Below are 220574 nucleotides of genomic sequence, written 5' to 3' on the forward strand. Positions count from 1 at the left end.
GTCGAGGCCAGCGGGGGGCGCGACGAGATGCTCCGCGTGCAGAACGCGGTGCTTCGCTGGCTGGTCATCGCCAGCATCCCGGCGCTCGCCCCATTGGTGTTCTACCCCGCCGACTTCATCAGCGTCGTCTACCGTCCGGCGTACGCGGAGGGGGCGGCGACGCTCGCCCTCCTCGCGCTCGGCTTCGCGGTCCACAACGTGCTCAACGCGCAGGCCAACCTCCTCCAGGCGCTCGGCAACTCCCGGGAACTCGCGATCAACAACACCGTCGCCGCGGCCGTCAACGTCGGCCTCAACGTGGTGCTCATCCCGAAGTACGGCATCTTCGGCGCGGCGGTCGCGACCGTCATCGCGTACATGACCATCGACGCGTTGACCGTCCTCGAACTGCGCTACTACCTCGGGCGGTTCACCATCTCCCGGCGCGTCGTCGCGCCGGTGCTCGTCGCGCTCCCGCTGTTCGGCGCGACGGCGCTGCTCGCCCCCGACACCCTCACCACGCTGGCGGGGTTGATCGCCTTCGGCGCGGCGTTCGCCGTGGCGTACCTCCTGCTCGTGCTGTTCGCGCTCGGGTTGAACGCCGAGGAGGTCATGCTCGTCCGGTCCGCCGAGGAGCGGTTCGGCGTCACCCACCCCCTGCTCGACGCCTTCCTCGATCGCTTCTCGTGAGGACCGTCCTGGATCGCTCCCCCAGAGCGCGTCGTCGGCTATCAGTGCCCACGGCGACGGCGAGTGGATTTATTGGGCGAGGGACCTTCCGGGACGGCAATGCCAGGGCTGTCGAAGTTCAGCGGCCGCGATACCGTCGAGAACGTCGTCGTCTTCATCAGCGATAGTCTCCGCTACGACGCGCTCCCGACCGACGTCGCGGAGCGGGGCGTCGCGGGGCGGACGATCGCCGCGAGCACCTACACCGCGACGAGCGTTCCGTCGATGATGACCGGCCTGTACCCGGCCCGCCACTGCGTCTGGAACTTCAACGACGTGCTGGCCGAGACGCCGCCCCTGCTCGCCGGGGAGCGCGCGGGGACCGACCTCCGGACCATCTGGGACAACGTCTCCGATCCCGCGCAGAAGCCGCCGAACCGCGTCCTCCGGATCCGGGGCGAGCGAACCGTCGAGGGGTCGGAGCCGCCGTTCACGGTCGTCGTCCACGACCACGGCGGCCACGCGCCGTACGACCTCCCCGACGACGACTGGAGCACGTCCCCGGCGTTCTTCGAGCGCTACGGCGACGACCCCGACCGGCTCGTCGAGCTGTACCACGCGGGCGTGGAGACGAGCGCCGAGCGGTTCCGACGGCTCGTCGAGGACCTGGAGGACCGCGCGCTGCTCGAGGAGACGCTCGTCGTGTTCACCAGCGACCACGGCGAACTGCTCGGCGAACCCGAGCGCGGCGGGGTGTGGGGCCACGGCGCGCCCGTCTGTCCCGAACTCGTCGAGGTGCCGACGGTCTTCGTGGGGGCGGGCCTCCCGGCGGGCGAGCGCATCGACACCCTCCTCTCGGGGACGGACCTCGCGCCGACGGCCCTCGGCGCGCTCGGCGAGGACGTGCCGGCCGACCGCGACGGGCTCGACCTCTGGAACGCGACGCCGCCGGAGTACCGCGTCGTCAGGTCAGACTTCTGGGCGAACGCCGGGCGCATCCGCTACGGCGCGTGCTCGGCGTGGGACGCGGACGGCGGGCTCGTTCGGAACGTCGAGGGGCCACAGGAACGCCTCGCGTTCGCGGCCCACCGAAAGTGGTTGAAGGGCGCGCAGGCCCCGGCGAACCGGCGCGGCCCGCTCCGGCAGTACCTGAACCTGCTCCGGATCTTCGGCGAGCGCGAACATGTCTACGGCGAGCCCCACCTCCTCCGCGTGCGCGAGGAACTGGTCGAGGGGTTCGAGACGAAACAGCGCGAGGCGGACGTAGAGCGCATCAGCACCGACCAGCTCCGGGCGCTCGGCTACGTCGAGTGACGCGAGTGGCGTTAGTGACGCCAGTGGCGTGAGTGATGCGAGTAGCGGGAGGGACGCGAGTGGCGGCGCGTCGCTCCGTCCTCGCCCCGTCGGATCGTCGCGGCGGTCCGACTACACCTCCCGGACGGTGACGGCCTCGTACGCAGAGAGGCCGTCGCAGAGGCGGTCGAACGCCGCCATCTCGTCGGCGAGGCGCATGCACGCCGGGTGGGCGAGCACCGTCGCGGTGCGGCCGGCCTCGCGGTGCTCGGCGACGGCGTCGAGCACCCACTCGACCCACTCGTCGGGGTGGACCGACTCGGTCCCGAAGGGCCCCTCGAACCCGTCCTCCTCGACGAACGCGGGGGTCCGGAAGGCGTGGTAGACGTGCTCGTGGTCGGGCGGCGTGTTCACCGGGACGACCGTCGGCCGCCCGCGCTCGACCGCTCCGGCCGGATCGACGACGTCCGAGAAGTGCGTGATCCCGTGGCTCGCGAGCAGGTCGGCCGTCTCGTCGTCGTGCCGGTAGGCGTGGTCGCGCCAGGAGCGGACCGTCGCGCCGCAGCCCTCCAGTGCGTCGATCGTCCGGCGGATCTCCCAGGCCTGGAACCGGCGGGGGCCGTTCCACGAGCCGGTGAGTCCGCGCCAGAGCTTGTGGACGGGGGTGCTGAAGGCGTAGTAGTTGTGACCGCCGATCTCCACGCCGTCGGCGGCGGCGAGCCGCTCGACCCGCGCCGGTTCCTCGCGGGCCGCCAGCCCCGTCAGGAACAGGGTGACCGGGAGGTCGTAGCTCGCCGCGATCTCGACGTACCCGAGGGTGGCGTCCACCTCCGACGCCTCCAGGTACACCTGGTCGCGGGTGTCGAGCGACATGTGGTGGACGTCGCCCGTGAGACAGACCGTCATTCGAGGTAACCGAGGTCGGCGAGGCGGTCCTGTACGGACTCGTCCGACGCGGAGTCGTCGCCGCGCACGTCGATGGGGTCGCGGAGGGCGACCTCGTCGCCGAAGAGGTCGAGGCCCTCGCTGTCCATGTCGGTCGGCACGGCGCTCCCGACGCTCCGGAGGACGGTCGGCGCGACGTCCGTGATCGAGACGGTGTCGTCGACGTCGCCCGAGACGGCGGGCCCGGCCGCGAGGAACAGCCCCGTCCGGACGTTCTCGGCCTCCCAGCGACCCGCCTCCGAGAAGACGGGGTTGTCGCCGATCGCGCCGCTCGTGTGGACGCCCTCGCGCTGGTCGAAGACGACGTTCGGTGCCTCGGGGACGTACGGCCCCGAGTAGGCCTCCTCGCGACGCAGCACCTCGCTCGCGACGGGGCGACCCGCCTCGTCCCGCAGGGCCTCGAGGTCGGCGATCAGGCGCTCGGTGGTCGCCTCGTCGTCGTCGAGGACGTAGATCAGGCCCTGACCGCTCGCGATGGCCGTCGAGCGCTCCCAGTCCACGCGGGCGAGTTTCTGCTCGCGCTTGAACCCGGACTCGTCGTCCGGGACGGCGTCCTTCAGGCGATCGGGCGCGAGTCGAACCACGAGGTCGTGGACGCCGAGGCGGTGGGCGAGCTGGGAGACGCGCTTCTTGTTCACCCCGAAGCGGCCGACGCGGTCCGTCGCGCTCCGCGTCGTCGCGAGGTAGCCCTCGCGCTCCAGCCAGCTGTTGGCGTGGAAGACGGTGTCGATGTCCGTACAGCCGTGGTCGGACATGAGCAGGAGCGTCGCCTCGGGGTACTCCTCGCGGATCGCGCCGACGTGCCGGTCGATGACCTGCCAGGCGCGGCGCGTTGGCGCGCCGCGCCAGAAGAAGTGCTGGAGGACGTTGACGTAGAAGACGGTGCAGTGGGCCACGTCCACGGGGCGCTCCTCCAGGAGGTCGCGGAACGTCGAGAGGCGGCGGTCGATGAGGTCGACGACGCGGTGGGCGGCGTCCACGTCGTCGCGGGCGGTGACGGGCGTCTCGGGGTGGAGGCGGTAGCCCTCGGCGTCGAGTTCGTCGCCGAGTTCCGGCGGGTGGGCGTAGCCCGACTGCTCGCTGCCGGGGCCCCCCGCGACCAGAAAGCCGTCGACCTCGAAGGGGGGGTAGGTCATCGGGACGTTCACGATCCCGGTCGTGTGACCGTCCTCGTTGAGGTAGTCCCAGTAGTTCGCGCCGTCGAACGATCGGGACGTGGGCGTCGTCAGCGTGCGAGAGCGGGTGTCGATCTTCTCCCACCAGAAGACGCCGAGCTTGCCGGGGTTCTTCCCCGTCGTGTAGCAGCGCCAGTTCGGGCAGGTGACGGGCGGCAGACAGCTCTGCATGTCGGCGTGTACGCCCTCCTCCCGTAACGCGGCGACGTTCGGGAGCGTCCCGTCCTCGAGCCACGGACGGAGGAGCGACCAGTTCGCGCCGTCCAGGCCCAAGACGATTGTCTCTGTCATCCTACCCGCGTGGTAGGTCGGTTCGCTATAAACCGTTATTGGGCGTCAGGCGCGGAATCGCTCGTCGAAGGCGGCGTAGCGGGCTGTTACCGTGTCTCGAAGCTGCCGCTCGAACGCCGGGCGCGAGAAGGGGTCGGCGAGGTCGCGGTCCGCGTCGAACGGCTCCGCCTCGAAGCGCTCGACCGCCTCCCGGATCCCCGCCGGCGTCCCGTCGTGGAGCAGGCCGGTCCGGTCGTCGACGAACAGGCCGGGGAACCCCTCGTTCCGGGCGAGACACGCCGCGCCGCTGGCGACGGCCTCGATGGGGACGATGCCGAAGTCCTCCTGGACGCCGTTGAACGCGACCGCCCGGCAGGTCGCCAGGCGATCGTACTTCTCCTCGACGTCGACGAACCCGAGGTAGGTCATGTTCGGCGCGGCCTCGATGCGGTCGAGGACGGCGTCCGGGACGTCGCCCCGCGGCCCGACGAAGGCGAGGTCGCGGTCGAGGTCCTCGAACGCCGCGACGAGTTCGGGGACGCCCTTCTCGACGTCGAGGCGGCCGAGGTGGAGGTACTCGTCGCCGCGGTCGCGTTCGCGCTCCCGGGCCGCCGCGACGTCGATCGGCGGGTAGAGCACCTCCGCCTCGCGGTCGTAGTACTTCCAGATGCGCCGCGCGATGACCGGGCTGTTCGCGAGGTAGCCGTCGACGCGGGGGTCGAGCGCGCCGTCCCGGACGCGGAGGTAGCGCAACAGCGGCCGGGTGAGCGCGCCGGGCAGGGAGGCGGTTCGGTCGTGGTAGCGGTCGTAGAGCGTCCGCGGCGGCGAGTGACAGTAGTTGAGGTGCAGCGTCTCGTCGGGGGTGAGGACCGCCCGGGTGGTCGCGCCGCTGGTGACGAGCACGTCCGGCGGGCCGTAGGACCGCCAGTCGACGTCCTCCCAGAGGGCGTACTCGAAGAGGCGGTCGACGCGCGCCTGCGCCGACCGCAGGGGGGAGAGCGGGAGGTCGCGACAGACGTCGTGGAACTCGACGTGGTCGTACTCGCGGCGCGTGCGCTCGTCGGGCGGGCCGACGGTGTAGATGCGCTCGCAGCCGAGCGTCTCGGCGATCGCGACGGCGACCGCCTCCGCGCCCCCCGGGGAGTCGATCCCCCAGTGGGCGACGGCGACCGACAGGTCCTCGACATCGACGGGCGACGACATGCACGACCGTGCGCGGAGGCGGAGCAAAAGGTCACCGGCAGGCGAGCGGCGCGCGACGAGGGTGCGACTTCCCGACGGTCGGCGGCGCGACCGACCACCACGGCTAAGGACCATCTGGTTGTACCACGCGGTATGACAGACCTGGGTAAGGTAGACCGGGAGTTCTTCGACGAGTACATCTACCCGCACCTCGGCGCGGACCGCGAGGACGTGCTGCTCGCCCCGCAGCACGGGGTGGACTTCGGGGCCATCGACGTGGGCGGGAAGGCGGTCGCGATGGCGACCGATCCGGTGTTCGTCATGCCCTCGCTCGGCTTCGAGCGGGCGGCGTGGTTCGCGTTCCACATCCTCGTGAGCGACGTGGCGGTCTCCGGCCTCGCGCCGACGCACCTCAGCATCGACTTCAACCTCCCGCCGGAGATCACCGACGAGCAGTTCGCCACCGTCTGGGAGACGATGGACGCCGAGGCGCGCGACCTGGGCGTGAGCGTCGTCACCGGTCACACCGCCCGCTACGAGGGGTGCAACTACCCGATGGTCGGCGGCGCGACCGCCATCGCCGTGGGCGAGCACGACGACCTCGTCCGGCCGGACGGGGCGCGCGTCGGCGACCGCGTCGTCGTGACGAAGGGACCCGCAGTCGAGGCGACGGGCCTGCTCTCGATCCAGTTCGAGGACCTCATGCGCGGGGAGGTGCCCGACGACGAGATCGAGGCCGCCCAGGAGCGCTTCTACGACATGTCCCCGGTGCGCGACGCGCTCGTCGCCGCGGCGGCCGCCCCCGTCAGCGCGATGCACGACGCCACCGAGTGCGGCGTCTACGGCGGGTGCTACGAGATCGCACGCGCCGCGGGCGTCGGCATCGAACTCGAGCGCGACCCGATCCCCGTCCTCCCCGGCGTGGAGGCGACCTGCGAGTTCTTCGACGTCGACCCGTGGGCGTCGATCAGCGAGGGGACGCTCCTGCTCACGGTGCCCGAGGAGGGTGTGGACGACGTGCTCGACGCGCTCGACGCCGAGGGCGTCCCCGCCGCCGACGCGGGCCGGGTGGTCGAGGGCTCCGGGCTGGTCGTGGACGGCGAGCCGACCGACCACCCCGGCGCGGATCCCTACTGGGCCGCGGTCGCGGAGAACCTGCCGAAGCTGGAGGAGTAGCGTCGTTCGCGTGGACCGGGATGTGCACAGCGGACGAGAGCGTTCGATCCTCCCCACCCCACGAGCGCGTTCCGGAACGAGATGGGACATGGAGTATCTCATGCGTGCATTTCATGTCTCATGAACCAGTATCGGACGGTAGAGGGGAGTGACCGTGAGCAGCGACGATTCCAAACACGTCCAGACCGAACTGAGCGGCGAGGAGTACGAGCGATTCCGGACGTTCGCCAGAGAGCGGGGGCTGACCGTCAAGGAAGCCAGCCGGGAGGCCCTCGTCGGGTGGGTCGAACGCCAGCGGCAAGCCGACCCGAACGACCGGGCGTTCACCGTCCTCGACGAACTCGACGACGCGTCGCTCCCGGCGATGGCGGAGACGGACGCGCGACGAGAGGACGACCTCGTCGACGAGTGGCGCGGTACCGACGTCGAGTTCACGCTCGCCGACGACCCGGCTGGACGACACGGTCAGTCCGATGGGTGAACCGGTCGAGACGCCGATAGGGACCATCACGGCCGAGCACTTTCGACCGGGGCACGTCCGCCACCAGGTGATGGTCGGGCCGAAGTTCCTCTACACCCTGTTCAACCCGCGTGATCGAATGCACGGCCTCTCACGGGCATTCATGGCGTTCGTCCGCGACGGTGACCTTCCCTACCGTCGCCTCGTCGTGAACGAACACATCGTGGACGAAGCCGCCACCCGGTTGAAGAAGCAGGCGTCGACGCGGAACTCGATCAGATTCGTGACGACGCTCGACGAGAGCACGGTCTATCGGCTCGAACACGTCTCGGAAGTAGCGTTCGAGAACGCGAAGACTACCTTCACCGAGTGGACCGATCTGAACGCCTCGTTCACGGATTTCGTCGTCGCGGCCCACATGGACGAGTTGGAGGTCGATCACATCGTTACGTACGACCGCCACTACGACGCGTTCGACGTGACGACGCTCCCGTATCACGACCGACGTCCGTAGCTGCATCGACCGAACCTGTATCGATCGCTCTCTGGACGGGACGTCGTTCGAAGAGGTTACCGAACGCGACCACCGCACACTATACCTACGTGGTAACCCCATCTCGACGCATGCGACAGTCAGCACCCGTCACCCGCCCCGTGACGCTCACCATCGCGGGCAGCGACTCCGGCGGCGGCGCGGGCATCCAGGCGGACCTGAAGACGGCAGAGGCGTTCGGCGCGTTCGGGACGAGCGTCATCGCGGCCACGACGGCACAGAACACCCGGGGGGTCACGGGCGTGCACGTCCTCCCCCTCGAGCACGTCGAGGCGCAGCTCGACGCCGTGCTCTCGGACTTCGAGATCGGCGCGGCCAAGACGGGGATGCTCGCCACCGCGGAGGTGGTCGAGACGGTCGCCGACTACGCCGCCGACTTCGACTTCCCGCTGGTGGTCGACCCGGTGATGGTCGCCACCTCGGGCGACCGCCTGCTGGCCGAGGCGGCCGAGGCGGCATACGAGGCGCTGATCGCCGAGGCCGCGGTGGTGACGCCGAACGCAGACGAGGTCGAAGTGCTCGTCGGCGAGCGCCCGGAGACGGCGGCCGACGCGCGCGAGGCGGGCGAGGCGCTGCTCGACCTCGGCGCGGACGCGGCGCTCGTGAAGGGCGGGCACCTCGACACCGGCGACGAGGTGGTGGACGTGCTCGTCGCCCCGGATCGCGTCGAGACGTACCGCCACCCGCGCGTGGACACCGACGCGACTCACGGCTCGGGGTGCACGCTGGCGAGCGCGGTCGCGGCCCGCCTCGCGCACGGCGACGATCCCTTCGCCGCCGTCGAGCGCGCGACCGACTTCATGGAGCGGGCCGTCCGGTACCACCACGCCGTCGGCGAGGGCCCGGGAGCGGTCCACCACCTCGCGGCGCTGCGCGAGCGCGCCGACCGGCAGCGCACCGCGACGGCGGTCGAGGGGATCGCGCGCGACCTCCTCCGGGAGGGCGAGCGCGTCCGCGCGCTCGTCCCGGAGGTGGGGACGAACGTCGCCGGGGCGACCCCCTACGCCGAGGGAGTCGATGAGATCGCCGCGGTCGACGGGCGGATCCGGCGGACGGTAGACGGGATCGGTCCGGCGGGAGGCGCGCGTTTCGGGGCGTCCGAGCACGTCGCGCGCGTGCTGCTGGCCGCCCGGGAGTTCGACCCGGCGCTCCGATTCGCGCTGAACGTCCGGTACGGCGACGACGTGCGGGCGGCGATCGACGCGCTCGGGTGGTCGGTCGCCGTCGCGAGCGGGGAGACGGGCTACGAGGAGGGCGTAGCGGGGGCGTTCGACGGGGGGGAGACGCCAGACGCGATCGCCTTCGAGGCGGGCGTCGGCCGCGAGGCGACGGCGGTCCTGTTCGCCGAGGGCGCGGCGGCGCTGACCGAACGCGCGCTGTCGCTCGCGAACGCGGTCGCGAAGAACGGGTGAGAGCCGAACGTCGTCGACCTCGTGACCCCCGGGCGCGAGCCAGGCGGAGGCGCTGTCGTACTCGGGGGACGAGGGAGCCGTGATCCCGTACCTCTCGCTCTGATCCGAACGCTTATCCCATTCCTGGCGACAGTGGGGCGTAGAGCTGACCGATGACCCGCTCCTCTCGCTTCTGAGCCGCTCGACGCGTTACTGGCGCGTCGAGCGCTCAGCGCGCGCTATCGCCGCACCGCCAGCCGACCGACCATCGAGAGGACAGTAATGCCAGGACCGACGTTCATCGAATGCGACCGTATAGAGTTGAAGACGATCGAGGAGGAGGACCTCCCGTTCCTCCGGGAGGGGGTGAACCACCCCGACGTGCGCCGGTACATCGACGTCTTCCGGACGCCGCACACCGAGGAGCGCTACCGCGAGGAGCTGTGGCCCATAGAGACGGGCGACGACGGCGTCTCGCTGCTCGCGGTCCCGCGCGAGGGCGAGCGCGCGGGCGACCCGGTCGGGTCGGTGCAGCTGTACCCGATCGACCACGCCCGCGGGTGGGCGAACATCGGCGTCTGGTTCCACCCGAAGGTGTGGGGGAAGGGGTACGCCCTCGACGCCTGCGCGCACCTCCTCGACTACGGGTTCCGCCGCCTGCGTCTGCACCGGATCTCCGCGAGCGCGATGGCCCCCAACGAGGCGTCCGTCGCGCTCTGCGAGCGCCTCGGGTTCGTGCACGAGGGGACCGTCCGCGAGACCAGTTTCGTCGACGGGGAGCGCGTCGACGACGAGAGCTACGGGCTCCTTGTCCACGAGTGGGAGGGGCCGGAGGCGGTCCTCGGGGGATGACCTCGACGGCGTAGCGAGGCGGGAACCCCCACCGAGGGCACGCTTCCGCGCCGCCTTCCCTGATTCGCGCGGACGTTGACGCTCCCACCCGCGACCGCCACGGGGACGCATCGAAGTCGACGCGAACGTTTTGTGTCCGGGCGCACAAAGACGCACCATGGGAACGAAGACGATCGGCCTCGACGACGAGGCCTACGAGCGCCTGAGGGCGGAGAAGCTGGAGGACGAGAGCTTCAGCGACACGGTCAAGCGGCTCACGGAGGCGGTGGCGGCCGACTGGCGACACGGGTTCGGGAGGTACGGCGACGAGGACGGCGAGCGACTCGAAGCCGCCGTCGCCGCCTCGCGGCGACGAACCGGGGAGGGGCTGTCGGAACGTCAGCGGCGGGTGCTGGAGACGTTCGTCGAGCGTGACGAGGAGTGAAGCTGCTCGACAGTACGTTCCTCGTCCACTACCTCCGCGGCGAGGACGCCGTCGCCGACTATCTCGCGGCTCACGAGGACGAGGAACTGGTGACGACGAGCGTCGACCTGAAGGAGATCGCGGTCGGCGAGCACCTGATCGGCGATCCGACGAGGGAAGAGCTCCTGGCGGACTTCCGGTGGCTCCGGATCGTCCCGTTCGACGCGAACCACGCGTACGTCGCCGGTAAGTTGGAGGCAACGCTTCGCGACGATCCGGGGATCAACCGCGACGGCATCAACGCGCTCGCGGGCGATCTCCTCATCGCCGCCGTGGCGCGAGATCTCGGGGCGACCGTCGTGACGCGCAATCCGGCGGACTTCGAGCGGTTCGAGGGCGTCGCCGTCGAGACGTACTGATCACTGATCGACGCCCGCCGAACGCCCACCCCGCACGGACGAACCCACAGCGTTTTGCTCCGCCCGCCACCACTCAACAGTCATGACTGCGGAGGGAATCGTCGGGCAGTACCTCGCCCTGAAGCGCGAGTCGGACGCCGACCTGCTCGCCATGCAGATGGGCGACTTCTACGAGTTCTTCCACGAGGACGCCGAGGCGGTCGGGCGCGAACTCGACCTGAAGGTGTCCGAGCGTTCGAGCGGCGGGGAGTCCTACAAGATGGCGGGCGTGCCCCTCTCCGAACTCACGCCGTACCTGACGGCGCTGGTCGAGCGGGGGTACCGCGTCGCCGTCGCCGACCAGCGCGAGCGCGAGGACGGCGAGATCGTCCGCGAGATCGTCCGCGTGGCGACGCCGGGCACGCTACTGGAGACGACGAGCGAGGAGGCGCGCTACCTGGCGACCGTCGTTCGGGAGGGCGAGGGCGCGAGCGGAGAGAGGTACGGCCTCGCGTTCGTCGACGTGACGACCGGGCGCTTTCACGTCACGACCGTGGCGGGCGCGGGGGCCGCCTGCACCGAGCTGTACCGCTTCGCGCCGACGGAGGTGCTTCCCGGTCCCGAGGTCCGGGGGGACGACGACCTGCTCGCGCGGATCGAGGAGCGCGTCGAGACGACGCTCACCCTCCACGCGACGGAGGACTTCGCGCCGGGACGGGCGCGTCACGCCGTCCGCGAGCACTTCGGCGACGTGCTGGAATCGCTCGGCGGGTCGGACGGCGGTCGAGGCGGATCGCGCTCCGGTTCCGCCGAGGGGAACGCCGACCCGATCGGGGAGGCGGCCGTCCGCGCGGCGGGCGCGGCGCTCTCCTACCTCTCGGAGACGGGCGTCGGCGCGCTGGCGTCGGTGACGCGGCTCCAGCCCTACCGCCCGGACGACCACGTCGAACTCGACGCGACGACCCAGCGCAACCTCGAACTCACCGAGACGATGACCGGCGCGGGGCGCTCGCTGTACGAGACGATCGACCGCACCGTCACGAGCGCGGGCGGGCGACTGCTGAAGGAGTGGCTCGGGCGGCCCCGCCGGTCGCGCGGCGAACTCGAGCGGCGGCAGTCGACGGTGGCCGCCTTCGCGCACGCCGCGCTCGCGAGAGAGGAGTTCCGCGAGGTGCTCGGGGAGGCGTACGACCTCGAACGGCTCGCCAGCCGGAGCGTCTCGGGGAGCGCCAGCCCGGGCGACCTCCTGCGCGTGCGCGAGACGCTCGCGCTCCTCCCGCGACTGGTCGAGGTCGTCTCCGACTCCGAGCGCCTGCGCGAGTCGCCGGCGAGCGAGGTGCTCTCGCGACCGGATCACGAGGCCGCCGCGGACCTCCGCGAGGCGCTCTCGGCGGCGCTCGCGGACGATCCGCCGAACGCGGTCGCGGGGGGCGGGGTGATCCGCCACGGGTTCGACGACGAACTGGACGACCTGATCGACCGGCTGGAGGCGAACCGGGAGTGGTTCGAGACGCTCGACGAGCGCGAGCGGCGGCGGACGGGTATCTCCCGGCTCTCGGTCGGCCGCAACAAGACCGACGGCTACTACCTCCAGGTGCCGAAGGCCGAGGCCGACGCGGTCCCCGACGACTACGAGGGCATCAAGACGCTGAAGAACGCCCAGCGGTACGTCACCGACGAACTCCGGGAGCGCGAGCGCGAGATCCTCCGCCTGGAGGAGCGCCGCGCCGACCTGGAGTCCGAGCTGTTCGGCGAACTCCGTGACGAGGTGGCGGCGCGCGCCGCGCTCTTGCAGGACGTGGGCCGGGCGTTCGCGGAACTCGACGCGCTCGCGAGCCTCGCGGTGCACGCCGTCGAACGCGACTGGACGCGACCGGAGCTGGCCGAGCCGGGCGTGCTCGACGTGGAGGCGGGTCGTCACCCCGTCGTGGAGACGGACACCGAGTTCGTCCCGAACGACCTCCGCCTCGATCCCGACCGCCGCTTCCTCATCGTGACGGGACCGAACATGAGCGGGAAGTCCACCTACATGCGCCAGGCGGCGCTCATCACGCTGCTCGCGCAGGTGGGGAGCTTCGTCCCCGCCCGGCGGGCGCGCGTGGGCGTCGTCGACGGCATCTACACGCGCGTCGGCGCGCTCGACGAACTCGCCCAGGGACGCTCGACGTTCATGGTGGAGATGCAGGAACTCTCGAACATCCTCCACTCGGCCACCGAGGAGTCGCTGGTGATCTTAGACGAGGTGGGCCGCGGGACGGCCACCTACGACGGCATCAGCATCGCGTGGGCGGCGACGGAGTACCTGCACAACGCCGTGGGCGCGATGACGCTCTTCGCCACCCACTACCACGAGCTGACGACGCTCGCGGACCACCTGCCGCGCGTGTCGAACGTCCACGTCGCGGTGGACGAACGGGACGGCGAGGTGACCTTCCTCCGCACCGTCGAGGAGGGCGCGACCGACCGCTCCTACGGGGTGTACGTCGCGGACCTGGCGGGCGTCCCGACGCCCGTCGTCGAGCGCGCCGACGAGGTGCTCGACGCACTCCGGGAGGAGAAGGCCGTCGAGGCGAAGGGCGGGAGCGGGGACGGCGGTACCGTCCAGGCCGTCTTCGACCTCGGCTCCGGGTCGTTCCGGGGCGCGGCGGAGGCGAAGGCGGAGGCGGACGGGGGGTCGGCGGTCGATCCCCCGACGGGGGCCGGCCCCGAACCCGAACCCGAACCCGAACTCGACCCGGAGACCGAGCGCGTGCTCGCCGACCTCCGGGACGCCGATCCGAACGAGATGACGCCGCTTGCCGCCCTCCAGTTGATTGAGGACCTCCGGGGGCGGTTGCCGGAATGACCGAGCGCCCCCTCCGGGCGACCGTCCACCAGAAGACGGTGCTGTTCGGCCCGGAGCGCGACGTGCTGCTCCTCCGCGACCCGGACGACGGGTGGGAACTCCCGGGCGGCAGGCTCGGCGTCGAGGAGCGCCCGCACGACGGCCTCCGGCGCGAGATCCGCGAGGAGACGGGCCTGGAGGTCGAGGTCGGACGGCCGGTCCACACGGCGGCGTGGCGGAGCAGCGGGACGGACCGGTTCGCGGTGATCTACCGCTGTACGACGACCCGAAACGAGGTGCGCCTGAGCCACGAGCACGTCGACTACCGGTGGGTCGATCCCGCCGACGCACCCCGGTTGCTGAACGACCGGCAGACGGCGGCGCTCGAACGTGCACTGAGGGGTCGCGATGAGTGACGAGATCCGCCGGCTCGACCCGAAGACGGTCGAGCGCATCGCCGCCGGCGAGGTGGTCGAGCGGCCCGCCTCGGTCGTGAAGGAACTCGTCGAGAACAGCCTCGACGCCGGGGCCTCGCGGATCGCGGTGAGCGTCGAGAACGGCGGGATCGACGGCGTGCGCGTCGCCGACGACGGGGGCGGAATGCACGAGGAGGCGGTTCGACGAGCCGTCGAGGAGCACACGACGAGCAAGATAGCCGACGTCGAGGACCTGGAGCGGGGCGTCAGAACGCTCGGCTTCCGCGGCGAGGCGCTGCACGCCATCGGGGCCGTCTCGCGGCTCTCGATCACGACCAAGCCCCGGGGGGAGGCGCGGGGGACGGAACTCGTCGTCGAGGGGGGCGACGTCGAGCGCGCGAAGCCCGCCGGCTGCCCCGAGGGGACGACCGTGGAGGTCACGGACCTGTTCTACAACGTCCCCGCCCGGCGGAAGTACCTGAAGCGGCCCGCGACGGAGGCCGACCACGTCCAGCGCGTGACGACGAGTTACGCGCTGGCGAACCCCGACGTCGCCGTCTCCTTCGAGGCCGACGGGCGCGAGCGCTTCGCCACGCCGGGCCGCGGCGACCGCAGGAGCGCCGTGATGGCCGTCTACGGTCGCGAGGTGGCAAGCGCGATGGTGCCGATCGAGGGAGACGCCTCGACCCTCCCGGACGGCCCCCTCGAGAACGTGTCGGGGCTGGTGAGCCACCCGGAGACGACCCGCGCGAGCCGCGAGTACTGCTCGGCGTTCGTCAACGGGCGGTACGTCACCGCGAGCACGGTCCGCGAGGCGATCGTGGACGCCTACGGGACACAGCTCGCGCCGGATCGCTACCCCTTCGCGGTCGTCTTCCTCGACGTGGACCCGGCGACCGTGGACGTGAACGTCCACCCGCGCAAGCTCGAGGTCAGGTTCGCGGACGAGGCGGGCGCGCGCGAGCAGGTCCGGGCGGCCGTGGAGCGCGCGCTGCTCGACGAGGGGCTGATCCGCTCGGGCGCGCCCCGCGGTCGATCCGCCCCCGAGCAGGCCGAGATCGCGCCGGAGCGCGTCGAGGCCGGCGAGGGGGGCGAGCGGACGAGGGACGGGGGCGGCGAGGGCGACGAGGGCGACGAGGGGGACGCGGGGCGCGACGGACGGGACCAGAAGGCGGCGTCGCGGGACGGGGACGCCCCGCCGCGCAGTGCGCGCCCCCGTTCCCCGGTCGACGGCGCGGACCCCTCCGTGTCGGCCGCGCCGACCGAGGACCCGATGTACGCCGGCGAGCGCGACGGGCAGGGCGCGTCGGCCACGAGCGCGCGCGGCGAGAGCGACGACTCCAGTGTGGCCGACGCCGACGAACGCGGGCCGACGCCCGAAGCGCATCCCCACGACCGCGGACGGTCGCGAAAGTTCTGCGCCGCGACCGAGCAGACCCGCCTGAGCGACGACGACCCGGAACCGGAGTACGAGCGCCTCCCGTCGCTGTCCGTACTCGGGCAGTACGACGACACCTACGTCGTCGCGGAGACCGACGACGGCCTCGTGCTGATCGACCAGCACGCGGCCGACGAGCGGGTGAACTACGAGCGTCTCCGCGAGGCGTTCGCGGGGGACGTGACGACGCAGGCGCTCGCGGAGCCGGTCCGCCTCGAACTCACCGCGCGCGAGGCGGCGCTGTTCGAGGACTTCGAGGACGCCCTCGCGTCGCTCGGCTTCCACGCGGGGCTCGTGGCGGATCGCGTCGCCGAGGTGCGCACCGTCCCCGCGCTGCTGACGGGGCGTGAGGACCTGGTCCGCGACCTCCTGACGGCGTTCGTGGCGGGCGACGGGGCGAGCACGGTCGAGGCCGCTGCGGACGACCTGCTCGCCGACCTCGCCTGCTACCCCTCGGTGACGGGCAACACCTCGCTGACGGAGGGCTCGGTCGTGGACCTGCTCTCCGCGCTCGACGGCTGTGAGAACCCCTACGCCTGCCCGCACGGCCGCCCCACGATCGTCGCCTTCGACCGCGAGGAGATCGAGGACCGGTTCGAGCGCGACTACCCGGGACACGCCGGTCGTCGGAGCGAGTGACGCGCGTCAGACGCCGGCGACAGTGATTAGTCACACTCATTCCTTCCGAACAGTATGCGATTCGAACAGTTGGCGCTCGTCGCCGTCTGCGCGCTCCTCGTCACCGCGACGCTTCCGACGGCCCTCGCCGCGAACCAGGAGGTGACGCTCACCGTCACCGTCGTCGATCGGGAGGGCGCGCCCGTCAGCGACGCGGAGGTGATCGCCGAGTGGGCGGGCGGCAGCGCGGCCGACACGACGCGGAGCAACGGCCAGGTCCTCATCGACGTGCCGAAGGGCAGCACGGTCAGCATCTCCGTCGACGACGACCGGTACATACGAAACGATCCGTACGTGATCGAGAGCGCGGCCGGCGGCGAGGTGACCGTCGGCGTCGTCGAGCGCGGGAGCGCCAGCATCTACGTCGGGGACGACGACGGCCCCGTCGTCGGCGCGTCGGTCACCGTCACGCAGGACGGGGACGTCGTGGCGAAGGGGAAGACGAACGAGAACGGTGCGTTCACCACCGGCGACGTCGAGCGGGGGACGTACGGTCTCCGAATCGAGAAGTCGGGGTACTACGTGCTCGACCGCTCGCTCGACGTGAAGGGAGACCAGTTCTGGATGCTCGAACTCGACTCGGGCACGGTCCCAGTCGAGGTCCGGGTGGTAGACGACCACTTCGAGGATCCTCGGCCGGTCGCCGACGCGCAGGTACACGTCGGCGACCACGCGAGCGGTAACACGTCCGAAGACGGACGCTTCACCGCTTCCGTGCCGGTGAACGCAGAGCACGAACTGCGAGTGAGCAAGCCCGGCTACGAGTCGGTGAGCCGCACCCTGTCGGTCGACGAGGACGAGACGACGGCCACCGTCGACATCCGGCGCACCCCGTCGCTCTCGCTCATGGTCGCGAACTCGAAGACGGTCGTGGGGCAGACGGTCATCGTCACGGTGACCGACGAGTACGGCGAGCGCGTTTCGGGTGCGGCCGTCCGCATCGACGGGGAGCGCGTCGGCGAGACGAACGACGAGGGCGTCGCCCGGATCCCCATCGAGGAGGCGGGACCGCGGCGCATCGTCGTCGCCGCGGACGGGGTCACCTCCAACGCGGTAGTGGTAGAGGGCGTGCGCGATAGCGGCTCGTCGCCGAACGGCGACGACGGAGCGGCGTCGGCCGACGTCCCGAACGAAACGGCGACCGACGGGCCGAAGGCCACGGAGGGGGCCGGTCCCGGGTTCACGGGGGGCGCGACGCTGCTCGCCGCCGCCCTCGCGCTGGGTGCCGCCGTCGGTCGGCGGGCGAGGCTATAGAGACCTATCGAGCCATTATAGCGGGATTCATGTGATCGTCGTCCGGAACGGACACTGTGGCGAGCGATAGCGCGAGCGTCCGGGGAATCGTCCGTCAGCTGTTCTCGTTCGAGCGTGACGTGCTCGTCCTCTCGTTGTCGATGTTCGCGTTCAGCCTCGGCTTCCAGATGACCGGCCGCTACATGGGGCGGTACCTGGATCTCCTCGGCGCGAGTGCGGTCGTCATCGGCCTGTACGGCACCGTCGGGAACGTCATCAGTTTCGCCTACCCCTACCCCGGCGGCGCGCTCTCCGACCGCATCGGATCGCGGACGGCGCTCACGCTGTTCGGCCTGCTCTCGACGCTCGGGTTCGTCCTGTGGGCCGCCGCGGGCGCGCTCGGCCTCGGCGTCGGGGCGGTGTTCGTCGGCCTCCTCCTGGTGCAGTGCTGGCAGTCGTTCGGTCTCGGCGCGACGTTCGCCGTCGTGAAGCAGAGCGTGCGCGACGACCGGCTGGCGACGGGGTTCGCGAGCACCGAGACGGTCCGCCGGACGGCGTTCCTCGTCGGACCGCTGCTCGCCGCGGCGCTCGTCGCCCGCTACGGCTTCTCGCTCGGCTTTCGGTACGTGATCGCGGTGGCCGCGGTCGCGGCGCTCGTCGGCACCGTCGCCCAGCACTTCCTCTACGATCCCGAGGGGGACACGCTCGGGAAGTCCTTCGCCGGCGTTGGGCAGTTGGCGGCGGACCTGCGGAACCTCCCGCCGGAACTCCCGCCGCTCCTGCTCGGGGACACGCTCGTACGCTTCGCCAACGGGATGGTCTACACGTTCTTCGTCATCGTCGTCACGCAGTTCCTGCGGGTGTCGGCGACCCTCCCCGTCGTGGGCTACCTCGGGCCGGACGCGTTCTTCGGCGTGCTGCTCGCCGTCGAGATGGCCGTCGCGCTCCTGACGATGGTCCCCGTCGCGGCCCTGACCCGACGGGTCGGGCTGAAGCCGGTCGTCGCGCTCGGGTTCGCCGTGTACGCGGTCTTCCCGGTACTGCTCGTCCACGCGCCCGCCGACCCGGTCGCCGTCGCGCTGCTGTTCGCGTTCTCGGGACTCCGGTTCGCGGGCCTGCCCGCCCACAAGGCGCTCATCGTCGGTCCCGCGGAGCGAAACGCCGGCGGCCGCGTGGCGGGGTCGTACTACCTCGTGCGCAACTTCGTCGTCATCCCGAGCGCAGCCATCGGCGGGGTGCTCTACGGGTACTCGCCCGAACTCGCGTTCACCGCCGCGTCCGCGGTGGGCGTCCTCGGGGTCGTGCTCTTTCTCGCCTTCGGACGGGACTTCGAGGGTACCGCGAGCACCGTCGCGTGACACTCGTGACGCGGTGAACGGACGTTATGACGCCGCGCGCGGTACGGTTCGTCGGTGACGACAGTGCGACCGACCGAGTACCTCACGATCCCGCTGGAGACGTGGCGTGCGGGCCGCGGCACGACCGCCACCGTCGAACGCTACCGACGCCGCCACCTCCGCGAGCACCTGGCGTTCGTCCGCCGCCAGTCGCGCTTCTACAGGGACCGTTACGCGGACGTTCCCGAGGGAACGACCGACCTCACGGCGTACCCGCCGGTGACGAAACCCGAGTTGATGGACCGCTTCGACGACGTGGTGACGGACACGGCGCTCACCGTGGAGGACCTCGACGACTTCGTGGCCGACCACGATCGGATCGGCGAGCCGTACCTTGGGCGCTATCCGGTGTGGACTACGTCGGGGACGACGGGAAATCCCGGAATCTTCGTACAGGATCGCCGAGCGCTCGCGGTCCTCTCCGCGGTAGGTGGGCTCCGCGCGATCGGCCCGTGGCTCGGGCGGGGCGGCGTTGGCGAGTACGTCCGACGAGGCGGTCGACGCGCGCTGATCGCCGCGACCGACGGCCACTACGCGGGCGTCGCCGGCGTCGAGTTCGCCCGGAACCTCGCGCCGCGGCTCGCGGGCGACCGCATCCGCGTCTTCTCCGTGAGCCAACCGCTCCCCGACCTCGTCGCCGCGCTGAACGACTATCGCCCCGCGATGCTCGTCGGCTACGCGACCGTCCTCAGGGAACTCGCGCGCGAACGACGCGACGGACGACTTCGCGTCGATCCGGCGCTCGTCGTGCCGACGGCGGAGACGCTCCCGTCCGCGGGACGCGAGGAACTGGAGACGGCGTTCGGTCGAGTGCGCGAACTGTACGGCGCGACCGAGTTCACCGCCTGTGCGTTCGAGTGTGCCGTCGGAAACCTCCACGCTAACGCCGACTGGGTCGTGCTCGAACCGGTCGACGAGGACTACGAACCGGTCGCGCCCGGGGAACGTTCGCACACCGTCCTCCTCACCAACCTGGCGAACCGCGTCCAGCCACTCGTCCGCTACGACCTCGGCGATCGCCTCACCGCGGTACCGGAGGACTGTCCCTGCGGCAGTCCCCTTCCAGTCGTCGAGGTCGAGGGGCGGACGGACGACGTGCTCCGCTTGCCCGGCGAGGCGGGCGACCGGGTACCGGTGTTCCCCCTCGGGGTCGGCGGCGCGATCGAGGGGACGCCGGGCGTCGAACGGTTCCAGCTGCGACAGATCGAGGACGCGACGCTCGACCTCCGCATTGCGACGAGCGCCGGCGGCGACGCGGACGCCGCCCGGGAGCGCGCGGAGGAGCGCCTGCGGTCGTACCTCCACGAGCAGGGGATCGGCGACGTGATCGTCGTGCACGACGACGAACCCCCACAGCGGGACCCCGACAGCGGGAAGTTCCGGCAGGTGTGGTCCGAGGTCGGTTAGCTGATCGAGTACCCGCCGTCGACGATCAGGCCGTGTCCCGTGACGTAGGACGACTCCTCGGAGAGCAGAAACAGGATCGCGTCGGCGATCTCCCCGGGTTCGCCCAGGCGCTTGAGCGGGTACTGCGCCTCCATCCGCGCGCGAACCTCCTCGGGGTTCGAGCGCGTCTCGAAGTACTGCCGGCCGAGGTCGGTGTCGGTGAACCCCGGGCAGACGGCGTTGGCGCGGACGCCCTTCGGTCCCGCCTCGGCGGCGACGGCCCGCGTGAAGTTGAGCACGGCCCCCTTCGTGAGCGAGTAGACCGCCTGCTTCGGCAGGCCGAGGACGGCCGCGAGCGAGGCGACGTTGACGATCGCGCCGCGACCCTGATCCTTCATGATCGGGAGGGCGGCGTGACAGCCGTGCCAGACGCCGTAGACGTTGATGTCCACCACCCGCTCGAGCACGTCAGTCCCCGTCTCCTCGGTGTACTCGGGCGGGTGGCCGACGCCCGCGTTGTTGACGACGCCGTCGAGGCCGTACTCCTCCGCGGTCGCCGCCACGAGGTCGTGGAACCGATCGCCGTCGGTCACGTCGAGCGCGTGCGAGGCGGCCTCGCCGCCCGCCTCGCGGACGGCGTCGGCGGTTCCCGCGGCGGCCGCCTCGTCCACGTCGGTGGCGATCACGGTCGCTCCCTCCTCGGCGCAGCGCAGCGCGGTCGCCTCGCCGATCCCGGCACCCGCCCCCGTCACGAACACGGTCGCGTCATCGAGTCGCATACCGCCGGATGGTCACGGGGGACGATAACTCCCGGGGGAGACCGCAACCCGTTTGCTCTCGCTTCGCGACTCGACGGACGATGCTCTCGGCAGGCGACGACGCACCCGACTTCGAACTGCTCGATCAGGACGGACAGCCGACCCGACTGACCGACTTCGCCGGTCCGGTCGTCGTCTACTTCTATCCCCGCGCCGACACACCGGGCTGCACGACCGAGGCCTGCGGCTTCCGCGACGCGTGGGACGAGTACGAGGAGCGCGAGATCACCGTCCTCGGGATCAGCGACGACTCGACCGCCGACCTCCGGGCGTTCGCGGAGAAGTACGACCTCCCCTTCACCCTCCTCTCGGACCCCGAGGGGGAGGTGGCCGCGCGCTACGACTCCTACGGCGAGAAGACCATGTTCGGCAACACCTTCGACGGCACGTTCCGCAACACGTACGTCGTCGACGGGGGCGAGGTCGTCGCCGCCTACGAGGGCGTCTCGCCGGAGGGCCACGCCGAGGCGGTCCTGTCAGATCTCGAGGCGCGCGAGGCGTAGGGGAGCCTCGCCGGAAGGGAAAGAGCGAGGCCTCTCGGCGCGGTAGCATCGCGCATGACGCCACCACTCGACGGGCGGACGGCCATCGTCACCGGCGCGAGTTCGGGCATCGGCGCGGCCTCCGCGCACGCGCTGGCGCGGGACGGCGCGAACGTGGTGCTCGCCGCCCGCCGCGAGGAGCGACTGCGAGAACTCGCCGACGCGGTCGAGGACGAACACGGCGGCGAGGCGGCGGTCGTCCCGACGGACGTGCGCGACGAGGGGAGTGTCGAGGCGCTCGTCGAAGCGACGGTCGAGCGCTTCGGCGGACTCGACGTTCTGCTCAACAACGCCGGCCTCGCACGCGGGGCGGGCGTCGCCGACCTCACCACCGAAGAGTACCGGACGATGATGGAGACGAACGTCGACGGGATGTTCTTCGCCACGCGCGCCGCGCTCCCGCACCTCCGCGAGTCCGCGGGGACGCTCCTGTTCGTCGGGAGCTTCGCGGGCCAGTACCCCCGCCCGTTCAACCCGGTCTACGCGGCGAGCAAGTGGTGGACGCGCGGGTTCGCCCTCAGCGTGGCCGCCCGCGTGGGCGACGAGGGCGTCGCGGTAACGGTGATCAACCCGGCCGCCGTGCGCACGGAGTTCGCGGTCTCGGGCGTCGACGAGGAGGAGCCGACCGCGTTCGAGGACCGCTACGAGTACGGCGAGGCGGTCGAACCCGAGGAGGTGGCCGAGGCAGTCGCCTTCGCCGCGCGGCAGGACCCCTCCTACGTGAGCGAACTCGACCTCTACGACCGCGGGAAGCTCTCCCTGTTCTAGCGCACCTCGACCGACAGCGCCGCCTCCGGCGTCCGCGCCGTGCGGACGTACCGGCGCGGGCCGTGTTCGAGGCGGAAGACCTCGATCCGGACGACGAGTCGCCCCGAGTCCAGCGTCGCGCGCAGGATCGGCCCGGCGCTGGTGACGACGACGTACGGCGGCGCGGCGACGGGCTCCGCCGGCAGCTCCTCGCCCGCCGCGTCGACGGCCCCGGCGAGCACCGCCGGGAGCTGTTGCGTGATCCCGGCGTGTGCGAGCGCGGCGCTCAGCGGGTTCGACAGCGAGTCGGCGGCGTCGAGATCCTCGCGCTCCGCGACCGCGTCGGCGCAGTCGAGCACCCGCTCCACGAGCGGTCGGTGTTTCGTCAGGACGTACGTTCGGACGGCCTCGCGCATCGGCTCACCCCGCGGCACAGTTGTTCGGTCCGAGTTCGAGTTCGAACGCCGTCTCGTCGTCCACGTCCTCCCGGCCGAGGTTGACGGCGACGATCTCCTCGTAGTTCGCCGGACGGGAACCCATCCTGTCGAGGACGAACGCGACGAACGCCTCGCGGTCCTGCTCGAAGGCCGGCAGGCGCTCGCGGAGGTCGCCGAGCGCGGCGACGAACGGTCCCGTCGCCGCCACGTCCGGTTCGACGTGCCCCGGCGCGACGGTCAGATCGTCCGGCAGGTCGGCGAACCGCTCGGTGAGCGTCGCGTGGAGGTCGCGGGCCATCTCCCGCGCGCCGTCGTCGCCCGCCGCTCGCTGACTCCGTCCGCTCGCGCGTTCCGAGGCGCGTAGCGCCTCGCGTTCCAGATCGGGGCGCGGAACGCGCTCCAGGAACAGGCCGTCGCCGGTCAGGAGGAGGTCGCCGACGCGGTAGGCGGTCATCTCCGTCGTGTGGCCGGGCGCGGCGATCGCCTCGACGGTGGCCCCCCCGATCTCGAGCGCGTCGCCCGGCGCGAGGAGCGTGAAGTCGTCGGCGTCGGCGAGCCCGCGCCCGACGGCCCCGCTCGGGAGGATGGGTTCGACGCCCTCGGCGGCCAGGTCGTGCACGCCGCTCACGTGGTCCGCGTGGACGTGCGTGTCGACCGCGTAGACCAGTTCGGCGTCGAGGTCGCGCGCGTCCGCGAGATACCGGTCCGCGAACGCGCGCAGCGGGTCGATCACCGCCGCCTCGCCGTCGCTCACCACCAGGTACGCGAGACAGCCGCTGGACGGCCGGAGGTACTGGAGGACGGTCGCCTCTGCGTCCGCGTCCAGTTCCGTGGCCTCGTAGAGGCGCGCCCAGCCCTCCATCCCGTCGGCGAGGTTGATCGCGTCGAAGTCCTCCTCGCGCAGCATGGCGGCCACTTCGTCGCTCGCTTCCCCCTGCGGGCAGACGACGACGACCTCGTCGGGCAGGTCGGACGCGAGGTCGGCGACGCTGTCGGTGGCCCCCGCGGCGACGAAGCGCATGTACGGGATGGCGGACCGCTCGGGCGCGTCGATGCGCCACTCGTCGATCTCGGACCTGTTTCGCACGTCGAGGAGGTGGACGCGCTCCCCGGCCGCGAGTCGGTCGCGGAGCGTCGCCGCGTCGATGGCGTCGGCCGACGCCGTCGATGACTCCTGGCTCATACCTCGACCGAGGTGATCCGCGCCGATAAGCGCCGCGCGACCGTTCCGATTCTCGACACGACCCTACATATGCCGCGGCAGTGTGGAGTCGACCATGGACGCCGACGAATTCACGGCGACCGTCCGGGAGGAGTGCGAGCGAGAACTCGACCGCCTCGGGAGCGAGAAGGCGCTCGTGGCGGCGACCGCGGCGCGGCTCGATCGAGAGCACGTGCTCGCGAGCGCGGCGCGGGCCGAACTCCGCGCCGTCGAGACGTTCGAGTCGTGGGCGGCGAGCGAGAGCGCGGAGGCGGCGCGCGCGGCCTTCGTCGATGCCGCCGAACGGGAGCGCGAGCACGCGGATCGCGTCGTCGCGCTGCTGGACGAGGACGTGGAACCCGATCCCGACGCCGACCCGCTCCACGAGTACCTCCGCGGGCTCGACTCGACCGCCGAACGCGTCGCTGCCGGGATGGTCGGCCGACCGATGGTGACCGACCGCACGCTCCTGCAGACGATCAACTTCTTCGTCAACGAGTCCGACGAGCGGACGGCCGACCGCTTCCGCGAGCTGCGCGGGGAGACGCGGGAGATGGTCGAGGAGGGGGCGCGGCTGCTCGAGGAGGTGTGCGAGGGCGACGACGACTGGGAGCGCGCCGAGGAGGCCGCAGTCGAGGTCGTCGAGCGCGCCTACGAGGAGTACGCCGAAACGCTCGAGGGGATGGGCGTCGATCCCCGACCCGTGTGCTAGGCGCGGGCTCCGAGAGGGCTGGCGAACAGGCGGCACGGTCGCTCCACGGGCCGCTGTGCCGCGCAACCGCAGGACGACCCGTGGCGGGAGTCAGCGCACGGGGACGCTGGCCGCCCCCTCCTACTTGAACTCTTGCTGCGTTCCCACCGATTCCGGCCTACTGCTCGGGCGGTTCGTCCTGGAAGGCGACGACGGCGTCTCGGAAGTCGTCGGGGACGCGCGTCGAACCTCCCGCCTCGTCGACGGCGACGTGGACGACGTGTCCCTCCGCGAGCACCGCGTCGTCCCGCCTCCGGCGGGCGCGGTAGGCGAACCGGACGCTCGACTCGCCGATCGACTCGACCCGGAGGGCGTTGACGAGCACGTCCCCGAAGCGCGCCGGGGCGCGGTAGTCGAGGTCGACGTGGGCAACGTGGACGTCCCAGCCGGCGGCGAGCATCGCGTCGTAGTCGTAGTCGATCGCCCGGAGGTAGGCGTTGACCGCCTCGTCCTGGTAGGTGACGTACTCACCGTAGAAGACGACGCCCTGCTGGTCAGTCTCAGCGAAGCGCACCCGGTTCTCGAACACGTCGTGCATACGGTGGGAAGCGAGGCGACCGGGATAGCTGTTGGCGCTCGTCGCTGACCGCGTCAGTCCGCGTCGGGGCGGGGCCCCCACGCGCGGACGGCGTCGATGGCCCGCCGGGAGAACTCGTGCTCGTCGATGTCGCCCGCTTCGAGGGCACAGAGCCACGACCCGCGCACCTCCCACGTGCCGTGGACCACGCCGTCGGGGTTCGTGACGGTCGCGCCCACGTCCCGGGGTTCCCAGCCGTCGTACTCCCGGAGGGTGACGATCACGCTCCCGACCTGCCGCGGGGGGACACCGCCGGTGGGGAGGACCGTCTCGTAGACCAGTTCGAGCGTCCCGTCGACGCACCCCGCGTCCGTCAGGTAGACGTTCTGGCTCATGAGGTGTTCCTCCAGGTGCTCGTACAGCGCCTCGTCGACCCGGGGCATGGTCGAACGTCGAGGGGCGGGGGATTAAGCCTGCCCGTCGCCCTCGTGGCACCCGTCGCTCCCGCGGTCGCCGGTCCCGCGCGTCCCGCGTCCGGAATCGAGCCCGTACGTCTCCCGCACCGTCCGCGCGAGCAGTCCGTCGCGCCGGAGCGCGACGTAGACGATCACGAACGGATCGTCGTCCGGGTCGAGGACGAACACCTCGTACGGCGGGTCGGCCCCCTCGATGCGGTCGAGCAGCGGTTCGAGGGGCGTGACGCCGTCCTCGAACTCGGCGAAGAGGTCGCGCTCGCCGGCCTGCTCCGCGAAGACGTAGAGGACGCCGTTGACATCGCCGTCGGTGCTCCGCGTGACGCGGGAGTTCATCGCCGCGCCGGTGCGCTCGGCCTCGCGCCAGCAGTCGAGCGCCGCCTCGAACGTGGGGGAGACGCCGCGGGCGAACGCGAACCGCGTCTCGGTCTCGCGTTCGACGGTCGCGAAGCGCGGCCGCTCGCCGGACCAGTCGAACGTCGCGCGGACGGCGTTGCCCGGTTCGAGGGCGGCCACGCGCTCGGCGAGCGGCCCCTCGTATCCCTCGCGGGCGACGTAGACGGGGTCCGCCGTCTCCGCGTCGAGTAGCAGGTACTCGTCGGGCGCACGGGTGCTTGGGAGGACGCGGTAGACGCCGGCGTCGGTCATCGTCGGCGGTTGGCGCGCGCGCGCCGAGTGGCTGTCGGATTCGTCGCGCCCGGTCGCCCGCGTCGCATCGTCCTCGTCGACCGCCCGACCCCCGCTCATAGCCAGCCGAGTCGCCACGCGACGGCGACGATCGACAGCGCGAGGATCGAGAGGACGACGCCGGCGGCGACCCAGACTCGCTCGCGGGCCGCGGCGCGGTGCTCCGCGAGCACGTCGTCGGGGACGACGCCGGCGACGCCCTGCCGGACGAGGACGCCGAGCAGGAGGTCGTCCCCCCACCCGAGCACGGGGATCACGTCGGGAAGGAGGTCCGTCGGGACCAGGAGGTAGGCGACGGCGACCAGCACGAGCGCGGCGGCGCGACGCGGCGTCCGCCGGTCGAGGGCGACGCGAACGAGCGCGTAGGCCTCGACGAGCGCCGACGAGAGGAACCGAACCATCGATCCTCCTACGCACCGCGGCGACTTGAGGCGTGTGCCGGCGCGGACTGACGATTTATCCTCCGGCGGCCGCTAGGGGCAGTATGCGCATCGTCACGCTGCTCCCCTCGGCGACGGAGATCGTCTACGCGCTCGGCCTCGAACCCGTGGCGGTCTCCCACGAGTGCGACTACCCGCCCGAGGCGGCCGAGAAGCCCGCCGTGAACGGGACGCGGATCGACCCGACCGCCGCCAGCGCGGAGATCGACGGCCAGGTGCTCGACGCGGAGCGCGAGGGCGAGGGCGTCTACGAGATCGACCTCGACGCGCTCGCGGAGGCCGACCCCGACCTGATCGTCACGCAGGGGCTGTGCGACGTCTGCGCGGTGGACGAGGTGCTCGTCGAGCGGGCGGTCGGGCGACTCGACCTCGACTGTCGGATCCTGACGACCGACCCCCACAGCCTGGCGGACGTGTTCGACGACGTGCGGCGGATCGGGCGGGCGACGGGTCGAGAGGGTCACGCCGACCAGCTCGTCGCCGAACTCCGTTCGGGAGTGCGCGCCGTTCGGGAGGTCGCCGCCGCGGCGGACGAGCGTCCGCGCGTCGCCGTGCTCGACTGGCTCGATCCGGTGATGACCGCGGGTCACTGGGTGCCCGAACTGATCGAGGACGCGGGCGGCGAGGCGCTGTTCGACGCGCCCGCGTCCGTCCCCCGCGAGTGGGAGGAGATTCGCGAGGCCGACCCCGACGTGCTCGTCGCCGCTCCCTGCGGCTTCGGCCTCGACCAGACCGCGGCGAACCTGTCCGACCTCACGGAGCGTCCGGGGTGGGACGACCTGACGGCGGTCCGCTCGGGTCGCGCCTACGCGATGGACGGACACCACTACGTGAACCGCCCGGGACCGCGCCTCGTCGAGACGCTCGAGTACCTCGCGGCGCTGCTCCACCCGACGCTGTTCGACGCGCCGCCGGAGGACGTCGCCCGCCCGCTCTCGCGGGTGGCGGTCTGAGCGGGCGATGCTCGTCGTTCCGCGCACCGTGCGCGACGCCCTGCTCGCCCACGCCCGCGACGGCGCGCCAGAGGAAGTCTGCGGCGTCCTCGGCGGCGTCGAGGACGGGGAGCGGGCGCGCGTGACCGACCACCGCCGGGTGCCGAACGTCGCCGCGACGCCCGAGACGCGCTACGAACTCGACCCGGCGGAACAGCTGACGGCGATGGGGGCGATCGAGGAGGCGGGCGGGGCGGTCGTCGGCTTCTATCACTCCCACCCGAGGGGGCCGCCGCGGCCGAGCGCGACCGACAGGGCGGAGGCGACCTGGGCGGGGGCGCGCTACGTCATCGTCGTTCCGGGCGAGGAGTCCGTCGGCTGCTGGCGGTGGACGGGCGAGGACTTCGAGCGAGAGGACGTGCGAGTCGGGGCGAGCGAGAGCCGGTGAGCGCCGAACTCGGCGTCAGTCCGAGTACGTCGCGGTCGAGTCGGTCCGCATCGACCGGACCCGATCGAGGTACTCGTCCGTGCTCAGTTTGGCGTCGCGCGCCTCGCGGATCGCCGCGAGCTTCGCGTCGTCGGTCAGCAGGTCGACGAGCGTGCAGGCGGTGACCTTGGCGGGGACGACGTAGGCCATCTCCTCGTCGACGACGCGGAACTCGCGGGAGTGGACGCTCCCCTCGAAGCCGCCGACCCACGGGTGGATGCCGGGAAGGACCTGCGTGACGTCGCCCATGTCGGTCGAGCCGGCGAGGTGGGGTCGGCCCTCGGTGATCGTCACGTCGTCCGCGACGAACGCCACGTTCTCGTCGTGTGCGTCGACGATGGTCGGGTCGGTCCGGAGCGGGAGGTACCCGGGGTGGTCCTCGATCGCGACGTCGGCACCGACGGCCATCGCGCCGGATTCGAGCGCGCGGTCGACCTTCTCGTTCGCGTCGAGGACGGCCTCGACCGTCCTGGCGCGGACGTACGCTTCGAGTCGCGCCTCGCTCGGCACCACGTTCACGCCGTCGCCGCCGCGCGTCAGGATCGGGTGAACGCGGACGGCGTCCTCGTCGCGGAAGGTCTCGCGCTGGGCGTGGACGGCGTTCAGTCCCAGCGTCGCGGCGTTGAGCGCGTTGACGCCCTCCTCGGGGGCCGCGCCCGCGTGGGCCTCACGACCCCGGTAGGTGACGGACTTCCCGACGAAGCCGTTCGTGGAGAAGTCGCTCGTGATCTCGCGGTGTGGCACGTCGCTGCCGGCGTGGATCATCGTCGCGAAGTCGACGTCGTCGAGGTACCCCCGGCGGATGAGTTCCTGTTTGCCGCCGAAGAACTCGATCTCGCCGGCCTCGACCAGCCCGCGCCGATAGTCCAGGTCGAGGTACTCCTCGGCCGGGACCGCGACGAACTCGACCGCACCGCCCAGCTCGTCGGCCGCGTCCGCGCCGACCAGCCCGACGGCCGCCCCGACGAGGTTGGCGATCTGGGCGTGGTGGCCGCAGGCGTGACAGGCCCCCGTCTCCGGGTCAGCGTCGGGGTGTTCGGGGTTCACGAGCGCGTCGAGTTCGCCGAGGACCGCGCCGACCGCCGGGCCGTCGCCGTAGCGCGCCCGCGCGCCCGTGACCACGATCTCCGTCTCCGCGTCGAGTCCCAGCCCCTCGAACGCGTCGACGACCTTCCGGGTGGTCTCGACCTCCTTGAACCCGAGTTCCGGCTCCGCGGCGATGGACTCGGCGAGGGCGACGAGGTCGTCCCGGCGCTCGTCGATGGCCGCGCAGACGCGGCGCTTCAGCGCCGTCGCGTCGGTCGCGCTCACGTCAGATGACCCCCTGTAGCGAGAGGACGACCTGCGCGATGACCGCGGAGCCGAAGAACGTCCCGAAGAAGACGAACACGGCGACGAGCACGAGCTTCCAGCTCACCTCCTTCATGCGGGCGGTCTGTAGCCCGATCGAGAGCCCGGCGTACGCGAGGATGGGCGTCGTCGTCGCCAGGAAGTCGATCTGGCCCGTCGCGGCGAGCACGGGCTCCTGGACGGGGGAGAACGGGAGCGCGATCAGGAAGGCGATGATCATCGCGTAGGCGAACGCGGGGAGATCGAGCGGGAGGAGTCGCCCCAGCAGGAGCGAGGCGAGACCGATGGCGACGATGAGCGCCATCCCCGGCAGCGCCTCGAGGAGGCCGATGCCGTACCCGATCCGGTTCCCGACGAGCGTGATGAGGCCGACGACGACGAGCATCTTCAGCGAGTCGAGACTGAACTCGCCGAGCGACATTCGCCCCGACTCCGTCTCCGACGCGCCCATCACTCACCACCCCTCCCGATGACGGGTTCGAGGACGCCGTAGAGCGCGTTGACGACCGGGAGCCCGACGAGGATGACCATGTAGAGGCCGGTGATGCCCGTCAGCAGGTTGCTCGTCGCGGCGAACGAGAGCACCTCCTCGCTCGGGACGGTCGTGACCGCCTCGGCGAGCGACGCGGAGCAGGCGGTCATCATGCTCGCGCTCCCCATCCCGCAGGCCATCGACAGGGCCAGCGGGTGCAGTCCGGTGGCCGGCGCGAACCCGCCGAGCAGGCCGAAGAAGATAGTCCCGAGGACCGTCCCCGTCAGGTACGTCCCGAGGACGCCGCGCCCCTCCGGCGAGTCGATGCCGTACTTGTCGGTGACGACGCCGAGCGTCGGTTCGCGCGCGATGCTCACCGCGCCGCCGATGGCCTCCCGCTTCAACCCGAGCAGGAGCGCGATGGGCAGGGCGACGAGGATGGTCCCGAGGTTGCCGAACTCCTGCAGGACGAACGCCGGTCCCGCGGCGACGAGGTCGTAGAACGAGGGCGCGACGAGCGTCCCGTACTTGACGCCGAGGGGCATCAGCGCGATGATCAACAGCGGCGCGCTGACGCGGCTCACCCCCTCCGAGACGACCCTCCGCAGGGCCGGAACGTACCGTCCGAGCACGCTGTAGCTCACGAGGATGCCGAAGACGACCGCGAACAGCATCGGCAGGAGGACGACCTTCCCCGGTCCGAACGGGAACTGAAGCGTTCCGATGACCTCCGCCACGACGACGATGGCGAGCACCGTCAGGTGCGTCCGGGCGTGGACCGACCACCGCCCGGCCGTCCGGATGGGTGCCCACCGATCCGACTGTGCATCATCCGTCATGTGATATCACGGTCCATGTGGATGTCCGCTCAGGAGGGCTGTCGGTATAAAAGTCGAACGATGGGTCGCGTCGGAAAATCGCCGGCTCGTGTCGTCTAACGTGGAGATAGGAGACCGGGCGACGATCGAGGGGACCACTCACTCCGCGCGGATCGCGCAGGTCTCCTCGTACTCCACGTCGCGGACGGACTCGATCCGCGGGTTCTCGCCGCAGACAGGGCAGTCGGGGTTCTTGCGGATCTCGACCGTCTCGAAGGTCATGTCCGAGGCGTCGTAGAGGATCAGCCGGCCGTCGAGCGTCTCGCCGTAGCCGAGCGCGAGCTTCGTCGCCTCGGTGGCCTGGATGCAGCCGACCGTGCCGGGGAGGACGCCGAGGACGCCCGCCTCGGCGCAGCTCGGGACCGTGCCCGCTGGCGGCGCTTCGGGGAAGAGACAGCGGTAGCACGGCGAGTCCTCGCGCGCCTCGAAGGTCGTCACCTGTCCCTCGAACTTGAGGATCGCGCCGTGGGAGAAGGGGACGCCCGCGAGCGTACAGGCGTCGTTGACGAGGTAGCGGGTGGCGAAGTTGTCCGAGCCGTCGACGACCACGTCGTAGTCCGCGACGAACTCCTCGACGTTGTCGGCCGTGAGGCGCACCTCGTGGGGTTCGACGGTCACGTCGGGGTTCTGGCGGGCGACGAAGTCGGCGGCCGACTCGACTTTGGGGCGGCCGACGTCCGCCTCGCCGTGGATCACCTGTCGCTGGAGGTTCGAGCGTTCGACCACGTCGTCGTCGACGATCCCGAGCGTGCCGACGCCCGCCGCGGCGAGGTACTGGACGACCGGCGAGCCGAGGCCCCCCGCGCCGACGCACAGCACCCGCGCGTCGAGGAGCGTCGCCTGCCCCTGGGGTCCCACCTCGTCCATGATGATGTGCCGGGAGTACCGGTCGAGCTGTTCGGGAGAGAGCGCGAGATCGGCCATATCTCACTCAGGTGGCGACGGAGGTTAAGCCCGGGGGTGGGCGGGACGGCGTCGAGGAGGTGAGATCACTCCTCGGGCGGCCGCCCCCGCCCCCGACCGCGGACGAACAGCAAGACGGCGAAGGCGATCGGCGAGAGGACGGCCAACACGACGGCGACGAACGCGAGTACGAAGTTGAAGCCGGGGTCGAAGGTCGTTCCCCCCTCGCCTCCGCCCTCTCCCTGGGCGGGCGCGGAGGCGTCGCCCCCCGTGGCGTTCCCCTCCGTGGCGTTGGCCCCGCTCTCGTTGCCCCCCTCCTCCTGCGCGGCCGCGAGGCCGGTCGCCGCCGCCGTCGCGGCGACCCCCGCGCCGACGCCCGTCCGCAGGAACGCCCGCCGACAGACCCGGTCGTTCTCGGTCACAGTAGGCGGGTGATTCACCCCCCGAGCATATGAGGATTGCCCGCCGGAACGCGGGCAGCGCGGGCGGCGCGGGCGGCGCGGGCAGTGCGGGCGGCGCGGACGACGCGGACGACGCGGGCGAACAGTTACGTCGCCCGCCCGAGAGCTACGGACGGTATGACCAAGATCGTCTTCGGCCTCACGCGCGCCGAGGGAACGAGTCGCGAGGAGTTCGAGCGGTACTACCTGGACGAGCACGCCCCGATGGCGACGGAGATGCCGGGGGTGCGACGGTACACCGTCGCGTTCTCGGAGGGCGACGCCGAGTACGACGCGATCGCCGAGGTCCACTTCGAGGACCGCGAGGCGCTCGACGCCGCGCTGGCCTCCGACGCGGGGCGCGCCGCGGGCGCGGACCTCGCCAACTTCGCCGACACCGACGACCTGCTCCAGCTGATCGCGGAGGAGCACGTCGTCGTCGGCTGATCGGTCGGTTCAGCGATCGCTTTTCGGGGCGCGCTCACCGAGTGGTGACGCCGGTGGGGCGAGACGGAACGAGATGGGGCGGGGGCTGGGGAAAGACCGAAGCGGGAGGAGAGACTATCTCCTCGGCGCACGTATCCGGGAACCATGAGTCCATCACTCACAGAGGAACGACGCGAGACGCTAGTGAGCGCCGCCCGCACCGCCATCGGGGAGGACCTGCGGAGCCTGGTCTACTTCACGCCCGACGACTGGGAGCAACTCTACCTCAGGGGAGACCTCGAGCGCGGCGCGGACCTCGAGCGCTTCGCGGACAACGAACGCCTCGGGTTCACCGACTCGCGGACCTACGGCGAGACCGAACTCGGCGCGTACGAGTTCACCATCCGGGCGTTCTCCCGGGGGTACGTCGTCCGCGTCATCGCCGACGACGAGGGCGCGTTCGCCACGACCGACGAGATGCCCATCACGCTCTTCGAGGAGGTGGCGACGGCGCTCCGGAAGACGCTCGCCGAGGCTGCGTAGCTCCGAGGCGCGCGTTGCGGTCTCGAGGCGCGCGGACGACCTCGACAGGACGGGTGACACCTCCGTAACCGAACCGCCGGTGCCGCAGACTATCATTGCGGTTTGACCCTCCGTCGAATTTATACGCATGGACGGTGACCGTGCTCACCGACGGTGCCGGCGCTCTCGGGAGCACGGCCGTAATCGACGTTCGCTCGCTCGTACTCGACGACGGTGAGCGCTGGCACCCGTGGCACACTCGATAACCATGGCACTCACACCGCACCGAGTTCGCAGCCTGTTTCTGGCCACGCTCATGGTCCTCTCCGCGTTCGTCGGGTCCGTGAGCCTGGTCGGCGTCGCTGCGGCTTCGTCCGCTCAGCGAGACGCATCGGTCGTCAAATTCACCCGCAACGAGTACAACGCGTCGCGGGGCGACATCGCCGAGATCGACGTGGCGACTCCCGGCGTGAGCACCGCCTACGTCACCATCAACTCCAAGAAGGCGGGGTACAACCCCACGGTGCGAATCACCGACGGGAACCTCGACGGGCGCGTCACGCTTCTCCTCAACACCTACGACACCCCCGACGGGGCCGGCCGAAGCTTCGGCGTCGCGAGCACGGCCGACAGCGTCCGGTTCGTCGGCGGCGACGCAAGCACCCCGGAGCCCCTGCCGATCGGCACCTACAGCCTCGCCGTTCGGGCGAGGCAGGGCGGGGAAGTCGTCGACACCGCGACGCTGAAGGTCACGTACGGCGGGCCCCAGACGTTCGGGATGCTGACCGCGCCCGGTCGGTACGACCGGGGCGACTTCACGACGGTCGGGGAGATCTGGAACCGGTCCATCGCGACCCACGACGTCGCTCGGGGCGACCTCGCGATCGCTCGCCTCGGCGGGTCGGGACTGGCCGGCGCGATCATCGGGAATCAACAGCGGGGGGAGTCGATCGAGAAGGCGTTCATGGACTTCCTCAACGCCCGCGAGGGGAACACCGACGTCGCGCTGCTGACGATCCGGGATTCGCGGACCGGGTCGGCGATCCCGATCACCGAGGACAACATCAACGTGGTGCTCGCGCCGCGCAACGGGGCGGTGTTCTTCGTCTTCGACACGGACGACCTGAAAACGGGCAGGCAGTACAACGTCCGCTTCGCCGTCTCGAGCGCCAGCGAGATCGTCGACCGGACGGTCGGCGTCTCGACCGTGATCCAGCTCCACCCCAGGAGGGCGGAGTTCAACACGCAGACGCGCAACGGCGAGGAGATGGCGGTGACCTACGCCGACGCGGGCGCGAGCCTCAGCGGGAAGACGACGCTCGCGCCCGGATCGAAACTCCGCGTCACGGCGAGGGGGAACGGAAAGACGTACACCAATCAGACCGTCGTCGTAGGAGAGGGCCGCACGTGGGGTGCGACGTTCGACCTGACGGGCGTGAAGCCCGGCACGACGTTCACGGCGACGGTCAGCGGGGCCGGCATCGAGCAGAGGAGCGTCCCGGTCTACGTGAAGAAGGGTCGCATCGCGTCGGTCGAGTTCACCGACCAGTCCACGAACGGGAGCGTCGTCACGGTCGAGCGGGTCAACATGTCTGCCGGCGGGTTCGTGGTCGTCCACGATACCTCGTTCAAGAACGGCGAACCGATCGAGAGCGTCCGCGGCGTCTCGAAGTACCTCCGCCCCGGCGTCCACAAGAACGTCGAGATCAAACTCGACCGGCCGTTCGAGAAGGGGAGCGACGCCATCGCGATGGCGCACCTCGACACGAACGGGAACGAGAAGTTCGACTACGTCGAGAGCGGAGGTGAACAGGACGTCCCCTACGTGGTCGACGGTGACGCGGTGTACAGCACGGCCACGCTCTCCGTCGGCGGCTCCGGCGGGAGCGCGACGTTCGGCTACGGCCCGGGATTCGGTCCCGTCGCCGCACTCGCGGCGATCGTCGCGCTCGGCCTGTTCGCGCTGAGACGCGAGTAAACTACCCCACCCTACTCGGGACCGGGACTCCACTCTTCCCCCTCCCCCCTCGCCGTCAACCGGGGACTGGTACGGCTCCGTGAGCGTCCCGACCGATATAGAGTCAGGGGTTCGCCACTATTCTACTCACTATTCTCCAGTCGAAATAAAGGGGTTCGACCCGCCGATCGACGGAGGGGTGATCACCTCCCACTCGCCGGATCGGTAGCCCTCGGGCCACGACCCGACGGCCTGCGCCACCGCGCCGGTCGTGCTGCCGAGGTCGAGGGGCTGGTATCCCGACGCCGCCTTCTCGTTCACGTCGTCCACGAAACCGAGCCCCCGTCCGGACGTAGTCGTCCGTCGTCTCCCACCGACCGCCCGCGGGTTCGCGAGGCCGCGCCCGCCGGCGTGGCCGGCGTACCGGAACCGCGACGTTCGGACGGCGCTGGCGTACTACCGCCGGTATCCCGAGGAGATGCGCCGCGTCGCCGAGCGCCGTGAGCGCCGCTCGGAGACGGCCGAGGATACGGCGACGCTCACGCCGCCGAGCCGCGACTGATCACGTTTCTGACCGCGCCGAAAGCCTGTTACAGGTGTGATGCGAAGAGCGAGTATGAGTAAGACGATCCGCGTCCCGAATCGGGTGTACGAGCGTATCAAGGCCCACCAGCAGGAGCACGAGAGCGTCGGGGAGACGCTCGACCGCCTCGTCGGGGGACGCTCGCTTCGAGAGCTGTCGGGCGTGCTAACCGACGAAGAAGGCGAGACGATGCGCGAGGCGATCACGGCATCCGAGCGGCGAGGTAACCGCGATCTCGACGACCTCGTCGAGCGCATCGAGCAGGCCCGAGAGTCGGCCACGGAGCCGGAGTGACTGCCGAGGGATGCTCCTCGACACGGATTTCATCATCGACGTGATGATCGATCACGCGGGCGCGACCGCGACGCTCGACGCACTCGAGGCCGACGAGCGGGTCCTGTTCGTCCCGACCCCAGCGTTGTTCGAACTCTATCACAGCATCAGTCGAGTCAACGTCCCCGATGGACGACGGGCCGCCATCGAGGCCGTGCTCGAGTCCTATCCGACAGTCCCGGCGGACGCGACGGTGATGCGGAAAGCCGGGCGCATCCACGGTGATCTCGCGGCCGGCGGAGACGAGATCGGCCCGATGGACGCGATCATCGGCGCGATGGGCGTCGTCCGGAGCGAACCCGTGCTCACGGCCAACGGCAAACACTTCGAGCGGATTCCCGGTCTGACCGTCGAAACGTACGAGAAGGCGTGATTCGACACGGCGCGGTAGCGCCGGTCTCATGGGCCCTGCCGGATTTGAACCTCAGTCGCTCTGCTCACTACGTTCGCGTCGCTCCTTGCTTCAAATCCGTCGGGGTACAGTTCGGTCGCTCGCTGTCGCTCGCGACACTCACATGGGCCCTGCCGGATTTGAACCAGCGACCGCCCGGTGTCCCATCGCACCTCCTTCGGAACCGAAGACCGGGCGTCGGCCTCATTCAACCCGAAAGGGATGAAATTATGAGCCGGGTGCTATACCAGACTAAGCTAAGGGCCCACGAAAACGAGTCAGCCCCCGGACCCCTTTAGCCTACCGGGTTCGAGGCCGCAGGGCGACCGCCGACGCCCCCGGCAAGCGTCGCGCTGGACGCAACGGGTTTGCCCCGGCGGCCGAACGAGGGGACATGACGAGTCGAACGACGACCGGACGGAGGAGGTCGTGACCGCCGCGCTCCGCCTCGCGACCGACGACGACGCGCCCGCCGTCCGCGCGATCTACGCGCCGTACGTCGAGGAGACGAGCGTCACGTTCGAGCGAACGCCGCCGAGCGCCGAGGAGGTGGCCGAGCGCATCGAGGGGAAACTGGAGCGCTACCCGTGGCTGGTCTGCGAGCGCGACGACGAGGTGGTCGGGTACGCCTACGCCGGCCCGGTCCGCTCGCGGGCGGCCTACCGCTGGTCGACCGAGAGCACGGTGTACGTCCGCGAGGACGCGAAGCGGGAGGGAGTCGCGCGGGCGCTCTACGCGGCGCTGTTCGACCTGCTGGCCGGGCAGGGCTACTGGAGCGTCTACGCGGCGGTGACGCTCCCCAACCCGGCGAGCGTCGCGTTCCACGGGGCGACCGGCTTCGAGCGGATCGGCGTCTGGGAGGCGGTCGGGTTCAAACACGGCGCGTGGCACGACGTGGGATGGTTCCGCCGCGCGCTGGGCGAGCGCCCCCCGGAGCCCGACCCGCCGCTGTCGGTCGCGGCGGCGCGGGAGCGCGAGTGGTGGGACGAGGCGCTGCGGGCGGGAGAGGCGGAGCTACGGCGCTGAGGGGGAACCCGTACGTTACGTATCGGCTCACGCGACGAGCGTGAGCCGTACGGAGAAGCGCCGCCGCCAGGGCTCGAACTCGCCGAGACGGTCCTGCTCGCTCGCTCCGCTCGCTGCGCGGGCTGCGACTCGTCTGCTCGACCCCTACGGGTTTCTACGCACGTACGCGTCGGCTCCTCGCTCCGCTCGTCGCGTGATACGTACGGAGAAGCGCCGCCGCCAGGGCTCGAACCTGGGACAACCTCGTTAACAGCGAGGTGCTCTACCAGCTGAGCTACGGCGGCTCGTTAGGGAGTAATGCGATTCGCCAAATAGGGCTTTCGTTTCTACGCCCGGCCCTTCGCGTGTAACCACACCACACGGACGGGGACGGGAGTCAGTGCTGCGACCGTCGCCGCGCGAACGATCGACCCCTCCCGGACGAACGCCCGACCGTTACCCTTTCGCCCGCACGGGGGGACCTCCGCACATGGACGAGTTCGAGGCCGTCACCGAGGAGGTCGCCGCGCGCGTCGTCCCGGACGACGCCGAGCGCGGGCGCCTCGCCCGGACCGCGGCGCGGGTCGTCGCCGACGCCGAGGCCGCCGCGGCCGACCTCCCGGTGGAGGCGGACGTGGTGCAGGTCGGCTCGACGGCGCGGGGGACGTGGGTCAGCGGCGACCGCGACATCGACGTGTTCGTGCGCTTCCCGCCGGAACTCCCCCGGCGCGAGCTGGAGCGCTACGGGCTGGCGGTGGGCCGCGCGGTGCTCCCGGACGGCCACGAGGAGTACGCCGAACACCCCTACGTCAAGGGCACCAGGGAGGGATTCGAGGTGGACCTCGTCCCCTGCTACGCCGTCGAGGACGCGACGGCGATCCAGTCGGCGGTCGACCGGACGCCGTTTCACACCGCCTACCTCACAGAGCGCCTCGACGACGACAGCGCCCGGGAGGTCGTGCTGACCAAGGCGTTCCTGAAGGGCGTCGGTGTCTACGGGAGCGACCTCCGGACGAGGGGATTCTCGGGCTACCTGACCGAACTGCTCGTGCTGGGGTACGGCGGGTTCCGCGCGTTTCTCGAGGCGGCCCGCGACTGGCACCCGCCGGTCGAACTCGACCCCGAGGGCCACGCCGCGCGCGGGTTCGACGACCCGCTGGTGGTCGTCGATCCGACCGACCCGGAGCGCAACGTCGCGGCCGTCCTCTCCGTGGGGAACGTCGCGCGGCTCGTCCACCACGCGCGGGCGTTCCTCGACGAGCCGCGCGCCGAAGCGTTCGAGCCTCGCGACCCCGAGCCGCTCGACGCCGACGCGATGGCCGCCCACCTGGAGCGGCGCGGCACGACACCCTTCGCCGTCCGCTTTCCCGCGCCCGACCTCGTGGACGATCAGCTCTACCCCCAACTGGAGAAGTCGCTCTCCGGCGTGGTCGGCGAACTCGACCGCCGCGGCTTCGACGTGCTCCGGGCGGCGACGTTCGCCGACGAGACGGCCGTCCTCTTCGTCGAGTGCGAGGTCGCAGAGCGCCCCCGGATCGCCCGCCACGAGGGACCGCCAGTGTGGGTGGGGCGGCATGCGACGGGGTTCTACGACAAGTACGCCGACGGCGACGCGTACGGGCCGTTCGTCGACGGCGAGCGCTACGTCGTCGAGCGCGAGCGCGGGCGCGCTACCGCCCGCGAGTGGCTGGAGAGCGACGACCTCCTCGGCGTCTCGCTCGGCGTCGCCGTGGAGGAGGCGCTACGCGATGGCTACGAGGTGCTCGAGGGCAGGGAGACGACGGCGCTCGCGGCGGAGTTCGGCGTCGAACTGGCGCGCTACTTCGACCCGAGGCCGTGATGCTCGCGGGCGGTCCCGACGACCGTCCGCGCCTTCTCGATCACCTCGCCCTCCGGTTCGACGGGATCGCGCCCCTCGAACACCTCGTGGACGGTGGCGACGCTCTCGGCGAGCGATTCGAGGCCGTAGCCGCCCTCCAGGACGAACGCGAGCGGCGCGTCGAGGTCGGTCGAGAGCGCCCGAACCCGATCGGCGAGCATCGCGTAGCCCTCCGAGGAGACGCGCATCCGGGAGATGGGATCACGCTCGTGGGCGTCGAAGCCGGCGCTCACGAGCAGCAGGCCGGGATCGAACCGTTCGAGCGCGGGACGGAGCGCCTCGTCGACCGCGTAGGCGTACTCGACGTCGCCGCTCCCCGCCGGGAGGGGGAGGTTGAGCGTGGTTCCCTCGCCGTCGTCCCGGCCGATCTCGTCCGGGTGGCCGGTGCCGGGGTAGAGGCCGCGCTCGTGGATCGAGGTGTAGTGGACGTCGCCGCGCTCGTAGAAGATGTCCTGGATGCCGTTGCCGTGGTGGACGTCCCAGTCGAAGATCGCGACGCGGTCCACGCGGTCGAGGGCCGACTGGGCCGCGACGGCGGCGTTGTTGAAGAAGCAGAAGCCCATGGCGTCGTCGTAGACTGCGTGGTGACCCGGCGGGCGGCCGAGCGAGAAGGGCGTGTCCCAGCCGTCGGCCCCGTCGAGCGCCTCGTGGGCGGCCCAGCGCGCGATCCCCGCGCTCGCGAGCGCGGCGTCCCACGTCGTCTCGACGGCGACCGTGTCGGGGTCCCACTGGCCGCCGCCGTCCTCGCAGAACTCCCGGACGGAGTCGACGTACGCGTCGTCGTGGACGGCGCAGACCTCCTCGACGGTGGCGTCGTCCGGATCGGCGTAGGTGACGCTGTGCTGGCGGGCGAGCGCTCGCCGGATGGCGCGCAGGCGGTCGGGGCGCTCGGGGTGGCGCGGGCCGGCGTCGTGGGAGAGACAGACGTCCCGGTAGCCGAACCTCATTCGAAGTACGGAGCGAGTTCGAAGTACGTCTCGATGTCGTCCTCGATGACGGTCCGTCGGTCCGCGTGCCGGGCGAGGACGGCCGCGGCCGCGGCGACGGCATCGGCGTCGGCTTCGAGGATGCTAGCGAGGGCGATGCGTGCGTTCATGGAGACCCGGTAGCGGTCGTCGATGTCGAGTCGAGCGATGCGATCGACGGGGGCGATGGGGAGTTCGAGCGACGCCTTGTCCCCCTCCGTCCCGAAGTCCTCCGCCATCAGCGTCTTGCGGCCGTCGTCCGTCGCGCGCGCGGCGGCCTCGACGGCGAGCGCCGCGCCGTGGGCCTGTACGTGGCGGGCGAGCGCCTCGGCGGCGTCGGCGCTCACCCGGAGGTCACCCGCGTTCCGCCGGATGATGGCGTCGACCGGCGCGAACGGTAGCTCGACACTCATACCGTGACACGGGATTGTTTCGGGCTTAAGCGTTCCGCGTCACTACCTCGGCTCCCGACGGCTCCGTTCGGCGGTGAACGCGTCGAACCGGAACCCGACCCGACGGCCCGACCGACCCGACCGAACCGACGAACGCGTCGAACGCCTCTACCCGCTCCGACGGATCCCGAACGGAACAGTACGTCGACTACGACGGCTGGCTCGTCGCCGCGAACGGCTGGGGTGGCTCCGGCAGTACCGTCGACGAACGCAGCGAGCGCGAGGTGACGATCGACGTCGGCGAGCGGGGGCTCGCGTTCGATCCCGTCGCGGTCCACGTCGATCCCGGGACGAGGATCGTCTGGAAGTGGACGGGCCGGGGGACCGCGCACAACGTCGCGGCGCAGAGAGGTGCGACCTTCGCGAGCGACATCCGGTCGTCGGACACCTACGAGTGGGTCGCGGAGGGCGGTCCGATCGTCGCCTATCAGTGCGACCCCCACGCCGGCCAGGGGATGCGGGGCGTCGTCGTCGTCGAGTGACCCTCGTTCGGACCGGTCGGATCCCCCTTGATTCTCGACTCAGAAGACCTCGTCGGCCTCCAGGCGACCGTCCACCAGCCGTCCCCGCACCGTGATCTCCTGACCCAGCCGGACGTCTTCGTCCGTGACGACGGTGACCGTCTCGCTCCCGTCGTCGAGCATCACCGGCTCGCCCGTCTGGACGACTGTCCCGGTGAACTCGACGGGGCCGTCCTCCGTTTCGGCCGGCGCATCGGTGGCGGCATCGGCAGCGTCGGTGGCCGCCCCGGCTTCCCCCGCCGCGCCGGTGGCGGTCGCGGCGGCCGGCTCCGTGCCGGCACCCCCCGAGTCGCCGGGTCCATCGCTGGAGCCACCGGAACCGCCGGAACCGCCGCTCGCGAACGCGTCGAGGCCCGTCGTGCCCGCCTCCGCCGCGCCGTCGTCCGGATCGCCCGCGGAACCGCCGCCGCGCGAGGCGCTCGCGCTCCCCGGGTCGAGGACGGAGACGGTCGATCGCCAGCCGGCGGAGGCCTCGATGTCGTCCTGCCAGCCGTCCTTGATCTCCACGTCCGCGAACAGTACCTCGTCGCCGGGACCGACGTCGGCGTCCGCCTTCTCGCCCCACATCGCGACGCGTATGTCGCCCGTCTTGTCCTGTACGCGGACGTTGCGAACCTGTCCCTCCGAGCCGTCGTCGCGGTCGAACGTGCGCTTCGGGTCGGCCGACCGGATGACGCCCGCGATGTCGGCGGTGTCGCCGAGTTCGAGCGCCTCGATGTCCGTCGTCTCGGGGACGTAGGTCACGTCCTCGTCGATCTCCTCCACCCTCCCGCGCGAGCCGACGTGGAGTTCGAGCGCGCCGTCGCGCTCGCGGACGTACCCGTCCACGACCTCGACCGAGACGCCCTCGGCGAGTTCGGTGGCGCGGTCGGCCCGCTCGTCCCAGAGCGTCACGCGCACGCGACCCGTCTCGTCGCCCAGCACGAGGTTCGAGACGCGACCCTCGCTCCCGTCGTCGCGGTCGAACGTCCGCACGGGTTCGGTTCCGAGCACCCTCCCGCGAACGCTCACGTCGCTCTGCCCGAGCGAGAGCGCCGCGATGGTGCCCTCCTCGGCGACGTCGACCTCGATGTCCGCGTCCTGGTCGCCCTCGACGCGACTGGCGCTCACCTCGAGCCCGTTGTAGCCCTCCTTCGGTCGGCCCTTGACGCGCAGCACGTCGCCGGGGTCGAGTTCCTCCGCGCCCGCCGCGGCCTGGTCGTCCCAGAGCGCGACGCGCACGCGGCCCGTCTCGTCCGCGACCTCGACGTTCAGCACCTGCCCCTCGCCGTCGTCGCGCTCGAAGGTGCGGACCTCGCCGACGCTCATCACCTTCCCGAGGAACTTCACCTCCTCCATGCCGGCGTCGATGTCGGCGATGCCGTTTACCTCCTCCTCCGTAAGTTCGTGCGCGACGAGCATCGCGGCGGTCTCCTCGTCCGCGAGCCCGTCCATCTGCTCGACCTTCGTCGCGACCGCCTCACGGAACTCCTCCTCCGTGACTTCCGCGTCGAGGTCACCGTAGATATCCTCGATCGTGCCCATTATCTCGGACATGGGTGCACCGCTGTTAATCCTTGTCGGTCGCGCGAACGGTTCGGCATACCGACGCTGGTCCCCCTCTCCTACTTGAAGGTTCGGCCCCGTGTCGACGGTACCGTTCGGATACGAGTAACCGAGTCGAACTCGCCGACGTGACTAGTTCGAACGCCCCCTCCCGCTTGGCGAGCGGTCGGCCCCGTTCAGCCCCACCACCCGCGGGTGCTCGTCCGGCGGCCGCTCACGGAAACACTACCCGTGTCGACGGTCGGCACGGCGGGGGCGAACCGTAACCCACTTATCCCGAAGCGGGGAATGGGTAGATGAGTCCTGGTAGGGTAGTGGACTATCCTCTTGGCTTGCGGAGCCAGGGACCGGAGTTCAAATCTCCGTCAGGACGTTTCTGCGAGGCGTCCCGCGACGAGCGAAGCGAGGAGCCGACGCCTCGCGAAACTCCTCCGAGGAGATTTAAGCAGACGAGTCGCAGCCCGCGCAGCGAGCGGAGCGAGCGAGCAGGACCGTCTCGGCGAGTTCAAATCTCCGTCAGGACGCTCACTTCGCGAACCGCAGAGCGGTTCGCTCGTTCGCACCCTGACGTGCCTCACGCTCGTTTCACTCGCGTGAGACTCCGTCAGGACGTTTCTGCGAGGCGTCACGCGACGAGCGAAGCGAGCAGGACCGTTTCAACGAATTCAAACCCCGATGAACGCCCGCTGACGTTCGCGATTCGACCGATCCGCCTTCACACGAGATTCCGCCAGAGCGTTTCTACACGACGGATTTGACGAAACAGAGTTGATCACGGACCGCTACGGCGTTACGTCCGTTAGTTGTTGTGTGTTACCTACCGGCACGATTTATGCCCGACGGTTGCCTAGCCATCGTGGAGGCGAGCGACGGCGTGCACAGCGCGTCGTCGAACGCCCAGAGTCGAAGATGCCGTCCACCGACGAACCCCCTGATCCCGTCCCGGTCGTTCACACGGCGTGGTACGACCCCGACGAGACGCCCCCCAGCGTCGGCCTCGTGCTGGCCGTCGCGGAGGTGGAGGGCGTCGACCCGCTCGAACTGCGCGATTCGCTGTACTCGGCCGTCGACCCGGAGTGCCTCGACGGTCTCTTCGGTCCCCGGATGAACGGGGCGCTCCGCCTCGACGGGTGCGTGTCGTTCCGGTGCTGCGGCTACGACCTCACCGTCGCCGGGGACGGCACCATCACCGTCCGCGATTCCGTCGGATGCGGCTGCCCGGAGTAGCGCGTCACCCCCGCGAGCGGCGTGGTTCGGGAGGACCGCGCCGCGACGCACACGCCGGCGAACAGGTTGATACGGACGGGGAGAGTACCACCCATCCAACGAATGCGACGAACCGAACGCGCGCGGGGTGACGATGGTCGAGGGTGACGGGGTCGGCGGTGGCGATGGCGATGGCGTCGGCGATGACGGGGTCGGCGATGACGGGGTCGGCGATGACGGGGTCGGCGGTGCGGGCGGCGTCTCCCGACGCCGTGTGTTGATCGGTGCGGGCGGCGTCCTCGGTGCCGGGGTCGCGAGCGGGTACGCCGCCTACCGGCTGACCGACGACGGGACGCCGATGGACGGCTGGGCGGACGTGCCGTATCCCGACTCGGGGCCGGCCAGGTCGCGGTCGGATTTCATCTGGGTGGTGCGGTCGACGTGGCACGACGAGCGACTCCGCCGCAACCTGTACGCCTTCGCGCGGCGACACGACCTCGCCGTGCTGCTGGCGGACACGGACGCGCAGGTGACCGACGGCGGCGAGCGTCTCGCCGCGGCGCTCCGACAGGCGCGCGAGGCGGGCCTGGACGCGTGGGCGAACGTGGGCGTCCTGACGAGTCTCGCGGCCGAGACGTTCGCGACGAACCCGAAACGACGCCAGCGCCACCTGGACGGCCTGCGGGCGGTCGCGGAGCGCTATCGCGACGTCATGCCCGGCGGAAAGCTCGTCGTCTGGCAGGAGGCCCCCGTAGCGGGGGAGTGGATCCCCGGGGGCGCGTGGAACAGCCGCGCCGTGGACAGCCTCTCGCGGTACGGCCCGGACGTCTTCGCCGCCCAGCGCCGGGCGATCAAGGCGGTGAGCGAGGAGCTAGAGGTGGGGATCTTCCTGCACTTCCCCTACGTCATCGAGTCGCGCCAGCCGGAGGTGTTCGCGGGGTTGATGGACGACCTGCGCTCCCGCGACGCGATGCCGGACTTCGTGTTCACCGACTTCTACCGGGGCTGGTACGAGAAGGACGCCGGCCCGGAGGTGGCGAACGAGGCCGTGCGGAGCCTCATCGCCAACGCCCGCCGGTACTCCGGCGACCGGCCCGTCTACTTCCTGGGCGAGAGCCACACGATCAACCCCCACTACACGCCGAGCAAGCAGGCGATGCGCATGGACCTGCGAACGGCCGTCGCGGCCGGGGCCGACGGGCTGGGGTGGTACGGACGGACGCAGTACTACCGCACGAAGGTGGGGTTCGACCCCTTCGTTCCGAACCGCGTCACCCGCGAGGAACTCGGCGACCGCTACCCCATCGACACGCTGACCGTCGCGCGCGATCGCTACCTCTACGCCTGGGCGTCGACGTTCGCCCGCGACGGGGACTACGCGCCGGACCGCCGGTTCGACCTCTGGCTCGACGGCGAGGGCGTCGGCTTCATGGACTACGGCCTCTGGCTCGGGACCGGCGACGGCTGGGCGTTCGTGGGTGACTTCGGCGGCTACCATCCCAACGCGCGGCCGCACGTCGACCCGACGGGCCGCCACACCTGCGTCTTCCGGGCCCTCGACGCCGAGCGGTTCCTCGGCGACGGGGCGCTCCGCGTCCGGATCGAACCGCGCGGCGGGGGCGGCGCGCGACTCGGACGCGTCGTCGCGGTCCCGTTCGATCCGGGGGCGTACTGCACCGAGCGGGAGGCGACGCGGTTGCTCGAGTCGACCGACGTCGAGCGGTACAGCCGCGTCTTCGATCGCGAGGACCGGCGACTCGACGGCGAGACGACGTTCGAACTGCCCGTCCGCCCGGAGACGCCGAAGCCGCTCGACGCGCTCGTCTCCCCGGCGGTCCACGAGGTCCGACGGGACGTGGCGCGCTTCGAGCGCGAGCAGGCGGAGGGCGAGGGGGGAGCGTTCGACCCCGACGCGTACGCCGACCTCTGGCTGCGCGGGACGGGACTCGACGATCTCGACGTCGAGACGGCCGCGGAGCGCCTGCTCGGCGGCCTCGAGCCGGCGGGTACGGTCTCGACCGACGATGCCGCCCTCCTGTTCGGCGTCGAGCGGGACCGATTCTTCGCCGACGGGCGCACGGAGGCGGTGATGGACCTCCTCGCCAGCGGGGAGGAGCGCCGCGGGATGGGGCTCCGCGTCGCCTACGCGATGCCCTACTTCGGGAGCGGTAACCTGCCGTCGCCGGCGCGGGCCGCCAGACTGATCGACCGCCAACCCGGCGAGGTGGCGAACTTCAGCCTCGTCTGGCAGCGGCGGGGCTGAGGGAACGAGGGCGGGCGGCGGGGCGGCGGGGCGGCGGGGCGACGCACACATCCGGCTGGACGCGGAAGGAGACGACATGAGTGGCGCGGACGCGGATCGTGGCGCGGACGTGAACCGACACCTCCGCGCGGGCGTCGCCGTCTACAACGCGGGCGAGTACCACGCCGCCCACGACGCGTGGGAGGAGCCGTGGCTCGAACTCGACGCCGGCCCGGAGAAGGACTTCCTGCAGGGGCTCATCCAGTTCACCGCCGCCGTCCACCACGCCGTCGAGGGGAACCCGGCGGGCGCGACTGGCCTCGCCGCGAGCGCCCGCGAGTACCTCGACGGCCTCGGCGCGGCGTTCCGGGGCGTCGCGCTCGACCCCGTCCGCGAGTACCTGCGCGACCTCGAAGCCGATCCCGCGGTCGTCGAGCGCCGCCCGCCGGTTCGACTGGAGATCGGGGGGCGAACGGTCTCGGTCGCGGACCTCGACTTCGAGGAGTCGGTCGTCGCGGCGCGGATCCTCGCCGAGGAGCACGGCTTCGATCCCGAACTGATCGAGCGGGCGGCCCGCTACGGGCGGGCGGACCTCGACGCGGGACGGGCGACGAGCCCCTTCGTATCGCTCGTGATGGACTTCGCGCAGGGGCGAAACCGCGCGCTGGTCTACCGACGGCTATCGGAGCACGCGGCGAGGCGGGAGCACGAGGAGGGGGACGTAGAGGGGCTGTTCGGGTGACGCGGGCGACGGGGCCCGACGGCGGACGGTGGTGTAGTTGGTGTTACTACGAGTACAATAGTTATTACAATCCAGAAGTCGCCGTGGAGAAGAAAGCTACATAGATAGTCGTCGGGATAGGAATGATCAGCACGTATGGAGAATTTCGATGGAAAGGATGCTTTCGTTCTGGGGGTGATTGCCCTTCTATTCTTGGTCTTAGTCCCTACCACCACTTGTCTAGTAGCAAACATTACAGACTTAAAGCTGGGTGAGGTCGCGACTTTAATCAGCGCATATGGGAGCATCCTGCTCTCGTCAGTTTTGGCATACTTGTATCTCCAGATGTGGGACACCCAAGAGAAGCAAAAATCGATCCAGAAAAACCAGGAACGTATCATGGATCGTCAGGCGAATTTACAAGAAAAACAGCACGAAATGCTACAGATTGAAAAGAGGTCTCTGCTAGATATCTTAGGTCGAGAAACCGATAAGGATGATTGTCACATCCAAATCTCGAATCACGGAGGGGGAGCAATTGTCGAGTTATACATCAAGACAAGTCTCGTAGACGGACAGGGACAGTGCTCAAGAATAGAGACCTCGACACAGTTAATGAGGGCTAAGTCAGAGATATCTAGTGGGGGGAGGATAATCGGTGCGGAGGAGAAAAGCATCGGCATGAGGTGCTGTCCTCAATTCGAAGTTGAAATTGATGGAGAGAAGACGTGCGGGAATTTTTCTCGTGTCGCTACTGCGTTATCAAGGAATAAAATAGATCGAGTAGAAGTGAGGATTGACTTGGTTACTGCTGACGAGTACGGTAATGTGGCACAAGAGCGACTCCTTGAAGAGGAAGTAAGAATTCACAATAATATGGCTCTGGAGGAGGTTGAGGCTTGGAAGGAGAATTAAGGTCAGCGACGGTGAATGGGGAATATGGGCGAGTATGATGCGATGCAAGTCTGTAAGAACGGGCACCAGATCACGGAGGTATATCACAGATCCCCCGAGTTTAGACAAAAATATTGTGAGAAGTGCGGTGCTGAGACGATAATCACGTGCCCCGAATGCGGTGCAGAAATCAAGGGACACTATCATGTAGAGGGAGTGGTTTCAATGGGTAGCTCCAAAGACGTCCCTAAATACTGTCACGACTGTGGAGAACCGTATCCGTGGACGGAGTAAACACGGGCATCACTTGACGTCAATGATGTAGTGAGAGATGGCCAGTGATGATGAGTCCAGTGTTCACTTCCGACCAAATTAACAGAAATGTCGAGAGGTCCCTCTCGTCCAACTACGAGCGAACCGGCCGATAGCCGCGACCCTGCCATACACCGTTTACGACCATAAAACGGAGTTCACTCAATCATTCGACGTAGTCGATAACAGACTGAAAATTATACTCTCAACACTCAGTCGTGTTCGGCGGAGTTGTCCTGCGGGTCGTAGCCGAGGACCTCTCGGGCGCGCTCGATGGAGTAGTACTTGCGGTCGTTGTCGGAGATGCCGTAGACGATCTCGTAGCCGTAGTCGGCGGTGAGACAGCGGTCGAAGAGGTGCGCGCAGTCGCGGTAGGAGAGCCACATCGCCTGCCCGCGCTCGTAGTCGATCGGCGGGTGGCCCTTGGTTAGGTTGCCGATGCGGACGCAGACCACCGAGAGGTCGTACACGTCGTGGAAGTATCGTCCGAGGGTCTCGCCGGCGGCCTTGCTGACGCCGTAGACGTTCTTCGGCCGGGGGAGTTCCGTCCCGTCGAGCATGAACTCGGACTCCGTGCGGTAGATGTGCGGATCGCGGCCGAACTCGTAGGCACCGACGGCGTGGTTGGAGGAGGCGAAGACGAACCTCTCGACGCCCGCGTCGACCGCCGCCTGCATGACGGTGTGGGTCCCGTCGATGTTGTTCGCGAGGACGCTGTCCCAGGGGGCCTCGGGACGGGGGTCGCCGGCGAGGTGGACGACCGCGCCGACGCCCGCCATCGCCTCGCGGACGGCGTCCCCGTCGGTGATGTCCGCGACGACGTACTCGTGGTCGGGTTCCTCCGTCGGCGGGTTGTGGTCGAGCAGTCGCCACGCGTATCGCTCGCCGATGCCGTCGAGGATGGCGCGGCCGACGCGACCGGCGGCCCCCGTGAGTAAGACCGGGTCGTCCATTCAGGAGGAGAGAGGGGTAACCCGATGAAGAATCACGCGATTTCGTGCGGAGAGAGGGGGAAGGCGGGGAGGATGCGGAAGACGGAGAGAGCGGGGAGGTTCGGGAGACGGAGAGAACGGGTGCGGAGCGGGCGGTATTAGTTCTGTTTCGATTCAAGCCGGGCGAACGCGAGCGACCCGCTCACGTTCTCGATGTAGGCCTCGACGACGTCCCCGCGCTGTGCGCCGGGGACGAAGATGGTGTACTCGCCGCGCTCGGCGACGCCGTCGCCCTTTCGCCCGGTCGAGGTGATCTCGAGCGTGTAGGTCTGGCCCTCCTCGACGGCGTCCCGCTGCTGGGTCTGCTGCTGGGGGCGGCGCTGCTTGGAGACGGGGCGGAACGCGCCGCAGGCGTCACAGCGGAGCATCGGCGTGCGGTCCTCGGTGACGAGGCGGGTGTCGGGGAGGCCGCACTCGCCACAGAGGACGTACGTCTCGACGTACTTCTCGATGCTCTCGTCGAAGTCGCGCCCGGAGAACGTCCCGTTGTATCGGCCGACGCCGTCCTCCAGTTTCCCGTTGGTCCCGAGGTCGCGCTGGACGAAGCGGTGGACGTGGTCGGGATCGCGGGAGACGGTGTCCGCGATCTCGGCGAGGTTGGTCAGTCGCGTGAACGCCCCGTCCTTCTGTGCGTGGGCGTCGGGGACGCTCAGTCGCTCGCCGCTGGTGTCGATGTCGGGTACGTTCTCCATGGCCCGGTCGAGGCTCGATTCGTAATCCATGGAGGAACGAGGCGATTCGTGCCTAAACCGGTTACGAGATGTGTCTCGTCATACCACCCGCCGAGACGGCCCCTGCCGGCCGAACCCGGCGGGCTTTAGTCCGGCGGACCGAGAGCCACCGTATGGATCCCACGGAACGGGAGGTCGCCTGCTTCGAGGCCGGTATCAAGTTCGGCTCGCTCTACCACCAGTTCGCGGGGACGCCCGTCAGCCCCGAGAGCGCGGCGAGCCTCGAACGCGCCATGGAGGAGGCCATCGAGAACCAGCCACACTGCGCGTCGGTCGACGTGGACGTCCTCGCCGAGAGGCTCGACACGAACCACGGCTACACCGAACTGACGGGCGAGTACGTGGAGGTGCGAATGCGCATCGAGTACGAGGACACCGTCGTGCACGCCGAGATGCGCATGGAGGAGGGCTACCCCATGATGCGCGTCGTGGACGTGACGGAGCGTCCCTGACGTCGCGACGACCGGCCTCCGACGACCGATCGTACGGGGTCCGTCACTGACGAACGGTCTTCGAAACGGACGGCGCTGGAGGCCCCCGACGCCGGCGACGACGATACCGCCGACGCCGACGGCGAACTCGGCTCTCACCCCACCCCCGCCGACGGTTCGAAGCGGCGAAGACGCGAGCGCGAACGTCCGAGACGGGCGCGTTCACTTTCAGTTTCGGGCGGGCGTTTATAAACCATGCCGACAAATCCCGGGCCATGAGTCAACAGACCCTCAGCGACGACGAGCTGTTCGGCGAGGCGGCCTCCGAGATGCGCGCCGACGTCGAGGAGAGTCTCGCCGCGGCCCGCGCCGAACTCCCGACGGCCGACGCCGTCTGGGAGGTCGAGTCGGAGAACACCCTCGGCGTGCTCAACAGCCTCCGGAGCGCCCTCGACGTGGGCGACGCCGAGGAGCACCTCCGCAACGCCAAGAAGTGGTACACGATGGGCGAGCGGGCGGACGCCTTCGACGACGCGGCGGACCTCCGCGAGGCGATCGAGGAACTCGACGACCTGATCGCGGAGATCGACGACGCCCACGGGCAGGTCGGCGAACTCGCGAGCACGATCCCGCAGCTCCGCGGCGCGCTCCAGGAGGCCGAGGCCGACGGCGGAACCGACGCCGACGAGGGGGGAGCCGAGGACGAGGACGCCGAGGCCGAAGACGACGAGAGCGAGGAGGACGAGGAGTAGCGCTATCGGTTCAACCGGCGACAGAGGCAGACCGCCGACGACGGACAGAGTTCGTCGAACTCGCGCGTCGCCCTGACGGCCGCCGGTACGTCATCGCGCGCGACTCGCTCGAATCCCAGGTCCTCGAAGAACGCCGCGGCCGTCGTCGTGAGCGCGTAGAGTTCCGTCACGCCGTCCGATGCGGCGCGGGAGCAGAGCCGCCGCGTCAGCGCCGTCCCGTATCCCCGTCCCCGCATCGCTTCCTCGATCGCTACCGATCGGAGGAGCGCCGCCTCGCCGCAGCGTTCGAGGCCGCCGACGCCGACCGGCTCGCCGTCCGCGGCGGCGTTCTACGTCGCCGCGCCGTCCCGAACGTCGTCCGTCGGGAGGTCGTTCGCCGAGAGGAGCGACTCCACGCGGTCGAGGTCGGACTCCGTCGCCCGTCGGAGAGTCACGGTGGTCATGGTATCGCGTGTGCACCGGAACGGGATGAGTACACGGATGGACGTACTCGTCACTCGTCGCGCGCGGCGCGCTCGTCGACGGCGGTCGCGAGGGCGGCCAGTCGCTCAGCGGCCGCCGCGAGCAGCGCCTCGCCGTCCGCCGCGCTCCCCGCGTCCGGGTCGCCGACGATACCGTTCTCGGAGAACTCGTCGGAGTCGTACGCGAGGTTGACGCCGGCAACCCACTCCCCCCAGCGGTCGGCGGCCCCCTCGCGCGCCGCCTCGATGCGATCCTCGCGGACGAGGTCGGGGGCGACCCAGCGCAGGAGCGCGGTCTCCCGTGCGCCGCCGTGGCCCATCGGGAGATCGGCAGAACCCCCAGAGAACCACGTGAACGGGACGGCGTGGGCGGTGCCGTCGCGGGTGACGCGCGCGCAGACCTCCCCGAGCGCGTCGACGTTCCCCCCGTGGCCGTTGACGACGACGACGCGGTCGAAACCGTGGTACGCGAGGCTCTCGATCACCTCGCGGACGTACCGCCGGAAGGCGTCCGGCGTCACCCAGAGGGTACCGTCGAACCCGCGGTGTTCCTCGGCGATCCCGACGGGGATCGTCGGCGCGACGACGATCTCGCCGTCGAACGCGGCCGCACCCGCCTCGGCGACGGCGTCGGCGGTCATCGCGTCGGTCCCCAGCGGCGCGTGCGGTCCGTGCTGTTCCGTGCTGCCGGTCGGCAGGAACGCGAGACGCGTCTCCGCCTCGGCCACGTCGGTCCACGTCTGCTCGGCGAGTCGCATGGCTCACGGGACACTGTCGGCCCCACCGTCGTGAAGCTAGCGGAACCCTCAGACGGGGTGGGGGAGCCATCGGAACCCGTGACGGACGGTCGACGGTGTACTTCGTCGGCCGCGAGAGTAGGCACAAACCGTTTCCCGTCGGCGGTCGTTGGTCGGGGCGAACCATGAGCGAGAACGACGACCGGACGCTGGGTGTCGATTTCGGCGACCTCGACGACCGCCTCGAATCGCACGACTACCCGGCCGACACCTCGGAGATCCGTGAGGAGTACGGCGACGCCGAGATCGGCCTGGAGGACGGTTCAGTGACGCTCGGGGAGGCGCTCGAGGGGTACGAGGAGGAGTTCCAGTCCGCCGACGACGTGCGGCAGGCGGTGCTCAACATGGTCGGCGGGGGGGCCGTCGGCCGGGAGCACTACTCCGACCGAGGCGATCAGTCAGAGTCGGCCCAGGACCACGAGGAGGAGTCGCTGTAGGGGGCGAACAGGCGACACGGGTCGGGACCGGCTCTCGCGGGCGGTCGTGTCGCACGACCGCGGGCCGCCCGCGAGCGGTTCGTCAGCGCACGGTGACGCTGGTCGCGTTTTCGTATGTAAACGTTCGGCGAGGGGAGAGGGACGGGGGAAGCGCTCGGTCGAGCGGCGGCCGTCAGTCGTCCGCCTCGCCCGGTTCCGAGTCGGTGCGCGCCTGTCGTCTGGTGGCGCGCTCGATGAACTCCTGGGGGAGTTCGTCGATCTCACCCGCCTGCACGCCCCAGAGGTGCGCGTAGAGGCCATCGTCCGCGAGGAGGTCCTCGTGGGTGCCGCGCTCGACCACCCGCCCGTCCTCCAGCACCACGATCCCCTCGGCGTCCCTGATCGTCGACAGCCGGTGGGCGATGGCGAACGTCGTTCGGTCTTCGGTGAGGCGGTCGAGCGACCGCTGGATGAGCATCTCCGTCTCCGTGTCGACGTCGCTCGTCGCCTCGTCGAGAACGAGGATCTCCGGATCCTTGAGGACGGCGCGGGCGATGGAGATGCGCTGGCGCTGGCCCCCCGACAGCTTGACGCCGCGCTCGCCGACCATCGTGTCGTAGCCGTCGGGGAGGTTTCGGATGAAGTCGTGTGCCTCGGCGGCCTTCGCGGCCGCCACGATCGCCTCGTCGTCCGCGTCGAACGTCGCGTAGGCGATGTTCTCCCGGACGGTGCCGTAGAACAGGAACGTGTCCTGGCTCACGTAGCCGACGTGCCGTCGGAGGCTCCGGAGCGAGACGTCGCGGACGTCCTGTCCGTCGATCCGGATCGCCCCCTCGTCCACGTCGTACATCCGGAGGAGGAGCTTCAGGACGGTCGACTTCCCCGCGCCGGTCGGGCCGACGAGCGCGAGCGTCTCACCGCCCTCGACGGTGAACGAGACGTCCTCGACGATCGTCTCGGTATCGTCGTACCCGAACGTGACGTCGTCGTACTCGACGCGCCCCTCCTCGACGGCGAGATCGGCGGCGTCCGGGTTCTCCTCGATGCGCGAGGGCTCGTCCATCAGCCCGAAGATGCGCGCCGCGCTGGCGTACGCCCGCTGATACATATTGATGATCTGTCCGAACTGGGCCATCGGCCAGATGAACCGCTGGGTGTAGAGGATGAACGTGACGAACTCGCCGACGTAGAGCGGTTCGGTGAAGAACCACGGGGCGGTCCCTGCCGTCTCGTACTGGATGACCCAGATGCCGCCGAGGGCGAACGTGAGGACGAAGCCGACGCCGGCGATGACGCGCAGGGCGGGGAAGAACTTGATCCGGGTCTCGATCGCGCCCCAGTTGGCGTCGAAGTAGTTCATCGAGACGTCGTCCACGCGGTCGGACTCGAAGTCCTCCGTGTTCGAGGTCTTTATCACCTGAATCCCGCCGAGGTTGTTCTCGAGGCGGGAGTTGACCTTGCCGACCGACGAGCGCACCTCGGCGTACTTCGGCTGGATCGTCTGGATGAACCGGTAGGTGAACAGCGCGATGAGCGGGACCGGGAGCAGCGCGACGACCGCGAGTTGCCAGTTGAGGTAGAACAGCAGCGCCGCGATGCCGAGGACCATCACCCCGAGTCGGAAGGCGGCGTTCATCCCGTCGTTGAGGAACCGCTCGAGTCGGTTCACGTCGTTCGAGAGGATGGACATCATCTCGCCGGTCTGCTTGTCGGCGAAGAAGTCCATGTTCAGCCGCTGCATCTCGTCGTACGTGTCCGTGCGGACGTCGTGCTGGATGTGCTGGGCGAAGGAGTTCCACCCCCAGTTCCGTATCCAGTGGAAGCCGGCCCCGCCGAAGAACGCGAAGGCGACGATGCCCGAGACGACCAGCAGCTGGCCGGTCGGTTCGGTCGGCAGCCAGGCCGCCGGGACGAGCGGCAGGGCGAACGCCTTCTCCCCCCGGAGGATCGCGTCGATGGCGAATCCCAGGAGAAACGGCGGCAGCAGGTCGAGCGCGCGCGCGATGACGCTCGACGTCAGACCGACGGCGAAGGCGAGTCGGTTCTCGCCGCCGTACTCCAGAAAGAGGCGTCGCATCGGGCTCTCCGCCCGCTCCCGTTGCTCCTCGAACGGGTCGTCATCGTCGGCGGAAACGTCCATTGGAATCGGTACGCGTCGAACCGTTGAAAAGTGTTAGCAGGCAGTGGTATTCTCTGACACGGGAGCGGGAGGGGTCAGTCCGACGTCCGGCGCGCTCACCCGGTCGCCGACCTCGACGCCGTGGCGGGTCGTCCAGTCGTAGTTCACCTCCAGCACGTACTTGCCGCGTCCCGAGTAGCGGAAGTCCTCGCCGTCGGCACCCTCGGGCGGTTTCGGCGCGTGGTGGATCTCCGTGATCGTCCCGTTGGCGCTGACGAACACGATGTCGATGCCGAAGTCCATCCCCCGCATGACGTAGGTGAGCTGTTGCGGTTTCTCGTGGACGAACAGCATCCCTTCGTCCGCGGGGAGCGAGGAGGTGTTGCTCAGCCCCGTGTACCGCTTCTGCCACGTGTCTGCGACGCGCGCCTCGACGCTACCGAGTTCGGTGCCGTTCTCGTCGCTGATCGTCACGGTGGTCCGGTCGTAGTCGTCCGCCGGCGGCGCGCCGACCGGCAGGGGAACGACGCCCGCGGCGACCAGCGTGAGGCCCGTCAGCCCCAGCACCAGCAGGAGGCCGACGATCCCGGCGACGCGTTCCTTGCGCATGACTGACAGTCAGTCCGCTCCGGCGTAAGGGTTCCGGGGGCTTCGCAAGCGTTATTCTGTCCGCGCCGGTGACTTGAGACGAGGGTCCGTGGTCTAGCTGGTCATGACGCGGCCTTTACAAGGCTGAGGTCGATGGTTCGAATCCGTCCGGACCCACTCTCCTGCTACGAGCAATCGCGAGTAGCGGAGAGTACACGCCGGTGGATTCGAATCAGGGAGCGGAACGAACGGAGTGAGTGGAGCGACCGAGGTTCGAATCCGTCCGGGTCCGCTCTCCTGCTTCGAACGACGGTGATCGGCGAGCGTCTCTCGCGTTCAGTCGTCGTTTGATCCTGGGGAAGGGGTATCGCCTCCCCTCGCGGAGGGGTACCTATGCCGACTCGACGTACCCTCCTCGCCCTCTCGGGGGCGCTCGTGGCCGGTGGCCTCGCGGGCTGTCTGGATCGGGGACCGACGCCCGGCGCGGGGTCTCCGACCGCCCCCGACGTCAGGGCGAACGTCCCCCGCGCGTCGGGCGACGTGCCCGCGGGCGACTTCGACGCGCTCGTCGCGGGGAACGCGGCGTTCGCGTGCGACCTGCTCGCCGAACTGCGCGGCGAGGAACCGAACGCGAACCTGTTCGTCTCGCCGTACAGCGTCTCCGTCGCGCTGGCGATGACGTGGGCCGGGGCGCGGGGGGAGACGGAGCGACAGATGGCCGAGGCCCTGCGCTTCGAACTCGATCAGAACGCGCTGCACCCCGCGTTCAACGCGCTCGATCGGGCGCTCGAGTCGGGCGACGCGGGCGACGCGGGCGACGACGGCGGTGCCGGCGCGGACGCGACCGACGACGGGGGCGAGGGCGGGACGCCGTTTCGCCTCGAGACCGCGAACGCGCTGTGGGGGCTGGCCGACTACCCTTACCGCGAGCCGTTCCTCGAGACCCTCGCGGCCTACTACGGGGCGGGGATGCACACGGTCGACTTCGTCGGGGATCCGGAGGGCGCGCGAACGCGGATCAACGACTGGGTGAGCGCGCGGACCGGGGGAAAGATCCCCGAGCTGTTCTCCGAGGGATCGTTCGATCGGTGGACGCGCCTCGTGCTGACGAACGCCGTCTACTTCCGCGCGACGTGGGCGGAGGCGTTCGATCCCGACGTCACGGCGGACGCGCCGTTCACCGCGCTCGGCGGGTCCAGTTCGGACGTTCCGACGATGCGTCAGAGCGAGCGGTTCCCGTACGCCGAGGTGGACGGCGTCCAGGTCGTCGAACTGCCCTACGTCGGCGGTGAGGTGGGGATGGTGGTCGTCCTCCCGCCGGCCGGTGCGTTCGAGGCGTTCGAGGGGTCGCTCGATGGATCGCGGCTCCGGGCGCTGTTCGAGGCGCTGGCGGAGGCGGAGGGGACGGTCGCGCTCCCGCGGTTCACCTACCGGTCGTCGTTCAGCCTCCCCGGGACGCTGCGGGCGCTCGGGATGCCGGTCGCGTTCGACCGGCGGCGCGCGGACTTCGGCGGCATGGTGGACCTCGAAGCCGCGGGCGAGAACGTCTACGTCGACGACGTGGTCCACGAGGCGTTCGTCGCGGTGGACGAGGCGGGGACCGAGGCCGCGGCGGCCACGGGCGTCGAGATGGGTGCCACCAGCGCACCGATGGATCCCTTCGAGATGACCGTCGACCGGCCGTTCTACTTCGCGATCCGGCACCGCGAGACGGACGCGGTGCTGTTCCTCGGACGCGTCGTGGACGCCGCGGCGGCGCAGTAGGGCCGGGCGAGTCCGTCCGCGTGTCGGGCGGGCGAGAGGACGGTCGCCGACCCGCGTTTCGAAACGCTTTTTCGGGTCGTCGGCCTCGGTGAGGGTGAGCCGCCTTAGCTCAGACTGGGAGAGCACTCGACTGAAGATCGAGCTGTCCCCGGTTCAAATCCGGGAGGCGGCATTTTCCTGCGAACGAAGTGAGCAGTGAAAATGCTCCCGAGCGGGTTTTGAACCCTGCAAGTCGCGCACAGCGAATAGAGTGAGCGAGCACGTCTTGCTCCGGTTCAAATCCGGGAGGCGGCACAATCTATCCTCGATCTACGATCACGAACGGGTGACGTCTGACGCCGACGCTACCGCCCGTGGCCCGGTAGCTCCGAACCGAGGACCACTCGCGCTCCGACACCCCGAGTGCGCCGTCACGTACCACGCGACTGATGGGTGGCCCGGTCGCTTACGTCGGCGGCACTCGTAGTCACGAGCGCGAGCCATGACGGACTACGAGGTGCACGAACCCGACTACTCGGGGACGACAACGGAGGAGTGGAGCGCGCCGCGGGAGGGGGACTTCGACACCGACGACCTCTCCGCGATCGACGACCACTTCGTCCTCTCCGCGTCCGGGTTCCCGCCGGACGACTTCACGGACCTGAAGCTACCCGTCGTCGATCCGGACGGCGACCTCAACGAGAACGCGCTGCAGACCGCCCACGGCGGCGCTCACAGCGTGGAGGCCATCGACGGCATCGACGACGACACCAGACGGGACGTGAAGGACTTGCTCGAGGACCTCTCGCGGGAGGAGTTCGGCGACGGGATCGGCGACTGAGGCCGCCGCGAGTGAGGCCGACGGCGGGACCTCCGTCTGCCCTCCCGAGGTACCCCCTGACTGTCCGACCCGGAGGGGGTATGAGCGATCACGACGCGGTCGACGGGTTGGACGACGAGGAACGGGCGACCGTCGAGGGGATGGAACGGGGACTCGAGTGGTTCTACCGCGCTCACGGCGTGCTCGTAGCTGTCCGCCACGCAGTCGGCAGTGCGATGGATCACTTCGAGGAGGCTCCGGGGCCTCCGTGGCGAGCACGACGAGATCGCGAACCATCTCGACGGCAGGCGCTACCCGGTGGAGCGCGGTGAGCGCGGACGCGACCCGTCGAGCGAGTGACGGTCGACGCTCGGATCGGTGAGGGGGATTGGTATCGCCAGTGTGCAAGGCGAAATATGTTGTCTCGGAGTCGACTAGACGTGCGCATGTCACATAGTGGCACAGAGTGCCGGTCGGGGGGCTCGGCTCCGGCGCGTACGACCGGGCGGAAGACGGGGTGACGATCCGTGTCCGCGCGCAACGTCGTCCTGATCGTCCTCGACACGGTCCGCAAGGACGTGTACGACGAGTACGCCCCGCGGCTTCGGACGGCCGCCGACGCCTCGTTCGAGCAGTGTCGCGCCGCGAGTTCGTGGAGCGCGCCGAGTCACGCGAGCGTCCTCACGGGGGAACTCCCCCACCAGCACGGCGTGCACGCAGAGAGTTTCGGCTCTGACTTCAGCTTCTCGCGCTTCGCTCGCGACGACCTGTTCCTCGGGAGGCTCCCCGAGCACGCGACGATCGGGCTGAGCGCCAACCCGTACGTGAACTCCGCGTTCGACTTCGACGTCCTCTTCGACGAGTTCCACGACTTCTCGATCGGTTCGCAGTCGAACCCGGCGCTGTTCACCGACGGGCTCACCGTCCAGGAGTACGTGGAACGGAGCGACGCGTCGAACGCGGTCGGGCGGTACCTCGGGTTCCTTCGCGCCTGTCTCGGGCACGACGCGCCGGCGAAGAGCCTCGCGAACGGCGCGTGGTCGAGGGTCGGTCCCGCGGCGACGCGGTTGCCGATCCCCGAACTCGTCGACGACGGCGCGCGGAATATCGCGAACGCGGCGGTCGAGGCCGTCGACGCGATCGACGAGCCGTGTTTCGTCTTCGCGAACTTCATGGACGCGCACACGCCGTTGCGGAACCTGTGGCAGTACGACCAGTCGCTCCACTCGGTGCCGAACGGCTGGAGTTCGACCGAGTTGAGCAAGTGGGAGCTGAACGCGGAGGGGGCCGCGACCGAGGAGTACACCCGGAACTACCGACAGCTGTACGCGGCGGCGGTCGATTACCTCGACCGCGTGGTCTCGGACCTGGTCGGCCGGCTCCGACGCGTCGCGGATCGCGAGACGACGGTCGTCGTGATCTCGGATCACGGTCACAACCTGGGGTATCCCGCGGACGACGGTCTGTTCCACCACACGAGGAGCATGACGGAGGGGGTCCTGCACACGCCGTGCGACGTGATCAACCCGCCGGCGGGGTACCCCTCGACCGAGACGCGGTACTTCTCGCAACTCGCGCTCGGCGACCTGCTCGTCCGACTCGCCCGCGGCGAGCCCTTCGACGAGGGACTCGTCGCCGATCGGATCCCGGCCGAACTGGTCGGCGTGCTCGGGGGCGAGCGCTCCGTCTGGTCCCAGCCCGACGCGGACGCCGAGTTCTGGAACCGGATGATCCGGTGCGTCTACGACGGCGAGGGGACGCGGAAGTTCCAGTGGGACTCCCTCGGCGCGAGCGAGGAGTACGAACTCGACCCGGACAGGCCCTCCTGGCAGCGAAGGGTCGCGACCGACGTCGAGATCCCGGCGGCCGCGAGGGGCCTCTTCGACGTCGAACTCTCCGAGTACAAGGCGCGGGCGGCGGCCGCGCCACGGGAGATGGACTTCGACGCGACCCTGGAAGAGCGGCTGGACGAACTCGGTTACCTCTGAGCGGGGTCGGTTCCGGTCGGCGCTCGACGCAGGCGTCAACCGCGTCGGACCGCGAGTCCGATCGACCGCTCAGGCGTGCCGGGTTCGGATGCGGTCGACGAAGTGCGCGACCCGCTCGTCGTCCTGGAACGCGTCGAGGACCGTCTCGACTTCGACGTTCAGCGAGTAGGTCGGCCGCCCCTTGCCCACCGGGGAGGCGTCCTCCACGGTCGCAGGTTCGAGGAGACCGTCGGCCTCGAGTCGGTTGAGCGCGCGGATGACGTCGGGTTCCGAGAGGTTGCCGAGGACGTCGCCGTCGAGGTCCTCGAGTCGCTCGGTGCACACCCGCCGCACGTCGGCTGAGTGGGCGGGACACTCCTCGCGCTCCGCGAGGTGGGTGACTCCGAGGAGCACGAACCGCTGGATCAGCGTCATCGACGCCGGGTCGAGATCGTCAGGCATTGTCACGTAATGGACGAACGACGGTAAAAATGGGAGGGGCGATCGCAGCGCGGCGAGGGCGGTCGTGGAGCGGTGGGAAGGGCGGACGCGGCGACGTCCCTCGTGGTACCACGACCCTCGGAAGTCTTATCCCTCTCCCTCTGTTCGCTTTAGAAGCAATGGCGAAAGGTAACGTTGATTTCTTCAACGACACTGGCGGTTACGGTTTCATCTCGAGCGACGACGCGGACGATGACGTGTTCTTCCACATGGAGGACGTCGGCGGCCCGGATCTCGAAGAGGGACAGGAAGTAGAGTTCAGCATCGAACAGGCCCCCAAGGGCCCCCGCGCGACGAACGTCACCCGGCTCTAACTCGGCGTAATTACGTCGTCGCCCTGCGACGACGCGGCAATTCGTATTTTACTGGACGAACTCGCCCGGAGCGGCGCGTCGGTTCTCGGGCACATCCCTTATGCGAACTGGCGTCCAATCGATACCGAAGCCGCACGTCGTGCGACGCGCGGACGGGGGTACCGAGATGACGGATTCGAATTCGACCGACGACGGAAGCGAGCGAACGGACGCGGAGGCTCGAGACGAGAGCCGGCCGCGCGAACGAGAGACGGGGTTCAGACTCGAGATCGGACTCGGACCGATCACCGACCTCCTCGGCGGTCTCGTCGACGTCGACGTCTCCCGCCTCGAGGAGGGGGAGCGACGGCACCCGGCGGAGAGAGGAGAGCGACACGGCGTAAGCCGCCGCCCCTCGTCGCCCGCCGACGAGGCCGAACCGGCCGCGTCGGGGGACTACCACGTCCAGACGTATCGATCGGAGGGGGAGCTGACCGTCGTCGCCGACCTGCCGGGCGTCGACGAGGACGACCTGCTGGTCGGACTCGACGAGCGGTCGAACGACCTCGTCGTCGCGGTGCACGACCGGGTCGTCGAGCGGATCTCTCTCCCCTGGAGCGACGTGGTGGTCCCCCGGGTGCGGTTCAACAACGGCGTGCTCGACGTCTGTATCCGACCAGCAACCGGCGACGACGCGCCGGAGGACGAGTAGAGACTGCGGTACGTCAGAGCCTGTGAGGCGACGTCAGGGCCTCACAGCAGCGACCGGAGGAGCCGCAACGGGAGCGTGACTATCGCGATGACGAGGTCGACGACGCGTCGCAGGAGCGATCTGATCGTTCTGAACATCGAACCGTACCACGGCGGATAGCGTCATGTCGATTCGGCTTGCCGACGCCGGGCCCGCGGCGGCGGTTATAATCTCTTAACATAATGAGTGTAATTTTATGTTTTCACCGTTCGGATTCGCCGCGGACGATTCCGATCTGCCGCTTTCGAGCGCACGAGCGCTCCTTTCCGCCGTTTGCTGGAATCGCTGACACCTCGTCGATGTGTTCAACGAATCGTACAGTCACTCGTCGCGCATCGTGTCTGACGAACATTGAAGGCGTCCGATGCGATACCACTGCGTCCATGCGGAGGTCTCCATCCGTCCGTCGACAGGAGTCGTTGGCCTCCCGGTACCGCCGTCCGTATCGAACGTACATCCGGCATCGCGGGACCGACCTCGTCGCCTCGCTTCGCGCGCACGCCGTCGCCCGGTCGCCCCTGCACTACGAGCGCGACGACATGCGCCGCCAGTACGACTGGCGGCGGGCCGTCGTCACGGCGGTCCTGACGATGGTCCTGCTCGCGCTCGCCGGACGCCTCGCGCTCAACGGGGTCCTCGTGGCGCTGTTCGCGCCGGACGCCGCCGACCTCGTTCTCCTGAACGCCGGGCTGACGCTCGCGGCCGGTTTCGGGTTCGTCATGCTCGCCGTCGCGCGACTCATCGCCGCGCCGCCGTCGCGGACGCGCGGCCTCGAACGGACGTTCGCCGGGCGTAGACCGGTCGCGTCGCTGCTCGTCGATCGGGACGATCGGTGAGGGCGACCGCGAGCGGATCGCACTCAGTCGTCCAGTCGTCGCATCTCGTCGTCGGACAGTTCGATGGCGGCGGCCGCGACGTTCGATTCCAGGTGCTCGACGCTCGACGTGCCGGGGATGGGGAGCGTGACGGGCGAGTGCTGGAGGAGCCACGCGAGCGCCACCTGCCGGCGCGAGGCGTCGTGTGCGTCGGCCACCTCGTCGAGGACTTCGCCCTTCCCCCCGAGGTCGCCCGCGCCGAGCGGGAACCACGGGATGAAGCCGATCCCCGCCTCCTCGCAGCGTTCGAGGACGGCCTCCGACTCGCGGTTGCCGACGTTGTACTCGTTCTGGACGGTGGCGACGTCGACGATCTCGAGGGCCGTCTCCAGCTGGTCGACGTCCACGTTGCTCAGGCCGACGTGTTCGACCAGCCCCTCGTCCTTCAACTCGGCGAACGCCCGGACCGAGTCCTCGAAGGGCGTCTCCGGATCCGGCCGGTGGAACTGGTAGAGGTCGATCGCGTCGGTGCGCAGGCGGTCTATGCTACAGAGCACCTGGTTGCGGATGTAGTCGGGATCGCCGTGGGGGAGCCAGTCGCCCGCGCGGTTGCGCAGCAGGCCGGCCTTCGTGGCGACGACCACCTCGTCGGAGCCGCCGAACACCTCGCCGACGAGCCGCTCGCTGACGCCCGGCCCGTAGGAGTCGGCGGTGTCCACGAAATCGACGCCGAGGTCGGGGAGGCGTCGGAGGACGTCCCTCGCCGCCGCCTCGTCCTCGGGCGGCCCGATGATGTCCTCGCCCGTGAGACGCATCGCGCCGAAGCCGAGCCGGTGGACGGTCAGTTCGCCGCCGATGTCGAACGTGTCGCTCTGGTTCTGCGGAGCCATCGTTATCCGCCCGCCCGTTCGGGCGGAACGGTGTTAGGCCTTGGCGGCGCGGCAAGGCGCGAGGGTCGATCGAAGACGGAGACGAGCCGAATTTCGCTACGCTCACGCCCTCGGACGCCTCGCGGACGGTGACCGTCGAGACACGTTTTTGTCATTCGGTAGCATAACACATAGACATGACCGAAGCGGCCGCACTCGTCATCATCGCAATCGCGTGGATCGTCATGTTCGTCCTGTTCGTGGTGGCGCGGGCAATGCTACCCAGGGCGCTCCACTACGGCGAGGCCGAGCGTCCGACGCCGGGGTCCGGGGAGGCCACCCGGGATCCGAACGCGCCGGGCGCGGGACGCGGCGCGGTCTGATCGCCGGCCGCGCCGGCCTCCGCGCGGGGTTCACCGCGCGCCGCCCGCCAGCCGGCGCGCCGCGGGGAGCGCCCGCAGCCTGAGCATCGCGAGCGTCCCGACCGCCGGTCCCACGACCAGCGGCGCGAACGCCCAGCGCCAGCCGACGACTTCCGCGACGAGCGGCGTCGCCTGGATCGTGACGACGGTGAGCAGGAAGCCGAGGGCGGTCTGGAGCGTCAGCGCCGTCCCGACGTAGCGCTCGTCCGCGAGTTCGGTCACGGACGCGGAGAACTGCGCGGAGTCGGCGACGATCACGAACCCCCAGACGAGCACGAACGGCGCGAGGAGCCGAAGGGATCCGCCAAAGACCACGCCCGCGAGGACGCAGGCGCTCCCGCTCGCGACCATGCTTGCACTGGTGAGCGTCGTCCGACCCCAGCGGTCGGCCGCGACGCCGAAGGCGGCGGCCCCGAGGCTCCCCGCGGCGATGGCCCCGAACGCGAGCGCCGAGGCGAGCGCGGGAGCCTCCCCCGCGCGGGCGGCGAAACTGGCCGCCAGGTACGTCGGGATCCACGTCCAGACGGCGTAGAGTTCCCACATGTGCCCGAAGTAGCCGAGGTTCGCGAGGACGGTCGGGCGGTCCCGGAGGATACGTCCCACCGCGCTCGGGTCGAAGGGCGCGGCGGGCGCTCCGTAGGGACCCTCCTCGACCAGCAGGACGAGCGCCGCGCCGACCACGGCGAGTCCCGCCGCGGCGTAGAGCACGAGCCGCGGCCGGCCGACGCCCCCCACCGCACGGACGAGGTGCGGGAGCGCCGATCCGACGGTGAGCGCGCCGATGAGCGTCCCGATGGCGAGCCCCCGGTCCGCACGGAACCACCCCGAGACGAGCTTCATTCCCGGCGGGTACACCCCGGCGAGCGCGACGCCGGTGAGAAAGCGGAGCGCGACGGCGGGGAACGCGCCGTCGACGCTCCCCAGCAGGGCGGTCGCGCCCGCGCCGACGAGCGCCGAGGCGGCGAACAGGTACCGCGTCGGGACCACGTCCGCGAGCGTGAGCGCGGCGGAGCCGAGCGCCCCGACGACGAACCCGACCTGCACGGCCATCGTGAGCCACGCGGCCTCGGCGGGAGAGAGATCCCACAGGGCGGCGAGTTCGGGCGCGACGGCAGTGGCGCTGAACCACAGCGACATGGCGAACAGTTCCGCGACCGAGAGCGTCGCCAGCGCGCGCCACTTCCCGTCGTCGCTCGCGTCGTCGCTCATGACGGTCGTATCGTCCGGCGAGGGGGATACGTCGTTCGCCCGCGCGCGGCGGCGCGCCGCTATCCCCGGGTGCCCCCGGGTGCCCCGGTCACTCCCAGATGACCTCGGTCCCCCCCTCGTGGCCGTGTATTTCCTGGACGGCCTGCATGTTATCGTAGACGCTGACGCTCCCCACGTTCGTCACCCACGCGACGACGCACTTGCCGTTGGGCGGCGGGAACTGCACGCCGTAGGCGACGACGCCCGTCCCGGAGACGCCGGAGGCGTCCTCGTGGCGGTAGAGCGCGAACTTGCGAAACCGGTGGTTCTGCGAGAACGGATCAGGCACGGGGACCCCCGCGCCCGGCGTTCGACGTCGATGCGACCGACTGCGAGACGAATGGCGAACTCACGACGGACCTTCCGGTGTACCCTACGCGAGAGGAGGATTGTGGCTTTCGATCGGTCGGGCCTAGTCGGGATTCGCCGGCGGCAGCGCGCGCAACCCTCGCGGCGGGACGAGGAAGTTCCCGCGGTGGTCCACGAAGATGTACTCGAGGATGCCGTTGTTGACGCGCTGGCGGATCGCGGGCGTCACCTTCGTGAGGTCCGCGCCGTTCATCGCCTCGCGGACCGCCTCGAAGTCGGAGATGCCCCGCTGGAGCGACGGGAAGTGCAGGCTGGCCGCGTCGTCGTCGGTGGACTCGAAGTGCCGCCGGAGGAGTTTGACGTTCCCGTCGGCGTCGCGGTTGGCGCGGGCGGCCTTCTGCGCGTGGCCCACCCGACCGAACTCGAGGGCGTCCTCCTCGATCCGGTCGACGATTTCCTCGGTGACACCCGAGAAGTCGCCCAGATTCTCGCCGATGCTCCCCTCGGGGATCATCCCCCGCTCGGCGTGCGTCGGGCTGAACATCTCCATGACGCGCTCGCGGTGGTCCTGCTCGACGTACCAGTCCTGGAGGCGCTGGCGGAGGTTCGAGACGTGCTTGGTCGTCCCGTCGGCGAACGGCCCCGACCGGATGGCGACGTAGTCCTCGGTCGCCTGGTTCTGCCTGAATCCCGCCACGAACCCCATGAACAGCGGCGCGTCCTTCGGGATCGGATTCCCCTCCGGGATTCCCGACAACTGCGTCTCGCTCGCCTTCCGGTGGGGCATCCCCTTCCCGACGAACCCCGTGCGACGGTCGTCGAGCGAGAGGACGTCCGTCAGGGCCGTCTCGACGGCGACGCCGTTTGCCGTCTCGACTTCCCCCTTCAGCGCCTCCTCGGCTTCGAGAAGCACGTCGGGGCGGTCGCTGGCGAGGTGGAGCAGGGCGTCCTGGGTGTCGAAGTCGGGGTTCTCGAACGCGGAGAGCGCCCGCGGTTGCGGGAGGTCGACGGTGTCGGGCAACGGGTCGTCGAACCGCTCGAAGTACGACGGGGAGTAGGCGACCGAGTGGATCAGCCCCTCGTTGCTCCGCTCGTAGGCCCGATCCAGGGTCGAGAGCGCCGCCTCCACCGCGTCGCGGTCGTCCGCTCCCGGCGGCCCGTTCCCGTCGAGCGTCAGGTACCAGAGCGTCTGGTGGCGCGGGAGGACGACGTTGCCGTGCTCGTCCGTCGGGAGGCGGTCGTTCCAGGCGTACTGCCGCTCGGAGAGCGTCGCGGGGTCGTCGACCCCCTTCGGAACCGGCTCCGCGCCGTCGATGCGGTCGAGGCAGGCGCTCAGCGCGCTCGTCCCGCCGAGCGCGACGGCGGCCTTCAGGAACTCACGGCGGCCGAGCGACGGGTCGATGGCGGGGCTCACCGGAGCGTCACCTCGGCGTCCGGCAGGTCGAAGAACGCCGTCTCGTAGCCCTCGTGGCGGGCGACCTGCGGCGGGACGGTCGCGGAGAGCGCGAGCGAATCGCCTGGTTGCACGTCCGAAACTACGGTTCCGTAGTGGTAATTGAGTGTCGGATCGAGCGTCGGAGTGAGGTCGGCCTCGGAGACCGTCTCGCCGTCGCGCGCGAGCGTCGCGCGCACCCCCATCGCCGGGAGCGGAAAGCGGTTGTAGCGCGTGCGCGCCGACACCGCCAGGTACCGCCCGCCGCCGCCGAGTCCCGCCGGTGGCGCGTCGAGCGCGGTGACGGCGTAGACGACGTCGCCGGCCGCCGCCCGGCCGCCGACCGATCCCGGCAGTTCGGTGCGCTTCGGGACCGTCGAGGGCGGCACCCCCGACATCGTCATCGGCTGCATCGCCCGGCGCGCGCCCGCCTGCTCCCCGTACGTCACGAACTGGAGTTCGTCCCGGGCGGCCCGTTCGTACGCGAAGTCGATCGAGGCGGTCGCCACCTCGTCGAGTCGGTTCCGGAACGCCCCCGTCCGCCGGGTGTCGAGCGCGCCGACCCGGACGGTGGCGGCGTACTCCCCGTCCCCCGCGAGGGCGACGTTGTCGCCGTAGTGGATCCCCATCGACTGGGAGAGCATCGGGTAGAGCACCTCGGGACCGGCGACCGTCTCGCCGTCGCGCGCGATCTCGAAGGAGACGTTCGCGTCGGGGACGACGACCCCCGTCTCGCGATCCCACACCGTCGCCATCAGGTGCACGTCGCCGCTCGCCGGCGTCCGCTCGACCTCGGTCCCGGTGACGGTCCAGAAGCGGTGCGGGTAGCTGTAGCCGAGCATCACCCCCAGGTCGTCGGTCGTTCCCATTCCGAACATCCCCATCCCCTCGCGGTGGGTGGGGAGGTAGATCGCGTCCGGGCGATCGTCGAGGACGGGCGGGACGCGCGAGGTCTCGAAGAGACCGGAGCCGACGCAGCCGGCGAGGGCGGCCGCGCCGGCGAGTCCACCCGTCGCTCGGAGGAACGTTCGGCGGTCCATGCCGTCGCTACCCGGGTGACGGGGAAGGGCCTTCTGGTGCGATACTCGAAAACCAGCGCCCCTCACCGCCTGCGCCGGACGAACAGGAGCGTACCGACTCCCGCGAGCGCGACGAGCGTGGCGAGTGCGACGAGGGCGACGGCGTCGGTCCCCGATCCGAACCCGCCCCGCTCGTCGCCCTCCCCGTCGGACGATCCGGGAGTCGGCGTGTTCAGCTCCGGCGGTCCCAGCGACGACGCCTCGGCGTAGTCGCCCGTCGCGACGGTGAACGTGGTCCCGACGGGATCGCCGCCGACCGTGACGGGTCGGTCGCCCGCGTCGAACGCGCCGTCGCCGTCGTCGCCGTAGACCTGTGCGACGAGGCGGACGGTTCCGTCGTCGCTCGGGAGGTCCCCGGGCGGAACCGAAAGCGAGAGCGAGACGTTCTCGTGGACGCCCACCGGGAGCGCGGCGCTGGCGACGACGCGCCCGCCGTCGGCCCCGTCGCCGGACGTACCGTTCGAGCCGTCGCCGCCGGATCCGTCAGATCCGTTCGCCACGCGGAGGACGAGGTGTCCGTCGCGCGGGAGTTCGGCGCGCGTCACGGTGACCTCGCCGTCGTCCGCGCGCTGGAAGCTGAACCCCTCCGCGACGACGCTCGCGCCGCGCTCGCCCGACCGGGCGACGAAGCGCTCGCCAGCCAGACCGCCGAAGGAGGTGAGCGCGGGGTCGTTCCGGGGGGAGAACTCGCCGTCGCCGTCGTCGGCGTGGAGGACCGCCCACAGCGTCCGCTCGCCGCCGTCGAGCGCCCCGTCGTCGAGCGGTACCTCGATCGCGGTGTGCATCCCGGTGCCGTCGAGACGCGTCGCGCCGATCGGTTCGCCCGGTTCGCCGCCGTCGTCGGCGTGGACGACGACGAACGCGTCGACGCTGTTGAAGGCGTTCTCGACGACGACCGTTCCGTCGTCAACGACCTGTCCGTCGACCGCGAGGTGGTTCGAGTGCGCGCCCGCGGGGGCTGCCACCAGCGCACAGACGAGCGCGAGGGTGAGCACGACGCGAGTGGCGCGGGCGACGCGCGTCGAGGGAGAGCGTGAGGCGGGCATGGACGGTCCTTATCGGGATCGGGATTCGACCGCGACGGTCACCGGAGCGAGATCGAAGAAGGCGCGCTCGTACCCCTCGTGCCGGGCGGTCTGTGGAGGCGTCGTCACCTCGACGCGGAGGCGGTCGGCGGCGCGAGCCTCGGGGACGACCGCGCCGTAGTGGTAGCCGAGGGCCGGGTCGAACGTCCGGACGAGGTCGCCCTCGAACGCCGTCGTTCCGTCTCGCGTGAGCGTCCCGCGTACCCCCATCGCGGGGAGGAGAAAGCGGTTGTACCGGCTGCGCGGGGAGAGGACGAGATACCGCCCCTCGCCGGCCAGTCCCGCGGGCGGGGCGTCGAGCGCCGTCGCCGCGAACACCGCGTCGCCGCTTCGCTCCGTCCCGAGGAGCGCCCCGGGGAGCGCTCGGGGCACGGGGGCGATCGACTGCGGGAGGCCGGTGTCCATCGGCGCGAGCGCGCCCGGCTCCCCGCCCTGCTCGATCGGCCGGGTGGCGACGCGCTCGCGGGTCTGGTCGGTGAATTCCAGGGGGAGTTGCGCGCTCGCGCTGGCCGCGAAGCGGTCACGAAACGCGCCCGTCCGGCGGATCGAGAGACCTCCGATACGGATCCGGGCGTCGTACGTCCCGTCGCCGGGGAGGACGACGTTCGCGCCGTAGTGAAAGCCCATCGGCTGGGAGAGCATCGGGTAGAGCACCTCCTCGGTGACGACCTCCCCGTCGCGGGCGACGCGCACCGAGACGCCCCCCTCCGGGAGGACCTGCCCGCTCCGCGGGTCCCAGACGACCGCCATGAGGTGGATCGAGTCCTCGTCGGTCTTCGGGACCTTCTCCACCTCGCTCCCGGTGACGGTCCAGAAGTCGTGGGGGACGGTGAACGCGAGCGCGACGCGGTAGTCGCCCGCGGTCGCCTCGCCCTGCATCGCCATCGACTCCTGGAAGGTCTGTACGTAGACGCCGTCGGGGAGGTCCGACTCGGCACCCGAGCCGCCCGGAAGCGCGTCGAGACAGCCCGCGAGCGGGAGCGAGGTCGCGGCCGCAGCCCCCGCGAGCGAGAGCACGCGCCGTCGTCGCATGCCGGAACGTGGCGCGTCGGCGGGATGAACCTACTGGTGCGACGGTCGAATCGAGGGGTCAGCGATCAGTCGTCCTCGGACGCGCCGGCGAGCGCCACGGGCGGCCCGCCCGGTAGTCGGTCGCGGTCGTGTGGCGCGGCGAAGTCGTGATTCGGCCCGACGGCGACGATCCGCTTCGGGTTGACGTCGGGGTGGGTCGTGTAGTAGTGCTCCCGGATGTGATCCATGTTCACCGTCCGGGCGACGCCCGGAAGCTGGTAGAGATCCTTCAGGTAGTTCCAGAGGTTCGGATACTCGGAGACCTTCCGGCGGTTGCACTTGAAGTGCGTGTGGTAGACTTTTGAGATAACTTCGAGAGAAGTATAATTTATTATCATAGCATGACAATCATCTACCGTGATGACCGACCCGAGACAGAAATACGCCGAACGAAAACGAACGCTACGACGAGCAGTTGACGCGGGGAAGGTGACCGAAGCTGACTATGACCGGATCCTCGAACTGTGTGCCGCGTTCGACCCGGACGACATGACCGTGCCGCTTCCCACGGACGGAGAACACGCCAACGATACGAAGCCGAAGCAGCCGAATACGCTCTCGTATTGGTCACAGCACCTGAAACGGGTCGCCGAGCGTCTCGGGGTCGACGGCTACGAGACGACGCTTACCGACGCGACTGCGGATGATATCAACCGTCTCATGACCGACCTTCGGACGGGCGCCCATCCGAGTGTGAAAGACGACGGCCTCGCGAACAACACCATTCGGAACGAACAGGGGTGCGTTCGACGGTTCTATCGGTACCATACGGACCTAGGCGTCGATCCGAACGAAATCGCACTCATCAACGGTGACGAGACGCACGTCGATGACCGGGATATGCTCACCCGCGAAGAGATCGATCGGATCCGTGACGTCGCGACCCATCCCCGAGACTTGGCGATATTCGACCTTCTACTCTACACCGGCCAACGGAACACGGCCATTCGGTCCCTTCGGATCAAAGACATCGATCTCGACGCGGGGGTGTACTACCTGAATGGCGATACGGGCGGATTGAAGGGAGCCGACGAAACCGGGAGCAAGCGGCCACTACTCGGAGCGGTGGGTTCGATCCGCGAATGGCTCCGCTATCATCCTGATTCGGACAACCCTGACGCTTATCTGATCACGGGAAAGCCACGGTACACCGACGTCGACCCCGAGCGGATGGTTTCGCGGAACACGCTGCAGTACGCGATGAATCAGTTGAAGAAGAAGGCAGAGATCGACAAGCCGATGAATCCTCACGCGATCCGGCACAATTTCGTGACGCTCGCGAAACGAGAATACAACATGGACGACGCAACGGTCAAGCACCTGATCGGGCATTCGCCGGATTCGACCGTCATGGAGACGACCTACGCCCACCTTTCCGACGATGATCACATTCGAGCGGCGGAAGTGGCCGCAGGAATTCGTGACCCTGACGACGAGAATCCGCTCACGCCCGAAATCTGCCACTGTGGGGAACCGTTGCCGGCACACGCGAAAGCGTGTCCTCGGTGCGGCACGGTGTACTCACCCGACGCTCAAGCTGTGAAGGAGCAAGTCGAAGCGGACATGAAACGGGCCTACGGCGAGACTCACCCCGACGATAGTACGACGCTCGACAAACTCAACGCGCTGGACGAACTCCTAGCTGACCCCGAGGTGAAACAGGCGCTGCTTCAGAAGCTCGATCGATAGTGATAACAGAACGGGTGAGCGCTCCTCCTCTGTCAGTATACTAGTACAATTATCGCTACCGAAACTCATCAAGAGCAAGGTAGTCCGGTCCTAGCGAATATGGACTCTTATTCGTAGTCGACGTAGTCGGTCTTCAGTTCGTACCGGGAGGGTTCGGCCTCCGTATCGGTCGAGAGGAGCATGCACTCGAATTCCAACGTCTCGCCCGCGGTCACGTCGGTAGCGTTCCACAGCCCTTCTCCAATTCGCGTGTCGCTGTCGTCGTAGAAGAACGCCTTCACCTCGACGTAGTTCAGGTCCTCCTCGCCGTTGATTCGGACCGTCCCCGCCACACTCCACGTGTCGTACTGACCTTCGACGAGGTCGTCTTCCACTACTTCGACGATGGGCGCCGCAGCGTCACCGTCGCTCTCCGTGTCACTAGCAGTGGAGTTCGGCTGGTCGGTGGACGGTTCTGACTGTTGGCCGCCGGACGACGATTGCTGTTGGTGGTCGGTCGAGTTCGTATCGGTGCTGTCGGGTTCGGCCTCCACCTCACCCTCGCCGGTGCAGCCGGCGAGCAACAAGGTCGCACCGAGTGCACCGGTCGCGGCGAGGAAGGTTCGGCGGTTGTACTGTCGGTCGGGGGTCGTGGTGGTCATGATACTGTTGTTACTAACGGTGTGGTCGGAAGCGAATATCCTGGGTGCCCTGTTCTCACTCGGTGGGCGGCAGACTCACTGTGGCGTCATACCGTCGAGAGCGTATCTCGATGTGTGCCGAGGATTCTGCGAGTACGGTTCTGTACAAAAATGTAATTGCACTGCAAGGAGATAAACCTATATTGAATGTCAATATCAGGGTTAGTGTCCTACCTCCGAACGGCAGTGGTGTGGCAGATTCGTACAATGCTCTTTCCTTAGGTACCGTTAAGTTATTCCTCCAATACCTGCCTCAGTTCCTCGTTTTCATGTGCTGCCTCAAAGTATACAGCAAGTGTTCCCCCCAACAGGCGCCAAATTTGCCTTGCTACAACTGGAACTCACTATCTCAGATCATCGTCCCCATCAGCAGAACATATATCATCGTCTACATTCATTCAACAGATAGAATTCGATGAGAGAACAGCAAGACACATCAACCTATTATAAAGTGAATAAAAAATTAGAAGATATAGGACAGGACCTCGGAAGAAAGCTATTTGATGGGTTACGGGAAGAGCGTGTAGGACTCAAAATACAAAATGAGAGGACACACTATTCAAAACAAATGGCGAAAACATTTAAATATATTGTTGTTATCTACACAATCCCGATATGGTACTATCTCAATGAAATATTACTCGCGGTTTTAAAACATCCTGAAGCGCCGGATACGCTATTTTACGATCTCCTATACGAACTACCTCCTTTCTCGTTTGAGATGTACGGTGCTGCGATTGTTTTAGGTGGTAGTTTCCTACTTGCTACCGATCTCTTTGACAACTTCCTGACGGAGGAAATCGAGAAAGGGAGTGTCATTGCAACCGTTCATTCTGGAGTAATCATAGCAATCATCGGTTTTAATTTTCAGATGCACAATTACTATGACATTCCTATTTCGGAACCTGGAATTCCACACCCGGTTTTCGATATGACATGGACACTTATCACTAATTTCGAGTATGTATTACCGTTTGTTGTCCCTCTGTTTTTAGCTGGGTCGATTATTCTATCGTATCGTAACACTCTAGCAAACGAATCTAACAGGTGTCTGCAAACTCGACTTGATTCTGATCGTTGGGATACATAAAATAGGTGATTGTCAATCTGCACGGTCAGTCAGGATTAGATTAGAACGTCGTAACACCGGAACGCCGCCGACTCTCCGGACCTGGTAGGGACTCACGCCGCTCACGTTCGCGCTCAACTGCCTCCTCACCCATGATGAGATAACGGAGGGCGTCTGCAGCGTGATCTTCCGCCGTCGCGGTCCTGACGTGCGTTTCCTTGTAGCTCAACAGCTCGCGAATGAGGTGCTGGCACCGATCGGAGATGAGTAGGCCGGGGCGTCCCTCGCCGTCCGATTCGAAGCGCCACCGGACCTCTGCAATCCCCGCGTCAAGCGATTTGTTCGCCCGCTCAGCACGGTAGCCCGCCTGCCGAAATTTGGTGATATCTGCAGGTTCGTGCTCACAGACGATGAAGCCTTGCGGTTTGTCATGACGACGGAGCCACCCAATCACATCCTCCACGTGTGTCTCACTCCGGTAAAACTCGTCAAGGACGACGATCTGGCCGTAAGGCGTCTGTCCCGCCTCTAGGAGCACGCGCGGGTCGTTCCACCCGGCGTCATACCCGTAGATGCGCCATTCGTCAGTGTCATTGAGGCGGTCAAGCGCCTCCGCATGAGACAGGACGTTCGTCTCGCGGGAGAATGACGAGTAGACGAGGCCTGTCGCCGCCGCGAACCCGCCATGCAACGCTTGCTGTTCCTTGCCGGTCCCCGCGTACTTGCGCTTGAACCGCGCTTTCTCACCGTCGGTGAGATATGGATTATCGAGTACCGACGCCCGGACTACCTTGATATCAAGGCCGATCGGCTCGCCGTCAGCGTCCTGGCGTTGTTCGAGGATTTCCCACGCCGCGTTATACCCCTCACCGGTGAGCGTCCATAGCTGCACCTTCGGCCCGGCGACGCCCCGGAGCCGCGTGGTAATCATGCCGACGAGGTCGTGCAGTTCGTCGCCATAGTGACTGGGTTCATCCATCCATACCGCGCCGAATTCTGCACCGGCATACCGCGAGTACTTGTCCGCACTCCCGAGCGTGATGACCGAATCGTTGACGAGCGTGAGGCGGTGCTGTTGGCGGTTGTAATCGGCGACGAGCGGACTATTCTCCGGCCCGTTGAACCCGGTCGTGACAAGCGTGGTACGCTCGCCGGGGAGGGCGGCGAACAGCTTCGGATACGTCGTATCACGTGCTTTCTGAAAGTCGACGCCCACGGCGAGAAAGCGCGAGCCGGGATGCGCGAGCGCCTGCGCGAGGAGCCACCGCGCGCCGAACACGGTCTTCCCGCTGCCGTACCCGGCGAGGAACGCGACGATATCGGCGTCGCCCGCGTCGAGGGCGGCGAGGCAGTCCTGTTGGGCGCTCCACAGGTCGTAGGTGAGTGTGGCGGGGGCGTCGGCGGCCGGCTCCGAGGCGACGGCCCACGCCATGCCGTCGGGACGGTCGGTCGGCGCGGGCTCGCCCCACTCGATGGCGACGTCGGGGGCGGTCGCCGATTCGGTTGGCGGGTCAAGCGACGCGAGTTCGCTACGCAGTTGTCGTTCGGTCGGGGTGGGCGACATGGATGGACTTAGGCGGAGAGCGCTTCGGCGAGGTCGGCGGGTGTGTCCTCGCCGGCGGTCTGTGCGTCCTTCAGCGCCTCGATTTCGGCGGCCAACTCTTCGAGGGTCTTGTCTTGGAGCACCTCGCGTTTCGTCCGGAGCAGGTAGCCGAGCGCCTTGTAGTACTGCACGCGGACGCGTTCGTGTTCGGGATTCCGAATGCGACCGTTCTCGATCTTGTCGGTGACCTCGGCAATTGCGCCGTCGAGCTGGTCGATCATGTGGCTGTACTCGGCGGTCGTCTCGGCGTGTGCGAGCGCGTCAGCGTTGGGAGCGGACTCGTCGGACATAGATTGGGGGGATGGGGGTGGGAGGGACCGCAGCAGCCGGCCGGAGCCGGCGATGACGACCGGCGACTGACCGGCGGCCCGATCCTTAGCTACCGCTTACACACCGCTTATCTATAAGTTCTCGGCCGGAGTGATGGTCTCGATCGGCGATCAGTGGGGAACTCGGCGAGCCTGTCCGCTCCGGAGGGGGTTGACATCCTCCCACGACTAAAGTCGGGGGCTTCCGCCTCGAATCTCTGTGAACCCGAGAGGGGCTACCGGAGAGAGGAGAGAAAACCGACAGACTGCGCCACTTATGACAGCCTCTCCGAGAGGAATTTACTAACTCGGCGCTCCGGATTCACAATTCAGTGGCGAATATTGATTACTGTCAGGGGTGTCAGGGGCAGGTTCCCGAAACTCTCTCATACTTTACACCTCGTACGACGTCTCCGCGCGCGCGGCGATGGGTCTGTGGGTGCCCCTGACGCCTATGACATTTGGATGATGTTGCCGGTATATTGTTAATTCCTCCCCTCCGGTTAGCAAGAGTTTGTCGGGTTCGGTTACATGACCGAAAAAACGGTGTCGTCGGTCGTTAGTTTGTGCTTCGGTACTCGCCGTCGGGGTCCTCGTAGATGTCGCCACGTGCCTTGAGCTTCTCCCACGCTTCCTGTGCGCGCTCGATACTCAGGCCGTGGGCTGTCGCCCGTCCGAGCGCCATGCCCTGCGTGACGCCACTGTCGTCTGTCTCGAAGTCGCGCACGACTTCGAGCATGGTCTTCGCGCGCCCTTCCGGGCCACCGTCGCCGAGTCCGGCCTGTTGCTCATCGCCGTCGGTGTCGAGCCCGAGCACCTGTCGCCCGCGGGAACTCAGGCGGATGCCGTTGTACACCGGCTCGCGGTTGCCGTCGATGCGTCGGGATCCGGCTTCGATCGGGAGATCGCGAATGTTGAGGATCTTCTCGCCGAAGACGTTGTCCTCCTGTGTCGGAAGGCCCTCCTCGCGGGCGTACTGCCGGTAGCACTGTCTAACCTGCTCTTTCGTCACGAACTCGCCTTCGTCGACGGTGAGACAGACCGTCGCGAAGTCGAACACGGGTTCGGACGCGCGCTTCATCTTCTCGCGGACCCGGCTCGGACTCATGACGTCGGTGAACCAATCGCGGCCCTCCCACCACTCGGAGATCTCCTCGACGCACCGATTCAACAGGCCCGAGAACTCCTCGTCAGTGCACAGTTCGCGCATGAGCACGCGCTTCGGGATGTAGTCCTCCCCGTCCGGTTCGAAGGTGTTGGGGAAGTTGACGTAGATCCACCGTCGCCACAGCGCGTGTGTGTCCTCGTCCATCGCCGGCATCCGATTCGCGGCGAACATCAACGTCGCGAAGTTCTCGAAGGTGATCGGCTTCTCGTACTTGACGTCAGCCGTCATGGTGTCCCGCCCGGTGAGCTTCTTGAACGTCCCGAGGTCGCGAATCTTCTCGTCGCCCATGTCGGGATGGACGTTCGCGAGTTTCCCCTCAAGACCGTTCGCGGCGAAGCGCTCGCCGTCGAGATCCTGCATCGACCGATGGATAACGTTCTCCGGGCCGGCGAAGTGCTCAAGGACGTCGAGAAAGACGCTCTTGCCGTTGCGGCCATCGCCGACGAACATAGCGGCTTTCTCCGCCGCGTACTCCTTGTACAGGGTGTGCGCGACGAGTTGGTACATCGTACGGACGTCCGCCGGGGCGACGATCTCATGAAGGAACTCGTCGATGCGCTCGCACTCCGCCTCGGGGTCGTACTCGACGTCCACTTTCACACGGTGGTACTCGTCGGGCGTGTGGTCGTGCAACTCGCCGGTGTGGAGATCGAGGATACCGTTACGTACGCATAGACGATTCGGCGGGACGTCGAGGTCGTGCTTCTCGACGCCTGAGAGGCGCGTGATACGCCCGATAAGTTCGTTCACCTGCTGATTGTTGAGGACGTCGCCAAGGAGACGTTCAGCCGTCTCTGCGATGAAGCGTTCGCCTCGCGGCTCGTAGATCCCGTCCTCGTCGTTGTAGACGTACAGCGTCGTTCGCCACCCGTGGGCGTCCTCCGGCGGGTTGACAAACGAGTAGTGATCGAGGAAGACGAGTGCGACGCGATGAATCGCCGTCTGAACGGTAATGTCCTCTTCCGCGAGCGCGGCGAGAATGCTGCCGATCCGGCGTTGAATCGGCTCGTCGGCCGTGTAGCCACCGGTTGTTGCCGTCTTACCCCCGGGGTGTTCGGCCCCAACACCCCCGTCCGTCTCGGTGCTCTCCCGCGCCTGCGCTTTGGCCTGTTGGACGGCGTCGGGTGTCGGCGTCCCCGACCGCTTGGGGAGATCGTAGCCGTTCTCGCGCCCGTAGTCGAAAATCTCCCGCCACGTCTCCGATGGGATCTCCCGGTGGACCCACTCGCCGCAGTCGAGCAGGCCGGCTTCCATCCCGAGGAGGTGGAGGGCGTTGCCGGTGCAGTTATGGCGCCAACAGCGCCATGTTTCGCCCCCCTCATCAACGAGGAAGTTCGCTCCGGTATCCGAGCCATGGGCGGGATGCGCAAAGCGCTTACCTTCCGTGTAGGCGCTTGAGATGACGTCATGGACGTCGAGGCCGACCTCGCCGGTCTGTCCCCCGCCGGTTCGCCGTGAGCCCTGAGCACTCCCGTCGTCCCCCTCTCCGGGGAGTTCGTCGTTAAAGACGAGCCACGCCTCTTCGAGCCACGCATCGAAGTCGACGGCCTCGGCCTCGGCCACCGTCTCCGCGGAGATGTCGAGTACGTCTCCCGTGACGGTGAAAAAGCGGCCACTATCGTACACTTCGACGCCCTCATGTCGGCCGTCCTCGACGTCGCGCTCCTGATTCGTCCACCACGTCGGGACGTCGGCACCCTTCAGAATGATGTGAAGCCCTGTCCCGGACGGCGAGCGCTCGATAAACGTCTCGCGAGCGAAGGGCGCGAGGTCAGGGAGCCACTCGCGGGGGCCACCGTCCTCGTGGAGGCAGGTATCGAGGTCGATGCCGACGTACGGGTCGGCGTCGGCGAACATATAGCCGATGCCCCACCCCTTCTGTTCGGCCGTCTCAACGGCCTGCTCGAAGGTGCTCCATGTCGCCATGTCGTTCGATTTGGCGGCGCCGCCGGCGGCGCTTCGGGGGGGCTTCGTCTCCTTGTCGTTGCGGATGACTGAGTCCCAGCAGACCCACTGCGGTCGGTTTCTCAACTCCTCCGGGACGCCGTTGGGGGCAAACTCAGTCATCGGACTGCCCCCCGAACTCGTCGTTTCGCAACTGCACGAGGTCGGACAGCGCCGTTGTCTTGCCGACGCCGGGGGCGCCGTCGTGTTTCGTCACGTGGGTCATAGCTCCTCCGTGCGGAATCGCTCCTCGACGGTCGCGGAGGAGCCGCCCCCGCCGTCGGTGCCAAGTTCACGGAGGTCGTCGGAGTCGTAATCGATGAGATCCGGCGCGAACGGGGAGGCGCGAACGTCGCTGATGCGTTTGCGCCCGCCGACAAGCACCCCCCGATCGCGCAGGCGGTCGCAAATCGCCGGGTGGTCGGTGTGCGAGCAGACCTCGTTGATGATCTCAGCAACCCCACGGACGGAGACCCACAGGACGGGTCCGTCGGTGTCCATCTCGTGAAACGACGAGACGTCCGCCTCGTACACCGCGTTGAAGGCATCGCGACTGAGTGCGTCGCGATCGGTGAACGGTGAGTCGAGGCGGTCGCACAGCCGATCGACGACCGCCTCCGCTTTGGCATCAAGGGGGTCGAACGTGCGCGCAAGCTCGTTCGCGATCGTTCCCCGCTTCTGTCCGGACACATAGAACTCTCGGGCGTGGGTCGCCGCGTAGAGCACTACCCGGCCGTCGTCGGTCGTCTCTTCGGCAGCAGCATCGCCCGCCGCCGGTGCCGTGATGCGAACGGTCAGCCCGTCGTCGGTCGGCGCGAGTTCACAGTCGATTCCCGCCGCGATTGGCAGCACCGGCCCGGATTCGCCCGACGCGTCAGCATCCGTGCCGAGCGCGTCTACGCTCATTTCGCTCTGTTCCATCCTCTCAGGCCTCCGAATCGGCGATTTCGAGTAGGGCCTCGGCGATCCACGCACAGCGTAGATCACTCTCGGCGAGCGCTTCGAGATCCTCGCGATGCTCGTCGATCGCGTCAGCCATCGTCACGTACCTCCGTGATGGGCTGCACATCGAGTTCTACGAGATCACCGTCCTCAACGTCGAGTTCACGTCGGATCGGAGCTGGGATCGTAGCTTTACCGCTGTTATATAGGCGCACTGTGGCGCGCATAGTTCCCCTTCGTGCCGAGAGATACATTTTTGTATTCGGCAAATTAGGATTTACCCGAGGGGTAATAGATGTCGAAGAGACCGTACCGTCTACTCGAAACGGAGCGAGAGTTTATCGAAACGGGCGAGGTCCCGGAAGCTTCCTCGTACAAACCGAGTATGCTCGAAAAGCGGGTGCAGGAGAAGATCGATTTGCTCCCCCACCGGATCGAAACGCTCCGTGAGGATGTAGAATTGTTAGATCAAGCGGGGTATCTCGACGTAGAGACGTGGACAGAAGGCTGGCTCGAACTGCTCGAATTAGACGAACAAGATAGTGATCGTGACTTCCTCAGCGCTTTCGAGTTCAGTTACACTGAGAACGGGGTTCACGGATCGAATCCGGCGAAGGTCGGTTATCAACTCGGTCGAATGACGAAGCGATTGTTAGCATTACAGCCCCACCGCATCGATCAGCGGGATACACACGCGGATGTGATTTGGGGCTTCGTTGTAGGTCTAGCGTTGGAGTATACGACCTTAGACGAGCACGAATCGACGAAGGCCGACATCCTTGCCCGTCTTCAGAAACGAGCTGATGAAGATACGGCAAGGAGACAAGAACTCGATGAAGCGCTGCAAGCTGGGGTTTCGCCGCCGTTGTCCATAACGCGGCCCACGGAGAAAACGAGGGAGATCCTTCAGAACGCAGGAGTCGAAAGCAGCGACCAGCTTGTTAGGGAGATCAATCGGGCAATCGCGAAGGAACACGGGATGGACGAGGCGTGGGAACTCGGTCTATCAGCAGAACATACTGTTGAGGAGTTGCTCACCCCACAGACGGTATTACGAGCGTTACGAGAGAACAAGCTCCTAGAACGACGAGAGCTCGGTTCGATTCTTAAAGCAGATGCTGAACGTCTCGCAGACAAAGGCGGCACTCCGTCCGCCCTCGATGTCTTTAAAGAGGTCCGAGACAACGAGGGAAGTTCGTCACGGGAGATAGCAGAGGGACTGAATCAGTATCATGATTGGACGAGCAACGTGACCCGAGTCGCGGAGGATCTTGCGGCAACAGCGGACGAAACGGATAGAATTCGGGAATTCGAGATATGGAAGGACAGACCTCTACTACACGGCGATAAGTACGAAGGATGGAAGCTTACAGCCTACGGTAGAGCACTCGGATGTTATCTTAAGAGTCACAATACGACAGTTGGAGAGATCACCCCGCTGTGGCAAATCCCCGAAGATGTTATCGAGGTCGCAATCGACGAGCTCGAACTCTCAGCCGGAATCTGACCCTCGTCTAGCGACGTTTCGCTCCTCGAATCTGAGCAAGACCTGTCTTAAAGAACGCGAGGAGGTATTTATACAGGATCGAGGCTTATGGAGCTGTTCCGCTCTGTATACTGTTATCGACCGAATGGCTCGGTAGCAGGCAGTTCATCGCGTTCGTGTGGGGCTTCGAGTCGAAGCGCCAATTCATCGGCCGGCAGGCGCTTTGGATCGAACCCGGGCGGCGAACCGGGAGATCCGTAGTGTTCGCTGATGTGATCGAAATGGACGGTGTCGGCCACGCCGGGGAGCTGGTAGAGATCGCGCAAGTACGGATACAGGTGAGCGTAGTCGACGATCTGCCGCCACTGCTCGCACTGCACATTGTCGATTGAGTCTGAGACTTTGCGCAATGTTGTCGGGGTGGTGTGGTAGACGTCGTCGAACCGGATCAGGGTGGTGAACATGGCGACGTCGGCCTCCGTGAGGCGGTCGCCGGCGAGGTAGCGCCGCGTCTCGAGCACCTCCTCCCAGCGGTCGAGCGCGTCGAACAACTCGCCGACCGCGCGCTCGTACGCCTCCTGCGTGTCTGCGAAGCCCGCGCGGTAGACGCCGTTGTTGATCGGCTCGTAGATCTCCTCGATTATCCGGTCCACGTCGTCGCGGTAGCCCTCCGGGTAGAGGTCCACGTCGCGCGCCGCGAGGTCGTCGAACGCGGTGTCGAGCATCCGCATGATCTCCTTCGACTCGTTGTTCACGATGGTCCCCTCCCGCCTGTCCCAGAGGACGGGCACCGTCACCCGGCCGGTGTAGTTCGGGTCGGCGGCGACGTACGCCTCCCGGAGGTAGTCGAACCCGTTTACGGTGTCCGGCGTGCAGCCCGCCTTCCCGGGGGTGAACTGCCAGCCGTCCTCGTCGCGGTAGGGGTCCACCACGTCCACGCTGACGGCGTCCTCCAGGCCCTTGAGCGCCCGCGTGACGAGCGTCCGGTGGGCCCACGGGCAGGCGTATGAGACGTAGAGGTGATAGCGGCCGGGCTCGACGGGGAACTCTGCGTCGGGGTCGTCCTCGACTCGATCCCGGAAGGTGGTCGGCTGGCGCTCGAACTCCCCCTCCTCGTTGGTGGCCGTGACCTCCTCCTCGGAGAGCCACTCGCCGTCGACGAACTGGTGCACGCGAGGGCTAGCCGCCGGGAGCCCAAATAGCCGCGTCGGCTGTGCAACGGGGGGACAAGGCCGTTCGCGGGGCGTCGCGTCGCCCGACCGCGGTGGTTAACGTCGCGGTGTCCCCCGCGCGGCCGAGTGCAGCGAGGCCGCGACCCGCCGACCGACCGCAGTTCCCGCGAGCCGGAGGCGAGCGGGAGCACGCCGGACGAGCACCGCGAGTCCGGCGGTGGGAGGGAGGCGGGGTTTTAGTGGAGGTTTTGCCAGCGGGTAGCCCGAAGGGCTACCCGCGCAGCAAACGGTGGGCGTGCAGGCGACGCCGGGGGCGGCTCGCGGGGCGTGGCGTCGCACAACCGCAGGCACCCCGCGACGACTCTCACGTCACGGGAGCCTCTGGTCCCGCTTTCTGTTATAAAGGTACGGACGGCTGGCCCTAGTTCACCACCGCCGACGCCAGCGCGGCACCCGCGAGCGAGTGGAGCGAGCGAGCGGACGCGCCGAATCCCTCGAAGGAGCGGAGCGACTGAGGGGGTGAGGCGCGGTTTTAGTCCAGGTTTTGCCAGGGGGCGGCCTCCGGCCGCCCCCGCGGCAAAAAGTGGGTTCGAAGGGTTTATTCGCGCGCTGGGCGTCTCCCAACGTAATATGGCCGACAAACCCGCCTCGATGTACCGGGACATCGACAAGCCTCCCTACACGCGACGGGAGTACATCACGGGGATCCCCGGTTCGAAGGTCGCCCAGTACAAGATGGGCGACATCGACGCGGACCCCGACGACTACCCTGTCCAGATCAGCCTCGTCGTGGACGAGGCCGTGCAGATCCGCCACGGATCGCTCGAGGCCTCGCGCCTGTCCGCCAACCGCCACCTCATCAAGAACCTCGGCGAGAAGAACTACAAGATGATCCTCCGCAAGTTCCCCCACCAGATCCTGCGGGAGAACAAGCAGGCGACCGGCGCGGGCGCGGACCGCGTCTCCGACGGCATGCGCCAGTCGTTCGGGAAGATCGTCGGCACCGCCGCCCGGATCGACAAGGGCGACCGCGTGTTCACCATCTGGTGTCAGCCCGAGCAGGCTCCCGTCGCCAAGGACGCGCTCCGCCGCGCGTACAACAAGGTCTCGCCGCCGTGTCGCATCGTCGTCGAGCGCGGCGAGGAACTGCTCGTCGCCTGAACGGACGCACGGGACGGAATCGAATCGAATCGAATCGAACCGAATCGAACCGAATCGAACCCGGCCGCGGGCTCCTCTACGCTTTTAGGCCCGTCGTCCCTCTCCTCGCCCATGCTCCGCCTCGCGGTCACGACGCGTGCCGAGACGTACGAACGGATCGAGGCTCCCCTCCGCGAGCGCGGCGTCGAGATCGGGCACGTGGACCTCACCGAGGGGACCGTCGCGCTCTCCGACCCGCCCGTCGACGCGTTCGACGCGGGGTTCGTCTACCCGGGTCGCCTGCCGGAGGGCGGCGTCGCCGACGCCCTCCTCGGCGTGCCGTGGGTGAACGACCGCGAGGCGATCCTGCGCTCGCGGCACAAGGCCGAGGCGCTCGCCCGCCTCGACCGCGCCGGCGTCCCCGTCCCCGAGACGGTGATGCTCTCCAGCCCGGCCGACGAGGCGGACCTCCGGGCCGCGTTCGAGCGCTTCGACCCGCCGGTGGTCGTGAAACCCAACTCCACCACGCGCGGGACGGGCGTGACGAGAGTCCACGACCTCGACTCGGTGCTCGGCGTCGCGGACTACCTCTCGCTGCTCCACGAGTTCCCCGCGACCGGCGACCGGTCGTTCCTGCTCCAGGAGTACCTCCCCGACGCGCGCGACTACCGCGCGATGGTCGTGGACGGTCGGTACGTCGGCGCGGTCGAGCGCCGCCTCCCCGAGCACGCCCTCGAGGACGGCGGGTGGAAGCACAACGTCCACCGCGGGGCCGAGGCGACGGGCGCGGCGCTCCCGGGGGACCTCAGACGGCTCGCGGAGGACGCCGCCGCGGCGCTCGACGTGCCGTACCTCGGCGTGGACCTGCTCGTCAGCGGCGGGCGCGCGGTGGTGAACGAGACGAACGCCCGGCCCACCGTCGACGACGAGACGAAGTACGAACCCGGCTTCTACGACGACCTCGCCGCGCTGATCCGGCGGACGGCCGAGCGGGGGCGGTGAGGGCGTTCGCGGCGATCCTGAACCCGCCGTTCCGTCGATCGATCGCCGCCTCTCACCCCTCGTAGACGGCGATCCAGAGCAGGAGGAGGGCGAAAGTTCCGACGAGGAGCAGCAGGTACCAGGCGACGATCCCGCCCACGAAGACGACCGCCCACGCGCCGAGCGCCAGCATGCCGATGCCGAGCGCACCCGCGACGGCGCGGACGGCCGGGTTCGGCGGGCGCTCGGGGGGCGTTCGCTCCTCGTCGGCGAGGGCCGCGACGCCCACGAGCGCGGCGGCGAGCAGGCGGAGCGCGCACAGCCACGGGACGGTGCCGGCGTCGTAGCGCCAGTCGACGGTGGAGGGGGCCGCCATGGACGGATCTTCGTATCGATCGATAAAAACGGGGCGGTCGTGCGGCGGGGTGCTACCGCCACCACTCGCTCCGTTGCTCGCGCGCGGTCGCGTCGCGCCGGAGCGGTTCGGGGAACTCGGACTCCTCGTCGAAGCCGAAGCCCGTCCCGAGCCAGCGGGCGACGTGCCACGCGACCGCGTCGGCGTCGATCCCCGTCAACGTGATCGTGAGGTCCGTGTAGGTCTCCATCGCGCCGTCCCCGTCCGGGTCGGGACCGGAGAGCGTCCCGCAGGAGGCGGGTCCCTCGTGGCACGGCGACCGCTCGGTGAAGCGGATCGCGACGTCGGCGCGCTCGGGCGACGCGACGTACTCGAAGGAGACATTCTCGGGGACGGTCCCGTCGGCCCCGCGGTCGTAGTAGTCGAGCGCGGCGTCGATCTGGCGGCGGACGGCGTCGCGCTCGCTCGCGGGGACGGCGGCGAGGTCGACCGCGACCGAGAGCGTCGTGTGGTTCCACGGGAAGGCGCGCTCGGTGGCGTTCGGCCGCGGGAGCGTCGTGAGTTCCGATCGGGCGGTCATCACCCCCAGGGGCGGGTCGCCGTGATCGAGTCCGAGGATGTGGCCGAACTCGTGTTTCAGCACCTGTACCGTGGAGGCGTCGGAGAAGCCCGTCCGCACCTGCACGCGGACGGGGCGCTCGACGGGACCGCGCGTGACGTGCGGGGCGCACCCGGCGGCGTGCTCCTCGGTGCCGCAGTCGGGGATCTCCTCGACGACGGTGACGACGACGTCCGGGTCGGCGGCGTCGGGGACGAGGCGATAGTCGACGGCGTACCCCGCGTACTCCGCCGCGTGCGCCTCCCAGTAGGCCAGTGCCCGCGAGACGAGCGGCGCGAAGTCGCGGTCCGTGCTCGCGTCGTACCGGAGGGCGACGGTGAGCGTCTCCTCCCCCCACGGGGAGCTGGAGCCGCCGTCCCGCACGGAATCGACCGACGGAACGGGCGGAACCTGCGCCGAACAGCCCGCGAGCAGGACGACGAGCGCGAGGACGAGGGCGCGAACGGTCATGCGTTCGCACCATCGGCGTCCGGAGAGATATACTGTCGGCTATCCGTGTCACGGTGAAGTCGAAGCGCGTGGCTGCGGGCCGTAAGCCCCCTTCTGTTCTATCCGGCATTCGGCTGAGCACCCGCGGCCGTGGTCGGGCTACCTTGTCGCCGCGGGCTTGCACCGGCGAGGGTTCGCCGTTCCATCCGTTCTCTTCCATCGGCGCGAGCGGGCGGAGCCCGCTCGCGCGAACCGCGACGCCTCGGTCGAGCCGTCGCGCGGCCCTCGGTGGGTTAGCTCCCCTTCCTCGCGGTCGGGTTCGCGCACCTCATCGGTCCGGAAGAGGGGTCTCGTTTCTGTTCCAGTGCCGGCGGTCTCCCGCCCCGGGCTTGCGCCCGGTCGCCTGCCCGACCGGTGGGGGGACTTTCCTCGTGCGTCGCACGGGGGCCGGGCACCCGCTGCCACCGCTGGAGGTTGGCGAGTCGGCGGCGTAAGTCGTTCGGTTAGGCCCCGTCGCCGAAGTTCACGAGGGCGGCGTCCCGCTTCGCCCGGGCGACCGCGTCGTCGAGGTCGAACTCGCGGACGATCTTGCCGTCGCGGACGAGCGGGGAGAGCAGCGCCTCACCGTCCGCGGGCGCGGGTTCGTCGGCGCGCCGGACGCGGTGGCCGCCGTCGGGCGTCCGGTAGACCTCCTTCTTCCCGGGGAGCTTCCCTCGCTTGCCCCACGGCTCTCCCTCCACCTCGGAGATGTCGAGCGCGAAGTCCACGGGGTCCGCGTTGCTGACGTAGCCGCCGACGCCGAAGCCGTCCGCCACGTCGCGGAGGTCCGCCAGCGCGTCGGGGTCGAGCCCCCCCGAGAGGAAGATCTCTACGTCCTCGAAGCCCGCCTGATCGAGCCGCCAGCGCACCTCGCGGGCGATGTGGCGGAAGTCGCCCCGCCGGGAGCCGGTCGTGTCGAGGCGCACGCCGTCGAGATCGATCGCCCGGGCGGCGCGCAGCGCCTCGTCCGTCTCGTCGGTGTAGGTGTCACAGAGGGCGATGCGGGGAGTCTTCGGGGGGGCCGCCTCGTCGAACGCCTCCCACGCCCGCTCCTGCTCGCCGGGGCCGAAGCAGATGACGAGCGCGTGGGGCATCGTCCCGCTCGCCTCGCGGCCGAGCAGGTCGCCGGCGGCGACGTGCGAGAAGCCGTCGAAGCCCGCGATCAGCGCCGAGCGCTCCACGACGGCGGCCATCGACGGGTGGACGTGGCGCGCGCCGAACGAGAGCAACCTCGAATCGGGGGCCGCCCGCCGGGCGTCGAGCGCGGCGGTCGCGATGCCGCTCGCGTGCGAGAGGAAGCCGAGGAGGGAGGTCTCGTAGCGCGCGAAGTCGAGGTACTTCCCCTCGATGCGCATGACCGGCCCGCCGTCGAACAGCGTCCCCTCGGGGAGCGCGTCGGCGTCGATCGGGAGGTCGGCGAGCAGGTGGGCGGCGTCCTTCACGCCCGCGAGCAACTCGAAGTCGCCGTCGGGGAACTGGTCCGCCGTCACCTCGGCGACGACGCGCGGGTTCCGGTCGGCCCCCTCCAGCGCGGCGACCGTCCGGTCGAAGTAGGCGTCCGTGGCCCGCCCCTCGCGGATGGCCTCGGACGAGACGATGTCGAACATACCCTTGGTACTCGCGGCGCGTCGAAAAAGGTACGCGATACGCCCCGGAACGGGTCGCGGACTCGCCCGCCCTCGCGAACCTCCCCGAGATCACTCGACGCGGTGGACGTCGTCGAGCGCCCCGCGGGTCGGCGCGTTCACGACGGTCACCGTCTCCCCCTCGCGCGTCACCCGAAAGGCGTCGGCGTAGGGGTCACCCTCGGGGATCACGTAGACGTTCCCGCCCCGGGTCGCGCCGCGGGTGGCGAGCAGGTCGCGGTACCCCCGCGTGAACTCGCGGGCGTCGCGCTCGGTATCCCACTCGATCCGCCAGACGTAGCCCGCCGCGTCGCCGTTGCGGTAGGGGACGAGCCGATCGCCGGCCCACCCCGCAGAGAGCGGGTGCGAGTAGTCGAAGCGCCCGCCGCCCTCGACGACGCCGTTGGCGCGGAACGCCGCGTAGATCGTCGCCTCGCCGAGCGTCGTCCGGGGCGTGTCGCGCTCGAAGCGCGTCCAGCCGTCCGACGAGCGGTCCTCGATGCGAACCTCCACGGGGGCCTCGTCGGGGTACCGGGCGGGGTGGATCACCTGTTCGGTGCTCGCCGGAACGCGGTCGTAGGCGTCGTTCACCGCTGCCCAGCCGCCGCGCTCGCGGAGGGCGTTCACGAACGCCGGCCCCTCGGCGTAGGGCTGGATGAGCGCGAAGTAGGCGTTCGAGGGGACCGTCGACCCGCTGCCGTCGCGATCGGGGCGCGGCAGACAGGACCACTCCGCGCCGCAGCGCGCCTCGTAGGCGTACTCGACGGCGGTGGCGTCGCCCTCGATCAGGCCGTCGCGGGCGAGGCGACCGTCGAAGGTACGCCGGTCGGGACCGAACCCGAGGTGCTGGTCCTGGAGAGCGTGGACGAGTTCGTGGGCGAGCGTCCGCGTGTCGATCGTCGGCGTCGACCCCTCGCTGACGACGACGACGTCCCCACCGGCGTAGTAGCCGGCGACGGACGTCCCGTAGACGGCGTCGAGTTCCTCGCCGACGGTCGCGCGCTCGCCGACGAGGAAGGCCGCCTCCCACACCTGCTCGCGGAACGCGCCGTCGCCGCCGGTCGCGTTCGCCCGCCGGTCGCGGTACTCGGCGCGAGAGACGACGCGCACGTCCACCTCGCGGGTGAACTCGAGCCCGCGGATCGCCTCGACGCGGGCCATCGTCCGGGCGACGACCGCCTCGCGCTCGCTCCGGTTGAGACCGTCGGCCGTCCGCACGGCGATCGGGTCGGTCGCCGCGTAGCCGCCCTCCCACCCGAGGCGGTCGTCGCCGTCCGACCCGATCGGGAGCGGGAGGTTCGGGACCGCACACCCCGCGGTGACGAGGAGGGCGACGAGGACGAGCGCGGCGTCACGACCGGGCGCGGGCGAGGAGGGCGACGAGGACGAGCGCGAGCGCGACGAGCGCGGCGGGCGGTCCGAAGCCGGGACCGCTCGCACCCGACCCGCCGTCGGTGGCGTTAGAGCGGTTCTCCGTCCCGTTCGTCGTTCGGTTTTCCGCCCCGTCTCCGGCCCCGGCCCCGCCGCCCGCCTCGATCGGCTCGACCGTGACGCTCGTGCGGACGCCGGAGAGGTCGTCCACCGTCGGCGCGTTGACGATCGTCACCGTCTTGTTCCGGACGACGAGGTGGACGGCGTCGCCGGAGCCGCCGTCCTCCGGGAGGCGGTAGGTGGCGTTGCCGACGCGCTCGGCGTCGTGGTACTCGAGCAGTTTCCGGTACGCCGCGGCGAACTCGCGGGCGTCGCGCTCGGTGTCCCACGCCGTCTTCCAGACGTAGCCCGTCTCGTTCGTCTCCCGCGACTCGTCGGTCACGTACGGGAGCAGGCGGTCGCCGTCCCAGCCGGCGCTGGCGGGGTGTGAGTAGTTGATCGGGTCGAGCCGGTCGAGGCGGCTGTCGTTGCCGAGGTTGAACGGCTTCGCGTACGGGATCACGACGTTCGTGACGGTGCCGGAGCGCTGGGACGCCTCGTAGCTGGGGTACCAGAGCATCGAGAAGATCCCCGCCTCGCCGAACGCGGCGTGGTCGACGCTCCCCTCCAGGTCGAGCGGTCGCCAGCGGTCGTCGCTGCGGTCCGCGACCGTGACGTTCGTCGGCGCGTCCACCCCGTACTTCTCGGGGTGGATCGTCTGCTCGGTGCTCGCCGGCGGGTTCTCGTAGACCGCGTTGACGGCCGCCCAGCCGCCGCTCTCGTGGATGGCCTTCACGAACGGCGGGCCGTCGCTGTACGGCTGGAACGCGAGGAGGTACATCCCGAAGTTGGCGACGGCGGTGTCGCCCGCGGCGGGCGGGGCCGTCGAGTCTGCGAGGCAGTTCCACTCCGCCTCGCAGCGTCGCTCGTAGAGGTAGTCGACGTAGTTGCCGTCGCCCTCGACGATGCCGTCGAGGGCGTTGTGCGCCTCGCGGGTGGACCCCCGCTGCCAGTCGACGTCGAAGCGCTGGTCCTGCAGGGCGTGGAACAGCTCCTGGGCGAGCGTGATCTCGTCGATGCGCGGGGCGGTGGCGTTCTCGGAGACGAGCACGATGCGCCCGCTTCGCGGGTCGTAGTACCCGCCGATGGTCGCCCCCCGATTGGCCCGCTGGACGGCGAGCGCGTCGGTGGATTCGCCCACCATGTACAGCGCCTCGTACTTCACGTTCTGGTGGAGGCGGTCCGCTCGGCTCACCGGCCCGGCGAGCGTCGCGAGTCGGTCGCGCAACTGCTGTCGGGTGACCACCTCGACGGGGACGCGGCGCTCGAACTCCAGCCGCCGGATCCGTTCGACCCGCGCCATCGACCGCGAGACGACGGCGTCGCGTTCGGTGTCGTTGAACCCGTCGGCCGCCGTCACGGGGATCGACTCGTTGTACCAGTAGCCGTCCTCCCAGCCGAGCGCGTCCGCCGGGGGATCCTCGGGAGGCGCGTCCCCGGGGGGTCCGCTCGCGGGGGCTCCGGCGACGAGAGGGACGACCGCGCCGGTCGCGGCGAGGACGACGAGAACCGCCGCGACGAGCGCGGCCGGGGACTGTCGCATGGGCGGTGTATGGGAGGGGGTGTCAAAAATAAACCGGACCGCGGCCGTCGGAACGGTTTTCCGGCCCGTGAGCCAACCAGTGGCATGGAGTTCGATCCCGATCACGCGGCGGTCGTCGTCGTGGACATGCAGAACGGGTTCTGTCACCCCGACGGGAGCCTCTACGCGCCGGGGAGCGAGGACGCGATCGAACCCGTCTCCCGCCTCGTGGAGCGGGCCCGCGAGGCCGGCGCGCGCGTCGTCTTCACCCGCGACGTCCACCCGCCCGAGCAGTTCGAGGGGAACCACTACTACGACGAGTTCGAGCGCTGGGGCGAGCACGTCGTCGAGGGGACCTGGGAGACCGAAATCGTCGAGGAACTCCCCGTCGAGGCGGACGACCACGTCGTGACGAAGCACACCTACGACGCCTTCTACAACACCGACCTGGAGGGGTGGCTGCGCGCCCACGGGGTCCGCGACCTGCTCATCTGCGGGACGCTCGCGAACGTCTGCGTCCTCCACACCGCCGGGAGCGCCGGCCTGCGCGACTTCCGCCCGGTCGTCGTGGAGGACGCCGTCGGCCACATCGAGGAGGGCCACCGCGAGTACGCGCTCGAACACGCGGACTGGCTCTTCGGCGAGGTCCGGGCGATGGACGAGATCGAGTTCGCTCGCCCCTAGTCAGCCCTGAAACAGCCGGTAGGCCCCCTGTCCCACCGCGACGGGCTTCACCCCGTCGTTCGGCGTCTCGCTCTCGACTGCCACCTGGCTCACCCCGACGCTCCCGCCCGCCCGGATGACCTCGGCGCGGGCGGTCACGTCCCCCGCCGCGCGCCGGAGGTAGTTGACGTTGAGGTTGATGGTGGCGACGCCGCCGGCGATCGGGTCCTCGAGCGAGGGGCGCAGGGCGATGCCGCCGGCCGTATCGATCAGCGTGGCCGCGACGCCACCGTGCATCGTTGGGGGCGACGTGGGATTTGTGAGTTTGTCGTCGTAAGGGACCCGGAGCGTGATGGAGTCGTAGGTGAACTCCTCGACGGTCGTCCCCAGCCACGAGAGGTAGCCGTGTTCCTCCTCGATGTGCCGCTGGACGAACTGCTTGGCCGCGGGCGGGAGTTCCTCGTCCGACATGCGTGTGAGTGGTCCGCGGGCGGGTTTTTGACATCCTCCCCGCCCTGAAGGGCGAGGATTCCTTCGTGGGGCGTCGGGCCGTTCCGTCAGCCCCCGAAGGCAACTTCCTCCCACGAAGGGAGTACCGGGTTCGTGCGCTACACGTCGGCCCTCAAGCGAGGGTATGGCGTATTCGGCGTCCGAGGTGGACGCGGTATCCGCTTGTGCCGTACCCGATACCGCCTGAACCGAGGCGTCCGAATACCGGGCAACCACCCACGGTTGGAACGTGGGTGGACACGGGTCGTGCCATCGACCGTACTCCGCCGACGAGGGCGGAGTGCAACCGCGAACGGGGCGTGGTTTGGTATGCTGTCGCCCCCTCGTGTGCGCGGTCGTTGCCGACCGGCTCCAGTGACGGGTAGGGGTACTGTGAGGACGGCGAACGAATCCGAACCACGTACTCCCCACCGGGGGTGCCGGTGGCGGGCGTGGAACCGTCCGGATCAGCGGGAAGCGACCCCGAGTCTTCCGATTGAGAGTTTACGCGAGTTGTCTTACCGCATGAACCGACGCCGGGCTACTTGATAATGTCGGTTGCGTAGGGGTTGTCGGATTCATCCCCGCGCTCAAGCACGGGGCTTTCTCCTCGATTTTCCGGAAGCAGCGGTTGGCACAAGGGACGGCGTCGCCGTGCAGCCCTCAAGTGGAGATACTCGTCAGCGTTCGCCGTCCTCGGGCACGCGAGTGAGGCCGAGGGTCGCGAAGTCCGAATCGAACGCGAAGACGTGCTCGACGTCGCGCTCCCGGGCCGCGACGGCGGTCAGGTGGTCGACGAACGAGATCTGCTGGTCGTCGTAGCGGGCGAACTGCTCGCAGGTCGCGGCGAACAGTTCGGCCTCCGGGTAGACGACGGTGACGTTCGGCGACTCCCGAACGTGGGCGAGCGCCCGCGTCGCGTCGGCGTGGGTCGCCTTCCGGAGCATGAGCGTCGTCAACTCGCTCAGCGCGTAGCTCGTCACGTAGAGCGGACGGTACGGCAACTCCCCGCGGTGAATCGCCCGCCACGCCGCCAGCGCCTCGTCGTGACGGTTCGCCCGGTCGTACAGGACGGCGAAGATCCCACCCGTGTCGAGAAAGAGCGGCGTCGCTCGGGGCGGAGGGTCCGCGGCGTCGCCGGCGTTCATGGCGACGCGTCGGTTTCGCCGTCGCCGTCCGTTTCGATCGAACCGTAGAGCACGTCGTCGATGTCCTCGACGGCGACCGGATCGCCGCCCGTGACGATCGGCGGGTCCGCGAACAGCGGGTCGTCGGGGTCGAACGCGTCGTCGATCGTCGCGTCCGCGTCGCGCCAGTAGACGACCGTTCGACCCGTCGTCCGCCTGTGGACGTCGCCGCGGTCGTGGAGGGTGGCGAGCTTCTGACGAGCCGCCTCCGTCGAACACCCGAGGATCGTCGCCACGTCGCTCGACGTGATGACCGGTCCCTCGACCTGGTCGAAGACCCGCAGGACGCGAGAGAGCGTGACGGTCTCGGCGTACTGACCCGACTCCGTGCGCGTTCGGTCGCCCATGTCCGTCCGTCCGTTCTCGGGAGGCTTAACCGTATTGGAATAGCCAATAGGTAGTCGGCAGATCGGAGACGGCAGCGAGCCTCGGTGAACGGGAAGCGCCGAGACCGCACGGGAAACTACGGTATCGGGGAAACCGTCACCCGCACCGCTTCCCCCATCTCGAACGTCGCGTCCGGGCAGACGAGCTTCGCGCCGAACGCCTCGTCCCGGGCGCAGAACAGCGAGATCCCGGTGATCGGCGTCCCGTTCGCGCGCACCTCGATCGCGTCCCACCGCACGTCGCGGCCGTTCTCGCCCAGGCGGCCGACGGGGGAGCCCGCGAGCGTCAGCGTCCCGGGGGCGGCGCTCCCCGGGGGGACGAGCGCGCCGCCGCCGTCGTAGTGCGGACAGCCGCCGTCGAGGACGACGCCGTCCCCGCCGGCGATCCCGACGAACCGCTCGCCCGGCGCGGGGTGGGCGGGCGCGTCGAGCACGACGTACGTCCTCCCGACCTCCCGGACGCGGCCGGTGCCGTCCCAGGGGAGGGGGTCGACGGTCGCGCCGACCTCGATGGGGACCGACCCCGCGGCGCGGTAGTGGTTGGCCTCCCGCGGGCGGAAGCCGAGGTGGATGTGGTTGTCGACCCAGGGGGCGAAGAAGCCCGCGCGGACGAGCGTGCCGAGCGGGTCGCCCACCTCGACGCGGTCGCCCGCCGAGACGGACGGCTCGACGTGGAGCATCCGGGCGACGTGCTCGCCCGTATCCACGAGGATCAGGTGGTCCCGCTCGGCGGCGTACGCCTTCGGCGGGGCGCGCACCGCGCGGGTGTCGAGGACCTCGCCGGCGACGGGCGAGGGTGCGTCCGTGGCGCGCTCCCGCCCGTCGCCGGGGTAGAGGTCGATGGCGCAGCCGTGGTCGTGCGCGACGTACGGCGAGTTGTAGAGCGAGAAGCGGCGGTAGCGCGCCAGCACGTCCCCGGCGAGGGTGACCATGGGGAGGAGTACGAGCGCGGCGCTTTAGCCCCGTCGACTCGGAGGGGAGGCATGCGCGTGCGCGTCCTGAGGGGACGAGCGGAGACGGTCGAGGCGGACCGGGCGGTGACGCGGACGCTCTGTGCCGACGCCGCCGAGACGGGCGAGCGGGCGGTGCGGGCGTGGACGCCCCACCGGCAGGTGGCGTTCGGGCGGCGCGACGCGGGCGCGCCGGGGTACGAGCGCGCGAGGGCGGCCGCCGAAGCGCGCGGGTTCGAGGCCCACGTGCGACCCGTCGGCGGGCGGGCGGTCGCCTACACCGGGACGACGGTCGCGTTCGCCCGCGTCGAACCGCTGGATGACCCGCGCGAGGGGCTGGCGGCGCGCTACGACGCGATGACGCGCGACGTGAAGCGCGCGCTCGCGACGCTCGGAGTCGACGCGACGGAGGGCGAACCCCCCGACTCCTTCTGTCCCGGTGCGCACTCCCTGCAGGCGGGGGGGAAGCTGGTGGGGATCGCCCAGCGCGTCCGGCGGGGCGCGGCGCTCACGGCCGGCATCTGCGTCACGGACGACCGGGCGGCCGTCGCGGACGTACTCGACCCGGTGTACGACGCGCTCGGCGTCCCCTTCGACCCGGAGAGCGTCGGGAGCGTCGCCCGCGCGGCGGGACGACCCGTGGAACCGAGGGAGGTGATCGAGGCGCTGGAGGCGGCGCTGGTGGGGGACGGCGCGGCGCGGGTCGAAACGCTCTCGCCCTGAGGCAGGCCGAGCGACCGCTCCGGGTGGGACATCGAACGGGGCCGACCGCTCGATGAGCGAGAACCCGCACGCACGCCGGAGGCGCGCGCAGCGTGGTTCGCAGCCATCGAGCGGGAGGGGGCTTTCGGACCCGTCGTCGGCCACGGCCTCGCCGACTGAATCACCGTCTCTGAACGCTACCTAGCCGAGATACCGGGGACTCACAGCCGCCGTGACGAAGGCGACACCCCAGCTCAGCGCCGCCGACGTGAGACGGGTCCAACCGCGTGTTTCCGGTGCCGTCACGAACCAGAACGGGATAGCGACGAGGGTCGCGCTGACTGTAGGTGAACGATCGATAGGAACGGTCGGTGATCCGAGCAGAATTCGTCATCTGTTAAGAATATACGCGTCCGGCAGGATTAGGAGACCTCCCGTCCGAGAGGGACCATGCTCATCAAGGACGCCACTCTCGCCGACGGGCGCGTGCGCGACGTCCGGATCGAGGGCGGCCGCATCGAGACGGTCGGGCGCAACCTCAACGGCGTGGCCGACGTCGACGCGGCGGGCAGGCTCCTCCTGCCGGGGATGATCGACGTGCACGTCCACTTCCGCCAGCCCGGCTTCCCGCACAAGGAGACGTGGGAGACGGGCAGCAGGAGCGCCGCCGCCGGCGGGGTGACGACGGTCGTGGACCAGCCGAACACCGACCCGCCGACGGTGACCGGCGAGGCGTTCGACGAGAAGGCGACCCTCGCGCGCGCGTCGCTCGTCGACTACGGCGTCAACGGCGGCGTCACGCCCGCCTGGGAGCCGGACTCGCTGTTCGAACGACCGCTGTTCGCGCTCGGCGAGGTGTTCCTCGCCGACTCGACGGGCGACATGGGCATCGGCGCGGACCTGTTCGGCGAGGCCGTCGAGCGCGCGACCGACCGCGGCGTCGGCGTCACCGTCCACGCCGAGGACGCGACGCTGTTCAGCGCGGACGCGCGGGAGCGCGACGACCCCGACGCCTGGAGCGCGTACCGGACGGCCGAGGCAGAGCGCGTCGCCGTCGAGCGCGCCTGCGAGGTCGCCCGCGAGGCGGGCGCGCGGATCCACGTCGCCCACACGAGCACGCCGGAGGGCGTCGACGCGGCCGCGGCCGCGGGCATGACCTGCGAGGTGACGCCCCACCACCTCTTCCTCTCGCGGGACGACTACGACCGCCTCGGCACGCTCGGGCGGATGAACCCGCCGCTGCGGAGCGAGGAGCGCCGGATCGAACTCCTCGAACGCCTCGCCGACGGGGCCGTGGACGTGGTCGCCACCGACCACGCGCCCCACACCCGCGAGGAGAAGGACGCGAGCGTCTGGGACGCGCCGAGCGGCGTCCCCGGCGTCGAGACCGCCCTCCCGCTCCTGCTCGAGGCCGCCCGCCGGGACCTGCTCTCCTACGAGCGCGTCCGGGACGTCACCGCGGCGAACCCCGCCGCGATCTTCGACCTGCCGCGCAAGGGTCGCGTGGAGGCGGGGCGCGACGCCGACCTCGTGCTCGTCGACCCGGACGCCTCCAGGGAGATCCGCGGCGACGACCTCCACTCGAAGTGCGGGTGGACCCCCTTCGAGGGGATGGCCGGGGTCTTCCCCGAGTGGACGATGGTGCGCGGGGAGTTCGTCTACCGGCGCGACGGAGGAGAGCGGTTCGGCGAGGCGATCGGGGAGAACGTGAGAACCCGGGAGCGCGCTACGCGAGCGCGATAACCGCGTCGAGCGTCCCGAGCGCCCCGAGTACCGTCGTCGTCACCGCGACCGCGAGCATCGCGCCCGCCCCCGCCGCGGCGATCCGCGCCATCGCCCGGCGGGAGTCCGCCTCCGTCCAGTCGGTGCCGGTGTCGAGCGTCCGCTGGACCCGCTCGACGGACCGCCCGAGCACGACCGACCCGGACCAGCCGAGCAGGCCGAAGCCGAAGGCCAGCGCCCCGAGCGCGAACGCCCGCGCGCTGGCCGCCGGGAGCGGCGACGAGAGCGCGAACCCGAACGTCGCGAGCGCGCCGAACGCGGCCCCGACGAGGGCGGCCCCGAGGACGAGACGGACGCGCGGACGCGCCCGGGCCGCGAGGCGATCGGGGTCGACGGCCAGCGCGACGGTCGCCACGGCTCAGTCGACCGTCTCGCGCATGCGCGGGTCGAGCGCGTCGCGCATCCCGTCGCCGAGGAGGTTGAACCCGAGCACCGTGATCGCGAGGAACAGGCCGGGGAAGAACGACATCCACCACTGGCCGGTGAGGAGGCCGTTCTCGACTCCCTTCGCGAGCATGATCCCCCACGAGGGGGTGCCGGCCTCCGCCCCGAAGCCGAGGAACGACAGCGCCGCGAGGTCGATGATCGCCAGCCCGAAGTTGAGCGTCGACTGGACGGTGATGGGCGCGAGGCAGTTCGGCAGGACGTGCCGGAACAGCACGCGCGGGTCGGACGCGCCGAGCGCGACCGTGGCGTCCACGTACTCGTCCTCGAGCACCTTGAGCGCGGTCCCGCGGACGACGCGGGCGAACCGCGGCGTGTAGACGAGCGTGAGCGCGAGGACGGCCTTCCAGAGGCCGGCACCGAAGATGGCGACGAGCGCGAGCGCGAGCAGCAGCGAGGGGAACGCGAGGAAGACGTCCATCGTCCGCATGATCACGTTGTCCGCCACGTCGCCGTAGTAGGCGGCGACGATGCCGAGCGTGATGCCGAGCGCGGTCGAGAGACCGACCGTGATCGTTCCGTACTTCATCGCGAGCCACGCCCCGTAGAGGGTGCGCTCGTAGATGTCGCGGGCGGCGACGTCCGTCCCGAAGAGGTACTGAGTGGCCGGGCCGGGACCCATCCACCCCGGCGGGGCCTTGTTCGGGTGCGACCCGAGTCGCGACTGCATGAGCGGAGAGAGGTCGGCCGTGACCAGTTCCCCGAAGAAGGCCGCCGGGGAGCGGGTCAGCAGCGACGGGTCGGGCGCGACCAGCACGAACCGCGCGTAGAGCGCGGTCGCGACTATCGTCAGGATGATCCCCAGGCCGACGACGGCGAGGCGGTTCGAGAGCAGTTCCGAGACGAACGGCGAGGCCAGCAACCGCTCCAGCGGGCCGCGCGTTCGCGTCGTCCGTGTGTCCGTTTCCGTACTCATTGGTCGATCCGCGGGTCGAGGTAGCTGTAGGTGACGTCGACGCCGAGGTTCACGAGCGTGAACAGCAGCGCGAAGACGAGGACGGTCCCCTGCACGAGCGGGTAGTCGGTCGCGCCGATGGCCGAGACGAGGAGCGTGCCGATGCCGCCGATGCCGAACACCGTCTCCGTGAGGACGGCCCCACCGAGGAGCGTCCCGAACTGGATGCCGATAACGGTCACGACCGGGATGAGCGCGTTCTTGAAGCCGTGTTTCATGACCGTGATCTTCGCGCCCTGGCCCTTCGCCCGGGCGGTCCGCATGTAGTCCTGCCGGACGACCTCGAGCATCGACGAGCGCATCATCCGCGAGAGCAGCGCCATGGAGTAGATGCCGATGACCGCCGCGGGCAGGAACAGGTGGTGGGCGGCGGAGACGAACGCGTCGAACCGCCCCAGCAGCAGCGTGTCGACGGTCACCATCCCCGTCAGGGGGAGTTCCGTCCCGAACAGCGTCCACGTCTCGGGAAGGAAGATCGTCGACCCGATGCGGCCGCTCGTCGGGAACCACCCGAGGTAGGTCGCAAAGAGCAGGATGAGCAGCGGGCCGCTCCAGAAGATCGGAATCGAGATGCCCGAGAGCGCCCCGATCCGGGTGAGGTGGTCCGTCAGCGAGTCCTGCTTGACGGCGCTCAGCACGCCGAGCGGGATGCCGAGGACGATGCCGATGAACTGCCCGTAGAGCGCGAGTTCGATGGTGACGGGCAGGCGGTCGACGAGCACCTCGCGAACGGGCGTCCCGCGTGCGATCTGGTAGGACCTGCCGAAGTCGAACTGGGCGGCGTCGAGCAGGAATCTGGCGTACTGGATCCAGATGGGGTCGTTCAGTCCGAGTTCCCGCCTGACCGCCGCGACCTGCGCCTGCGAGGCGCGCTGGCCGGCGATGATCCGGGCGGGGTCGCCGGGTGCGAGGTGCAGGATGGCGAAGACGAGCGTCGCCACTCCGAACAGCACCGGGACGAGCAGCAGCAGCCGCTTGATGACGAATCGCTTCGAGGTCATTGAGTGAGATCTCGTTGGGGAGGGGTTCGCTACTGCTTGAGCTTGACCGTGTTGAGGTACGGTCCGCCGATGGAACTGACCGTGTAGGTGCTCTGATCGACCGCCTCGTTGACGCCGCGGAGCGTCTTCGCGTAGTCGATGAACACCCACGGTGCCTCCTCGTGGGCGAGCTTACCCGCCTGCTGGTAGAGCGTCCGGCGCTTCCCCTCGTCGTAGGTGGTCTGTCCCTTCTCGACGAGCGTCATGTACTCGGGGTTGGCCCACGCGGCGACGTTCAGCGTGTTCATCCCCTTCGTGTCCCAGCTGACCCAGTCCTGGCCGCCGGGGACCTTCGAGTCCTCCACCTGCGGGTGGAGCAGCGCGTAGAAGAAGTTGTCCGGGTCCGCGTTGTCGGTGTACCACCCGAGGAAGCAGGCGTCGTGCTTGCCCTGGCTGGTGAAATCGAGGAACGACGAGAACGTCGAGAACTGGTTGATCTCGACGGTGACGCCCACGTCCGCGAGGTCGGATTTCACCTGCTGGGCCGTCTCGAGCGGCGACGGGTTGTACCCCCGGGGGTTCGAGAACGTCGCCAGCTGGAAGGTGAGACCGTCGCCGAAGCCCGCCTCCTCCAGCAGCTTCTTCGCCTTCTGCTTGTCGTTCGGGTACGGCTTCACGCCGTCGTTGTACCCGAGGACGTTCGGCGGGATGGGCTGGTCGGCCTGCGTGGCGAAGCCCTCGTAGATCTCCTCGACGATGACCTTCGTGTTGACGGCGTAGCTGATCGCCTGCCTGACCTTCTTCTTCCGGAACGGTTCGAACCGGGCCATGTTGAACGCCATGTACCCGACGTTGATGCCGTCCTTCTCCAGCAGCGTCGCGGAGTCGGCGCTCTTGATCTGCTTCGAGGCCTGCGCGCCGATCCCGTCGATGACGTGCGCGTCGCCGTTGACGACCGCCTGCGCGCGCGTCGAGTTCTCCTTGATCCCCCTGAACACGACCTGGTCGACGTGGGGGCCGTCGCCCCAGTACTCGCCGTTCTTTCGGAGCAGGACGCGCTGGTTGCTGTTGTCCATCTGGTCGAACGTGAACGGGCCCGTCCCGACGGGGTTCGCCCCGAGTTGCTGCTGGTCCGAACCCAGTTCCTCGATCTGCTTCTTCGAGAGCACCGAGGAGGCGAACATCGCCAGGTTCCGCAGGAACGGCGCGTACTTCTGCTTCAGTTCGATGGTCAGCGAGCGCTTGCCGTCGGCCGTGACGTCCTTCACCCAGTTTCCGAGCGTGAAGGGACCGTAGGCGGACATCTTCCCGGTGACCGACTCCTTGCCCAGGTAGTACTGGTAGCTGTCGTCGACGAACCGGCGGTAGGTCGCCACGAAGTCGTCGGCGGTGAACTCATCGCCGTTGTGGAAGGTGACGCCCTCGCGGAGCGTGAGCGTGGCCGTCGTCTCCGTCAGTTCGTAGTCGGTCGCCAGCCCGGCCTCGAGCTTCCCGCCGCCGCCGGGGACGAACTGGATGAGCTGGTTGAAGATCTGGTTGGTGACCTTCACGACCTCGCCGCTGGTCGTCTGCTGGGGGTCGTAGTTCGTCGGGTGGTCGCCGCGGGCCCAGATGAGGGTACCGCCGCTGCCGCCGCCACCGCCGTTACCGTTGCCGTCGCCGTCGCCGTTACCGTCGCCACCGTTACCGCCGGCACACCCCGCCAGCGTCGCGGCCGCCGCCGTCGCGCCCGCCGCCTTCAGGAACGTTCTCCGGCCATATTTGTCACCAGTAGGCATACTCACAAGGGTCGCACGGTATTACATAAGGTTACCGAAGACTCCCAAGTCAAATTCAGTCACGGGGAGCGGTTTTCTCTACTATTCGGAGTGATCGTACAGGTGGCAGGCCGCCGGGTGGGGGGCGTCCTGCAGGGTCGGCGAGCGGCGCTCACAGACGCTCGCGAAGCGCTCGCGCAGGAGCGACTCGGCCGCCTCCCAGTCCTCCGCGGCGACGCGCGCAAGCGCCCGCTCGACGGTCGCGCGGTTCTCCCCGGTCAGGTCGTGCTCGAACAGCGCGTCCGCCAGCGCCGCGCCCTCCGGCGCGGAGACGGAACTCGACGCCGAATCCGAGGCGGCCGTCCCGCCGTCGGTCGCCGCGCGCTCGCCGCGTTCAGCCCGGAGCGACGCCACGTCGAGCGTCCGGTCCTCGACGCGCTGGCGGAGGTTCATCACCTCGCGGTAGGCCCCCTGCTCGACGTCGACGTCCTCCGGCGGGATGACCGACGGACAGCGCGTGCGGAAGTGACAGCCCGACGGCGGCGCGACCGGGCTCGGCACGTCGCCCTCCAGGATGACGCGGTCGGTGGCGGCGCGGGGGTCGGGCTCGGGGATCGCGGACAGCAGCGCCCGGGTGTAGGGGTGCTTCGGGTCGTCGAACAGTTCGTCGGTCCCCGCCACCTCGACGACCTCGCCCAGGTACATGACGGCGATGCGGTCGCAGATGTGGCGGACGACGCTCAGGTCGTGGGCGATGAAGAGGTAGGTGAGCCCGAACTCGTCCTGGAGGTCCTCCAGTAGATTCAGGATCTGCGCCTGGACGCTCACGTCGAGCGCCGAGACGGGCTCGTCACAGACGATGAAGTCGGGATCGACGGCCAGCGCGCGGGCGATGCCGACGCGCTGGCGCTGCCCGCCCGACAGCTCGTGGGGGTAGCGATCGCGCTGGCTCGGGTCGAGGCCGACCGCCTCCAGCAACTCCGCGACGCGCTCGCGGCGCGAGCCCTCCTCGGGGAGGCCGTGTATCGTGAGCGGTTCGGCGACGGTCTGGCCGACGGTCATCCGCGGGTCGAGGCTCGACAGCGGGTCCTGGAAGATCATCTGCATGTCCCGCCGACGCTCGCGCAGCTCGCCGCGCGAGAGGTCGCTCAGGTCGTGTCCGGCGAAGACGACCCGTCCCTCGGTGGGGTCGAGCAGGCGGAGGATCGTCCGCCCGGTCGTGGACTTCCCGCAGCCGGACTCGCCGACCAGCCCGAGCGTCTCGCCCTCGTAGACGTCGAGGTCGACGCCGTCGACCGCCTTCACCGCCCGCGCGTCGACGCCGAGCACCTCGTCGAGCAGTCCGTCGGCCCGCGAGAAGTGCTTCTTCAGCCCGCGCACCTCGACGAGGGGGTCGCCCGTCGGGGCGGTCGACTCCGCGCTGATCCCCTCCTCGACGCCGTACTCGTCCGCGTCGAACTCGGGGAGGACGCACTTCGCCCGGTGGTCGACGCCCTCGGGACCGTGCTGGAGGAACGGGATCTCGCCCTCGGTGCACTCGGGCGTCGCCCAGGGACACCGCGGCGCGAAGTGACACCCCTCGGGCAGGTCGATGAGGTCGGGGACGTTCCCCTCGATCGGCGTCAGGCGCTCCGTGTCCTCGCTCGGGATGGACTGGAGCAGCGTGTAGGTGTAGGGGTGGCTGGGGTTCTCGAAGATCTCCTCGACCGGCCCCTCCTCGACGATCTCGCCGGCGTACATGACGGCGACGCGGTCGCACGTCTCCGCGACCACCCCGAGGTCGTGGGTGATCATCAGGACGGACATCCCGAGGTCGTCCTGCAGTTCGTTGATGAGGTCCAGGATCTGCGCCTGGATGGTCACGTCGAGGGCGGTCGTCGGCTCGTCCGCGATGAGCAGTTGCGGACGGCAGGCGAGCGCGATGGCGATGAGCACGCGCTGGCGCATCCCGCCGGAGAACTCGTGGGGGTACTCGTCGACGCGCTGGGCGGGTTCGGGGATCCCCACCTCCGCGAGGAGTTCGATCGCGTTCTCGCGGACCTCCTCGCTCACGCCGCCCCGCGTGAGCACCTCGCGGACGGCGTTGAACCAGGAGTCCCGCTTGCGCCCGCCGTAGCGGTGCAGCTGGAGGCTCTCTGCGACCTGCTCGCCGACCGTCAGCGCGGGGTTGAGCGAGGTCATCGGGTCCTGGAAGATCATCCCCATGTCGCCGCCGCGCACCTCCCGCATGACGCGCTCGGGGGCGGCGGTGAGGTCGACCGACCCCGCCTCGATCCAGACGAACCCCTCCTCGTCCTCGGTGGCGACGCCCGCGGGGTGCTCGCGGGCGATCCGGGCGACCTCGTCCGGGTCGTCGGTCGCCTCGACGTCCGCGGGGGCGGTCCCGGCGTCGACCGTCCCCGCCTCGACGCGGACGTACCCGTCGCGCTCGGGGGTGGCGATCCCCTCCGGGTACCGGCGGGCGAGGCGTCTGACCGTCGAGGGGGCGGAAAAGCGCACCTCGCCGCCCGCGATCCGACCCGGCGAGTCGACGAGGCGCATCGCCGAGAGCGCGGTGACGGACTTCCCGGATCCGCTCTCGCCGACGAGGCCGACGGTCTCGCCCTCGCGGATCGCGAGGTCCACGCCGTCGACCGCCCTGACCGTCCCGCGGTCGGTGTCGAACTGCGTTCGCAGTCCGGAGACAGTGAGTAAATCGGACATAGCCGTCGTTGGCGAGATGTCACTAAATCGTTTGGGGAGTCGCGTCGCGGGACGGTGTCGCAATCGAGACGCCGATCGCCGCCGACCGTCCGCGGGGCCCGGGTGGAGAGCTGAGAGGGGAGAGCGGACACCCTTTTACTCCCGGAACGTTGAGGTCGGACATGGACGAACACGGCGGCGTGCGCGTCGGCGACGGCTGGGAGCAGGTCATCGACGACATGGAGGCGACCGCGGACGAGTACCGCGAGGAGGGGTACGACGTGGTCGCGCTCCACCCCGGCGACGTGACGACACCCGACGACGGGAGCGGTTTCGACGTCGTCGTCCCGGGCGAGGAGTTCGAGCGGGTGCAGGCGCTGGTCGCGTCGTCGTCGCTCGACGAGACGGAGGTGTTCCGCGCCGAGGAGGAGGGCGTCGTCTACGTGCTCGTCGTCGTCCGCGACGGCGACGCCGGCGTCGCGGTCTGCTGTCCGCTCTACTACGCGCCCGATCGGATCGACGGGGTGCGCGAGTCCGCCGCGGAGACGGGGCAGGTGCTCACCTACGTGCGGAGCCTGAGCAGCGACGAGGCCGTCGCGATCGCGTTCGACCGACCGGAGCTGTTCTTCGCGGACTAGTCCGGATTTGGCCGGATCGTCCGGGTCGCGCTCGCAGCCGCGCCGCCCACTTGTGGCCCCTCTTACGCACGGATGCGGAACGCGGATGGTCGGCGACGGGAAGGGTCCGCACGATGACCGCGATCGAGATCGAGGAACTGACGGGCGAGGACGAGTGGCGCGACGCCCACCCCGTGATGCGCCAGCTACGGCCGCACCTGGACGAGGCGGCGTTCCTGGACTACCGCGGACGGCTTCGAGAGGAGGGCTACGCCCTGTTCGCGCTCTCCGTCGACGGCGAGATCGCGGCGCTCGCGGGCGCGCGGATCCGGACGACGACCTACTACGGCCGCCACGTCTGGGTTGACGACCTCGTGACCGACGCCGAGCGCCGCTCCCGGAGCTACGGCGAGCGCCTGCTCGATCACGTCGCGGCGTGGGGGCGGGAGAACGGCTGTGGGACGATCGCGCTCTCGTCCGGCCTCGAACGTGCCGACGCGCACCGCTTCTACGAGGAGCGGGCCGGGATGGATCGGGCGAGCTACGTGTTCACGCGGTCGCTGGAGTAGCTGGCGCTCCGACTCGTGGAACGTACGTTGCGGTAGCCCTCTCGCTACCCACGCGATTCGGGGCGAACAGATTTAGCGCCGGGACGAGTAGATCTCGTCATGAGTACGGGGCGTGAGATCCGGTTACTCGAAGGGCCCGACCGGTGGACCGCGGTCGATGAGGAGACGGGGGTCACGGCCACTGGCGAGACGCGCCGACGAGCACTCGGTCGGCTCGATGCAGCCGTCGCTCGATACGTCGCTGAGGACCGATCGCGTAGCGACGCGCAGAACCGTTTGGGCAAGCGACTCGCCGGACGCTTCGCGGACATCGACGTCGATTCCGTCGCGAGCGTGCGCGAGATCCGCGAGCGCGAGTGATCGATGAGCGGTCCGCTGTTCGTCGATACGAACGTCTTCATCGCGACTTTGACCGACGAACCCCAACGAGGAGCGGTCGCAACGGCGCTCCTCGACGGGTCACGAACGCTCGCGACCTCGACGCTCGTGCTGATGGAACTCCGGACCGTCCTCGCGAAGAAGAAGCGCGTCGAGCAATCGCGCGTCGAGGAGACGCTCGCGGATCTCCGTGAGGATCTCCTGGTCTTTCCGCCGGCGATACAGGACGTAGTAAACGCCGAATCGCTACAACAGGAGACGCTCCTGTACCCGATGGACGCTCTCCTTCTCGCGCAAGCACAGCGGCGCGACTGGCCGTTCGTTACCTTCGACGGCGAACTGCTCGCGAACGGGGCGGTACCCCTGGACGAGTTCATTTGAGTCAGTATTCGTGCTGCTCGGCCGGTGTCACTTCACCGTCAGGGTTTTTCGGCAATGCTCTCGTCTCCCGCTGGGCCGCGTCTATCGAAGTGGGCGTCGCAGGGCGGACAACGAGCCCGGTATCGGTAGATCGCGTCTGGAGACGTTATTCAGGAGAAGCCGACCGTTCGATCGCTCGACTGACGCCGCTAGTCGTCGTCCGCGCTCGTCTCCGTCTCCGTCTCCCGCTCGCGCAGTTCCGAACTCGCCTTCCGCACCTCGCGCATGATGCTGCTGATTCGCTCCTCCGCCTCGAGTTCCTGCTCGACGGAGAGGTCCACGCCCTCGACTTCGAGGAGGAACTTCGCCACCTCGGTCGTCTCGTACATGATGTCGTCGAGTTCCTCGGCGGTGAAGAAGTCACACATCGCGCCGTAGAGGAACGTCGCGCCCGCCTTGCGGACCTTCTCCTCGAACGCCGCGCGGGCCTGGTTGACCGCCTGGGGCGTGTAGGTGTCCTCCATGAATGGGACGAGTTCGGGCAGGTTTTCGCCGATCTTCGTCATCTCGACGCCCGTCTCCGTGCGGAAGTCAGAACAGAGGCGGGCGATGGCCCACTCGCGGGCCGTGATGTACGTCCGGTCGCGGAGGAAGCGGTTCGCCCGGTCGTACTGCGCGCCGTCGATCTTCTTGAAGCGTTCGTACTTGCGCACGTCCTCCGGGACCTCCCGATCGACCGGCCCGTCCGCGCCCCCCGGAGCGGCGTCGGCGTCGCTCGAGGCCTCCCGCTCGTCGATCCCTCGCTCGTCAGTCGATCCGGCGTCGGTCGATCCGGCGTTGGACCCGCGAGACGACGAGTCCGGTTCGTCGGTGGGGGCGTCTCCTCGTGGGGACTCGTCGGCGGCGGACGGCTGGCGACGGTCGTTCTCGTCGTCTCCCGGCGTCTCGGTCATACCTTCCCTCCAGTCCGGTCGCGAAAAAGGGTGTCGCCGGGCGTCTCGTCGGGGGGGGCCCGACGATCGTTGCCGGGAGGCTTTTGCTCTCACGGGGTAATCACCCACGCATGCGAACGCTGGTGGGCATCGGCGGCAGCGACGATTCGCTGCGCGCCCTGGGGCAGGCGCTCGATCGCGCGCGCGAGGCCGGCGACGAGGTGACGGTCGCCGTCGTGGAGAACCCGGACTCGCCGCTCTCGGTCGAGGAGGTCGAATCGCGTGCGCGCGACCGGCTCGTCGACCTCGGGATGGACGCCGAGGTCGTGTCACTGGAGGGCCACGCCGGGAGCCGGCTGGTCGACCTCGCGGAGAGCGGCGGCTTCGACCGCATCGTGCTCGGGGGCGGCGAGACGAGTCCCCTCGGGAAGATCAACATCGGCAGCATCGCCGAGTTCGTCCTGCTGAACGCCAACACGTCGGTGACGCTGATACGATGACGCGCATCTATCCCGATGAACCGGCCGGACCGTTCGAGGCCCCGCCGCTGTCCTTCGAGGACAAGGAGGGCCGCACCGTCGAGATACGGGCGTTCGACGGGGACGTGGACGCGCTCGTCGCGATGTACCTCGACTTCGACCCGGAGGACCGCGCGCAGGGCATCCCGCCGACGGGCGAGGAGCGCATCCGCGACTGGCTCGACGGGATCGCGAGCGAGGACTGCGTGAACGTCGTCGCGCGCGCGAACGAGCAGGTCGTCGGACACGCCACGCTCGTCCCCGACGGCGGAGCGGGGTACGAACTCGCCATCTTCGTCCTCTCTTCGTACCAGAACGCGGGCATCGGGACGAGGCTCATCACCGCGCTGCTGGGCCAGGGCGAGCGCGAGGGCGTGGACCGCGTCTGGCTCACCGTCGAGCGGTGGAACGCGCCCGCCATCGCGCTCTACCGGAAGGTGGGCTTCGAGTCGAGCAAGTCCGAGAGCTTCGAGATGGAGATGTCGCTGCGCCTCGATCCCGGGCGGCGGGACTAGACCGACAACACGGGCTGTTCGGCGAACTGGAGGACGTACCCCGCGACCTTGCCGAGCAGCTCGCCGGGGTGCTCGCGGGGGACGACGAGGAAGTCCGCCCCGGCGTCCTCGCCGGCGTCGAGGACGACGCTCCCGGGGTGGGTCGTGAGGTGCGACGTGGAGAAGCCGTAGGCGACCGAGTGGGTGAGCGGAACGTCGTCCGCGAGGGCGCGGACGCTGGTCATCATCTCCTCGGTGTGCTCGCGCCGGTCCCGATCGAGGACGTACAGCGCGTGGACCTGCGCGTCGTAGCGCTCCGCGACGGCGACGGCGACCTCGATCGCCCGGTCCGACTCCCCGCTGCCGTCGACGGGGACAAGCACCGTGTCGATGTCCATACGGGGTCCTGCGCCAGCGAGGGCAAAAACCCACCGAGTATTTGAGACCGGCCGCGATAGTCGCACACATGTTCGAGACGGTGGTCATCGCGACCGACGGCAGCACGAGCGCGGCGCGGGCGGTCGACGCGGCGCTCGATCTCGCCCGTCGCTTCGACGCCGAAGTCCACGTCCTCTCGGTGCTGGACGAACCCACCGCCGCCCACGAGGCGGAGGTGCGGGACGTCCTCGCCGCGCTCAGGGCCGACACCGACTACCCCCTGACGACCGTGATCGAGCGCGGCGAGGCCGCCGAGACGATCCAGGCCTACGCCGCGTCGGTCGACGCCGACCTCGTCGCCACGGGGACGCGCGGCCGAGACGGCCCCTTCTCCTACCACCTCGGGAGCGTCGCCGAGGCGATCGTCCACGACTGTCCCGTCCCCGTGCTGACCGTCAGACAGCTGGAGCACCCAGAGGAGGCGTAACGCCCGACGACGCATCGTCGAGCGACCTGGCGGACCGTGGACGGTGGACGGTGGACGGTGGACGGTGGACGACGGACGGCGCGGGCGAACCACCGCCTTGATTGCGTCCCGTCCCCTCGGCCCCGTATGAACGAGGACCTCATCGACACGGATCGGCTCTCCCTGTCGCGCAAGTCGGTCATCCCCGGCGCGGGCTTCTTCCTGCCGGACGAGGAGGGACCGAGCGAGGAGCGCGTCGCCGCGCTCGAACGCGCGGAGACGGTCGTCGTCGCCGACCCGGACGCGGACGGCCTCGGGTGCGTCGCGCTGATCCGCGAGGCGCGCGGCGACGTCGAGGCGGGGACGGTCGATCCCGGCGAGGAGTTCGAACCCCCAGAGGGGCGCGTCGCGCTCCTGCCCACCTCGCCGCACGACCTCGCCGACTCCTTCGCGGCGGCCGCCGAGTACCTCCCGGACGGCGTCGAGGTGTTCGTCTGCGACCTCTGCCCCGACGAGGAGACAGACGTCGACGCGCTCGCGGACGTCGTCGCGGGCGCGTCCACGGTGTCGTGGTTCGACCACCACCAGTGGGACCCCGACCTCGCCGCGCGGGTGCGCGAACTGGGCGTCGAACTCGTCGTCGGCGACTCGGAGGAGGAGTGCACGACCGACGTCGCCCTGCGTAGCCTCGATCACGACTTCGACGCGCGCTTCGAGGACCTCGCCGCGGTGACGCGCGATCACGACCTCTGGATCCGCGCCGACGAGCGCAGCGACGACCTCGCCGACTACGCCTACTGGGTCTCCCCGGAGGTCTACGTCGCCACCGTGCGCGCCCACGGCGCGGACCTCCCGCCGATCGTCGAGCGGTACGTCGAGGAGCGGCGCATCGAGAAGCAGGCGCTGATCGACCTCGCGGTCGAGCGCGCCGACGTGCGGGAGGTGGACGGCGTCGACGTCGCCGTCACCTACGGGCGCTGTTCGCAGAACGAGGTCGCGGAGGCGCTGCGCGAGCGCGGCGCGGACGCCGCGGTGATCGTCAAGCCCGCCGGGAGCGCCTCCATCCGCGGCTCCGACGGGTTCGAGCGCTGTCACGAGGTCGCCGCGCAGGTCGGCGGCGGCGGCCACCCCCGCGCCGCCGGGTGCAAGCCCGACATCTACCGCGACATGCTCGACTACGCCCACCACTGGACGACCCGCGGCGCGACGACGAAACAGGTCATCCTCGACGCGTTCCGCAACCTGCCGCCGGAGGAGGAGGAGTCTGAGTTCGACGCCTACGACTGAGCGAGCGGTCGCCTCCGTTCATCGAAGGACTCGCTATTCGTCCTCGTCCGGCACCGGTCGATCGCCCGCGACCCACCGGTCGGAGTAGGTCGTCCCGCAGGTGCAGGCCGCGTAGGCGTGGATCACGTCGCCCTCGGCGTAGAGGCCGCCGACCTCGGGGTTCGCCGCCTCCGCGAACGCGAAGACGAACCGCACGCGGTGGTCCTCGCCCGGTTCGTCGGGGTGGGCGCTCGGGCAGTCGCCGGCGGCGAGGTCGGGGGCGATCTCGCCCTCCGTCCCCATCGCCGCGCCGGCGAAGTTCATCGGATCGACGCCGACGGCCGACTCGAAGGCGCTCCGCCCCCGGTCGCCGGGGACCACGAGGACGACGCCGCGGTCGGTCGCCTCGCCGATCGAGAGGAGGCCGTCGGGGTTCGCGACGGCCTCGTCCGCGAGGAACATGAGCACGTCGTCCGGGCGCTCGCCCGCGAGGAATTCGCGTCGTGCGGTGTCCATGGGCGTGGCTACTCGCCGCGGTGGGAAAAGCCTGCCACTCTCTACTCGTCGAGGTCGCGGGCGATGTCCGCGAGCGAGTCCGAGGGCGTATCGCGCGAGTCGTAGGTGGCGCGTTCGCCCGGCGCGCGGACGCCGTAGAGGTCGCCGGGATCGACGACGTCGAAGTGGACCGAGCGACCGAACGAGAGGTTGCCGTCCTCGTACCACTCGACGAGGCGGTTCGCGCCGTCGCGTTCGCGGGCCATCCGGGCGTTGTCGTACGCGCCGCGGATCTCGGGGACGTCGTCGAAGTCGGGTTCGATCCGGGCGTGATACGTGCGGCCGTCGAGGACGAGGCGGACGGGGTCGTCGGGGATCGACACCTCCTCGGGGAGCACCAGTTTCGGGCGGTCGGTCCGGCCCGCGCGCTCGAGGTGGGCGCGAACGGTAGTAACCGAGGAGTGGTCGTGCGGGATGCGGTCGGCCACTGCCCTATTCGTCGCCGCCGTCGTCGCCGTCGTCGAGACCGAGCAGTTCCTCGACGGACTGGCTGCCGCGCTCGACGATCTTCGCGTTGATCTGGCGCGTCTCCTCGTTGATCTCGCGACCGCGAACGGTGACGCGCTTGCGCTCGCCCTTCACGGTCGGCTCGTAGCCGACGCCCCCGGTGAGCAGCAGCGCCTTCAGGTTCGGCCCCGCCACGTCGGCGCGCATCGGACGCCCGGCGTTGTCGGACCCGCCGGTGAGTTCGATGGTGTAGCCGTCGAGGCCCACGGCAGCGCCGTCGACCTCGTCGCCGAGGTCGCGGCCGATGAAGCGGTTCGCGTCCTGTCCCTCGATGTCGAACTGGTGGGTCGTGCCGTCCTCGGGGTCGGCGACGACGACCTGAAACTCAGCCATACCCGGTGTGAAACGACGGGCGGTGAAAAACGTACTGAAACGAGCGTTCCCGACCGCAGGCCCCGAACGCCCCGAATTCTCGGCGTTCGATCGGCCTCCCGGGCGAGTTCGAGACCGCGTTCGGCAGGGCATTGTGTATAGCCGGCGCGCGGAGCGGCGGGGCTAGCGTGGTAGCGGAAAGCGGGGTCCGGCGGGGAGTGCTCTAGTCGAGCACATGACGAACTGCACCGCGAGGGATCACCCCGAGTACGACGGGGCGTCGTACGTTATCGACGCGGCGCGCGGGCACGCGGCCCGCGGCGAGTGGCAGACCGTCTCGGATCTCGTCCGGGAGGCGCTCGACCGCGTTCGAGCCACCGAGTACCCGCACCTCTTCGACCGCCTGCACCGCCAGGCGACGGACGTCGTGACGCGACTGAAGCGCGAGGACCCCGACTACGAGCGGGTCCGCGAGCGCCTGGAGGGGATGCAGGAGACCGTCGAGGGGATGCAGGAGCTCGCGACCGACGGGCGGTTCATGTTCCCGAGCGGCTAGGGGCGGCCGACGGCGCGACACTGATCCGGCTGGAGCGCGAGCCACCCGCATGGACCGGGACGAACTGGAGCGGGCGCTCGCCGAGGCCTTCGACCCGACCCCCGGCGAACTGCGGGTCGTCTGCCGGCAGGCCCGCGACCTGGCCGACTCGGGCCGCTACGAGTCGGACGTGGGCGCGGCGCTCTCGCCCGGGGCGGTCGTGGGGAATCTCCGGGACGCCCCCGACGGGCGTCTGCCAGAGCGCTGGAACTGGTGGATCGGGTCGCTCGAACTCGCCTTCGGCGGCTACGCGGCGTTTCAGGTGCGCGCCGTGGAGCGATAGCGCGAGACGCAACTGGCGAGACGGTGGCAGTGCGGCAGTGCTCCGACGCCGACCGCCCATCGTCCAGGCGGAGGTGGACGTAAGGGACGCGATCGCGGGGGGATAGCTGTTGATCGGGAACTCGAGGGAGCGTTCACGCAGTACGGGAGACCCCGAGAGGGAAGGATCCGACGAGACAGAGCGGGGAGAGCGGATCCGTTGACGGCCAGGACGTAAGTACATAGTTCGTACATACTACCGTCTGGTCGACGTAGATGACAATATCACTACGTCCGGCCCCCCCTGGTAACGTGTAAAAATATATAAGAAATACGAACTTACTTGTTTAGAAACGATAACCGGTCGGGTGATGACGGACGACTCAACGGAGTACGCGGCGGTATCGCGGCGGACGGTCATCCTCGGCACCGGGACGGCGGGGATCGCCGCACTGGCGGGGTGCGCTGGTAGCACAAACAACGACAACGGTAGCGACGGCGATAACGGGTCGGACGGATCGCAGAGCGACGACGGTGGCGATCAAGGGGGTTCCAGCGGCGACGCGCCGCTGACGGCCGACGGTTCCTCGACCGTCTACCCGATCACGAGCGACGGCGCGTCCGTCTGGAACTCGAATCCGCCCGCCGACGACAAGGAGTACTGGGGGCCTGGCCAGTACGGGATCGATACTGACATGCGGATGGCCGACTACTGGGCGAGCCTCTACGGCTTCGAATCGAGCGGAAACAACGTCCCGTTCTACGTCAACGTCGGCCTCTCCCACTCCGGAACGGGCGTGAAGAAGGTCATGAACGGGCAGGTCGACATCGGTGACTCGTCGGCACCGATCTCCGACGAGCTTCCCGACCTCGAACAATCGAAGCTCGAGAAGTTCGTCGATCACGTGGTCGGCGTCGACGGTCAGCCGATCGTCGTCTCCCGCGCGATCTACGACGCGGGCGTGAAGAAAATCACCGCAGACCAGCTGAAAGCCATCTACAAGGGCGAGATCCAGAACTGGTCGGAAGTCGACGGCTACAGCGGTCCCGACAAGGAGATCCAGGCCGTCGGTCGCGCGGTCGGATCCGGGACGGACACCGCGTTCCGCGCCAACCTGTTCGGCGATCCCGAGGCGAAGATCCCCGGCGTCGACGTCCGAAAGGGGCAGAACCAGCAAGTTCAGAGGATCGTCGCGAACTCCGACAACGCGAGCGCCTACATGGCGCTCGCGTTCATCAAACCCGACGGTGCCGTTCCGCCCATCGGCCTGACGATCAACGGGACGACCTACGAGTACGGTGCCGAGGAGAACGGCCTCGGAGCGAAGGACTACCCGCTCTCACGCGACCTCCACTGCTACACGTACGAGGGGACTTCGAAGAAGGAAGCCGCGTTCATCCGGATGCTGCTCAGCAAGTACGGTCAGGAGATGTTCGTCGAACCGAACAACTACTTCAAGCTGCCCAAGAGCCGCCGCGAGGAACAGCTGAAAAAGCTACCCGAACCCGAGAAGTAGCCGCACCGGACCTCGTTCTATCGAACGGCGTCAACGGAAACGTAACTGGATCACTGAACATCGATCATTTAGAACCACCTTACAATGCTCGGGAGTACAGGGGTAGAAACGACCGTACCGCGACGACTAGCCGACATGGATACTGGATCGCTACTCGTGTGGGGAGTCGGCGGACTGTCGCTCGTCCTGGCGTTCGCGGCGTTCTTGTTCGGGTCGCGCTTCACCGTCGTCCCGCTACTCGGATTCGTCGGTACGGTCGCGTACGGCTGGCACGCACATCAAGCAGAGACCGCACGCGGGCTGACGTTGCTAACGACGGTCGTAACGATCGTCGTCCTCGGACTTATCGCCGTATACACGGTCCTCGAATCGCTACCCGCGTTCCGACTGATGGGAGCGCGGATCTTCACCACCGTCCAGTGGAACGCGGGTGGCCCGTACGGGTTGATCGCGCCCATCCACGGTACCGTGGTAACGACGACCATCGCGACGATGATCGCGGCACCCCTCGGGATCGCGGGTGCGCTGTTCATCGCCGAGATCGCGCCGGATCGAGTGGGTGCGGCGATCAAACCGGCAGTCGAGATCCTGGCCGGGATTCCGTCGATCGTCTACGGGTTCATCGGCTTCGCCATCCTGAACCGGTATCTGTTCTACGAACTCGAACTGTCCTCGCAGGGCAGTCTCTTTCTCGCCGGAGTCGTGATCGGGCTGATGGCGCTGCCGACGGTCGTCTCCGTCGCCGAAGACGCGATCACGAGCGTTCCGGAGTCGGCGAAGAGCGGTTCGCTGGCGCTCGGAGCGACCGACTGGCAGACGATGAAGTCGATCACTGTGCCCGCTGCGTTCTCGGGCGTGGCGGCGGCAGTGCTACTCGGCGTGGGACGGGCGGTCGGTGAAACGATGGCCGCCACTGTCATCCTCGGTGGAACGGTCTATCTCCCCGATCCGCTGTACGACGTATTCGGGAACTCAGTCACCCTGACCAGTCTCATCGCCAGTCAGTACGGCGACGCGTCGTCGATGCAGTTGAGCGCGTTGTTCGCCGCCGGCGTGACGCTGTTCGTCGTCGTCATGATCATCTCGGTCGTCGCGCAGAGCATCGAACATCGGATGAAGCGCAAGTTGGAGGCCGAAACGTGAGCACCAGCCAGCAGACCGCCCTCGTCGACGACCGTCAGTCGCTTCACGATCGGGCCGCCGCGGCGGTCATCGGCCTCGCGTTCGTCACGTTCGTGCTCGCGTGGGCGGCGCTGTTCGAGGTGGCGAAGCCCGGGAGCACCGTCGCGGGCATCTCGCTGTACGACCTGTTCGGGGTGTTCTCCCTCGTGCTGGGCGCGATCGTCGCTGGCATCGGCCTCGTCTCGCGGTTCGGCTACGTAGAGACCGATCCGAGCGCGAGCGCGGGGCTGGTGACGGGCGGGGTGTTCGGTCTTCTCGGGTTCGTCGTCGTCGGCCTGATCGTCTCACAGACCCTCGGTATAAACGGTCCGTACGGGATTGGCTGGTTCGTCCCGGCGAGTCTCGGCGGGATCGGCCTCCTCCTGGCGACGGTGCTTCCACGCGAAGACGTGGGATCGACGCTCCCCGCTGGCGCGTTCGCCGTGTTCGTCGGGGTGATCCTCCTGACGCGGACTATCGGCCCCGAGTGGACGTGGCACCCGACGGACGTAGAACCGACGTTCAGCGCCGACATCGTCGTTCCGGGTATCATGCTGGTCGTCTCGCTACTGGTCGTGTGGGCTGGCGCGAAGGCCTACGACGGATTCGGTAGTCGTGGGCGTCAGACGGGCGCATACGTGCTTATCACCCTGAACGCGTTCGGGATGCTCGCGGTACTGTTCCTCCTCGTCGCGTTCATCGTCACCCGTGGCTGGGCGGGTCTGTTTCGGGGCTTTTCGCTGCTTCCGTTCCATTGGCCGTTCGTGACGAACGCCGCGAACATCACCAACGACGTCAACGGCATCTGGCCTGCGATCGTTGGCACCGTCTGGCTCGTCGTCGGCGCGGTCGTAATCGCGGTACCGATGGGCGTCGGCGCGGCGATCTTCCTCACGGAGTACGCAGAGCAGGGGCGGTTCACCCGCGTTATCGAAATCGCCACGAACGGGCTCTGGAGCACGCCGAGCATCGTCTACGGACTGTTCGGCCTGGCCTTCTTCGTCCCGCGGTTCGGCAACCACGACTCCATCTTGGCTGGCCAGTTCGTTCTCGGGTTCATGCTGCTCCCCCTGGTCGTCACCACCTCACGGGAGGCGCTGAAAGCCGTCCCCGACGAGTACCGCGATGCCAGTGCAGCGCTCGGCGTGAGCCAGTGGCAAACGATCCGAAGCGTCGTCCTCCCGGCAGCGCTTCCCGGTGTCGTTACCGGGATCATCCTCGGCATCGGACGCATTGCGGGCGAGACGGCACCGATTCTGCTGGTCACGTCGTCCTCATCGAACCCGACACCGCAGTACGCAGTAGACGTGCTCGGTTCGTTCACGTTCACCGCGACGCCGCCGTTCGTGACGAACGATGCCCTGTTGCAGGGATCGACCGCCCTCCCGTACCAGCTATACGCGCTCGTGACTGCGGGGATCGGACGAGCCGGGACGGGCGGTATCGGCGGTAGTATCGACCCCTGGAGCACCGCACTGGTTCTCCTCCTCGTGGTGCTCAGCTTCTACGCGGTCGGCATCACCACCCGATGGTACTTCCGGCGGAAACTACACCAATGAGCGAAAAGAACATGCTTGACGAAGCGGAGCCGAGTTCGGACGCGACGAACGCGCTCGAACGAACGAACAGCACCCGGACCACGACCGGTGAGACCGACGAGGAGATCAGAACGCGGTGGACGGACTACGATTTCGACGGGGAGGCGAAGCTTACCGTCGAGGATCTGAGCGTCTATTACGGCGACGAGCAGGCGATCAACGAAGTCTCGATGGAGATTCCCGAGCGGACCGTCACCGCGCTCATCGGCCCCTCGGGCTGCGGGAAATCGACGTTCCTTCGGTGTCTGAATCGGATGAACGACCGCATAAAAACGGCACGCGTCGAGGGGGGCGTCCGACTCGACGATACGAACGTCTACGACGAGGACGTGAACGTAGTGGAACTCCGAAAGCGGGTCGGTATGGTGTTTCAGTCGCCCAATCCGTTCCCGAAATCCATCCGCGACAACGTCACCTACGGACCGCGAAAGCACGGTGACATCGACCGCAGTCTCGTCGCGCGACTGCTGGGAGACGACGACGGGGAGGCGGAGGACGAACTGGTCGAGCGGTCGCTCGAACGCGCCGCGCTGTGGAACGAGGTGAAGGACCGCCTCGACGACAACGCCCTCGGCCTCTCCGGCGGGCAGCAGCAGCGCCTCTGTATCGCCCGGTGTCTGGCGACCGACCCGGAGGTCATCCTGATGGACGAGCCGGCGAGCGCGCTCGATCCCATCGCCACCTCGAAGATCGAGGACCTCATCGGGGAGCTGGCGACCGAGTACACCGTCGTCGTCGTCACGCACAACATGCAGCAGGCGGCGCGCATCTCCGATCAGACCGCCGTCTTCCTCACCGGCGGCGAACTCGTCGAGTACGGCGACACGGATCAGATCTTCGAGAACCCGGAGAGCCAGCGCGTCGAAGACTACATCACCGGCAAGTTCGGATGACGGAACGCACGACACAGCGGACGGAGGCGGTATAGATGGAGCGACGCAAGGTACAGCTCACCGGCGGGTCGACCTACACCGTCTCGCTCCCGAAACACTGGGCGGAGACCCACGACATCGACGCCGGGACGCACCTGAGTCTGCACCCGAAGACGGACGGGTCACTGCTCGTCCGCACGAACGGTGAAATCGAGCACAGGCGCGCCGTCGAACGATCTATCGACGGACGCGAGCCGCGAGCGCTCGCCCGGATGATCCGCGCGCTTTACACCACCGGCGCGGACGTCGCCACACTGACCGCGACGGAGCCGATATCGACGGAGGAACGTCGGGCCGTGACCGACGCGACGGGCGATCTCATCGGCCTCGAGGTCGTCCGCGAGTCGGACCACGAGGTGGTCGTCCGTAACCTGCTAAGCTCCGACGAGGTGTCGGTCCAGCAGACGGTCGTCCAACTCCAGCTCACCGTCCTCTCGATGCAGCGGAAGGCCGTCGATGCCGTCGCCCGCGGCGACCGGTCGCTCGCGGAGCGCGTGGCACAGCGAGACGGTGAGACGGGCAGGCTGTTCGCGATGTTGTGCCGGCAGTACCACCGGGCGATCGACGATCCGTCAGAGGCGTCGACGCTCGGCGTCGATCACGGCGAACTGCGCGGCTACTACGCCACCGCCGAGCGACTCGTGCAGGTCGGCGACTGCGCGGCGTCGATGGCAGCCGTCAGCGCGGACGAGGCGGACGAGGCGGACGTGGCGCTCCCCGACCCGCTGCTCGACGCCGCGAGGCGCGCCCGGTCGGTCGTCGAGGACGCGACGGACGTCGTCGTCAACGGGGAGGGCGTCGAACAGGCCTACGAGGCGCTCGACACGAGCGACGTCGTCCTCGACGAACTCGACGGGGACGACTGGCGCAGCGAAGCAGGAGACGCATATGCTGCTGGACGGTTCCGCGAGAACGTTCGACAGACGGCCGAGTGCGGTGCCGCCATCGCAGGGTTGGCGGTTCGGGCGGACCAGTACGGCGAGCGCTGAACTCGTCGTCGCCGTCCTCCTCGTAGTGCGGGGCCCGCCGGGGCCGTGAGCGGCCGTGAGCGGTTCCACGCTGCACCCCGCTCGACCGAGACGCCGGGACGCCGGGACGATCAGACCGCGATCTCGTCGCCGAGCGCGGGTGCCGAGGCGTCGAACCCGCGCTCGGCCAGTTCGCGGGCGAACCGCTCGCACCGATCGCCGTGGTTGACGAGGATTCGGGCGTCCCGATACGCGCCGAGGAACTCGAGCAGTCCGTCGCGATCCGCGTGCGCGGAGAAGTCGTGCTGTTCTACCTGCGCGCCGACCGGCATCACGCGACCGTCGATCTCGGCGCTCCCGGTCTCCAGCAACTCGCGGCCGGGCGTCCCCTCGACCTGGTAGCCGGTCATGGCGATCTTGTTCGTCGGGTTCGACCGGATCTCGGGGACGTAGGTCATCGCCGGCCCCCCCGAGAGCATCCCGCTGGTGGTGACGATCGCCGCGTTCTGTTCGGCGATGCGCCTCCGCTGGCCGTCGCGGCCGGTGACGAACCGCGCGTGGGACGTCGCCCGCGCGAGCGCGTCGGGATCGCGGACGAACTCGGGGTGCCGCCGGAGCATCTCGGTCACCTGCTGTCCCATCCCGTCTACGTAACACGGGATGTCGTGCGCCTCGCAGACGAGCAGCATCTCCTGGGTCCGTCCGATGGCGAACGCCGGCACCACGACCGTCCCCCCCTCCCAGAGGGTCGTCCGCACGCTCTCGACGAATCGCTCCTCGACGACCGATCGGTCCTCGCGCTCGACGTCCGCGTACGTACTCTCGCAGACGACGACGTCCGCGTCGGGGCGCGCGGTGGTCCCCGAGACGAGGCGCTGTCCACGGACCGGCGTCCCGTCCCGGTCCGTGCGACTCGGGTCGGCGTCGTCGCCCGGGCGATCGTCCACGTGGAAGTCGCCCGTGTAGAGCAGGCGCGTCTCGCCGTCGTCGACCAGGACGTGAGCGCTCCCGGGGATGTGGCCGGCGTTGTAGAACGTCACCTCGTGATCGGCCGTCTCGAACGTCTCCCCGTAGGCGTGGGTCCGCGACACCTCGGTGACCCGCTTGACGTCGTTCTCGGTGAAGGGGCAGTTGTACGATCCGCCCTGGAGCTTCAGCGTGTCGCGGGCGAGCGTGAGTGCGAGTTCCCGGGTCGGCGGCGTCCAGTGGATCGGCGGTCGGGCCTCGCCCGACAGGAGAGCCGGCACGGTCCCGACGTGGTCGAGGTGGCCGTGGCTGACGACGACCGCATCGGGATCGACCGACCCCACCGGAAACCCCGGTGGCGTTCCGGCCTTCATCCCGTAGTCGAGGAGGAGAGCGTCGTTCACGAGGACGGCGCTCCGGCCCACCTCGCGCACGCCACCCAGGAACCGGACGTTCATCACCGGTCGGTAGCCGTTCGGGACGTTTGGGCTCGTCGCTTTCCCGTTAACTTCGACCCCACGAAGGGTCGTCTGAAACGTGCCGACACCCTGGGAAGCACTACCGACTAAGGGCTGCTTCAACCCCACAAGGGTTCGTCTGAAACTAGCGGCTTGAGTCCCTGGTCGGGCTCGTCGAGGACCCTTCAACCCCACAAGGGTTCGTCTGAAACTCCGCAACCGGTGGCGAGTCTTGTTCAACCGGAAGCTTCAACCCCACAAGGGTTCGTCTGAAACCATGCCCGATTCGCGGGCGATACGCTGTCTCCCGCCCGCTGACGCATAACCGTTTCCGTCGACCGCCAATCCCCCCTCCACCCCCCGGGGGTCGACGGATCGGAGAAACGGTTTCCAGGCTCCGCCGCGAGTAGTGTGACATGGCCGACGATCTGGAATTAACCGACGCGGAGCGAGAGGCGCTGCACGAACTCACCCTCGGCATCGAGCACATCTATCGAGGGTACGGGGACCTGCTCGACTGTCACCACCAGGTCGGCAGGGGGATGAACCACCTCCACGAGGCGGAGCGCCTGCTGCGGGGGGCGGGCCACGGCGAGTTCGCGGACGCGCTGCGCGACGACCACCTCCCGTCGGGGGCGATCGAGGACATGTGGACGTACGAACTCGTGGACACGTTCTACGAGAACTTCCTCACGAACCTCGGCTCCTTCGAGGGGCGCGTCCGCGACGACCTCGCCGCCGGCGAGCGCCACATCACCGAACGGGAACAGCAACGCGAGTGGCGCGAACGGGCGAGAGACCGCGGCCAGAACCGGAACCGGAGCGGGAGCGAGAGCGGGAGCAGGACGAAAGGGAGCGAGAGGAGCGAGAGAAGTGAGGGAAGCGAGAGGGACGGGGACGAGGACGGGGACGCCTAGTCGGACTGCGCGTCCTCGACCCGCTCTGCGTGCTCGACTAACTCCGCGGCGAGCGTCCGCGCCTGCTCGGCGGAGAGCGTCACGCGGTCCGCGTGCGCGGGGAGGTGCTCTAGTTGCGTGCCGTCCAGTTCGAGTTCCAGCGTGACGCGGTCGGGGTCCTTCCGGGGCGCGGTGACGTTCAGTACGGCGAACGCCTCCTCCTCGAAGTCGTGGCCCTCGGCGCGGCCGTCGAGGAGGTCGAAGGTGGTGTAGGCGTTCACCCTGAGTAGTCGGTCGGGCATCGCCCGTCGCTACTCGGCAGGGACCAATGTGCCTGTCGGGAGTGACCTATCCGTCGGGCGAGCGGCCGTAGTCGGGGCAGGGCGGAACGGGACGGGGCGGAACGGGACGGGGCGGAACGGGGCGGGGGACCGAAACGAGAGTGACGAACGGGAACGAGCGGCGGCCGCGTTCACGCGCCGTGACCTATCGTCGAGTGAACGTTTTTCAACGATGACGGCGAACGGTGCGGTATGGAGTTCGAAATCGCGGACGGACACAGTTACGCGACGCTCGAGGTCACGATGGACGCCGGCGACCGCCTCGGGATCGATCCCGGGTCGATGGTCGCGCGATCGGAGACGATCCGCTCGGAGACGAACGCGGGCGAGGGCGGTCTCGGGGGGATGCTGAAGCGCGCCGTCTCGGACGAACTCGACGTGCTGACGACGGTGATGGAGGCGGAGGAGGACGGCTCGCGGCTCGTCCTCGCGCCGGACTACCTGGGCGACGTCGCCCGGATCGACCTCGACGGCGAGGGCGTGAAAGTGCAGTCCGGCGGCCTCCTCGCGTGGACCGAGACCGTGGAGCGCGGCACCGCGAGCAACGAGGCGAGCAACTTCTTCTCCTCCGGCGAACTCACCGTCCTCCGACTCGGCGGGACCGGGACGGCGTTCGTCTCGGCGTTCGGCGCGGTGCGCGAGGAGGAAGTCACCGAGGGGGACCCGCTCGTCGTCGACGAGGACCACCTGCTGGCGTGGAGCGAGGGACTGTCCGCGAAGCGGACGAAGGACTCGAGCGTCAAGTCCTCGCTGCTCGGCGGCGAGGGGTTCGTGACGCGGCTCTCCGGCGAGGGGCGCGTCTGGCTCCAGACGCGCGACCCGATGGTGCTCTACGGCGGCGGCAACAACTGAGACAGCGGCGAGGACGGCGACGAGGACGAAGGCGGCGACGATGACGAGGAAGACGGTGAAAGCGGTGAAGACGACGACAGCGCGCCGACGCGTCCCTCAGTCGTCGGCCGGGACCGGCGCGCTGTCCATCGCGTCGTCCTCGGCGTAGGGGTACCACGTCATCTTCGTGTTGTGCATGTAGGGGTCCTCGTAGTCCGTCTCCTCGGGTTCGGCGAGGTCGGCCAGTTCGTCCTCGTCGCGGGCGGCGATGAAGTCGCGGAAGGATTCCCCATCGCGCCGCTCCGCCTCGTAGGTGGCGAGCAGGTTCCGGACGTACCCGGGCACCTCGTCGGCGGCGACGCGCATCTCGACCCACTCGGCGAACTGCGGGTTCTCGCCGAGCCCGCCGCCGAGGCCGATGTCGAACGCCTCGACCGGCTCGCCGTCCTTGCGCGTCTTCATGCCGCGCAGGGAGACGTCGGCGATCTGGGGCTGGGCGCAGGAGGCGGTACAGCCCGAGAGGTGGACGTGGAAGTCCTCCACGCCGTCGGGCACCTCGACGTTGTCGCGCAGCCAGTGGGCGTAGCGGACCATGCGGTTCTTCGTCTCGACGATCGACAGCGAGCAGAACTCCGTCCCCGTGCAGGCGATGGAGCCGCGCATGAACGGGTGGGGGTCGGGACTGTACTCGTCGAGGAGCGGTTCGTCGAGGAAGTCCTCCAGGTCGTCCTCGTCGATGTCCGCGACGATGACGTTCTGGCGCTGGGTCAGCCCGACGAGTTCCGACCCGTACTCGGCGGCGAGGTCGGCGAGCCGAAGGGCGTCCGTCGTGCCCATCCGCCCGACGAGCACCGAGAGGCCGACGAAGTACCGCCCGTCGTTCTGCTCGTGGACGCCGACGTAGTCCCCCGGCGCGTCCGACCGCCCGGCGTTGTAGTCGTACCGGTCGCGCAGGTCCTCGCCCGCGGTGGGGAGTTCGTAGTCGACGTACTCCTCCTGGAGGACGCGGCGGAACTTCTCGGGACCCCACTCGTCCATCAGGAACTTGATGCGGGCGTTGAACCGGTTGTCGCGGTCGCCGTGGTCGCGGAACAGCGCCGAGACGCCCGCCGCGACGTCGTAGATCCGCTCCGGCGTGCAGAACACGTCGATGTCGCGGGCGAAGCGCTCTTCCTTCCGGGCGAGGCCGCCGCCGACGAGGGTGTTGAAGCCCTTCACCTCCTCCCCGTCGATCTCCTTGATCGCGGGTTCGAACGCGAGGTCGTTGATGTCGCCCTGCCCGCTGCCGCGGGTGTCGCCGGTGATCGAGACCTTCCACTTCCGGGGGAGGTTCTCGTGGGCGGGGTTGCCCTTGAACTCCTCGTTCAGCCCCTCGATGAGCGGCCAGACGTCGAGGTGCTCGTCGGCGTCGCGGCCGGCGACGGGGCTGCCGACGATGTTGCGCCACGAGTCGCCGCAGGCCTGGATCGTCGAGAGGCCGTGGGCCTCCAGGCGGTCGAAGATGTCCGGGACGTCCGCGAGTTCGATCCAGTGGAGCTGGATGGACTGACGGGTGGTGTAATCGAGCCACGCGCCCTCCCACTCGGGGTTCTCCGCGGGGCCGCGGGCGTACTCGTCGGCGATCTCGGCGACGACCCGCAGTTGCTCGGGCGTGAGCCGACCGCCCGGCACCCCGACGCGCATCATGAAGTAGCTCTCCTGTCCGTTGCGCTGGTGGTACAACCCCCACCACTTGAAGCGCTCGAACCAGGCGTCCCGTTCGTCCTCGGGGATGGCGTTCCACCCCTCCTCCGCGAAGCGATTGAGGTGCTCGCGGATCTCCGTGCCGTAGACTTCGTCCTTCCAGCCCTCGACCTTGCTCGGCATTTGCGCGTAGAGAGAGGTCCCGGACGTAAACGGGCGTGCCTCGCGTCAAGCCTGGCGGGTGCTTCCGACCCGCGGCAACATTATCCGCTATGCGCGAGGTCGGGGGACGTGTACGCTCTCGGGAACGCCCGACCGGAACGCGCCCGTCGCGGGGTCGACGCGGCCGACCGTGAGCCACCCCGTGACGCCCTGCGCGCCGCAGGCAATGCACTGTCCCGAGAGTCGCGCCTCGACGTCCGGGGGTTCCAGTCCCACCTCGACGAACCCCTCGGCGAGCACGTCCGCGAGTTCACAGCCGCAGAAGTCGTGGTCGGCGAGCCGCCAGAGACCGCCGACGCCGGACACCCGCCGGTCGTCGACGCTCACCCAGGCCCCGTCGTCGAGGAGGTAGACGTCGGTCGTCACGACCGGAGGTTCGGCGCTCGGGACGGTAATCCCAGCGGTGCGGGCAGACGCCGCCGCGTGTCGTCGGATTCGGTGACGATCCGTTCGTTGCGATCGCGTAGCTGTCGGGCGATTCCGTCGCGAGTCGGCGTCACACGTTCCGGCAAAAGCCTCCGCGGTGCGGCAGTACGGGCCAACGTTACAGCCGAGCGCGCCCTTTTGGGTGTCCTGCGCCTACCGGGAATCGATGGTACTGATGGAGTCCCTGGACGACGGTTCTCGCCAGCACGTCTCGGCGGACGTCGCGCCGGAACTCTACGAGGAGAGAGACGATGAGTGAGCCGACAACCGTGACCGACGAGTCGACAGAGGAACCGGACGACGAAGAGGCGGTCGACACCCGCCACCTGGACGACCTCGAGGACGGCTGCGGCTGCACCGAGGTGTGGGAGCACCTCTCCGAACAGCGCGGTACGTAGCGCACAACCCCGAGACGCTTTTCCTGTCGCCCCCCGTGCGTTCCCTCAATGAGTGACCCGGACGAGCCACCCGCCGATCGCGAATCGCCGGTGGGCCAGCCCGTCATCAGAGGCGACCCGACGCTCACCGGCGAGCGGGCGCGGCGGGCCGTCCAGTTCGATCCGAGCGACCCCGAGAGCGTCGCCGAGGCCGCCGACACGGTCCGGCGCTTCGCCAGGAACTCCGCCGGGGCGGAGGACAACGTCTACGTGCTGCGCGGCGCGGCCGCCTGCGCCGCGCTCGTCCGCGGCGAGGGGTCGTACAAGGCGGCCGCCGAGCGGGCGGGCGACGGCGTCACCGTCTCGTTCATCCGGAAGTGGGCGCGCGTCCACGACCTGCCGCGCGCGGTGCGCCGCTACGTCGCGACGGGGCGCATCGCCCCCACCGCCGCGAAGCACATCGCCCGCGTCCACGGCGAGGCGCGCTACCAGCTCGCGTGGGCGATCCTCGACCACGGCCTGACGGTGCGCGAGGTGCGCGCCGTCGCGAGCGCCATCAACGACGGCACCGACGTCGAGACCGCACTCGAGGCGGTCGACGCCGGCCTGGGCGAGATAACGCTCTCGCTCGATCCGGAGACGTATCGCGACCTGCGCCGACGCGCCGCCCTCGACGACAGCGAACCGGAGGACGTAGTCGCAGAGGCACTCGGGGCGCTCGACTCGCTCGACTCGCTCGATTCGTTCGCGGCGGCCGCGGCGCGCGACGACGGCCCCCGTCGGTCGAAGTGACTCGCGACGGGTCGTCGGAGCCGCGGTGACGCGGTCACGCCGATCGGGACAGGTACGTCTCCGCCGCGCGCTTCAGCACCGCGCCCGCGGTCAGCACCTCCGACCAGTCGATCGTCTCGTCGGGGAAGTGCGCCTGCTCGACGGTCCCGGGACCGAACAGGACGGCGGGGATCCCGGCCTCCACGTAGTGGCGCGCGTCCGCTCCGTACGTGACGCCGGTCGGTTCGGCGTCCGAGAGGCCCTCGCGCTCCATCGCCGCGACGACCGCCCCCACGATCGGCTCGTCGGGGTCGATCTCGCTCGCCTCGAACTGGACGGAGAAGCGCTCCAGCCGGAGGTGGTCGGCCAGCCACGGGTCGTCCTCGGCCAGCGTCTCGAGGCGGTCGCGCAGTTCGGCCTCGACGTCGTCGACGGTCTCGCCCGGGGCGACGCCGACGCGGACCTCCGCGTCGAGTTCCGCCGGCACCGTCGAGGCCCACCGGCCGGCGCGGACGGTGCCGACGACGACCGGCCACGGGACGGGGAAGTCCTCGTACAGCGGGTGGGTGACGCGCTCTGCTCGCTCCGCCTCGAAGTCGACCAGCGCCCGCCGGACGGACTCGAAGTGCGGGAGGACGGACTCGCCGCGCCAGCTCGAGGCGGCGTGCGCGGACCGCCCCTCGACGTGGAGGCGCACCATGAGGCTCCCCTCGGTGGCGACGACGGGCCGCAGCCGGGTCGGTTCGGCGACGATCGCGGCATCGCGCTCGAACGGGTAGGGGTTGTCCAGGGCGGCCGCCGCCGCGCCGATGCCCCCCTCCTCCTCGCCCGCGACCGCGTCGACGACGAGTCGGCCGTTCACGTCGCCCGCGTCCTCCCCGTTCTCTCCTCCCTCCTCGACCTCGTCGGCGAGCGCGCGGGCGGCGTAGACGCAGGCGGCCAGCCCCGACTTCATGTCGGCCGCGCCGCGCGCGGTGAGGCGATCGCCGTCCCAGGACGGCGCGAAGGGGTCGCTCGACCACTCGCCCTCGGCCGGCACGACGTCCACGTGCCCGTTGAACACGAGCGTCGGGCCGGCGTCGGGATCGCCGAGTTCGAGGACGCCGCCGACGGAGGGGCGGTCCGTCACGTCGATCGCCCCGGGGTCGTCGGGGAACGACGGGTGTGCGGCGAGGCGATCGGCGTCGGCGGTCCACTCGTAGGTCTCGAAGCCGAGTTCGTCGAGGTGTTCTCGGACGAAGCCCTGGATGGGGGCTTCGTCGCCGGTGATCGAGTCGAAGGAGACGAGGCGCTCGACGAACGCCCGGAGGTCGTCGTCGTAGCGGGACGCGAACGAGTTCACGAGGCGGGGTTACCCCGGTGGGGGTAAGAGGTTTCCCAGTCGCACCGATCGTAACGGTTTAGCGACGTGGGGAGGAATCTCTGAGTACGGGCTGATAGCTCAGTTAGGCAGAGCGTCTGGCTTTTAACCAGACGGCCGGGGGTTCAAATCCCTCTCAGCCCGTCACCTTCTCGTGCGAGCACTGCGAGCACGTGAAGTGACGACGCTGACGGGATTTGGATCAGGGAGCGAAACGAGCGGCAGTGAGTGGAGCGACCGTGGTTCAAATCCCTCTCAGCCCGCTTTCTCGCGACGAACGGACGTGAGGAGCGTAGAAAGCGCACTTGAAGGGATTTGAATCAGGGAGCGAGCGTGAGCGAGCGACCGTGGTTCAAATCCCTCGCGATCTATCGATTTTCCGGGAAGCGTCGGGGAGAAGCGAGCGCCAGTGACCGACGCGGCACTCGTCGAAAGGGAGCCGTCGAGCGAAGGGGGAGGTGAGTGGATCGGTGGCGGTTCAGCCGCGGTGGGGCATGTACGCCAGGCCCAGGAGGAGGAAGGCAGAGAGCCAGCTGATGATGCTCACGGCCCAGAGACCGCTGATGCGCTCGTGGAAGAACTCCTGTTGGGCGACCTCCTGCTGGTACGCCTTGCGCTCCTGGGAGAGCACGACCGTCTTGTTGTTCGGGTTGTCGCTCGGGAAGTGGACGACGTACGTCTCGTTGTTCGCGAGCGTGACGTTCTCACCCTCCGCGATGTCGGTGGAGACGACCACGTCGCCGCGCCAGACGAGCGTCGCGCCGCTCTCGGTGATGTTCTTCAGCGTGACCGTGGTGTTGTTGTACGGGAAGCGATCCCCGGGCTGGAACGTCTGCTGGGGGGCCGGACTGAGGTACTCCTGCAGCGGGACGAGCGTGTTGTTGTCGAGGTACCGGACGTACGTCTGACCGCCCGTCTCGACCGTCTCGTTTGCGACCGCCGTGTCGTTCGCGAGGATGGCCGACACGTTGCGCTGCTGGGTGAAGACGAGGGTGTTCGGCATCGCGCTGGTGTTGTTGCCCCCCGTGCCGTTCGTCGCGTTGGTCGCGTTCCCCGCCTGCGCGCCCGACGCGGCGGAAGCGTTCGTTCCGTTCGTCGCGTTGCCGGACGTGGCGTTACCGCCAGTCGCGTTCCCGGCCGTCGTGTTGTTCGTCGCCCCGGCGGTGGTGTTCCCGCCGGCGGAGGCGTTCGTCCCGTTCGTCGCGTTGCCGGACGTGGCGTTTCCACCCGTCTCGTTTCCGGCCGACGTGGGCGCGGTGGCCGGATCGGGGGCCATGCCGATCGTGACGAGGTACGACGAGTTGTTGAACTGGACGGTCGTGTTGTTCTCGAGCGTCTCCGACTGGAGCGCGTCGTTCTTGGTGTAGACGAGGGTGCCGGACCAGGTCGGCTCGCCGCCGCCACCGCCGCCGTGGCCGCCGCCGCTACTGGAGGCCTCCTCCAGGCTGACTTCCGAGAGGTTGTACTCCTGCCCGTCGATCGTGAAGTTATTGCCGGGCTGGTACGCCTGTCCCTTCACCTCGATCTCCGGCTCCTGCGCCACCGTGATGACGGAGTAGGCGCTCGCGCCGATGACGAGGAAGAAGACGAACAGAACCGCGGCCGCTCGACGTTGCATACAGGAGCCGACGGAATCCCCGCGTATAACGATTACTTTCCCGTGGCGAACGGACGATCCACACGACGGACCAGGGGCGATCGGCGGCGGAGACGGTCGTAGATGCCCCGTCCCCGTGAGAACGTCGCCAACACCGCCGGAATCACCGATCCGCGGTGCCTCTCAGTATCCGAGCGCCTCGCGGACGAGCACGAGGGTCGTCCGTCCCGCCTCGAGTTCGCGGCGGTAGACGAGTTGCTTGGCGATGGCGCTCCCCACGCCGTAGGCGTCCTGCGCGCGGGCGTCCTCGAGCGGGTAGGCGACGTCCTCCAGACGGTCGAACGCCGCGTCGAGGTCGGGGACGATCTTGTTCGCGCCGCTGACCAGCACGAGGTTCGCCGCGGCGAAGGGGTACGCCCCGATGCGGCTACCCGAGGCGTCGGCGGCGACGAGTTCGCCGGTCCGCGCGATGGCGTTGACGCTCCCGAGGAAGTAGTCCGCCGTCTGCGCCCGGCGGCGCGCGGCGGCCCGCTCCCCCTCGTCCTCGACGGCGAACACCTGCGCGTGGAGGTCCTCCCAGTCGTGGTCGCCCGCGGCGAGGTAATCCGTGAAGCCGATCTCCTCCAGCGTCGTCGAGTGCCCGTGCATCACGGAGACTCCCGCCGGGAGCAGATCGACGACGGCGTCGAGCGCCTCGTCGCCGGAATCCACGACGACGACATCGAATCCGCGCGCTTCGAGGTTCTCGACCGCCTCGGCCAGTTCGTCGTCGGTCGGGAGGTCGTCGAGCGATTCGTCGATCGCGACGTCTTCGTAGTCTTCTTTGGTCTGCGACATGGTGTATCCAGGTCTGCGTGGGCGCGCGAGAGCGTCGCCACTCACCGCTACCGAACGCGGACGAGGCGACGGCGAGGCGCGCCGTCGACGGACGTGCGGACGGAACCCGCATAAGTGCTCGCGGACGCCGACGTCAGCAGGTGACGCGACCGTTACCGGCGAGACTCCTCGCTTCGAATGGAGTTAGCACTGATCGTTGCTACACGGAGTACAAAAGTTACATTCTCGTGCGATCTTCACGTCCGGCCGGTCGAAAGAGAGCCAAGGGCCGGATTTGAACCGGAGGAACTCGTTACACTCGTTCCAGGGTTCAACCCCTCGTATGGTGCACAGATCCCGAACCGCTGTTCGGGATCAGAAGAAGCCAAGGGCCGGATTTGAACCGGCGTGATCACGCTCTGCAGGCGTGTGCGTAAGGCCAGACTCTGCCACCTTGGCACGCAGACGTCTCTACCGGGAGGACGTGAATAAGCGTAGCGGTCTGGAGCGACCGCTCACGGGAAGTCGAATATAGGGTATGAATGGAAAGGCGGCGAACCACCAGTTGCGGGCGTCGACAGTCCGCTCACCGATTCCACCGGGACGAACCCTGCGTGTACTACGGTTCACGGACCTCGGCCCGTACTTGGAGCCTCTTGCGAGACAGTTTTCCCAGAGGCTCTCGCACTCCAGTACTCGCTGGAACGCAGGCGGGCTTATCTTCCGTGTTCGGGATGGGTACGGGAGTTGCCCCGCCGCTATGGCCGCCTTAACGCCGATTCGTGGAATCGAACCACGCTAAGGACCACTATCGGTCAGATGTACGTGCGATCCAGTTAACGCCTGGACCCGTTCACGGGACCAGTGCGATGAATGTGTGGCTTCGACCTGTTAGTTCTCGCGGGCTGAACACCTCGTTACCTCGGTGCGTACACCCCGAGTCTATCGAACTCGTCTTCTACGAGTGGTCTCGGCGGTACCTCTTTTCCATGCGGGTTTCGAGCTTAGATGCGTTCAGCTCTTACCCCTCGTCGCGTAGCTGCCCGGCACGTGCCCTCTCGGACAACCGGTACACCAGTGGCGACCATTCGTAGTTCCTCTCGTACTATACGAACGTTCACGTCAGGTACCATACACCCCCAATAGATAGCAGCCGACCTGTCTCACGACGGTCTAAACCCAGCTCACGACCTCCTTTAATAGGCGAACAACCTCACCCTTGCCCGATGCTGCCCGGGCAGGATGGAGGGAACCGACATCGAGGTAGCAAGCCACCGGGTCGATATGTGCTCTTGCCGGTGACGACTCTGTTATCCCTAAGGTAGCTTTTCTGTCATCTATGGCCCGCATCGGGCGGGCTCATAGGTTCGCTAGACCACGCTTTCGCGTCAGCGTCCCTCGTTAGGCAGGACACTGTCAGGCCATCTTATGCTCTTGCACTCTTCTCCGGATTTCTGACCCGGATGAGATGGCCATAGGGCGCGCTCGATATCTTTTCGAGCGCGTACCGCCCCAGTCAAACTGCCCGGCTATCGGTGTCCTCCTCCCGGAGTGAGGGTCACAGTCACTAACGGGTAGTATTTCACTGATGCCTCGGTGGCCCGCTAGCGCGGGTACCTGTGTAACGGCTCCTACCTATGCTGCACATTAGCGACCATGTCCCAGCGACAGCCTGCAGTAAAGCTCTATAGGGTCTTCGCTTCCCCTTGGGGGTCTCCAGACTCCGCACTGGAACGTACAGTTCACCGGGCCCAACGTTGGGACAGTGACGCTCTCGTTGATCCATTCATGCAAGCCGCTACTGAAGCGGCAAGGTACTACGCTACCTTAAGAGGGTCATAGTTACCCCCGCCGTTGACGGGTCCTTCGTCCCATTGTACTGGGTGTTCAGATACCCGCACTGGGCAGGATTCAGTGACCGTACGAGTCCTTACGGATTTGCGGTCACCTATGTTGTTACTAGACAGTCGGAGCGTCCTGGTCTCTGCGACCTGCCCCTTTCCGGGGCAGGCATCCCTTATCGCGAACTTACGGGACCAATTTGCCGAATTCCCTAACGTCGGTTGCTCCCGACAGGCCTTGGCTTTCTCCGCCATGGACACCTGTGTCGGTTCTTGGTACGAGCACCGTACTTGCCTTTTCACGGGCTCTAGGTTGACCTGAGTTTCCCTGTCCCGCCGTTCACCCGCTTCGTGCCATTACGGCTTCCACGGGCTTTGACGGTTCGACCGGGCGAGAGCCCGGCTCAGGTGACCCCAAAGCGTCGGCGTTCGATGTACGGTGGCACTGGAATATTAACCAGTTTCCCTTTTGTGCTGCTCGAATTACGACAGCACTTAGGATCGGCTAACCCTCAGCTGACAAACATTGCTGAGGAACCCTTGTCCGTTCGGCCGTCGGGATTCTAACCCGACTATCGCTGCTACTATGGCCAGGATTTTCGTCACCGGTCGGTCCACACGAACTCTCGCCCGTGCTTCCACCCGACCGGAGCGCCAACCTACGGGAACACGCTGTGAGGCGTGCCGCCGGGTCTCGGTGGTGGACTTGAGCCCCGATCATTTTGGGCGCCCCGAACCTCGGCCGGTAAGCTGTTACGCTTTTCTTAGAGGGTAGCTGCTTCTAAGCTCACCTCCCGGCTGTCTAGGGCTCGGGACCACCTTTAAATCGCACTTAGTCCACACTTGGGGACCTTAACCCAGCTCTGGGTTGTCTCCCTCACGGTGCACAAGCTTACCCCGCACACCGGACTCCCTGCGTCCACGGCGTTCGTAGGTTCGGAGTTTGACAGGGGCGCCGACTCCTCTCGGAGGCGGACACCCCAATCGGTCGCTCTACCCCACGAACTACCTCGGCAGAGGTCATGCTTCGACATGTTTCGGTTGGAACCAGCTGTTACCGAGCTCGATGGGCCTTTCACCCCTACACGCGGGTCACGGGAGGGTATTGTAGGACACCAACCCTAACGGGCCTCCACATGGCTTTCGCCATGCTTCGCCCTGCCCTCGTGTAGATCGCTCGGATTCGGGTCGTGCCCGTTTGACTCCCCGCGCTTGAACACGGCGGCCCTGGCATCGAAGATGCTGCGGCCCTGTCGGTTTCCCTACGCCTCCCCCGATACTCGGGTTAGACTCGTCAAACAGGCACACTCCCTGGCTCGTTTTTCAAAACGCACGACGGAACACCGGCTCCGGCTGCTTCCTACTGCGGGGTCGCCCCCGGGTCGTTTCGCAGACGGCCTTTCGTGCCCCGTCGCTCCATCGCCACGTGATTTCAGGCCCTATTGCACCTCCCTTTTCGGGGTGCTTTTCAGCGTTCGCTCACGCTACTTGTTCGCTATCGGTCTCAAGTTGTGTTTAGTCTTGGCAGTCGATGCCTGCCAGGTTCGCGAGGGATTTCCAACCCCCGCTACTCGGGAACAGACCCACGACCGCACGTCTGCGATACGGGGTTGTCACCCTGTATCACGCTCCATTCCAGAAGACTTCTCGCAGACGGTTGGCCGATTACGGTCTGTCCGAACACCACATTGCCAACGAGGTCGAAGACCTCGCAGGCTTCGGTTTGGACTACGTCGCGTTCACTCGCCGTTACTAACGACATCCCATTCGGTTTCTTTTCCTGTCCGTACTGAGATGTTTCAGTTCCGGACGTTCCCCATTGCGCAAGGCAATTGCTGTGGAGATTCCCATTCGGAGATCCTGAGTTCTTCGCCTCCGTGCGGCTCCCTCAGGCTTATCGCAGCTTGGCACGTCCTTCGTCGGCACTTGAGCCGAGCCATTCACCACGTGGCACAGTAGCCACGAATGATATTGATTGCTCTGGACCTCGATGAACGGGTCCAGTGAGCGCCTGGATCGCACGTACACACGGTCTTCATCTGCGCGCCCGCTGGTGACGGGCGGCATCGACCCTTCCCATCCTCGTTTACACGGGATGGTGCATCTGTCTTCATCGGAACGAGCGCCGGATGCCACTTAAGGAACCCGGTTTCGTCCCGCGAATATGGACCCACTGGGATTCGAACCCAGGGCATCCTCCTTGCAAAGGAGGCACTCTCCCACTGAGCTATGGGCCCTACCTGTTAGCCTCGGTAGTTCTGAAGTGCTCGGTCGGCCAGGTGCCGACACCCGAGCCCAAGGTGGGCCGGACGTTCCGTCCGGTCCCGGTCTGTGGAGGTGATCCAGCCGCAGATTCCCCTACGGCTACCTTGTTACGACTTAAGCCCCCTTGCAGAGCCCAGATTCGACCACCGTTCGGTGGCCTCATCCGGACCCCACTCGGGTGCTTTGACGGGCGGTGTGTGCAAGGAGCAGGGACGTATTCACCGCGCGCTTCTGACACGCGATTACTACCGAATCCAACTTCATGCGGGCGAGTTTCAGCCCGCAATCCGAACTACGATCGGGTTTAGGAGATTAGCGTCCCCTTTCGGGGTAGCGTCCCATTGTCCCGACCATTGTAGCCCGCGTGTTGCCCAGCTCATTCGGGGCATACTGACCTACCGTTGCCCGTTCCTTCCTCCGCTTTGGCAGCGGCAGTCCCCCTAGTGTACCCAGCCATCGCGAGATGCTGCTGGCAACTAGAGGTGCGGGTCTCGCTCGTTGCCTGACTTAACAGGACGCCTCACGGTACGAGCTGACGGCGGCCATGCACCTCCTCTCAGTAGCTCGAGTAAGGTCATCAACCTGACCGTCACGACTACTGTCGGAGCTGGTGAGATGTCCGGCGTTGAGTCCAATTAAACCGCAGGCTCCTCCGGTTGTAGTGCTCCCCCGCCAATTCCTTTAAGTTTCATCCTTGCGGACGTACTTCCCAGGCGGCTCGCTTCACGGCTTCCCTACGGCACAACGCAGGCTCGTAGCCTGCGTCACACCTAGCGAGCATCGTTTACGGCTAGGACTACCCGGGTATCTAATCCGGTTCGAGACCCTAGCTTTCGTCCCTCACCGTCGGATCCGTTCTTCTGAGGCGCTTTCGCCACCGATGGTCCGTCCAGGATTACAGGATTTCACTCCTACCCCAGACGTACCCCTCAGATCTCCCGGTCCCAAGCCAGACGGTTTCCGCCGGACGCCCACTCGTTGAGCGAGTGGATTTCCCGACGGACCTGACTGGCCGGCTACGGACGCTTTAGGCCCAATAAAATCGGTCATCACTCGAGCTGCCGGTATTACCGCGGCGGCTGGCACCGGTCTTGCCCAGCTCTTATTCGTGTACCACCTTACGGTACACAAAAGCGAGGACTGTATGCCCTCGCACTCGGAATCCCCCTATCGCACTGTCGTGCAGTGTAAAGGTTTCGCGCCTGCTGCGCCCCGTAGGGCCCGGACTCTTGTCTCAGAGTCCGTCTCCGGGCTCTAGCTCTCACTACCCGTACCGATTATCGGCATGGTGGGCCATTACCCCACCATCTACCTAATCGGCCGCAGCCACATCCTATGGCGCCGGAGCGTTTCACGCTCCCCGCGTTCCAGCGTGGGAGCACTATCCCGGATTAGCCTCAGTTTCCCGAGAGTATCCAGGTCCATAGGGTAGTTTGGCCACGTGTTACTGAGCCGTTCGCCACGAATCTAATTCGTGCGACTCGCATGGCTAAATCGGATTCCGATAGCAATGACCTCCGGCAGGATCAACCGGAATGTTCTCCCCCGAAGGGGAGGGTTGGGCGGGATGCATACGAATATGCATATACGCTATCGGGTGTCGGCGACAATCGGACCGACCGAGTGTCACCGAACTACCAAGGCTAACATCAGATTCCATCGTATACGGCGGACCGCAGGGGTGGAATCCTCATTTCCTTCGGATCCTATCGTAGGCCATTCGAGGGTATAAACCCTTCGAACTCCCTCCGACGGATCGCGACTGTGGGACGGATCTAACGTCCCACACTCACTGTGTGTCTGCATACATTCCGAGACACCCTTAGTACATAAGGGCGTCGGTCCCAGTCTGGTACCGAAATCGCATTCCGGCACCGCCTTGGGCGTATCAGATCCGAACACCCTTAGACATATAAGGGCTTCGGAGTCGGGTCGTCCCCGGCCGGGTCGATCCCGGCGGAGGACGTCCCGCGCTTCTTCGCATTCTATTCGAGTCGAGCCGACCACTTAAGGCCGTCGAACCATCGGCGCTCCGTCACGCGATTTCATGGGAGACCGTTCACACGGTACTGTTCTCTCACGGTATCGACCACTCACGGTACGGGGACGCACGAAGACGCGCCTCCGATCAGCCGTCCGTCGGAAGCCGGTACTCGACCATCGGCCCGTCGGTGGAGCGGCACAGAGAGCAGTAGTACGCGTAAGTAGTACGGATAGACGGTGTGGCGCGGTTGGAGATCGACGCGTCATCCCACGCGCGTGCGTGCGGTCCGGTCGGGTGAGTACCGCGCACGGTCGCCTACGCGTGCCCAAAGTAAGTACTGTCCGGCTCGTCTCGGCGTCCTCGACCTCCACAAAGAATCCGTCGACCGCGCTCAGATCTCTTCTAAGTGCTCGATTCCCTTCTTCGCGACGTTCGCCTTCGTGATGCGGTCGGGCATCCAGTCCGGCTTGTCGTCGGGAGCGCTCTCCTTCCAGGCCCAGCCCTCGTAGTGGTGGACTTTCTTCGTTCCCTTCTCCCGGAGCCTGAGTTCGACGCGGTCGGCCTCCCCCTCGCTTCCGGCGGGGTCGAGCCGTCGAGCCGCTTTCAGGGCCGCCTGGCGCGGCGTGCGTCCGGAGAAGACGCTCGATTCGTTACCGCTCGTGTCGCGAAGCGCGAAGTTCCGCTTCCCATCATCGCTACGTGCCATGGTTTCGAACCTCCATGCGAAAGCAAAACATGACCACATATAACTATATCCCCGAAATCGAGAGACTACGCCCGATATGTTTATATACAAACAACGCGGGGTAGTAACGGATCGGCGAGCGATCGACGGGTCCGGGAGGGCGAGCACGCCAAACTTAAGTATCGCGTACGGCGAAGGGTGGTGTAAGATACCGCGATGGTGCGAAAGAAGAAGCTCAGCCCCAGTGGTGCCAAAGACGAAAACGGCGAATACCACAACGTGCACCTGAACCTGCACGAGGACGAGCTGACGGTCGCCGGCATGGAGATCGGCGACGAGGTGTTCGTCCGCGTGCGTGACAACAAGATCATCATCCAGAAGGCGGACGCGGACGAGGAGATCGAACACGAGTTCTGAGCAGTGCGACTCTACGACGCCGCGAAGCCGCTGTTGTTTCGGCTTCCCGCGGAAACGGCACACGGGGCAGTCCACGCGGTGCTTCGCGCCGGTCAGGGGACGCCCGTCGCGGCGGCGGTCGGACGGCGACTGACCGTCGACGACGAGCGCCTCCGGACCGCCGCCTTCGGGCTCGACTTTCCCAACCCCGTTGGCGTCGCCGCCGGGTTCGACAAGAACGCGGAGGTCCCGCGCGCGCTCGCGAACCTCGGCTTCGGACACGTCGAGGTCGGCGGCGTCACGGCGAAGGGGCAACCGGGCAATCCGCGCCCCCGACTGTTTCGCCTCCCGGAGGACCGCGCGCTGATAAACCGCATGGGCTTCAACAACGACGGCGCGGACGTCGTCGGCCCGCGGCTCGCGCGCACCGACGCGCCGGTTCCCGTCGGCGTGAACGTCGGCAAGTCGAAGGTCACGCCCCTCCCCGAGGCGGCGGCGGACTACCGCTACACCTACGAGCGGTGCGCCGACGGCGGCGACTACTTCGTCGTGAACGTCTCCAGCCCGAACACGCCCGGCCTCCGGGAGCTACAGAACCGCGAGCACCTCGAACGCATCGTCGCCTCGCTCGTGGACGCGGGCGCGTCGCCGCTCCTCGTGAAGCTCTCGCCCGATCTCACCGACGACGCCGTCGAGGAGGCCCTCGCGGTGGTCGAGGACTTCGACCTCGACGGCGTCATCGCGACCAACACCACGACCGAGCGGCCCGCCTCCCTGCGCGGCGTCCACCGCGCCGAGACGGGCGGCCTCTCCGGGAAGCCCATCGAGGAGCGCGCGACCCGCGCGGTGCGCTTCGTCGCCGAGCGCACCGACGTCCCCGTCGTCGGCGTCGGCGGAGTCTCTGACGCCGCGGGCGCGTACGCGAAGATCCGCGCCGGCGCGTCGCTCGTCCAGCTCTACACCGGCCTCGTCTACGAGGGGCCGACGATCGCCCGCGACGTCAACCGCGGCCTGCTCGACCTGCTCGCGCGCGACGGCTTCGAGGGCGTCGAGGAGGCGGTCGGTGCGGATCTGGACTGACGGGACACGTTTCTTTCCTGGCGGACTGAAAGCCCACGAGGGCTTTCGAGGCGGTAGAGCTGTCGTCGATCGTTCGGATCGAGGGCACTCGAGGGCGTTCCGCGACGAGAACGCCACAGACACTCGCTCAATCCAGCGCCCGGAGGTCGAACTCGAACGCCGCGACGGGCACCTCCAGGTCGTGCTCGACGAGCACGCGGGGGTGGATCTCGCCGATGACGCCCGCGGACTCGCCGTCGAGCACCACCTCGGCGGTCCGCCCGGGGATGAACGTCGGGTGCTCGGTCGGCGGGGTCTCGAGCGTCTTCCCGAACGCTCGGGCGACCGCCTGCAGGCGCGCCTTCGCCGCCTCGTAGCCCGCGTCGGTGCGCGCGAGGACGGCCGCGACGGTTCGACGCTCCGCGACCTTCGTCTCCTCGCTCCGGTCGACCCGCGCGGCGAGGCCGATCTCCGAGAGGTCCTGTGGGTACGCCCGGTGAGTGTTGTTCTCGAGCACCATCAGGAGCGAGGGGAGCGCCCACGTACGGACGATCGTGTAGTCCTCGCTGTACGGCTCTGCGATGGTGGCGGGGTCGCCCGCGCCGTAGACCGACTCCGACTCCCCGGGGGCGATCCCCATCCGGTCGAAGCACGCCGCCTCGCTGACGAGGTGGAAGTTCAGCATGTCCTCGAAGCCGAGGCCGACCAGCGCGTCGCGGGCGGCGTCCTCGAGCCGGGTGCGGTCGGTGCGCCCGCCGATGGTTCCGACCTCGGGGTAGCGCGGTTCGAGGTCGTTGAACCCGTAGGCCCGGCCCACGTCGTCCACCACGTCGACCGGGTGGAGCACGTCGACGCGGTACGGCGGGACCGACACGTCGTAGACCACCTCGTCGCCCCGCTCCTCGACCTCGCCCGCCAGCCCGGAGCGCTCGAGCAGGTCGAGCACCTCGTCGGAGTCGAGGTCGATCCCGAGCAGGCGCTCGATCCGCCGGTGGGAGACCGTCTTGTGCTCGATCTCGAAGTCCGGTCGCACGAGCGACTCCTCCGGGTACTCGACGCGCACCTCCTCGACGCGCCCGCCGCGGGCGGCGAGCGCGTAGCAGACGATGGCGCACATCCGGTCGATCGTCCACTGGTCGGTGCCCGTCATCTCGACGAACACGTCGCGCGTGCCCTCGGTCACCTCCGTCCGGCGGCCGTTGATCACCGGCGGGAAGGAGAACAGACCGATGTCGTCGTAGATGACCGGGTACGAGCCGTAGTCCGCGAGCAGCGGGCCGTAGGTCCGCCCCGTCGGGTGCTCGGAGAGCACCTCCCCCGGGGTCAGTTCCGCGTCGGAGTCGAGCGGGACGAACCGGTCGCCGTCCGGATCGATCCCCCGGTAGGAGATCGTCTTGGGTCGGTCCTCGCCGGCGGGTCGACCTTTGAGCATCGTCAGGTCGTGGACGCCGATCGCGCCCTTCGCGCGCTGTCTGCCCATCGTCCGGTGGAGCTTCTCCTGAAGCTGGATGAGCGACTCGAGGCCCTCCTCGGTCATGTCGAGCCCGCGGACGATCGCGCCGGTCACGTAGGGGCGCTCCTCGGGCACCGACTCGTCGACCTCGATGACCCACTCGGCGTCGTTGGTCTTCGGGACGTACACGCCGCGGTCGTCGCCGTACTGGTAGCGCAGCGACCGCGCGATGCCCTCGATCGAGAGCCGATCGAGGCGGTCGGGGGCGAACTCCAGTTGCATGTGGCCGTCCTCGGTGTCGCCCTCGTACTCGAGGCCGAGGGCGAACAGGTCGGCCTCCAGTTCGTCGTCGCTCTTCTCCTCGTGGCCGGTCAGCCGCCGGAGTTCGTCGGGGTCGACCTCGACGGTGGGCATCAGTGCACCACCTCCACGGACCGCAGGAGGTCGAGATCGCAGAGCGTCCCGTGCACGTCCCGGATGTCCTCGAAGCCGTAGGTGAGCATGAGCAGGCGCTCGAGGGCGAGCCCCCACGCCATCACGTCACAGTCGACGCCGAGCGGGGAGAGCACCTCCGGGCGGAAGATGCCCGAGTTGCCGATCTCGATGATCTCGCCCGTCTCGGGGTGCCGGCCGAACAGCTCGAAGCTCGGCTCCGTGTAGGGGTTGTAGTGAGGTTTGAACCGGATGTCCGTGATCCCGAAGCGGCTGTAGAACTCCGTGAACGTCCCCATCAGGTCGCGCACCGAGAGGTCCTCGGCCATCACCCAGCCCTCGATCTGGAAGAACTCGAGCAGGTGGGTCGCGTCGAGCGTGTCGTTGCGGTAGACCTTCTCGACGCTGAAGTAGCGCTGGGGGGGTTCGAGGTCGCCGACCGCCTCGCCCGAGAGGTAGCGCATCGACAGCGAGGTGGTGTGCCCGCGCAGCGCGAGCGCCCGGGCGAACGCCTCGTCCCACGGCGAGTGGTAGCCCTCGCCGTCGTCGCCCACCCCCTCCAGGTGCGCCCGGCGGACGCGCTCGACGAGGTCATCGGGGAGGTCGTCGATGTGCCGCGGGTCGGAGAGCGCGAAGCGGTCCCAGTGGGTGCGCGCCGGGTGGTCCTGGGGCATGAACAGCGCGTCGTTGATCCAGAAGTCGGCGTCCACGTGCGGCCCCTCCATCTCTTCGAACCCCATCCCGACGAGCACGTCCTTCACGCGGTTCGCGGTCTGGCGGAGGATGTGCTCGCGGCCGCCGTAGATCGTCTCCGCGTCGGCCTCGACGTTGTACGCCGCGAACTCCGCGTCGCGCCACTCGCCGCTCGTGAGCAGGTCGGAGGTCACCGCGCCGACCGTGTCGGCCACCTCGATCCCCTCCATGAGCGCCGTGACGCCGTCGTCGGTGAGCGTCACCGAGCGGACGGTGGCCTCCTCGCGCCGGAGAAGCCCCCGGCGCTCCAGTTCCTCGACGGCGTCCTCGGGTGCCTCCTCGCCCGCCGCGACGGCGTCGAGCGCCGCCGCCTCCTCGTCCGCGTCGGGATCGGCGTCCGGGTCGACCGCGACGGATCCGCCCTCGATGCGGCCGTAGCCCTTCCGCGCGAAGTTCGAGAGGGCGATGTTCACCGCCGGGCCGTCGAGGCCCGCCCGCCCGAGCAGTTCGCCCATCGGGACGGGGGCCTCGTCGGCCCCGGCGTCGATCGCCGCCCGGTAGAGGCGTACCTCGGGGAGGCCGCCCTCCCGGTACCGCTCGCCCTCGTCGGTGAGCGAGACGGACTCAGCCGCCTCCTCCTCGATCGCGACGAGGCCCGAGTCGGCCAGTTCGAAGGCCGCCCGGGTCACCGTCGTCTGTGACTCGTCGAGGGCCCCCGCGAGGTCCTCGATCGTTCTCGGTTCCGTCGCGCTCGCGGCCTCCAGGACCGCGGCCTGTGCCTGTGGTACTCGCATGGTGTGTCTGTCGTGTCTGGTTTCGTGCTGGCGTCCGTATGCGTGCTGATCGCTGTTCGTAGACGACGCGCCGCGACGTCGGTTTGCTCGGTCGGACCCGTCCGGACCGATCCCCCGACGCCTACGCGCCAAAAAAGCCGAACCCCGCGCTGGACGGCCGGCGTGCGACACTCCGCGGCAGGGGTTCGGATGCCATACCTGCCCCTGTACCCCCGGAGCGTAAAAGGGTTCTGAGTCGGGGACTGCCCCGGGTGACGCGGCGGCGCTGAGCACCGCCGCGTTCCGGCGGCACCCACCGACTCACCGCCGCGGCGACTCCAGTTCGAGGTCGAGCGAGTCGAGCAGTTCCTCGGCCTCCCGTCGCTTCTCCTGGTGGTCGGCGAGGAACTCGCGCATGAGCCGCGCGGCCTGCTCCTTACAGTCGCCGCAGAGGCGCTCGCCGCCCACGCACTCGTCGTAGACGCGCGTCGCGAACTCGTCGTCGTCGGCCGCCAGCAGGTAGGCGTACAGTTCGTAGACGGGACACTCGTCGGCCTTCCCCCCCAGTTCGCGCTGGAGTTCGGCCGTCTCGCGCCCGCCGGTCGTCGCGGACGTCACCTTGTCGTAGCCGTCCTCGGGGTCGTCGAGGAGGCTGATGTGGCTCGCCGGCACGCTCGAACTCATCTTCCCGCCGGTCAGCCCCGTCATGAAGCGGTGGTAGATCGAGGAGGGCGCGTAGAAGCCGTAGCCGCCGTGCTCGACCTCGACCTCGCGGGCGAGGCGGGACGCCTCCTCCCGGGAGAGGTCGAAGGCGTCGACGTGGCCCTCGTAGACGCGCTTCTCGCCCTCGACGCTCCCGATGAGCGCCTCGAACGCCTCCTCCGTGGCGTTGCGGTCGAGGAAGCGCACGCGGGGTCGAAGCGGCTCCATCCCCGCGTTCTCCAGGCTCTCGACGAGGGCGGGGGCGTCGAAGGTCGCGGCGACGTAGGCGGCGGCCTCCTCGCAGCGGACGGGGTCCTCGCCGTCCGCCTCGCAAAGCGCCTCGTACGCCTCCGCGAGCAGCGCGCGCTCCGCGTCGTCGGTCTCGAAGCTGGCGTACGCCTCGGTCACCTTGAAGAAGCGCATTCGGGCGGCGAGGTCGCGCGCGAGGCGGACGTGCGGGTCCTGGTCGGGACCGACCGGGATGACCGTGGGCTTCGGTTCCGCCAGTTGCGGGTAGAGGATGTCGGCCATCTGCGTGACGACCGACTGCATGTGCGAGACGTCGGTCTCGCCGTCGAAGCCGTAGATGGCCTGTAGCTCGGAGAAGTTCGCCTTCACGCCGAGTTCGAACGCGAGGTCCTGCACCGCGCGGTTCGTCGACTGGCGGTAGAGTTCCCCCTCCTCGGGATCGAACCCGAGCGCGAGCAGCGAGAGGAGGTAGTCGCGGGCGTGCTCGTCGATCTCCTCCCAGGAGAGGCCGCGGGCGGCGTGCGCCTCGAGGTCCGCGATGAGGCCGTAGGCGTCCGCGCCCTCCCGCTGGTGCCAGACGATCTCGTCGAACACCAGCTTGTGCCCGATGTGGGGGTCGCCGGTCGGCATGAACCCCGAGAGGACCGCCGCCGGTTCGCCCGCGCGCATCGCGTCGAGCACGTCCCGGTACTCGCGGTGGCCGAAGATGACCCCCCGGCGCATCAGGTAGTGCGGGTTCGGCACCTCGGGGAGCACCTCCTCGAACTCCTCGATGCCGAACTCCTCGAACAGTTTTCGGTAGTCCTCGACGGTGGACGACCCCCACGGATCGAGGGTCGTCTCGTCGACGCCGCCGTCGGTTCGCGTCGCCGGCCCGCCGTCCGCTCCGCCGGCGCGCTCCCCGTCCGTGACGGACGGGCGGCCGGCCGCCTCCTCGCGCGTCTCGTTGTCCTCGCTCATGACGGTCGTCGCCCCGAAGTCGCCGCGGCGCGCGCAAAAAGCGTTCGTTTGCGGCGGTCGGCCCGTGACGACGTACCGGCACCCGAATCGGGGAGGCGGTCAGCGCAATAACTGACGGCGTGTCTGTAATTCATCGTTCGGAGCTAGTTTTATCTACCGAGGGTCACTGGATCCTCCAGGGATGGCGAACGACGACACCACCGACCGGAGCACGTTCTGGGCGGTCGCCGCGGGCGACGGCGAGCGCGACGCGGGCGGCGACGAGTTCGACGAGGCGGCCCTCCTCGATCGGTTCTTCCGGCGGGTCGGGGAGCCGACGTCGGTCGCGTCGGTCGACTGCGGTCACGCGCCCGTCTGCTTCGCGTTGGCGGACCGGTATCCGACGATCCAGTTCCGGGGGTACGACGCCGCCGACGCGGTCGTTCGCGCGAACCGCGAGCGCGCCGCCGAGACCGGACTGGCCAACCTCTCGTTCGCCGTCGACGCCCTCCCCGACCTCTCGGTCCGCCGGACGTTCGACCTCGTCTACTGCTACGGGACGCTCCACGCCGTCCGCGACGTCGAGCGCGCGCTCCGGGCGCTGTACGAGCGCGTCGGCGACGGGGGGAGACTGGTGTTCAACTACCCGAATCGGCTCACCCTCGGCCACCTGCGGCGCGACGTTCGGAAACGCGAGTCGGACGGACCGTCGTCCCCCGAGGACCTCCGCGAGCGGCTGGCACCCGTGCTCGACGGCGAGAGCGTCCTGTCGTACGGACGGATCGAGGAGGTGCTCGGCGTGCGCCCGCGGAGCTACTGGACGGCCATCGACGCCCCGGTCGAACCGTGGACGGCGCGCGACAACCCCTGCGTCTACGTCGAGAAGTGAGTCGTCGGGACGACGTCAGGGCGTGAGCCGCGACACCGACAGCCAGTCGATCCCCCCGTCGGCGTCGGTCAGCGCGAACGCGATCCGCTTTCGCACCCCGTGGGCGAGGCGCACGTCGAGCGCGAGGGCGCGCGGCGTGAAGGCGTGGTCCGGCGCGAGCACGCGCACGAGGTGCTCGGAGTGGCCGAGGTCCTCGACCGACTCGACGGCGGCGTAGGTGCGGAAGTCGGCCCCGAACTTGAAGCCCGTCTTCGGCACGACGCCGGCCTCCCGCAGGGCGCGGTAGACGGCCAGTCGGCGGTCGAACCGCTCGCCCTCGACGGCCCGACCGCGCTCGACGATGCCCTCGTACCCCGCGTCGACGCGGATCGCTCCCCGTTCGGCGAGGTAGGCCGCCTCCACGAGCGAGCACTGGAGCGCGCCGTCCGCGGTCCGCCCGTCGAGTGGCTGGCCGTAGAACGTCCGCGCGTAGAGGGCGCGCGGCGGGTCCCACAGCATCACGCGGTCGGCGAGGAGCGCGGCGGGCACGCCGTCGGGCACCTCGGTCGCGCTCTCGCCGACCAGTTCGGGCCGCTCGACCGCGAGGTAGGTGAGTTCGCTCTCCTCGTCGACGACGGCCAGGGTGTCCGCGTCGACGAGGGCCGCCGCCGGGATCGTCTCGCGCTCGCCCAGGACGCGCACCCGGTACTCGACCGCGCCGTCCCACGGTCCCTTGCCGCGGGGGAAGACGACGAGGTCCGCCTCCCCCGTCGCATCCGTCTCGTTCTCCTCCCCCGCCCCCGCCGCGTCGACCCACCCCTCGCGCGCGGGCGAGAGGTAGAACCCGCGGTCGCGGAGGTCCTTGTAGACGAGGAAGGGGAGCGTGCAGTCGGTCGCCGCGAGGAACGCGCGAAAGCCCATCCCGTCCACCGACTCGAGGTCGTCGCGGAAGAGCAAGTGGGCGGCCTCGACCGGCGCGAGGTCGAGGGCGTTCCCGTCCGGGCGGCCGTACCCCCGCGAGTCGTAGAACCGTTCGCGACCCGGTGGATCGACCCGGACCGCGTCGCCGTCGAGCGTGGCGTGCATACGCCCACTGGCGCGGCGACGGGCAAGTGCCCACCGGTCGCGTACGTGCGAGGGGAGTGACGTAAGGGTGACAGACATCGGGGAACCCCGTGTCGCACCGGACGCGAGTGAGCGGAGCGAACGAGCGTCCGGCTTTTTTTAGTCCTCCCGGACCGCCAGGCGGTTCCGGGAGCCTGTGAGACGCGTCGCGTCTCACAATGGAGGTTTTTTGGCGGGGTTCGAGGCGCGACGAAGCCGCGCCGAGGACCCCGTTAAAAAAAGTCGCAGGTGACGCTGTCGTCCTCGCGCAGGTGGATGACGCCGTCGAAGAGGTCGCGGTAGCCGTCCAGTACGGCCTCGTCGTGGACCTCCTCGGCGACGTGGAAGAGGCCGATGGCGTCGTGTTCGCGGAGGAGGTCGAGCATCTCCTCGACGGCGGCGCGGGCGCGCTCCTCGTCGGCGTAGTAGGCCATCTCGGTGACCGAGTCCACGGAGACGCGGCGCTTGCCCTCGGTCTCCTCCAAGAACTCGCGGAGGTCCTCGACCATCCCGTCGAGGTCGTCGGGCGAGGAGACGTACCGGACGTGGTCGCCGGCGCGCCGGGAGTAGCCCCGTTCGATCGAGAGCGTGTCGAGGATGACCGCCTTCGACTCGTCGACCTCGTAGTACTCCAGTTTCTGCTGGACCTCGCGGGCGGTGGTGCGCGTCGAGAGGATGAAGAGGTGGTCGGTGTCGGTCTTGAAGAACTCGGTGTCGAGGCGGTCGGTCTCGCCGGTACTCGGATGCAGGAGCATGATACTGGTTCCCCCCGGGACGGTCTCGGGTGCGCCCTCGATAGTGAGCGTGTAGTCCATACCCGGTCAGGGACCGCGACCGTCTTATAGGTCCACGTTCCATCGGAGAGTTCCCGGAACGGAAGGACGTGGCGAGAGGGAGACGGAGAGCGGGTCGACCGCCCGAGTTCAGGCGGTCGCCGCCTGCAGGATGCCGCCCGTCTGGACGACGAAGTAGACGACGAACAGCCCCGCGAGCAGCCACTGCGTGACCGAGATCTCCCGCCACTCGCCGACGGCGACCTTCACGACGGGGTAGGAGATGATGCCGGCGGCGATGCCGTAGCCGATGTTGAACGTGAACGGCATGATCAGGATGGTCATGCCGGCGGGGACGGTGTGGGTGATGTCGTCCCAGTCGACGCCGGTGATGTTCTGGAGCATCACGACCGCGATGACGACGAGCGCGATGTGACTGGCGTACTGCGGGATCGCCGCCGCGACCGGGACGAACGCGAGCGACAGGAGAAACAGCAGCGCGACGACGAGCGCCGTCATGCCCGTCCGGCCGCCCTCCTCGACGCCGGCGGCCGACTCGATGTAGGTCGTGACCGTCGAGGTGCCGAGGATCCCCCCGACGGTGGTCCCGACGGCGTCCGCCATCAGCGGCTTCTCGATCTCGGGGAGGTCGCCGTCGTCGTCGAGGAAGCCCGCCGCCTGCCCGACGCCCGTCAGGGTGCCGGCGGTGTCGAAGAAGTCGACGAAGAAGAAGGTGAAGACGATGAGCGCGAAGCCGAAGGGTTCGATGCCGGTCAGCCCCCGAACGAACGCTCCCGCCAGCGGGGTGATGTCGTACTGCACGCCGAACAGGGAGTTCGCCAACCGGTCCCAGAGGATCTGTCCGTTGCCGACGAACCCGGGCGCGACGACCCCCGGCGCGACGAGGCCCGCGAAGGTGACGGCGGACCCGAGCAGCGTCGTTCCGAGGATGCCGACGAGGATGGAGCCGCGGACGCCGCGGGCGTAGAGACCGAGGGTGAAGAACAGGCCGACGATCGAGAGGATGGCGACGGGATCGCTTGCGACGTTGCCGAGCGTGATGTAGGTCCCCTCGGGGTCGGGGACGACGACGCCCATCGCCTGGAGGCCGATGAGCGCGAGGAACGCGCCGATGCCCGATCCGACGGCGAACTTCACGGGTTCGGGGAACGCCTGGATGATGAACTTGCGCGCGCCGACGACGGTGAGCGCGATGAAGACGATCCCCTCCACGACGACGGCGGCGAGCGCCGTCTGCCAGGGGACGCCGAGGGTGAGCACGACCGTGAACGCGAAGAAGGCGTTCAGCCCCAGTCCCGGAGCCTGCGCGAACGGGCGGTTCGCGTACAGCGCCATGATGAGCGTCGCCACGGCCGCCGAGACGAGCGTGACGACGGTGATCATGGAGACGACCGCCCCCTGGCTGTAACCGGGAATGGAGATCGCCTGCGCCAGGATCGCCGGGTTCACGACGACGATGTAGGACATGGTCAGGAACGTCGTGACGCCGGCGACGATCTCGGTCTCCAGGTCGGTGTCGTACTCCTCGAAGTCGAAGAACTCGCGCAACGAGCGGCGAGCGCGACCCGTATACCCGCCGGCGGTATCGGTATCAGTGATGCCCATGATGCACGTTCGAGCATAACCGTATTCAGTCAATTAACTATTCCCATGTCCGACGAACTAGAATGGGCAAGAGCGTGTATATCGGGTGCGGCCAGTGCCTGCGACGTCGGCACCGGCCGTCGTCGGTACCGGGCGTCGCTCGAGTGGACCGACTCACTCCATCTTCGTCAGCGCCCCCACGGGCGCGTCGGTCAGGTCGCGGGCGCTCTCGATCCCCTCGTCGCCGACGGCGATGAGCGCGAAGACGCCCACCACCTCGGTCTCGGCCTGCCGGGCGATGTCGAGCAGGAGTTCCTGGGTCTCGCCCGAGCGGATGAGGTCGTCGACGACGAGGACGCGCTGGCCCGCGCTGAGCGCGCGCGCGGGGAGGTAGTAGGTGAACTCGATGCCGCTGTCGAGGCGCTGGCGCGCCTCGACGAACTCCTCGACGGCGGTCTCCTTGGACTTCTTCGCGTAGGCGAGGCGGGCGTCGAAGTGGCTCGCCATCGCCGCGCCGAGGGTGATGCCGTCGGTGGCGGCGGTCAGGACGACGTCGGGGCGCTCTACGTCGAGTACCTCGGCGGCGACCGGCGCGACGAGGTCGAGAAACGGCTGGTCGAAGACGACCCCGGAGTTGTCGACGTACCCCTCGGGATCGTAGCGGATGCGCGCCTCCAGTTCGCGCGAGAGCGTCTCCCGGCCGACGGAGGCGACCACCTCCCGGGCGCGCGCCTCCCCGGGGAGGACGTGCCCGTTGACGTAGCGGTTCAGGTCGCCCGCCGGGAGCCCCGTCTCGTCGGCCAGTTCGTCGTAGGTGCGCGTCTCCTTCAACATCCGGAGGACGGCGACGGCCTGCAACTGCAGGGTCGTCTTCTCGACTCGGTTCATACCCCGGAGTCGACGATGCACGGATATGATTACTTCGACACGAAGCGGCGGGGCGGTATCCACGGGAGTGGTGTCCGCGGGGCGGGGAGGTCGCCGGGGGAGGACGGCGTCCGCTGTCGGTGATCGGCGAACGATGAGCGACGAGCGACGATCAGCGAGCAGCGAGCAGCGATCAGCGATCGGCCAGCAGGTCCGAGGCGGTCAGGAGCGCCTCCAGTTCGACGCCGTGCTCGGCGAGGTGCTCGCGCGCGCCCTCCTCGCGGTCCACGACGACGAGCACGCGCTCTACGGTCGCGCCCGCCTCGCGCAGCGCCTCGACCGCGTCGAGGGCGCTCCCCCCGGTCGTGGCGACGTCCTCCAGGACGACGACCTCCTCGCCCTCGCTCAGGCGGCCCTCGATGCGGTTTCCGGTGCCGTACTCCTTCGCCCTCTTGCGCACGATGACGTAGGGACTGTCCGCGCGGACGCTCGTCGCCGCCACCAGCGGGACGGCCCCGAGCGCGACGCCCGCCAGCTTGGCGTCCCCGACGCGCTCGGCGAAGGCGTCGGCGACGAGCGAGAGACACCGGGGGTCAGTCTCGAAGAGGTACTTGTCCACGTAGTACTCGCTCGTGCCGCCGTGGGAGAGTTCGAACTCCCCGAACCTGACGGCGTCCGCCTCGCACAGCGCCGCGATGAGGTCCTCGTCGGTCATGCTCGGAAGTGCGCGGACGGGCGTGTTAAACGCCGCGAAGCGGGGCGAGCGGGGAAAGTACTTGTGAGCCATCAGCGAACGTGAACCGTGTTCGACGCGACGACGGTCGGAAAACTCCTCCAGGCCAGTCCCCCGAGTATCTCGGACCGAGCGGTCTGGCTCGTCGCCTCGCTGGCGCTCTTCGCGCTCGTCTTCGCCGTCGGCTACGTCGTCCTCCGGTTCGCCTTCGTCGGGGTTGCGGCGTGGAGCGTCGGCGACGTGCGGACGGTGAGGAGGGGAGCAAAGGTCCTCGCCTTCGTGGACGCGCTGACCGTCGCGCTGGGCGTCGCGGGGATCGGTAGCGTTCCGGGACTCGGCGTCCCTCTACTGACCGTCGCGGGACTCGGGACCGTCCTCGGGGTCCTCGCCTGCGGCGTCTACCGCTTCGAGCGCGCGCTGGCGGCGAGGAGAGCGGTGTGAGGCGTCGGTCGCAAGGTGTCGTCCGAATCGTACCGCGTACAAAGCTTATGCCGAGGGTCCGCGGAGCAGACCTAATGAACCGTCGTCAGGTTCTCGCGGGCATCGGCGCGGTCTGCGTGAGCGCGCTTCCGGGGTGCGCGACCGTCGTCGGCGAGACTCGTCTCGGTCGGCCGACGGTCGAAGCCGAGCGGGACGGAGCGACCCACGTCACGTTCAGTGACGGAGGGGAATTGACCACGAGTTCGCTGTATTCTGACGGCGTCGACGACCGCGGGAGGTTCGACCTCCGGAGCGACACGTGGCACCGCGACGGGACGCGCCTCGACAGCGCCCGGTTCGCCTTCCGGGACGCGCGGACCGCGTACGGAGGGCGCGACGCGGGATCGATCCCCTCCCTGAAGTTGTACCTCGGGACGCCGGGCGGTTACCCGTTTCCGAAGGTATACTTCGATCGCGGCGACGACCACGAGTGGTCGATCCTCGAGATCCCGGACCTGGGAGTGCAAGGCGGAAGCACGCTCTCGCTCGAATTCATCGGGCAGGTGTTTCACGACTACCGTCCGGTCCTCCTCGACTTCGACCTCCGACTCGAACTCTCTGAGACCGGACTGCTCGGCGGAGGCTACGTCGCGGAGACCGTCCAGCGGATCGAGGTCCCAGTGGAAGAGTCGACGAGCGACTGACCGCCGCAGCACGAGCGTACTCACCGCGAGCGACCGAAGGGAGCGAGCGGGCCAAGGAACCCGTGAGAGCCGAAGGCTCGAACGGGTGACGTAGGCTTTTGATCGAGCTTTTGCCAGGGAGCCGGGAGCGACCGCGAAGCGTGTCGCTCCCGCGCGACCGCAGCAAAAGGTCGTTTAGTTGAAATCCCTGATAGTGAGTTTGAGCGTGTCGAGATCCACGATCGGCGCGTAGGCGTGGTCGGGGTCGATGTTGACGCTCCGCTGGAAGTCGGTCTGGGCCTGCCAGCAGCCGGAGTTGATGGCGAGCACGTTGTGGTACTTCCCGTAGCCGAGCTTGTGGACGTGGCCCGTGTGGAAGATGTCGGGTACGTCGTCGACGACGAGGTAGTCGCGCTCCTCGGGCGCGAGGCGGGTGTGCCCGCCGTACTGGGGCGCGACGTGGCGCTTCTTCAGGAGCTGGTACATCGCGAGGTGTGGCTCGTCGTAGGAGGCCTTGTGCTCCGGTAGCTCCGCGATCACCTCGTCGAGCGAGACGCCGTGGTACATGAGCACGTTCACGCCCTCGACGGTGACGGTCGAGGGGTTGCCCGTGATGCGGGCGTCGTGGGCGCTCATGATCTCCCGGAGTTCCTCGTCGAAGGCGGGTTGCGGTTCGGCGAGGCGGACGGCGTCGTGGTTGCCCGGGATCATCACGATCTCCACGTCCCCGGGGACCTCCTTCAGGTACTCCGAGAACGCCTCGTACTGCTCGTAGATGTCGACGATCGATAGCTCCTCGTCCTGGTTCGGGTAGACGCCGACGCCCTCGACCATGTCGCCCGCGAGCAGGAGGTACTCGACGGCCTCCGCCTCCTCGGTGTGGAGCCAGGCGGCGAACCGCGACCACTCCTCGGCGAGGAACTCCTGGCTGCCGACGTGCACGTCTGAGACGAGCGCCGCCTGCACGTGACGGTCGGCTGTGTTCGGGCGGTGGGTGCGCGGGACGTCCGGGAAGTGAAGCGAGTCGACGAAGAGGACGCCGCCGTCCCCCGAGAGCGTCCCCTCGACGGCGATCACCTCGTCGAGCAGGAGTTCCTCCACGAGGTCGGCGATCGGCTTGTCCTTGAGGACGAGACACGGGAAGACGCCGTTGGTGTCCTCCAGTTCGACGAGCCAGTGGCCGCTGGCGGTCGATCTGACGTCGTTGATCATCCCGATGAGGGCCGTCTCCTCGCCGCCGGGCATGTTGGAGACGGCCGTCGTCGGGCGGTGGTTCACGCGACCCGTGAGCTTCCGGGAGAGTCGCTCGTAGCGGTCGCGAAACACCTTCACGAAGTCGCCGTACTCGCCGGTCCCCGTGCTCCGCCCCGTGACGTCTCCGGCGATGACCGCCGACTGCGGGGTACGGGGACGCCTAGCAGACCCCCTCGTTTCGACTGGAGAGACATCCACACCGTCGCTATCCAGCGGTGATTCTCCACCCGAAACGGAGGGGGTTGCGGGAGCGACGGAGTCGGACGGGGAGGATGGACCAGAGGAGTCGGATGGAGGAGACGGATCAGAGGGGACGGTGGAGTCCGAGGAGACGGTGGAATCAGATGGGGAAGGTGCGGAGCGAGAGGGTGCAGAACGGGAGGGTGGGGAAGGGTCCGATGCCGGTTCGCGCGAGTCGAGCGCGGTGCGAACGTGGTCGGCCGAGAGTTTCAGCGCGTCCTCGGGGACGGCCTCGAGCGCGCGTTCCAGCGCGGCCGCCGGGTCCGACGCGCGAGAGAGGAGCGTCACCGCCTCGCGTTCGGCGTTGTACCCCCGACTCGCGAGTTCCCCCACGATGCGTCGCGGCGTCTCCAGTGGCACACCTACCGATCGACGACGATCGGGAAAAGCGTAGCGTCTCGTCCGGGGAACGTAGTGGATCCGGAGGCGTCGGGGAGCGGGGCCTGACGCCTCGCCGCCCGAGAGCGGAGGGAGGGGAACGAGGAGTTCGACGTCTCCTCGCCGTCGAATTCGACGACGAGGAGACGTCAGCCGTGAGAAGCCCGGAGGAACGCGTTCGATCGGGGTGCGAAGAAGTGGGAGCCAGGCAGAAAGTTGAAACCGGCCGACGCGGTACAGGGAACAATGACAGATTCCGGTGAGAAGGGCGACCGACCGGTCGGACTCGGATGGGTTCGCTGGCTTCTCACCACCGACCACGACGCCGTCGCGTACGCGCGCGAGGTCGCTGGAAGCGTCGCTGCCGTCCTGCTCGTCGGCTTCCTCCTGTTCGCCGTCAGTGGCGTGTGGCCCCCGCTGGTGGCCATCGAGAGCGAGAGCATGGAACCGCACATACAGAAGGGCGACCTCGTGTTCGTGATGGAGGAAGAGCGCTTCGCGGGCGACGGGGCGATCACGGTGAACGGCGACTCGACCGGCGTGGTCACCTACCAGGTCGGTCGGGAGACCGGCTACACCAAGTTCGCCGAACCGGGCGACGTCATCGTGTATCGACCCGACGGGAGCGAGCGAGCGACGCCGATCATCCACCGGGCGCGCTTCTGGGTGAACGAGGGCGAGAACTGGTACGACGAGGCCAACCCCGAGTACCTCGGCACCGCCGACAACTGCGAGGAACTCCCCGCCTGTCCCGCCCCCAACGCGGGCTTCATCACCAAGGGGGACAACCCCCGGACCAACCCGCAGTACGATCAGGTCGCGGGCATCGCGAGCAGGCCCGTCCACCCGAGCTGGGTCATCGGCACCGCCGAGTTCCGCGTCCCCCTCCTGGGCAACATCCGCCTGCTGTTCACCCAGCTGTTCTTCGGCGGCGGAACGGTCTCGGCGCTCGTCGTCTCCCTCGGCGGACTCGGCGTGATCGGCGTCGGCTTCCTCACGCGCGATCGGTCCGAGGGTGAGGAGGGGCGCGAAGGTGACCAGAGCGACCAGAGCGACGAGGGCGACCAGAGTGAGCGAGAATCGAGACACGAGGGCGAACCGGAGGGCCGAGACGGAGCGGACCTCGATCCCGGCGAGTCGGACCTCGATCCGGGAGGAACGGACTCGACCGAAGCTACGGGCTCGATCGAAGCTACGGACGCGACCGAAGGGACGGACGCGTCCGAGGGGACGGACGCGAAATCGGACCACCGCGACGACGAACGTCGCTGAGGGATCGTCATGGTTACGTGATCGTCACGAACTCGCAGGCGAAACGAAGGGGTACGGAACGGACGAGACGATCGTCGTTCAATCGTTGTTCAACGTCGTTCAGTTATCGTCGAAGCGCGCCTGGACGAACGGCTGGGCCTCCTCGACGTCCCCCAGTCGGGAGTCGCTGAGGAGGACGGCCTCCGTCTCTTCGAGCGGGACCGAGAGGCTCATCTCCTTGGTGCGCCCGTAGCGCCCCTTGCTCACCACCACGGCGTTGACGATGCCGAGCATGTCGAGTTCGCTGATGAGGTCGGTGACGCGCCGCTGGGTGAGCACGTCCATGTCGATCTCCGCGCAGAGGCGCTTGTAGATGTTGAACACCTCGCCGGTGTTGATGTTGTGGACGCCGTTTCGTTCGAGCAGGATGACGGCGTAGAGGACGAGTTTCGACTGTGTGGGCAGGGTGCGGACCACCTCGACCACGCGGTCGAGTTCGATCTTCTCCTGGGCGCGCCGGACGTGCGCCTCGTTGATGCGCTCCGTGCGGTCGCGCTCGGCGAGTTCGCCAGCCGTGCGCAGGAGGTCGAGCGCGCGCCGCGCGTCGCCGTGTTCCTGCGCGGCGAACGCCGCACAGAGCGGGATGACGTCCTCCGAGAGCGCGTCGTCCTTGAACGCGACGTCGGCGCGCGCCTGGAGGATGTCGCGGAGCTGATTGGCGTCGTAGGGCGGGAAGACGATCTCCTCCTCCCCGAGGCTCGACTTGACGCGCGGGTCGAGGAAGTCGGTGAACTTCAGGTCGTTGGAGATGCCCATGATAGAAACTCGCGAGTTCTGGAGTTCGGAGTTCATCCGCGAGAGGTTGTAAAGCGTGTCGTCCCCGCTCTTCTCGACGAGCTTGTCGATCTCGTCGAGCATGATGACGACGACGCGCTCCTGGTAGTCGACCGCCTCGAAGAACGTCGAGTAGACCCGGTCGGTCGGCCAGCCGGTCATCGGGACCGGCTCGAACTCCTCGCGGTCGGCTTCGAGTTTCTCTACGCGCGCGCGGAGAGTGTCGAGATCAGGGAAGTCCGTTCCCTCGAGGGTCGCCTCGCCGTCCTCCACGCGATCGCGGAGATCGACGAGCCGTTCGAGGTGCGCGTCGATCCGCTCTCTGTTCTCGTCGATGAACTTGTTCGCGAGCTGCGCGAGCACGCGATACTGCGTGTCCGTCACCTCGCAGTTGATGTACTGCACCTCGCAGGGCACCTCGTACTTCTGGGAGGTGGTCTCCAGCTCCTCGCTGACGAACTTCGCGCTCGCGGTCTTGCCCGTCCCCGTCTTCCCGTAGATGAGGATGTTCGAGGGCGTCTCACCCCGTAACGCGGTGACGAGGATCGTCGCCATGTTGTTGATCTGCTCTTCCCGGTGCGGGAGGCGTCGAGGCGTGTAAGAGGGCCTGAGCACCTCCTTGTTCTCGAAGATCGGCTCGCCGCTCAACAGGTCGTCGAACAGTCCCGGCGAGGCCTCGTCCGCGTCGTCCGCGAGCCCGCGGTCGGAGAAGGCCCCACCCGTACCGGAGAACGAGAACGAGTCACCCGTGGCCACCCCCCCGCTCGCGGGAGACGTCGAGCCACTCGAACCGTCGGCATCGTCGTTCGAACCGTCGACGTCCTCGTCCGGCGTCGGCCTGTCGTCGGTCGCCCGCCCGTCGTCGGTCGTCGGCCTGTCGTCGGTCGACGTCTCTCTCGCGGTCGCGTCCGTCGAAGTCGCGTCCGTCGAAGTCGCGTCCGGTAGAGTAGCTTCGGGTGGAGTCGCCCCTGTCGACGGCGTGTCCGCTGACGGCGCGTCCGCTGACGGCGTGCCTGCCGACGGAGTCGTCGAGTTCGCCTCCGTCGAGTCTGCTCCCTCGTCGCCGTCGCCGGCGGTTCCGTCCGGTGAACCGTCGGTCTCGGCCGACGCGGATACGTCGTCAGTGGCGGATCGCCCGTCGTCGGAGGCACTCGATCGTGATCCGTCCGGGTCTTCGTCGGTCATGTGTCGTGCTCCCTCTTCTCGAACGACCCCCTCGTTTCAGGTGGAGTCACACCTGCGCATTGCCTCAATCGGTCGAATATGAGCCCGTCACGACCGTTCACGCAAATGGCGGGTAGGGAATGCGTCCAGTTGATGCAGGAGAACACGTGGAGGAGATTGTAATTAAGCATTGTGATCCCGTCCGATCGAGTGAGAGAGTTCGACGGAGGCGCTTCGCGCACGGTCGAATGACCACCTTGGTCGGTAGATCTTCCTCTGTCGGTAGATCTCCCCGATCGGTATTTCAGGACTCCCCGGTCGGGATGAGTGATGAGGACGAACGAGTGACGAGGCTAAACGAGCGGCGAGGCTAAACGAGCGGCGAGACTAAACGAGTGGCGAGGTTAAACGGGCGACGAGGCAACACGAGAGGCGAATCCATCCGGACGGGGAGAGCGACCGACGGAGACGTGGGGACGTACCGACGGAGACGTGGAGGCGTTCGCGGGGTGGAGCGGCATTTACGCGCTGGTGTACTCTTGGAGAACCTGACCCGCACGCTGTCCGCACAGACCCGGGATCCGTCCTCCTCGTGATCCGGAGTCCACGTGATCCGGAGTCCACGTGATATAGAGTCTCACGTAATACAGAGTCCACGCGAACCGAACCCTCCCCGGTGAGTCGACTCGCCGGTCGCGGCGAGCGCCGGTGAAGACCGCCGGAGTGCCGCCACCGTCGCGAAACGGTCTACTAGGGCCCTCGGTAGCCTAGAAGACGCTAGAGGTGTATTCGAAAGATTGGGGTAACCTTCTTCGGATACGAGTGACAGCGTCATTTCGTGTGGAGCGGACCGGAGAGGAATCGTACTGGAGAGAACCGACGGTATCGTCCCTTTATCGCCGTTTGGTGGGAGAATCGTCGATGGGGAGAGCGGTCGGGAAACGGTGAAACCCCCCATCCCCTTCGTTTCGAGTCGAACGTGAGCGAGAGAGGGAGGGGGGTAGCGAGAGCCGCGATCGTCCCTAGACGAGGAAACACTTATTACAATAAAGAACAAACAGTATCCGCACTGCGAACAAAAGCGTTATTCGTTGTTGGTTTACTAGAATTAGAGAGTGAATCTAGAGAGACGTTTCTAGTCCTAGTGAGTTTAACGTCTCGTTTAGTCCGTCGTTCTGACGAATCCACCCGATCCGCCGACCCCCTCCCCACCCTCGCGGGCCGCTCCAGTGGAAACGAAGGGGTGGGGGTCTTCGTACCACCGTCTGTCTCGTGGTATCATGCCTCTCGTAGTACGGAGCGTCGCACGACGGTGAACGCGTCACCACGGGAGTCGTCGCGTTGGGAGTCGTCGCTCTTCTATCACGTCCACGGGCAGCTGACCGCGTCACTCGGATACGTCCCACTCCCTCCCACGTCTCCGCCTTCCTCTTTCTCACTCTCCCCTTCACCCCCCTCTTGACCTCCCCTCTTGACCTCCCCTCTTCACCTCTCCTCTTCTCCGCTGTTCCCGCTCGGCCACTCCTGCTCGGCGGATTCCGTTCCCGCTCCGTCGTTCCGCCGGTCCCTCCGACTCCCAAACTCTTGACAGGTGTCTGACGCACCCTTAAGTACATCGGGTCTGGTATACCGGGTAGACGCGCCCCCGTGTGGGGTCGTGGGAGGACACAATACGGATGGGACTGCTCACCGACCTCAGGGATAGCATCTCGCGAGCCACCTCTCGACTCTTCGCGGGACCGGGACAGGAACCGAAACGCATCGGCATCTACGGTCCGCCGAACGCCGGTAAAACCACGTTAGCAAACCGCATAGCTCGCGACTGGACCGGGGACGCCGTCGGTCCGGAGAGTCACGTTCCACACGAAACGCGCCGCGCCCGGCGCAAGGAGAACGTCGAGATCAAGCGCAACGGCAAGACCGTCACGATCGACATCGTCGACACGCCGGGCGTGACGACGAAGGTCGACTACAAGGAGTTCCTCGAACACGACATGGAGAAGGAGGACGCCGTCCGCCGGTCACGGGAGGCCACCGAGGGCGTCGCGGAGGCCATGCACTGGCTCCGGGAGGACGTCGACGGCGTCATCTACGTGCTCGACAGCGCCGAGGACCCGTTCACGCAGGTCAATACGATGCTCATCGGTATCATCGAGAGCCGCGACCTGCCCGTGCTCATCTTCGCGAACAAGATCGATCTGGAGGAGTCGAGCGTCCAGCGCATCTCGAACGCCTTCCCACAGCACGAGACCGTCCCGCTGTCGGCGCTCGAGGGCGACAACATGGACGAGGTCTACGACAAAATCGCGGAGTACTTCGCCTGATACCATGCCCGAATACACCACCTCCGACGGCGAAGGCGTCCAGATCGACCTCATCAGCGGCGAGCGGATGTCGAAGCTCCGCACCATGGAGAAGATCCGACTCATCCTCGACGGCGTCCACAAGGGGAACATCGTCATCCTCGAGGACGGGCTCTCGCCGGACGAGGAGTCGAAGCTCATCGAGGTGACGATGAGCGAGATCAGTCCCGACGAGTTCACCGGCATCGAGATCGAGACCTATCCGCGACCGAGCGGCAACGACAGCGGCTTCTTCGGACGGCTGATGGGGCGCGGCTCCGACGGCGGGAACAAGCTGACCGTCATCGGTCCGGCGAACCGCATCGAGACGCTCCACAAGGACGAGAACCTCATCAGCGCGCTCGTCACCCGGAAATAATGCCCCACCAGTGTACCGACTGCGGCCACGTGTTCGCCGACGGGTCGAAGGAGATGCTGTCGGGCTGCCCCGAGTGCGGCGGGACGAAGTTCCAGTTCCACCCGAAGGGGAGCCCCGTCTCCGAGACGCCGTCGGACGCGACGCCGCCCGAACCGGAGGCGGGTGGCGTCGCGGAGACGGTCGGACGCGCGACCACGACCGTCCGCGGCTGGGTGCACGGACGGGACGCGCCCGACGCCTCCGGTTCGCTCGATCCCTCCGACCCGCATGGCCCCTCCGACACGTCCGGTACCTCCGACGCATCCGGTACCTCCGACGCATCCGGTACCTCCGACGCATCCGGTACCTCCGACGCATCCGACGCGTCCGACGCACCCGTGTCCTCCGGCGGCCTCCCCGACCCGGATGCCCCCAGCGCCCCCTCGTCTTCGACTGGAACGGCCGACCAGTCAGAAGCGGGTAACCTCCCGAATTCGGTCGTGGAGGACGCGGCTCAGGCCTCCGCCCGTCGAGAGATCGCATCGCCGGAGGAACTCCCCGACCCCGGTCGCGACGCCGGTCCGCACGCGCGGGACGTCGACGCCGAACCGCCGAACGAGGGCCGCGTGGTGCGCGAACCCACCGGCGAGCGCCCCGACCTCTCCGAACTCCGGGAGGAACTCAACGAGCAGTTCGAGAGCATCAAGATCCTCGAACCCGGGCAGTACGAACTCAACCTCATGGAACTGTACGACCGCGACGAGTACATCATCGCCCTCCAGGAGAACGGACGGTACGTCATCCAGATGCCCGAGAACTGGATCGGTCGGGACGACGAGTGAGGGCGTCCGGACGCCTGAAGGGCTATCCCACCGCAGTACGTCGATTTTCCAGTGGAAACGAAGGGGTTTTTCAGAACGCGAAACCGCAACCTTCTTCCGTCTTTCGTCGCCCGGTCGCCCGGGCGTAACCCAACAGAACTTAATCGTCCGTGTACGAACCGGGAGGTATGAGTGACGCAACCAAGATCGTGCTCGGGACTGTCCTCGTCTCGGGGCTGCTGGCGTTCGTGTCGGTCCTGACGCTCGTCCTGTGACGCTGATTCAACACCTACCAAGCGATGTTCTCTCGACGTGACCTGCCCGACGATCTCGCGTCGGTCCGCGAGACGCACGTCCCGGGCGCGCTCGTCCTCGATTGCGAGGCCGACTTCGAGACCCTCCCGCCCGCGCAGGCGGAGGAACTCGGCCTCCTCGTCGATTCGCTCGACCCGGTGAGCTATCCGGAGGAGTGGCTCCCGCCGGACGCGCCGGCCCAGCTGCGCGCCTACGCCGGTCGGGACTTCACGGTCGGGATGCCCGGCGACGGCGGCGTGACGTGGACGCGCCAGACCGCCCCGCCGACCGTCCTCGTGAAGGCCCGAACGGAGGGATCGCCCGGGGACTTCGTGGACTTCCTCGTCGGCGAGGCGCTGGTCGAGGCGGGACTCGGCCTCCCGGAACACTTCCTCGGGTTCTTCGAGGAGCGGTACCGGGAGTTCGCCGCCGCCGTCGATCCCTCCGGCGCGAGCGCTCCCGCCGATGCGACCGCTTCCGACGCTTCGTCCGGTCGCACCGCCGGTCTCTCCCCCGCGGACACCTACCAGCTCGCGGTCGCCCTCTACGACGCCTACCTCGGGCTTCACACCCGCGAGGCGTTCCGCGGCTGGGCGTCCGACCGCCCGCGCCTCCACGCGGCGTGGGCGGACGCCGGCCAGCGACTCCAGCCTCGCCTCTCCGGGCTCTCCCGGGAAGTGGCGACCGATCGCACCGACTTCGCCACCGCCGCGGAACTCGCCTGCGCCGGCCTCAAGCACGACCTCGACCTGCCGACGCCGTTCGGCGCGCTCGACACGGAGGCGTACCGCGAGTACGGGGCGGACTACGCCGTCACGTGGGCGCGAAAGACGTTCGAGAAACTGCGCGAATGAGGGCGCAAGCCCGGGCGACTTCGCTCGGGTAAGCCCGGACGACTTCGCTCGGGCGTTGTGCGGTCCTGTCGCACATCCACCGCTGTTTTCTTACGTCCCGCGGACCTATCGCCGGTGATGGCGAACCTCGAACTCTACGAACTCGAAGGCTGCCCGTACTGCGCGAAGGTCAAGCGCAAGCTCGACGAACTCGGACTCGAGTACGAATCGCACATGGTCCCGCGGTCGCACGCCGAGCGCACCGAGGTTGAGGAAGTGAGCGGACAGACCGGCGTTCCGGTCCTCGTCGACGAGGAGCACGGCGTCGAGGGGATGGCCGAGTCCGACGACATCGTGGCGTACCTCGAGGAGACCTACGGCCAGGGCGCGGACGGGGACGCGAGCGCGAGCGCCTGAATCGAACGAACGCCCCGCATCGACCGTTCGAACGCCCAACGCCGATCGTTCTCCGACCGAATCCGGCTCCGTCCTTCGCGGGAATACGGGATCCCCTCGTGAGCTACGGCGTCGCCGCCTCGTAGCTCACTCGGAGGTACGGTCGTAGCTCACTCGGAGGTACGGTCGTAGCTCATCCGGAGATACGGCCGGAGGGCGTAGGCGTCCGCCGCACCGACCGGGACGGTCACCCAGTCCTCGACGCGGCGGCCGTGCACCTCGAACGACGCGACGGGGTGGCGCACCCGGAGGTGTTCGCGCTCCTCCGTCGAGAGTCGCGTCAGGACGATCCCCCGATTCGAGACGAGCGCGAAGGGTTCCCCATCGACGTAGTAGGACGGACAGTCGAAGGTGACGGCGCGCTCGACGCCCGGCCACGGGAGGACGGTTCGTTCGACCGCGTCGCGAAGCGGGCCCTTCGCCCGCTCGTCGAAGTACCCACCCGCGGCGTGACCGCTTGCACCGTAGCTACTCGATGTCGTCATGCGAGTCGGCAGCACACGTGCGTAGATAAAGCAGTCGGTCGCGTCAACGGCCACCGGTCGCGTCACCGGTCGCGTCACCGGTCGCTTCGATCGAAGCGCCGCGCCGTTCGCACCCTCACGCCGGTTCCTCGACGTCCTCTCTGCGTTCGCGCAGGAGGTCGCGGAGGTCCTCGGCGTCGTCGATCCGCTCGACCTCCTCGCGTTCGATGAGGACGGTCCGATCGACGCGCTCGCGCTTCGCGCGGTCGACGACGTAGAACGACTGGGTGCGGGTCACCTCGCCGACGGAACTCATGATCCGGGCGCGCTTCTCGGCGGTGCGGTCGAACTCGGAGTGCCCGGTGAGCAGGGCCTCGCGGCGCTCGTCGTCCTCGCTGACCGCCTTGAACGGCGAGCGGAGCGTGGGGTGGACGTCGAACCCGACGCGCGTGAGCACCGCGACGAGGGGCTTGTCGTCCGGGCCCGCCTCGGGGTCCTCCGGGGTCGAGTCGCCGTCCCGGTGCTCCTCGGTCTCGAAGACGTCGACGGGATGGGTGAGCGGCGCGTCGAACAGTTCTTCGAGGCGGACGGCGACCTCGACGCTCGCGTTCATGCCGTCCTCGTACTTCGAGACGGTCCGGCGCGAGACGCCGAGTTCCGTGGCGAGCCGTCCCAGGCTCCAGTCGCGCTGTTTGCGCGCGTCGGCGAGGACGTCGCCGTCGATGCTCACGTAGAGCCCGCCCGGCGCGGCGTAGATGAGCGGCGGGACGTCCTCGACGAAGAAGTCCATCGCCGTGTCCGGCGAGAGGACGGGCACGCCGTGTCGGAAGTAGACGACGCCCGGTTTGAGGTCCTCGTCGCGGGTTCGGAGGCCGATGACCATGGGCGTCGCGTCGAGGTACGTGCCGAGCCGACGCATCTCCGCGCCGGTCGCGCCGTCGAACGAGTCGATGTTCCCCAGGATCTTCACGAGGATGACGTCGTCGCCGCGTCGGGCGGCGAGGTCGAAGCTCTTCGGGCGTACGGCACACCGGTCGCTCACGAGGAACCCCGCGTCGGCGAGCATCGCCGTCACGTTGCCGACCAGTGCAGACCGTGACATACCTGGTCATAAGCCTTTGACCGAATATATATATTGTGCCACTCACCGCGTCGCGTCACGCCGATTCGCGGTCCCTGAACCGGGAGTTACCGCCGTGAACCGGGAGTTACCGCCGTGAACCGGGAGTTACCGACCGGACGCGCGTGCGAAAGTGGTTAATCGATCCCTGTCTGATCGTTTCACGTGACGATCGTCGGACTCGACGACACGGACTCCCGCGAGCACGGCATGTGCACCACGTACGTCGCCGCCCTGATCGCGGACCTGCTCCGCGACCGCGGGCGCGTCGAGCGCCTGCTACTGGTCCGACTCAACCCCGCGGTCGAGCACAAGACCCGCGGCAACGCCGCCCTCGCGATCCACACCGACGTTTCGTCCGACGTCGCCTTCGAGGTCGCCCGGGACGCCATCGAGACCCACGCCGCGACCGACGACGAGCGGACCAACCCCGGCCTGGTCGTCATCCCCGGCGGTCCCGACGATCCGAGCGCCTCCGACGGCCCGAACGCCCCCGACGATTCGAGCGCCCTCGACGATTCGAGCGCCCTCGACGACTTCGGCGCGAGCGCCGGCGTCCACGACGCGCTCGCCGCCTTCGCCCGCTCTGCGGTCCGTGAGCACCTCACGATCGCCGACGCCGAGGCGCTCGTCGAACACGCCGGCTACCGGAGCGCGGCGTGGGGCGACGGTCGCGGGCGCATCGGCGCGCTCGCCGCCGCGGGCGCGTGGGCGGCGTGGCCCCCGTCGTCGTCCCACACCTCTCCCGGCGACTGGACCTACGAGTGCATCTCCTACCGCGAGCGGGAGCGCTGGGGGACGCCGCGCGAGGTCGACCGCGACTCCGTCTTCGCGGCCGCCGAGGCCGAGTACCCCGCGGTCTGGGACACCGTCGACCGCGGCGAGGGTGAGACGGTCTGCGTCCCCCACACCCCCTGTCCGATCCTCCACGGCATCCGCGGCGACGACCGCGGGGCGGTCGAGCGCGTCGCCCGCGCGATCGAGGGCGAACCCGTCGCCCGCCGCGATACCTTCCTGACCAACCAGGGGACCGACGCCCACCTCGCCCCGGGGACGGTCGACGGCGTCCTCGACGGCCGCGCCTACCGGCTCTCGGGGACGGTCTCGACCCCCCCGGAGACGCGACAGGGCGGGCACGTCTTCTTCGACTTCGCCGATCCCGACGGGGAGTACGAGATCCGGTGCGCCGCGTTCGAACCCACCAAGCGCTTCCGCGACCGCGTCCGCGCGCTCCGCCCGGGCGACCGCATCACCGCCTGCGGGGAGGTCGCGGACGGCACCCTCAAACTGGAGAAGTTCGCGGTCCGCGACCTCGTCGCGACCGAGCGCGTCGCGCCCACGTGTCCGGACTGCGGGCGGACGATGAAGAGCGCCGGCCGCGACCAGGGCTACCGCTGTCGGGACTGCGGGACCGCGGCGGCGGGGAAGGTCGAACGGGGGATCGAGCGCGACCTCGAATCGGGCTGGTACGAGGTGCCGCCGTGCGCCCGCCGGCACATCGCCAAGCCGCTCGTCCGCGGCGGGTTCGACGCGCCGACGCACCCCGAGCGGTAGTCACGGTAGTCCCCCCGCTCACGTATCCCCCCGCTCACGTATCCCCCTCCCGTTCCGCTGACTCGAACAGCTCCGGTGCGACGTCGAGCGAGGCGTGCTGTCGCCGTTCGCGCGACTCGTCGGGGGTCATCGTCAGTCGTCCGAGGTGGTCGGCGCGCCGTCGACCGCCGACCGTGCGGGCGTCGAGTCGTCGGCGAACGGGTACCACGACCCCTTGGCGTCGTACATCGCCGGGTCCTCGTAGTCCGTCTCCTCCGGTTCGCAGAACGCCGTCAGCGCCTCCTCGTCGGTCGCCGCGACCCACTCGCGGAAGGACTCCCCGTCGCTCCGCTCTGCGACGAACGCCTCGATCAGGTTCCGCAGCGCGCCCGGCACCTCGTCCGCGGGGACGCGCTGGCGGATCCACGTCACGAAGCCCGGTTCCTCGCCCATCCCACCGCCGACGCCGACGTCGAGCGCCTCGACGAGTTCGCCGTCCTTCCGCCCGCGCATCCCCAGCAGGCCGATGTCGGCGGTGTGGGCGTGTCCGCAGTCGGCCGTACAGCCCGAGAAGTGGACGTGGAGGTGCTCCACGTCCGGCGGGAGGTCGACGTTCGCGTTCAGCCACCGGAGCAACCGGGCGAGGCGCGTCTTCGTCTCCGTGAGCGCGAGCGAGCAGAACTCCGTCCCCGTGCAGGCCATCCCGCCGCGCTGGAACGGCGTCGGCTCCGCCGGGTAGCGCTCCAGGAGCGGCTCGGCGAGCAGGTCGGCCACGTTCGACTCGGGGACGTCCACGAGAAGGGGGTTCTGCCGCCGGGTGAGCCGGATCTCGCCGGAGCCGTACGCCTCCGCGAGGTCGGCGAGCGCCAGCGCGTCGCGCGCCGGGAGCCGTCCGACGGGGACGGTCAGACCCACGAAGTAGTCGCCGTCGCGCTGCTGGTTCACCCCTACGAGGTCCGCGTCGCCGGTTCCCGATCCGGCGTTGTACTCGTACCGCTCGCGGAAGTCCTCGCCCGCCGGGCGGAGGTCGAAGTCGACGTACTCCGCGTCGAGCAGGTCGCGGATCCGGTCCGTGCCCCACTCGTCGACGAGGAAGCGGGTTCGGTTGCGCGCGCGGCGCTGGCGGTCGCCGTGATCGCGGTAGAGCCGTACGAACCCGCGGACGACCTCGTAGGCCTCCTCGGGGGTGACGAAGACGTCGAGCGGCCGGGCGACCCGGGGTTGCTTCCCCCCGAGCCCGCCGCCGACGCGGACGTTGTAGCCGATCACCGCCTCGCCGTCTACCTCCTGCCGCGCCGGTTCGAGGCCGACGTCGTTGATCGCGTCCTGGGCCGAGCCGTCGGGGACCCCGCTCACGCCGATGTTGAACTTCCGGGGGAGGTTCGACAGGGCGTCGTCCCCGCGGAGGTCGGTCGACAGGCGCTCGAGGAGCGGCCGGGTGTCGATCACCTCGCGGGCGTCCTTCCCGGCGACGGGGCTGCCCGTGATGTTGCGCATCGCGTCCCCACCGGAGGAGCGGGTGCTCACGCCGACGGCCTCGAGCTTCTTCCAGATCGCGGGGACGTCCGCAAGCCTGATCCAGTGGAGCTGGATCGACTGGCGGCTGGTGAGGTCGATCCACCCGTTGCCGAACTCGGGGTTGGCGACCGGCCCGACGGCGTAGTCGCGGGCCACCTCCGCGACGGCCGTCAGCTGCCCGGGGCGCAGGACGCCGTCGGCGTTCGCGATCCGCATCATGAAGTAGCCCTCCTGGCCGCTCCGCTGGTGGAACAGTCCCCAGAACTTGAAGCGGCTGAACCAGGCGTCCCGCTCGTCCTCGGGGACGGACTCGAACCCCTCCTCCGCGAACGCGAGGATCCGGTCGCGCACCGCGTCGCCGTAGCACTCGTCCTTCCACGCCTCCTTCTTATGCGCCACTGCCGCTCACCTCACAAAGACGTACGTCTACTTTGTCGGCTGATTTTTTCATGTACATTCTTCGTTTCACTCTAAGTCGGATGATCGTGGAGCACAATAGGATAAAAGCGTAATCGTTGAAAATATCTAAAAACGCCGCGTCGGGCGGAACGAGCGTCTAATCTGAGTAGGTGTATAGGCGATATAAGGGGGTTCTTTGTCGAAAAACGGCGGAGGATACGGAACGCAACTGTCCCATCGTCAAATTGTCGTCGGCCGCTCCCACCGCCTCGCGCCGTCCCGTCGCGCGCGAGTTCGCCCCGCTCGTGGCTCCTGTCCCGCGTTCGCGGAAGAATTCGGAGGAGGGTGACGGGCGTCGAGTCGCCTCAGTCGTCGCTCTCGTCCGCGCGCTCCGGGGAGGACGCGGGGTCGAACGGTCCGGCGGCGTGCGCCCGACGGGCGACGACTGGCCGCGCGATCCACGCGTTCAGGAGGACGATGGGGACCACTAGGGCGGCCACGGCGGCGTACCCGGCGTGGACGCTCCCGAGGGTCGTCGCGGCGGAGGCGAACACGAGGGGGAAGCCGATCCCGCCGAACGTGCCGATCCCGCCGACGAGCCCGGCGGCCGTCCCCGTCCGCTCGGGGAACATCGCCGGGACCTGCGCGAACACCGCGCCCTCGGCGAACGCACAGGACGCGCCGACGAGCACGCCCGCGGCGACGGTGAGCGTCACGCTCCCCGTCTCGCCCGCGAGCGTCAGTCCGAACAGGCTGACCACCACGCACGAGAGGCAGACGACGGTCCACTGCTCCCGCGGGCGACCGGCGAACACGGGGAGGACGTCGCGCTCCTCGCGCACGAGCCGGTCGCTGACGTACCCGCCGATCGGCCGAAGGAGTCCCGCGGCGAGCGAGAAGGTCGCCGCGAAGGTACTCGCGACCACGAGCCCCGAGCCGAAGCCCTCGCGGAAGTACGTCGGGAGCCAGCCGTTCATCGAAATCTCGAGCCCGAAGCTCATCACGTAGGCCAGCGAGAGACCGAGGACGCCGTAGCGGGTGGCGACGTGGAGCCACTCTCTGAGGGACGCCCGCTCGCTCGCCTCGCGTGCCCGCGCCTCGCTTTCTGCGTCCTCACCCAGCAGGACGTAGACGACCGCCATCGCCATCGCCGCGACGCCCGTGACGAGGAACGCGCTCCGCCAGTCGGTCCCGAACAGCCGCGGGAGCAGGAGCGCCCCTCCGGCGGCCCCCGCGTTCCCGACGCCGGCGTAGACGCCCTCGGCGGTCCCCAGTTGCTCCTCGGGGAACCACTGGGCGACGTGCTGGATGCCGACGACGAACGTGACGCCCGCCGAGGCGACGACCAGTCGCGAGAGGAAGAACGCGACGTAGGAGTCGGCGAACGCGCTGACGACGCTGAACGCGCCGACGTACGCGAGCACCGCGGCGAACACCTTCGGCGCGCCGAACCGATCGGAGAGCCAGCCGGTCACGATCCGGCCCGGCGGCGCGCTCCAGATGGCGGCGCTCGCGAGCAGTCCGAGGTCCCACGTCGTGAGCCCGAACTCCTCGCCGATGGGGCCAGTGAACGGGGCGAACGAGAACCAGATCAGGAAGGAGAGGTTGAACGCGGCGGTCGCGAGCAGGAGCGTCCGCCACTTCGTCATCCGGACGAGCCCCACTCAGCTCACCTCCGGGAGCGCGACGCCCCGCGACCGCTCGGGCGCGACCAGCCTGACGGCGCACTGCTTGTAGTTCGGCTCTCGTGACAGCGGATCGACCGCCGGGAGCGTGAGTCGGTTGGCGAGCGGGTGGTGGATCGGCACCCAGACCACCCCCTCCGGGACGCCCTGGTCGGGGACGAGGCGGGCGGGGACCGCCCCCCGGCGCGACTGGAGCGTCGCGGTCGGCCCGTCCCCGCCGCGCTCGATCCCCGACCGGTGGCGCTCGACCGTCGCCGGGTGGACGCGCGCGACCAGCGCCCCGCGATCCCCCGGCCCGGCGCGCGAGCGGACCCCCGTGTTGTACGCCTCGGCCGTCCGCGCCGTCGTGAGCGTGAGCGGGTACGCTTCGTCGGTCGGTTCCGCGGGGTCGGCGGCGACCTGCGCCCCGAAGCGCGCCAGGCCGTCGGCCGTCGGGAACGACCAGCCATCGCCGTCGCGGTAGCGGTAGCCGCCGACCGAGTCGGCGTCGGGCGCGGGCCAGCGGACGGCGCGCTCGGCGTCGAGTCGCTCGTACGTGATCCCCGAGCAGTCGGCGTTCGTCCCCGCGGTGAGCGCGGCGAACTCGGCGAACGTCGCCGTGGCCGACGGCGGCGCGTCCGGGAACAGGCCGGGAGCGACGCCGTTCCCGATCGCCGCGATCAGGTCCAGGTCGCTCCTGACCCCCGAGGGCGTCCCGGTCACGGGGCGCACCCGCGAGACCGTCCGCTCCATGTTCATCGCCGTCCCCGAGGACTCGCCCCACGTCGCGGCCGGGAGGACGACGTCGGCGCACTCGACGGTCTCGGTGCGGAACGCGTCCTGGACGACGAGGAACGCCTCGTCCAGCCGCGATGCGGCCCGGTCCGCGTCGGGCAGGCTGGCGACGGGGTTCGTCGCCACCGTCCAGACGGCCTCGACCTCGCTCCCTACGCGGTCGACGATCCCGACCGGCCCCGGACCGGCGTCGTCCGGGAGGCGCGCCTCGGGGACCCCCCAGGTCGCCGCGACCGCCGCTCGCGCCGCCGGGTCGTCGAACGGTCGGTGGCCCGGCCAGGTACCCTTCGAAGAGCAGACGCGCGTCCCCATCGAGTTGGCCTGCCCGGTGAGCGAGAACGGCCCGCGCCCCGGTCCGAGGTTCCCCGTGGCGAGACAGAGGTCGATCAGCGCCCGCGCCGTCGCGGTCCCGTTCGCGCTCTGGTTGACGCCCATCCCCCAGTAGAGCAGCGTCCGACGGTCGAGCAGCGCCGCGAGTCGGCGGACCGTCCCGGCCGGGACGCCCGCCGCGGCCGCCCCCGCCTCGACGGTCGGCAACCGAGCGCGCAGGGCCTCGAACCCGGTCGTCGCCTCGCGCACGAACGCCTCGTCGATCCCGTCGCGTTCGACGGCGGCGGCGAGCACGGCGCGGACGAGCGCCAGGTCGGCACCCGGCTTCGGTCGGACGTGGAGGTCCGCGCGCGCCGCGGTCCGCGTCTCGACGGGATCGACGACGACGAGGTCGCCGTCGGCCGCGCTATCCTCGATCCAGCGAAAGAGCACCGGGTGCGCGACCGCCGGGTTCGCCCCCCAGATCACGTGCACGTCGGCCAGCGGGACGTCGTCGTACGTCGGCGGGGGCGCGTCGCTCCCGAACGCGTCGTAGTAGGCCCGGACCGCGCTGGCCATGCAGAGCGTCGTGTTGGCGTCGTAGTTGCGCGTCCCGACGCCGCCGCGGGCGACCTTCCCCAGGGCGTACGCCGCCTCGTTGGTCTGCTGGCCGCTCCCGAGGACCGCCACGCCGTTCGGGTCCCGCTCGGTGATCGCCCGGAAGCGAGCGATCACCGCCCCGAGTGCGACGTCCCAGGTCGTCGGAACTAGCTCGCCGCTGCGCCTGATCAACGGGCGGGTAAGCCACTCGCCGTCGGGGTCGGCCGACTCGCTCGTCCCCCGCCGACAGGCCAGCCCGCGATTGACGGGGTGGGCCGGGTCGCCGCGCACCGCGTCGACGCCGTACCCGATCGCCGCGCCCTGCTGGACGTGCCCGCACCCGACGGCGCAGCGCATGCACGTCGTCGGGACCTGTTCGCTCATCGGCGCACCACCGCGGGACGCGATCGAGGTGGACGAACGTCCGCGAATCTCGAATCTCGGTCGTGTTTCATTGGTACTCGACGTAAAAAGTTGATACAGTACTGATTTATAGTCTCAACTGTTTATGAATGTCTCTTTGTGTGCGACATCGGCAGACGAACGGCCAAAAACACAACGTGTATTACGCGACTAAGGGAATTTTTCGTCCAATTCCGAGGCGGACACCCCTCGAAAAACTGGACGAAATACATTCCCGTCGGTCGGCGATCGACGCGGCGGTAGGGAGGTCGATCGCCCGACCGCGCGCCGGCGATCCGCACCGTCCTCTCACCGTTCGACCACCGCGTCCCTCCCGCGGCGAGGTGGGTCTGGGGGTCCGATTGACCGTCCCGCTCACGTCTTCAGTCCGCTTCCGGTGAGCGGGACGACCACGTCCGCGTCGGCGTCGATCACGCCGCGCTCGCGGTACTCGCGCAGTCCGGCGGGCGCGACGGCGGACGTCGACTCGGTGTAGAAGCCGTTCGCGTGAAGGGCGTCTAGCTCGCGCTCGGTGGCCGCGGCGTCCACGCTGATGGCGTCGCCGTCGGTCGCCTCGATGGCCGTCAGGATCTCGTCGCGGCGCACCGGCTCGCGGATCTGGATTCCGTCGGCGAGGTCGTTCCGCCCGTCGGACGACCCGTGGAGCGCCTGTGTGATCGGATCGTATCCCGCCGCCTGCACGCCGAGCAACCGGGGCATCCGGTCGGTCCAGCCCGCCTCGCGGAGCGCGCGGAAGCCGCGGTACGCGCCGAGAAAGAGCGTTCCGTGGCCGAGCGGGAGGACGACGGCGTCGGGCACCGTCCAGTCGCGCTGGTGGGCGACCTCGTAGGCGAACGTGGCCGTCCCGGCGAAGAACGCGGGGTTCCACGCGTGGCTCGCGTACCACCCTCCGCACGTCTCGACGGCCTCGACGCACGCCTCGGTGACGGCCTCGCGGCTCCCCTCGACGCGCACCACCTCCGCCCCCGCGCGCTCGATGGCGCGGACCTTCGACTCCTTGACCGCCGCGGGAACGTAGATGGTGCAGTCGACCCCAGCGCGGGCGGCGTAGGTGGCGATCGCGGCCCCCGCGTTGCCGGAGGAGTCCTCGACGACGCGCTCCGCGCCGACCTCGACCGCCCGCGAGAGCGTCGCCGTCGCTCCGCGGTCCTTGAAGCTCCCCGTCGGGAAGACGTACTCCAGTTTGAACCCGGCGTCCCACTTCGGCGCGTCCACGAGCGGCGTGTACCCCTCGCCCAACGTCACGCGTTTCTCCACCGGAAGGAAGGGGGTGTACGCCCACAGCCCCTCGCGCGGGTCGGGTTCGTACCGATCGGGTCGCGGCTCCTCGGCGAACTCGAGCGGGTGGCCGCACTCGCAGCGCCACCGGTCGTCGTACTCGGTACCACAGGCGGGGCAGTAGAGCATACCCGAGGCTGGTGAGCGCCAGACCTGTCGGTTTCGGTCGCGCTCGGTGTGGCGAACAGGCGACGCGTGGCACCCTCGCGGAACGGCGCGTCGCACTCCCGCCTCGACCGTCCCGCGGCCGTACTCAGACGATGGGGTCTCTGGTCCCGTTCCGGTACTTGAAGGTTCGTACCGCCAGGCGGGGGCGGTCGAAGAGCGTCCGCGGCCTTTTTTGGTCCTTCCAGAACCGCCCGCGGTTCTGGAAGCCTGTTGGACGCTTCGCGTCCAACAATGCAGATTTTTTGGCGGGGGTCGAGTGGCCGCCGAAGGCTGCCGCGAGGCCCCCGCCAAAAAATGTGGTTTTACACCTCGTCGATGTCCGTCCCGACCGAGCAGACGTACTCGCCGGTGGCGACCTGCGGGAGGCGTCGGGTGCGCCAGAAGATCCCCCCGGAGTCGGCCGTCACGGTCGATTTCACGGTGCCGAACGCGTCGGTGACGTCGAAGAGGGGGTCGCCCCGGACGACGTCGTCGCCGAGGTCCTTGTGAAACGTGATGAGGCCGCCCGCGGGCGCGCCGTACTGCTCGAACCCGGTCGCGCGGGTCTGCGGTTCGATCTCCACGTCGCCCTCGGTGAAGCCGTAGTGTGCGAGGACGTTCTTCACGCCCCGGACGCCGAGGCGGATGCTCTCCTCGTCCCACCCGACGCTACCGCCCAGTTCGGGGTCGACGGTGGGGATGCCCTCGTCCGGGGCGGCGCGGGCGAGCTGGCCGTCGGGACCCTTCTGGTCGAGGATGTACCCGCAGCCGAACACCTTCGCGAGTTCGAGACACTCGCGGTGGAGGCGGTGGCGGTGGCCACAGCGGACCCGCGTCTCGTCGATCATCCGGCTGGTCGATCCCTGGTGGAGGTCGAGGATGAGGTCGGCGCGGGTGGCCGCCTCGAAGGTGGCGGCGGCGATCCGTTCGCTTGACGTCCCGTTGGCGTCGCCGGGGTACGCCCGGTTCATCTTGGTGTCGTCGATCGGGTTGCGGTGCTGGGCGACGTAGAAGCCGTGGACGTTGACGATCCCCGTCACGAGGATTTCGCCCGAGATCGCCTCGGGGTCGAGCTGGGGGATCAGCCGCTGGAGTACGCCGACGCCGTTGAGTTCGTCGCCGTCGCTCACCGCCTGCAGATAGAGGGTCTTGCCGTCGTTCGCGCCGTTGATGACCGCGACCGGGAGCGCGACCTGGCTTCCGTCGCGGGCCTCGCCGACGGCCAAGCGCCCGACGGCTACCTCCCCCGGAGCGGCGGTCGCCGTACCGAGCGTCGTCATTGTATGTAATCGGTAGACACACGCTCTTAGGCGGTTCGGTCTCGGAGTCTCCGACGCCGTCCGTCGCCGTCCGCCGCACGAAGACGCTTTGTGGGCGACGGCCGAACTGCGACCGTGACAGACGACGACCCGGCTTCCGGCACGTTCGAACGGGGCGGCGACGGCGAGCGCGAGAGCGCGGGGGAGCCGCGAGCGGTCCCCGAACGCCCCGGAACGGCCGCCTTCGCCGCGGCGCTGAACGTCGGGCGAAACGCGAGGGTCGGGGTGGCCGTCGGGTTCGTCGTCGCGGCGCTCGTCTACGCCGTCCGCGTGTTCGAACTGCTGGGTCCCGTCCCCGGTACCGGCCCGGGTCCGCTGCTCTTTCTCGCGCTCGCGTTCGTCCTCGGGGTGGGCGTCGCGCTCCTCGCGACGCTCGCGCTCACGCTCGTCTCCGCGTCCCGGGCGGCCCGTCGGCTCTGAGGCGTCTCCGCCGTCGGCTCGCGCTCGCCTCCGCTCACTCGTACTCCCGGTCGAGGTCGTCGCCCGCCAGTTCGGCGAGGCGTCCGGCCCCGGCTCGCGTCCCCTTGGCGACGAGGACATCGCCCGCGTGGAGTTCGGTCTCGGCGCGCGGGGAGACCACCCACTCGCCGCGCTCGCGGCCGAAACGCGACTGGGCTGTGGTGCCCGCGACCGATCCGCGCCGGACGGCGATGACGCGCATGCCCGTCTCGGTGGCGACCATCTCGTCGCGCAGGGTCGCCCCGTCGAGAGCGCTCCCCTCCGCGACCCGGAGTCGGACGATGACCTCGTCCGACTCGAACACCGCCTCGGCGACGACGGGGTGGGTTCCGAGTCCGCGGAGGACCCCCTCGCTGATCTCCAGGGCGGCGTCGGAGATCACCTCCGTCGAGCGCGCCAGGTGGACCAGACCCCGGAGGGAGACGGGATCCTCGACGCGGCTGGCGGCCTGGAGGGTCCACGCCTCGAAGCGCGACTGGAGGGCGTCGACCTCGGCCTCGAGTTCCAGCACCTCCTCGGCGACGGCCGTGCTGTCGAACAGCGCCGCGCCGTAGGCGAGGTCCACGGCGAGTTCGCTCATGTTCTTCATCAGGACGATGGAGTCGACCGCGCGCTCGAGGTCGTCGATCGCCGGTTCGGCGGCCTCGACGGTCTCGTAGGTCCGGCCGGTCGCCCGCTCGTACACCTCCGAGAGCGCCTCCTCGTCCCCGCGCAGGAGGAGCACGTCGCCCGGGGCGAGGAGCGTGTCGGCCCCGGGGTTGGTGAGCCACTCGCCGTCGCGCCGGATCGCGATGACCCGCACGCCCGTCTCGGTCTCGAGGTTGACGTCGTCGAGGGTCCGGTTCGCGAGGTCGGCGTCGGGGGAGAGCGTCGCGCGCACGAGGGTCTCGACGGCCTCCGGGAGGGCGGCGCGCATCGCCTCGGGGAGGCCGATGTCCTCGAGGACGATCTTCGCGATGTCGCCGGAGGCGTCGGAGATCTTCTCCGCGGCCCCGACGACGCCGAGGACGGGCGCGAGCGCCTCGGCGTCCTCCGGGTTGCGCGCAGCCATCAGCAGGCTCATCCGGGCGCGCATCTGGAGGATGTCCATCCGATCCTCGAGGTCGAGCACCTCCTCCGCGATGGCGTCGCTGCCGAGGAGGACGGCCGAGTACGACAGGTCGATGAGGAGTTCCGCCGTGTCTTTCATCTCCGCCAGGACCTCCTTCACGCTGACGGGCTGGTACTCGACCTCGCGGTTCATGTCCTCCCCTCCGGTCGGCGGGGTAAAAGGGTTGCCGGGGGACGGCCGCTCGCGCCCGTCGTCGACCCCGGAGCGTCGCTCCCGATCGTCGACGGCAGGCGGATGGCGGCCGGCAGATGGTGGCCGGCAGATAGTGGCCAGCGGCTGGTGGCCAGCGGCTGGCGAACGGGCGTCTCGGGCCAGACGGCGACGTCAGGGCCGCTGGCGGTCCATCAATAATAACCCTTTTAGACTCGGCTCCGGAACCGATAGCGTATGGCTGACGAGCTGAAGAAGGGGCTCGAGGGTGTGCTGGTCGCCGAATCCGAGTTGAGCTTCATCGACGGGGATGCCGGGCGGCTCATCTATCGGGGCTACTCCATCGACGACCTCGCGCGCGAGGCCAGCTTCGAGGAGGTCGTCTACCTGCTCTGGCACGGCGAACTCCCGGAGGCGGGCGACCTCGCCGAGTTCGCCGACGCGATGGCGACCGAGCGTCACCTCGCCGACGGCATGCACGACCTCGTCCGCGAACTCGCCGCCGCGGACGAGGAGCCGATGGCCGCCATGCGGACGATCGCGTCCGACCTCTCGGCGTACGATCCGGACGCGGACGCCGACCCGACCGACCGCGAGGCGAACCTCCGGAAGGGTCGTCGCCTCACCGCGAAGCTCCCGACGGCGCTCGCGTCGTTCACCCGCCTCCGCGAGGGCGAGGAGCCGGTCGCCCCGCGCGAGGACCTCTCGCACGCCACGAACTTCCTCTACATGCTCAACGGCGAGGAGCCGGACGACGTGCTCGCCGAGACGTTCGACATGGCGCTCGTGCTCCACGCCGACCACGGACTGAACGCCTCGACGTTCTCCGCGATGGTCACCTCATCGACGCTTGCAGACCTCCACAGCGCCGTCACGAGCGCGATCGGGACGCTCTCGGGTAGCCTCCACGGCGGGGCCAACCAGGACGTGATGGAGATGCTGAAGGAGGTCGACGAGAGCGACAAGGACCCCAAGCAGTGGATCGACGACGCGCTCGCGAACGGCCGCCGCGTCCCCGGGTTCGGTCACCGCGTCTACAACGTGAAGGACCCCCGCGCGCGCATCCTGAGCGAGAAGTCGAAGGCGCTCGGCGAGGCGAGCGAGCAGAAGTGGTACGACTACAGCGTCGCCATCGAGGAGTACCTCCGGGAGGAGAAGGGCCTCGCGCCGAATGTGGACTTCTACTCCGCCTCGACCTACTACCAGATGGGCATCCCCGTCGACATCTACACCCCCATCTTCGCCGTCAGCCGCGTCGGCGGCTGGATCGCCCACGTCCTCGAACAGTACGAGGACAACCGCCTCATCCGCCCCCGCGCCCGGTACGTCGGCGAGCGGGGCCTGGACTACGCGTCGGCCGACGAGCGGTAGACTAGCAGACGTCGTGGGCCAGCACTGCTCCCGCGAGCGCGGAGCGCGAGCGGCCGCGAGGGCGACCGGAGGGAGCCCGAAGCGGTTTTAGTCGAGGTTTTGCCAGGGAGCGGCCGGCGACCGCGGAGCGTGTCGCCGGCACGCGACCGCAGCAAAACGTCGAGCCAAGAAGCTTACGTTCCCCGACGACTCCCATCTCTCCGTGTACGAAACGGTCCCCCCGGTGGTGCAGTCGCTACTCGAGACCTCCACCGGTCCCCTCGGGTTGCTGGTCGTCCTCGTCTACTCGTTGCTCGTGGCGACCGTCCTCCCCTTCCCCGGCGAGGTCGTGCTCGCGGTCCCGCTGGACCTGGGGTTCGACCCGCGCGTCGAACTCGGACTGCTCATCGTCGCGAGTAGCCTCGGGAAGGCCGCCGGTAGCCTGCTCGCCCTCCACGTGCGCGACGGGGCGACGCGGTCGAACCCCTTCGTCCGCGTCTACGGGCGGGTTCCGGCGTGGGTCGCGGAGCGACAGCGCGCGTTCGTCCGCCGGGTCGGTCGACACGGCTACCTCGGACTCACCGCGGGGCTCGCCGTCCCGCTGATGCCCGACACGGCGCTCATCTACGCGTTCAGCGTGGTGGAGACGAACCCGGTCAAGTTCGCCGTCGCCGCCTTCGTCGGGACGGCGTTCCGCCTGCTCGCGGTTGTCGGCCTCGTCGGCGGGCTCTCCGCGCTCGCCTGAGCGGTTCAGTCCTCCGCGAGACTGCCGCGCTCGGCCATCATCCGGGCGGCCCGCCCGGCCCAGTCCGAGCGCCCGAAGCTGACCGCGACGACGAGCGCCATCCAGACGTACGCAAGCGCGATGCCCGCGTACGCCCCGACGACGCCGTAGCCCAGAACGACGCCCGCCAGGTAGGTGAACCCGACGAGGAACCCGAAGAGGGCGGACGTGCGCGCGACGAGTGGGACGCGCGTCTCGCCCGCGCCGCGCAGTGCCCCCTGTAGCACGACGAAGACGACGAGGAACGACGCGGTGAGACCGTAGACGCGCGCGAAGGCGACCGCGTAGCGCGTCGTCTCGGGGTCGTCGGTGAACGCGGCGACGAACGCGTCCGCGACGCCGACCAGCAGGAGGCCGACGACGCCGACGGTGCAGATACCGAGTGCCGCGGTCGCCCGGCCCTCGAAGCGCGCCCGGCCGGGGTCGCCGTCGCCGAGCGCCTGCCCGACGACGACGCTCGCGGCGACGTTGTACCCGCGAGAGAGGGGGCTCGTCACCTGCTGGAAGACCCGCCGACCGATCTGGTAGGCGGCGTTCACCGCCGTCCCGAAGCCGAGCAGGATCGCGTTGAGCGGGAAGGCGGCGAGCGTCGAGGCCAGCCCCTCGGCGACGGCGGGGGCGCTCACCGCGAGGAGTTGTCGGGCGACGATCGGGTCAGCGGGGCGGACCAGGCCAGCGTCGGTCCACCCCGTGCGGAGCGCGGCCGTGAGGACGACGGCGGTGAAGACGTTCGCGGCGGCGGTGGCGAGGCCGACGCCGACCACGCCGAGGTCGGGCGCGCCGAACCACCCCAGGCCGAGCGCGACGCTGCCGGCGATGTTCAGCCCGTTGGCGACGACGTTGACGTACATCGGCGTTCGGGTGTCGCCGGTTCCCTGTAGCGAGCGGGCGGCGACGAGCGAGACGTGGCGGGCCGGGGCGGTGGCGAAGACGATCGCGAGGTAGGTGCCGCCGAGGCGCGCCACTTCGGGCGGCGCGCCGAGCAGTGCGATGGCTTCACGTCCGAACAGGAGGCCGAACGCGACGAACGGGAGGCCGAGCAGCGCCCCGGCGAGGAGCGCCGTGCTGATGGCCTGGTCGCGGTTCGCGACGGCGCGTGCGACGCCGGCGTCGGCAGGGTCGGGGGTCCCGTCGCCTCCGGCATCGGGTGTCCGGGACGTCGGGGACGCCCCGGTGTCCTGGCTGGAGAGCGCGATCGCCCCGCCGCCCATGCCGAGGCCGATCCAAAGGGGAAAGCGGGCGTGAACCGCCTCGGGGTCAAGTGGTTCGAGAGAGCGACGCTCTCTCGTCATCGCGGAAGATCGAAGATCTTCCGTACGACCCCGAGGCACTCGCCTTGCTCATCTGTAGAGGTCCGCGAGGCCGATGGCGGCGACGGCGATCGGCGAGATCGTCGCGCCGATCACGACGTCCGTCGTCCGCATCAGCGTCCGGAACGTCTGCTCGGCCATCACCGGCCACGAGAGGTCGAACACGCGCCTCCACACGGCGAGCACGCGGCGGTGCGACGCGGACGGCACGACACGACGGTTCGACCGATCGTCGTTTGAGCGTGCCGGTCCGTTTACGTGTCCGTGCGGGCGACGGTCCACATGGACGTGTTCGTCTACGGGACGCTGACCGACCCGGCGCGCGCGGACGAGGTCCTCGACGACTACGAGTACGCCGGCGAGGCGACGCTCTCGGGGCTCCACCGCGTCGACGGGACGTACCCGACGCTGGCTCCGGGCGGCGAGACGCGGGGTCGCCTGCTGCGCACCTCGGCCCTCGCGACGCTCGACGCCTACGAGGGCGTCGATCGCGGCCTCTACGCCCGCGTCCGCGTCCCGAGCGACGCACGCTCGGGGTCGGTGTGGACGTACGTGGGCGACCCCGAGGCGCTGTTCGCTCCCGCCGAGTGGCCGGGCGACGGGCCGTTCCCCGAGCGCGTCAGGGACTTCATTCAATCTCGACCCGTCGTGGTACGAACGAACGACGTCCGTTAGCCGTCCGTCCGACGGTCGGAAAAAGCGGCCGCTGTCACGCGATTACACTTTCAGTGTGGATGGGGAGAGTTTATACGTCTCCTCGCTCATCGGAGAGGTGTCACACGTTCCGAACGGACTCGGAACGCACCACCTGTGTTTTCCCCACGGGTCGGGTCCCTCCCGGCCTTTCAAAACACGTAACACCGACCACCGGGTACGCCGGGGCATATGCTGTCGCTCGACGACGTGTACGCGGCCCGCGAGCGGATCGGCGACGCCGCCGTTCGCACGCCTATCGAGTACTCCCACACGTTCTCCGAGTTCACCGGCGCGGAGATCCACCTCAAGTACGAGCAGTTCCAGCGGACGGGCGCGTTCAAGATCCGGGGGGCGACCAACCGCATCGCCACCCTCTCCGCGTCGGAGCGCGAGGCCGGCGTCGTCACCGCCAGCGCGGGCAACCACGCGCAGGGGGTCGCCCTCGCCGCCACGCGGGCCGACGTGGACGCGACGATCGTCATGCCCGAGAACGCGCCCATCTCGAAGGTGAAGGCGACGGAGGGCTACGGCGGTCGGGTCGTCCTCCACGGCGCGGGCTACGACGAGGCGCAGGCCCGCGCCCACGAGATCGAGCGCGAGGAGGGGCGGTTCTACCTCCACGCCTTCGACGACGCCGACGTGATGGCCGGACAGGGGACGATCGGCCTCGAGATCGTCGAGGACCTCCCCGCGGTCGACGCGGTTGTCGTCCCCGTCGGCGGCGGCGGTCTCATCTCGGGGGTCGCCACCGCGGTGAAGGGGATCGACCCCGACGTGCGCGTGGTCGGCGTGCAGGCGGCGGGCGCGTCGAGCGTCGCCGACTCGCTTCGGAAGGGCGAGGTCGTCTCCTGCGACGGCGTCGACACCATCGCCGACGGCATCGCCGTCACGCACGCCGGGGAGCGGACCTTCGACGTCATCCGCGAGCGCGTCGACGAGGTCGTCACCGTCTCCGACCCGGAGATCGCGATAGCGATCACCTACCTGCTGGAGCGCTCGAAGGTGCTCGCCGAGGGTGCCGGCGCGGTCCCCCTCGCGGCCGCGCTCGGCGAGAAGTTCGACTACGAATCGGGCGAGGTCGTCGTCCCGGTGATCTCCGGGGGGAACATCGACTCGAACACGCTCACGACCGTCCTGATGCGCGGGCTCCTCGAACGAGGGCGCTACCTGCGCATCAAGACCGTCCTCAAGGACGAACCCGGCGCGCTGCGCAACCTGGCGGGCGTCATCGCCGGCGAGCGCGCGAACATCTACGCCATCCAGCACGACCGCACCGCCCGCGACGTCGGGATGTCCTCGGCGGAGGTGGAACTCGACCTCGAGACGCGCGGCCACGACCACGTCGACCGACTCATCGAGACGCTGGAGTCGAAGGGCTACCCCGTCGAAGTGCTCGTGTGAGCGGCGTCCCGAACGGCGGGCATCACGTCCCCGCCCCGCCGAACCGCGCGCGAGGACGTCCTCCGGGACGGGGTTCACGTCCTCTACGTCCTCGTCCGCGCGCAGGCGCTCGAAGTCGCGGTCGGTCGTCACGAACCTGTCGGCGTTCGCCCGGCGTGCTCGACCCCTCCGCCGGGATTTATGCTCCCTCCGGCGGAGGGGTCGGGTATGAAGCGCATCATCAGCACGGACGACGCGCCCGCGGCCGTCGGCGCGTACAGCCAGGCGACGACCACCGGCGACCTCGTGTTCACCGCGGGACAGATTCCCCTCACGCCGGACGGCGAGTTGCTGGACGACGCCTCCATCGCCGAGCAGACCGAGCAGGCGCTCTCGAACGTCGAGGCGGTCCTCGCGGAGGCGGGTGCGGACCTCTCGGACGTGCTCAAGACGACGGTGTTCCTCGCGGACATCGACGACTTCGAGGAGATGAACGAGACGTACGCGGGCTTCTTCGACGAGGAGCCGCCCGCCCGGAGCGCGGTGCAGGCCGGGGCGCTCCCCAAGGGGGTCGGCGTCGAGATCGAGGCGGTCGCCTCGCTCGCGGAGTGAGATCGCGGCTCCGGTCGAGTCTCCTCTGGGGACTGGTCGGCGCGCTCGCGTTCCTCGTGCTCGTGCAGGGCTACGACCTCGCGATCGGACGGCTCCCGGTCGATTTCCCCGCGCGGCTGGCGCTCGCCGCGGTCGTCGGCGCGCTCGCCGCGTCGGCGGCGTACGTCACCGAACACCGGCTCTACAGGCGGGCGTGAGCCGTCTCGGCCGCTCGGCGACGTTCCTCGCGTCAGATGTCTCCTCGGAGCCGAACCTCCGTCTCGGTCACGTCCGCGACGAGGTCGGCCTCGACGGCGACGTCGTCCGCGTCGGCTTCGTCGTGGCCGAGTCCGGCCAGGATCGTCTCCCCGACGCCCGGATCGAGGTCGACGAACGCGACCCCGTCCTCGACGCCGGTCACGACGCCGAGTGCTTCCCCCTCGGCGTCGACGAGCACCTTCCCCTTCTCGTCCGAACTGAGCGCGACCATTGCGCGTGGCATTCGGCCCCCGCCGGCAAAGGGTTTCGCCGGGCAAACGAAAGGACTTAACCGAGCCGACGGGTACCACCCTACGAGCCAGGATGGCCGAGTGGTAAGGCGCACGCCTGGAAAGCGTGTTCCCTCTGGGATCCGGGGTTCAAATCCCTGTCCTGGCGTTCTCCTGGAATCGCAACTCTGTAGCGCGTCTCGTCGCGCTACGAATGTCCGCGATTCCGTACAATGACAACGAAGGGATTTTAATCAGACCGAGGTTCTGTGCCGCAGGCACAGGTTCTCGGGCGTGGTTCAAATCCCTGTCCTGGCGTCCTCTCGAAATCGAGCCCTAGCGGCGCGATGAACCGCGCCGCTAGGGCTCGAGTTCGTGTGATGCTGACGAAGGGATTTGAGCAGGGAGTGAAGCGAGCGACCGCGAGCGGAACGACCGTGTTCAAATCCCTGTCCTGGCGTATTGTGACGCGAACGGACGTGAGCGTCTACATCACTGACGAGAGGATTTGAGCGGACGAGACGCTCGAACCTGCGTAGCGTGCCTCACGACCCCCCGATTTCGACTGGAACGGGCGACAGGTCCGGTCGCGGACGGGTCGAATCCACGACTGCTATGTGGTTCGGCCCGGTCGGTTCGGTATGGACGAGCAGCGGTACCGGAGCAACTACGCGCTCGTTGAGTTCAGCGAGCACCTCGGGACGGATCCGGACGCCCTCGACATCCCGTGGGCGGAGTTCGTCGGCGACGAGTCGACCGAACGGGTGTTCAGGGTCCCGGTCGAGGGTGCGGTGGACGGCTACGTGACGATCCAGGCGTTCGACGTCGGGACGTACGGCCACGAGGTCCTGATCAACGGCGAGGCGCTCTCGGGGTTCGACCTCCCCCCCGCCGCGGGCTGGCAGTGCTGGATGGACGTGCTCACGGGCGCGACGCTCCGCGCGGGCGAGAACGCGATCCAGATCCGCCGCGACACGGAGTCGGGCGACGACTTCGCCGTCGGGACGGTACGGGTGAACTGGCGCGAGCCGACGTCGGACGTCGATAGTATTTAAAACGATCGCGCCTCGCGGATCGGAGATGGCGGCTCGACCCGCGGTGGGTGGCGGGTTCGCCCCACGTGAGCCACGTCAACCGCCTGTCGCGATCGCTCCGACCGTCCCGTGGTAGCACGTCCGTCCCCGAATCCTGAACTTTTATATAGAATCACAAACAACGTTCGACTCGATTATGAGCCAGCGACAACGCATGGGCCAGCCGATGATCATTCTCGGCGAGGACTCCCAGCGGATGAAAGACCGCGACGCACAGTCTCACAACATCTCCGCCGCGCGAGCGGTCGCCGAGGCGGTACGTTCCACCCTCGGTCCGAAGGGGATGGACAAGATGCTCGTCTCCTCGATGGGCGACGTCACCGTCACGAACGACGGCGTCACCATCCTCCAGGAGATGGACATCGACAACCCGACGGCCGAGATGATCGTCGAGGTCGCGGAGACCCAGGAGGACGAGGCCGGCGACGGCACGACGACCGCGGTCGCCATCGCGGGCGAACTCCTGAAGAACGCCCAGGACCTGCTCGAGCAGGACATCCACCCGACGGCGGTCATCAAGGGCTTCCACCTGGCGTCCCAGCGGGCCCGCGAGGAGGTCGACGACATCGCAGAGCGCGTCGACACCGACGACGAGGAACTCCTGCGCAAGGTCGCCGAGACCTCCATGACCGGCAAGGGCGCTGAGCTGAACAAGGAGCTGCTCGGCCAGCTCATCGTCGACGCGGTGCAGCAGGTCACCGTCGAGGGCCCCGAGGGCGAGAACGTCGTCGACCTCGACTACGTGAAGATCGAGACCCAGACCGGGCGCGCCGCGGGCGAGTCCGAACTGCTCCAGGGCGCGGCCATCGACAAGGACCCCGTCCACCCGGACATGCCCGACACCGTCGGGGAGGCGCGGGTCATGCTCATCAACGAGCCGATCGAGATCGAGGAGGCCGACGTGGACACGCAGCTCTCCGTCGACAGCCCCGACCAGCTCCAGCAGTTCCTCGACAACGAGGAGGCCCAGCTCAAGGAGAAGGTCGAGCAGATCGAGGCCACGGGCGCGAACGTCGTCTTCTGCCAGAAGGGCATCGACGACCTCGCCCAGCACTACCTCGCGAAGAAGGGCATCCTCGCCGTCCGCCGCGCGAAGAAGTCCGACGTCAAGTTCCTGAAGGAGGTCCTCGGCGCGCGCATCGTCAGCGACCTCGACAGCGCCACCGAGGAGGACCTCGGCACCGGTAGCGTCCGCCGCGACGACGCCGACGAGCTGTTCTACGTCGAGGGCGGCGACAGCCACGGCGTGACGCTCCTGCTGCGCGGCTCGACCGACCACGTCGTCGACGAACTGGAGCGCGGCATCACCGACGCGCTCGACGTCGTCGCGCAGACCGTCTCCGACGGCCGCGTGCTCGCCGGCGGCGGCGCTATCGAGGTCGAACTCGCCCGCCGCCTGCGCGACTACGCCGACTCCGTCGAGGGGCGCGAGCAGCTCGCCGTCGAGGCGTTCGCCGACTCGCTCGAACTCGTCCCGCGCGTGCTCGCGGAGAACGCCGGTCTCGACGCCATCGACACGCTGGTCGACCTCCGCGCGGCCCACGAGGACGACCAGATCCGCGCCGGCCTGAACGTCTTCTCCGGCCAGGTCGAGGACACCTTCGACGCGGGCGTCGTCGAACCCGCCCACGCGAAGGAGCAGGCGCTCTCCTCGGCCACCGAGGCCGCCAACCTCGTCCTCAAGATCGACGACATCATCGCCGCGGGCGACCTGTCCACCGGCGGTAACGACGACGAGGAGATGGGCGGCGCACCCGGCGGCATGGGCGGCATGGGCGGCATGGGCGGCATGGGCGGCATGGGCGGCGCTATGTGAACGTCGGCTGAACCGACGTTCACATAGGCAGCCGAACTCCGTTCGGCCCGCCGATGTAGGACGACCTTTTGCCCTGCGCTCGGGCCTAGCGGCCCTCGCTCGGCAAAAGCTCGATCAAAAGCACCGTCGGAGTAGAGCTCCGACGAGCCCTCGTTCACTCCGTTCGCGAGGACACTCGTCGCTCACTTCGGTGCTTCGCACCTCCGTTCGCTCCTCGGCCCGCTCGCACCGCTCCGCGGTGCTCGCGGTGAGCGCGCCGGTGAACCGCCCGCCGAACGCTTCCTCTTTGTTTTCGCTCGCCGAGCGTGAGCCACCGCTCGCCAACCATCTCCGTCTCAAACCGCTCGACCGCCGCGCTGGGTTCGCGCCGCGCCGATCCGCACCGCCACCGAGACAGCTACCGACGATGTTATTTCGAATTAGACTATTCACACAGAAAAACATATCACTCATCGTCAGGTACTGGGAGTGCATGTGTCCTCGCTCACGTCGAACGATCCTCCGTTCGGTGGCGGCGGCGGTCGCCCTGGGCGTCGCCGGGTGCGTCGCGTCGCCCGGTGACGCGAACGCGTCCTCGACGCCCGACGACGCCAACGGGTCGTCGCCCACGTCCCCCACGCCCCCCACGACCGGCGACGGATCGGTCGGCCGACGGCCCGAGGCGTACGCGGCGCTCCACCTCGTCAACGCGGACGACGTCGCGCACGCCGTCCGCGTCCGGATCGCGAACGGTGCGGGGGAGTCGTCGTTCGGCGCGACCGTCGAACTCGACGGGGGCGGGACGGCCCGCTACGCGGAGGCGCTCCCGCTCGCGGCGACGGGGATGACCGACTTCCCGTTCGCCGTGCGCGTCGACGGCGGCCGACCCCACCGGGAGGCGGTCGTCCTGAGCCGCGACGGCGGTCGGGTCGTGCGCGTCACCGTCCGAGAGGGCGAGGTCGCCATCGATTTCGCGTCGAGCGTTTGAGCTACCTGTCCGCGACCACCTGCCAGTCGGTCTCGTTCGCCGCCTCCTCGAGCCACGCCGGTCGCGGCACGTCCGTCGTCCCGCGGTTCACGTACCGGAACGTCTCGCGGTGGCGGACGGTTCGCTCCCCCTCCACGCGCACGTACGTCTCGACGTACTCCTCGACGAAACCGTCCTCGCGGACGACGAACTCGACGCGACCGTCGTGGACCTCGGCCCTCCCCTCGTCCCCGTATCGCCGGCCGTCTATCGGAATTCCGGTCGCGACGACGCGGTAGCGACCGTCGCCGAGCGCCGTGACGGTCGTCTCCTCGGCGAAGACGATGCTCCGACTGAACGACGGGGACCGCGCGCGGTGATCCGTCGCGCCCAGCCGGTCGTACCTCGGCTCACCGTCGACGCCGACGCGCCGCACGTAGGTGACCGTCCCGTTCGACCAGCGCTCGTCGCGCCCCCGCCGCTCGTCGTCGTACTGCTCCTCGATCCGGTAGTAGTTCCGTCCGTTCGCTCCTACCCACGTCGTCCCGGCGTAGCGGACGAGCACCGTCCCGTTTTCCGCTCGGCGCGTCCGTTCGTACTCGTAGGTCACCGAGACGTTCCGGAGCGCCCTGCGGTGCGCCCCGCGCAGCGCGTCCGGATCCACGACCCGCTCGCTCGTCACGCCGGGCGCGACGTACTCGCGGCTCGCGACCCGACCGAGCGCGTCGGCGACCCAGGCGGGACGCCCGACCTCGGTCGCCCCGACGCGCTCGTAGCGGACGGTCCGCCGTCGCACCGTTCGCCGCCCGTCCCGCCCGTCGGATTCGCGGTCCGTCTCGGTGAACCGCCGGATGAACCCCCGCTCGTCCACGACGAAAGTCGTCGACGAGCGCTCACCGGGCAATCCCGCTAGCTCTCTCGCCACGGTCACCTCGAAGACGTCGTAGGTCCCGCCCGTATCGAGGCCGCGGACGGAGACGACGGTCCCCTCGGCGAACGCGTGTCCCAGCCCCGCCAGGTGCATCCTGGGATCGAACCGGTCGCCGCTGCGGTCCACCCGAACGGACGATCGCCCGTCGCGTCGTTCGTCGAAGACCGTCACGGAGCCGTTCGACCAGATCCGGGTCAGGTACCCGCCCTCCGGGTCGGCGGGATCGCGAACCACGATCTCCACGCGCTTCCCGTCGGCGCTGTGGCGGAACGTCGTGCGCCGATCCCAGACGACCCGTCCGCCCTCCCGGTAGGTCGATCGCGACGCGACCGTCACCGAGCGGCCCGCCAGCACCTCGCGGTGGGCGCGGAGCAGCGCGGAGGCGTTCACGACGCGCTGCTCGGTGAGTCCGGGGGCGATGGTCCCGCCGTACATGTCGCGCGGTACCTCGGCGGGCGTCACGGGGGGCATCTCGCCGCCGTCGATCCCCGGCACGATCCCGTTGCAACCGGCGAGCGGGAGGAGGACGAGCGCGAGCGCGAGCGGGACGTGTCGCATACGATCACTGTCGCCGACGCGGACAAAAGCTTTCCCCGCTCGCGGGCGCTTCAGATGCATTAAGTACCGGGAGGAAAGTATTGCCGTCATGCAGACGCTGCTGTTGAACCCCGAGGACGTCCTCGCCAACGCGAAGATGTCCGAGGTCATCGCGGCGGTCGAGGACGCCTTCGCCGCCTACGAGCACGGCGACGCACAGATGCCCGCCAAGTCCTACATCGACCTGCCGCGGTACAACGGCGACTTCCGGTCGATGCCCGCCTACCTCGACGTCCGGAAGAGCGAGTACGGCCCTTCGGGGCGGTCTGACTCGCCCGCGGGTTCCGACGCGTCCGGCGACTGGGACGCCGCCGGGGTGAAGTGGGTGAACGTCCACCCCGACAACGCCGATCGGTACGACCTGCCGACCGTGCTCGGGACGGTCATCTACTCCGATCCGCGGAACGCCTTCCCGCTGGCCGTGATGGACGGGACGAGCGTCACGCGCCTGCGCACGGGCGCGGCGGCCGCCGTCGCCACCGACCACCTCGCCGTCGAGGATGCGACCTCCCTCGGCATCGTCGGCGCGGGCGTCCAGTCGTACACCCAGCTGGAGGCCATCAGCGCGATCCGACCTATCGAGCGCGTCGTCGTGAGCGACATCGACGCGGAGCGGGTCGCGGCCTTCCGCGATCGGTTCGGCGACGACTTCGACGTGCGGGCCGGGAGCGTCGAGGAGGCCGCCGCCTGCGACGTGCTCTCGACGGTCACGCCCGTCGAGGAGCCGATCGTGAAGCGCGAGTGGGTCGGCGAGCGCACGCACGTCAACGCCATGGGCGCGGACGCCGCCGGCAAGCACGAACTCGAGGACGGGATACTGCTCGACGCGACGCTCGTCATCGACGACCACGCCCAGACCACCCACTCCGGCGAGATCAACGTCCCCTACTCGAAGGGCGTCCTGACCGACGACGACATCCACGCCGCGATCGGCGAGATCGTCGTCGGGGAACGCCCGGGCCGAACGGCGGACACCGGCGTCACCGTCTTCGACTCGACCGGCCTCGCGATCCAGGACATCGCGACCGCGCACGTCGTCTACGAGCACGCGAAGGAGACCGGCGCGGGCTACCCGTTCGACCTCGTGGACACGCGCGTTCGGTGACGAGAGCGACGTAACGGTCTTCCGTCCTCGGTACGTTCACGGACGCAGTCACCACCCGATGCCACGCTCCATCGATCGATTCACGCGGGTGATCGCGGCCCTCGGCGGCGGAGCGGCCGCGACGGTCGTCGCGTCGTACCCGCTGGCGCGGCTCTTCGGGACGGTCGGACTCGCGGCGGTCGCGCTCGCGTACGCCGGGTTCGCCGCGGCGATCTTCCTCGCGCTCACCGCGCTCTCGCGACCCTACGAGGGCGAGCGACCCCGCGTCGCGCGGGCCATCGACGCGTTCTACGACGTGTCCTCCGCGGCCTTCCTCGCGACGCTGCTGGTATGGTCTCTCTACGGCGTCCTCCAGGTCCTCGTCGACGACCCCGTCCTCGCGTTCCCGAACGTGGCGCGTTCGTTGCTAATCGTACTCTGCGTCGCAACGGTCGTCATCTACGTGGCTCTGTATCGATTGCCGTCACGGCGCTCGGCGTAATTCGGACTCCCGCTATTCCCGCCTCCGCTACTCCCGCCTCCGCTACTCCCGCCTGCACTACTCCCGCCGTCGCGCCCGTCGCTCCGCACCGCGCTCGAACAGCTTCGAGACGGCCCAGACGATCGCGATGAAGGGCAGTAGCGGCACGAGCAGGATCACCATGCCGAGAAAGAGCGCCCAGCCGATGGCGCTCATCTCCGCGTCCGGCCGGCCGAAGTACTCCGGCGTGACGGTTCGCATCCGCGCGGCGAGGCCCTGCTGTTCGTTCGGGTCCTGGCTCATGCTTACCGCTACGCCGCGCGGAAATAAATCCCTGTTCGCTCACTCGATGTGGATCGCAGGACGGAAGGGCGTCGCCCGTCCCGCCCGCTCGAAGTCGGCGTCCGCCTCGACGGTCACCTCGATCTCCGCGTCGAACTCGCGTTCGAGGAAGTCCGACGCGTCGGCGTAGACCGCCCGCTCGTCGACCTCGCGCATGGCGTCGACCGTCGCCGCCTCGCGCCCGCGGACCGCCTCAGCCAGGTCGCCCACCAGCCGGTTCACCGCCTCGCCCCGCTCGCGTAGATCGGGATCCGCCATCACCTCGCCCATGACCGCGCCGACGTCGGGGGCGGTCGCGCGCTCGGCGTCGTCCGCGAGCGCCCGCTCGACCACGGCGTCGAACACGTCGCGCTTCCAGTCGTCGGCGACGGCGATCCGGACGCGCTCGGGGTCGGTGCCCGTCACCTCGACGATGTCGCGAACGTCGTCCGCGAGGCGGGCGATCAGTGCCTCGCGGAACTCGCTTCGCTCGTCACGCCACGCCTCGACCGCCGCGGGCCACTCGGTCGCCGGCTCGCCCGTCAGCCGCTCGTGGAGTTCGTTCGCGAGGAACGGGACGAACGGCGCGAGCAGGCGGAGGCGGGTGCGGAGCACCTCGCGGAGCGTCCAGCGTGCCCCCGCGCGGTCGAGGTCCGCGATCCCGGCCTCCCCGGAGCCCGCCCGCCGGCGGTACCACCGCAGGTGCTCCTCGAAGTTGTAGAAGGCCGCCTGGCTCGCGGTGCGCGTCTCGAAGCCGTCCATCGCGCGGGTCACGTCCGCGACGGTCGCCGCGAGCTTCGAGAGCAGCCAGCGGTCGACGTCCCGCAGGTCGGGACGCTCGTCGGGGGCGTCGGCCTCGATCACCGCCTCCGCGCGGGCGTAGAAACGGGTCAGTTGATCGCGCACGTCGCCGACGGCGTCGTCTCGCCAGTCGTAGTCCTGCCACGGTTCGGCGCTGTTGAGCAGGAAGAACCGGACGGTGTCCGCGCCGTACTCCTCGATGGCCGCCGCCGGGAGGACGACGTGGCCCTTCGAGGAGGACATCTTCTCGCCCTCGAGCAACCCCATGCCCATGACGGTGATCCCCCGCGGCCAGTTCGGCCGGTCGAACAGCTCGGCGTGGTGAAACAGGTAGAACGTCAGGTGGTTCGCGATGAGGTCGTTCGCGGAACAGCGGACGTCGACGGGATACCAGTAGTCCCACTCCTCGCGCAGGGCGAGCGCGCGGTCGTCCGGATTCTCGACGGCTTCCCTCCCGTAGAACAGCGTATCGAAGAACTCCCGCGTCAGGTCCTCCGGCGGGACGTCGCGCAGTCGGTGGACGATCGCGTAGTAGGCCATGTAGATCGTCGAGTCCGACAGCGGTTCGATGACGAAGTCGGGGTCCCACGGCAGGCGCGTGCCCAGCCCGTAGTTGCGGATGCAGGGCCACTCGTTCAGCCAGTCGATCGTGTGGTCGTACTGCTCGCGGGTGTTCTCGGGGATCGCCGTGAGCCCCTCGACCGCCTCGTGGGCCTCCGTCTTCCAGTCGGGATCGTCGTACCGCAGGAACCACGTCTCCTGTTCTGCCACCTCGACCTCCCCGCCGCAGCGGCAGATCACCTCCTCGGTGAACTCGTACATCGAGGTGAACGCGCCGCGGTCGACGAACTCCCGCTTCAGCGCCTCGCGGACGTCCTCGACGACTTCGCCCGCGTACTCGCCGTACTGCTCGCCGAGCACGCCCGCGTGGAACTCGCGGTTGTACACCTCCCGCGTGGCCTCAGCCAGCCGCGGGTCGGCAGAGGACTCGATGCCCCGCTCCTCGACGGCGTCGCGGGCCGGGAACTCGCCGTACCCCTCGACGGTCAGGATCGCGCGGGGTTCGATCGCCCGCACCGCCTCGGGATCGAGGCCGTGGGCCGCCATGCCCTCGGCGTCGGCCTTGGCCTCCCGCAGCGCCACCCAGTCGTCGGGGCTGTGCGCCGGGACGGACATCACCACGCCCGTCGCGTTGTCCGGGTCGACGAACGACGCCGGGAGCACGGGCACCGCCTCGTCCGTGACGGGGTTCGCGACGCGCTCGCCGACCAGCCGCTCGCCCGCGAACGCCTCCTCGACCTCGACCTCGCGTGCCTGCAGCCGGAGCTTCTCGACCGCCTCGCGGGAGACGACCCACGGCTCCCCGTCCACGCTCGCCCGGACGTACTCCGCGTCGGGGTTCACGAACGCGTTCGTCACGCCGTACACCGTCTCCGGGCGCAGGGTCGCCATCGGGACGACCGCCGATTTCTCGTCGCCGCTCGCCTCCCACTCGAACTCGATCAGCGTGTAGTCCTGGAACTCCGCCTCCTCGCCCTCCAGCAGGTCGTGGGTCGTGACGGGGTTGTTCTCGCGGGTGCAGTACTTCACCGGGTGGAGACCCTTCTCGAGCAGCCCGCGGTCGCGCAGGGTCTCGTACTGCCAGGTGATGAACTTCGAGTAGCGCTCGTCGTTGGTAGTGAACTCCCGCCGCCAGTCGATCGAGAGCCCGAGCGCCTTCATGTTCTTCTTGTAGTGGTTCTCGATGAAGTACCGGGCGAACCCCATCGGCGTCTCGAGTTCCTCCAGCGTCTCCTCGGGCACCTCGTAGGTGTCCCGGAGCAGCGAGAGCTGCTTCTCCTCGCCGCTCTTCAGGCGCTCTACGGCCCCCACGATGGGCGTGCCGGTCACGTGCCACGCGATGGGAAAGAGCACCGTGTCCCCCCGCAGGCGGCGGTAGCGCGCGTACACGTCCGGCACGGTGTACGTCCGGGCGTGCCCGATGTGCATCCCCCCCGACGGGTAGGGGTAGGGGACGGTGACGAACGTCGGGTCGGGGTCGTCCGTGGGGTCGGCCTCGTAGGTCCCCTTCTCCGCCCACCGCTCGCGCCACTTCTCCTCTACGGCGTGCGGGTCGTAGTCGCTCATGGGGGAGGAGAGACGGGCGAGCGGTAAAGAACTAGACGCCGATATCGTTCTCTGCATCCGTCGAAGGATCGATCACTCGGCGACGAAGACGTCTCGTCGCCCATCGTCGGTGAGTTCCGCCGGGTTCGGGAGAGACTCCGCGGGACGTTCAGTGGGATGTACCGTCCAGGAGCGTCCGGTGGCAGGTCGAACCCTTCTATCATTACTGGATCGTCCAGCGCACTACAGTAAAAATTTCCCCTCTGATTTTGAACATCCGTGGCCGCGTTGTGGCCATAGTACAACTATATGGGAAAATTTTCAATATGAGGCCGTGACGTAGCTCGGTACGATTCGCACACCCATGTACTGTAGCTCCCGTCTCGAGCCCTGCTCAAACCGCTTCGCTTCGACGGTGTGCCGGTCGCCACTCGTGGATACTGTGAGACCGTCGAAGGGTGAAACATCGAGTGCAATCGAGGCATGGCGTCGTCCGCGGCGCTTTCGCGGTGCGGTACCTTCGATCCCCTCGTCGTACGAGCATCGCTGACGAGGATGCGTTACTCGATCTCCGAGTACGACCTCGTCCGTACCTCCTCGTACAGGACCTCCTCGGGTGGCGCGGAGAACCACCCTACCTCGGCGATTTCGCCCTCACGAGGGCGGGGTTTTCCGTCGACGTACTTCCCGGTGAAGATCACGATGGCCTCACAGACGGCGGGAGCGTCGCCCTCGACGCACCGGTTTTCTATCCAGTGGACTTCGAGGACGCCCGTTATCCGACAGTCGACGCCCGCCTCCTCTCTGACTTCCCGCTTCGCGGCCCGCTCGTGCGTCTCGCCGGGTTCGACTTTTCCGCCCGGATCCGCCCATCCGTCGTCGCCGACGTTGCGAACGAGCAGTACCTCTCCCCGTTCGTTGGTCAGCCACACTCCGCCCCCGCCGAGTCCGCCGTTCTCGTAGCGCTCGACGATGGCTTCGTGCCGGGTGCGTGGGTGCTCCCACGTCTTGTCGATGACCTCGAACTCCCCGTGCTCCTCGGCCAGACGGCGTATCACCGCGCCGACCTGCGCTCTGCTCTCCTCGTAGACCGACATGAGGATGGACGGAGCGAGCGGTCTCGCTTCAGCCTTTCGGGACGCACGGTACGCTCCGCGTCGCGTTACCCGCCACTCCCTCACCGTCGAATGACAACATAAAGAACCCCGGCCCGACTAGGTACCGCAACTCCCTCTCCATCTATGCAGGAACAACGAGGATTCGACCACGCCGAGATCGAGCGGAAGTGGCAGGCGCGGTGGGCCGACGCGGGGGTCTACCGCACGCCGGACGACGCCGAGGACCCGACCTACGTGCTCGGGATGTTCCCCTACACGTCCGGCGAGTTGCACATGGGCCACGTCCGGAACTACACCATCACGGACGCCTACGCGCGGTTCGAGCGCATGCGGGGCGAGGAGGTGCTCCACCCGATGGGGTGGGACTCCTTCGGTCTGCCCGCCGAGAACGCGGCCATCGAGCACGATACCAACCCCAGAGACTGGACGCTCGACTGCATCGAGCGGATGCGCGAGCAGATGCAGGCGATGGGCTTCGGCTACGACTGGGAGCGCGAGATCGCCACCTGCCAGCCCGAGTACTACCGCTGGAACCAGTGGCTCTTCGAGCGCTTCTTCGAGGCCGGCCTCGTGGAGCGGAAGGCCAGCGAGGTCAACTGGTGTCCCTCCTGCGAGACGGTGCTCGCCGACGAGCAGGTGGAGGGCGAGGCGGAGCTGTGCTGGCGCTGTGACACGCCCGTCGAGCGCCGGGAACTGGACCAGTGGTTCCTGAAGATCACCGAGTACGCCGACGAACTCGAGGCGGCGCTCTCCGACCTGGACGGCTGGCCGGACAACGTCCGGCAGATGCAGCGCAACTGGATCGGCCGCCAGCCCGGCGCGACGCTTGAGTTTGATATCGAGGACTACGGCCCCGTGGAGGTGTTCACCACTCGCATCGACACGATCCACGGCGTCACGTTCTTCGCGCTCGCGCCGGGTCACGAGATCTCGCAAGCGCTCGCCGAGGAGGACGAGGACGTGCGTCGTTTCGTCGAGGAGGTGGCCGACCCCGAGGGCGACACCCCGCAGGGCGTGCGCACCGACCTCACCGCGACGAACCCCGTCACGGGCGACGAGGTGCCCGTCTTCGTCGCCGACTTCGTCCTCTCGGACGTGGGCACGGGCGCGCTGATGGGCGTGCCGGGCCACGACGAACGCGACCACGCCTTCGCGGAGGCGCAGGGAATCGACATCGTTCCCGTGATCGCACCCGCGGACGGGCGCGCGGACGAGCGCGCCCGATCGGCCGGGAACATCGAGATTCCGGACGTGAGCGAGGCGGCCTACACCGAGGACGGCGTGCTCGTGAACAGCGGGCGGTACTCCGGCATGGAGAGCGCCGCCGCGCGCGAGCGGCTGGTCGCCGACGTGAAGGGCGCGGCGGAGCACGTCCAGTACCGCCTGCGCGACTGGGGCATCTCCCGGCAGCGCTACTGGGGGACGCCGATACCGGTCGTCCACTGCCCGGAGTGCGGTCCCGTCCTCGTCCCGGAGGAGGACCTGCCCGTCGAGTTGCCCGAGTTCGTCCCGACCACGGGCAACCCGATCGCCGCGGTCGAGGAGTTCGTCCGCACGACCTGCCCCGAGTGCGGCGGCGAGGCGGAGCGCGAGACGGACACGATGGACACCTTCATGGACTCCTCGTGGTACTTCCTGCGCTACGTCTCGCCGGACGCGACGGACGCGCCCTACGACGTCGCGCGCGCGAACGACTGGATGCCCGTCGACCGGTACGTCGGCGGCATCGAGCACGCCGTGATGCACCTGCTCTACTCGCGGTTCGTCACGAAGGTCCTCGCGGACCTCGACATGCTCGAGCACCGCGAGCCGTTCTCGAACCTCGTCACGCAGGGGATGGTGCTCGCCGACGGCGAGAAGATGTCGAAGAGCAAGGGCAACGGCGTCTCGCCGCTCGAGATCGTCGAGCGCTACGGCGCGGACACCGCCCGTCTGTTCACCCTCCAGGCCGCCCAGCCCGAGCGCGACTTCGACTGGTCGGACAAGGGCGTCCAGTCCGCCCACGCCTTCCTCCAGCGGTTCGCCGAGCTTGTCGAGGCGTTCGATCCCGCGGCGGCGACCGGGGAGCGCGACGAGGTCGCCGAGTACGTCGCCCGCGAGATCGACGCCACCGTCGCGGCGGCCACCGAGGACTTCGAGACGCTCACGTTCAACACCGCGATCCGCGAGACGCGGTCGCTCGCGCGCCTGCTGCGACGGTACCGCGAGCACGCGACGCCCCACGCGGAGACGTTCGAGCGCGGCCTGCGCGCCGTCGTGAAGCTCCTCGCGCCGGTGGCTCCACACGTCAGCGAGGAGCTGTGGCGCGAACTCGACGCCGACGGCTTCGTCGCCGAGGCCCCGTGGCCCGAACCCGAGCGCGACGTGCGCGACCGCGAGCGCGTCCGCCGCCTCGTGGAGAACACCCGGGGCGACGTCCGCCAGATCGTCGACGTGGCGGGCATCGACGACCCCGAGCGCATCGAGGTGGTCGTCGCGCCCGAGTGGAAGCACCGCGCGCTCTCCATCGCGATCGAGAGCGACGCGCCGAACGTCATCGGCGAGATCATGGGCGACGAGGAGATCCGGGCGCAGGGGGACGCCGCGGCGTCCTACGGTCAGGACCTCCAGGACGAGCGGCAGTCGCTCACGCCCGCGCTGGCACCCGAGCGGGAGTACGAGGCGCTCCGGCGCGCGGCGTGGCTGCTCGAACGGGAGTTCGACGCCGAGGTTCGCGTCACCCGCGCTGGGGACGCGAGCGACGACCTCGCCGGCAAGGCCCGCCCCGGGCGGCCGGCGATCCGGATCGACTGAGGGCGCTCTGGTCGGCTTCGCGTAGTGGGAGAGATATAGCAGGGTACAAAATATTTACCAGCTCCAAATATACGTGCACCTCCATGTTGAGGTCCACGCTTCTAATCGTTACCCTCGCCGCCCTCGTCGTTTCTGCCGGTTGTATTGGTCCCGTGGAAAACGGCGGTTCGCCGTCTACACCCGATCGATCACCCGTCACACCGAAACCGACGCCGGATCGCCCGGATACGGTAACCAACGACTCCGTCGTCGATTATCTTGAACAGTACGAGCGGGTCCAGCGGTACAACGGCTTGATCGACGAAAATTTCTCCAACGCTGAACTGAGGTGTAACGCAATGCTGGTGAACAATACGAAGATGGGGTACTACCTCCGAGCCGGATGCGGCGGCGCTTCGTATTACGATCTAGACGGGGACGGTGAAGCGGCAGAGCATCAGGACATGGGGATCGACGATACCGATTACGTGGTAACGAACACCTCTACCCTGCGAATCAACCCCGAACAGAGGGTCGTCGAAACCCCTTTCGAGAGTAACCGGTCCTCACAGGACACCCCCCAGGAGGCGTTCGGGTCGTTCAGCGTGCTGAATTTCGACGACGATAGCGTATCTATCACGGTTACCATAGAGTACGTGGGGAACGGTTCGCCCGAATCGGCGCTCGACGCGACGTACGACCTGGAACCTACTTCGGGCTATGAAATCTACCGGGTAACCGAACAGCCGGGTACCTATCTCGTCACCGTAACCGTCGATTCGACGTCGTATCAGTATCGGTGGTCTCCGAAGACGGAAACGGACGCGAAGCCGTTCTCGATCGTCGTCTGGCCGGATCGAACAGTGACGTTCGAACCGCGTCCGGTGATCGAGTACTGAGACGATCGCATCGTCGTCTCTCGCGGCGGGCCTGTCTGTAAACGGAGAGAGAGCACTCCTTTATTACGTGTGTCGCAGCTAACGCACTCGTATCACGCCGTCGAGTTCGCGCTCGATCCGCCGAAGCGCGGCGCGGAGCGCCCCGACGGGTGGCGGGCGCTCGCCGCTCGAACCGCGGACGAGATCGCCGCGCTGTACTGATCGTCCGGTCGCGGATCGTCCGACGGGGATCCGTGACTGCGACTCCCCGACGGGGATCACTCGATGGGGATCGACTCCCCGCTGTCGGTGCTCTCCTTCGAGAGCGTGACCGTCAGGACGCCGTTGTTGTAGCTCGCGTTCGTCGAGGACGGGTCGACCCGCTCGGACAGGCGGACGCTGCGGGTGACCGACTCGCGCGTGCGCTCGCGGCGGACGTAGCTTCCCTCCTCCGCCTCCTCCTCCTCGGCGGAGCGCTCCGCCGAGACGACGAGCGTCGATCCCGACAGCCGAACGTCGATGTCCGACTTCTCGTAGCCGGGGAGGTCGGCGGTGACGACGAACGAGTCGTCCGTCTCGACGACGTCGATGGGCACGCCCTGCGTGAGGCCGGTGTCGAAGGTGCGCAGTCCCTCGTTCATCTCCTCGAACATGCGCTCGATCTCCTCGAACGGGTTTCGACGGGGCATATTCGCTCGTACGCCTCCATCCCGGATAAATTCTAGTACAGCACGTGCCGAGTGTCGTACGACCCGAGGCGACGGACCCAGCCGTCCTCGACGATCCCCTCGACGGCGTCGATGGCCTCCTGCGTGCGCTCCTCGTACAGGCCCGCCGCGACGTCGACGTGGAACACGTAGTCGCCGAGGCGCTCGCCGCTCGGGCGGGACTCGACGCGCGTCAGGTTGATGTCCCGCTCGGCGAACGGTTCGAGCAGTCGCAGCAGCAGGCCGGGGTAGTTCGTGTTCGGGTAGACCACCAGCGAGGTCTTCCCGCCCGCCTCCTCGCGCTCGTGTTCGGGGGCGACGACGACGAAGCGCGTCGCGTTCGACGTGCGATCCTGGATGTTCTCGGCGAGCACGCGCAGTCCGTCGCCCGCGTTGTCGGGGTGCCCGATCCCGGCGACGGACGGGTCCTCCCGCGCCTGTTCGACGCCGCGGGCGGTGCTGGCGACCGCCTCCCGGGCGACGTGCGGGTAGTTCTCCTCCAGGTAGCTGCGACACTGTGCGAGCGCCTGCGCGTGGCTGGCCACCACCTCGAAGTCCTCGCGCTGGGCGAGCAGGGCGTGCCGGATCGGCGTGACGATCTCCTGAACGACGGCCACGTCGTGGGTGGCGAGCGCGTCGAGGCTCTCGGTGACGCTCCCCTCGATGCTGTTCTCGATCGGGACGACGCCCCGCTCGACGCGCCCCTCGGCGACCGCCTCGACGATGTCGGTCACCGACTCGGCGAACGTGACCTCCTCGGCGATTGCGCGCGCGGCCCGGTGGGAGTACGTCCCCTCCGGACCGAGCGTGATGGCCTTCATGGGCCTTCGTCGTCGAGAGGGGCCTAAAACGCGTCGGCGGATCGGTACGACGGGGGGCGGTCGTCCGATCGGTCGCAACCCTTTTTCCCCCGTGGCTGGTTTCCTTCGTCGTTGACAGGGGCACTGCCGATTACCACCCCCGAGCGACCGGGGGTCGCGCGCCGTCGATGACGACCATCCGTCTCGCAACGCCGATCGATGCGCCAGCGGAGCGCGTCTTCGACCTCGCGCGGTGCGTCACCCTCCGCGAGAACGCGCTCCGACCGTACCGCCTCCGCGCCGCCGCCGGCGTGACCGGCGACTTCCTGCGGCCGGGGACCTCGCTCGTCTGGCGCGGTCGCTTCTTCGGCGTCCCCGTCTCCTACACGATGAAGCTCTCCACGTACAGCCGCCCGCGACACTTTCGCGAGCGCATGACCGAGGGCCCGTTCGAGCGCCTCATCCACGACCGCTTCTTCGAACCCCGAGAGGGGGATGGGACGCTCCTCCGCGACGTCTACACGTTCGAGTCGCCGCTCGGTCCGTTCGGGGAGGTCGTCGACGCCGTCTACTTCGAGGGGTATCTCGAACAGATCCTCGAAGTGGTCAACGCGGAGCTACGACGCGTCGCCGAGTCGGAGGAGTGGCGGCGCTACCTCGACGAGTAGGAGTAGGTGGTCGTCGTCCGCCGCTTACGGGTGACGGCGGGCGGGCCCGATACCTCGATCAGCGGTTCAGCGTGTGGATCGCGTGGCCCTGTGCGTTCTCCGCGGCCTCCATCACCGCCTCCGAGAGCGTCGGGTGGACGTGGATGGTGGCGGCGACGTCCTCCAGGGTCGCGCCCATCTCGATCGCCAGAGTGAGTTCGGCGACCAGTTCGGAGGCCTCCGGGGCCACGATCTGCGCGCCGAGGACGAACCCGCTCGGCCCGTCGGCGACGATGCGGACGAAACCGTCCCCCTCGTTCATCGTCAGCGCGCGCCCGCTCGCCCGCATCGGCATCTGGCCGACGACGGGTTCGAAGCCCGCCTCCTCGGCCTCGGCCTCCGTCATGCCGACGGTGCCGATCTCGGGGTCGGTGAACACCGCGGCCGGGACCGACTGGTAGTCGAGCGCCGACGGTTCGCCGGCGATGACCTCCGCGGCGACCTGGCCCTCCTTCATCGCCTTGTGCGCGAGCATCGGCTCGCCCGCGACGTCGCCGACGGCGTAGACGTGCTCGACGTTGGTCCGCGCGCGGTCGTCCGTCGGGACGAACCCCCGCTCGTCGGTCTCGACGCCCGCCGCCTCCAGGTTCAGCGTGTCCGTGACGGGGCTACGCCCGACCGCGACCAGCACCTTCTCCGCGCCGAACTCGCTCACGGTGCCCTCACCGTCCTCGGTGCGGACGGTGATGCCGTCGCCCGAGCGCTCCCAGTCCTTCGCGGCCTCGCCGAAGTGGAACTCGATGCCGAGGTCCTCCGCGCGGCTCCGGACGATCCGCGCCACGTCGTCCTCGTAGCCGGGCAGCGCCGAGTCGAGCATCTCGACGACGGTGACGTCCGTCCCGAGCTTCGCGAAGACGGTGCCGAGTTCCATCCCGATGTAGCCCGCGCCCACGACGACGAGGCTCTCCGGGAGCGTGTCGAGCGCCAGCGCGTGGCGCGAGGAGAGGACGTACTCGCCGTCGAACTCGAAGTTCGGGATCTGGACGGGCCGCGAGCCGGTCGAGATGATCGCGTGCTCGAACTCGATGGACTCCGAGCCCTGTCCCTCGCCGTCGTGGGCGACGCGCACCTTGCGCTCGTCCGCGAACTCCGCGGTCCCCTCGACGAGGTTGACGCCGTTGGCCTTACAGAGCTTCTCGACGCCCCCCGTCAACTGATCGACGACGCCGTCCTTCCACGACACCATCCCCTTCATGTCCACGGCGGGGTCGGCGTGGATGCCCATCTCCTCCGCCTCCCGGGCGGCGTAGGCGACGTCCGACGCCGTCACCAGCGCCTTCGACGGGATGCAGCCGTAGTTCAGACAGGTCCCCCCGTAGGCGTCCCGCTCGACGAGCGTCGTGTCCAGCCCCAGTTGCGCGGCGCGGATGGCGGCCACGTACCCGCCGGGTCCCGCGCCGACGACGAGGACCTCCGTTCCAGTCGCGATGTCTCCGACCACCATGACGTGTGCAGTATTTGCCGCGCGGGGTAAGGCTGTATGGGTTTCCTCGCGGAGGGTTTGCCCTGCCGGGCTGAACGCGAGGGCTTCCGAGGTCACCGACTCGCGATCGCCGGCACGGAGAAACGAGAAACGAAGTCGCCGCCGGCCTACTCCAGCAGGAGTAGCGACGGGTCCTCCAGGTACTCCATCACCCGGTTCGTGAAGGCGGCGGCCTGCGCGCCGTCGATGACGCGGTGATCGATGGAGAGCGAGAGCGTCATCACGTAGCGCGGGACGACCTCGCCGCTCACGGCCGTCCCGTTCTCTCGGTGGGCCCCCGACGCGTCGCTCTCCACCACGCGCGGTTTCTTCTTGATCGCGCCCAGCCCGAGGATGGCCGTCTCGGGGTAGTTGATGATGGGGGTGGCGTACTCGCCGCCGATCGCCCCGAAGTTGGTGATGGTGAACGTCCCGCCCTGCATCTCCTCGCGCGAGATGGTGCGCTCGCGGGCCTTCTCGACGAGGTCGCTCAGCTCCGAGGACAGCCGTAGCATGCCCTTCCGGTCCGCGTTCCGGATGACGGGGACCATCAGCCCCGCGTCGGTCGCGACGGCGACGCCGACGTTGTAGTCCTTCCGGAGGACGATCTCCTCCGCCTCCTCGTCGAGCGTGGAGTTGAGGTAGGGGAACTCGCGCAGCGCCGCGACGACCGCCCGAATGACGAACGGCATGTACGTGAGCGAGACGCCGCGCTCGGCGGCGACCTCCTTCAGTTCGCTCCGGACCGCGACGAGTTCGGTCACGTCCACCTCGTCGTGGTGGGTGACGTGCGGCGCGGTGTACTTCGAGCGCGCCATCTGCGCGCCGATGGTGCGCCGGATGCCGCGGTAGGGGACGCGCTCGTCCTCGGCGGCCTCGTACCGCTCGGGCGAGACGCCAGCGGGTGCCGCACCGATCGCGGCGGCGTCCGCGGCCTGAGCCTCCTCCTGGGCCTCGGCGTAGGCGACGACCTGCTCGGGCGCGACGAACGGCCGGCCGTCGCGCTCCTCGTCGGTGGGGACGGCGTTCAGGTCGACGCCGCGCTCCTCGGCCAGTCGCCGCGTGGCGGGGGCGGCGAGCGTCCGATCCCGCTCGGCCACCTCGACGGCCGAGGCGGCGGGCGCACTCACGTCCGCCCCCCCCGCCCCCGCGCCGTCGTCGCTCGCGCGGCCGGCGGCGGATCCCCCGCGCTCTGCCTCCGGTTCGGGGGCCTGGGACGCCTCGGCCTCGCCCGCGCCCTCGGCGTGCGCGCGCACGTCGGCCTCGCCGACGCGTCCGCCGGGGCCGGACCCCTCCACCTCGGCGATGTCGACGCCGAGTTCGCGCGCCAGCCGCCGCGCGCTGGGTGCGGCGAAGACGCGTCCCTCGGGGGTTGACACCTCCTCGGTCCCGCCGCCGGGGACCTCCTCCGCGGCACCCGCCGCCGCCTCGGGTTCCGGTCGCCCGGTCTCGGGTTCCTCGGCCGCCTCGCCGCCCTCGGTCTCGAAGACGATGATGACCTCGCCGACGGGGACGACCTCGCCCGCCTCGGCGCGGATCTCCTTCACCGTCCCGTCGACGGGGGAGGGGACCTCGACGACCGCCTTGTCGGTCTCGGCCTCCGCGACCGGCTGGTCTTCCGTGACCGCGTCGCCCTCCTCGACGAGCCAGCCGACGATCTCCGCCTCCGTCAGCCCCTCGCCAACGTCCGGGAGCTTGAATTCTCGCGTCGCCATGGTCTAGAACTCGTGGGCCTCCCGGATACCGTCCTCGATGCGCGCGGCCTCGGGGAGGTAGTAGTCCTCCAGCGCGTACAGCGGGAAGGGCACGTCGAAGCCCGTCACGCGCGTGATCGGTGCCTCCTGGTACAGCAGCGCTTCCTCCTGGAGGGTGGCGGTGATCTCGCCGGCCAGCCCGCCGGTCTTCGGGGCCTCGTGGACGACGACCGCGCGGCCCGTCTTCTCGAACGACTCGACGATCGTCGCCTCGTCGAGCGGCGAGAGCGTCCGCAGGTCGACGACCTCGACGTCGATCTCGCCGGCCAGGTTCTCAGCGGCCTCCATCGTCGCCCGCGTCATCGCGCCCCACGTGAACACGCTCACGTCCTCGCCCTCGCGGCGCACGTCGGCCTCGCCGAGCGAGACGGTGTACGTCTCGTCGGGTACCGCCTCGCGGAACGCGCGGTAGATGAGCTTCGGCTCGAGGAAGATCACCGGGTCCGGGTCGCGGATCGCGCTCGCGAGCAGCCCCTTCGCGTCGTAGGGCGTGCTCGGGACGACGACCTTCAGGCCGGGTTCGTGGACGTAGAACGCCTCCTTCGACTCGGAGTGGTGCTCGGGCGCGCGGATGCCGCCGCCGTAGGGGGCGCGCACGACCAGCGGACAGGAGAAGCGTCCCCGCGACCGGTTTCGGAGCCGGGCGGCGTGACTGACGATCTGGTCGAAGGCGGGGTACATGAACCCCGAGAACTGCATCTCCGCGACCGGGCGGAGGCCGTAGGCCGCCATCCCGACCGCGGTGCCGGCGATGCCCGACTCCGCGAGCGGCGTGTCGATGACGCGGTCGCCGCCGAACTCGTCGTAGAGTCCCTGCGTGGCGCGGAAGACGCCGCCGTTCTTCCCGACGTCCTCGCCCATCACGATCACGTCCTCGTCGCGCTCCATCTCCCCGTGCAGACCGTCGCGGACGGCCTGCACGAGCGTGAGGTTCTGCGTCGCCGTCCGTTGCTCCTGTTGACTCATTCTAGTAGTTCCTCGTCGCCGTGGCGTTCGCGGAGTCGTTCCAGGTAGTCGAGTTGCTGGCGGAGGCGCTCTGGCATGTCCGCGTAGACGTACGCGAACATGTCCGCCGGGTCGGGCCGCTCGATGGACTCGGCGACGTCGATCGCCTCCGCGACTTCCGCCTCGACGGACTCGGTGACGGCGTCCACGCGCTCGTCGTTGAGGACGCCCCGGTCGCGGAGGAACGACTCCAGCCGCGGGATCGGGTCCTTGCGCTTCCACTCCTCTACCTCCTCCTCCTCGCGGTAGACCGAGGGGTCGTCGGCGGTCGTGTGCGCGCCGAAGCGGTACTGGACCGCCTCGATCAGCGTCGGCCGGCTCTCCCCGTCGCCGGGATCCTTTGCCTTCTCGACGGCGTCGCGCGTCACCTGGTAGACCGCGAGCGGGTCCATTCCGTCGACCTGGACCCCCTCGAACCCGTAGGCGATGGCCTTCTGGGCGATCGTCTCGCTCGCGGTCTGGCGTTCGCGAGGGACCGAGATGGCCCACTGGTTGTTGTTGCAGAAGAAGACCGTCGGCGTGTCGAAGACGCCCGCGAAGTTGAGTCCCTCGTGGAAGTCGCCCTCGCTGGTGCCGCCGTCGCCGAAGTAACAGAGGAACGCCTGGCGCTCGCCCTTGAGCTTCGCCGCCCACGCGAGGCCGGTGGCGTGGAGGATCTGCGTCGCGATCGGGACGGCGATGGTGAAGACGTTCTGGCCGGCCATCCGGTTCCCGCGCTCGTCGCCCATCCAGTAGCGAAGCGTCTCCTCGAAGCCGACGCCGCGCGTGTAGGCGGCGGCGTGCTCGCGGTAACTCGGGATCAGCCAGTCGTCCGCGTCGAGCGCGAACGCCGACCCGATCTGTGCGCCCTCCTGCCCCGACAGCGGCGGGTAGGTACCCATCCGACCCTGGCGCTGGAGGCTCACCGCGCGCGTGTCGAAGTGGCGCGCCAGCCGCATCTGCCTGTACATCTCGACCATCGACTCGTCGTCGAGGTCGGGCACCTCGGCTCCCTCGAGCACGCGCCCGTCCTCGTCGAGGACCTGCACGCGCTCCCGGGGATCGCGCTGGAGCGTACTCATACCGCCCTCCATGACATACCACGAGTCCCGCCGCTGGCAGTATAGTAGTTTCGTAAAAACGTTTCTCTTATGCTGATTCTTGCCGCCCGAACGGGGATACCGTCGAACTGTGTCGAGGAGATCGGAAACTATCCGACGACATCAGGAATTCTACGGACGAAAATTGGACGAAACGGCGTCAGACGCGACCCCGATGCCGGAGTTCTGGACGATCGTTCGTTCGGATCTGCGGAGACGGTCCTCGAACGGTCGGGGTGCGAGGAAGATGTAGTCTCGCGCACCGCATCACGCTACGAGAGTGCTAGAGCGTGTTCCGAGAGATCGCTTTCGCTCCGAGAGTTGGTGGATCAGATGGTACGGGATGGGAACGGACGGCAAGCAGTTCCTCGAAATGCCGATCGACGGCATCTCTGAGGTGGGGTTAGATCACGTTAGTAGGGAGTTCTGCACCGTGTTCGACCAGTTCGTTATCGAACGAAACGAGGGTAGCATCGATGGCATCGGCGGCTGTGAGGATGAGGGCGTCCATCGGATAAAGAAGCGTCTCGGACTGGAGTTCGTTGGCTGCCATCATGTCTGATGCATCAGGGAACGTGACCGTGGTGCGGGAGATGATCCGAGCCTCGATTCGATCGATCCGGTCGCGTTCGAACTGCTTCTTTTTCGTCAGAACGCTCCGGGTCTCCATTAAACTCAGCACAGAGACGTACGTTTCGTCGGCTTCGTTGAGTACTTCGATTGCGTCGTCGGATCGTTTAGTATCACGTGTAACTGCAGCAATCAGAATATTCGTGTCGAGAAGTAGTTTCATAACCGTTCTCGAACGTCACGAACGGCCTCTACGGAATCGACATCGATATCGACAGCCAACTCCGCGAGTGCATCGCCGAGCGGGACAGTCGTATCATCTTCGGAGTCCGAAGTCATGAACGGCTTGAAGTCGTCCGTAGTGAGGCTCATGCAATTTGATTGAACTGCTGCTTGGAAAAGCTTGCTGGTGGAACGGCTTCACGATCGTTATCGGTCGAGAGTCGCTCGAATTTCGAGCGGGGACGTCAGCACCCATCACCACGCTCTACGCCATCCTTATTATCGATTGACCTGAACGTCGTCCATGGTCGTCTCGACCGACTCCGTCTGGGAATCCCTCGCGGACCTGTTCGAGGAGGAGTACGACGACGTCACCGTCTACGGCGACGCCGACGGGCGGGCGGTCCTCCACGAGGGACCCGTTCGCGTCCGTGCGAACGGCTGGGTCGACCTCCCGACCGGTCGCCTCCTGTCGCCCGCGGCCGTCCACCACGTCGACGTCCAGTCGTCGGGCGACCCCGACGACGCCGTCGGTCGGTCGTAGGACCGCCGAGCGCGCTCAGTCGCCCGTCTCCGCCCGGGCGACCGCGCGCGCCTCCTCGACGCTCCGGCCCTCCCGGAGGAGGGCGTCGACGAACAGCTCGCCCGCCTTGTACGACGACCGGACGAGTGGACCGCTGGCGCAGTAGAGGAAGTCGAACTCCTCCTCGGCCACGTCGCGCCACGTGTCGAACTTGTCGGGGTGGACGAACTCGCTCACCTCCAGGTGGCGGCGCGAGGGCTGGAGGTACTGGCCGAAGGTGAGGACGTCGACGCCCACCTCCCGGAGGTCGCCCATCGTCTGGTAGACCTCGTGGTCGTACTCGCCGACGCCGAGCATGAGCGAGGTCTTGGTGTAGATCGTCGACTCCTCGTCGACCCGCTCGAGCACCGAGAGCGACTGCTCGTAGTTCGCCCGCCGGTCGCGCACGGGCCACTGGAGGCGCTCGACCGTCTCGACGTTGTGCGCGATCACGTCGGGCCGCGCGTCGACGATGCGGTCGACGCACTCCGGATCGCCCCGGAAGTCCGGTATCAGCACCTCCACGAGGATCGAGGGGTCCCGCTCCTTGATCTCGCGGATCGTCCGCGCGAAGTGGCCGGACCCCTGATCCGGCAGGTCGTCCCGGTCCACCGACGTGAGCACGACGTAGTCGAGACCGATCTCGGTCACCGCCTCGGCGACGTTCGCCGGTTCGTCCTCGTCGAGCGGCTCCATCCCGCCGGTCTTCACGTCGCAGAAGTTACAGCCCCGCGAGCAGCGATCGCCCATCAGCATGAACGTCGCCGTCCCCGGCCCGTCGCGCCCGCTCCAGCACTCCCCGAGGTTCGGACAGTTGGCCTCCTCGCAGACCGTGTGCAGGTCGCGGTCCCGGAGGGTCCGCTTGATCTCGGCGAAGCGCTGGCCCGACGGCGGCCGCATCTTCAGCCAGTCGGGCTTGCGCGCGTGACTCATACGCCCTCCTCCGACGGCCTCGGACTAAAACCTGCGGTTCACCCGGGAGACGGCCGCCGTCCGTCGATCGTCGCGTTCGTCGCTACTCATCAAATGAATTGCAAAAATTAATAACTGTTATGCTAAAACAGTGCATAAATGCTCGACCTCTCGTCCGACGACATCACCGAGGGGCCGGTCCTGCGGGCGCTCCTCGTGCTTGCGGCCCCGCTGCTCGTGCAGAACGTCGTCCAGGTGTTCCAGCAGATCATCGACCTGTTCTGGGTCGGTCGCCTCGCCAACGCCGACGCGGCCGTCGCGGCCGTCGGACTGGTGACGCCGCTGCAGGCGCTCGTCTTCGGCGTCGCGCTCTTCATCCCGTTCGTGGGGACGCAGGTGCTCGTCGCCCAGCGGATCGGCGCGGACGACGCCTCGGGCGCGCGTCGAGGGGCCGCCACCGGGTTCCTCACCGCGCTCGGACTGGGCCTCGGGGTCGGTCTGCTCGCCGTCGCGCTCGCGCCGACGCTCGTCGACCTGATCACGAGCACGCGGCCGGACGCGGCCGTCGAGTCCGTCGAGTCGCTCGCCGTCGGCTACTTCAGCGTCCTGATGCTCGGGCTGCCGGTGCTCACGCTCTCCGACACCACCGAGGCCGCGTTCGTCGGCTGGGGCGACGCGCGCGTCGCGCTCTACATGAACCTCCTCGCGATCGGCGTCAACGCGCTGCTCGATCCGATCCTCATCTTCGGCTTCGACGTGAACCCCGCGCTCGCGGCGCTCGGTCTCGAGGGGCTCTCCGCCTCGCTGTACGACGCGACGGGCTTCGCGGGGCTGGGCGTCGAGGGGGCGGCGCTGGCGACGATCGTCGGCTACGCGCTCGGGTTCCTCCTCGGCGCGACGTTCCTCCTCGCCGGGCGCAACGGCGGGATGCTCTCCCGGGAGGCGTTCGACGTCGAGGTCCCGGAGTTCCGCGAACTGTTCGACGTCGGTCTCCCGGTCGCCGGACAGCACGTCGCGAAGCAGATGGCCGACCTCGTGCTCGTGGTCGTCGCGTTCACCCTCGGCGGCGCGGCGGGCCTCGCGGCGTACTTCGTCGGGTTCCGCGTCGCGGGGGTCGCCACGATCCCGTCGTCGAGCCTCCAGCAGGCCGCCCAGAGCGTCGTCGGACAGAACCTCGGGGCGGGGCTGGTCGAGCGCGCCCGCGCGGCGACCTGGCGCGGTGCCGCCGTCGCCGCCCTCGTCCTCGGCGCGCTCGGCGTCGCCCAGTGGTTCGCGCCGACGGTCATCGTCGACGCGCTCGCCCCGCAACTGGAGGGGCGTGCGCTCGACCTCACGGTTCTCTACCTCCGGATCCTCGCCGTCGGATACCCCGCGATCGGCGCGGCCTACCTCTTCCAGGCGGGGTTCAACGGGGCGAGTCGCACCCGGACGAGTTTCGTCGCCAGCCTCCTGCAGTACTGGGGCGTGCGCCTCCCGATCGCGGTCGTCGGCGGACTGGTGCTCGTGACGGGCGTCGAGGCCGTCTTCTGGGCGGTCACCGTCTCGAACGTCGTCGCGGCGGTCGGCCTCGGCGCGTACTACCACTACTCCGCCGAGAACGGGCTGTTCGACCTCCCCGAGGAGGGCGTCGCGGCCGACTGATCCGCGTACCCGCCGGCGGAGAGAAACCCCTTTCATCGCTCGCACCTCCCATCCGCTGTGAACGTTACCGAGCGCCTCCCGCAGTTCGCCGACGCCTTTCCGTTCGAGTCGTTCAACCGAATGCAGTCGGAGGCGCTCCCCGCGATCCTCGAACGCGACGAGAACGTCGTCGTCAGCGCGCCCACCGCGAGCGGCAAGACCGCCCTCGCGGAACTCGCCATCTGTAAGACCTTAGAGCGGGGCGGCACCGCCCTCTTTCTCGCCCCGCTCCGCGCGCTGACCAACGAGAAGGAGAGCGAGTGGGAGCGCTTCGAGGCCCTCGGCTACTCGGTGTACGTCGTCACCGGCGAGCGCGAGCTGAACTCCCGCCGGGCCGAGCGCGCCGACATCCTCGTGATGACGCCCGAGAAGGCCGACTCCGCCACCCGCAAGCACGAGTCCTCCCGGTACGCGTTCGTCCGGCGCGTGGACTGCTGCGTCATCGACGAGGTCCACCTGCTCGACTCCGACCGGCGGGGGTCCGTCCTCGAGGTGACCATCTCGCGACTGCGACGCATCTGCGACCCGCGGATCGTCGCCCTCTCCGCGACGATGCCCAACGTGGACGACGTGGCGGCCTGGCTCGACGCCGTTCCCGAGACGACCTTCGAGTTCGACGACGGCTACCGCCCCGTCCCGCTGGAGGCGGGGGTCCGCACCTACACCCACGGCGACAACCCCTTCGCCGACAAGTACCGGCGGCTCTATCGCGCGCTCGACATCGCGGAGCCGCACATCCGCGACGGCGGCCAGGCGCTGGTGTTCGTCGCCTCCCGGCAGGACACCGTCCGCGCCGCGGAGAAGGCCCGTGACGAACTCGCCGGCCGGGACGTCCCGATGGGCGCGCGCGGCGACTACGACTTCCACACCGAGGCGAAGGAGCTACAGAACAAGACGCTCCGCCAGTCGGTCCTCGACGGCGTCGGCTTTCACCACGCCGGGCTCTCCCGCGAGGACAAGGCGCGCGTCGAGGCGTGGTTCCGCCGCGGCGACATCCAGCTTCTCTTCTCGACCTCGACGCTCGCCTGGGGCGTGAACCTCCCCGCCCGCTGCGTCGTCATCCGGGACACGAAGCTCCACGACCCACTGGAGGGCGAGGTGGACATGAGCCCGCTCGACGTGCTCCAGATGCTCGGGCGGGCCGGGCGGCCGGGCTACGACGACGCGGGCTACGCCTGGGTGGTCTGCGACGCCGCGGACGCCGACAGGTACCGCCGCCTGCTCCGGGAGGGAAAGGAGATCGAGTCCCGCCTCGCGGAGGACTTAGACGCCCACCTCAACGCCGAGATCGCCCTCGGGACCATCGACGACCTCGACGACGTGATGGACTGGCTCGACACCACCTTCTACGCCACGCGCGCTCGAAGCGCCCCCGACCGCTACGACTTCGGCGGCCGCCTGCGCGAGCGCGTCCGCGAGACGCTCTCTCGGCTCGTCGAGGGCGGGTTCGTCGAGACGGACGCCGAACTCCGCGTCGAGGGGACCGCCCTCGGACGGCTCGCCTCGCGGTACTACCTCCGGCTCGACACCGCGGAGCGCTTCGCCGCCCTCGCGGAGCGGGACGGGATCTCCGAGATGGACGTGCTGACCGCCGTCGCGCGCGCCGCCGAGTTCGACAGCGTCAGCTGCCGCCAGTCGGAGCGCGACGCCGTGAACGCCGTGCTCACCGGACGCGCGGCCGACGTGGACGACGCGAGCCACCGGAAGGTGCTCGCCATCCTCCGATCGAGCATGGCCGGAACGACCCCCGGCGAACTCCAGAGCGACGCCTGGGTCATCCGGCAGAACGCCCTGCGCCTGCTCGCCGCCCTGCGGGCGTTCCTCGAACGCTTCGGCGGCCCCGCCGACGCCAACCTCGCCCGCCGCGTCGAGGCGCGCGTCGAGAACGCCATCAGCGCGGACGCCGTCGGCCTGACGGCCATCGACGGGGTCGGGTCCGGCCGGGCGAAGAAGCTCGCCGGCGAGGGGCTCACCACCCCCGCGGACGTGGTCGGGGCGGGCGTCGATGCGCTCGTCGACGCCGGGCTCACGCGGGGCGTCGCGGAGCGCGTCGTCGAGAGCGCCCGAAGCCTCCCCGTCGTCGAGGTCGAGTGGGGTGACTTCCCCGAGCGGATCGCCCGCGGACGGAACGACATGCGCGAGGTGCGCGTCCGCTCGACGGCCGGCGGCGCGCGCGCGGGCGTCGCCGTCACCGTCAACGGCGTCTCGATGACCGAATCCACTGCGTACCTCGGCGAGACGACCGTCCCCGTCGGCGTCTTCGGCGGCACCGCCGAGGAGATGGAGTACGAGATCACCGTCACCTTCCCGGAACTCCCGCTCGTGCCGGTGCGGGAGTCGCGGACCGTGCGCGTGGAGTGAGGGTTTTTGTACGAGAGCGGGACCAGCGTCCCTATGTCACCGACCGACCCCACCTCCGCCGTTCGCGTGATCGCCGGCGACTGCACCGCCGAGTTCGAGGGCACCCGCTCGCAGGTCCAGCGCGGGCGCGTCGTCTGCCTCCTCAAGCCCGACGGCACCGTCCTCGTCCACGACGCCGACGGCTACCAGCCCGTGGCGTGGCTCACCCGCCCCGAGGAGCGTCACGTGACGAACGACCCAGTGGCGATCGAGGCGCGCGACGGCGACCAGTTCCTCCGGGTGACGGTCCACGAAGCGGCCGCCGACGCGACCGTCCCGGCGAGCCCGGCGGGGGTTCCGGTGGGAACCGCCCCGGACGGCGGGCCGCTCGTCCGGGCGCGCGGCGCGGTCGTGAACCTCGACTCGGGCGCGCGATACGGCCTCCCCTCGGGCGCGACGGTGCTCGACGGGGAGGAGGCGTGCGACTGCGGCCTCCCGCGCATCCGGGTCGAGCGCGGTGCTGCCTTCGAGGTGTGCCTCGATCGCACCTGCGAGTCGCTCGACGACGCCGTCCGGGCGGCGTTCGACCGCGCGTGGACCTGCCCCGAGTGCGGGTCGGACCTGCGGATCCTCCGCCGGAGCGGCCTGCTCGCCGGGTGCGACGCCTACCCCGACTGCGAGACGGCGTTCGTCGTCCCCGACGGCGTCGTCCGCGGGACGTGCGACTGCGGGCTTCCGGCGTTCCGCACGGCCTCCGGCGTGCGCTGTCTCGACGCGACGTGCGACCGCACGACCGCGGGGGAGACCATCACCGGTCCCTGAGCGGACTCGACGGCCCGTACTCAGAATACGGAGTCGGCGGTGGCCGCCCCGACGACGCTGAACACGGACCCGACGGTGACGGCCTTGGCGGTGACGAACGCCCAGCGCGCCCGCTCGACGCCGAGGTCCGCGAGGAAGGTTCCGGGGGCGTCGAACGCGAGCGCGAGCAGGAGGACGGAGCCGAAGGCGACCGCCATCAGCGAGAGGAAGCGAACCGGCACGCCGCCGAGGTCCGCCTCGCGGTCGGGATCGCGGTTGTCGGCCTTGTAGAGCGCGCCGTATCCGATGCCGAAGACGATCGCGGTCGTGAGCAGCGCCTGCAGGGCGTTCATGCTGGCGGCGAGCTGCCACACCTCGGCGGTGACGACGAAGGGACCGGCGAGGAGGAAGCCGCCGACCACCTGCTGGGCGATGTCGGCGGTCTTGAACCGGCGCGCGGGTCCCACCATGGTCCCCACCAGTTCCGTGTCGGCTATAACGTCCCCGCTTCGAACCGGTCGTCCTTTGACCGACCCGTCCCCTTCGATGCGTATGAGCGTTCGACGGGAGTTCGACGCGTGGGCCGCCGACGGCCGGGACAGGGGGATGGAGGAGCGCCACTGGCACACCGCGAAGCACGTCCTCGCGCGCGTGCCGATCGAGGCGGGCGACGCCCTGCTCGACCTCGGCACGGGGAGTGGCTACGCCGGTCGCGCGCTCCGCGAGACGACGGACGCGGGCCGGGTCTACGGGCTCGACGGCTCGCCGGAGATGGCCCGCAACGCCCGCTCGTACACCGACGACCCCGAGGTGGGGTACGTCGTCGGGGACTTCGACGCCCTGCCGTTCGCGGACGACAGCCTCGACCACGCCTGGAGCATGGAGGCGTTCTACTACGCGCGGGATCCCCGCCGCACGCTGGCGGAACTCCGGCGCGTCCTGCGCCCCGGCGGCACGTTCTTCTGCGCGGTGAACTACTACGAGGAGAACGTCCACTCCCACGGGTGGCAGGAGGACATCGACGTGGAGATGACCCGCTGGTCGCGCGCCGAGTACCGGGAGGCGTTCCGCGAGGCGGGCTTCCACGTCGCCGAGCAGGACACCGTCCCCGACGAGGAGACGGAGATCCCGCCCGCGAGCGAGTTCCCCCACGAGGGCTGGGAGACCCGCGAGGAGATGGTCGAGCGATACCGGGTCTACGGGACGCTCCTGACGGTGGGGGTCGTGCCGTAGCGTCGGTCGTGGAGTCGGCGGCCGAACGTCGGCCGAACGTCCCGAGAGGGTAGTGTGCCGACACACTATTTTTACGTGACCGCGCCTAACGCCCCCTATGAGCAGTGACCGCGTCGACTCCGAGAGTAAGGTCTCGGGGAATCAGGCGAACATTCCGGCCCGGATCCGTCGCGCGCTCGACATCGACGACGGCGACCGGCTCCGCTGGGTGCTAGAGGACGACCGACGGGTTCACGTGGAGGTCGTTCGGCGGCGCTCCGGCACGTTCGCGGAGTTCGAAGGATACGACGGGGACGAACCCACCGACGCGACGGCGGAGCACGACGCGTGGGGAATCGAGTGAGATGCCGCGCGCGCTCCTCGATACCTCCGTTCTGTTCGCTGCCGCGTATCGCCGAGACGGAGCCCACGAGGAAGCGATTCCGATACTCAAGGGGATCGACGACGGATCGCTTCCGGAGGCAGTCGTGCTCGACTACGTACTCGCCGAGACGCTCAACGGTGTTCTCACTCACGCGGGTCACGACGCCGGAGTCGACCTGCTCGACCGCATCGAGGAGAACGCGCGGTTCCACGTCGCATCGCTTACGACCGACGCGTTCGCGACGGCGAAGGCGCTGTTCAGACGCCACGCCCGGCTCTCGTTCGTCGACGCCTGTATCGTCGCGTACATGCAGACGAAGGGTCTCGGCTACCTGTACGCCTTCGACGACGACTTCGACGGTATCGCCGACGTGTATCGGATCGACGTTCCCACGGATCCGTACGATCCGCGTTGAGGGTTCGGCTTCACTACCGGCACCCCGGTCACGATTGGCCTCGATGAGTACGGAAGCGCGAGGATAGTACGTCCCGCCCTCTCACTCGCCGCTATCGTACGCCCGCTCTCCCGCCCCCACCGCCACGTCGAGCCAGTTCTCCTCGGGCGGGAGCGGACAGGAGAACGTCTCCGAGTAGGCGCAGAACGGGTTGTACGCGAGGTTGAAGTCTAGCGGGAGCCCCTCGGGGAGGTCGCCCTCCACGTCGAGTTCCATGTAACGCCCCTGGTGGTAGCTCTCCTGTCCCGTCGTCTTGTCGCGGAAGGGGACGAACAGCCCTTCCTCCGAACCCTGCCGGTACGCACCGAGAGTCTGCTCCGTCCCGCGCACCTCGAAGCGCAGCGTGGCGACGCGCTCGTAGCGCACCTCGGGGCCGGCGGTCGTCTCCATCACCACGGGGTCGGGGTCGTCGTGGCGCTCGACGCGCACCTCGACGCGGTACTCGGGGTCCGGATCGAAGTACGCGAGGCCGTCGAAGTCCCCGCGCTCGTCGGGCGGGATCGGCGACTGCGGGTGCTCCGCGAAGAACTCGTCCTTCTCCTCGCGGAGCGCGAGCAGTTCCTCGCGCCAGCGCTCGGTGTCGAAGTCGTCGGTCACGCCGGGGGGTTCGGGCCGAGGGGGGCTAAGTCCACTGGGTACCCCCCGCCGTGGCTATAAGCCATCCCGAGGAGAACGAGAGGGCATGGACCACGCGCGTCACCGGCGGGCAGTCCTCGCCGGCGTCCTCCTCGCGTTCGCCGTCCTCGCCGCGCTCGTGCTCTTCGAGGTGCTCGGAACGGTCTTCTTCGCGGTCACCGTCGCGTACGTCCTCGTGCCGATCCGGAACTACGCGGTCGGTCGGGGTCTCTCCCGCCGGGTCGCGGCGGCCATCGTCGCCACCGGCGCGTTCGCGGCCGTCCTGGGGATCGTCGCGGCGCTCGGCTACGTCGTCTACCAGCGCCGCGGCTCGATCGTCTCGCTCATCGAGAGCCTCCCGCCGCGGTTCGTCGTCCCGATCGGGGGATCGAACTTCGTCGTCGAGACCGCGGCGGCCCAGGCCCAGGCCATCGACGCCCTCCAGGCGGTGGCGGCGGACGTCGCCGCCGCGGTGCCCGTGCTCGTGCTGAAGCTCTTCCTGTTCGCCATCCTGCTGTTCGGCCTCCTGCTCCGGCCGAACTCCGCCGGTCGGGCGCTGTTCAGCCTCGTCCCGGGGGAGTACCACGACGTGCTCGTCGCGCTCGACGATCGGGTCCGCCAGACGCTCTACGGCATCTACGTCCTCCAGGCGGCGACGGCGTTCGGGACGTTCCTCGTCGCGCTCGTCGTCTTCTTCGCGCTCGGCTACGACTCGGTGTTCACGCTCGCGGTCATCGCCGGCCTGCTCCAGTTCATCCCCGTGCTCGGGCCGGGCGTGCTCGTGGGCGCGCTCGCCCTCGTCGACCTCCTCGTGGGCAACACCACCCGCGCGGTCCTCGTCGCGGTGATCGGCGCGGTTGTCGTCGGGGCCGCGCCCGACGCGATCATCCGCCCGCGGCTCGCCTCGTGGGCGGCCGACCTGCCGACGAGCCTCTACTTCATCGGGTTCGTCGGGGGGATCCTCACCGTCGGCGCGATCGGCGTCATCGCGGGACCGCTGGTCGTCGCGCTCGTCGTCGAGATGGTCGAGATCCTCTCGCGGGACGACGACCTGCGGGCGCGCCTCGACGCCGCGCTGGACGCGGACGACTGATACTGTCCGACGTACGCCCGCCGAGCAGCTCGCCACCCCGAGGTGGCGAGTCGCGTCACGACGGTACGGCGGACAATGTGAGACGGGGTCAGGCGAGTTCCCGACCCTCCCGCTCCCACTCGGTGAGGCTCCCCTCGTAGAACGCGAGGTCCCCGTACCCGAGGTGTCGGAGGACGACGTACGTGTGGCTGATGCGCCGGGCGGTGTTGCAGTAGAGGACGATCCGTCTGTCGGGCGTGATCCCCCGCTCGCGGAGGAGCGCGCGCAGTTCGTCGTCGGGTTTCAGCCCCCGGGACTCCTCGTCGACGAGTTCGATCCAGTCGAGGCGCACCGCGCTCGGGATGTGCCCCTCCTCGAACTCCCACTCCTCGCGCGTGTCGACGACGACCGAGTCCGGATCGTCGATGGCCGCCTCGACGGCCTCGACGCCGACGAGCGGGCCGTCCTCGACGAACGCCGCGTCGTACGTCGCCGCCGCCACCTCGGGGGGCTCGCGGCTCACTTCGCGCTCGCGGCTCCACGCGCTGTAGTCGCCGTTCAGCAGGTGAAGCCGCTCCCGCGGGTGGCCGTAGAGTTCGCAGGTGACGAGCAGGCGCGCCGCGAAGACGCCGTGGGTGTCGTCGTACGCCACGACGTGATCCTCGCGCGTGATTCCCGCCTCGCCCATGAGGTCGGCGAAGGCGTCCGCCCCGGGGAGCATCCCCGCCTCGCCTTCGGCGCGCGGGGCGCGTCCCTCCCCGCTCTCGCCCGCCGCGTCGCGCTGGGACGCGTGCGCCTCGGCCCGGAACGCGTCGAACGGTACGTTCACCGCGCCGGGGAGGTGGCCGATGCCGTCGTACTCCCACGCCTCGCGAACGTCGACGAGCCGAACGTCCTCCCGATCGAGTCGCTCCGCGACCCACTCCGCGTCCACGACGATGTCCATACCGACGATACGGGTTCCGGCACTTCAACCCTGCACACGCCGGCCGATCGGAGATACGGGCAACCCTTTCCTCTTTATTGCACGCGACACGACAGGTCTCCGTCTCGATACGTCACCGCGTGGGTTTCGTTCGCCCGCGGCGCGCGCCGGTCTCCGAGATAGCGGCAACATAGTCCTCGAGGGGAAACGTGCGGCGGAACCTACCGGCAGTAATACCGATATACCCTTGCTATCGTTAGCTTCCAATGGATTATGAGCGATTACGCGAAGGACGTGCTCGTCTCCTGTGACTGGGTAGAGGAGCACCTCGACGACTTCCAGAGCGACGACCCCGAGTACCGACTGGTCGAGGTCGACGTGGACACCGAGGCCTACGACGAGGGCCACGCCCCCGGCGCGATCGGGTTCAACTGGGAGACCCAGTTGCAGGACCAGACGACGCGCGACATCCTGGATAAGGAGGACTTCGAGGACCTGCTGGGGAGCCACGGCATCTCGAACGACTCCACGGTCGTCCTCTACGGCGACAACTCGAACTGGTTCGCCGCCTACACCTACTGGCAGTTCAAGTACTACGGCCACGAGGACGTCCGCCTGATGAACGGCGGCCGCGACTACTGGCTCGACAACGACTACCCGCTCACCGAGGAGGTACCCGCGTTCTCCGAGGTCGAGTACACCGCCCGCGGCCCGTACGAGTCCATCCGCGCGTACCGCGACGACGTGGAGAAGGCTATCGGCAAGGGCCTGCCGCTCGTCGACGTCCGCTCGCCCGAGGAGTTCAGCGGCGAGATCCTCGCCCCGCCGGGCCTGCAGGAGACCGCCCAGCGCGGCGGCCACGTCCCCGGTGCCCGCAACATCTCGTGGGCCGCGACGGTCAACGACGACGGCACGTTCAAGTCCGCCGACGAACTGCGCGAACTCTACGAGTCCCAGGGCGTCGACGACAACCAGGACGTCATCGCCTACTGCCGGATCGGCGAGCGCTCCTCCATCGCGTGGTTCGCGCTCCACGAACTGCTCGGCTACGACAACGTCACCAACTACGACGGCTCGTGGACCGAGTGGGGCAACCTCGTCGACGCTCCCATCGAGACCGGCGAGGGCGAGTGAGCAAAGCGAGCGCGGCCTCGCCGATCCGCGGCGAGCGCGAGCGATCCGCGTAACCGGCGTCGGAAGCCGCCGCCGATTACGGTTCCGGCCCCGTTCCAGTTTCTCGTTTCTTCGCGTCCGGAGCGACCGCCGCGTCGTCCTCGCCGCCTGCCGCCCGCCGGATCAGTCGTCGTCCCCGGGCGGGGCGGTTCCCGACTCGCTGCGCTCGAAGCTCCGGCGTTCCTCGAGTCGCTCCTCGAACCACTGCCACTCCCGGGTGAACTGGCCGGTCTCCTTCAGGTTCCACACGTCGGCGTTCATCACGAGCGGACCGGTCCGCATCGACTGGATCATGTTGGTGATCCAGAGGAAGACGCTGACGCCGATGACGTACGCGCCCGCGGTCGCGATCTGCTGGAGCAGGGTGAACTCGGCGGGGTAGTAGGCGTACCGCCGGGGCATGCCGAGGTAGCCGAGGATCAGCAGCGGCGTGAAGGTGACGACCACGCCGACGATGAGCAACACGGCCTGCACCCGCGCGACGCGCTGGTCGTACATCCGGCGGGTGAGGATGGGGAACCAGTAGTAGCTCGCCGCCACCATCGCCGCCGCGATGACGCCCATGATGATGAAGTGGAAGTGGCCGACGACGTAGTAGGTGTCGTGGAGCAGGAGGTCGATGGGGATCGACGCGAGGAAGACCCCCGTCACCCCGCCGATGATGAACGTGCCGATCCCGCCGACGAGGAGGATCATGGGCGCGGTGAGGCGGATGCGTCCGCTCCACATCGTTGTCATCCAGTTGAACACCTTCACGGCGCTCGGGATGGCGATGGCGATGGAGACGGCCATGAACGACGCCCGCACTCGGGGGTCCATCCCCGTCGTGAACATGTGGTGGGCCCAGACGCCGAAGCTCAGGACGCCGATGGCGAGCGTCGAGTAGACGACGAACTTGAAGCCGAAGAGCTTCCGCCCGGAGAACTTCGGCAGGATGAGGCTCACCAGCCCGAACGCCGGCAGGACGAGGATGTACACCTCGGGGTGCCCCCAGAACCAGAAGAGGTGCTGCCAGAGCATCGGACCGCCGCCGTCGAGCGCGAAGAACGCGGTCCCGAAGTTCCGGTCGAGAAACAGCATGATGAGGGCGCTCCCGAGGACGGGGAAGGCGAACAGGGCGATCGCCGACGTGGTGAGCATCGTCCAGCTGAAGATGTCGAGCGTCGCCCAGGTGACGTCCTCGGAGCGCTCCGCGAAGATGGTGACGATGAAGTTGATCGCCCCCATGGTCGTCGCGATGCCGCTCAGGTGGAGGCCGAGCAACGCCAGGTCGACCTGCGGGTTCGCCACCGCCGTCGAGAGGGGGGTATACATCGTCCAGCTAATGTCGATGGGCTTGAGCGCCAGCAGCGGCGCGGTCAGCGCGGTGAGTCCGAGGGGACTGATGACCTTCGCGATGATCTCGGTGATGAGCCCACCGCGAACCAGCACCAGCGCCGGCGGGAGCAGCCAGAACGCGATGGCGTTGATCCGCGGGAACGACATGTCGTCCGCCCCGATGAGGATGGGGAGGAAGTAGTTCGCGATGCCGAAGAAGACGGGCAGCGCGAACAGGAAGATCATCGTGACGCCGTGGGTCGTGAACAGCCCGTTGTACGTCTCGGTCCCCCAGATCGTCTTTCCGGGGGTGATCAGCTCCGTGCGGAGCATCATGGCGTCGGTCCCGCCCCAGAGGGCGGCGACGAGACCGTAGACGATGTAGAGGATGCCGATGTCCTTGTGGTCGACCGTCGTGAACCACCGCACGAGGCCGAACGGTTTCTCGGTCTCCGTTTCCGTCTCGCGTTCGTCGGTGGTGGGATACCCGCCGTCGGCCATCGCCCGCCGCCGCCGGACGACGCCGACGCCCGCGAGCACGGCGAGTAGCGCAACGCCGAGTACCACTCCGGGTACAGAATCGATGGATACCATGGGTACGTCGAGTTACCGGAAACTCGTGTTCGACCTACGACCCCCGCCGGGAAATACGTTGAGGCGGCGGGTGCGCGAGCCGACGGTCGGTCGGTTTCGGTCACCCTTCACTGTCCGGCGTAGTACTCCCGTGGGACCTGCGAGCCCTCCCGGAAGTGGCCGTAGACGACGCCGAGGGTGAACCCGTAGGCGAGGTGCGCGAAGAAGGTGTACGCCGTGTAGAGGATGAGGATGGCCCCGCTGAGATCGCCGCGCCCGGCGATGGCGAACGCGATCCACAGCACGACGGCGAAGATCGTCCCCTGGGCGGCGGGGTCGGGTCCTCGCGGGATGTAGTCGCGCAGCGCGACGAACAGCAGCGGCCACGCGAACACGCCCGCGAGGACGAACAGCACGAACCCGACGGCCGTCTGCCCGGGCGTACCGACGAAGCGCGCGATGACGTCGAACGCCCGGATCTGCTCCCGCGTCTGGACCTCGAGGAGGATCAACAGGAGCGTGAGGACTGCCGTTCCCGCGATCCCTCCGGCGATGGCGCTGGTCACCCGGTTCCGTTCCATCTCGCTTGCCCCAACGCCGCGGGGGGAGAAAATACTGCCCCCCGACGGCGAGACGTTCGCCTCTGACGGTGGGTACAAGCCCCCGCCCCCCGTACGCCCGCCCATGACCGCCGAGGACTTCCTCGACCGCGTTCGTACCGAGAACCGAACCGCCCTCTCCCGACTCGGCTCCTCGAAGGCGCTCTACGCCGACACGGGGGGCGACATCGACACCGAACCCGTCCTCCGGGCCGCCGCGACCGCCGAACACGCGGCCCGGGAGACGTTCGAGGCGTGGGCCGACGAGGAGGACGGCGAGGCGGGCGAGGCCTTCCGCGCGACCGCAGAGGAGGAACGCGAGCACTACGAGACGGTCGTCTCGAAGCTCGACGAGGACCCCGACCTCGACGAGACGCCCGCCATTCAGGCGTACCTCCGCGACCTCGACGACACGCTCGACCGCGCCGGCGGGTTCGTCGGGCGCACCCTCGCCGCCGAGAAGTCGAAGGAACAGCTGGTCGGCTTCTTCGTCGGGCAGGCCGACCCGAAGTCGAGCCAGACCTTCCGGGAGATGGGCGACGACCTCGACGCGCAACTGGAGCGCGGCGTCTCGCTGCTCGACTCGCTCTGCGAGAGCGAGGCGGACTGGGACCGCGCGCTCGACGCCGCAAGCGGCGCGATCCAGGCGGCCTACGAGGAGTACACCGAGCGGCTGAACGAGATGGGCGTGAACCCGAAGCCGGTCTGCTGAACCACCACCTTTTGCTGCGGGAGCGGCCTCCGGCGGCTCCCTGGCAAAAGCTGGACCAAAAGCCTGCGGCGCTCCCTTCGGTCGCGCCTTGGCCCGCTCGCTCACTGCGTTCGCTCGCGGTGGGGTTGCTCGTGCTGGCGGTGGAAACGTGGGTTCCGCCATCGAGATCGGTGCGTGCTCCCGAAGCTTCTGGCAAGCACTCGTCCATCCGCTCCTCGCGCCTTCGTTCGAAGGAAGGTGTCCGACGAGAGCCGTCCGCCGCCGATCAGGTACCGCCACCTCCTCGCCGCGTCCTACGACGGCGTCCAGCGGTAGCGCACCGTCTCGGTGCCCTCGAAGCGCGGGCCGGTGCCCGCCTCGACGAACGCCGCGTCGCGGGCGATCTCACGCGTCGGCTCGTCGGCCGCGGACACCAGTAGCTCGGCGCGCATCGACTCGTTCCGGGCGAAGCGGAGGGGTTCCTCGAGCAGGCGCGCGCGGGCCTCCGACGGCCCCTCGAGCTGGGTCACGTAGACGGTGTCGCGCTGAGCGTCGAAGCTGACGAAGCCGACGATGTCGGTCTCGTCGACGCCGACGCGGACGGTTCGGTCGTGTACGAGGTTGCGCATCACGTCCTCCGGCGACTCGGTGAGTTCGGCGAGGCGTTCGGCGTCGGCCTCGACCGCGTCCCGCACGTCCATGCTCGTGCTACCACACTACACGACGATAAATCCCCGGTCTCGCAGTCGGTACGTCCCCTCGCCGTCTCCGGATCTCGGGGACCGGCAAGGCTTCGGTGTATACCGGCAGTTTATACCTCGCCGAGAGCTACTGCCTCGGCAATGAGTTACACGCATCGAAGCGGTGAGGTGGTAGCGTGCGCGTCGTAGCGAAGTTCGGCGGGACGAGCCTCGGCAACGGCGATCGAGTGAATCGGGCCGCCGACTCCATCGCCGCGGCCGTCGAGACCGGTCACGAGGTGGCCGTCGTCGCCAGCGCGATGGGGAGCACGACCGACGACCTGCTCGACTCCATCACGTTCGATATCGGGGAGTCGGACCGCGCCGAGATCGTGAGCATGGGCGAGCGAACCTCCGTGCGCATGCTGAAGGCCGCCCTCGCCGCCCGCGGGGTAGAGGCGGTCTTCCTCGAACCGGGGGGCGACCTCTGGCCGGTCGTCACGAACGCCCGCGGTGAGGTGGACGTCGAGGAGACCCAGCGCCGTGCGAAGGCGCTCGCGGACCGACTCGGGGAGATCGTCCCCGTCGTCACGGGCTTCCTGGCGCAGGATCACGCGGGCAACGTCACCACGCTCGGGCGCGGCGGCTCGGACACGACGGCGGTCATGCTCGGGAAGTACATGGACGCCGACGAGGTGGTCATCGTCACCGACGTCGAGGGCGTCATGACCGGCGACCCCTCGGTCGTCGAGGGCGCGCGCAACGTCGGGAAGATCACCGTGGACGAACTGCGAAACCTCTCGTTCCGGGGCGCGGAGGTGGTCGCGCCGAGCGCGCTCAGCTACAAGACCGAGGACCTCGACGTCCGGGTCGTCCACTACCAGCACGGCGACCTGCTCGGCGGCGGCACGAGCATCGAGGGGCAGTTCGAGAACCTCATCGACCTCCGGGACGACCCGCTCGCCTGCCTCACGGTCGCGGGTCGCGCGATGCGCAACAAGCCGGGCGTCCTCGCGCGCCTCTCGACGGCGCTGTTCGAGGCGGGCATCAACGTCGACGCGGTCGCGAGCGGCATGGACTCGATCACCTACTACGTCGACAGCGGCGTGGCAGAGGAGGCGGAGACGGTGCTCCACGAGGAAGTCGTCGCCGACGAGACGCTCTCGAGCGTCACCGTCGATCACAACGTCGCCGTCGTGCGCGTTACCGGCGGCGAACTCCCCAACCGGCCGGGGGTCGTCCGCCACATCGTCGATCCGCTCGCGGACGCGCACATCAACATCCACGACGTCATCACGAGCGCCACGAGCGTCGCGCTGTTCGTCCACTGGAACGACCGCGAGGAGACGCTCCGCATCATCCAGGAGGAGTTCATGCAGTAGCGACGCGGGTCCGGCGTCGGTCGAAACGGGAAGGGAAGGGGGATGGCGCGCCGACCCGACGCGGAGGGAACGACACAGTGTGAACGGGCCGGGTCGTCGGGGGGCTCACGCGCCGGTTGAGGCTCCTCGTCTCGAACACAAATACCTCGCTAAGATGTCTCTATCCGGCTATTGAGCGGTGGGTACGCGGCCGTGTGGCGCGGCGGGTGCTGGCACGGTGACGTTACTCCTGGGCGGTGCTCTCGTCCGTCCACGCGGCGCGAGCGACCGAAGGGAGCGAGCGGACCGACGTTCACGAGAGTGGAACGCTCGTGAGCCAACCGGAACGCGCCGCGTTCCGGTGACGAACCCCCGAAGGAGCGCAGCGACTAAGGGGGTGAGGAGGGTTTTGCTCCAGCTTTTGCCAGCGAACGAGGCGCGCAGCGCCGAGTGAGCGCAGTAAAAGGTGGGCGTGCAGGCGACGCCGCGGCACTGCTCGCGGGGCGTGGCGTCGCACAACCGCAGGCACCCCGCGACGACTCTCACGTCACGGGGGTCTCTGGTTCCGCTCTCGGTTATAAAGGTACGGCCCGAACGACTGGCCCGACCGCTACCGCCGACGCCAGTGTGGCACCCGCGAGTGAGGGCCGCCAGGCCCGAACGAGCGGACCGACGGAACCCCCGAGCGAAGCGAGGGGGTGAGGAGGGTTTTGGTCCAGATTTTACCAGCGGGGGTCCTTCGGACCCCCGCGCGGTAAAAGGTGGGTTTTAATAGATCAGTTCGTCGCTGCCCGTCGTCATGTAGAGCGTGCGGGCGGCGACGTTGACGGCGTGGTCGCCGACGCGTTCGAGGTCGCGCAGGGTGAGAAAGAGGACCGAGACGTCCTGCATGAACGCCTCGATCGCCGCGTCGTCGCGCTCGTCGTCGGTCGCCTCGTGCTCGATGAGCGCCCGGACGACGACGTTGCTCGCGTGCGAGCAGAGCGCGTCGAGTTCGTTGTCGCGGTCGGCCACCTCGTGGCAGAGCCAGCCGTCGTCCCGCCGGACGTACGCGGCGACGGCGTCCTCGACCATGCCCGTCGCCAGGTCGCCGATGTCGGCGAGGTTCACCTCGGAGAACAGCTCGCGATCCGCCGCGAGCGCGTAGCT

At 68.7% G+C, this 220574-nt stretch carries 215 protein-coding genes, 9 tRNA genes, 3 rRNA genes, 1 other RNA gene and 5 pseudogenes (2 of these 233 cut by a window edge); 117 read left to right on the forward strand and 116 right to left on the reverse strand.

What is annotated here, in order from left to right; translation table 11 throughout:
- Both NKI68_RS08875 and NKI68_RS08880 read left to right on the forward strand, forming a co-directional pair.
- Positions 1-669 carry the end of a flippase gene (locus NKI68_RS08875; RefSeq protein ID WP_254546355.1) on the forward strand. 966 nt of this gene lie to the left of the window's left edge, so the window shows 669 of its 1635 coding nt (coding positions 967-1635); the start codon falls outside the window, past its left edge; it ends in the stop codon at positions 667-669.
- Between the two features lie 99 nt (positions 670-768).
- Complete coding sequence (locus NKI68_RS08880; protein ID WP_254546356.1) at positions 769-1962, forward strand: sulfatase-like hydrolase/transferase; 1194 nt, start codon at positions 769-771, stop codon at positions 1960-1962.
- Positions 1963-2073: 111 nt separating this feature from the next.
- On the opposite strand, the gene NKI68_RS08885 is transcribed toward NKI68_RS08880, so the two are convergent.
- From NKI68_RS08885 to NKI68_RS08895, 3 genes are read right to left on the reverse strand one after another with little or no spacing between them, the layout of a single operon-like run.
- Positions 2074-2847, reverse strand: a complete 774-nt coding sequence (locus tag NKI68_RS08885) for a polysaccharide deacetylase family protein (RefSeq protein WP_254546357.1) — start codon at positions 2845-2847, stop codon at positions 2074-2076.
- Positions 2844-4352 (reverse strand): alkaline phosphatase family protein, encoded by a 1509-nt coding sequence (locus NKI68_RS08890; RefSeq protein WP_254546358.1) that lies wholly within the window; start codon positions 4350-4352, stop codon positions 2844-2846. Before NKI68_RS08890 ends, NKI68_RS08885 begins: the two co-directional genes overlap by 4 nt.
- Before the next feature lie 45 nt (positions 4353-4397).
- The gene (locus NKI68_RS08895) at positions 4398-5534 is read right to left on the reverse strand and encodes a glycosyltransferase (RefSeq protein ID WP_254546359.1); all 1137 of its coding nucleotides are present in this window, start codon (positions 5532-5534) and stop codon (positions 4398-4400) included.
- A gap of 132 nt (positions 5535-5666) precedes the next feature.
- Between NKI68_RS08895 and NKI68_RS08900 the strand changes: the two genes are divergently transcribed.
- The 13 genes from NKI68_RS08900 (at position 5667) to NKI68_RS08960 (ending at position 20139) form a co-directional block, all read left to right on the forward strand.
- Positions 5667-6689, forward strand: a complete 1023-nt coding sequence (locus tag NKI68_RS08900) for an AIR synthase family protein (RefSeq protein WP_254546360.1) — start codon at positions 5667-5669, stop codon at positions 6687-6689.
- Between the two features lie 154 nt (positions 6690-6843).
- A complete protein-coding gene (locus tag NKI68_RS08905) occupies positions 6844-7170 on the forward strand; it encodes a hypothetical protein (protein ID WP_254546361.1) in 327 nt (108 codons plus the stop codon).
- Positions 7163-7663 carry a type II toxin-antitoxin system VapC family toxin gene (locus NKI68_RS08910; protein ID WP_254546362.1) on the forward strand — a complete coding sequence of 167 codons (501 nt, stop codon included), beginning with the start codon at positions 7163-7165 and terminating at the stop codon, positions 7661-7663. The genes NKI68_RS08905 and NKI68_RS08910 overlap by 8 nt, the downstream gene beginning before the upstream one ends.
- Positions 7664-7773: 110 nt before the next feature.
- Positions 7774-9114, forward strand: a complete 1341-nt coding sequence (gene thiD, locus NKI68_RS08915) for a bifunctional hydroxymethylpyrimidine kinase/phosphomethylpyrimidine kinase (RefSeq protein WP_254546363.1) — start codon at positions 7774-7776, stop codon at positions 9112-9114.
- A gap of 261 nt (positions 9115-9375) precedes the next feature.
- Positions 9376-9945 carry a GNAT family N-acetyltransferase gene (locus tag NKI68_RS08920; RefSeq protein WP_254546364.1) on the forward strand — a complete coding sequence of 190 codons (570 nt, stop codon included), beginning with the start codon at positions 9376-9378 and terminating at the stop codon, positions 9943-9945.
- 157 nt (positions 9946-10102) lie between these two features.
- Entirely contained in the window at positions 10103-10369 is a 267-nt protein-coding gene (locus NKI68_RS08925) for an antitoxin VapB family protein (protein WP_254546365.1), read from the forward strand.
- Positions 10366-10767, forward strand: a complete 402-nt coding sequence (locus NKI68_RS08930) for a type II toxin-antitoxin system VapC family toxin (protein WP_254546366.1) — start codon at positions 10366-10368, stop codon at positions 10765-10767. Before NKI68_RS08925 ends, NKI68_RS08930 begins: the two co-directional genes overlap by 4 nt.
- An 82-nt stretch (positions 10768-10849) precedes the next feature.
- Positions 10850-13591 (forward strand): DNA mismatch repair protein MutS, encoded by a 2742-nt coding sequence (gene mutS / locus NKI68_RS08935; RefSeq protein WP_254546367.1) that lies wholly within the window; start codon positions 10850-10852, stop codon positions 13589-13591.
- Positions 13588-13986: an NUDIX hydrolase gene (locus NKI68_RS08940; protein ID WP_254546368.1), complete on the forward strand. Its 399-nt coding sequence runs from the start codon at positions 13588-13590 to the stop codon at positions 13984-13986. The genes mutS and NKI68_RS08940 overlap by 4 nt, the downstream gene beginning before the upstream one ends.
- On the forward strand, positions 13979-16063 hold the full coding sequence (mutL, locus tag NKI68_RS08945; protein ID WP_254546369.1) for a DNA mismatch repair endonuclease MutL: 2085 nt from the start codon (positions 13979-13981) through the stop codon (positions 16061-16063). Before NKI68_RS08940 ends, mutL begins: the two co-directional genes overlap by 8 nt.
- Positions 16064-16117: 54 nt before the next feature.
- The gene (locus tag NKI68_RS08950) at positions 16118-17356 is read left to right on the forward strand and encodes a carboxypeptidase regulatory-like domain-containing protein (RefSeq protein WP_254546370.1); all 1239 of its coding nucleotides are present in this window, start codon (positions 16118-16120) and stop codon (positions 17354-17356) included.
- 56 nt (positions 17357-17412) lie between these two features.
- Complete coding sequence (locus tag NKI68_RS08955) at positions 17413-18693, forward strand: MFS transporter (protein ID WP_254546371.1); 1281 nt, start codon at positions 17413-17415, stop codon at positions 18691-18693.
- Positions 18694-18747: 54 nt separating this feature from the next.
- The gene (locus tag NKI68_RS08960; RefSeq protein ID WP_254546372.1) at positions 18748-20139 is read left to right on the forward strand and encodes a phenylacetate--CoA ligase family protein; all 1392 of its coding nucleotides are present in this window, start codon (positions 18748-18750) and stop codon (positions 20137-20139) included.
- On the opposite strand, the gene NKI68_RS08965 is transcribed toward NKI68_RS08960, so the two are convergent.
- Complete coding sequence (locus tag NKI68_RS08965) at positions 20136-20897, reverse strand: SDR family NAD(P)-dependent oxidoreductase (protein WP_254546373.1); 762 nt, start codon at positions 20895-20897, stop codon at positions 20136-20138. The two genes, NKI68_RS08960 and NKI68_RS08965, sit on opposite strands and share 4 nt — an antisense overlap.
- Positions 20898-20977: 80 nt before the next feature.
- On the opposite strand from NKI68_RS08965, the gene bcp reads away from it, so the two are divergent.
- Together bcp and NKI68_RS08975 are read left to right on the forward strand one after the other, a co-directional pair.
- On the forward strand, positions 20978-21439 hold the full coding sequence (gene bcp / locus NKI68_RS08970) for a thioredoxin-dependent thiol peroxidase (RefSeq protein ID WP_254546374.1): 462 nt from the start codon (positions 20978-20980) through the stop codon (positions 21437-21439).
- A 54-nt stretch (positions 21440-21493) separates the two neighbouring features.
- Positions 21494-22246, forward strand: coding sequence for an SDR family oxidoreductase (locus NKI68_RS08975; protein WP_254546375.1), 753 nt, complete (start codon positions 21494-21496; stop codon positions 22244-22246).
- Here the strand turns inward: NKI68_RS08975 and NKI68_RS08980 are convergent.
- Positions 22243-22641 (reverse strand): DUF7988 family protein, encoded by a 399-nt coding sequence (locus NKI68_RS08980; RefSeq protein WP_254546376.1) that lies wholly within the window; start codon positions 22639-22641, stop codon positions 22243-22245. The two genes, NKI68_RS08975 and NKI68_RS08980, sit on opposite strands and share 4 nt — an antisense overlap.
- Positions 22642-22645: 4 nt before the next feature.
- A complete protein-coding gene (locus tag NKI68_RS08985) occupies positions 22646-23845 on the reverse strand; it encodes an MBL fold metallo-hydrolase (RefSeq protein ID WP_254546377.1) in 1200 nt (399 codons plus the stop codon).
- Positions 23846-23939: 94 nt separating this feature from the next.
- Between NKI68_RS08985 and NKI68_RS08990 the strand changes: the two genes are divergently transcribed.
- Positions 23940-24575, forward strand: a complete 636-nt coding sequence (locus tag NKI68_RS08990) for a rubrerythrin family protein (protein WP_254546378.1) — start codon at positions 23940-23942, stop codon at positions 24573-24575.
- A 157-nt stretch (positions 24576-24732) separates the two neighbouring features.
- On the opposite strand, the gene NKI68_RS08995 is transcribed toward NKI68_RS08990, so the two are convergent.
- From NKI68_RS08995 to NKI68_RS09010, 4 genes are all read right to left on the reverse strand, one after another.
- On the reverse strand, positions 24733-25152 hold the full coding sequence (locus tag NKI68_RS08995; protein WP_254546379.1) for an acyl-CoA thioesterase: 420 nt from the start codon (positions 25150-25152) through the stop codon (positions 24733-24735).
- 53 nt (positions 25153-25205) lie between these two features.
- Positions 25206-25574 carry a DUF8159 domain-containing protein gene (locus tag NKI68_RS09000; protein ID WP_254546380.1) on the reverse strand — a complete coding sequence of 123 codons (369 nt, stop codon included), beginning with the start codon at positions 25572-25574 and terminating at the stop codon, positions 25206-25208.
- 24 nt (positions 25575-25598) lie between these two features.
- Positions 25599-26252 (reverse strand): DUF6663 family protein, encoded by a 654-nt coding sequence (locus tag NKI68_RS09005; RefSeq protein ID WP_368410977.1) that lies wholly within the window; start codon positions 26250-26252, stop codon positions 25599-25601.
- A gap of 95 nt (positions 26253-26347) precedes the next feature.
- The gene (locus NKI68_RS09010; protein ID WP_254546382.1) at positions 26348-26692 is read right to left on the reverse strand and encodes a YkvA family protein; all 345 of its coding nucleotides are present in this window, start codon (positions 26690-26692) and stop codon (positions 26348-26350) included.
- An 83-nt stretch (positions 26693-26775) separates the two neighbouring features.
- On the opposite strand from NKI68_RS09010, the gene NKI68_RS09015 reads away from it, so the two are divergent.
- Together NKI68_RS09015 and NKI68_RS09020 are read left to right on the forward strand one after the other, a co-directional pair.
- Positions 26776-27684, forward strand: coding sequence for a cobalamin-binding protein (locus NKI68_RS09015; RefSeq protein WP_254546383.1), 909 nt, complete (start codon positions 26776-26778; stop codon positions 27682-27684).
- Between the two features lie 7 nt (positions 27685-27691).
- Positions 27692-28111, forward strand: a complete 420-nt coding sequence (locus NKI68_RS09020) for a desampylase (RefSeq protein ID WP_254546384.1) — start codon at positions 27692-27694, stop codon at positions 28109-28111.
- 15 nt (positions 28112-28126) lie between these two features.
- On the opposite strand, the gene NKI68_RS09025 is transcribed toward NKI68_RS09020, so the two are convergent.
- The 5 genes from NKI68_RS09025 to NKI68_RS09045 form a co-directional block, all read right to left on the reverse strand.
- On the reverse strand, positions 28127-29461 hold the full coding sequence (locus tag NKI68_RS09025) for an amidohydrolase (RefSeq protein ID WP_254546385.1): 1335 nt from the start codon (positions 29459-29461) through the stop codon (positions 28127-28129).
- A 1-nt stretch (position 29462) separates the two neighbouring features.
- The gene (locus NKI68_RS09030; protein ID WP_254546386.1) at positions 29463-29951 is read right to left on the reverse strand and encodes a hypothetical protein; all 489 of its coding nucleotides are present in this window, start codon (positions 29949-29951) and stop codon (positions 29463-29465) included.
- Entirely contained in the window at positions 29951-30811 is an 861-nt protein-coding gene (locus NKI68_RS09035; protein ID WP_254546387.1) for a DUF3100 domain-containing protein, read from the reverse strand. Before NKI68_RS09035 ends, NKI68_RS09030 begins: the two co-directional genes overlap by 1 nt.
- Positions 30812-30949: 138 nt before the next feature.
- Positions 30950-31774, reverse strand: a complete 825-nt coding sequence (ubaA, locus tag NKI68_RS09040; protein WP_254546388.1) for an SAMP-activating enzyme E1 — start codon at positions 31772-31774, stop codon at positions 30950-30952.
- 65 nt (positions 31775-31839) lie between these two features.
- Positions 31840-32175, reverse strand: a complete 336-nt coding sequence (locus NKI68_RS09045; RefSeq protein ID WP_254546389.1) for a hypothetical protein — start codon at positions 32173-32175, stop codon at positions 31840-31842.
- Between the two features lie 156 nt (positions 32176-32331).
- Here NKI68_RS09045 and NKI68_RS09050 point away from each other — a divergent pair, with 156 nt between their 5' ends.
- The 3 genes from NKI68_RS09050 to NKI68_RS09060 all read left to right on the forward strand — a co-directional run bounded on the left by NKI68_RS09050 (position 32332) and on the right by NKI68_RS09060 (position 35119).
- Positions 32332-32640 carry an EthD family reductase gene (locus NKI68_RS09050; protein WP_254546390.1) on the forward strand — a complete coding sequence of 103 codons (309 nt, stop codon included), beginning with the start codon at positions 32332-32334 and terminating at the stop codon, positions 32638-32640.
- Between the two features lie 144 nt (positions 32641-32784).
- Positions 32785-33162, forward strand: coding sequence for a DUF7522 family protein (locus tag NKI68_RS09055; protein WP_254546391.1), 378 nt, complete (start codon positions 32785-32787; stop codon positions 33160-33162).
- A 295-nt stretch (positions 33163-33457) separates the two neighbouring features.
- Positions 33458-35119, forward strand: coding sequence for a DUF7282 domain-containing protein (locus NKI68_RS09060; RefSeq protein ID WP_254546392.1), 1662 nt, complete (start codon positions 33458-33460; stop codon positions 35117-35119).
- Between the two features lie 204 nt (positions 35120-35323).
- Here the strand turns inward: NKI68_RS09060 and NKI68_RS23935 are convergent.
- Positions 35324-35440, reverse strand: a pseudogene (locus tag NKI68_RS23935) (HpcH/HpaI aldolase family protein); the annotation flags it as partial.
- 274 nt (positions 35441-35714) lie between these two features.
- On the opposite strand from NKI68_RS23935, the gene NKI68_RS09070 reads away from it, so the two are divergent.
- Both NKI68_RS09070 and NKI68_RS09075 read left to right on the forward strand, forming a co-directional pair.
- The gene (locus NKI68_RS09070; RefSeq protein WP_254546394.1) at positions 35715-35975 is read left to right on the forward strand and encodes an antitoxin VapB family protein; all 261 of its coding nucleotides are present in this window, start codon (positions 35715-35717) and stop codon (positions 35973-35975) included.
- A 10-nt stretch (positions 35976-35985) separates the two neighbouring features.
- Complete coding sequence (locus NKI68_RS09075; RefSeq protein ID WP_254546395.1) at positions 35986-36387, forward strand: PIN domain-containing protein; 402 nt, start codon at positions 35986-35988, stop codon at positions 36385-36387.
- Between the two features lie 143 nt (positions 36388-36530).
- On the opposite strand, the gene NKI68_RS09080 is transcribed toward NKI68_RS09075, so the two are convergent.
- Positions 36531-36672, reverse strand: a tRNA-Ile gene (locus tag NKI68_RS09080).
- A 162-nt stretch (positions 36673-36834) separates the two neighbouring features.
- Between NKI68_RS09080 and NKI68_RS09085 the strand changes: the two genes are divergently transcribed.
- Positions 36835-37431 carry an arsinothricin resistance N-acetyltransferase ArsN1 family B gene (locus NKI68_RS09085; RefSeq protein ID WP_254546396.1) on the forward strand — a complete coding sequence of 199 codons (597 nt, stop codon included), beginning with the start codon at positions 36835-36837 and terminating at the stop codon, positions 37429-37431.
- A gap of 211 nt (positions 37432-37642) precedes the next feature.
- On the opposite strand, the gene NKI68_RS09090 is transcribed toward NKI68_RS09085, so the two are convergent.
- Positions 37643-37715: transfer RNA gene (locus NKI68_RS09090), tRNA-Asn, on the reverse strand.
- 185 nt (positions 37716-37900) lie between these two features.
- Here NKI68_RS09090 and cca point away from each other — a divergent pair.
- A complete protein-coding gene (gene cca, locus NKI68_RS09095) occupies positions 37901-39250 on the forward strand; it encodes a CCA tRNA nucleotidyltransferase (protein WP_254546397.1) in 1350 nt (449 codons plus the stop codon).
- Here cca and NKI68_RS09100 read toward each other — a convergent pair.
- Together NKI68_RS09100 and NKI68_RS09105 are read right to left on the reverse strand one after the other, a co-directional pair.
- On the reverse strand, positions 39229-40236 hold the full coding sequence (locus tag NKI68_RS09100; protein WP_254546398.1) for a histone deacetylase family protein: 1008 nt from the start codon (positions 40234-40236) through the stop codon (positions 39229-39231). The genes cca and NKI68_RS09100 overlap by 22 nt on opposite strands.
- Complete coding sequence (locus tag NKI68_RS09105; protein WP_254546399.1) at positions 40233-40667, reverse strand: histone family protein; 435 nt, start codon at positions 40665-40667, stop codon at positions 40233-40235. The genes NKI68_RS09100 and NKI68_RS09105 overlap by 4 nt, the downstream gene beginning before the upstream one ends.
- 263 nt (positions 40668-40930) lie before the next feature.
- Between NKI68_RS09105 and NKI68_RS09110 the strand changes: the two genes are divergently transcribed.
- Positions 40931-41188, forward strand: a complete 258-nt coding sequence (locus tag NKI68_RS09110) for a plastocyanin/azurin family copper-binding protein (protein WP_254546400.1) — start codon at positions 40931-40933, stop codon at positions 41186-41188.
- Between the two features lie 39 nt (positions 41189-41227).
- Here the strand turns inward: NKI68_RS09110 and NKI68_RS09115 are convergent, their stop codons facing one another.
- On the reverse strand, positions 41228-42751 hold the full coding sequence (locus NKI68_RS09115) for a single-stranded DNA binding protein (RefSeq protein WP_254546401.1): 1524 nt from the start codon (positions 42749-42751) through the stop codon (positions 41228-41230).
- Between the two features lie 321 nt (positions 42752-43072).
- Here NKI68_RS09115 and NKI68_RS09120 point away from each other — a divergent pair.
- The 6 genes from NKI68_RS09120 to NKI68_RS23790 all read left to right on the forward strand — a co-directional run bounded on the left by NKI68_RS09120 (position 43073) and on the right by NKI68_RS23790 (position 48129).
- Positions 43073-43145: transfer RNA gene (locus NKI68_RS09120), tRNA-Arg, on the forward strand.
- A 536-nt stretch (positions 43146-43681) separates the two neighbouring features.
- Positions 43682-43999, forward strand: coding sequence for a HalOD1 output domain-containing protein (locus tag NKI68_RS09125; RefSeq protein ID WP_254546402.1), 318 nt, complete (start codon positions 43682-43684; stop codon positions 43997-43999).
- A 133-nt stretch (positions 44000-44132) separates the two neighbouring features.
- Positions 44133-46241 (forward strand): hypothetical protein, encoded by a 2109-nt coding sequence (locus NKI68_RS09130; RefSeq protein WP_254546403.1) that lies wholly within the window; start codon positions 44133-44135, stop codon positions 46239-46241.
- Between the two features lie 76 nt (positions 46242-46317).
- On the forward strand, positions 46318-46962 hold the full coding sequence (locus NKI68_RS09135; protein WP_254546404.1) for a DUF309 domain-containing protein: 645 nt from the start codon (positions 46318-46320) through the stop codon (positions 46960-46962).
- A 135-nt stretch (positions 46963-47097) separates the two neighbouring features.
- A complete protein-coding gene (locus NKI68_RS09140) occupies positions 47098-47856 on the forward strand; it encodes an EMC3/TMCO1 family protein (protein WP_254546405.1) in 759 nt (252 codons plus the stop codon).
- Positions 47857-47898: 42 nt separating this feature from the next.
- The gene (locus tag NKI68_RS23790; protein ID WP_368410979.1) at positions 47899-48129 is read left to right on the forward strand and encodes a DUF2321 domain-containing protein; all 231 of its coding nucleotides are present in this window, start codon (positions 47899-47901) and stop codon (positions 48127-48129) included.
- A gap of 230 nt (positions 48130-48359) precedes the next feature.
- On the opposite strand, the gene azf is transcribed toward NKI68_RS23790, so the two are convergent.
- Both azf and NKI68_RS09150 read right to left on the reverse strand, forming a co-directional pair.
- Positions 48360-49100 (reverse strand): NAD-dependent glucose-6-phosphate dehydrogenase Azf, encoded by a 741-nt coding sequence (azf, locus tag NKI68_RS09145; RefSeq protein WP_254546406.1) that lies wholly within the window; start codon positions 49098-49100, stop codon positions 48360-48362.
- 137 nt (positions 49101-49237) lie between these two features.
- Entirely contained in the window at positions 49238-49861 is a 624-nt protein-coding gene (locus NKI68_RS09150; RefSeq protein WP_254546407.1) for a translation initiation factor IF-2 subunit beta, read from the reverse strand.
- 122 nt (positions 49862-49983) lie between these two features.
- Between NKI68_RS09150 and NKI68_RS09155 the strand changes: the two genes are divergently transcribed.
- Positions 49984-50322, forward strand: a complete 339-nt coding sequence (locus tag NKI68_RS09155) for a dihydroneopterin aldolase family protein (RefSeq protein ID WP_254546408.1) — start codon at positions 49984-49986, stop codon at positions 50320-50322.
- A gap of 254 nt (positions 50323-50576) precedes the next feature.
- Positions 50577-51053: a DUF5790 family protein gene (locus NKI68_RS09160; RefSeq protein ID WP_254546409.1), complete on the forward strand. Its 477-nt coding sequence runs from the start codon at positions 50577-50579 to the stop codon at positions 51051-51053.
- Positions 51054-51055: 2 nt separating this feature from the next.
- On the opposite strand, the pseudogene arsN2 reads toward NKI68_RS09160, so the two are convergent.
- Both arsN2 and NKI68_RS09170 read right to left on the reverse strand, forming a co-directional pair.
- Positions 51056-51367 (reverse strand): annotated as a pseudogene (gene arsN2, locus NKI68_RS09165) (arsenic resistance N-acetyltransferase ArsN2); the annotation flags it as partial.
- Positions 51368-51546: 179 nt separating this feature from the next.
- On the reverse strand, positions 51547-52272 hold the full coding sequence (locus NKI68_RS09170; RefSeq protein WP_254546410.1) for a creatininase family protein: 726 nt from the start codon (positions 52270-52272) through the stop codon (positions 51547-51549).
- 164 nt (positions 52273-52436) lie between these two features.
- On the opposite strand from NKI68_RS09170, the gene NKI68_RS09175 reads away from it, so the two are divergent.
- A complete protein-coding gene (locus NKI68_RS09175) occupies positions 52437-52748 on the forward strand; it encodes a DUF5789 family protein (protein ID WP_254546411.1) in 312 nt (103 codons plus the stop codon).
- Between the two features lie 172 nt (positions 52749-52920).
- Here the strand turns inward: NKI68_RS09175 and NKI68_RS09180 are convergent, their stop codons facing one another.
- Together NKI68_RS09180 and NKI68_RS09185 are read right to left on the reverse strand one after the other, a co-directional pair.
- On the reverse strand, positions 52921-54867 hold the full coding sequence (locus NKI68_RS09180; protein ID WP_254546412.1) for an ABC transporter ATP-binding protein: 1947 nt from the start codon (positions 54865-54867) through the stop codon (positions 52921-52923).
- Between the two features lie 33 nt (positions 54868-54900).
- A complete protein-coding gene (locus NKI68_RS09185) occupies positions 54901-55455 on the reverse strand; it encodes a DUF192 domain-containing protein (protein ID WP_254542765.1) in 555 nt (184 codons plus the stop codon).
- A gap of 82 nt (positions 55456-55537) precedes the next feature.
- Between NKI68_RS09185 and NKI68_RS09190 the strand changes: the two genes are divergently transcribed.
- From NKI68_RS09190 to NKI68_RS09215, 6 genes are all read left to right on the forward strand, one after another.
- A tRNA-Val gene (locus tag NKI68_RS09190) sits at positions 55538-55611 on the forward strand.
- Positions 55612-55827: 216 nt separating this feature from the next.
- Positions 55828-57198 (forward strand): serpin family protein, encoded by a 1371-nt coding sequence (locus NKI68_RS09195; protein WP_254542766.1) that lies wholly within the window; start codon positions 55828-55830, stop codon positions 57196-57198.
- 98 nt (positions 57199-57296) lie between these two features.
- A tRNA-Phe gene (locus tag NKI68_RS09200) sits at positions 57297-57370 on the forward strand.
- Positions 57371-57679: 309 nt separating this feature from the next.
- A complete protein-coding gene (locus NKI68_RS09205) occupies positions 57680-58018 on the forward strand; it encodes a hypothetical protein (protein ID WP_254542767.1) in 339 nt (112 codons plus the stop codon).
- A gap of 80 nt (positions 58019-58098) precedes the next feature.
- Complete coding sequence (locus tag NKI68_RS09210) at positions 58099-58329, forward strand: hypothetical protein (protein WP_254542768.1); 231 nt, start codon at positions 58099-58101, stop codon at positions 58327-58329.
- A gap of 195 nt (positions 58330-58524) precedes the next feature.
- On the forward strand, positions 58525-59985 hold the full coding sequence (locus NKI68_RS09215) for a sulfatase-like hydrolase/transferase (protein ID WP_254542769.1): 1461 nt from the start codon (positions 58525-58527) through the stop codon (positions 59983-59985).
- 69 nt (positions 59986-60054) lie between these two features.
- On the opposite strand, the gene NKI68_RS09220 is transcribed toward NKI68_RS09215, so the two are convergent.
- The gene (locus NKI68_RS09220) at positions 60055-60426 is read right to left on the reverse strand and encodes a hypothetical protein (RefSeq protein ID WP_254542770.1); all 372 of its coding nucleotides are present in this window, start codon (positions 60424-60426) and stop codon (positions 60055-60057) included.
- Positions 60427-60584: 158 nt separating this feature from the next.
- On the opposite strand from NKI68_RS09220, the gene NKI68_RS09225 reads away from it, so the two are divergent.
- The 3 genes from NKI68_RS09225 (at position 60585) to NKI68_RS09235 (ending at position 62345) form a co-directional block, all read left to right on the forward strand.
- Positions 60585-60779 (forward strand): cold-shock protein, encoded by a 195-nt coding sequence (locus NKI68_RS09225; RefSeq protein WP_129114529.1) that lies wholly within the window; start codon positions 60585-60587, stop codon positions 60777-60779.
- 166 nt (positions 60780-60945) lie between these two features.
- Entirely contained in the window at positions 60946-61470 is a 525-nt protein-coding gene (gene gvpH / locus NKI68_RS09230; protein ID WP_254542771.1) for a gas vesicle protein GvpH, read from the forward strand.
- Positions 61471-61892: 422 nt separating this feature from the next.
- The gene (locus tag NKI68_RS09235; RefSeq protein ID WP_254542772.1) at positions 61893-62345 is read left to right on the forward strand and encodes a hypothetical protein; all 453 of its coding nucleotides are present in this window, start codon (positions 61893-61895) and stop codon (positions 62343-62345) included.
- A 23-nt stretch (positions 62346-62368) separates the two neighbouring features.
- Here the strand turns inward: NKI68_RS09235 and NKI68_RS09240 are convergent, their stop codons facing one another.
- Positions 62369-63214, reverse strand: a complete 846-nt coding sequence (locus NKI68_RS09240; protein WP_254542773.1) for an aldo/keto reductase — start codon at positions 63212-63214, stop codon at positions 62369-62371.
- A gap of 176 nt (positions 63215-63390) precedes the next feature.
- On the opposite strand from NKI68_RS09240, the gene NKI68_RS09245 reads away from it, so the two are divergent.
- Positions 63391-63576 carry a hypothetical protein gene (locus tag NKI68_RS09245; RefSeq protein ID WP_254542774.1) on the forward strand — a complete coding sequence of 62 codons (186 nt, stop codon included), beginning with the start codon at positions 63391-63393 and terminating at the stop codon, positions 63574-63576.
- A gap of 30 nt (positions 63577-63606) precedes the next feature.
- Here NKI68_RS09245 and NKI68_RS09250 read toward each other — a convergent pair whose 3' ends face one another.
- From NKI68_RS09250 to NKI68_RS09280, 7 genes and pseudogenes are all read right to left on the reverse strand, one after another.
- Positions 63607-64824: an MFS transporter gene (locus tag NKI68_RS09250; protein WP_254542775.1), complete on the reverse strand. Its 1218-nt coding sequence runs from the start codon at positions 64822-64824 to the stop codon at positions 63607-63609.
- A gap of 88 nt (positions 64825-64912) precedes the next feature.
- Positions 64913-65152: a hypothetical protein gene (locus NKI68_RS09255; protein WP_254542776.1), complete on the reverse strand. Its 240-nt coding sequence runs from the start codon at positions 65150-65152 to the stop codon at positions 64913-64915.
- Positions 65153-65275: 123 nt separating this feature from the next.
- On the reverse strand, positions 65276-66586 hold the full coding sequence (locus NKI68_RS09260) for a DUF7405 family protein (protein ID WP_254542777.1): 1311 nt from the start codon (positions 66584-66586) through the stop codon (positions 65276-65278).
- Entirely contained in the window at positions 66583-67644 is a 1062-nt protein-coding gene (locus NKI68_RS09265; protein ID WP_254542778.1) for an iron transporter, read from the reverse strand. The genes NKI68_RS09260 and NKI68_RS09265 overlap by 4 nt, the downstream gene beginning before the upstream one ends.
- A gap of 62 nt (positions 67645-67706) precedes the next feature.
- Positions 67707-68729 carry a DUF7282 domain-containing protein gene (locus NKI68_RS09270; RefSeq protein ID WP_254542779.1) on the reverse strand — a complete coding sequence of 341 codons (1023 nt, stop codon included), beginning with the start codon at positions 68727-68729 and terminating at the stop codon, positions 67707-67709.
- A gap of 9 nt (positions 68730-68738) precedes the next feature.
- Complete coding sequence (locus NKI68_RS09275; RefSeq protein WP_254542780.1) at positions 68739-69800, reverse strand: DUF7350 domain-containing protein; 1062 nt, start codon at positions 69798-69800, stop codon at positions 68739-68741.
- A 65-nt stretch (positions 69801-69865) separates the two neighbouring features.
- Positions 69866-70141 (reverse strand): annotated as a pseudogene (locus NKI68_RS09280) (glutathione S-transferase family protein); the annotation flags it as partial.
- Between the two features lie 58 nt (positions 70142-70199).
- Between NKI68_RS09280 and NKI68_RS09285 the strand changes: the two are divergent.
- On the forward strand, positions 70200-71528 hold the full coding sequence (locus NKI68_RS09285) for a site-specific integrase (RefSeq protein WP_254542781.1): 1329 nt from the start codon (positions 70200-70202) through the stop codon (positions 71526-71528).
- 107 nt (positions 71529-71635) lie between these two features.
- Here the strand turns inward: NKI68_RS09285 and NKI68_RS09290 are convergent, their stop codons facing one another.
- Positions 71636-72169, reverse strand: a complete 534-nt coding sequence (locus NKI68_RS09290; protein WP_254542782.1) for an FxLYD domain-containing protein — start codon at positions 72167-72169, stop codon at positions 71636-71638.
- A 454-nt stretch (positions 72170-72623) separates the two neighbouring features.
- Here NKI68_RS09290 and NKI68_RS09295 point away from each other — a divergent pair, with 454 nt between their 5' ends.
- On the forward strand, positions 72624-73298 hold the full coding sequence (locus NKI68_RS09295) for a hypothetical protein (protein WP_254542783.1): 675 nt from the start codon (positions 72624-72626) through the stop codon (positions 73296-73298).
- Between the two features lie 40 nt (positions 73299-73338).
- On the opposite strand, the gene NKI68_RS09300 is transcribed toward NKI68_RS09295, so the two are convergent.
- The 4 genes from NKI68_RS09300 to NKI68_RS09315 form a co-directional block, all read right to left on the reverse strand.
- Positions 73339-74841, reverse strand: a complete 1503-nt coding sequence (locus NKI68_RS09300; RefSeq protein WP_254542784.1) for a terminase large subunit domain-containing protein — start codon at positions 74839-74841, stop codon at positions 73339-73341.
- A gap of 8 nt (positions 74842-74849) precedes the next feature.
- Positions 74850-75170, reverse strand: a complete 321-nt coding sequence (locus NKI68_RS09305) for a DUF8136 domain-containing protein (RefSeq protein ID WP_254542785.1) — start codon at positions 75168-75170, stop codon at positions 74850-74852.
- Between the two features lie 577 nt (positions 75171-75747).
- A complete protein-coding gene (locus NKI68_RS09310) occupies positions 75748-78423 on the reverse strand; it encodes a phage/plasmid primase, P4 family (protein WP_254542786.1) in 2676 nt (891 codons plus the stop codon).
- Positions 78424-78522: 99 nt separating this feature from the next.
- A complete protein-coding gene (locus NKI68_RS09315; protein WP_254542787.1) occupies positions 78523-79275 on the reverse strand; it encodes a hypothetical protein in 753 nt (250 codons plus the stop codon).
- Between the two features lie 262 nt (positions 79276-79537).
- Between NKI68_RS09315 and NKI68_RS09320 the strand changes: the two genes are divergently transcribed.
- Positions 79538-80749: a hypothetical protein gene (locus tag NKI68_RS09320; protein WP_254542788.1), complete on the forward strand. Its 1212-nt coding sequence runs from the start codon at positions 79538-79540 to the stop codon at positions 80747-80749.
- Between the two features lie 113 nt (positions 80750-80862).
- Here NKI68_RS09320 and NKI68_RS09325 read toward each other — a convergent pair whose 3' ends face one another.
- Positions 80863-81900 (reverse strand): glutathione S-transferase family protein, encoded by a 1038-nt coding sequence (locus tag NKI68_RS09325; protein ID WP_254542789.1) that lies wholly within the window; start codon positions 81898-81900, stop codon positions 80863-80865.
- A 630-nt stretch (positions 81901-82530) separates the two neighbouring features.
- Between NKI68_RS09325 and NKI68_RS09330 the strand changes: the two genes are divergently transcribed.
- Positions 82531-83061, forward strand: a complete 531-nt coding sequence (locus NKI68_RS09330; RefSeq protein ID WP_254542790.1) for a 50S ribosomal protein L16 — start codon at positions 82531-82533, stop codon at positions 83059-83061.
- A 111-nt stretch (positions 83062-83172) separates the two neighbouring features.
- The gene (locus tag NKI68_RS09335) at positions 83173-84042 is read left to right on the forward strand and encodes an ATP-grasp domain-containing protein (protein ID WP_254542791.1); all 870 of its coding nucleotides are present in this window, start codon (positions 83173-83175) and stop codon (positions 84040-84042) included.
- Positions 84043-84094: 52 nt separating this feature from the next.
- Here NKI68_RS09335 and NKI68_RS09340 read toward each other — a convergent pair whose 3' ends face one another.
- From NKI68_RS09340 to NKI68_RS09365, 6 genes are all read right to left on the reverse strand, one after another.
- Entirely contained in the window at positions 84095-84397 is a 303-nt protein-coding gene (locus NKI68_RS09340; RefSeq protein WP_254542792.1) for a hypothetical protein, read from the reverse strand.
- Between the two features lie 52 nt (positions 84398-84449).
- On the reverse strand, positions 84450-85445 hold the full coding sequence (locus NKI68_RS09345; RefSeq protein WP_254542793.1) for a matrixin: 996 nt from the start codon (positions 85443-85445) through the stop codon (positions 84450-84452).
- A 70-nt stretch (positions 85446-85515) separates the two neighbouring features.
- Positions 85516-85887, reverse strand: an RNA gene (gene rnpB / locus NKI68_RS09350) — RNase P RNA component.
- Positions 85888-85927: 40 nt separating this feature from the next.
- Positions 85928-87070, reverse strand: a complete 1143-nt coding sequence (locus NKI68_RS09355; protein ID WP_254542794.1) for a nicotinate phosphoribosyltransferase — start codon at positions 87068-87070, stop codon at positions 85928-85930.
- Between the two features lie 90 nt (positions 87071-87160).
- Positions 87161-88528 (reverse strand): Hvo_1808 family surface protein, encoded by a 1368-nt coding sequence (locus NKI68_RS09360; protein WP_254542795.1) that lies wholly within the window; start codon positions 88526-88528, stop codon positions 87161-87163.
- Positions 88440-90101, reverse strand: coding sequence for an Hvo_1808 family surface protein (locus NKI68_RS09365; protein WP_254542796.1), 1662 nt, complete (start codon positions 90099-90101; stop codon positions 88440-88442). The genes NKI68_RS09360 and NKI68_RS09365 overlap by 89 nt, the downstream gene beginning before the upstream one ends.
- A gap of 84 nt (positions 90102-90185) precedes the next feature.
- On the opposite strand from NKI68_RS09365, the gene NKI68_RS09370 reads away from it, so the two are divergent.
- A complete protein-coding gene (locus NKI68_RS09370; protein WP_254542797.1) occupies positions 90186-90764 on the forward strand; it encodes a cysteine hydrolase family protein in 579 nt (192 codons plus the stop codon).
- On the opposite strand, the gene NKI68_RS09375 is transcribed toward NKI68_RS09370, so the two are convergent.
- The 4 genes from NKI68_RS09375 to NKI68_RS09390 all read right to left on the reverse strand — a co-directional run bounded on the left by NKI68_RS09375 (position 90765) and on the right by NKI68_RS09390 (position 93737).
- Complete coding sequence (locus tag NKI68_RS09375) at positions 90765-91214, reverse strand: PaaI family thioesterase (RefSeq protein ID WP_254542798.1); 450 nt, start codon at positions 91212-91214, stop codon at positions 90765-90767. It lies immediately after the preceding gene.
- Positions 91215-91912: 698 nt separating this feature from the next.
- Positions 91913-92380 (reverse strand): type II toxin-antitoxin system VapC family toxin, encoded by a 468-nt coding sequence (locus NKI68_RS09380; RefSeq protein WP_254542799.1) that lies wholly within the window; start codon positions 92378-92380, stop codon positions 91913-91915.
- A complete protein-coding gene (locus NKI68_RS09385; protein ID WP_254542800.1) occupies positions 92377-92766 on the reverse strand; it encodes a transcriptional regulator in 390 nt (129 codons plus the stop codon). Before NKI68_RS09385 ends, NKI68_RS09380 begins: the two co-directional genes overlap by 4 nt.
- Before the next feature lie 116 nt (positions 92767-92882).
- Positions 92883-93737 carry a DUF8155 domain-containing protein gene (locus tag NKI68_RS09390; RefSeq protein ID WP_254542801.1) on the reverse strand — a complete coding sequence of 285 codons (855 nt, stop codon included), beginning with the start codon at positions 93735-93737 and terminating at the stop codon, positions 92883-92885.
- Between the two features lie 57 nt (positions 93738-93794).
- Between NKI68_RS09390 and NKI68_RS09395 the strand changes: the two genes are divergently transcribed.
- Together NKI68_RS09395 and NKI68_RS09400 are read left to right on the forward strand one after the other, a co-directional pair.
- A complete protein-coding gene (locus tag NKI68_RS09395; RefSeq protein ID WP_254546413.1) occupies positions 93795-94478 on the forward strand; it encodes a lipoate--protein ligase family protein in 684 nt (227 codons plus the stop codon).
- Between the two features lie 429 nt (positions 94479-94907).
- Positions 94908-96200 (forward strand): dihydroorotase, encoded by a 1293-nt coding sequence (locus NKI68_RS09400; RefSeq protein WP_254542802.1) that lies wholly within the window; start codon positions 94908-94910, stop codon positions 96198-96200.
- Here NKI68_RS09400 and NKI68_RS09405 read toward each other — a convergent pair.
- The 5 genes from NKI68_RS09405 to NKI68_RS23685 form a co-directional block, all read right to left on the reverse strand.
- Complete coding sequence (locus tag NKI68_RS09405; protein ID WP_254542803.1) at positions 96184-96594, reverse strand: DUF7268 family protein; 411 nt, start codon at positions 96592-96594, stop codon at positions 96184-96186. The two genes, NKI68_RS09400 and NKI68_RS09405, sit on opposite strands and share 17 nt — an antisense overlap.
- A gap of 3 nt (positions 96595-96597) precedes the next feature.
- Positions 96598-97599, reverse strand: coding sequence for an ABC transporter permease (locus tag NKI68_RS09410; RefSeq protein ID WP_254542804.1), 1002 nt, complete (start codon positions 97597-97599; stop codon positions 96598-96600).
- A complete protein-coding gene (locus NKI68_RS09415) occupies positions 97596-98639 on the reverse strand; it encodes an ABC transporter permease (RefSeq protein WP_254542805.1) in 1044 nt (347 codons plus the stop codon). Before NKI68_RS09415 ends, NKI68_RS09410 begins: the two co-directional genes overlap by 4 nt.
- Before the next feature lie 29 nt (positions 98640-98668).
- Positions 98669-100396: an ABC transporter substrate-binding protein gene (locus NKI68_RS09420; RefSeq protein WP_254542806.1), complete on the reverse strand. Its 1728-nt coding sequence runs from the start codon at positions 100394-100396 to the stop codon at positions 98669-98671.
- Positions 100397-100477: 81 nt separating this feature from the next.
- Positions 100478-103078 (reverse strand): dipeptide ABC transporter ATP-binding protein, encoded by a 2601-nt coding sequence (locus tag NKI68_RS23685; RefSeq protein WP_303657476.1) that lies wholly within the window; start codon positions 103076-103078, stop codon positions 100478-100480.
- A 161-nt stretch (positions 103079-103239) separates the two neighbouring features.
- Between NKI68_RS23685 and NKI68_RS09435 the strand changes: the two genes are divergently transcribed.
- From NKI68_RS09435 to NKI68_RS09450, 4 genes are all read left to right on the forward strand, one after another.
- Positions 103240-103695, forward strand: a complete 456-nt coding sequence (locus tag NKI68_RS09435) for a DUF7529 family protein (protein ID WP_254542807.1) — start codon at positions 103240-103242, stop codon at positions 103693-103695.
- A gap of 113 nt (positions 103696-103808) precedes the next feature.
- Positions 103809-104243 carry a GNAT family N-acetyltransferase gene (locus tag NKI68_RS09440; protein ID WP_254542808.1) on the forward strand — a complete coding sequence of 145 codons (435 nt, stop codon included), beginning with the start codon at positions 103809-103811 and terminating at the stop codon, positions 104241-104243.
- A gap of 99 nt (positions 104244-104342) precedes the next feature.
- Entirely contained in the window at positions 104343-104603 is a 261-nt protein-coding gene (locus NKI68_RS09445; RefSeq protein WP_254542809.1) for a type II toxin-antitoxin system HicB family antitoxin, read from the forward strand.
- Between the two features lie 3 nt (positions 104604-104606).
- Positions 104607-105002: a type II toxin-antitoxin system VapC family toxin gene (locus NKI68_RS09450; RefSeq protein WP_254542810.1), complete on the forward strand. Its 396-nt coding sequence runs from the start codon at positions 104607-104609 to the stop codon at positions 105000-105002.
- 188 nt (positions 105003-105190) lie between these two features.
- Here NKI68_RS09450 and NKI68_RS09455 read toward each other — a convergent pair whose 3' ends face one another.
- Complete coding sequence (locus NKI68_RS09455) at positions 105191-105934, reverse strand: DUF5806 family protein (protein ID WP_254542811.1); 744 nt, start codon at positions 105932-105934, stop codon at positions 105191-105193.
- 110 nt (positions 105935-106044) lie between these two features.
- On the opposite strand from NKI68_RS09455, the gene NKI68_RS09460 reads away from it, so the two are divergent.
- Together NKI68_RS09460 and NKI68_RS09465 are read left to right on the forward strand one after the other, a co-directional pair.
- Complete coding sequence (locus NKI68_RS09460) at positions 106045-106413, forward strand: universal stress protein (RefSeq protein WP_254542812.1); 369 nt, start codon at positions 106045-106047, stop codon at positions 106411-106413.
- Positions 106410-106946: a GNAT family N-acetyltransferase gene (locus tag NKI68_RS09465; protein ID WP_254542813.1), complete on the forward strand. Its 537-nt coding sequence runs from the start codon at positions 106410-106412 to the stop codon at positions 106944-106946. The genes NKI68_RS09460 and NKI68_RS09465 overlap by 4 nt, the downstream gene beginning before the upstream one ends.
- Here NKI68_RS09465 and NKI68_RS09470 read toward each other — a convergent pair.
- Positions 106943-107323: a universal stress protein gene (locus NKI68_RS09470; RefSeq protein WP_254542814.1), complete on the reverse strand. Its 381-nt coding sequence runs from the start codon at positions 107321-107323 to the stop codon at positions 106943-106945. The genes NKI68_RS09465 and NKI68_RS09470 overlap by 4 nt on opposite strands.
- Before the next feature lie 68 nt (positions 107324-107391).
- Here NKI68_RS09470 and NKI68_RS09475 point away from each other — a divergent pair, with 68 nt between their 5' ends.
- Both NKI68_RS09475 and NKI68_RS09480 read left to right on the forward strand, forming a co-directional pair.
- Positions 107392-107790 carry a universal stress protein gene (locus NKI68_RS09475; protein WP_254542815.1) on the forward strand — a complete coding sequence of 133 codons (399 nt, stop codon included), beginning with the start codon at positions 107392-107394 and terminating at the stop codon, positions 107788-107790.
- A gap of 126 nt (positions 107791-107916) precedes the next feature.
- A complete protein-coding gene (locus tag NKI68_RS09480; protein ID WP_254542816.1) occupies positions 107917-109056 on the forward strand; it encodes a DHH family phosphoesterase in 1140 nt (379 codons plus the stop codon).
- Between the two features lie 33 nt (positions 109057-109089).
- Here the strand turns inward: NKI68_RS09480 and NKI68_RS09485 are convergent, their stop codons facing one another.
- From NKI68_RS09485 to NKI68_RS09495, 3 genes are read right to left on the reverse strand one after another with little or no spacing between them, the layout of a single operon-like run.
- A complete protein-coding gene (locus NKI68_RS09485; RefSeq protein WP_254542817.1) occupies positions 109090-109551 on the reverse strand; it encodes a DUF5807 family protein in 462 nt (153 codons plus the stop codon).
- Positions 109552-109592: 41 nt separating this feature from the next.
- Positions 109593-110018 (reverse strand): DUF7112 family protein, encoded by a 426-nt coding sequence (locus tag NKI68_RS09490; protein ID WP_254542818.1) that lies wholly within the window; start codon positions 110016-110018, stop codon positions 109593-109595.
- Between the two features lie 4 nt (positions 110019-110022).
- Positions 110023-110430, reverse strand: coding sequence for a 30S ribosomal protein S6e (locus tag NKI68_RS09495; protein WP_254542819.1), 408 nt, complete (start codon positions 110428-110430; stop codon positions 110023-110025).
- 214 nt (positions 110431-110644) lie between these two features.
- On the opposite strand from NKI68_RS09495, the gene NKI68_RS09500 reads away from it, so the two are divergent.
- From NKI68_RS09500 to NKI68_RS09530, 7 genes and pseudogenes are all read left to right on the forward strand, one after another.
- Complete coding sequence (locus NKI68_RS09500; protein WP_254542820.1) at positions 110645-110965, forward strand: hypothetical protein; 321 nt, start codon at positions 110645-110647, stop codon at positions 110963-110965.
- Positions 110966-110999: 34 nt separating this feature from the next.
- A pseudogene (locus tag NKI68_RS09505) lies at positions 111000-111287 on the forward strand (WNWW family protein); the annotation flags it as partial.
- 349 nt (positions 111288-111636) lie between these two features.
- Complete coding sequence (locus NKI68_RS09510) at positions 111637-112782, forward strand: PstS family phosphate ABC transporter substrate-binding protein (protein WP_254542822.1); 1146 nt, start codon at positions 111637-111639, stop codon at positions 112780-112782.
- Between the two features lie 135 nt (positions 112783-112917).
- A complete protein-coding gene (gene pstC, locus NKI68_RS09515; RefSeq protein ID WP_254542823.1) occupies positions 112918-113925 on the forward strand; it encodes a phosphate ABC transporter permease subunit PstC in 1008 nt (335 codons plus the stop codon).
- Positions 113922-115502, forward strand: coding sequence for a phosphate ABC transporter permease PstA (pstA, locus tag NKI68_RS09520; RefSeq protein WP_254542824.1), 1581 nt, complete (start codon positions 113922-113924; stop codon positions 115500-115502). Before pstC ends, pstA begins: the two co-directional genes overlap by 4 nt.
- Before the next feature lie 11 nt (positions 115503-115513).
- Positions 115514-116434, forward strand: a complete 921-nt coding sequence (gene pstB / locus NKI68_RS09525; RefSeq protein ID WP_254542825.1) for a phosphate ABC transporter ATP-binding protein PstB — start codon at positions 115514-115516, stop codon at positions 116432-116434.
- 35 nt (positions 116435-116469) lie between these two features.
- On the forward strand, positions 116470-117462 hold the full coding sequence (locus NKI68_RS09530; protein ID WP_254542826.1) for a phosphate signaling complex PhoU family protein: 993 nt from the start codon (positions 116470-116472) through the stop codon (positions 117460-117462).
- A 110-nt stretch (positions 117463-117572) separates the two neighbouring features.
- On the opposite strand, the gene NKI68_RS09535 is transcribed toward NKI68_RS09530, so the two are convergent.
- Positions 117573-118865, reverse strand: coding sequence for an MBL fold metallo-hydrolase (locus NKI68_RS09535; protein WP_254542827.1), 1293 nt, complete (start codon positions 118863-118865; stop codon positions 117573-117575).
- A gap of 416 nt (positions 118866-119281) precedes the next feature.
- Between NKI68_RS09535 and NKI68_RS09540 the strand changes: the two genes are divergently transcribed.
- The gene (locus NKI68_RS09540; protein ID WP_368410819.1) at positions 119282-119782 is read left to right on the forward strand and encodes a hypothetical protein; all 501 of its coding nucleotides are present in this window, start codon (positions 119282-119284) and stop codon (positions 119780-119782) included.
- On the opposite strand, the gene NKI68_RS09545 is transcribed toward NKI68_RS09540, so the two are convergent.
- Positions 119779-120063, reverse strand: coding sequence for a DUF6360 family protein (locus NKI68_RS09545; protein ID WP_254542828.1), 285 nt, complete (start codon positions 120061-120063; stop codon positions 119779-119781). The two genes, NKI68_RS09540 and NKI68_RS09545, sit on opposite strands and share 4 nt — an antisense overlap.
- Positions 120064-120294: 231 nt before the next feature.
- On the opposite strand from NKI68_RS09545, the gene NKI68_RS09550 reads away from it, so the two are divergent.
- Positions 120295-120954 carry a TIGR00266 family protein gene (locus tag NKI68_RS09550; RefSeq protein WP_254542829.1) on the forward strand — a complete coding sequence of 220 codons (660 nt, stop codon included), beginning with the start codon at positions 120295-120297 and terminating at the stop codon, positions 120952-120954.
- 96 nt (positions 120955-121050) lie between these two features.
- Here NKI68_RS09550 and NKI68_RS09555 read toward each other — a convergent pair whose 3' ends face one another.
- Complete coding sequence (locus NKI68_RS09555) at positions 121051-122799, reverse strand: nitrite/sulfite reductase (protein WP_254542830.1); 1749 nt, start codon at positions 122797-122799, stop codon at positions 121051-121053.
- 87 nt (positions 122800-122886) lie between these two features.
- Positions 122887-123204 carry a DUF8134 family protein gene (locus NKI68_RS09560; protein WP_254542831.1) on the reverse strand — a complete coding sequence of 106 codons (318 nt, stop codon included), beginning with the start codon at positions 123202-123204 and terminating at the stop codon, positions 122887-122889.
- Between the two features lie 311 nt (positions 123205-123515).
- On the opposite strand from NKI68_RS09560, the gene NKI68_RS09565 reads away from it, so the two are divergent.
- On the forward strand, positions 123516-123662 hold the full coding sequence (locus tag NKI68_RS09565) for a DUF8595 family protein (protein WP_254542832.1): 147 nt from the start codon (positions 123516-123518) through the stop codon (positions 123660-123662).
- A gap of 48 nt (positions 123663-123710) precedes the next feature.
- Entirely contained in the window at positions 123711-124433 is a 723-nt protein-coding gene (locus tag NKI68_RS09570) for a DUF7119 family protein (RefSeq protein WP_254542833.1), read from the forward strand.
- A gap of 34 nt (positions 124434-124467) precedes the next feature.
- Here NKI68_RS09570 and NKI68_RS09575 read toward each other — a convergent pair whose 3' ends face one another.
- Entirely contained in the window at positions 124468-125754 is a 1287-nt protein-coding gene (locus tag NKI68_RS09575; RefSeq protein ID WP_254542834.1) for a M20 family metallopeptidase, read from the reverse strand.
- 88 nt (positions 125755-125842) lie between these two features.
- On the opposite strand from NKI68_RS09575, the gene NKI68_RS09580 reads away from it, so the two are divergent.
- Positions 125843-125916 (forward strand) — tRNA-Lys (locus NKI68_RS09580).
- A 334-nt stretch (positions 125917-126250) separates the two neighbouring features.
- On the opposite strand, the gene NKI68_RS09585 is transcribed toward NKI68_RS09580, so the two are convergent.
- The 8 genes from NKI68_RS09585 to NKI68_RS09620 form a co-directional block, all read right to left on the reverse strand.
- On the reverse strand, positions 126251-127390 hold the full coding sequence (locus NKI68_RS09585; RefSeq protein ID WP_254542835.1) for a DUF8231 family protein: 1140 nt from the start codon (positions 127388-127390) through the stop codon (positions 126251-126253).
- Positions 127391-127552: 162 nt separating this feature from the next.
- The gene (locus NKI68_RS09590) at positions 127553-128206 is read right to left on the reverse strand and encodes a lactate utilization protein (RefSeq protein WP_254542836.1); all 654 of its coding nucleotides are present in this window, start codon (positions 128204-128206) and stop codon (positions 127553-127555) included.
- A gap of 362 nt (positions 128207-128568) precedes the next feature.
- Positions 128569-128644: transfer RNA gene (locus tag NKI68_RS09595), tRNA-Cys, on the reverse strand.
- Positions 128645-128838: 194 nt separating this feature from the next.
- Positions 128839-128957 (reverse strand): 5S ribosomal RNA (gene rrf / locus NKI68_RS09600).
- 100 nt (positions 128958-129057) lie between these two features.
- Positions 129058-131994, reverse strand: a 23S ribosomal RNA gene (locus NKI68_RS09605).
- A 197-nt stretch (positions 131995-132191) separates the two neighbouring features.
- A tRNA-Ala gene (locus tag NKI68_RS09610) sits at positions 132192-132263 on the reverse strand.
- A 95-nt stretch (positions 132264-132358) separates the two neighbouring features.
- Positions 132359-133828: ribosomal RNA gene (locus tag NKI68_RS09615) — 16S ribosomal RNA — on the reverse strand.
- Together the 16S, 23S and 5S rRNA genes with 2 tRNA genes alongside form the textbook arrangement of a ribosomal RNA operon.
- 838 nt (positions 133829-134666) lie before the next feature.
- A complete protein-coding gene (locus tag NKI68_RS09620) occupies positions 134667-134981 on the reverse strand; it encodes a non-histone chromosomal MC1 family protein (protein WP_254542837.1) in 315 nt (104 codons plus the stop codon).
- 195 nt (positions 134982-135176) lie between these two features.
- On the opposite strand from NKI68_RS09620, the gene NKI68_RS09625 reads away from it, so the two are divergent.
- Together NKI68_RS09625 and NKI68_RS09630 are read left to right on the forward strand one after the other, a co-directional pair.
- Positions 135177-135377 (forward strand): hypothetical protein, encoded by a 201-nt coding sequence (locus tag NKI68_RS09625; protein ID WP_254542838.1) that lies wholly within the window; start codon positions 135177-135179, stop codon positions 135375-135377.
- 3 nt (positions 135378-135380) lie between these two features.
- The gene (locus NKI68_RS09630) at positions 135381-136436 is read left to right on the forward strand and encodes a quinone-dependent dihydroorotate dehydrogenase (protein WP_254542839.1); all 1056 of its coding nucleotides are present in this window, start codon (positions 135381-135383) and stop codon (positions 136434-136436) included.
- A gap of 127 nt (positions 136437-136563) precedes the next feature.
- Here the strand turns inward: NKI68_RS09630 and pheT are convergent, their stop codons facing one another.
- The 3 genes from pheT to NKI68_RS09645 form a co-directional block, all read right to left on the reverse strand.
- A complete protein-coding gene (gene pheT, locus NKI68_RS09635) occupies positions 136564-138282 on the reverse strand; it encodes a phenylalanine--tRNA ligase subunit beta (RefSeq protein ID WP_254542840.1) in 1719 nt (572 codons plus the stop codon).
- Complete coding sequence (gene pheS / locus NKI68_RS09640; protein WP_254542841.1) at positions 138282-139787, reverse strand: phenylalanine--tRNA ligase subunit alpha; 1506 nt, start codon at positions 139785-139787, stop codon at positions 138282-138284. The genes pheT and pheS overlap by 1 nt, the downstream gene beginning before the upstream one ends.
- 300 nt (positions 139788-140087) lie before the next feature.
- A complete protein-coding gene (locus NKI68_RS09645) occupies positions 140088-141677 on the reverse strand; it encodes a tryptophan--tRNA ligase (RefSeq protein WP_254542842.1) in 1590 nt (529 codons plus the stop codon).
- A 181-nt stretch (positions 141678-141858) separates the two neighbouring features.
- On the opposite strand from NKI68_RS09645, the gene NKI68_RS09650 reads away from it, so the two are divergent.
- On the forward strand, positions 141859-142545 hold the full coding sequence (locus NKI68_RS09650; protein ID WP_254542843.1) for a class I SAM-dependent methyltransferase: 687 nt from the start codon (positions 141859-141861) through the stop codon (positions 142543-142545).
- A gap of 15 nt (positions 142546-142560) precedes the next feature.
- On the opposite strand, the gene endA is transcribed toward NKI68_RS09650, so the two are convergent.
- The 5 genes from endA to pyrE all read right to left on the reverse strand — a co-directional run bounded on the left by endA (position 142561) and on the right by pyrE (position 147588).
- Entirely contained in the window at positions 142561-143610 is a 1050-nt protein-coding gene (gene endA, locus NKI68_RS09655) for a tRNA-intron lyase (RefSeq protein ID WP_254542844.1), read from the reverse strand.
- 251 nt (positions 143611-143861) lie between these two features.
- A complete protein-coding gene (locus NKI68_RS09660; protein ID WP_254542845.1) occupies positions 143862-144443 on the reverse strand; it encodes a DUF7090 family protein in 582 nt (193 codons plus the stop codon).
- Between the two features lie 108 nt (positions 144444-144551).
- Positions 144552-146027, reverse strand: a complete 1476-nt coding sequence (locus NKI68_RS09665; RefSeq protein ID WP_254542846.1) for an NCS2 family permease — start codon at positions 146025-146027, stop codon at positions 144552-144554.
- A gap of 153 nt (positions 146028-146180) precedes the next feature.
- Complete coding sequence (locus NKI68_RS09670) at positions 146181-146894, reverse strand: phosphoribosyltransferase family protein (RefSeq protein ID WP_254542847.1); 714 nt, start codon at positions 146892-146894, stop codon at positions 146181-146183.
- A gap of 172 nt (positions 146895-147066) precedes the next feature.
- Positions 147067-147588: an orotate phosphoribosyltransferase gene (gene pyrE / locus NKI68_RS09675; protein ID WP_254542848.1), complete on the reverse strand. Its 522-nt coding sequence runs from the start codon at positions 147586-147588 to the stop codon at positions 147067-147069.
- An 87-nt stretch (positions 147589-147675) separates the two neighbouring features.
- On the opposite strand from pyrE, the gene NKI68_RS09680 reads away from it, so the two are divergent.
- The gene (locus NKI68_RS09680) at positions 147676-148047 is read left to right on the forward strand and encodes a hypothetical protein (RefSeq protein ID WP_254542849.1); all 372 of its coding nucleotides are present in this window, start codon (positions 147676-147678) and stop codon (positions 148045-148047) included.
- 74 nt (positions 148048-148121) lie between these two features.
- Entirely contained in the window at positions 148122-148730 is a 609-nt protein-coding gene (locus tag NKI68_RS09685; protein WP_254542850.1) for a DUF8121 family protein, read from the forward strand.
- Positions 148731-148904: 174 nt separating this feature from the next.
- On the opposite strand, the gene NKI68_RS09690 is transcribed toward NKI68_RS09685, so the two are convergent.
- Positions 148905-150563, reverse strand: coding sequence for a DNA-directed DNA polymerase II small subunit (locus NKI68_RS09690; RefSeq protein ID WP_254542851.1), 1659 nt, complete (start codon positions 150561-150563; stop codon positions 148905-148907).
- Positions 150564-150827: 264 nt separating this feature from the next.
- On the opposite strand from NKI68_RS09690, the gene NKI68_RS09695 reads away from it, so the two are divergent.
- Positions 150828-151853, forward strand: coding sequence for a S26 family signal peptidase (locus tag NKI68_RS09695; protein WP_254542852.1), 1026 nt, complete (start codon positions 150828-150830; stop codon positions 151851-151853).
- A gap of 99 nt (positions 151854-151952) precedes the next feature.
- Here the strand turns inward: NKI68_RS09695 and NKI68_RS09700 are convergent, their stop codons facing one another.
- Positions 151953-153851: an AAA family ATPase gene (locus NKI68_RS09700; RefSeq protein WP_303657477.1), complete on the reverse strand. Its 1899-nt coding sequence runs from the start codon at positions 153849-153851 to the stop codon at positions 151953-151955.
- 1655 nt (positions 153852-155506) lie between these two features.
- Between NKI68_RS09700 and NKI68_RS09705 the strand changes: the two genes are divergently transcribed.
- The 6 genes from NKI68_RS09705 to NKI68_RS09725 all read left to right on the forward strand — a co-directional run bounded on the left by NKI68_RS09705 (position 155507) and on the right by NKI68_RS09725 (position 158895).
- On the forward strand, positions 155507-156154 hold the full coding sequence (locus NKI68_RS09705) for an Era-like GTP-binding protein (RefSeq protein ID WP_254542853.1): 648 nt from the start codon (positions 155507-155509) through the stop codon (positions 156152-156154).
- Positions 156155-156158: 4 nt separating this feature from the next.
- Positions 156159-156551, forward strand: coding sequence for a DUF2073 domain-containing protein (locus NKI68_RS09710; RefSeq protein WP_254542854.1), 393 nt, complete (start codon positions 156159-156161; stop codon positions 156549-156551).
- On the forward strand, positions 156551-157372 hold the full coding sequence (locus NKI68_RS09715) for a Zn-ribbon domain-containing protein (RefSeq protein WP_254542855.1): 822 nt from the start codon (positions 156551-156553) through the stop codon (positions 157370-157372). Before NKI68_RS09710 ends, NKI68_RS09715 begins: the two co-directional genes overlap by 1 nt.
- 167 nt (positions 157373-157539) lie before the next feature.
- Positions 157540-157626 carry a hypothetical protein gene (locus NKI68_RS23940; RefSeq protein WP_438267801.1) on the forward strand — a complete coding sequence of 29 codons (87 nt, stop codon included), beginning with the start codon at positions 157540-157542 and terminating at the stop codon, positions 157624-157626.
- Positions 157627-157650: 24 nt separating this feature from the next.
- Positions 157651-158499 (forward strand): DUF7089 family protein, encoded by an 849-nt coding sequence (locus NKI68_RS09720; RefSeq protein WP_254542856.1) that lies wholly within the window; start codon positions 157651-157653, stop codon positions 158497-158499.
- A 117-nt stretch (positions 158500-158616) separates the two neighbouring features.
- Positions 158617-158895 (forward strand): glutathione S-transferase N-terminal domain-containing protein, encoded by a 279-nt coding sequence (locus tag NKI68_RS09725; protein ID WP_254542857.1) that lies wholly within the window; start codon positions 158617-158619, stop codon positions 158893-158895.
- A 149-nt stretch (positions 158896-159044) separates the two neighbouring features.
- On the opposite strand, the gene NKI68_RS09730 is transcribed toward NKI68_RS09725, so the two are convergent.
- Both NKI68_RS09730 and NKI68_RS09735 read right to left on the reverse strand, forming a co-directional pair.
- Positions 159045-159419: a hypothetical protein gene (locus NKI68_RS09730; RefSeq protein WP_254542858.1), complete on the reverse strand. Its 375-nt coding sequence runs from the start codon at positions 159417-159419 to the stop codon at positions 159045-159047.
- 115 nt (positions 159420-159534) lie between these two features.
- Entirely contained in the window at positions 159535-160500 is a 966-nt protein-coding gene (locus NKI68_RS09735; protein WP_254542859.1) for a transcriptional regulator, read from the reverse strand.
- Positions 160501-160683: 183 nt separating this feature from the next.
- On the opposite strand from NKI68_RS09735, the gene NKI68_RS09740 reads away from it, so the two are divergent.
- A complete protein-coding gene (locus NKI68_RS09740) occupies positions 160684-162072 on the forward strand; it encodes a tRNA(Ile)(2)-agmatinylcytidine synthase (protein ID WP_254542860.1) in 1389 nt (462 codons plus the stop codon).
- A gap of 132 nt (positions 162073-162204) precedes the next feature.
- Here the strand turns inward: NKI68_RS09740 and NKI68_RS09745 are convergent, their stop codons facing one another.
- From NKI68_RS09745 to NKI68_RS09765, 5 genes are all read right to left on the reverse strand, one after another.
- Positions 162205-163968, reverse strand: coding sequence for a nitrite/sulfite reductase (locus tag NKI68_RS09745; protein ID WP_254542861.1), 1764 nt, complete (start codon positions 163966-163968; stop codon positions 162205-162207).
- A 365-nt stretch (positions 163969-164333) separates the two neighbouring features.
- Positions 164334-165617: an MFS transporter gene (locus tag NKI68_RS09750; RefSeq protein WP_368410944.1), complete on the reverse strand. Its 1284-nt coding sequence runs from the start codon at positions 165615-165617 to the stop codon at positions 164334-164336.
- 15 nt (positions 165618-165632) lie between these two features.
- A complete protein-coding gene (gene nasA / locus NKI68_RS09755) occupies positions 165633-167720 on the reverse strand; it encodes an assimilatory nitrate reductase NasA (RefSeq protein ID WP_254542863.1) in 2088 nt (695 codons plus the stop codon).
- Positions 167721-168113: 393 nt separating this feature from the next.
- Positions 168114-169166, reverse strand: coding sequence for a pyridoxal-phosphate dependent enzyme (locus NKI68_RS09760; RefSeq protein WP_254542864.1), 1053 nt, complete (start codon positions 169164-169166; stop codon positions 168114-168116).
- 341 nt (positions 169167-169507) lie between these two features.
- Positions 169508-170464 (reverse strand): succinylglutamate desuccinylase/aspartoacylase family protein, encoded by a 957-nt coding sequence (locus NKI68_RS09765; protein ID WP_254542865.1) that lies wholly within the window; start codon positions 170462-170464, stop codon positions 169508-169510.
- Positions 170465-170578: 114 nt separating this feature from the next.
- On the opposite strand from NKI68_RS09765, the gene NKI68_RS09770 reads away from it, so the two are divergent.
- The gene (locus NKI68_RS09770; protein ID WP_254542866.1) at positions 170579-170923 is read left to right on the forward strand and encodes a DUF7536 family protein; all 345 of its coding nucleotides are present in this window, start codon (positions 170579-170581) and stop codon (positions 170921-170923) included.
- Positions 170924-170957: 34 nt separating this feature from the next.
- Here NKI68_RS09770 and NKI68_RS09775 read toward each other — a convergent pair whose 3' ends face one another.
- Positions 170958-172205 carry a potassium channel family protein gene (locus NKI68_RS09775; RefSeq protein WP_254542867.1) on the reverse strand — a complete coding sequence of 416 codons (1248 nt, stop codon included), beginning with the start codon at positions 172203-172205 and terminating at the stop codon, positions 170958-170960.
- A 255-nt stretch (positions 172206-172460) separates the two neighbouring features.
- On the opposite strand from NKI68_RS09775, the gene citZ reads away from it, so the two are divergent.
- Positions 172461-173594 (forward strand): citrate synthase, encoded by a 1134-nt coding sequence (gene citZ, locus NKI68_RS09780; RefSeq protein ID WP_254542868.1) that lies wholly within the window; start codon positions 172461-172463, stop codon positions 173592-173594.
- Positions 173595-173796: 202 nt separating this feature from the next.
- Positions 173797-174318 carry a hypothetical protein gene (locus tag NKI68_RS09785; protein WP_254542869.1) on the forward strand — a complete coding sequence of 174 codons (522 nt, stop codon included), beginning with the start codon at positions 173797-173799 and terminating at the stop codon, positions 174316-174318.
- A gap of 5 nt (positions 174319-174323) precedes the next feature.
- On the opposite strand, the gene NKI68_RS09790 is transcribed toward NKI68_RS09785, so the two are convergent.
- Together NKI68_RS09790 and NKI68_RS09795 are read right to left on the reverse strand one after the other, a co-directional pair.
- The gene (locus tag NKI68_RS09790; RefSeq protein ID WP_254542870.1) at positions 174324-175649 is read right to left on the reverse strand and encodes an MATE family efflux transporter; all 1326 of its coding nucleotides are present in this window, start codon (positions 175647-175649) and stop codon (positions 174324-174326) included.
- A gap of 54 nt (positions 175650-175703) precedes the next feature.
- Positions 175704-175853 (reverse strand): annotated as a pseudogene (locus tag NKI68_RS09795) (MATE family efflux transporter); the annotation flags it as partial.
- Between the two features lie 96 nt (positions 175854-175949).
- Here NKI68_RS09795 and NKI68_RS09800 point away from each other — a divergent pair.
- From NKI68_RS09800 to NKI68_RS09815, 4 genes are all read left to right on the forward strand, one after another.
- Complete coding sequence (locus tag NKI68_RS09800; protein ID WP_254542872.1) at positions 175950-176342, forward strand: gamma-glutamylcyclotransferase family protein; 393 nt, start codon at positions 175950-175952, stop codon at positions 176340-176342.
- Positions 176343-176552: 210 nt separating this feature from the next.
- The gene (gene ilvA, locus NKI68_RS09805; RefSeq protein ID WP_254542873.1) at positions 176553-177764 is read left to right on the forward strand and encodes a threonine ammonia-lyase; all 1212 of its coding nucleotides are present in this window, start codon (positions 176553-176555) and stop codon (positions 177762-177764) included.
- Positions 177765-177971: 207 nt separating this feature from the next.
- Positions 177972-178355 carry a RidA family protein gene (locus NKI68_RS09810; RefSeq protein WP_254542874.1) on the forward strand — a complete coding sequence of 128 codons (384 nt, stop codon included), beginning with the start codon at positions 177972-177974 and terminating at the stop codon, positions 178353-178355.
- Positions 178352-178552, forward strand: coding sequence for a DUF7981 family protein (locus NKI68_RS09815; RefSeq protein WP_254542875.1), 201 nt, complete (start codon positions 178352-178354; stop codon positions 178550-178552). Before NKI68_RS09810 ends, NKI68_RS09815 begins: the two co-directional genes overlap by 4 nt.
- Before the next feature lie 32 nt (positions 178553-178584).
- On the opposite strand, the gene NKI68_RS09820 is transcribed toward NKI68_RS09815, so the two are convergent.
- Positions 178585-178836, reverse strand: coding sequence for a DUF8593 domain-containing protein (locus NKI68_RS09820; protein WP_254542876.1), 252 nt, complete (start codon positions 178834-178836; stop codon positions 178585-178587).
- Positions 178837-178910: 74 nt separating this feature from the next.
- Between NKI68_RS09820 and NKI68_RS09825 the strand changes: the two genes are divergently transcribed.
- The 5 genes from NKI68_RS09825 to NKI68_RS09840 all read left to right on the forward strand — a co-directional run bounded on the left by NKI68_RS09825 (position 178911) and on the right by NKI68_RS09840 (position 182699).
- A tRNA-Ser gene (locus tag NKI68_RS09825) sits at positions 178911-178991 on the forward strand.
- A 211-nt stretch (positions 178992-179202) separates the two neighbouring features.
- Complete coding sequence (locus tag NKI68_RS23555) at positions 179203-179334, forward strand: hypothetical protein (RefSeq protein WP_256562577.1); 132 nt, start codon at positions 179203-179205, stop codon at positions 179332-179334.
- 129 nt (positions 179335-179463) lie between these two features.
- Complete coding sequence (locus NKI68_RS09830) at positions 179464-179877, forward strand: DUF7383 domain-containing protein (protein ID WP_254542877.1); 414 nt, start codon at positions 179464-179466, stop codon at positions 179875-179877.
- Positions 179878-180052: 175 nt separating this feature from the next.
- Positions 180053-181732 (forward strand): thermosome subunit beta, encoded by a 1680-nt coding sequence (gene thsB / locus NKI68_RS09835; protein WP_368410820.1) that lies wholly within the window; start codon positions 180053-180055, stop codon positions 181730-181732.
- A gap of 472 nt (positions 181733-182204) precedes the next feature.
- Positions 182205-182699, forward strand: coding sequence for a hypothetical protein (locus NKI68_RS09840; RefSeq protein ID WP_254542878.1), 495 nt, complete (start codon positions 182205-182207; stop codon positions 182697-182699).
- 1 nt (position 182700) lies between these two features.
- Here NKI68_RS09840 and NKI68_RS09845 read toward each other — a convergent pair whose 3' ends face one another.
- Complete coding sequence (locus NKI68_RS09845) at positions 182701-184167, reverse strand: hypothetical protein (protein ID WP_254542879.1); 1467 nt, start codon at positions 184165-184167, stop codon at positions 182701-182703.
- Positions 184168-184255: 88 nt separating this feature from the next.
- Between NKI68_RS09845 and NKI68_RS09850 the strand changes: the two genes are divergently transcribed.
- Both NKI68_RS09850 and NKI68_RS09855 read left to right on the forward strand, forming a co-directional pair.
- Positions 184256-185311, forward strand: coding sequence for an ornithine cyclodeaminase family protein (locus tag NKI68_RS09850; protein ID WP_254542880.1), 1056 nt, complete (start codon positions 184256-184258; stop codon positions 185309-185311).
- A gap of 58 nt (positions 185312-185369) precedes the next feature.
- On the forward strand, positions 185370-185792 hold the full coding sequence (locus NKI68_RS09855) for a hypothetical protein (RefSeq protein ID WP_254542881.1): 423 nt from the start codon (positions 185370-185372) through the stop codon (positions 185790-185792).
- Between the two features lie 57 nt (positions 185793-185849).
- Here the strand turns inward: NKI68_RS09855 and NKI68_RS09860 are convergent, their stop codons facing one another.
- From NKI68_RS09860 to NKI68_RS09870, 3 genes are all read right to left on the reverse strand, one after another.
- Complete coding sequence (locus NKI68_RS09860) at positions 185850-186074, reverse strand: DUF7535 family protein (protein ID WP_254542882.1); 225 nt, start codon at positions 186072-186074, stop codon at positions 185850-185852.
- Positions 186075-186113: 39 nt separating this feature from the next.
- Positions 186114-189020, reverse strand: a complete 2907-nt coding sequence (leuS, locus tag NKI68_RS09865; protein ID WP_254542883.1) for a leucine--tRNA ligase — start codon at positions 189018-189020, stop codon at positions 186114-186116.
- Between the two features lie 539 nt (positions 189021-189559).
- A complete protein-coding gene (locus NKI68_RS09870) occupies positions 189560-190096 on the reverse strand; it encodes an NUDIX domain-containing protein (RefSeq protein ID WP_254542884.1) in 537 nt (178 codons plus the stop codon).
- Positions 190097-190240: 144 nt separating this feature from the next.
- Here NKI68_RS09870 and leuS (NKI68_RS09875) point away from each other — a divergent pair, with 144 nt between their 5' ends.
- From leuS (NKI68_RS09875) to NKI68_RS23560, 3 genes are all read left to right on the forward strand, one after another.
- Positions 190241-192910 (forward strand): leucine--tRNA ligase, encoded by a 2670-nt coding sequence (gene leuS / locus NKI68_RS09875; RefSeq protein ID WP_254542885.1) that lies wholly within the window; start codon positions 190241-190243, stop codon positions 192908-192910.
- Between the two features lie 83 nt (positions 192911-192993).
- On the forward strand, positions 192994-193788 hold the full coding sequence (locus NKI68_RS09880; protein WP_254542886.1) for a hypothetical protein: 795 nt from the start codon (positions 192994-192996) through the stop codon (positions 193786-193788).
- A 69-nt stretch (positions 193789-193857) separates the two neighbouring features.
- Entirely contained in the window at positions 193858-193989 is a 132-nt protein-coding gene (locus NKI68_RS23560; protein ID WP_256562578.1) for a hypothetical protein, read from the forward strand.
- 56 nt (positions 193990-194045) lie between these two features.
- Here NKI68_RS23560 and NKI68_RS09885 read toward each other — a convergent pair whose 3' ends face one another.
- On the reverse strand, positions 194046-194456 hold the full coding sequence (locus NKI68_RS09885) for an Hsp20/alpha crystallin family protein (RefSeq protein WP_254542887.1): 411 nt from the start codon (positions 194454-194456) through the stop codon (positions 194046-194048).
- A gap of 32 nt (positions 194457-194488) precedes the next feature.
- Positions 194489-195295: a prephenate dehydratase gene (gene pheA / locus NKI68_RS09890; protein WP_254542888.1), complete on the reverse strand. Its 807-nt coding sequence runs from the start codon at positions 195293-195295 to the stop codon at positions 194489-194491.
- A 167-nt stretch (positions 195296-195462) separates the two neighbouring features.
- On the opposite strand from pheA, the gene NKI68_RS09895 reads away from it, so the two are divergent.
- On the forward strand, positions 195463-195942 hold the full coding sequence (locus NKI68_RS09895) for an SRPBCC family protein (protein ID WP_254542889.1): 480 nt from the start codon (positions 195463-195465) through the stop codon (positions 195940-195942).
- Positions 195943-196000: 58 nt separating this feature from the next.
- Here NKI68_RS09895 and lpdA read toward each other — a convergent pair whose 3' ends face one another.
- The 6 genes from lpdA to NKI68_RS09925 all read right to left on the reverse strand — a co-directional run bounded on the left by lpdA (position 196001) and on the right by NKI68_RS09925 (position 202223).
- Positions 196001-197425, reverse strand: coding sequence for a dihydrolipoyl dehydrogenase (lpdA, locus tag NKI68_RS09900; RefSeq protein WP_254542890.1), 1425 nt, complete (start codon positions 197423-197425; stop codon positions 196001-196003).
- A gap of 146 nt (positions 197426-197571) precedes the next feature.
- The gene (locus NKI68_RS09905; protein ID WP_254542891.1) at positions 197572-199158 is read right to left on the reverse strand and encodes a dihydrolipoamide acetyltransferase family protein; all 1587 of its coding nucleotides are present in this window, start codon (positions 199156-199158) and stop codon (positions 197572-197574) included.
- Between the two features lie 3 nt (positions 199159-199161).
- Positions 199162-200163, reverse strand: coding sequence for an alpha-ketoacid dehydrogenase subunit beta (locus NKI68_RS09910; RefSeq protein WP_256562579.1), 1002 nt, complete (start codon positions 200161-200163; stop codon positions 199162-199164).
- Positions 200160-201263 (reverse strand): pyruvate dehydrogenase (acetyl-transferring) E1 component subunit alpha, encoded by a 1104-nt coding sequence (pdhA, locus tag NKI68_RS09915; RefSeq protein WP_254542892.1) that lies wholly within the window; start codon positions 201261-201263, stop codon positions 200160-200162. The genes NKI68_RS09910 and pdhA overlap by 4 nt, the downstream gene beginning before the upstream one ends.
- 421 nt (positions 201264-201684) lie before the next feature.
- Positions 201685-202074, reverse strand: a complete 390-nt coding sequence (locus NKI68_RS09920) for a type II toxin-antitoxin system VapC family toxin (RefSeq protein WP_254542893.1) — start codon at positions 202072-202074, stop codon at positions 201685-201687.
- Positions 202071-202223, reverse strand: coding sequence for a hypothetical protein (locus tag NKI68_RS09925; RefSeq protein ID WP_254542894.1), 153 nt, complete (start codon positions 202221-202223; stop codon positions 202071-202073). Before NKI68_RS09925 ends, NKI68_RS09920 begins: the two co-directional genes overlap by 4 nt.
- 154 nt (positions 202224-202377) lie before the next feature.
- Here NKI68_RS09925 and NKI68_RS09930 point away from each other — a divergent pair, with 154 nt between their 5' ends.
- Entirely contained in the window at positions 202378-202617 is a 240-nt protein-coding gene (locus NKI68_RS09930) for a hypothetical protein (protein WP_254542895.1), read from the forward strand.
- A gap of 15 nt (positions 202618-202632) precedes the next feature.
- On the opposite strand, the gene lipA is transcribed toward NKI68_RS09930, so the two are convergent.
- Positions 202633-203568 (reverse strand): lipoyl synthase, encoded by a 936-nt coding sequence (gene lipA, locus NKI68_RS09935; RefSeq protein WP_254542896.1) that lies wholly within the window; start codon positions 203566-203568, stop codon positions 202633-202635.
- A 138-nt stretch (positions 203569-203706) separates the two neighbouring features.
- Here lipA and NKI68_RS09940 point away from each other — a divergent pair, with 138 nt between their 5' ends.
- From NKI68_RS09940 to NKI68_RS09950, 3 genes are read left to right on the forward strand one after another with little or no spacing between them, the layout of a single operon-like run.
- A complete protein-coding gene (locus NKI68_RS09940; protein WP_254542897.1) occupies positions 203707-205188 on the forward strand; it encodes an MATE family efflux transporter in 1482 nt (493 codons plus the stop codon).
- Between the two features lie 57 nt (positions 205189-205245).
- A complete protein-coding gene (locus NKI68_RS09945) occupies positions 205246-207588 on the forward strand; it encodes a DEAD/DEAH box helicase (RefSeq protein WP_254542898.1) in 2343 nt (780 codons plus the stop codon).
- Between the two features lie 33 nt (positions 207589-207621).
- Positions 207622-208389 carry a PDDEXK family nuclease gene (locus NKI68_RS09950; RefSeq protein ID WP_254542899.1) on the forward strand — a complete coding sequence of 256 codons (768 nt, stop codon included), beginning with the start codon at positions 207622-207624 and terminating at the stop codon, positions 208387-208389.
- 20 nt (positions 208390-208409) lie between these two features.
- Here the strand turns inward: NKI68_RS09950 and NKI68_RS09955 are convergent, their stop codons facing one another.
- Positions 208410-208838: a DUF2391 domain-containing protein gene (locus NKI68_RS09955; RefSeq protein ID WP_254542900.1), complete on the reverse strand. Its 429-nt coding sequence runs from the start codon at positions 208836-208838 to the stop codon at positions 208410-208412.
- An 82-nt stretch (positions 208839-208920) separates the two neighbouring features.
- Between NKI68_RS09955 and NKI68_RS09960 the strand changes: the two genes are divergently transcribed.
- From NKI68_RS09960 to NKI68_RS09970, 3 genes are all read left to right on the forward strand, one after another.
- Positions 208921-209601 carry a class I SAM-dependent methyltransferase gene (locus NKI68_RS09960; RefSeq protein ID WP_254542901.1) on the forward strand — a complete coding sequence of 227 codons (681 nt, stop codon included), beginning with the start codon at positions 208921-208923 and terminating at the stop codon, positions 209599-209601.
- Between the two features lie 97 nt (positions 209602-209698).
- Positions 209699-209944: an AbrB/MazE/SpoVT family DNA-binding domain-containing protein gene (locus tag NKI68_RS09965; protein ID WP_254542902.1), complete on the forward strand. Its 246-nt coding sequence runs from the start codon at positions 209699-209701 to the stop codon at positions 209942-209944.
- A 1-nt stretch (position 209945) separates the two neighbouring features.
- Complete coding sequence (locus NKI68_RS09970) at positions 209946-210380, forward strand: PIN domain-containing protein (protein ID WP_254542903.1); 435 nt, start codon at positions 209946-209948, stop codon at positions 210378-210380.
- A gap of 81 nt (positions 210381-210461) precedes the next feature.
- Here NKI68_RS09970 and NKI68_RS09975 read toward each other — a convergent pair whose 3' ends face one another.
- Positions 210462-211016, reverse strand: a complete 555-nt coding sequence (locus tag NKI68_RS09975; RefSeq protein WP_254542904.1) for a DUF1684 domain-containing protein — start codon at positions 211014-211016, stop codon at positions 210462-210464.
- Positions 211017-211101: 85 nt separating this feature from the next.
- On the opposite strand from NKI68_RS09975, the gene NKI68_RS09980 reads away from it, so the two are divergent.
- The gene (locus NKI68_RS09980) at positions 211102-212127 is read left to right on the forward strand and encodes an AI-2E family transporter (RefSeq protein ID WP_254542905.1); all 1026 of its coding nucleotides are present in this window, start codon (positions 211102-211104) and stop codon (positions 212125-212127) included.
- Between the two features lie 88 nt (positions 212128-212215).
- Here the strand turns inward: NKI68_RS09980 and NKI68_RS09985 are convergent, their stop codons facing one another.
- Positions 212216-213052, reverse strand: coding sequence for a sulfurtransferase (locus NKI68_RS09985; RefSeq protein ID WP_254542906.1), 837 nt, complete (start codon positions 213050-213052; stop codon positions 212216-212218).
- 252 nt (positions 213053-213304) lie between these two features.
- Between NKI68_RS09985 and NKI68_RS09990 the strand changes: the two genes are divergently transcribed.
- Positions 213305-214165, forward strand: coding sequence for a sulfurtransferase (locus tag NKI68_RS09990; protein ID WP_254542907.1), 861 nt, complete (start codon positions 213305-213307; stop codon positions 214163-214165).
- A 162-nt stretch (positions 214166-214327) separates the two neighbouring features.
- On the opposite strand, the gene NKI68_RS09995 is transcribed toward NKI68_RS09990, so the two are convergent.
- Together NKI68_RS09995 and NKI68_RS10000 are read right to left on the reverse strand one after the other, a co-directional pair.
- On the reverse strand, positions 214328-216115 hold the full coding sequence (locus tag NKI68_RS09995; RefSeq protein WP_254542908.1) for a cbb3-type cytochrome c oxidase subunit I: 1788 nt from the start codon (positions 216113-216115) through the stop codon (positions 214328-214330).
- A gap of 107 nt (positions 216116-216222) precedes the next feature.
- Positions 216223-216675 (reverse strand): DUF6789 family protein, encoded by a 453-nt coding sequence (locus tag NKI68_RS10000; protein ID WP_254542909.1) that lies wholly within the window; start codon positions 216673-216675, stop codon positions 216223-216225.
- Between the two features lie 103 nt (positions 216676-216778).
- Here NKI68_RS10000 and NKI68_RS10005 point away from each other — a divergent pair, with 103 nt between their 5' ends.
- Positions 216779-217405, forward strand: a complete 627-nt coding sequence (locus NKI68_RS10005) for a rubrerythrin family protein (protein ID WP_254542910.1) — start codon at positions 216779-216781, stop codon at positions 217403-217405.
- A 293-nt stretch (positions 217406-217698) separates the two neighbouring features.
- On the opposite strand, the gene NKI68_RS10010 is transcribed toward NKI68_RS10005, so the two are convergent.
- Positions 217699-218085, reverse strand: a complete 387-nt coding sequence (locus NKI68_RS10010) for a hypothetical protein (RefSeq protein WP_254542911.1) — start codon at positions 218083-218085, stop codon at positions 217699-217701.
- A gap of 176 nt (positions 218086-218261) precedes the next feature.
- Here NKI68_RS10010 and NKI68_RS10015 point away from each other — a divergent pair, with 176 nt between their 5' ends.
- Positions 218262-219446: an aspartate kinase gene (locus NKI68_RS10015; protein WP_254542912.1), complete on the forward strand. Its 1185-nt coding sequence runs from the start codon at positions 218262-218264 to the stop codon at positions 219444-219446.
- A 747-nt stretch (positions 219447-220193) separates the two neighbouring features.
- Here the strand turns inward: NKI68_RS10015 and phoU are convergent.
- On the reverse strand, positions 220194-220574 hold the 3' portion of the coding sequence (gene phoU / locus NKI68_RS10020) for a phosphate signaling complex protein PhoU (protein ID WP_254542913.1). It continues 306 nt past the right edge of the window; 381 of the gene's 687 nt are visible here — the last part of the coding sequence; its start codon lies off the right edge, out of view; its stop codon occupies positions 220194-220196.

Source organism: Halomarina pelagica, assembly GCF_024228315.1.
Classification (GTDB): domain Archaea; phylum Halobacteriota; class Halobacteria; order Halobacteriales; family Haloarculaceae; genus Halomarina; species Halomarina pelagica.

Excerpts from the sequence above, each read along its gene's own strand:
- NKI68_RS08940 (WP_254546368.1), top strand. The coding sequence starts at position 13,588 with ATGACCGAGCGCCCCCTCCGGGCGACCGTCCACCAGAAGACGGTGCTG.
- NKI68_RS09500 (WP_254542820.1), top strand. The coding sequence starts at position 110,645 with ATGACGAACTGCACCGCGAGGGATCACCCCGAGTACGACGGGGCGTCG.
- NKI68_RS09930 (WP_254542895.1), top strand. The coding sequence starts at position 202,378 with ATGGTCGTCTCGACCGACTCCGTCTGGGAATCCCTCGCGGACCTGTTC.
- NKI68_RS09960 (WP_254542901.1), top strand. The coding sequence starts at position 208,921 with ATGAGCGTTCGACGGGAGTTCGACGCGTGGGCCGCCGACGGCCGGGAC.
- NKI68_RS09050 (WP_254546390.1), top strand. The coding sequence starts at position 32,332 with ATGACCAAGATCGTCTTCGGCCTCACGCGCGCCGAGGGAACGAGTCGC.
- leuS (WP_254542885.1), top strand. The coding sequence starts at position 190,241 with ATGCAGGAACAACGAGGATTCGACCACGCCGAGATCGAGCGGAAGTGG.
- NKI68_RS09565 (WP_254542832.1), top strand. The coding sequence starts at position 123,516 with ATGAGTGAGCCGACAACCGTGACCGACGAGTCGACAGAGGAACCGGAC.
- NKI68_RS08910 (WP_254546362.1), top strand. The coding sequence starts at position 7,163 with ATGGGTGAACCGGTCGAGACGCCGATAGGGACCATCACGGCCGAGCAC.
- NKI68_RS09300 (WP_254542784.1), bottom strand. The coding sequence starts at position 74,841 with ATGTCGCCCACCCCGACCGAACGACAACTGCGTAGCGAACTCGCGTCG.
- NKI68_RS09195 (WP_254542766.1), top strand. The coding sequence starts at position 55,828 with ATGCCGACTCGACGTACCCTCCTCGCCCTCTCGGGGGCGCTCGTGGCC.
- NKI68_RS09290 (WP_254542782.1), bottom strand. The coding sequence starts at position 72,169 with ATGACCACCACGACCCCCGACCGACAGTACAACCGCCGAACCTTCCTC.
- NKI68_RS23685 (WP_303657476.1), bottom strand. The coding sequence starts at position 103,078 with ATGTCCGATTTACTCACTGTCTCCGGACTGCGAACGCAGTTCGACACC.
- azf (WP_254546406.1), bottom strand. The coding sequence starts at position 49,100 with ATGGACGACCCGGTCTTACTCACGGGGGCCGCCGGTCGCGTCGGCCGC.
- NKI68_RS09590 (WP_254542836.1), bottom strand. The coding sequence starts at position 128,206 with ATGTCGCAGACCAAAGAAGACTACGAAGACGTCGCGATCGACGAATCG.
- NKI68_RS09695 (WP_254542852.1), top strand. The coding sequence starts at position 150,828 with ATGACAGATTCCGGTGAGAAGGGCGACCGACCGGTCGGACTCGGATGG.
- cca (WP_254546397.1), top strand. The coding sequence starts at position 37,901 with ATGGACGAGTTCGAGGCCGTCACCGAGGAGGTCGCCGCGCGCGTCGTC.
- NKI68_RS09995 (WP_254542908.1), bottom strand. The coding sequence starts at position 216,115 with ATGGTATCCATCGATTCTGTACCCGGAGTGGTACTCGGCGTTGCGCTA.
- NKI68_RS09910 (WP_256562579.1), bottom strand. The coding sequence starts at position 200,163 with ATGAGTCAACAGGAGCAACGGACGGCGACGCAGAACCTCACGCTCGTG.
- NKI68_RS09760 (WP_254542864.1), bottom strand. The coding sequence starts at position 169,166 with ATGCTCTACTGCCCCGCCTGTGGTACCGAGTACGACGACCGGTGGCGC.
- mutS (WP_254546367.1), top strand. The coding sequence starts at position 10,850 with ATGACTGCGGAGGGAATCGTCGGGCAGTACCTCGCCCTGAAGCGCGAG.
- thiD (WP_254546363.1), top strand. The coding sequence starts at position 7,774 with ATGCGACAGTCAGCACCCGTCACCCGCCCCGTGACGCTCACCATCGCG.
- leuS (WP_254542883.1), bottom strand. The coding sequence starts at position 189,020 with ATGAGCGACTACGACCCGCACGCCGTAGAGGAGAAGTGGCGCGAGCGG.
- NKI68_RS09730 (WP_254542858.1), bottom strand. The coding sequence starts at position 159,419 with ATGACGACATCGAGTAGCTACGGTGCAAGCGGTCACGCCGCGGGTGGG.
- NKI68_RS08995 (WP_254546379.1), bottom strand. The coding sequence starts at position 25,152 with ATGCACGACGTGTTCGAGAACCGGGTGCGCTTCGCTGAGACTGACCAG.
- NKI68_RS10010 (WP_254542911.1), bottom strand. The coding sequence starts at position 218,085 with ATGGACGTGCGGGACGCGGTCGAGGCCGACGCCGAACGCCTCGCCGAA.
- NKI68_RS09180 (WP_254546412.1), bottom strand. The coding sequence starts at position 54,867 with ATGGACGTTTCCGCCGACGATGACGACCCGTTCGAGGAGCAACGGGAG.
- NKI68_RS08925 (WP_254546365.1), top strand. The coding sequence starts at position 10,103 with ATGGGAACGAAGACGATCGGCCTCGACGACGAGGCCTACGAGCGCCTG.
- NKI68_RS09555 (WP_254542830.1), bottom strand. The coding sequence starts at position 122,799 with ATGCCGAGCAAGGTCGAGGGCTGGAAGGACGAAGTCTACGGCACGGAG.
- NKI68_RS09130 (WP_254546403.1), top strand. The coding sequence starts at position 44,133 with ATGGTCGAGGGTGACGGGGTCGGCGGTGGCGATGGCGATGGCGTCGGC.
- pheT (WP_254542840.1), bottom strand. The coding sequence starts at position 138,282 with ATGCCCACCGTCGAGGTCGACCCCGACGAACTCCGGCGGCTGACCGGC.
- NKI68_RS09275 (WP_254542780.1), bottom strand. The coding sequence starts at position 69,800 with ATGCGACGACGGCGCGTGCTCTCGCTCGCGGGGGCTGCGGCCGCGACC.
- thsB (WP_368410820.1), top strand. The coding sequence starts at position 180,053 with ATGAGCCAGCGACAACGCATGGGCCAGCCGATGATCATTCTCGGCGAG.
- NKI68_RS09310 (WP_254542786.1), bottom strand. The coding sequence starts at position 78,423 with ATGACTGAGTTTGCCCCCAACGGCGTCCCGGAGGAGTTGAGAAACCGA.
- NKI68_RS09055 (WP_254546391.1), top strand. The coding sequence starts at position 32,785 with ATGAGTCCATCACTCACAGAGGAACGACGCGAGACGCTAGTGAGCGCC.
- NKI68_RS09530 (WP_254542826.1), top strand. The coding sequence starts at position 116,470 with ATGGAGCGACGCAAGGTACAGCTCACCGGCGGGTCGACCTACACCGTC.
- NKI68_RS09710 (WP_254542854.1), top strand. The coding sequence starts at position 156,159 with ATGCCCGAATACACCACCTCCGACGGCGAAGGCGTCCAGATCGACCTC.
- NKI68_RS09330 (WP_254542790.1), top strand. The coding sequence starts at position 82,531 with ATGGCCGACAAACCCGCCTCGATGTACCGGGACATCGACAAGCCTCCC.
- NKI68_RS09465 (WP_254542813.1), top strand. The coding sequence starts at position 106,410 with ATGACGCGCATCTATCCCGATGAACCGGCCGGACCGTTCGAGGCCCCG.
- NKI68_RS09470 (WP_254542814.1), bottom strand. The coding sequence starts at position 107,323 with ATGGACATCGACACGGTGCTTGTCCCCGTCGACGGCAGCGGGGAGTCG.
- NKI68_RS09850 (WP_254542880.1), top strand. The coding sequence starts at position 184,256 with ATGCAGACGCTGCTGTTGAACCCCGAGGACGTCCTCGCCAACGCGAAG.
- NKI68_RS09775 (WP_254542867.1), bottom strand. The coding sequence starts at position 172,205 with ATGAACCGCGAGGTCGAGTACCAGCCCGTCAGCGTGAAGGAGGTCCTG.
- NKI68_RS09175 (WP_254546411.1), top strand. The coding sequence starts at position 52,437 with ATGAGCGAGAACGACGACCGGACGCTGGGTGTCGATTTCGGCGACCTC.
- NKI68_RS09495 (WP_254542819.1), bottom strand. The coding sequence starts at position 110,430 with ATGGCTGAGTTTCAGGTCGTCGTCGCCGACCCCGAGGACGGCACGACC.
- NKI68_RS08900 (WP_254546360.1), top strand. The coding sequence starts at position 5,667 with ATGACAGACCTGGGTAAGGTAGACCGGGAGTTCTTCGACGAGTACATC.
- ilvA (WP_254542873.1), top strand. The coding sequence starts at position 176,553 with ATGCTGTCGCTCGACGACGTGTACGCGGCCCGCGAGCGGATCGGCGAC.
- NKI68_RS09270 (WP_254542779.1), bottom strand. The coding sequence starts at position 68,729 with ATGCCCGCCTCACGCTCTCCCTCGACGCGCGTCGCCCGCGCCACTCGC.
- NKI68_RS09540 (WP_368410819.1), top strand. The coding sequence starts at position 119,282 with ATGGCCGACGATCTGGAATTAACCGACGCGGAGCGAGAGGCGCTGCAC.
- NKI68_RS09480 (WP_254542816.1), top strand. The coding sequence starts at position 107,917 with ATGAACGAGGACCTCATCGACACGGATCGGCTCTCCCTGTCGCGCAAG.
- NKI68_RS09365 (WP_254542796.1), bottom strand. The coding sequence starts at position 90,101 with ATGCGACAGTCCCCGGCCGCGCTCGTCGCGGCGGTTCTCGTCGTCCTC.
- NKI68_RS09790 (WP_254542870.1), bottom strand. The coding sequence starts at position 175,649 with ATGACGAGAGAGCGTCGCTCTCTCGAACCACTTGACCCCGAGGCGGTT.
- NKI68_RS09920 (WP_254542893.1), bottom strand. The coding sequence starts at position 202,074 with ATGAAACTACTTCTCGACACGAATATTCTGATTGCTGCAGTTACACGT.
- bcp (WP_254546374.1), top strand. The coding sequence starts at position 20,978 with ATGCTCTCGGCAGGCGACGACGCACCCGACTTCGAACTGCTCGATCAG.
- NKI68_RS09235 (WP_254542772.1), top strand. The coding sequence starts at position 61,893 with ATGCGGAGGTCTCCATCCGTCCGTCGACAGGAGTCGTTGGCCTCCCGG.
- NKI68_RS09355 (WP_254542794.1), bottom strand. The coding sequence starts at position 87,070 with ATGTTCGACATCGTCTCGTCCGAGGCCATCCGCGAGGGGCGGGCCACG.
- NKI68_RS09485 (WP_254542817.1), bottom strand. The coding sequence starts at position 109,551 with ATGGACACCGCACGACGCGAATTCCTCGCGGGCGAGCGCCCGGACGAC.
- NKI68_RS09210 (WP_254542768.1), top strand. The coding sequence starts at position 58,099 with ATGAGCGATCACGACGCGGTCGACGGGTTGGACGACGAGGAACGGGCG.
- NKI68_RS09750 (WP_368410944.1), bottom strand. The coding sequence starts at position 165,617 with ATGACGAAGTGGCGGACGCTCCTGCTCGCGACCGCCGCGTTCAACCTC.
- NKI68_RS09000 (WP_254546380.1), bottom strand. The coding sequence starts at position 25,574 with ATGCCCCGGGTCGACGAGGCGCTGTACGAGCACCTGGAGGAACACCTC.
- NKI68_RS09400 (WP_254542802.1), top strand. The coding sequence starts at position 94,908 with ATGCTCATCAAGGACGCCACTCTCGCCGACGGGCGCGTGCGCGACGTC.
- NKI68_RS08985 (WP_254546377.1), bottom strand. The coding sequence starts at position 23,845 with ATGAGCCAGGAGTCATCGACGGCGTCGGCCGACGCCATCGACGCGGCG.
- NKI68_RS08895 (WP_254546359.1), bottom strand. The coding sequence starts at position 5,534 with ATGTCGTCGCCCGTCGATGTCGAGGACCTGTCGGTCGCCGTCGCCCAC.
- NKI68_RS09725 (WP_254542857.1), top strand. The coding sequence starts at position 158,617 with ATGGCGAACCTCGAACTCTACGAACTCGAAGGCTGCCCGTACTGCGCG.
- NKI68_RS09015 (WP_254546383.1), top strand. The coding sequence starts at position 26,776 with ATGCGCATCGTCACGCTGCTCCCCTCGGCGACGGAGATCGTCTACGCG.
- NKI68_RS09390 (WP_254542801.1), bottom strand. The coding sequence starts at position 93,737 with ATGGTCACCCTCGCCGGGGACGTGCTGGCGCGCTACCGCCGCTTCTCG.
- NKI68_RS09985 (WP_254542906.1), bottom strand. The coding sequence starts at position 213,052 with ATGGACATCGTCGTGGACGCGGAGTGGGTCGCGGAGCGACTCGATCGG.
- NKI68_RS09140 (WP_254546405.1), top strand. The coding sequence starts at position 47,098 with ATGGAGAATTTCGATGGAAAGGATGCTTTCGTTCTGGGGGTGATTGCC.
- NKI68_RS23940 (WP_438267801.1), top strand. The coding sequence starts at position 157,540 with ATGAGTGACGCAACCAAGATCGTGCTCGGGACTGTCCTCGTCTCGGGG.
- NKI68_RS23790 (WP_368410979.1), top strand. The coding sequence starts at position 47,899 with ATGCAAGTCTGTAAGAACGGGCACCAGATCACGGAGGTATATCACAGA.
- NKI68_RS09125 (WP_254546402.1), top strand. The coding sequence starts at position 43,682 with ATGCCGTCCACCGACGAACCCCCTGATCCCGTCCCGGTCGTTCACACG.
- NKI68_RS09340 (WP_254542792.1), bottom strand. The coding sequence starts at position 84,397 with ATGGCGGCCCCCTCCACCGTCGACTGGCGCTACGACGCCGGCACCGTC.
- NKI68_RS09585 (WP_254542835.1), bottom strand. The coding sequence starts at position 127,390 with ATGCAACGTCGAGCGGCCGCGGTTCTGTTCGTCTTCTTCCTCGTCATC.
- NKI68_RS09880 (WP_254542886.1), top strand. The coding sequence starts at position 192,994 with ATGTTGAGGTCCACGCTTCTAATCGTTACCCTCGCCGCCCTCGTCGTT.
- NKI68_RS09965 (WP_254542902.1), top strand. The coding sequence starts at position 209,699 with ATGAGCAGTGACCGCGTCGACTCCGAGAGTAAGGTCTCGGGGAATCAG.
- NKI68_RS09170 (WP_254546410.1), bottom strand. The coding sequence starts at position 52,272 with ATGCGACTCGCCGAGCAGACGTGGACCGACGTGGCCGAGGCGGAGACG.
- pheS (WP_254542841.1), bottom strand. The coding sequence starts at position 139,787 with ATGCGAGTACCACAGGCACAGGCCGCGGTCCTGGAGGCCGCGAGCGCG.
- NKI68_RS09415 (WP_254542805.1), bottom strand. The coding sequence starts at position 98,639 with ATGACCTCGAAGCGATTCGTCATCAAGCGGCTGCTGCTGCTCGTCCCG.
- NKI68_RS09005 (WP_368410977.1), bottom strand. The coding sequence starts at position 26,252 with ATGACCGACGCCGGCGTCTACCGCGTCCTCCCAAGCACCCGTGCGCCC.
- NKI68_RS10005 (WP_254542910.1), top strand. The coding sequence starts at position 216,779 with ATGACCGCCGAGGACTTCCTCGACCGCGTTCGTACCGAGAACCGAACC.
- lipA (WP_254542896.1), bottom strand. The coding sequence starts at position 203,568 with ATGAGTCACGCGCGCAAGCCCGACTGGCTGAAGATGCGGCCGCCGTCG.
- NKI68_RS09420 (WP_254542806.1), bottom strand. The coding sequence starts at position 100,396 with ATGCCTACTGGTGACAAATATGGCCGGAGAACGTTCCTGAAGGCGGCG.
- nasA (WP_254542863.1), bottom strand. The coding sequence starts at position 167,720 with ATGAGCGAACAGGTCCCGACGACGTGCATGCGCTGCGCCGTCGGGTGC.
- pyrE (WP_254542848.1), bottom strand. The coding sequence starts at position 147,588 with ATGACCGACGAGGACCTCATCGCGGCGCTGTGCGAGGCGGACGCCGTC.
- NKI68_RS09925 (WP_254542894.1), bottom strand. The coding sequence starts at position 202,223 with ATGAGCCTCACTACGGACGACTTCAAGCCGTTCATGACTTCGGACTCC.
- NKI68_RS09510 (WP_254542822.1), top strand. The coding sequence starts at position 111,637 with ATGACGGACGACTCAACGGAGTACGCGGCGGTATCGCGGCGGACGGTC.
- NKI68_RS09295 (WP_254542783.1), top strand. The coding sequence starts at position 72,624 with ATGAGAGAACAGCAAGACACATCAACCTATTATAAAGTGAATAAAAAA.
- NKI68_RS09435 (WP_254542807.1), top strand. The coding sequence starts at position 103,240 with ATGGACGAACACGGCGGCGTGCGCGTCGGCGACGGCTGGGAGCAGGTC.
- NKI68_RS09625 (WP_254542838.1), top strand. The coding sequence starts at position 135,177 with ATGGTGCGAAAGAAGAAGCTCAGCCCCAGTGGTGCCAAAGACGAAAAC.
- NKI68_RS09285 (WP_254542781.1), top strand. The coding sequence starts at position 70,200 with ATGACCGACCCGAGACAGAAATACGCCGAACGAAAACGAACGCTACGA.
- NKI68_RS09895 (WP_254542889.1), top strand. The coding sequence starts at position 195,463 with ATGACGACCATCCGTCTCGCAACGCCGATCGATGCGCCAGCGGAGCGC.
- NKI68_RS09570 (WP_254542833.1), top strand. The coding sequence starts at position 123,711 with ATGAGTGACCCGGACGAGCCACCCGCCGATCGCGAATCGCCGGTGGGC.
- NKI68_RS08885 (WP_254546357.1), bottom strand. The coding sequence starts at position 2,847 with ATGACGGTCTGTCTCACGGGCGACGTCCACCACATGTCGCTCGACACC.
- pstC (WP_254542823.1), top strand. The coding sequence starts at position 112,918 with ATGGATACTGGATCGCTACTCGTGTGGGGAGTCGGCGGACTGTCGCTC.
- NKI68_RS09685 (WP_254542850.1), top strand. The coding sequence starts at position 148,122 with ATGAACCGTCGTCAGGTTCTCGCGGGCATCGGCGCGGTCTGCGTGAGC.
- NKI68_RS08950 (WP_254546370.1), top strand. The coding sequence starts at position 16,118 with ATGCGATTCGAACAGTTGGCGCTCGTCGCCGTCTGCGCGCTCCTCGTC.
- NKI68_RS09700 (WP_303657477.1), bottom strand. The coding sequence starts at position 153,851 with ATGACCGACGAAGACCCGGACGGATCACGATCGAGTGCCTCCGACGAC.
- NKI68_RS08980 (WP_254546376.1), bottom strand. The coding sequence starts at position 22,641 with ATGCGCGAGGCCGTCCGAACGTACGTCCTGACGAAACACCGACCGCTC.
- NKI68_RS09100 (WP_254546398.1), bottom strand. The coding sequence starts at position 40,236 with ATGAGGTTCGGCTACCGGGACGTCTGTCTCTCCCACGACGCCGGCCCG.
- NKI68_RS09885 (WP_254542887.1), bottom strand. The coding sequence starts at position 194,456 with ATGCCCCGTCGAAACCCGTTCGAGGAGATCGAGCGCATGTTCGAGGAG.
- NKI68_RS09800 (WP_254542872.1), top strand. The coding sequence starts at position 175,950 with ATGGACGTGTTCGTCTACGGGACGCTGACCGACCCGGCGCGCGCGGAC.
- NKI68_RS08880 (WP_254546356.1), top strand. The coding sequence starts at position 769 with ATGCCAGGGCTGTCGAAGTTCAGCGGCCGCGATACCGTCGAGAACGTC.
- NKI68_RS09980 (WP_254542905.1), top strand. The coding sequence starts at position 211,102 with ATGGACCACGCGCGTCACCGGCGGGCAGTCCTCGCCGGCGTCCTCCTC.
- NKI68_RS09225 (WP_129114529.1), top strand. The coding sequence starts at position 60,585 with ATGGCGAAAGGTAACGTTGATTTCTTCAACGACACTGGCGGTTACGGT.
- NKI68_RS09010 (WP_254546382.1), bottom strand. The coding sequence starts at position 26,692 with ATGGTTCGGTTCCTCTCGTCGGCGCTCGTCGAGGCCTACGCGCTCGTT.
- NKI68_RS09735 (WP_254542859.1), bottom strand. The coding sequence starts at position 160,500 with ATGTCACGGTCTGCACTGGTCGGCAACGTGACGGCGATGCTCGCCGAC.
- NKI68_RS09550 (WP_254542829.1), top strand. The coding sequence starts at position 120,295 with ATGGAGTTCGAAATCGCGGACGGACACAGTTACGCGACGCTCGAGGTC.
- gvpH (WP_254542771.1), top strand. The coding sequence starts at position 60,946 with ATGACGGATTCGAATTCGACCGACGACGGAAGCGAGCGAACGGACGCG.
- NKI68_RS09950 (WP_254542899.1), top strand. The coding sequence starts at position 207,622 with ATGTCACCGACCGACCCCACCTCCGCCGTTCGCGTGATCGCCGGCGAC.
- NKI68_RS09990 (WP_254542907.1), top strand. The coding sequence starts at position 213,305 with ATGAGCGATTACGCGAAGGACGTGCTCGTCTCCTGTGACTGGGTAGAG.
- NKI68_RS09035 (WP_254546387.1), bottom strand. The coding sequence starts at position 30,811 with ATGACGGATGATGCACAGTCGGATCGGTGGGCACCCATCCGGACGGCC.
- NKI68_RS09075 (WP_254546395.1), top strand. The coding sequence starts at position 35,986 with ATGCTCCTCGACACGGATTTCATCATCGACGTGATGATCGATCACGCG.
- NKI68_RS09830 (WP_254542877.1), top strand. The coding sequence starts at position 179,464 with ATGGACGAGCAGCGGTACCGGAGCAACTACGCGCTCGTTGAGTTCAGC.
- NKI68_RS09545 (WP_254542828.1), bottom strand. The coding sequence starts at position 120,063 with ATGCCCGACCGACTACTCAGGGTGAACGCCTACACCACCTTCGACCTC.
- NKI68_RS09115 (WP_254546401.1), bottom strand. The coding sequence starts at position 42,751 with ATGGGCACGATCGAGGATATCTACGGTGACCTCGACGCGGAAGTCACG.
- NKI68_RS09105 (WP_254546399.1), bottom strand. The coding sequence starts at position 40,667 with ATGAGTGTCGAGCTACCGTTCGCGCCGGTCGACGCCATCATCCGGCGG.
- NKI68_RS09955 (WP_254542900.1), bottom strand. The coding sequence starts at position 208,838 with ATGGTGGGACCCGCGCGCCGGTTCAAGACCGCCGACATCGCCCAGCAG.
- NKI68_RS09185 (WP_254542765.1), bottom strand. The coding sequence starts at position 55,455 with ATGCGCAAGGAACGCGTCGCCGGGATCGTCGGCCTCCTGCTGGTGCTG.
- NKI68_RS09765 (WP_254542865.1), bottom strand. The coding sequence starts at position 170,464 with ATGACGACGCTCGGTACGGCGACCGCCGCTCCGGGGGAGGTAGCCGTC.
- NKI68_RS08920 (WP_254546364.1), top strand. The coding sequence starts at position 9,376 with ATGCCAGGACCGACGTTCATCGAATGCGACCGTATAGAGTTGAAGACG.
- NKI68_RS09450 (WP_254542810.1), top strand. The coding sequence starts at position 104,607 with ATGAGCGGTCCGCTGTTCGTCGATACGAACGTCTTCATCGCGACTTTG.
- NKI68_RS09155 (WP_254546408.1), top strand. The coding sequence starts at position 49,984 with ATGGATCCCACGGAACGGGAGGTCGCCTGCTTCGAGGCCGGTATCAAG.
- NKI68_RS09870 (WP_254542884.1), bottom strand. The coding sequence starts at position 190,096 with ATGTCGGTCTACGAGGAGAGCAGAGCGCAGGTCGGCGCGGTGATACGC.
- NKI68_RS09205 (WP_254542767.1), top strand. The coding sequence starts at position 57,680 with ATGACGGACTACGAGGTGCACGAACCCGACTACTCGGGGACGACAACG.
- NKI68_RS09410 (WP_254542804.1), bottom strand. The coding sequence starts at position 97,599 with ATGAGTACGGAAACGGACACACGGACGACGCGAACGCGCGGCCCGCTG.
- NKI68_RS09845 (WP_254542879.1), bottom strand. The coding sequence starts at position 184,167 with ATGCGACACGTCCCGCTCGCGCTCGCGCTCGTCCTCCTCCCGCTCGCC.
- citZ (WP_254542868.1), top strand. The coding sequence starts at position 172,461 with ATGGCTGACGAGCTGAAGAAGGGGCTCGAGGGTGTGCTGGTCGCCGAA.
- NKI68_RS09440 (WP_254542808.1), top strand. The coding sequence starts at position 103,809 with ATGACCGCGATCGAGATCGAGGAACTGACGGGCGAGGACGAGTGGCGC.
- NKI68_RS08990 (WP_254546378.1), top strand. The coding sequence starts at position 23,940 with ATGGACGCCGACGAATTCACGGCGACCGTCCGGGAGGAGTGCGAGCGA.
- NKI68_RS09645 (WP_254542842.1), bottom strand. The coding sequence starts at position 141,677 with ATGAGCGAGGACAACGAGACGCGCGAGGAGGCGGCCGGCCGCCCGTCC.
- NKI68_RS09135 (WP_254546404.1), top strand. The coding sequence starts at position 46,318 with ATGAGTGGCGCGGACGCGGATCGTGGCGCGGACGTGAACCGACACCTC.
- pheA (WP_254542888.1), bottom strand. The coding sequence starts at position 195,295 with ATGAAGGCCATCACGCTCGGTCCGGAGGGGACGTACTCCCACCGGGCC.
- NKI68_RS09245 (WP_254542774.1), top strand. The coding sequence starts at position 63,391 with ATGACCGAAGCGGCCGCACTCGTCATCATCGCAATCGCGTGGATCGTC.
- NKI68_RS09305 (WP_254542785.1), bottom strand. The coding sequence starts at position 75,170 with ATGTCCGACGAGTCCGCTCCCAACGCTGACGCGCTCGCACACGCCGAG.
- NKI68_RS09150 (WP_254546407.1), bottom strand. The coding sequence starts at position 49,861 with ATGGATTACGAATCGAGCCTCGACCGGGCCATGGAGAACGTACCCGAC.
- endA (WP_254542844.1), bottom strand. The coding sequence starts at position 143,610 with ATGCACGCCACGCTCGACGGCGACGCGGTCCGGGTCGATCCACCGGGT.
- lpdA (WP_254542890.1), bottom strand. The coding sequence starts at position 197,425 with ATGGTGGTCGGAGACATCGCGACTGGAACGGAGGTCCTCGTCGTCGGC.
- pdhA (WP_254542892.1), bottom strand. The coding sequence starts at position 201,263 with ATGAGTACGCTCCAGCGCGATCCCCGGGAGCGCGTGCAGGTCCTCGAC.
- NKI68_RS09375 (WP_254542798.1), bottom strand. The coding sequence starts at position 91,214 with ATGTCGGACGAGGAACTCCCGCCCGCGGCCAAGCAGTTCGTCCAGCGG.
- NKI68_RS09240 (WP_254542773.1), bottom strand. The coding sequence starts at position 63,214 with ATGGCTCCGCAGAACCAGAGCGACACGTTCGACATCGGCGGCGAACTG.
- NKI68_RS09665 (WP_254542846.1), bottom strand. The coding sequence starts at position 146,027 with ATGGGCATCACTGATACCGATACCGCCGGCGGGTATACGGGTCGCGCT.
- NKI68_RS09660 (WP_254542845.1), bottom strand. The coding sequence starts at position 144,443 with ATGGACTACACGCTCACTATCGAGGGCGCACCCGAGACCGTCCCGGGG.
- NKI68_RS08975 (WP_254546375.1), top strand. The coding sequence starts at position 21,494 with ATGACGCCACCACTCGACGGGCGGACGGCCATCGTCACCGGCGCGAGT.
- NKI68_RS09905 (WP_254542891.1), bottom strand. The coding sequence starts at position 199,158 with ATGGCGACGCGAGAATTCAAGCTCCCGGACGTTGGCGAGGGGCTGACG.
- NKI68_RS09860 (WP_254542882.1), bottom strand. The coding sequence starts at position 186,074 with ATGAGCCAGGACCCGAACGAACAGCAGGGCCTCGCCGCGCGGATGCGA.
- pstB (WP_254542825.1), top strand. The coding sequence starts at position 115,514 with ATGCTTGACGAAGCGGAGCCGAGTTCGGACGCGACGAACGCGCTCGAA.
- NKI68_RS09335 (WP_254542791.1), top strand. The coding sequence starts at position 83,173 with ATGCTCCGCCTCGCGGTCACGACGCGTGCCGAGACGTACGAACGGATC.
- NKI68_RS09720 (WP_254542856.1), top strand. The coding sequence starts at position 157,651 with ATGTTCTCTCGACGTGACCTGCCCGACGATCTCGCGTCGGTCCGCGAG.
- NKI68_RS09220 (WP_254542770.1), bottom strand. The coding sequence starts at position 60,426 with ATGCCTGACGATCTCGACCCGGCGTCGATGACGCTGATCCAGCGGTTC.
- NKI68_RS09380 (WP_254542799.1), bottom strand. The coding sequence starts at position 92,380 with ATGAACGCCGGCGACGCCGCGGACCCTCCGCCCCGAGCGACGCCGCTC.
- NKI68_RS09250 (WP_254542775.1), bottom strand. The coding sequence starts at position 64,824 with ATGAGCGACGACGCGAGCGACGACGGGAAGTGGCGCGCGCTGGCGACG.
- NKI68_RS09020 (WP_254546384.1), top strand. The coding sequence starts at position 27,692 with ATGCTCGTCGTTCCGCGCACCGTGCGCGACGCCCTGCTCGCCCACGCC.
- NKI68_RS10000 (WP_254542909.1), bottom strand. The coding sequence starts at position 216,675 with ATGGAACGGAACCGGGTGACCAGCGCCATCGCCGGAGGGATCGCGGGA.
- NKI68_RS09840 (WP_254542878.1), top strand. The coding sequence starts at position 182,205 with ATGTGTCCTCGCTCACGTCGAACGATCCTCCGTTCGGTGGCGGCGGCG.
- NKI68_RS09265 (WP_254542778.1), bottom strand. The coding sequence starts at position 67,644 with ATGGACCGCCGAACGTTCCTCCGAGCGACGGGTGGACTCGCCGGCGCG.
- NKI68_RS09445 (WP_254542809.1), top strand. The coding sequence starts at position 104,343 with ATGAGTACGGGGCGTGAGATCCGGTTACTCGAAGGGCCCGACCGGTGG.
- mutL (WP_254546369.1), top strand. The coding sequence starts at position 13,979 with ATGAGTGACGAGATCCGCCGGCTCGACCCGAAGACGGTCGAGCGCATC.
- NKI68_RS09160 (WP_254546409.1), top strand. The coding sequence starts at position 50,577 with ATGAGTCAACAGACCCTCAGCGACGACGAGCTGTTCGGCGAGGCGGCC.
- NKI68_RS08890 (WP_254546358.1), bottom strand. The coding sequence starts at position 4,352 with ATGACAGAGACAATCGTCTTGGGCCTGGACGGCGCGAACTGGTCGCTC.
- NKI68_RS09820 (WP_254542876.1), bottom strand. The coding sequence starts at position 178,836 with ATGCCACGCGCAATGGTCGCGCTCAGTTCGGACGAGAAGGGGAAGGTG.
- NKI68_RS08965 (WP_254546373.1), bottom strand. The coding sequence starts at position 20,897 with ATGCGACTCGATGACGCGACCGTGTTCGTGACGGGGGCGGGTGCCGGG.
- NKI68_RS09460 (WP_254542812.1), top strand. The coding sequence starts at position 106,045 with ATGCGAACGCTGGTGGGCATCGGCGGCAGCGACGATTCGCTGCGCGCC.
- NKI68_RS09370 (WP_254542797.1), top strand. The coding sequence starts at position 90,186 with ATGGAGTTCGATCCCGATCACGCGGCGGTCGTCGTCGTGGACATGCAG.
- NKI68_RS09320 (WP_254542788.1), top strand. The coding sequence starts at position 79,538 with ATGTCGAAGAGACCGTACCGTCTACTCGAAACGGAGCGAGAGTTTATC.
- NKI68_RS09620 (WP_254542837.1), bottom strand. The coding sequence starts at position 134,981 with ATGGCACGTAGCGATGATGGGAAGCGGAACTTCGCGCTTCGCGACACG.
- NKI68_RS09060 (WP_254546392.1), top strand. The coding sequence starts at position 33,458 with ATGGTCCTCTCCGCGTTCGTCGGGTCCGTGAGCCTGGTCGGCGTCGCT.
- NKI68_RS09810 (WP_254542874.1), top strand. The coding sequence starts at position 177,972 with ATGAAGCGCATCATCAGCACGGACGACGCGCCCGCGGCCGTCGGCGCG.
- NKI68_RS09345 (WP_254542793.1), bottom strand. The coding sequence starts at position 85,445 with ATGACCGTTCGCGCCCTCGTCCTCGCGCTCGTCGTCCTGCTCGCGGGC.
- NKI68_RS09455 (WP_254542811.1), bottom strand. The coding sequence starts at position 105,934 with ATGACCGAGACGCCGGGAGACGACGAGAACGACCGTCGCCAGCCGTCC.
- NKI68_RS09670 (WP_254542847.1), bottom strand. The coding sequence starts at position 146,894 with ATGAACCGAGTCGAGAAGACGACCCTGCAGTTGCAGGCCGTCGCCGTC.
- NKI68_RS09030 (WP_254546386.1), bottom strand. The coding sequence starts at position 29,951 with ATGGGCGCGTCGGAGACGGAGTCGGGGCGAATGTCGCTCGGCGAGTTC.
- NKI68_RS09475 (WP_254542815.1), top strand. The coding sequence starts at position 107,392 with ATGTTCGAGACGGTGGTCATCGCGACCGACGGCAGCACGAGCGCGGCG.
- NKI68_RS09535 (WP_254542827.1), bottom strand. The coding sequence starts at position 118,865 with ATGAACGTCCGGTTCCTGGGTGGCGTGCGCGAGGTGGGCCGGAGCGCC.
- ubaA (WP_254546388.1), bottom strand. The coding sequence starts at position 31,774 with ATGGCCGATCTCGCGCTCTCTCCCGAACAGCTCGACCGGTACTCCCGG.
- NKI68_RS09940 (WP_254542897.1), top strand. The coding sequence starts at position 203,707 with ATGCTCGACCTCTCGTCCGACGACATCACCGAGGGGCCGGTCCTGCGG.
- NKI68_RS09970 (WP_254542903.1), top strand. The coding sequence starts at position 209,946 with ATGCCGCGCGCGCTCCTCGATACCTCCGTTCTGTTCGCTGCCGCGTAT.
- NKI68_RS09705 (WP_254542853.1), top strand. The coding sequence starts at position 155,507 with ATGGGACTGCTCACCGACCTCAGGGATAGCATCTCGCGAGCCACCTCT.
- NKI68_RS09855 (WP_254542881.1), top strand. The coding sequence starts at position 185,370 with ATGCCACGCTCCATCGATCGATTCACGCGGGTGATCGCGGCCCTCGGC.
- NKI68_RS09650 (WP_254542843.1), top strand. The coding sequence starts at position 141,859 with ATGGCGAACGACGACACCACCGACCGGAGCACGTTCTGGGCGGTCGCC.
- NKI68_RS09070 (WP_254546394.1), top strand. The coding sequence starts at position 35,715 with ATGAGTAAGACGATCCGCGTCCCGAATCGGGTGTACGAGCGTATCAAG.
- NKI68_RS23555 (WP_256562577.1), top strand. The coding sequence starts at position 179,203 with ATGCTGACGAAGGGATTTGAGCAGGGAGTGAAGCGAGCGACCGCGAGC.
- NKI68_RS09385 (WP_254542800.1), bottom strand. The coding sequence starts at position 92,766 with ATGGGCGACCGAACGCGCACGGAGTCGGGTCAGTACGCCGAGACCGTC.
- NKI68_RS09715 (WP_254542855.1), top strand. The coding sequence starts at position 156,551 with ATGCCCCACCAGTGTACCGACTGCGGCCACGTGTTCGCCGACGGGTCG.